The organism is Streptomyces sp. NPDC031474, assembly GCF_055581185.1.
Genome location: NZ_JBVIJX010000003.1, coordinates 230,687 through 453,193 on the forward strand (window position 1 = coordinate 230,687; position 222,507 = coordinate 453,193).

Consider the following 222,507-nt stretch of genomic DNA (forward strand, 5'->3'; position numbering starts at 1 on the left):
CTCCGCCTTCTGGTCGGCGGCACCCTGGCGGTCGCGGTTGCGGTGCGGACCGTTGTTCTGCCGTTCGGCGCGGGACAGCTTCTTGCGCTGGCCGCCGCCCATGCCCAGGGGGTTGTTGATGTTCTTGCTCACGGGTGCTCCCGGAATGATGTGAAGTGATCTACGGATTCATCGGTGGGGGACGGGCGCGGCGACGTCGAAGGACGTCAGCAGGGGCCCATCACGCTCTCACTCGTAAATCGACGTCTGGAAGAACATGACCATGACGTTACCCGGTTCCGTCGGCCCCGCACACCAAGTTTTTCGCCGTCCCGGCGTCGGCCGGGCCCTCGGCGAGCGCCCGGGGTCAGCCGTTTCCTTCCAGAGCCAGCGGGGTTCTACCGCACAATTCCTGTCACACAGCCCGGACGAACGCGCCGCAGTCCTGGGTGGCTTCGGCGAGGTTCGCGGCGGTGACGAGCGGCAGTCCGGTGATCTGGGCGAGGTGCCGGCGGGCGGACTCGGCATAGCCGGCGGGGGCGTTGAGCCCGGTGCCGATCGCGGTGGTGCCCAAGTTGATCTCCGGATCAGCTCGACGGCCTCGGCGAGGCGGCTGCGGTCTCGTCGAGCATGACGGCCTACGCCGAGAACTCCTGTCCCAGCGTCATTGCGACCGAAGGAGTCCTGCAGCACCGCCATCGCCTTGAGCAGCCCGCGCACGGCGAACACGGTCGCGATCTTCAGGGCGGTCGGGTAGACGTCGTTCGTCGACTGGCCCAGGTTGACGCCCTCGTTGGCGTTCACGCTGGTCGAGGTTCCGGCGCCGCCCTGGATGACGTCGACGACGAACTGGCGAGCGCCGCGGCCTCCTTGACGGCGGCGAGGGCGTCGATCAGGTGCGGGTAGGCGGAGATCGTGGCGCCCGTAATGGGGAAGTTCTCCGTGGCGCGCAGGGTGTGGCCACCCCAGTACACGTCGTCGGGGACGTCCCGGTCTCCGAGCAGATCGTGTCCGCTGCGGGTGGCGAAGGCGGCGGTCATGGATGTACGGGCCTTCTCTCGGAGCGGCGTTCCAGAACGGCGGGGGCTTCCCACGACCACTTCATGGAAAGCCCCCGTAGCGTCGGCGCGGTTCAGCGCAGGCGGTCCTTCGCCTTGTAATAGGCCCCGCCGAACGGCAGGAACCATGCCGTGCCGCCGTTGTAGAAGGGGACCGGGACCTTCGGGAAGCCAAGGCCGCGCAGGGGGTTGGCCTCCGGCTTGCCGTCCATCATCTCGGCCACCGCCCGGCCCATGTACGTGGCCATCTGGACGCCATGGCCGCAGTAACCCATCGAGTAGTACAGGCCCTTGGCCCCCTCGGCCTCGCCCGCGTGCGGCAGGCGGTCCCAGGAGAAGCCGACCATTCCGCCCCAGACGTAGTCGATCCGCACGTTCGACAGCTGCGGGAAGATCTCCGCCATCTCCCGCTTCAGGATGTCGCCGCTTTTGAGGTCGGAGGCCGGGTTGGAGGGGGCGAAGCGGGCTCGGCCGCCGAAGGCGAGGCGGTTGTCCGGGGTGAGCCGGAGATAGTGGCCGATGTTCTTGGAGTCGACCACCAGGCGGCCGTTGGGGATCAGTTCGCGGGCGCGCTCCTCACCGAGCGGTTCGGTGACGATGATGAAACTGCCCACGTTGATCAGCCGCTTGCGGAACCAGGGCAGCGCCTTGTCGGTGTAGGCGTCGGTGGCGGCCATGACCTGCTTGGCGCGGATCGTGCCGTGCAGCGTCTCCACGTCGAACCCGCCGCCGGGCAGACGGGTCAGACCGGTAGCGGCGTTGCGCTCGTGGATCTCGGCGCCGGCGCGTTCGGCGGCCTCCGCCAGGCCGTGGACGTACTTGCCCACATGCAGGGCGGCGCTGAGCGGGTCGAGCAGGGCGCCGTGGTAGTAGTCCGAGCCGAGTTCCGACTTCAGCTCGCCGCGGCTCAGGAGCTGCGTCTCGTGGTCGAAGTTGTCCGCCAGGTCGCGCTGGGTGGCCTTCATCGCCTCGAAGTGCTGTGGCTTGTACGCCACGCCCAGACGTCCGGCGCGGTCGAAGTCGCAGTCGATCTTCTCGGTGAGGGTGATGTCCTCGACGACGTCGACCGCCTCGCGGAAGACGTCGTACAGCTCGCGGGCGCGCTCCTGACCGAAGCGCTTGCGGGCCTCGCCGACACCGATGGTGATGCCCTGGGTGCACATGCTGCCGTTGCGCCCGGAGGCGCCCGAGCCGACCTTGTCCTTCTCGACGAGCACGACCCGGGCGCCCTTGCGGGCGGCGTGGTAGGCGGTGGACAGACCGGTGAGGCCGCCGCCGATGACCACCACGTCCGCCTCGGCGGGCAGGTCCTTGCCGGACCTGTCGGGCAGGGCGGGTGCGGTGTCGAGCCAGTAGGGGATCTGCTTCATGACCTGCGTCCTCTGCGTTCTGTCTCTGGGTGCTTCGGTGCCGGCCGGTCAGCAGCCGAGGAGCCTCGGCAGACCGGACAGGTCGGGCAGCTCGTCGTAGGGCTGGTAGTCGGCGCTGCCCTTGCGGCCGTAGCGGTTGATCCACACCCGGCGCATCAGGCCGAGGTCGCGGGTGGGGATCTGGTCGTACTCCCAGCCCTGGGCGGTGTGGATGACCTGCGAGGGCTCGACGCCCATGGTCTTGTAGGCGTACTCGAAGGTCTGGCGGTCCGGCTTGTAGGCGCCGGCCTGCTGGGCGGTGATGACGTAGTCGAACTCGACGCCGATGTTCTTGACGTTCTGCGCGATCATGGCGTCATCGGTGTTGGAGATGATGGCGATCTCGTACTTGGTCTTCAGCCGGCGCAGGGCCTCCGGGACCTCCGGGAAGGGGCCGAAGGTGGGGACGGCCGCGACGAGCGCGTCGCCGTCGGATGTGCGGTACTCCAGGCCGTGCAGCCGCATGGCGTTGCGCAGGCTGGAGTGCAGGACCTCGTGGTAGGGGCGGTACGCCTCCAGGACGGCCTGGAAGCGCATGACGCGGAAGTCGTCGAGGAACTCGTCGGCATCCAGGTTGTCCAGGTCCAGCCGGTCCGCCAGGACCTTGAGGGTCGTGGGGCCGAGCTGGAAGTCGATGAGGGTCGCGTAGGCGTCGAAGGTGATGATCTCTCGCATGGTTCTTGGCTCCGGTTCGAGGGTTTTCGGCGGGAGTCGGGACTCGAAGGGACTTCAGACGACGCGTTCGCCGGGGGTGACGATCGCGTCCAGTGCGGACAGGTCGGCCGTGTCGGGGATCCACTCGGCCGCCGCCGCGTTGGCGGTGACCTGCTCGGGGGTCATGGCGCCGCAGATGACGGAGCCGACGGCGGGCAGTGCGGCCAGTCCACCGACGGCGACCTGGAGGAGGGTCAGGCCGCGCTCGGCGCCGTACGCCGTCAGCGCCTCCACGCGGTCGAGGGCCTCGTCGGTGAGCCAGCCCTGACGCCATGACAGGCGGCTGCCGGCAGGCGGCTGCTCACCGCGCCGGTACTTGCCGCTGAGCAGGCCGTTGGCGAGCGGGTAGTAGGGGAGAAGACCGATGCCGTGCCGCAGGCAGGCGGGGATCAGGTCGGCTTCCACGCCACGGTCGAGCAGGTGGTAGCGGGCCTGGGTCGAGATGAAGGCGTCGCTCAGGTCCTCGGCCGCGAGGTTGGAGCAGCCGATGTAGCCGATCTTGCCCTCGTCGACCAGTTCCCGCAGGGCGGCGACCGTCTCGTCGAGTGGAGTGACGCCGTCCGGCTCGTGGTACTGGAACAGGTCGATCCGGTCGGTGCCCAGGCGGCGCAGGGACGCCTCGACGGCGTACCGGATGTAGGGGCGTGCGCCGCGATGGCCGTACAGATCCGCTTCCGGCCCCATCTCCATGCCGAACTTGGTGGCCAGGACGACCTCGTCGCGACGTCCCTTGAGGGCGGCGCCCAGCAGGCGTTCGCCGTCGCCGCGCGCGCCGCCGCTCTCGCCGAACCCGCCGTACATGTCGGCCGTGTCGAACAGGGTGATACCCGCGTCGAGGGCCGCGCGGACGACGGCCTTCGTGCCCTCCTCGTCCAGGCGGGAGCCGACGTTGTTGCCACCGACCCCGACGACGGAGACGACCGGCCCGCGCTCACCGAGCGTGCGGCATCTCATGGGCGGGTTCCTCTCATGACGGTCATGACCGGTCCCCGAATCCGATGCAGACGTTCTTGGTCTGCGTGTAGCTCGCCAGCGCTTCGAGGCCCTTCTCCCGGCCCCAGCCGCTGTGCTTGTAACCGCCGAAGGGGAGCTCGACGCCGGTGCCGACGCCGGTGGCGTTGACATAGACCTGGCCGGCACGGATGCCCGAGGCCAGGCTCATCGCCTTGTCGATGTCACGGGTCCACACGTAGGAGGCCAGGCCGTAGGGGCTGTCGTTGGCGATCTCCAGAGCCTCGTCGGCGTCGTCGAAGTCGATGACCGTGACGACGGGGCCGAAGATCTCCTCGCGGGCGCAACGAGCCTGGTTGGTCAGGCCGGTGAGGACGGTCGGCTCGACGTAGTAGCCGTCGGCCAGGGCCGGGTCGGACGGGGCGCCGCCGCCGACCAGGACCGTCGCACCTTCCTCCCGGGCCAGGTCCAGATAGCCCAGCACCCGGTCACGCTGCCGGGCGGCGACCAGCGGGCCGATGTCCGGGTCCGTGAGGCCGGGGCCGACCCGCAGGGTGGCGATCTTCTCCACCAGCCGGTCCAGGAAGCCCTCGGCGCCGCGCTGGAGGAGCAGGCGTGTCCCCGCCGAGCACATCTGTCCGGCGTTGCTGAACGACGCGCCCATGATCGCGGTCAGTGCCAGGTCGAAGTCGGCGTCCGCGAAGACGACGAACGGTGACTTGCCGCCGAGCTCGGTCACGGACGGCACCACGTTGGCGGCGGCCGCCTGGGCGACCTTGATGCCGGTCGGCACCGAGCCGGTGAAGGTGACCTGGTCGATGTCCGGGTGCCCGGCGAGGGCCGCGCCCGTCTCGCCGTCGCCGGGTACGACGTTCAGCACCCCGGGCGGAAGACCGCACTCCAGAGCGATCCTGCCGATCTCCAGCGGGGTGAGCGGTGCCTCCGGGGAGGGCTTGAGGACCACGGTGCAGCCCGCCGCCAGCGCCGGGGCGGAGCCCCTCGCGGTGTTCTGCAGCGGGTAGTTGAACGGGATGATCTGGCCGGAGACGCCGATCGGCTCACGGACGGTGTAGTCGATCAGGCCGGGGCCGAGCGGGATGGTGGAACCGCCCAGTTTGTCGGCGAAGCCGGCGTAGAACTCGAAGTAGCGGGCGGCGGACTCCACATCCGCCTTCGCCTGGGCCAGCGGCTTGCCGACGTCCCGGCTCTCCAGCCGGGCCAGACGCTCGCCCTGGTGGCGAATGGCCTCGGCGATCCGGTAGAGGACCTTGCCCCGGTCCGCGGCGCGCATTTGGGCCCACTCCGGCGCGGTGAAGGCCGCGCGTGCCGCCGCCACCGCCTGGTCCACGTCGGCGGGGCCGGCCAGCGCCACCTGGGTGATGGCCGTGCCGTCGGCCGGGTCGAGGACGGTGAAGGTGCGCCCGTCGGCGGCGGGGAGCTGTTTGCCGTCGACGAGAAGCAACTGCGTGTCGCTGCTCATGGCTGGATCTCTCCCTGGACCTCGCCGAAGATGACGACCTCGTCACCGGGGCGGACGGTGCGTATCCGGCGGACCCAGAGGACGATGCCGTCCTGCGGGGCGCGGACCTCTTCGAGCGTGTTGCCGTAGTGGTCGACGACGTGGGCGATCAGGTCGCCTTCCTTGCAGGTCTCGCCGGGCTCGGCGTGGCCGAGGAAGAAGCCGCCGGCCGCGGAGCGGGCGAAGGTGCCCGAGACCGTGGTGTAGCTGTCGCGCAGCTTCGCCTCGCCGTCGACCATGCCGAGCCGGCGCATGATGTTGCGGATCGAGTCGATGTGCAGCTCGACGATCTGCTCGCGGTAGGTGCCGCCGCCGGCCTCGATGGTGATGGCGGGCTTGCCGGCCGCGAGCGTGGGGTGACGGACCGTGCCGCCCCACTTGCCGCCCTTCCAGACCAGCTCGTGCCCGGCCGCGAGGGCGAGGTCCGTGGCCAGTTCCTCGTAGCCGCCCTGGAGGATGACGAGCGGCGCGATCTCACCGAAGGTTCCGCCGGTGTGCAGGTCGACGAGGGCGTCGATGGCGGGGACGACCTGCTCGACAAAAGTGGCGGCCAGGCGCAGGGAGTACGAGCCGTCCGCGTCACCCGGGAAGATCCGGTTGAGGTTCAGGTGGTCCAGGCCGCTGGTGCGGGCCGCCGCCTCGAAGGCCGGGGTGTTCATGCAGGGGATGCCGACCAGGGTGCCGCGCAGCGTGGCCGGGTCGGTCTCGGCGAGGACACGGCGGATGGACTCCTGTCCGTCGTACTCGTCGCCGTGCACGCCCGCGTCCACGCACAGCACCGGGCCGGGCTCGGCGCCGTTGACGACGATCAGCGGTATGCCGAGCTCGACGCCGTAGCTGCTGGTGCCGACCGGGATCAGTCCCTCGGCGCGCTCACCGGGGGCGACTGTCAGCGGACCAATGGAGTACATGGGGTGGCCTTTCCGGGGTGGGGTTCACAGGCGGGAGGACGCCTCGGCGAGCGTCTCGGCGAGGATGTCGGCGATACGGTCGAGCAGGTGGCGGTCGCTGATCAGCGGGGGCGCGATCTGCACGAGCGGGGCGGCGCGGTTGTAGACGCGGGCGAGAAGGCCGGCCTCGCGCAGGCGGCGCGGGATCAGGTCGGCGATCAGGCCGGCGCGGGCGGTGTCACTGAAGCCACCGCCGTCGAGATCTCCGACGAGTTCGCAGGCGTAGAAGAACCCGGCGCCTCGCACGTCACCGACGATCGGCAGGTCTGCGAGCCCGGCCATGCGCTGGGCCAGGTGGCCCTCGAGACCTCGGACGTTGTCCAGGATCCGGTCGCGCTCCATGATCTCCAGGCTGCGCAGCGCGATGGCCGCGCTCAGCGGGTGCCCGGCGAAGGTGTAACCGTGGTTGAGGACGGCGCCTGGCTGGTTGATGACTTCGACGACGTGATGGGCGACCAGGGTCGCCCCCATGGGGGCGTATCCGGCGGTGATTCCCTTGGCGACGGTGACGATGTCGGGGCGGGCGCTGTAGCGGTCCCCGCCGAACCACGTCCCCAGTCGGCCGAAGGCCGTGATCACCTCGTCGGCGACCAGGAGGAAGCCATGGCGGTCGGCGAGGGCCCTGAGGCCCATCCAGTAGCCCTCGGGGGGCGTGATGCAACCGCCTCTGTTCTGCACCGGCTCGGCGATGAGCATCGCGATGGTGTCCGGGCCTTCGGCCTGGATCGCGGCCTCGAGTTCCGCGAGCAGGTGGGAGGTGAACGCGGCGTCGTCGACGAACTCGGGAGCGAGGCCGAACCGGTTGGTGTTGGACACGAACCGGGTCTCGATCGCGCCCGGCCCGTAGGGGTCGCGCAGCCCGGGGTCGTCGGTCAGGGACAGAGCGCCGATGGTCAGCCCGTGGTAGGCGCCGCGGCGGGAGATCGCCTTCACGCGGTTCGGTTCCCCGCGCAGGGCATGGTAACGGCGGGCGATCTTCCAGGCCGTCTCCACCGCCTCCGCGCCGCCGCCGGAGAAGAAGGTGTGCTCGATGTCGACGGGCGCGATCCGTGAGAGCCGCTCGGCGAGTTCGATCGCCGTGGGGTGTGCGGAGGACGACCACAGCGGGCTGAAGCACAGCTCGCGCAGCTGCTTGTCCGCCGCCTCTGCGAACTCGGGTGCGTAGGAGTAGCCGAGCTGGCAGCAGTACAGGCCGGAGAGGCCGTCGATGAAGCGTCTGCCGTCGGCGTCGTCGACGTAAGGGCCCTCGCCTCGCTGGACGACGAAGAGGTTCTGCCCGTGCTGGCCGAGGGAGCCGTTGGGGGTCATGTTGAGCAGGAGGTGTCTGGCCGCGGTGGCGGACAGTTCACCGACGGGTGTGCGGGTGCTGGTACTGGCTGTGGTGGTCATGATGCGGTCTCACTTCCGGCGGGGAGGCCCAGTCCGGGTTCTGTGGGCAGCAGGCCGTCCTGCTTGCCGGAGCCGCTGAGCTTGCGGACCACGCCGACCAGGGCGAGGGCCACTACGGCGACGGCGATGAGGATCGCGCTGACGGCGGTCACCGACGGGTCGACGTTGTACTGGAGGACGTTGAACACCTGCACGGGCAGGGTCACGGTGTCCACGGAGGACAGGAACTGCGAGATGAAGAACTCGTCGAAGCTGGTGATGAAGGAGAAGATGCCGGCGGCCACCAGACCGGGCATGGCCAGCGGGAAGGTGACCCGCCGCCAGACGGTCAGCCGGCCGGCGCCCATGCTGGCCGCCGCGTCCTCCAGCCGTTCGTCGATGCCCTTCAGAGTGGCCATCAGGATCATGACGGCGATCGGTGAGGCGAGCACGGTGTGGCCGAGGGCGATGGCGACCGGGCTGCCGAGCATCGCGGCCGGCTCGAAGAGCAGGAACAGGCCGAGGGCGACGACGACCTGGGGGATCACCAGCGGGGCGAGAACCAGGCCGTAGACCGCCGAGCGCAGGGGCAGTTCGCTGCGGACGAGAGCGGTGGCCGCGGTCAGACCCAGGATGAGCGAGAAGACCGTGGTCATGGCCGCCACCAGGGCGCTGAGCGACAGTGCTGCCGGCCACTTGCTGCCGTCGGCGAACAGCTGCTTGTACCAGCCGAGGGTCCACGCCTCCGGCGGGAAGGATCCGAAGGCGTCCTTGCCGAAGGAGGTGACGACGATGACGACGATCGGCAGGGCGAGGAACAGCAGGATCAGCGTGGACAGGACGGCGAGGGTGATGCGTCCGGCCAGGGTGGAACGGAGCTCGATCATGACGCCGTACCCCGATTCCGGAGGGCCTCGCCCGCTGCCTGGAGCAGCTTGAGCAGCAGCAGTCCGGCGAAGGTGAGGAGCAGCAGGATGATGCCGAGCGCGGAGGCGCCGTTCCACTGGTTCTGCTTCATGACCTGTTCGTCGATGAGCGAGGCGACCATCGTCTGCTTCTCGCCGCCCATGAGGGCGGGGGTGAGGTAGTAGCCGAGGCAGAGGATGAACGACAGGACGCCCGCGTTGACCAGGCCGGGGGCCACCAGGGGAACGTAGACACGGCGGAAGATGGTGATCCGCCCGGCGCCCATGCCGGCCGCGGCGGCGAGCAGCCGCCGGTCGATGCCGCGCATGACCGCGTACAGCAGCAGGACGGTGTACGGCAGCATCACGGCGGTGGTGCCTATGACGACGCCGATCTCGTTGTAGAGGAGTTGGAAGGGCGCGCCCGGGAAATGGATGTCCGTCAGCACGTTGTTCACCACGCCGTTGTCACCGAGCAGGATGATCCAGCCGTAGGTGCGCACCAGAGCGCTGATGAAGTGCGGGACGACCACGACCAGCATCGCCAGACCCGCCCACAGCGGCTTGAGCCGCGAGATGGCCGAAGCCAGGACGAAGCCGATGACCAGGGCGAGCAGGGAGGTCTCGAAGGAGATCCGCAGCGTGGTGAGCAGGATCTCCAGGTTGGCGCCCCGGAAGGCGTCGGTGTACCAGTGGAGGGTGAAGCCGCCGGCCTCGCCCTTGAGGCTCAGCATCAGGGTGCTGAAGATCGGATAGACGAAGAGGATCAGCAGGTAGACGACGACGGGGGTGGCGTTGAGCAGTCCGAAGCGGGTGCGCCGGTCGGACAGCGAGACGCGTTTCTTGCGAGGCACCGAAACTGCGGAGCCCGGCGCGGGAGCCAGTACGGCCACTCCCCTCACCCCCCGTCCGGATCGGCGAAGACGCCGACGTTCGCGGGCTCCGCGGTGAGGTCCACGCGCTCGCCGAGGGCGGGGGCTCGGCCGGCGGGCAGTTCCAGGCGTACGGGTTCGGTGGCCGTGTCGCCCAGGGGGCGGACGGTGACCCGGACCAGGGTGCCGACGTAGGTGACCGTCTCGACGGTCCCGGTACAGAACCCGTCGCCCGGCGTACACAGGGCGAGCCGGCCGGGCTGGACCGCCGCGCGTACCCGTGCGCCGTCCGGGACGGTCTGCGGGCGGGCCCTGAGCAGGCCGCCGGTGTCGAGCCGGACGAGGGTGTGGTCCGCGCTCTGTTCCTCCAGACGGCCCGGAAGGAAGTTGGCGGCGCCGAGGAAGTCGGCGACGAACGGGGTGCGGGGGCGTTCGAAGAGCTCCTGCGGGGTGTCGAACTGGTCGATCCGCCCGTCCCGCATGACCGCGATGCGGTCGGAGAGGACGAGGGCCTCTTCCTGGTCGTGCGTCACGTAGATGACGGTCAGGCCGAGTTCCCGCTGGATGCGCTTGATCTCGGTCTGGAGCTGGTCGCGCAGCTTCTTGTCGAGGGCGCCGAGCGGCTCGTCCATGAGGATGACGGGGGGCCTGTAGACCAGGGCCCGGCATAGGGCGACGCGCTGCTGCTGGCCGCCGGACAGCTCGCGGGGGCGGCGGCGGGCCATGGCGGACAGGCCGGCCATCTCCAGGGTCTCGCCGACCCGGCGGCGCTGTTCCCCCTTGGGCACGCCGCGCAGCTGCAGCGGGAAGGCGACGTTCTCCCAGACGGTCATGTGCGGGAAGAGCAGGTACTGCTGGAAGACGAAGCCCAGGCCGCGCTTCTGCGGGGCGAGGCGGGTCACGTCGTTGCCGCCGACGACGATGCTGCCGGAGTCGGGCTCGCAGAACCCGGCGATCATCATCAGGGTGGTGGTCTTGCCGGAGCCGGAGGAGCCGAGGAAGGTGACGAACTCGCCGGCCGCGATCTCCAAGGAGACCTCGTCGACGGCCGTCACTCCCCCGTACGTCTTCCGAAGCCGGGTCACGGACAGGGGCTTGCCGGAACCGGCCAGGCCGGCAGTGGCGGCCAGGGACAGCTCGGGCATCACGTCGGTCTCAGGCATGCGTCCACTCCTGCCAGCGCTTGGACACCGCGTCCTGGTTCTTGATCCACCACTCGACGTTCAGGTCGAAGCCGGACTCCAGGTGCTCGGGCGAGCTCCCCAGGTTCGCGGCGGTGGCGGGCTTGAGCTTCTTGTAGGCGGCCGGCACCGACGGCGCCATCGGGTAGATCTCGGCGTAGGCGGCCTGCACCTCGGGCCGCAGGGCGAAGTCGATGAGCTGGTAGGCGGCGTCGAGGTTCGCGGCGCCCTTGGGGATACCGAGGGCGTTGCTCTGCCGACGGGCGCCGTTCCACTGGTAGGCGAGCGGGGAGCCGCCTTTGATCAGGGCGTCCAGGCGGCCGTGCCAGACACTGGAGGCGTCGACCTCCTTGCGGCCCAGGAGCACGCCGGGCAGGGCGCCGGTGTCCCAGAACTTGCGGACGTGGGGCTTGATCTCGCTGAGGACGTGGAAGGCGCGGTCGACGTCGAGCGGGTAGAGGGCGTCCAGCGCCACGCCGTCGGCGAGGAGGGCGAACTCCAGCTCGGGTAGGTCGGCGTCCAGGGCCTGCAGGGCGCGGTTGCCGGAGAACGTCTTGGTGTCCCAGAAGTCGGCCCAGGAGGAAGGTTTCTTCCCGCCGAAGGCGTCCGTACGGTACGCCATCACACTGGCCCAGTAGTTCTTGCCGACCGCGTTGGCCGTGACCAGGTTCTTGGCGATGCCGGCGTTCTTGAAGTTCTTCAGCCGGTCGTGGTCGAGGTCCTCGGTGGCGCCCTCGTTGTGGAAGAGCACGAAGTCGGCCATCGAGTCGTCGATGACGTCGAACTGGGGGCGGCCCTGCTTGATCTGGGCGAGCATCTGGGCGTACTCGATGTTCACCACCTTGACCTGGATGCCGGTCTCCTTGGTGAACGGGTCGTAGATCGCCTGCTGGTTGGCGTCGCCGTAGGAGCCGCCGCTGTTGCGGACCACGACGGTCTTGGAGTTCTTGCCGCCGCTGTCGACGGACCGGCTGGTGCCGGTGCCGCAGGCGCTGAGCGATGTGGCGGCGGCCACGCCGGCGGCCACGCCGCCGACTCCGCGCAGGAACCCTCTGCGGTCTGTCCGGACATCTCTCACCGGGTGCCTCCTGGTGGTGCGGTACGTGATGAAGGGAGCGGGGGGTACGTGCTGTTCTGGTTGTGCCGGGAGGGGACTTGCTGGGGGGTCAGTGGTTGCCGGAGTCCCGGGGAGCGGGGGCGGCGATGGCGGCCAGTTCGGCTCCGGGGGCGACGGTCAGGCCGCGCATTCCGTAGAAGATGCGGCCGGCGGCCGGGGTGTGGACCTTGTGCTCCCGGCCGTCGGCCGGGTCGATGACGCGGCCGATGACCTGGCCCTGAGTCACGTCGTCGCCGGCGGTGAAGTCGGGGTACCAGAGGCCGGCGGTCTCGGCGGTGACGCCGGCGGCCCAGACCCACGCACGGATGTCCGTGTCGTCCTGGGGCCCGGTGTGCAGGACACCGAGCCGGCTCAGGACGCCGTACAGGCCCTCGACGAGGCGACGGGCGGCGGACGCGTCGCGTTCGCCGAGCTGGCCGGTCTCGACGAGGATCGCCGGGACGCCCTGGCGGGCGGCGGCCGCGTGACTGTTGCCTCCGTCGGCGTTCGTTCCGAAGACGACGTCCTCGATGCCGAGGGAGCGGGCCATGTCGGCGGTCTTCGCGTCGAGTGCGGGGTCTCCGGTGAGGCGGTAGCCGACGAAGTCCTCGAGGACCTCGTCAATGCCGCCGGAGTGCAGGTCCACGTAGGCGTCGGCGCTGTCGAGGAGGTGGGCGAAGAGCCACGCGGCGAGTCGCTCGGTGGGGCCGCCGTCGGGGTCGCCGGGGAAGACGCGGTTGATGTTGACGCCGTCGAGCGGGGAGACGCCGAGTCGTCCCTGGTACACGGCCGGCGGGTTGGCGACCGGGCAGACGACGACCTGGCCGTGCACCTCGCGGGGCTCCAGCAGGGCGGCGAGGCGGGTGGCCGCGTCGACACCGGTGAACTCGCCGCCGTGCACGCCTGCCGTGATGACGACGCGGGGGCCGGGGTGGGCGCCGTTGACCAGGGTCAGGGGGATGTCCACGGTGAGGGTGCCGAGGTCGGCGGGGACGGTGCCGCGGGTCTTGGTGCCGGGCTCGGCGCTCAGCGCGCCGACGGTAAGGACGCGGGTCATGTCACGCCTCCGCGCGGTCGAGGGTGGAGATGAAGGCGATGGGCTGCGGCGAGGCGCCATCCAGCGCGAGGTCCGCCGCGATGTCGCCGAAAGCGGGCGAGAGCTTGAAGCCGTGGCCGGAGAACCCGGCGAGCAGGACGACGTTCTCGGCACCGGGCAGCGGACCGACCAGCGGGCGGCTGCTCTCGGTGTAGCCCTCCATGTAGACGGAGAGGCGGGTGGGGTCGGGGTTCAGGTCCGGCATGTGGCGTGAGATCAGCTCCGTGAAGATCTCCAGCTCTTCCGGGGCCACTTCTCGGTCGAGGTGGTTCGGGTCCCCGGCGGGGCGGTGCAGGGCGCGGGAGAGGCCGAGCTTGACGGAGACACCGTCCGGGGAGGGCAGGCCGTAGCAGTGTGTAGGGGCCGTGCGGATGAAGGCCGGGCGCTCCTCGCCGAACCAGGCGTCGGTGGTGGGCACGTACCAGGCACTGATCAGTCGGCGGATGTCCACCTCCCAGGGGAGGTCGGGCAGCAAGTCGTTGACCCACGGGCCGACGGTGACGACGGCGGTGTCGAAACGCTCGCTGCCGCTGTCGGTGCGGATCTCGACGCCGTTCGCGACGGGGACGATCTCGCGGACCGTGGTGTAGCGGTGGATGCGGGCGCCCAGCTCTTCGGCTCGGCGGGCGGCGGTCTGGATCGTGAGTTCCGGCCGGATGAAGCCGGCCCGGCGGTCGAGCACGGCCGCGTCGCCGTCCTCGATGCGGAACTGCGGGAAACGCTTGGCGAGGGAGTCGATGTCCAGCACCTCGTGGTCGAGACCGTGCTCGGCGATGGACTGGAGCACCGTGGCCATCTGCTGGTGCTCGGTCGGTCCCATCAACAGGCACCCGGTCAGCCGGCGCAGCTCTCGGCCGGTCTCCTGCTGAAGCCGCTCCCACAGGGCGTCGGCGTGCTGGAGCAGCGGCACGTACCGGGAGTCCTCGAAGTGGGCGCTGCGGAAGATGCGGGTCTCGCCGCCGGCGGCGCTGCGGTCGTGGCCCGGGGCGAAGTGGTCGTAGCCGACCACCTCGGCACCGCGAGCAGCCAGGCGCCAGGCGGCCTGGCTGCCCATCGTTCCGACGCCTACGACGGCGACGCGCTTGCTGGCTGACACGAGGGTTCCTTTCGTCTCCCGGGGCGGGGATGCTGGGCGCCCGGTATGCGGATTCTGTGATTCCGGATGCGGTTGCGGCCAGGGGATGCCGACTCGAACTTTCCGGAGCGAGGTGGGCTTCGTCCGCTTCTTTGAGCGGACCGTGCCACATTGTGGAACGCTGTGCTAGAATCTGGCACGAGAATGGCAGTGGCGCAGGAGGGGAGTCAAGGGGTGTACTCAAGGAAATCGCAGAGTTAACGGGGGAAATCCGATGGAAATGAAGAGCGTGACCAGGTCCCTGCGGATCCTGGAGGCGGTCGCCCAGCACCAGCCGGTGACGGTGGGCGAACTCACCAAGCTGTTCGGTCTGCCCAAGTCGACCGTGCAGCGGACGCTGGTCACCCTGAACGAGGCCGGGTGGTTGCGGGCGAACCGCAAGGACACCACTCGCTGGGAGATCGGCGCACGGGTGCTCGTGGTCCGGCCGGCGGCGCTGCAGGGGTCGAGCCTGTTCGCGGCCGCGCGGGAGCCCATGATCCGGCTGCGTGACGCGGTCAACGAGACCATCCACCTGTCGGTGCCGGACGCGTTGCAGGGCATGGTGGTCGTGGACCGGGTGGACTGCACGCACGCGGTGCGAACGTTCCACGCCATCGGCGACACGTCACCGCTGCACGCCACCGCCACCGGGCGTGCCGTCCTGGCGCACCTGCCGGGGTCGGACGTCGACGAGCTGGTCGAGCGGGGCCTGGAGCGGTTCAGCGAGGCCACGCCGACCGACCCCGAACTGTTGCGTGCGGAGTTGGAGCGGGTGCGCGCCGACGGCTACTCGGTCAACCGCAACCAGTACCGGCCGGACGTCTGCGCCGTGGCGGCGCCGATCCTGGACGAGGGCGGGACACCGCTGGCCACCATCGCGGTTTCCATGCCGGATTCGCGGTACGACGCGCAGCGGCTTCCCGAGATCGGACGGCTCGTGGCCGACACGGCCAGGGAAATCGCGGCGCGACGCAACGGCATTTGACGGCGCCAGGGCCTGGGCCCGGGGTACGGACGAGGAGCACGGGCTGTCCGCCTCGTGCCCGGCCAGGAAAGGATCGACCGGGCACGAGGCGGCCCGCGCGGTGCGCGATGCGGCGTGTGTCAGGGCATGACCGCCGTCATCGCACCGGCACCGCGAGGTACTGGTACTCCAGGAACTCGTCGATTCCGACCCGGCCGCCCTCCCGGCCGAGCCCGGACTGCTTGACGCCGCCGAAGGGCGCGGCGGGGTTGGAGACGAGGCCGGTGTTGACGCCGACCATGCCCACGTCCAGGCGTTCGCTGACGCGAAGGGCGCGGTCGAGGCCCTCCGTGAAGACGTAGCCGACGAGGCCCCACGGGGTGTCGTTGGCCCGGCGGACGACCTCGTCCTCGTCGTCGAAGGTGAGGATCGCCGCGACGGGGCCGAAGATCTCCGTCTCCATCAGCCGGCTGGCGGGATCGACGCCGGCGAGCACGGTCGGCGGGTAGAAGCAGCCGGGGCCCTCGGGGGTACGTCCGCCGACGAGCACCTCGGCGCCGCGTCCCACCGCGTCGGCGACCAGCTTCTCCACCTTGGCCCGCCCGGCGGCGTCGATGAGCGGGCCGACGTCGACCCCGTCCCGGGTGCCGGGACCCACGACGAGCGAGCCCATACGCTCGGCCAGCCGTCGCCCGAACTCCTCCGCCACCGCGCTGTGGACGAAGAAGCGGTTCGCCGCCGTGCACGCCTCGCCCATGTTGCGCATCTTGGCGACCATCGCGCCGTCCACGGCCACGTCCAGGTCGGCGTCCTCGAAGACGATGAACGGCGCGTTGCCGCCCAGCTCCATCGAGGTCCGTACGACGTTGTCCGCGCACTGGGCCAGCAGCAACCGCCCGACCTGCGTGGAGCCGGTGAAGGAAAGCTTGCGAATCCGCCCGCCGCGCAGGAGCGGTTCGCACACCTCCCCCGCACGGGAGGTGCTGACGACGTTCAGCACGCCGTCCGGCAGCCCGGCCTCCTTCAGGATCGCGGCGAGGGCCAGGCTGGAGAGCGGGGTCTGGGGGGCCGGCTTGAGCACCATCGTGCAGCCGGCGGCGACCGCCGGGCCGATCTTGCGGGTACCCATGGCCAGGGGGAAGTTCCAGGGGGTGATCAGCAGACAGGGGCCGACCGGGCGGCGGGAGAGCAGCATGCGGTTGCGGCCGTCGGGGAGAACGCCGCCACCGCCGTCGATACGGACGGCTTCCTCCGAGAACCAGCGGAAGAACTCGGCCGCGTACGCCACCTCTCCCCTGGCCTCGGCGAGCGGCTTGCCCATCTCGGCAGTCATCAGGTGGGCGAGTTCGTCCGTGCGCTCGAGGATGATCTCGTAGGCGCGGCGCAGGATCTCGCTGCGGACGCGGGGTGCCGTACGGGCCCATTCCCGCTGAGCCTCGACGGCCGCGTCCTCCGCGAGCCGTGCGTCCTTGGTGCCGGCGTCGGAGACATGGGCGATGATCTCGCCGGTGGCCGGGTCGTGCACGGGCATGGTGGCGCCGTCTGCGGCGCCCACCCAGGCCCCGCCGATGAACAACTGCGTGGGTGTGCCGGTCATGAGGTCTCTCCTGGTTGGTCGGCGGCGGGGTCGAGCAGTTCTGCGAGGTGCAGGGCCCGGATGTCCCGGTCACCGGCGAGGTGGGCGATCTGGGTGGCGCAGCTGAAGCCGTCGGCCACGACGGCCCGTCCGTCGAGTTCGTCGAGACGGGGCTTCAGGGCCAGGTCGGCGACGGCCATCGAGGTGTCGTAGTGCTGCCTCTCGAAGCCGAAGTTCCCGGCGAGTCCGCAGCAGCCCTCGGCCTCGTCGACCTTCCGTACGCCGAGCCGACGCAGCAGGTCGGCGGGGCGGCGGCCCTTGAAGGTGGCGTACTCGTGGCAGTGGGTCTGCAGGACCACGTCCTGCGGCAACGGCGGCGGGGTCCATCCTGGCTCCGCGAGGTCGGTCAAGGCACCGGTGAAGGTGTGGACCCGGGCCGCGACACGACGGGCGGCCTCGGTGCCGAGGAGCTCGGGCACATCACGCTTGAGAGCGGCGGCACAGCTCGGCTCGGCCACGACGATCGGTCGGTCGTCGCCGTTGTCGAAATGGGCGACCGTACGAGTCATGATCCTGCGGGCCACGGACAGCTGGCCGGTGCTGACCCAGGTCAGACCGCAGCACAGGCCGTCCTCCGGCGTACAGGGAACGCCGGCGTCGGCGAGGACACGGCTCGCGGCTCCGGCCACCTCGGGGCGGAAGGCGCGGGTGAAGCTGTCGACGAAGAGCAGGGCCTTGGCCGGCTCACCCGGGTGGGCCGCACGCAGGGTCTTGCGCAGGGCGCGCCGGGAGGCGAAGGACGGAATCGTGCGCTTCGTGGTCACGCCTGCGAGACGGGCGAGCAGCTTGCCGACCGGTCCTCTCAGGAGGAGGTTGAGCGGACGGGCGACGTATCCGGCAAGAGCAGAACTCAGGGGCAGCCAGCCAAGCGAGTAGTGCGAGCGGGGCCTCAGGCGGCCTTTGTAGTGCTGGTGCAGGAACTCGGCCTTGTACGTCGCCATGTCGACCCCGACCGGACAGTCGGAGGAGCACGCCTTGCAGGACAGGCACAGGTCGAGGGCGTCCCTGACCTCGGTCGAACGCCAGCCGTCCTGGACCGTCTCCCCGCGCACCATCTCCTGGAGCAGCCGGGCCCGGCCCCGGGTGGAGTCGTTCTCCTCTCCCGTCGCCCGGTAGCTGGGGCACATCACCCCGCCCGCGTCACTGCGGCAACGGCCGACGCCGACGCAGCGGCGGGCCGCACCCGCGAAGCCGTCCTCGTCGTGCGGGAAGGCGAACTCCGTCGCCAAGGGCTGGATCCGGTGCAGTGCGAGGTCGGCGTCGAGCGGGGCCGGGGCGACGATGACGCCCGGATTGAGCAGCCCCTCGGGATCGAACACCTCCTTGAAGGCGGCGAACGCCCGGATCAGCTGGTGGCTGTACATAACCTCCAGCAGCTCACCGCGCGCCCGCCCGTCACCGTGCTCTCCCGACAGGGTCCCGCCGTGCGCTACGACCAGGGCGGCGGCCTCCTGGAGGAAGCGGCGGGCGGCGGCGCGGCCCTCGTCCGTGGCGAGGTCGAAGTCGATGCGCACGTGGACGCAGCCGGCGCCGAAGTGCCCGTACATCACGCCGGTGAGCTCGTGGGTAGCCAGCAGCTTGCGGAAGTCCCGCAGGTAGGCGGGCAGGTCCTCGGGGGCGACCGCCGAGTCCTCCCAGCCGGGCCAGGACTCCCCGCCGTCGACGAGACGGGCGGCGAGACCGGATCCGTCCTCACGGACACGCCAGAGCGAGCGTCGCTCGGCAGGGCTCTCCACGACCCGGCCGCCGGTCATCCGGCCCCGGGTCTTGAGCACATCAAGCAGTTCGGCCGCGCGAGCGTGGACCGCCGCCTCGTCGTCGCCGTCGAGCTCGACGTACAGCCAGGCTCGCCCCTCGGGCAGACCGGTGACCGAGTCGGGGCCGCGGCGGGCGCGCATGGTGGCGACGATCGCCTCGTCCATGCCTTCAACGGCGGTGGGGTTCCAGAGCAGGATCTCCGGGACGTCCTCGGCGGCGTCGACGACATCGTCGTAGCCCAGGGCGAGCAGTGCGGAAGCCTGCGCGGTCGCCACCAGGCGGACCGTCGCGGCGGTGACGACCCCGCAGGAGCCCTCGGTGCCGACCAGAGCACGGGCCATGTCGAAGCCGTGCTCGGGCAGCAAGTGGTGCAGCTGGTAGCCGGAGACCTGACGCGGGATGCGGCCCAGCTCGGTGCGGATCGGCGCCAGGTTGGCGTCGATCAGACGTCGTACGTCCGCTTCGAGGCGGGCGACGCGTTCCGTGTCCGCGGGGTCGACCGGGTGCAGGCCGGAGCGGTCGGCGACGGCCCGCACGCCGTCGGCCGTCACGATCTCCAGGGACTCGATGTGAGAGCTGGTCCGCCCGTGCCGCACGGACCGGTTGCCGCAGGCGTCGTTGCCGATCATCCCGCCGAGGGTGCAGCGGCTGTGCGAGGAGGGATCGGGGCCGAAGGTGAGCCCGTGCCGGGCGGTCGCACTGCGCAGCGCGTCGAGGACCACTCCGGCCTGGACACGCGCGGTCCCGGCGGCCGGGTCGATGTCCAGGATCCGGTTCATGTACCGGGAGAAGTCCAGGACGACACCCGGCCCGACCGCGTTGCCGGCCATGCTGGTGCCACCGCCGCGCGCCGTGACGGGTACGTCTGTCTCCCGGCAGGCCCGCAGCACCGCGACCACGTCGCCGGTGCTGCGGGGGAAGATCACGGCCTGCGGCGGAACGCGGTAGTTGGAGGCGTCGTAGGCGTACTGTCCGAGGGTGCCCGGGCCGGAGTCCACCCGCAGGCCGGGAGCCGCCTCGGCGAGCCGGGCGGTCAGCCGCGCCACGCTTTCGCTCATCGTGCCGACGCTCCCGAGGTACCGGCCTGCACCGCGGTCGCCCACGCCTGAAGGCCCTCGTCCACCGCCGTCTCGTCGATCACCAACGCCGGAATCATCCGCACGACCTGGTTCCAGGCTCCGCACAGCAGCAGGAGCAGACCCTCGTCGACGGCGGCGCGCTGCACCCGGGCGGCGGTGTCCGGGTCGGGGCTGCCGTCCTCGTTGACGAACTCGGTGGCCAGCATCAGCCCCAGCCCCCGAACGTCCCCGATGCCTGGAGTCCGGTCGGCCACCGCCTCCAGGCCGTGCCGCAGCCGCTTGCCCATCGCCTCCGCGTTCTCGACCAGCTTCTCGTCGCGTACGACGTCGAGCGTGGCGCAGGCCGCGGCGCAGGCGACGGCGTTGGCGCCGTACGTGCCGCCCTGCGAACCGGGCCACGCCTTGGCCATCAGCTCTTCGGAGGCCGCGATGCCGGACAGCGGGAAGCCGCTGGCCAGGCCCTTGGCGGTGACGAGGATGTCCGGCGTGACGCCGAAGTGCTCGTGGCCCCAGAAGCGGCCGGTGCGGCCCACTCCGGTCTGCACCTCGTCCAGGATCAGCAGGAACCCGTGCCGGTCCGCCCTCTCCCGCAGCCCTTCCAGGAAGACGCGGGTCGCAGGGACGTACCCGCCCTCGCCCAGCACCGGCTCAACGATGATCGCCGCGGTGTCGGCGGGCGAGGAGACCGTCTGGAGCGTGTAGTCCAGCTCCTTCAGGGCGAAACGGGTGGCGGTCTCCTCGTCCCAGCCGTAGCGGTAGGCCGACGGGAAGGGGGTGACGACCACACCGCTCATCAGCGGGGAGAAACCGGAGCGGAAACGGGTTCCCGAGGTGGTCATGGAGGCGGCCGCCACCGTACGCCCGTGGAAGCCGCCGTGGCAGACGATGACGTTGGGCCGGCCGGTGGCCTGCCGGGCCAGCCGCAGCGCGGCCTCCACTGCCTCGCTGCCCGAGTTCGTGAAGAACAGGCTGTCCAGACCGGCCGGCAGGACCTCGCCGAGCTTGTCGACGAGCCGCCGCAGCGGCTGGTGCATCACCGTCGTGTACTGGCCGTGGACGAGCGTGCCCACCTGCTCCTGTGCCGCCGCCACGACCTTGGGGTGGCAGTGCCCGGTGCTGGTGACACCGATGCCGGCGGTGAAGTCCAGGTAGTGGCGGCCGTCCTCGCCATAGAGGTGGACGCCTTCGCCCCGGACCGCCACCACGGGCGTGGCCTGGCGGAGGTGCGGCGACAGTGCGGTCATGTTCGTCTCCCGGCGTGAGCGTCGGACGGTTGCGGTCCTCCGAGCATCTCCGCCGCCTTCGCGGGGGCCAACGAGCGATCTGTCCGGCTGGGGCGCGGTGCTCGGACGTTGTGTCAGGGGCCGCGCCGCCCTGCCGAGGCCGAACACCTCTTGCGCAGGTCAGCGAGGCTTGTCACAGTGACCGGGCACTCAGGGAGAGACCGTGAACGACAATCACCCGACGAGCCCACCCGCTCCCGGAGACCAGACGACCGCCGCGCCCGGTCCCGCCCTGACGGTCGCCGACGCCCTGGTCCTCCCGGTCCTGGCCGCCGGCCGGCCCCAGGTCGTCACCGGCGCCACCCACCTCGACCGGCCGGTCCGCTGGGTCCACATCACCGAACTGACGGACCCCGCCTCCTTCCTCAAGGGCGGCGAACTCGTCCTGACCACCGGAATGCCCATGCCCGACGACGCGGCGGGCGTACGCCGCTACGTCGACGAACTCGCGAACGTCGAAGCCGCGGCCCTGGTCATCGAACTCGTACGGCGCTACCACCGCCCGCCCGAGGCCCTCGTCCACGCCTGCCAGGCCCGCGGCCTCCCCCTGATCACCCTCGCCAAGGACGTCAACTTCCTGGAGGTCACCCAGGTCGTCCACGCGCTCATCCTCGGCAACCAGGCCGAGGCGATGCGCCGCACCCAGCGGATCCACGAGGCGTTCACCGCCCTGACGCTGCGCGGCGCGGGACCGGAGGACGTGATGCGCGCGGCGGCCGAGATGAGCGGACGCACGGTCGTCCTGGAGAACCTCGTCCACCAGGCGCTGATCTGCGAACCGTCCGGCAGCACGGTGGAGGAAGCCCTCACGGACTGGGAGCAGCGCTCCAGGGCGACCCCGCCCGGTGACCACACGGACATACGTGGCCCGGACGGCTGGCTCGCCACGCCGGTCGAGTACCAGGGCGAGCGCTGGGGCCGGGTGGCGATGCTCCCGGCGGAGACGGAGGGAGCGACATTCGGCCCGGAGCACACCACCGTCTTGGAGCGAACGGCGATGGCCCTGACCGTCGCCCGCCTCATCCACCCCACACCATGGGAACGCACCGCCCACCGCAACGCACTGCGTGACCTGGTCGAACAGCGCCACCACTCCCCCGACGACGCCCTGGCCCGTTGCACCGCACTGGGCCTGCCGACGGAGGAGAGTCGCTTCGTCGCGATCCTCGTTGACCTCCGTACAGGTGCCGAGGGCGCCGAACCGGAGATCCGCCTCGCCCAGGAACTGCGGACGGCAGGCATCCCGGCCCTCGTCGGAGAGCTGACCGCCGACCGCATCGGCGTCCTGCTGGCCCTGCGCCCCTCCCAGCCCTGGCGGCCCGTAGTCGAACGCCTGAGCCGAACCGCCCTGGCCCTGGCTCCGCAAGCAGTCGTGAGCGTCGGCTCGGAAGTCACGGACCTCCCCGACACGGCGCGATCCTTCCGCGAGGCGGCCCGCGTCACCGAAGCCACGCCGCCCGGCCAGCCCCTCCCCCCGAACCGCTCCTTCCACGAACTGCCGGACATCGGCCTGCGCCGCCTGCTCTACGCCCTCCGCGAGGACACCCGCGTCCAGGACTACACCGAACGACAACTCGGCCGACTCATCGACCACGACACCCGCCACGGCACCGACCTGCTGACGACCCTGCGCCACTACCTCGACGCGGCCGGCAACAAGACCACCGCGGCACGCCGGGGCAGCCTCTCACGCGAAACCATGTACCAGCGTCTGCGCACGATCGAGCGCCTCCTCGACCGCGACCTGGAATCAGGCGAAGAACGCACCGAACTGCATGTGGCGCTGACAGCACTCGACGCCTTGCGAGTGCCGTGACGAGGCAGGTCGAGCAGCTCACGCCCTGCACGTGGCCCTTTCGCGACACGTCCCACAGCGCCGACGGCCACCCAGCGCAAGGAGCAGCGGCGCCCATGTCCGTACAGGACTGGATGGACGGCCCTGGACGGCTTCTACGACATGTGCCATGTGGTACCCACTGAGGGACCGAGGATCAGGGCACCCCGGCCGTGGCGGGAGTGTCGCCGGCGTGTAGGAGCCATGCGACGTGAACACGGTCTGCGTGGTGACCAGGGGTGCTCATCACCGGGGCCTCCGCGACGACACGACCGTCACCGTCGAGGTACGGGACGACGGCGTCGGCTTCGACCCGACGGCGTCGACCGGGAAACCGTGCGACCGGGGCCTCGGCCTGCCAGCCGGCCGGTAGCGCCTGGAAGCGCACCCGGCCGCGGCACCCTGGCCCGCGCCGGCCTCCCCGTGGGCGCCCTCGACCTGGCGGGCCCGGTGGGCCACCGGTGACCGACCCGAACGGCACTTCGCTGCGCGTCCTGATCGTGGACGACCACGTCGTCGTACGGGCCGGGCTGTGCGCCCTCCTCACAGGCGAGCCCGGCTTCGACGCGGTCGGCGAGACCGGTGCCGGCGAGCAGGCCGTACGGCTCCGCCCGGACGTGGTTGGGGCTGCTCGAACTGGGCTGAGCCGGAACCAGGCCCCCGGTCGGTGGACGCCCATCGGCTCGAACTCCGTGCCGCACGGGCCCCCTCTTTCGCTTACCGCCAAGGGCGCCGATCATCGTCCGCGCATCGTGGTAGCGGCCGATGCGTTCGGTGGAGCGGCCCATGTAGTCGCCGATGAAGGAGCGCCGGAAGCGGTCGGTGGTGCAGTGGGGCTGCGAGCCGTGGAGGAGGCTGCCGTTGAAGGAAGAGGACGTCGCCCGGGGCCATGTCGACGGGCACGAGGGCCGCGCCAGGCGGCGGAACATACTCGCGGACGAACGACACCTCCGGGTCCGCCTCCTCCGGGCAGAACAGATCCATGCGGTGCGTCCCCGGTACGACCTCCAGACCGCGTTGTCGCGGCAGCGTGGACCGAACCGCCGCCGCAGTGACGCGGCGACAGGAACCGCGACGCGCAATCCAGACCCTCCGACCGTGACGCCGTTCCCGACCGCCAGAGCCAGCGGGCCGAGCATCGACATGTCCGGTGGAGCCGCCTCCGACTTGCTGCTGGGCAGTTCACCGAGCCGGCCCGGGAGGCCGGGGCGCGACTGCGCGCCGAGGGCGCGCCACCCCCGGCGCGTGCAGCTGTGGTCTCACACCAGGGCATCGTGCCCTCGGTGTCGAAGTAGCCGCCGGTCGGGCCGTCGGGGCCCACCTGATCAGCCGCTTATGGGCCGTCTGGAACGAGCCGAGCTCCTCGGGGAGGTCCCGCCAGGGCGAGTTGGTGCGGTACTTCCACGCGATGGCCCGAGCGTGCCGCGGTGATCGGCCCAGCGCCGTCCCCGGACCGGATCGGCCGGCATGAGTGACTCGATCCGGGGGTTTTCCCCATTTTTCAGGCGTAGGCGGTGAGGTTCGGGGATCCTGTCGAGGTACCTCTGAAAACCGCTGTAAGGAGACCCCCAGTGCGCCGCCCGACTCGTTCGCCGCCCTCATCGCCGCAGCCGGCCTCGCCCTCCCCCTCCTCGCCCCCACACCCGCCTCGGCTGCCACCGCCACCAGCCGCTTCGCGAACTACCGCTACGGTGACTGCCTGCGCGAGAACGACGAAACCGGCCTCAAGGGCGACCGCTGCGACTCCGGACGCGGCAGCATCCTGTGGCACTGGAACGGCCGCCTCAACACCAACACCACTCTTACGAACTACACCTGGGGCCGCTGCCTCGACAGCAATGACCGGGGCGACGTCTACCCCCTGCGCTGTAACGGCGGCTCATACCAGAAGTGGCGCACCGTCCAGCCCGCCGCCCGCAGCGCCATCATGCTCCAAAGCGTCGGCACGGGCCGCTGCCTCTACCAGCAGGACAACGGCTACTACCGCACTGCCCGCTGCGACCGAGGCGCCCAGAACCAGCGCTTCACCATCGGCTGAACGGATCTCTCGACCGCTTCAAGCTACCGCCGGGCGAGCAGCTCCCTTGAACGGGGGTGTTCTTCCCGTCGCAGATCAGATGGTGTCTACTGCCCGTCTTTGCGCGGTCGACCGGTGGTGGGCCGGTCGCCTCGCCCCCTTTTTCGCGCGGATGTGGGAGGCATCCACGCAGGCCCGGGTCCAGTCCAGGGCGTCGGCCGCGTGCGACTCGGCGAGCAGGATGCCGTGCAGCGTCTCGAAGACGGTGCCCTACTTGGTCCGATGGCTGCGGGATGACCACGCGGATCTGCCGGCGGCGCAGGTGGCCGCGGATCGCGCGGGATGAGTACGCGCGGTCCGCCAGGACCATTGTGGGGCGAGTCCGGGGCCGGCCGGGGCCCGTCCTGGGCACCCGGACGCGGGCCATGACCGTCTCGAAAGCGGGCGCGTCACCGGCCTGCCCCGCGGTGACGGCCAGAGCCAGGGGCCGTGCATGACGGTCTGCGGCCAGGTGGATCTTTGTGCTCAGCCCGCCGCGGGAGCGTCCGAGTGCGTGATCGGGTGGTTCGTTACGGCCTGCGGCCCCCTTTCGAGTGCTCCCGCGGCGTGCTGGTGGGCCCGGACGACGGTGGAGTCAACGGCTTCGAGACGCATTTCGGCACCAACCACCTCGGCCACTTCGCGCTCACCAAGTCGGACGTTGAACAGGCACCAGGGGCGCGTGGCCCCCATCTCCCTCCCCATCGACGCGGACAGTTCGTCCGCGCGCTCGCCCAGGAGTGCGGCGGCACGCTCGAGTACCGATCAACGGCGAGCGGGGGGTAGCGACGCCCGTTCCCCGAGCGCTTCGCCCGCCGCCGTGGCAGCGGCCTGTGCGTCTGCCGCGGACGCGGCCGCCACCCGGGCGATCGGCTGTCTCAGGCTGCCGACCGCAGTGGCAGGCAGTGTCCCCGCGAGTATCCGAAGACGGTTCCGGCCCGGACAACGCTGCTGTCCGTTGGCTCGCCGTGATGCCGTCAGCGGTGCTGGTACCCGATTCCTGTCAGGAGCCCAACACCGCCGGTGCCAAGCGTTCGTAATGGTCCGTCACGGTCACCAGGTCGGTGGCCGCTGCCGAGATCACGACGTGGTCGGCGCCGGCGTCGAGATATTCGCCGACGCGCTTGGCGATAACAGTCTCGTTACCGTAGACGACCAGAGCGTCGAGCACCCGGTCGTCGAGGCCGGTGACCTCCTCCTCGGTGAAGCCCAGTTGTCCGAGGGTGCGCACGTACTGTTTCTCGGCGCGTTTGACGATCGCGCGCACGATGATGCGGGCGAGGTCCCGAGCGCGCTGCCGATCGGTGTCGGGCACGACCGCCAGCGACTGGATCAGCAGCTTGTCCGGTCCGAGGGCCTCCCGGACCGCGGCGATCCGCTCGGGCGGTAGCGCCGCGGGCAACGCGCCGTCGGCGCGCTCGCCGGCCAGCGCGAGCATCTTCGGCCCCACCCCCGCCAGCAGCCGGGGGTACTGTGCGCCCGGCGGGGGCGCGATACTCAGGGGCGGCGCCTCCATCTGGTCGAGGTAGTCGCGCAGTTGCGTCAGGGGCCGGTCGTAGCGCAGACCGACGGCGTCCGCCTGGAACGCTTTGCCGGTGCCGATACCCAGCACGAATCGTCCGGGATAGCCGTCTGCCAGCACGGCCGCGGCCCCGTGCATGGTTCGCCCCGGTCGTGCCCACATGTTGGCGATACTGGAACCGACCACCATGCGGTCGGTCGCCGCGAGCCAGATGCCGAGCTGCGCGAAGACGTCCTTGCCGCCGATGGCCTCGTTCGTCCATGCCGAGCCGTAGCCCATCTCCTCGACCCTGGCCAGCATCTCCCGCTGGACCTGCGCGGGCGGCAAGGGGCCGTCGAGGCGGGTGTCGAGGAGCACGCCGACGCGGCCGAGTCGTCGGCGGGTGGACTGGATCAGTTCGCCTGTGCTCATGGCACCTTCCAGTACGGGATCAAGGGGATGGATTCGAGCGTATAGAGGTCGCACGGCGGACTTCGTGGTGTTACTTCGAACTCCGTGTGGCGAGTGTGTGTCGGGTTCGTCCGACGCACGGCATCAACCATGAGTGTCGCAGGCGACCGATACCGACTCCCCAACACAGGCTGCAGGACGCCGACTTGATCATCCGGGGGGCCGGGGGGCCGAACAAGGCATTCCATTGATCAAAATGCCCTTTTGCGCAGTCGCGGGCGCGCCGTCAGCATCGAAAGGCCACGCTTGTGCAGCGGTCGCCGTCCATCCGGGTCGGCACCGCGTGTGGCCAGGTCGGCAGTGTGACGAACAACGCCGTTCCGCACCGAAAGGGGCTCCCCCATGACGACCCAGGACGCTGTGCCGCAGATCGGCCATCTGATCGGCGGTGAGATGTCGGCCGGCGATTTCCGGGACCTACACGATCCGGGGCGACTCGACGATGTCGTCGCCCAGGTCGCCGTCGGCACGGCCGAGGACGTGGACCGCGCGGTCCGCGCCGCGCACGCGGCCTTTCCCGGCTGGCGGGACACGCCCGTCTCCGAGCGCGTCCGGAAACTGCTGGCCGCCGCGGAACTCGTCGCGGGCAGTGCCGGCGAACTCGCCCCGTTGCTCGTGCGTGAGCACGGCGGTGTCCTCTGGGAGGCGCAGGCCGACTTCGCCCTGGGCGCCGGGACGCTCCAGAACAACGTGAGCCTCGCGAAGGACTTCCTCCGTCCCGTCCAGTTCGACGACGCGCAGAGCTTCATCAGCGTGGAGAAGGTCCCCCGGGGTGTCGTGGCGGCGATCGTGCCGTGGAACATGCCCGTGGTCCTGACGATGATGAAGCTCGCGCCCGCGCTGGTCACCGGCAACACCCTCGTCCTCAAGCCGTCGCCGTTCGCCCCGGCCGCCCTGACGCTGGTCCTGGAGAAGATCGCGGCCGGTCTGCCGCCCGGGGTGCTCAACGTGGTCCACGGCGAGGGCGACGTCGGGGCCGCCCTGAGCGGCCACCCGCTGGTGCGGAAGGTGGTGTTCACCGGCGGCACGGCCACCGGCCGGAAGGTCATCGAGTCCACCGCCCCGACGATCAAGAACATCACCCTGGAGCTGGGCGGCAACGACCCGGCGATCATCCTGGACGACGCCGACACCGACGCCGTCCTCGACCGGATACTCAAAGGCGTCTTCACCCGCAGCGGCCAGATCTGCTTCGCCGTCAAGCGCGTCTACGTGCCGCGCGGCAGGTACCAGGAGTTCGCCGACGCCCTGTGCGACCGGGTCGACGAGTACGCCGTGGGCCACGGCCTGGACCAGCGGGCGTCCTTCGGGCCGCTCAACAACGAAGCTCAGTACAAGAAGGTGCTCGGCCTGCTGGAGCGTACCCGCAACTCGTCGGCGACCCTGCTGGAACTGGGCCGCAAGCTCGACCCGTCCTCCTGGGACAACGGCTACTACGTGCTGCCCCACGTGGTGCGCGACGTTGAGCACACGGCTCCGGTGTCGTGCGAGGAGCAGTTCGGCCCGGTCATCCCGCTGATCGCATACGACGACGAGGAGCAGGTGGTCTCCTGGGCCAACGACAGTGAGTACGGGCTCTGCTCGTCGGTGTGGACCACGGACCCGGAGCGGGGGCTCGCGATGGCCCGTCGCATCGAGGCCGGCAGCACGTTCATCAACAGCCACTCGTTCGACGCGCTGGATCTGCGTATGCCGTTCGGCGGTGTCAAGCAGAGCGGGATCGGCCGGGAGTGGACCGACACCGCGCTGTCCGCCTACGTCGAGGACCACGCCATCCGTCGGCTGAAGTGACGGCGTGACCCGTCCTGAGGTGGGTCACGAGGCAGCCGTCACCCGGGTCTGGGCGCCGGACGGGGCCGACTGGCGGCTGGCCCACATGCAACTCGCGCGTCGTCTGCCGCCCGGATGATCTCCTCCAGCGCCTCAAAGACGCCCCGAGGAGGGATCCCCTCCCCTGGGTCCCTCTTCAGGGGCCTCCGCGAGCGCGTACATCACCCGCGCCGGCTGCTCGGCGTAGCGGTCGATGAACTGAGGGGAGGCCGGCACCGATGCCCAGGGCAGCGGGCAGGCCCGGCACTGGCCGCACACCGCACACCGCACACCGCACACCGCACACCAGTTGAGGATTACGCAGCGCCGGGCGCGACGTCGGTCACGCCTTCACCCCCGGCTCGGGGATCACGATCGTCTCCACCCGCACCGGCTCGCCCTTCGCCCGCGCGACGACGCCTCGTACCTGCTGGGACATTGCTGGGACCTTCACTTTCCTCTGAGGCGACTGCTCAGACGGCCGGGCGGACGCGCAGAGGCAGGGACGCCCACGAGCGCAGGGTGTTGTTGGGGTGGCGGTGTGGTGTGCCGGTGAGGTCGATGTGTTCGACGCGGCGGGCCAGGGCGGTCAGCAATGCTTCGGCCTCCAGGCGGGCCACGTGCTGGCCGATGCACTGGTGGATGCCCATGCCGAAACCGACGTGCCCGGAGGGGTCGCGGGTGAGGTCGAAGCGGTCGGGGTCGTGCCATCGGTCCGGGTCGCGGTTGGCCGCGCCGAGGAACATGAGGATCTTCGTGTCGGCGGGGATGAGCGTGCCGGCGATGGTGACGTCGGTGGTGGCGGTACGGAAGAAGGTCTGCACCGGTGACTGCCAGCGGACCGCCTCGTCGAACGCGGCTCGCGCCAACTCCGGCCGTTGCCGAAGCAGTTGCCACTCCTGGGGGTGGGTGGCGAAGGCGTACAGGCAGGCCGCCAGGCCGTGGACGGTGGTGTCGATGCCGGCGGTGAGCAGGGAGCGCACCACCAACGGTGCCTGTTCGTGCGTCAGGTCGCCGCGGTCGGCGGCTGCCCAGATGGCGGCCCCGAAGCCGTCCTCACTCAACGCCTGTCGTGCGCATTGGGCGTTCACCCACGCCGACAGGTCGGCCACCCGGTGCGCATCCGCCGCGACGAGGTCGTTGCGCGGGCCGAAGGCGTTGAAGGCCATGTTGCCGTACGGCAGCAGGTTCTCCCGGCCGTCCGGGCCCAGACCCACCGCGTCCGGGAAGGCCCGCAGCGGGAACGCCTCCGCCAGGGCCGTAAAGGCGTCGAACTCGTTTCCCTGGGCGAGGACTTGGTCGACGAGTTCCCCGGCGACGCCATGCCACGTCTCGCGCAGTCGGCGCAGCGCGGGCGGGGCGAGGATCTCGCGCAGTACCCGGCGTGGGGCGTCGTGCTGGGGCGGGTCGGCCTCCAGCAGCAGGCTCGGCGGGCGCCACGGCTTCTCGTGCCGGAAGTTGGCCAGGCCGACGCCCGAGCCCGACTCGAAGTGCTGCCAGTCCACCAGGGCGCTGTGCACCTGCTCGTAGCGGGCCAGCGCGTGGACGTCGTAGCGGGAGAGGTACACGACCGGTCCAGCCTCGCGCAGGGCTCGGTGCAGCGGTTCGGGGTCGAGCAGGGCTTCGTGGGTGAACGGGTCGGCGTCGCTGACGGTCGGTACGACGGCCCGCTCCAGTGCCTCGGTCATCGCGGCTCCTACAGTTCGGTGAGGGGGTTACAGGTCGAGGACGAGACGGTCGCCGCAGGAGCGGGACACGCACAGGAACATGCAGTCGTTCGCGGCGCGTTCGTGGTCGGCGAGGACCGAGTCCCGGTGGTCCGGCTGTCCCTCCAGCACCGGTGTCAGGCAGGTTCCGCAGGTGCCCTGCTCGCAGGAGGACAGCGCGTCGGCGCCGGCCCGGCGCACCGCCTCCAGCACGGACTCGTCCGGGGTGACGGTGACGGTGCGTCCCGTGCGGCGCAGCTCGACCTCGAAGGGCGTCCTGCGCACCGGCGGGGTCTGTACGGCGGAGGTGAAACGCTCGGTGCGCAGGGCGTACGGGGGCCAGGAGGCGCACGCCCCTTGCACGGCGGCAAGCAGCGGGCCCGGGCCGCAGCAGTAGACCTTGGTGTCGGGTCGCGGTGTGCCCAGCCAGGCCGCCAGGTCCAGCAGTCCGAGTTCGTCCTGCGGAACGACGTGCACCCGCTCGCCGTATGCCTCGGCCAGTTGCTCACGGAAGGCCATCGATGACCGCGTACGCCCGCCGTACAGCAACTGCCAGTCGGCCCCCAGGAGTTCGGCCTGGTGGACCATCGGCAGCAGCGGGGTGATGCCGATGCCGCCCGCGACGAAGAGGTACTTCTTGGACGGTACGAGGGGGAAGTGGTTGCGCGGTCCGCCGACCCCGACGAGGTCTCCCGGCGTCAACTCGTCGTGCACGTAGGCGGATCCGCCCCGGCCGGCGGGCTCTCGCAGGACGGCCACGCGGTAGGTGTGCGCGTCCCAGCGGTCGCCGCAGAGGGAGTACTGGCGCGTCGTCCCGTCCGGGAGCACCAGGTCGATGTGGGAACCGGGCGTCCAGTCCGGCAGCCGGGCGCCCTCCGGGTGTGCGAGAGTGAGGGACACGACGCCCTCGGCGACGTCCTCCTTGCCGCAGACCGTCAAGGTCGCCGCGTTCCCCGGCGTCGACCGACCTGCGCCGACGCCTGAACCGGTGTGCGCAACCACGCTGGTTCCGACCACGTTGTCGCCTCCCGTCGTTGGGTTGCACGCAGGATGCGCGGTGGCGGCGGACGGTCGCGACGGCATTCTCAATCAGTGAGAGACAAGTTTTTCGGCACGTCTCATTCGACGGTCGTGCCGTCACGCGGGTCACCCGCGTCCCGACCCTGGACGTCCGGGGCTCCCAGCGCACGTGAGACACCGCGTGCCGCGGTCCGCACCACCGGCACGACGGACGAGGCCCCCGCCTCGTTGGGGACGATCACCGCCAGCGCGGCCACCACCTCCCCGCGCGCGTCGCGCACCGGCGCCGCGACGCCCAGGGCGTCCGGATGGACGTATCCCGGGCAGTACGCGTAGCCCTGGCGGCGGGCCTCGGCCAGCACGGCCCGCAGCCGCGGCGCGGTGGCGGGGGTGTTCGGGGTGTAGCGGTGCAGGGGCCCGTCAAGCACCCGCCGACGCAGGTCGGCGGGGCCGTGGGCGAGGAGGACCAGGCCGCTGGAGGAGGCGTGCAGCGGCAGACGGCCCGCGATCCGGGTGTAGTTGACGACCGCGCCCGGTGCCGTGAGCCGCTCCAGGAAGAGCACCTCGTCACCGTCCAGCACTCCGAGCTGCACATGGTGGCCGACGACGTCGTGGACGCCCTCCATGAACGGCATGGCCGCGTTGCGCAGCGACAGGGTGGGCGAGGCCCGGGTGCCCAGCTCCCACAGGCGCGTGCCGATACGGACCCGGCGGTCGGCGTCGCGGGTCAGGAAGCCGTACGAAACCAGCTCGGCCACCAGCCGCGACGCGGTCGCCACGTGCAGCCCCGTGCGCCGGGAGATCTCCGAGACGGTCAGCGCCGACTCCTCCGGTGTGAACGCCTCGAAGATCCGCACGACTCTCGCGAGAACCGACTCGCCGTTCTGTGTCCTCACCCGGCCATCATCGGACTCCTCTCCGCCAGGTCAAGTCCGACGCCGCCGGACCACCACCCGCCGCCCGCACATCCCCGCCCGATCAGATTCCCGCACACGACCCGCTTGGCGGATGAGGGCCCCACTACTCCTGCGCGGACACCCCGTCCGCCGCCGACAGCGCCCGGACGGACCGGGCGATGTCCCCGCGGAGGTCATCGAGGCTGTGAGTGATCGGCGCCCTGCAGGCGGACGCCAGCGCCTCCTCGTGGAAGCGTGCGTGCACCTCCAGTTGGGCCCGTGCCGCTTCCGGGTCCGCCCACTCGAAGTAGGCGGCCCGCAGGCGCTGCGGGTCGCGCTCGCGCCGCGGTTCCCCGACCTCGTTCATCCAGGCCCGCAACTGGTCGTGGCCCGCCTCGGTGAGGCTGTACCGGCGCTTTTTCGCGTGCTCGCCGCGCGGCACCTCCTCGCCCTCGACCAGCCCGGCGGTCTCCAGCTTGCGCAGTTCGCCGTAGATCTGGGTGTGCGGCGCGTGCCACAGATAGCCGACCGAGACGTCGAACTGTCGGCGCGACCGGTTGAGACGAACACGGCCGGAGTGCGTTGGCGTTCCAGGATCGTTGGCCTGTCCAACAACACCGCCGGTAGGGTCGTCCCTGTGGCAGCGGAGGAGACGACACCAGGGAAACCGGCGGCACCGTCCGGCAGGCGGCAGCGCCGGAGATCCCCCGACGACCCCGGACGCCAGCGGGATCCCGTGGGCACGCGGCGCGCCATCCTGGCCGCGGCCGGCGCGGAGTTCGGCGCGCACGGGTTCGACGGTGCCAGGGTCGTCCGTATCGCGGAGCGGGCCGGTGTCAGCCATCAGCTGATCACCTACTACTTCGGGGGCAAGCGCGGGCTGTACGAGGCGCTGAGCGAGCAGTGGCTCGAGGAATCCATGCGGGTGGGCCGGACGCACACCTTCGCGGAGGCCGTCCGGCGCTACGTGCACTGGGCCTGTGAGGACCCGGCGTGGACGCACATGCTGACCCGCGAGAACCCCGGCCTGCGCCCGCCCGCCGAGGACGAGCGGGCCGCCGAGCTGTTCAAGAACATCGAGGACATGCGTGAGCGGCAGGCGCGCGGTGAGTTCCGCAGTGACCTCGACGTCGGGGCCCTCTCCCTCGTCTTCTTCGCCGCCTCGGTCGCCCCGGTGGCTCTCCCGTGGATCGCGCGTGAACTCACCGGGCAGGACCCCACCTCGCCGGAGTTCGTCGACGCCTACGCGGACCAGGTGGCCCGCATCGTCGCTGCACTCGCCGAGGGCGCAGCCGACGAGGGCCCGCCGGTGAACGGCGAGCCCGAGGACTGACCCCGGTGGGGGTGACGGGGGCTGTCATCCAGGGGGCAGCCGGCGGGCCATCTGCAGATGCGCCAGCTGCCAGCCGTCCGACGGTGACCGTACCCAGACCCTGGTGACGGCGGCCTGGATGACGAACGGGGTCAGGTCGGGTACGAAGGCGACGCGCATCTCCTGCAGGCAGCTGACCACGGCCGTGGTGCCGAGCCCCTGGACGGTCACGTCGAAGGTGTCCACCTGGCTGGTCGGGCCCATGCGTTGTGCGTATGCCAGCCAGTCGTCCGCGCCGTGGATATGACCGACGGGCGAGTGCACGATGACGCAGTCGGGGTGCAGCAGGGCACGGATCGCCGGCTCCGGGTCCGGGAGCGTCTGTGCGGCGAGCCACGCGGTCTCGGCCTCCTCGACCGTGGCCGGGGCGGGGTGGGCCTTCGTGGCTGTATCGGTTGTCGATGAGGTGGTCACAGCTCCAGCTCCAGGATCGGGGACCGGGACCGTGACGAGCACGGGGTGAACAGACCCTGCGCGCGCTCGTCGTCGGTGAGGATGTCGTCCCGGTGGTCGGGGTCGCCGGCGCGCACCCGGACGATGCACTCGCCGCAGATGCCCTGGCCGCACGAGTAGGGGGCTTCGACGCCGTTGGCCAGCAGGACGTCGAGGACGCTCTGGTCCTCGGGGATCGGGTACTGCGCTCCCGTCGAGGACAGACGCACCGTGAATCCGCCCTCCCCTCCCCCGTCGGGCTCGGCGGCGGGCGGCGAGGCGCTGAAGCGCTCCTTGTGCAGGGCGGACGCGGGCCATCCCAGCTCGGCCGCCCGCCCCAGCACGTGGTCCATGAACCCACCGGGACCGCAGACGTAGACCGCGGCGCCCGGGACGGGTTCCCCCACGTCGCGCCCCAGGTCGAGGAGCTGCTCCGGGGCCTGGTCGTCGAAGTGGAGGGTGACCCGCGGATGGTTCTCCAGCTCGGCGACGAAGGCCGCGTCGCTCCGGCTGCGGGCGCAGTAGTGCAGCTGGTAGTCGCCGCCGGTGGCGTCGAGCGTCTGGGCCATCGACAGCAGCGGGGTGATGCCGATGCCTCCCGCGAGCAGCAGGTGCCGGCGCGCGGACGTCAGGCCGAAGCGGTTCCTGGGCGGTGCGATCCGCAGGGTGTCGCCCTCGGCGAGGGAGTGCATCGCCCGGGAACCGCCGCGCGAGGCGGCATCGTGCAGGACCGCGATCCGGTACTGCTTGCGCAGGCCGGGCGGTCCGCACAGGGAGTACTGCCGGACCAGTCCCGCCTCCCCGACGCTCACGTCGACATGGGCGCCGGGCTCGTACTCCCACAGCTCGCCGCCGTCGGCCCGGGCGAGGTCGAAGACGGCGATGCGGGGGGTGGCGTCGTGCCGGCCGACGACGACCACGTCCGTCCAGGCGGTGCTCACGTGCCGGCCACCGAGGGTGCCGCCGCCTCGTCCAGGGCGTCCTCCGTCCGCTTCGGCCGGATGGACAGGCCGGCCTCAACGCGGCGGACCGGGTCGCCGGGGGCGCCGACACCGACCGGAGTCCGTCCGGCCTCGACGTCGTCCACCATGGTGCGCAGCATGCGCCGGAGCATGACGACCCCCTTGTCGGAGGGGGCCAGGGTCTCCTCCGAGTGCTGGGTGACGTCGCCCTGCGAGCGCTGGGCCTCGTAGTCGCCGGGGAAGCGCTGCTTCTCCTCGTCGGTCAGCTCCCAGCCGTTCTTGCCGTTCTGCTTGATGCCGAAGACGAACGACGCGGCCCGCTCGGGGCTCGTGGAGCGGATCGAGAACATCATCCGGTGGTGGGTGTCGTCGATGGGGACCACCCAGATCAGCATGTCGTTGCGGCCGTTCGGGGTCGAGGTGACGAAGTCGGGCAGGCCGAGGATGTTCGGCAGCATGCACTCCGCCATCCACTCCATGTCGACGAGCGCGCCGCCGGGGCCCTTGGTGTCCTGGTAGCGCCAGGTGTACTTCACCCCCTTTTCGGTCCGGTGGTAGGCGGTGCGCTCGGCGGCGGTGCGGTGGTCGTAGTAGCTCTCGGGGAAGCCGGTCGTGCCGGTGCCCGTGAACTGGAAGCCGCTGTGGTTGGAGTGCAGCCAGGCGGCGTGCACGGGGTCGACCGCGTTCTCGAAGAGCTGGAGCCAGTTGTAGTCCTGCTCCAGGCCGACGACCTCGGTGCCGGGCGCCATCCAGTTGGTGTAGTAGCTCTCGCCCTCCCCCAGGTCCTCCAGGCTGTCGAAGCGCGGCAGCGGGGGCTTGTGCTCGGGCGGGCCCATGTAGACGAAGACCAGGCCGTATCGCTCCTCCACGGGGTACCACGGCTGGCGCGCGAGGCCGCGGCGGCGGCCGCCGTCGAGTTCACAGGCCTGTTCCACGCAGTGGCCCTGCACGTCGAACTTCCAGCCGTGGTAGCAGCAGCGGATGCCGTCGTCCTCGATCCGGCCGTAGAAGAGGCTGCTGCCGCGGTGCGCGCAGCGTTCGAAGACGACGCCCGGCCGGCCCTGGCCGTCCCGGAAGACGATCAGGTCCTCGCCCAGCGTCCGGATGCGGTGCGGAAGGTCGCTGGTCAGCGCGTCGGAGCAGGCGATCGGATGCCAGTAGCGGCGCAGCGCCTCGCCCATCGGCGTGCCGGGGCCGACCTCGGTCAGCCGGGCGTCGTGGGAGGCGGGCTTGCGGCCGTAGCCGGTCCCCGTGTCGGGAACCGTGGTCTCGGTGGTCTCGGTCATGGTGAACCATCTCCTCGGCATTGAGGCAGGGGGACGCCCTGCTGCAGGGCATCGGAAGCAGGGCCGCCGAAGGCTCCGCAGGTCTGGAGCGAGCCAGCGGCTCAGGCTCACTCGTGCCCCTGTCCTACGGGGACCCACCGGGTGTGGCGGTCCTTCGTCCACGGCTCGGGCACAAGCAGCAGGTGGCTTTGGCCCACATGGCGTTTCCAGCCGTTGTACGACCCTGATGAAAAACTGTCAACGGGTTCGACCTGCTTTGATGAACTACTTGCAGACCTCTGGTCGTAACTCGGACGCGCTGTTACGTTGACCGGCACCGAGGCGATGAGCCGCCCGTGGCCTGTCCCATGCCTCGCCGATCACAGCCGAGAACGCGCACCTCACGAGCGACCACCACACCGCATCCCAGGCCTCCTGCCTCCCCGCGCGTTCTCCCAGGTCGAAGGAGACGATGATGTCCGGACCTTCCTCATGACCGCCCGGCACGCCACCGAGTACGACTACGTCGTCATCGGCGCGGGCACCGCCGGCTGCGTCGTCGCCGCGCGCCTGGCGGCCGACTCCGGCACCCGAGTGCTGCTGATCGAGGCCGGCCCGCCCGCCGACCGCGATCTGCTCGTCCGGCTGCCCCTGGGCGTCGGCCTGCTCTCCGCCCGCAAGGACATCAGCTGGGGATACGAGTCGGAGCCCGAGCCGGGGCTGAACGGCCGGCGCATCCAGGTGCCACGCGGCCGGCTGGTCGGCGGGACCGGCTCGATCAACGGCTCGACCCATGTCCGCGCCCACCGCCTCGACTACGACGACTGGGTCAAGGCCGGCGCGACCGGCTGGGGCTGGGACGACCTGCTGCCGTACTTCCGCCGCACGGAGAGCAGTTGGCGCGGGGACACCGAGCATCACGGCGGGTACGGGCCCGTCAGCGTGTCGACCACTGTCCGACGGGGTCCGTTCGGGCAGCGGCTGGACCGCGCCGCCCGGTCGCTGGGCATCGAGTTCCCCGACGACACCCAGAGTGGTGACCCCACCGGCGCCGGCCAGATCGAGAACGCCATCCACCGCGGCCGGCGCCACAGCACCGCCGCCGCCTATCTGCGCCCGGCGCTGCGACGGCGTCCCAACCTCACCCTGCTCACCGGGGTGCTGGTGGACACGGCCGTCCTGGAAGGCGGACGCGCGAGCGGTGTACGGGTGGTGAAGGACGGGCGCTCCCGGGTGATCCGGGCGGCCCGAGAGGTGGTGGTGAGCGCCGGCACCTACAACTCGCCCCAGCTGCTGATGCGTTCGGGCATCGGCCCGGCGGACCACCTGCGCGAGCTAGGCGTCGAGCCGCTGGTCGACCTGCCCGGCGTCGGCGCCAACCTACAGGAACACCCGGCGGCGCCCGTGCTGTTCGACGTCAAGGATCCGGTGACCTTCCACGAGCACCTGCGCGCCGACCGGCTGGCGGTGGGCGCGGTGCGCTGGTTTCTCACCGGCGGCGGCCCCCTGGCCCAGATGCCCGAGTTCCTGTCCGCCTACGTCCGCACCCGGCCCGGCCTCGACCGGCCCGACGGGTTCCTCGGCATCCTGGGCGGCGGCTTCGGCGCCCGGCCCTGGTTCCCCGGCGTCCGACCGCTGAAGGACCGCCACTGCGTGGCCCTCAACGCCGTCGCGACCCCCCGCAGCCGCGGCCACGTCCGGCTGGGCTCCACCGATCCGAGCGCCCCGCCGCGCATCACGTTCAATCTCCTGACCGAGCCGGAGGACGTCGCCGCCCTGCGGGAGACCGTACGCACCACACTGGCCGTCCTGCGCAGCCCCGAGGTCGCCCCGATGATCGGGGAGGTGCTCGCACCGACGCCCGACGTGCGCACCGACGACGACTTCGAGCAGTACCTGCGCCAGAGCGGCTCCTCCGCCAACCACTCCTGCGGTACCTGCGCCATCGGCACCTCGGAGAGCGCCGTCGTCGACGCCGCCCTGCGGGTGCGCGGCATCGAGGGACTGCGCGTCGTCGACGCCTCCGTGCTGCCGAGCGTGCCCGGAGCGAACATCAACGCCACCGTCATCGCCGTCGCCGAGAAGGCGTCGGACCTGATCCGCGGGATCCCGGCCGCTTCGGGCGCCACCGTGAACCCGCTGAAGTGAGAGGACCGCCAGATGAGGGAACCGCTGACCTATGCCATCGCGTACGGGGCCGCCGAGGCGGCGCTGGAGGCGGCCCGGGCCGAGGGCACGCGCGTGTGCGCTGTCGTCGTCAACCGCGCCGGCACACCCAAGGTGCTGCTCGCCGACGACGGCCTGGGCCCCATCGGCATCGAGACCGCGCGCCGCAAGGCCTACACCGCCGCCGTCACCGGCATGCCGACCGCCCTGTTCGCCGACTTCGCCGCCTCCCCGGCGATGGCGGTGGCCCCGGTGCACCTGGTCGACGCCCAGCTCCTGCCCGTACCCGGCGGTGTGCCGATCACCGTGGACGACGGCGAGGTCATCGGCGCCATCGGAATCGGCGGCGCCGACGGAGCCACCGACGAACGCCTCGCGGTCGAGGCACTCAAGACCATCGCGGACCTTCTGGCATGAGCACGCACCCCGCACGTCATCTACAAAGGAGCAGACGGTGATCGAGGACACCCTGGTCGTCGAGGGCGTGGCCCACGACTACAACTTCCTGCCGGAGAACTGCGTCAACCCGGCCTTCGGCCGTGCGATCGGCGAACACATGTACCACCAGCATCAGCGGTTCGGCGGTCCCGGCTATGCCATCGAGAAGTCGCTCTACCTGAACCACGGCGCGAGCGCCGAGACCATCGGGCGGGCGATCCTGGCCGAGAGCCAGACCGATTTCGTCGTCTACCACGAGACACCCATCTACGGGCACTTCCGCGACGGCGGCTCCCCGCTCTCCACCGGCCTTGAGATGCGCGAGCTGTGGCCGAACCGGGTACTGGTCTACGGCGCTGTCTCCCCCTTGCGTCCCGGCGCGGTGGACCGGGTCGACGAGCTGGTCGACGAACACAAGGTGAACGCCCTCAAGCTCTACCCGATCGACCTGGTCGACGGCCGGGTCAGGTCACTGGACATGAGCGATCCCGAGGTGTGCTTCCCGGTGTTCGAGCGGGCCCGGGAGCGCGGACTCAAGGTCATCGGCATCCACAAGGCGCTCCCGGTCGGCCCCGGCCCGGCCCACGCGCTGCGCATCGACGACATCGAGGGCGCCGCCGCGGCGTTCCCCGACCTCACCTTCGAAGTGGTGCACGGGGGGCTGGCGTTCGTCGAGGAGACGGCGATGCTGATGGAGTGCGCCCACAACGTGGTCGTCAACCTGGAGGTGACCTCCGCCCTGGCCCGCACCGCTCCGCGCCGCTTCGCCGAGGCGATCGGCGCCTTCCTCGCCGTACCCGGCGGCGCCAGGCGCGTCATCTGGGGCACCGGAGTCATCGCCGCCCATCCCCGCCCGCTCATCGAGGCTTTCTGGAACATGGAAACGCCGCGGGACCTGATCGAGGAACGCGGTGTGGAGCCGCTGACCCCCGAGGCGAAGAAGGACATCCTCGGCCGCAACTTCCTGCGGCTGCACGGCATCGACGAGGACGAACTACGGGCTACGATCGCGGGTGACGAGTTCGACACCGGCGAGCTGGCGGCGCCGTGGGGCGGGAAGGTCGAGCCCGAGCCGGTGGTGGTGGCGTGATGAGCGGCATCACGGAGGACCGGGTCCGGGAAGTGCTCAACACCATCGTCGACCCGTGCAGCATCACCGCCGGCGTCCCGGCCGGCATGGACGACATGGGGCTGATCACCGGTATCCAGGTCGACGACGACGGCGCAGGCGGTCAGCGGATCGGGGTGAGATTCGGGCTCACCGACCCGACCTGCATGCTGCTGGGCTCCTTCGCCAACGAGGCCCGTGAACGGCTCGCACGACTCCCCGGGGTCACGGCTGTCGACGTCACGCTCGACCACGCCATGGAGTGGACCGAGGACCTGCTCGCCCCGGACTACCAGCGGCGGCTCACCGAGCACCGGGCCGAGCGGCGCGCGAGGCTCCTGCCGCTGACGCCGGTAAGGACGGGACGAGCCGGTGACCGGTGACACCACGCACGACATCTCGGCTGTGCTGGCGAACAACGCCGATGTCATGGGCCGTTTCATGGAGGGCCTCAGCCGGGCACCGCGTCCCGCCGAGAGGGTCGACGCGGCGCCCGTCCGGGTGGTGCGCGACCTCGGGTACGGCACGGACCTGTGCATGGACCTGTATCTGCCGGCGCCCGCCCCGACGCCCACGCCGGTGATCGTATGGCTGACGGGCGGCGGCTGGCGGATGCAACGACGCGGCCACGGACCCCGGTTGACGCGGCTGTTCGCCGAACGCGGCTACGCCATGGCGGACATCGAGTACCGGTCCTCGGAAGTCTCCCTGTGGCCCGCCCAACTGCACGATGTCACCGACGCGTTGCGCCATCTGCACGACATCGCCGACGAGTACGCCCTCGATCCCTCCGCGATCGGACTGTGGGGCAGCTCGGCCGGCGCCCATATCGCCCTGCTCGCCGCGTTCACGGACGACTGCCCCGCCGTACGCGCCGTCGTGGCCGGCTATCCCCCGACGGATCTGCCGTCCCTGAACGACGACGCCCTACCGGGTGGCGTGCTGGGGGTCGACCCCTCCGACCCGGCGTGGGGGCTGCTCGGCGGACGCCCGGCGGAGCGGCCCGCCACCGCCACCGAGGCGAGCCCGGCCCGGCAGGTCCGTCCGGGTGTGCCGCCCGTGCTGCTGCTGCACGGCGACGCCGACCTCCTCATCGGCCCGGCACAGAGCCGTCGGCTCCATGACGCCCTGGTGGCCGCGGGCGCCGAGTCCCATCTGCTGCTGGTCCACGGCGCCGACCACGGCTTCCTCAACACCGGCGACTGGGAACTGCACCCGATGACGGCGACTGTGCTCTCCTCCCGCGCGCCGGACGTCGAGGGCACCGCAGTGCTGACCCCCGCACTCGTCGAGCGCTTCTTCGACCGCCATCTGCGAAGGGATCCATGGAATGCCTGACACCCCACCGCGCTACGACGACGTGGGCCGCGTCCTCGCCCGGCTCGCCCTGGCCGCCGTCTTCGTCTCCGGGGGCCGCCATGTGTGGCGGCACCCGGACGGCCCCGCGCAGGGGGCCCAGACCTTCCTGACGCGGTGCCGCCGTACGGCCCCGGTCCTGGACCGGTTCACGGACCGCCAGCTGGTACGGGCCAACGCGGCCGTCCATGTCACCGCGGGCGCCGCGCTCGCGGCCGGCATCGTCCCCGCGGCCTGCGCGGCGGCCCTCACCGGTTCACTGGTGCCCACGACGCTCGCCGCCTTCCCCTTCTGGACCCAGCCGGACGGGCCGGGGCGCACCCGGATGCAGGGCGACTTCCTCAAGAACCTCGCTCTGGCCGGCGGCCTGCTCGCGGTCTCCGTGGGCAACCGGCGACGCGTCGGGCGCACCTCGGGCTAGGCGGTCGCCAGCATGGCCGATGTCCCCGCCCCGGACGCGCCGGGCAACTCACGAGACGCACGCGAGAACAGGCGACAACAGCAGCCGACCCCGCAGTGCGCTCCGTCACCGGCGCAGCACCTCGCAGAGCACGCGGCCTGCTGCTGGTGATGTGCGGCTGCGTGATGACCGTCCAGTCGCTCGTCGCCGCCATCAACCTCGCGATACCCAGGCTGTCAGCGAGTGGCCTGCACCCGTCGCCCACCCCACTGCTGTGGATCGTCGACTCCTACGTCATCGTCTTCGGGGCTCTGCTGGTCCCCGCAGGGGCGTTGGGCGACCGCCTCGGCCCCAAGGGCGCCCTCCTGGGTGGCCTCGGGCTTTTCGCCGCGGGCGCCGCTGTGTCCGCGCTCGCCCCGGATGTGACGCTGCTGCTCACCGGGCGGGCGCTGGGCGGGGCCGGCGCGGCCCTGCTCATGCCGGCCTCCATGTCTTTGCTGCTGCACGGCCTCCCCGCGTCACGGCGTGCCGCCGCCGTCGCGGTCTGGGGCGCGTCGCAGGCGGTGGGCGGTGCCTGGGAAACGCGGGTGGGGCGCTGATCCTGCAGTACCTGCCCTGGCGCGCGCTCTTCTGGGTCTACATACCGATCGCCGCCGCGCTGTCGGCCTGCGCGGCGTACGTCGCGCCGCGGCCCGGCCGGAGTCCGATCAGGCTGGACGCACCGGGCTCGGCTCTGCTGATCACGGGGTGTGTGGCACTGCTGTTCGGAACCATCGAGGGCCCGGCCCGGGGCTGGACGTCGGCCGCCGTCCTGGCAGCTTTCGCTCAGCGGCGCCACGGCAGGCCGGTGGCGGCGGGACCGTGAGGGTCGGTCAGGGCACCGAGGATGGTCTCGCAGATCTCGGCGAAGTAGCGGGCCTGCTGGGTGGTGAGGCGGTCGAAGACTGCGGCGCGGACGGTGTTGACATGGCCTGGTGCGGTCCGTTCCACGGCGGCCATACCCTCGTCCGTCAGGACGGTGAACTGGCTGCGCTTGTCGGTAGGGCAGCCCTCTCGGCGCACCCAGCCTTCCTCCTCCAGCCGGCGGATCATGTGGGTGAGCCGGCTGCGGGAGATCTTCAGCTGTTCCGCGATGTCCGTCATGCGCAGGCTCCGGCCGGGGGCTTCGGAGAGGCGGGTCATCACCGCGTAGTACACCTGAGGGACCCCCAGCGTGCTTCTCAGCTGTTGGTCGAGGGTGTCTTCCAGAAGTGCGCTGGCGCTGCAGTAGGCGCGCCAGGCGCGTTGTTCCTCGGCGTCCAGCCAGCGGGTTTCCTCCATGCGGACACCCTACCGTTACTTCAACTTTTAAGCAATTCCTCCGATTGCTTGAAGTTTTGAGTTCCCTGCCCTAGGTTGAGCCGTGCCGCAAATACTCAAAAGTTGAAGTACTTGAGACTCCTGGGAGCTGTCATGAACGCCATGCGCAAGACCTTGATCGGAACCCTCACGCTCAGCGTGCTGGCCGGCGGTGTCACCGCCGCTCTCGCCGACACCTCCTCCGGCAGTGCAACCGAGCAGGCGCAGCTGCAGAAGCTGTACCAGCAGGCCCTGGCCGAAGGCGGGACCGTGATCATCTACGCCGGCGGCGACACGCCCTACCAGTCGGACTACCTCCGCGACGCCTTCGTCAAGAAGTTCCCGAAGATGAAGGTCAACATGGTCACGGACCTGAGCAAGTACCACGACGCCCGCATCGACAACCAGATCGCCGAGCACCACGTCGTCGCGGACATCGCCCAGCTGCAGACCCTCGACGACTTCCCCCGCTGGAAGAAGGAAGGGGTGCTGGAGAAGTACAAGCCGGTCGGCTGGGACAAGGTCTACAACAAGATCAAGGACAAGGACGGCTACTACACCGGCGCGATGTTCTTCGGCTTCGCCAACGTCACCGCCACCACGCTCGGCGGCAACGCACCCGTCGAAGCCAAGGACTTCCTCAAGCCCGAGTTCAAGAACAAGCTCGTCTTCACCTACCCCAACGACGACGACGCCGTCCTCTACTACTTCAAGCAGCTCACCGACAAGTACGGCTTCGGCTACCTGAGCAAGCTCATGGCCCAGCACCCGAAGTTCGTCCGCGGCTCCCAGGCCGCCTCCGACACGGTCGGCACCGACGGATACGTCGCCAACTTCGCCAGCGCCGGCAGCTACTCCGGCCTGTCCACCACCAGCATCCCCCAGCACAGCCCCTGGGTCACCTGGCCGCAGACCGACGCCATCCTCAAGCAGGCCCCCCACAAGGCCGCCGCCAAGCTCTACCTGAGCTGGCTGCTGTCCAAGGACGCCCAGACCAACTCCATCGGCACCTGGAGCGCACGCACCGACGTCGCCGCCCCCGCCGGCCGCAAGCCCATCTTCGACTACAAGAACACCAACCCCCTCGGCCTCGGCACGTTCATGAACAACCGCACCGCCCTCGACCGCTACAAGGCCCGCGTCACCCTCTACGTCGGAGACGTCAAGGGCGTCGACCCTGCCAACCCCGACGACGTCCTCGGCCTCTACCCCATCAACCGCGACGGCACCCAGGGGTGATGAGAGCAACTGCCGCTCTCACGATGTGTCCCGGCTCTCCGGAGCTGTGAACCGCAGTTCCCGCGAGGCGTTCCGTCAGGGCCCTTCTTCACTGGAACGAGGGCCAAAGACGCAGCACCGATGTCCCGATGTCCGAGCCGGGACCCGGTGAAGTCGTCGTCGAGGTTCGTGCCGCCGGCATCAACCCCTTCGACGCGGTGATCCGCTCCGGGGTGATCCGTGATCTGTTCCCGGTGGAGTTCCCCTCCGGCCAGGGCTACGAGCTCGCCGGGGTCGTCGTGGCCGTCGGCGCGGGAGTGGAAGAGACGTCTGTCGGGGACGAGGTACTGGGCTGGACGCCCGGGCCCTCCGCGCTGGCCACACACGCGGCCGTACCGGCAGCCCAACTGCTCCCCAAACCAGCCCGGTTGGGCTGGGAAGCCGCCGGTGCCCTCCACCTGGCCGGCAGTACGGCCCACGCGGCCCTGCACGCCGTGTCCCCCGGCCGGGGGAGACGGTCGCGGTGTCCGCAGCCGCGGGCGGGGTCGGCTCCTTCCTCGTGCAGATGCTCGTGCCACCACCCGCGGTCCCCCGAGAGACCCGGGGTGCGAGCCGTCGAGGTGGCCGCCGCTACTCGGCCGACCCGCACGCCGCCTGCTCAACACCACTCCGCGTTCCGGACGGTCCTGCCGCTGATCGAGCAGTTGCTGCGCGGGCTGTTCGGCATCGCGCTCTTCCGGGCCGGTCAGGTCACCGGGGACGCCGGCCCGGTGTCCCCGTCAGGCGTTGAAGCGATACGAGCCCGCTCGTGCCCGGTACACCTGATAGGAGGCTCCGCCGGAGGTGTCGTCGCGCACGAAGTCGGCACCCCGGGGCGCGCTGACGGATTTACCCTGGGTCGGCACCCAGATCTCGGCCTCGGTGTTGTACGGCACGGTCACCGCGAGGTCGATCCTGCCGTCCGCGCGGCGCCGCCACTGTGAGGACACCCTCCCGCGCGCGGTGTCGATGGCGGCGCTCACATGATCGAGGGTCGCGGGCGACAGATCGGTGTCCTGAGTGTCCTTCGGGACCCGGCTGTTGACGGCTGCCGTGGGGATGTACGGCCGAACACGCAGCGTTTCGTAGGCGGTTGACGTCGGCCTGATCCCGGCCAGGCCCTGGTAGAACCAGGTGGCCACGTTGGAGCGGTAGTGGTGGTCGACCGAGAGCCGGTCGGTCCACTGCTCCCACAGCGAGGTCGCGCCCTTGGCGATCTGGTACACGTAACCGGGCACACCGGTCTGGGTGACCGCCTTCAGCGCCACGTCCGTGTAGCCGTACTCGCTGAGGATGTTGAACTCGTAGCGCGAGCCGTACATGTCGTTCTGAAGGTGCTGGTCCGCCGCCACGATCCGGTCGGCGAGCAGCTTCGCGAGGGCCTTCTCGTTCTCCGCCAGAGTCTTCGTACCGGCCAGATGACGGGGGTCGTCGGCGCTCAGGTCGGAGCCGGGGACCAGGTCGAAGGCGATGGCCAGGGTGTTCTCGCTGGAGATGCTGCCCTGGGTGAAGTGGCCCTGGGAGGCGTCCCAGTAGTTGGCGATGAACGCCCTGCGCAGAGTGCGCGCCAACTCGGCGTAGTGGGCGGCGCGTTCGGTGCGGCCGAGCCTGCGGCCCACCTCGTCCATGTAGTCGCAGAAGTGGATGTAGAAGGCGAGGCTGATGACGGCGTTGCTGCCGGGGGGCTCGGCGCCGGAATAGGCGCCCAGGGATGCCGCGAACTTGTAGTCGTTCTCGGCGGTGAACAGGGTCTCGTAGTACTTCAGGAGCATGTCCTGGTGGTCGTAGAGCTCGGCGAACAGGCTGCTGTTGCCGTAGTAGGTGTACAGCTCCCTCGGGATGACGAAGTACGCGGAGTCCCAGGCCGGTACGGCCTTCCACGCGGCGTTCCAGCCGGGGGTGTGGTCGTAGCCGTAGCCGCCCTTGGCGATGGGGACGAACATGGGGAGCTGGCCGGTGGAGATCTGGGTGTCGGGGAAGTGCCGTAGGTAGTTGGTGAGGACGGCGTTGACGTCCCAGGTCAGCGACTGCGACTCGGAGCTGGCCATGGCGTCGCCGGTCCAGCCGTTCTTCTCGCGGGAGGGGGTGTCGGTGGGCTTCTGGACGAGGTTGTTCTGCTCGGCCCACTCCAGGTTGCGCTGGAGACGGTTGAGGAGGGCGTTGTCGGTGGTGAAGGTGCCGGTGCGGGCGAAGCCGGTGCGGGCGACGGCGACGGTCAGCAGGTCGGCGTCCTGGGTGAGGTCGGGGGCTCGGCCGAGGACCGCCTCGAGGTTCATGACCTCCAGATAGCGGAACCCGAAGTGGCTGAACTGCTGCTCCCAGGACTGCGCCGGCCGCCGGCCGAGGGTGTAGTAGTGCGTCTGAAGGTTGGCGTCGTGCTGGAAGTTCTCCTCCTCGACGGAGAGCGGGGAGGCGGCCGTGCCGTCGCCGGCGCTGATCCGGTTGCCGCCTCGGATACGGAGGGTCAGACCCTCCCGATCGGGGCGCACGCCCGTGAGTGACAGACGGACCAGGCCCGTCAGGATCTGGCCGTAGTCCAGGACCCAGGTCTTCGAGCCGGGGGCGGTCTCGGTGACAGAAACCGGGCGCAGGGTCTGGCTGACCAGTACCGGTTCGGCCTCGTGGGCGCGCACGGCGGCCGCCTTGAAGCCCTCGGGGACCGTCGTGGCGGGCAGTACGCCGTGGTACTTCGGGGCGGGGCCCGAGCAACTGCCCGGCGGGATCAGCACGGTGGCGGGGCGCCAGTCGCGGCCGGTCCGGTGGCCGACCGTACGCCAATCCCCCAGCTGCTCCGCGCGCCGGGCGTCGTACTTCTCCCCCGAGTACACGGAGTCGAAGGTCGTGGGGCCGTCCGTGGTGAGCCAGTCCTCGTCGGTGACGAGTGTCGTCATGGAGCCGTCGGTGTGGGTGACGACGAGCTTCGCGCGCAGACGGGGCTGGCCTGCGTAGGGAGCGAGCTGCCAGTACCACTCCTGAGGGGTCGTCAACCCGTACCAGCCGCGCCCGAGTTCGGCGGCGACCACGTTCTCCGTGCCCGCCCGCAGCAGCGCGGTGACGTCGAAGGTGTCGTAGAGGACCGTACGGTCGTAGGTGCTCTGGTCGGTGAGCAGGCGCGGCACGTTGCTGCGGCCGCGGTCCGCGCGCTTGCCGTCGACGGTGATCGGGTCACCGTTGACGGTGAAGGTGACGTTCCCGGCGGCGCTCAGGTGCAGGCGGGCCTCGGCGATGCGGCGGCCTCGGGGAAGGGCGAAGGAGCGACGCAGCAACGGGGCGGGGTTGGCGATGGGCAGGACGGCGTTCCGGCCGGGGATGTAGGGGTTCTTCGGTGGGAAGGTCAGCCCGGCGAGGGTGGCGATGCCGCTCTCGAACGGGTTGGCCCCGGTGGTGAGGTCGACGGAGAACTCGGGGGCGCCGGTGCCGGTCACCTTGACGTTGCGGATCGTGGCGTCGGTGCCTCCGGCGAAGCCGAAGCTGCCGTGCCGGCGGATCTGGTCGCCGGTGAGGGTACGGCTGTCGACCTCGACGCCGTTGACCGTGGTGGTCACGGTGAGACCGCGTGCCGTGACCACCACGGTGTGGTCGCGGGTGGCCCAGGTGTCCTTGGTCAGTCCGGTCGACGCGGGGAGGGTGACCGTACCGACCGGGACACTGCGGGTACCCGACGCGGTGGGGTTGGTCTCGCTCTGGGGGTCGTAGAAGTCGACGCCCCAGTCCGGCTCGGAGGTACCGTCGTCCACCCAGGTGTTGCCGGCGTAGTGGCTGGTCCTCATGACCAGCTGCATGGCGTCGCCGCTCTGGCGGATCGTCCAGTTCAGACCCTCGCCCCAGGTCTTGCCGACGGGTTCGGCACGCAGGAGTAGGGAGAGACCGGACGCCGGGTCGGCGCCGCCGCGGAAGACGACGGTGGCGGTCAGGTCCTTCCAGTCGTGGTCCTGTGCCGTACGGCCGCCGATCCAGCGCGCGCCGGACCAGTCCCGCTCCCCCTTCAGCAGACCGGTCTCCCACCTCGCGGGTTCGCTCCAGGGACCAGCTGTGCCCTTCTCGTCCCAGGTCCGCACCCGCCAGAAGTACGCCCGCTCCGAGCGCAGCGCCCCGCCCCCGAAGGCCACGTGGGTGCTGTTCGTGCCGGCCACCTTGCCGCTGTGCCAGACGTCCGCCTGGCCGGGCCGGGTACCGACCCGGATCTCGTACGCGCTCTGCCGGGCCACCGGGGAAATCCAGCTGAACACCGGTGCGGACTCGGTGCCCAGCGGCTCGGTGCGGGAGTTGACCTGGAGCCCGGCCGGTGCGGCACCGTGCCCGCCGGACGCCCAGGCATCGGGGACGGCGGCGAGCGGGAGGGAGACCCCGGCGGCCGCCGCGGTCATGATGCCGATCATGTGCCTGCGGCTCAGGGCACTTCTGTTGTCCTCGTCCACGGAACGTTCCTTTCGTGTGCGAAAGGAATTGAAACGATTCAATACCTTCCAAGTGGAAAGCTTACGAACGACCCGGGCCAAGCACAATGGGTTCGGTTCGGTTCAGTCCGGCTCGGACGCCCACGTCAGTCCGGCTTGGACGCCCACGCCGCCTCGACGGTGTCCGCCAGCGCCTCCCCCTTCGCGAAGCCGTAGTACGCGGAGAACTGCAGCACGATCTCGTCCATCTCCTCCTTGGTGACATCACCGGAGTGGAGGGCGGCGGTGACGTGCGACCGCAGCGGGACAGGCGAGTCGTCGAGCGCGACGCAGGCGACCGTGATGATCCGGCGTTCCCGGCGGGTCAGGCCGGGGCGCTGCCAGACGTGGCCGAAGACGAAGTTCAGGATGCCCGCGTGCCGGTACGGCGAGTTGGCTGGCGGCGCGGGCACGAGGTTGACGTCGATGAACTCCTCGACGCCGCGCTTGAGCCGGTCCTCCCAGGCGCCGGAACCCAGCGTCTCGTTGGCCAACTGCGGCCAGGGCGGGGTCTGTTCACCGCGTTCGCGGTGGATGCGGTCCCACTGACGGGCGATGGCGCCCTCCAGGTGGGAGGCCTTGGGCCAGCCGCAGTAGACGGCGAAGTGCAGGACGAACTCCAGCATGGCCGCGAGTTCGATGTCACCGCTCGCGAGCGCCGCGTGGACGTGGTCCTCGATGGGGCCCGGCGCGTCGGCGGCGGCGACGCAGGTCAGGGTGGTCCAGCGGCGGTCCCGGCGGCTCAGGCCGGGGCGCGACCAGACCTCGCCGTAGAGGAAGTCGCGGGAGGCGCGGCCGAACGGGGTGGTGGCCACGGGTGGTTCATGGCCGGGCAGCACGTCGGTCCGGGTCCGTGCCACGGCGTTGTCGTCCATCTCTGCCTCCTGGGGCGGGCGTTGGGGCGCGTCGTCACGCACGGATGAAGACGTTCTTGGTCTGGAGGAACTCGTACAGGCCCTCCTTGCCTCCTTCGCGGCCGTGACCGCTCTGCTTGTAGCCGCCGAACGGAGCGCCCGGCGGCTGGCCCGAGGCGCCGTTGACGAGGACGGTGCCCGACTGGAGACGGGGGACGACGCGCTGGACGCGGGAGACGTCATGGGTGTGGAGGGCGGTGCCGAGGCCGTAGGGGGTGGAGTTGGCCAGTTCCACCCCTTCGTCCTCGGTCGCGAAGGGGATCAGGGTGAGCACGGGGCCGAAGACCTCGTGCTGGGCTACCTCGCTGTGCGGATCGACGTCGGCGAGGACCGTGGGGTCGATGAAGTAGCCGTCGCGGTTGTCCGGGGGCAGGGTCGAGGGGTCGGTGGCGTGGCCGCCGGTGATGACACGGCTGTCCTTGGCGCCGCGTTCGATCAGGCCGAGGATGCGTTCGTGGGCCGCCTTGCCGATGACCGGGCCGAGCGCCGTCGCCTGGTCGAAGGGGTCGCCGACGCGCAGGGCGGCGGCCGCCTCGGCGGTGGCGGTGACCACCCGGTCGTACGCCTCGCGGTGGACGAGCATGCGGGTGGTGAGGTTGCAGCCCTGGCCGGAGAGGGTGAAGCAGGAGCGGACGGTCTCGGCGACGGCCTCGTCGAGGTCGGCGTCGGGGAAGACGATGTTCGCGGTCTTGCCGCCGAGTTCGAGCAGGACTGGCTTGAGGGTGTGGCGGGCGGCGTCGAGGATCTTCTTCGCGGTCGGGATGCCGCCGGTGAAGGAGATCTTGGCGACATCGGGGTGGCGGACCAGGCGTTCGCCGGCCTCCGGTCCGCCGGGCAGGACGTGCAGCACCCCCGGGGGCAGTCCGGCCTCCAGGGCGATCTCGGCGAACCGGGCCACGGTGAAGGGCGCCAGGTCGGGGGCCTTGACGACGACGCAGTTGCCGGCCGCGAGAGCGGGGGCGATCTTCATGCCGACCGACATGATCGGGCCGTTCCAGGTCAGGATGACGCCGACGACGCCGTACGGCTCGGGAACGGTGTAGTCGAGGCCGGGCGCCATGCGCGGGCTGGGCGGGATCGTCGCCCCCTCGATCTTGTCGGCCCAGCCCGCGTAGTAGCCGAACCAGCCGGCGCTCAGATGGGCCAGCGCGGCCGAGGTGCGGAAGGGGACGCCGAGTTCGAGGGTGCCCAGGCGGCCCAGCTCGGGAACGCGCTCCAGCATCAGCTCCTCGACGCGTTGCAGGATTCGGCGGCGCTGGTCCGGGGATGTCCCCCGCCACTCGGGGAACGCCCGATTCGCCGCGGCGACGGCCGCGTCGACCTCCTGCGGTCCGGCGAGCAGGACGGTGCCGTTGGCGCGGGCGGTTGCGGGGTTGATGTGGTCCTGCCGGCCGGCGGAGGTGGTCTGGAGCCAGGTGCCGTCGACGAGGGGGCCGGTGGTGCCGAGGTCGCGGGACAGGGATGTGGTCATGTCGGTGCCGCCTAGGGGTCGTCCGGGTGGGGCGGTAGGTGCCGGACGGTGTGGGGTCGCCCGGGTGCGTGGGTCAACGACCGTGTGCCGGAAGCCGGCCCAGCGTCGACAGAGTGTGCTTGGTGAGGCCCTCGAGGTGTTCGGGCCGTGGTGCCCGGGCCGTGTCGGCGACGTCGAGGAGGAGGCCGACGTCCTTGCTCAGCAGGGGCAGGGCCTGGCGGAGTCCGTCGGTGTTGAAGCCGGACGCGGCGAGGACGGCCGCGGCGCGGCTGCCACCGGTGCCGTGCGCCAGCACCTGTGCGACGGCGGTCCGGTCCATGCCGAGCCCGTCGGCGAGGGCGAACGTCTCCAGCGCGAGGGCGACCTGGGCGGTGAACACGAAGTTGTTGAGCAGCTTGGCGCGTTGGCCGCTGCCCAGGGGTCCGAGGTGGATCACCGGGTCGGCGAAGGTGTCGAAGACCGGACGGCAGCGGGCCACGTCCGTCTCCTGTCCGCCCGCCATGACCAGGAGCCGACGCTGGGCGGCGGCTCCCCCGCCGCCGCTGACCGGCGCGTCCACCACGGCGACCTCCCGCTCGGCGGCCTTCTCGGCGACGCGCAGACAGGTGTCGGGGTGGATGGTGGAGTGGAGGGCGACGACTCCGCCGGGAGCCATCCCGGCCAGTACCCCGTCGGACCGCAGGAGTACGTCCTCGACGTCGGCGTCCGCGACCACGCACAGGCACACGATGTCGCTCGCGGCTCCCAGCTCGGCCGGTGTCGCGGCCACGGTGGCGGCCGTGTCGGCGAACGCGTCCGTCGAGGCGCCGCGGCGCGCCCACAGCGTCAGGGGGAAGGCCTCCTCGGCGATCCGGCGGGCCATCGGGGCGCCCTGGCTGCCCAGTCCGACGAAGCCGACGCGTGTCGTGGGTGTCCCGGTGCCGGTCACAGCCGGGTGACCCAGCCGCCGTCGACGCTGATCGTCTGCCCGTTGATCCATGCGCCGGCCGGGGAGGCGAGCAGGAGCAGGGTGCCGAGGAGGTCCTCGGCGGGGGCGGACTTCTTGCCCGGGATGGAGGCGGCGAGGGCGGCCCGTGCGGGGTGGTCGGCGGGCAGACTGCGCAGGCCGGGTTCGTTCTCGACCAGACCGGGTGCGACGGCGTTGACGTTGATGCCAAGCGGGCCGAGGGAGCGGGCGAGGCCGGCGGTGACGTTGACCAGGGCGAGTTTGCTGACGCCGTAGATGCCGCCGCCCATGAAGGCGCCGGCGGACACCTGGTTGATGATCCGGCCGCCGCCGCGTTCGACCATCGACGCCTTGACCGCGCCCGCGCAGACGACGGCGCCGAACACGTTCACGCGCATGACCCGGTCGAACCAGTCCTCGGGCAGGTCCAGGATGTCGACCTGGGGGATCTCCGCCATGAGGGCGGCGTTGTTGACCAGGATGTCGATGCCGCCGAAGGCGTCGACGGTCTGTGCGGCCATCTCGGCGGCGGAGGAGCGGTCGGTGATGTCGACCCTCGCACCGAGTGCGCGCAGTCCGTCGTCCGCCAGGGTCTTGGCGGCCTGCTCGGCACCTTCGCCGTTGAGGTCCGCGAGGACCACCGAAGCGCCGGCCTCGGCCAGCGCCCGGCCGTAGACCTGGCCGATGGCTCCGGCCCCGCCGGTGACGACGGCGACCTTGCCGTCCAGGCGAAGCCGGTCGAGTGTGCTGCTCATGGGGCATCCTTCGTCAGACGGGACAGGTAGGCGTCGACGTCGGCGCCGTGCTCGCGCAGTTCGTCGGCGGCCTCGGGGGCGGTGAGGATGAGGAAACGGTCCTGAGTGACGCCCTCGGCGACGAGTTCGCCGACCGATTCGGCGTCCAGGACGGGGAAGGCGGGTCCGCGCGGCGGTGCCGGTTTCCCGTAGAAGCTGATCTGTTCGACGATGTTGGTGGCGACGCCGGCCGGGCACAGGCAGGAGACGCCGATGCCGCGCGGGCGCAGGTAGAGGGCGAGTGCCTCGGACAGGCCGACGATCGCGTGCTTGGTCGCGGTGTACGGCAGACGGTCGAATCCGTAGGGCAACAGGCCTGCCGTGGAAGCGGTGTTGACGACATGGCCCGACCCCTGTTCCAACAGGTGCGGCAGGAACACGACGTTGCTGCGTACGACGCCCAACAGGTTGACGTCGACGACCCGTTGCCAGGCCTCCAGGGGGATGTCCTCGACGGGGCCGACGGCGAGGATGCCGACGTTGTTCATGACCAGGTCGATGCGGCCGAAGCGGTCGAGGGCCAGTTCGCGGACCGCCCGCAGGTCGTCGAGGCTGGTCACGTCGCAGACCGCGGGAACGCCGCGGTCGCCGAGTTCGGCGGCCACTGTCCTCGCCCGCTCCTCGACGAGGTCGGTGACGACCACCCGTGCTCCGCGCCGAACGAAGGCGTGGGCGGCGGCGCGGCCGATGCCGCTGCCGGCGCCCGTGACCACCGCCACGGCGTGGTGCAGATCGATGCTCATCGAACCGTCTCTCCTCTGCTCGGGGGCGGGAAGGCGGGTACTCAGGGATGCAGCGGCAGGACCGGTTCACTCGGGTCGCTCTCGCCGAGCACGGACGAGGTCGCGGCGGAGACCGGAGCCTGGAGGAAGCCGACCAGGGCGTCCAGCAGGTCGCCGACGTGGACGGCGAAGGGCAGCACGGGCCCGCCGCCGACCCGGGTGCGCTCGCGTTGCGCGGCGGCGTGCACGCCGAAGGCCAGGGCCTGTGCGATGCGGTGGCCCCGCAGCGGCTCGGGAACGTGCGGAAGCAGCGAGCCGATCCGCTCGACGAAGTCGGTGGTGGGCCTGGCCAGCTCGGCCGGGAGGCGTTCGAAGAGGTCGCGGCGTCCGTGCTGCTGGAGCATGGCGACGAAGCTGAGGTAGTGGCTGCCCTCCTGCTCGCCCTGTTCCAGGACGGGCAGGACGTGGCACTCCACCCACGCCCTGAGCCCGTCCGGGCGTCGGCGGGCCACCAGTAGCCGGCGCCGCTCGTTCAGACCCGGCAGGCGGCACTCGAAGATCTCCTGGACCAGGCGCTCCTTCGTGCCGAAGTGGTACTGCACCGCCGTGTTGTTGCCGTTCCCGGCCGCCGCGCTGATCTGGCGCAGAGAGACGCCTTCGAGGCCGTGCCCGGCGAAGAGCCGCTCGGCGGCCAGGACGATCTGTTGCTTCACGGACGGTGGGACCACGGCACCAGACCCCTTCACGAGATCCTTGTTATGCGAATTGGAGAACTCCATTTTCGCATGGCAGGAACGTAATTGCGCCGCGGTGTGAAGTCAACTGCCTTGGCAGTGAGTCAGTTGAAGAGATGAGGAGACAGGTGGTTAGGCCGGCGGGAACACCGGCTCACCGCTCGCCGTGTTCGTGATCCCTATGGCCTCGATGGGACATGACTCGGCGACTTCCAGGACCACTTCGGAGGCGGGCCGGATCGCGGACCTCGCGCGTCCCTGCCCGTCCTCGTCGAGCTCGAACTCCTCCGGCGCGGCGGCCGCACACAACCCGGTACGCACGCACACCCGCTTGTCGACGCAACCGGAGACGCTCACCCGCCGCCTCACGGAGACGGAGGCCGAATTGCCGCCCGGGGTGTCCCCGGCCGTGCTGCTCATGCTGGGGAACGCCCTCGGCCGGATCATCATGATGGAGAACACGATGGGCATGACCGCGCGGGACCCGGAGCGCCAGGTCTGAGCGGCGCGGGGCGGGCCGGGGCAGCAACGTGACGACTCGTCTCGTCAGGCAAAATGCTCCCAGCCCCGCATCCCACCATCCGGGCCGCCGTCGTCAGCGCCGTCCGTCTCCTCCCTGCTCGGCGGCGGCGAGCGCGGCCTGGGCCTTCTTGCGGTAGACGGCCAGTTTCTCGGCGGGGGCGATGATCTGGTGGCTGCGGGGCCTGACGGACACGTCGTGGTTTCCGGCGGCCCTGCGCAGGGCACGCACCGTGGCCTGCTCGCGGGGGACGTGGGCGAAGGGGTCGAAGGAGTACCAGCGCATCGCGTTCTCGTGCGTCATCTTGTTGATGTCGTCGTCCGGTACGGAGTTCGCGGTCAGCACCTCGTGGAGTTCCTCGGGGGCGTTCGGCCACATCGAGTCGCTGTGCGGGTAGTCGGCCTCCCAGCAGATGTTGTCGATCCCGATGTCATGGCGGAGCCTCACCCCGATCGGGTCGCTGATGAAGCAGGTCAGGAAGTGCTCGCGGAAGACCTCCGACGGCTTCCTGCCGCCGAAGTCCTGCAGCGTCCAGGTGGCGTGCATCTCGTAGGTGCGGTCCAGGCGGTCCAGGAAGTAGGGGATCCAGCCCGTGCCGCCCTCCGACAGCCCGATCTTGATGCTCGGGTACTCCTTGAGGACGCGCGACCACATCAGATCGGCCGCTGCCTGGACGAGGTTGATGGGCTGAAGGGTGATCATCACGTCCGGCGGGGCGTCGGGCGCGGTGATGGCGAGCCGGCCGGAGGAGCCGATGTGCAGGTTCATCACCGTGCCGCAGTCGGTCAGCGCCCGCCATACCGGGTCCCAGTAGTCGGAGTGGAAGCTGGGGTAGCCCAGCGGGACGGGGTTCTCCGGGAAGGTGAGGGCATGACAGCCCTTCTCAGCGACCCGCCGGATCTCCCCGGCGCACAGCTCGGCGTCCCAGATCGCCGGGAGGGCCATCGGGATGAAGCGCCCGGGGTGGGTGGCGCACCACTCGTCGATGTGCCAGTCGTTGTAGGCGCGCACCAGGGCGAGCGAGAAGTCGGCGTCCTCGGTGGCGAACAGGCGGGCGGCGAAGCCGGGGAAGGAGGGGAAGTTGAGCTGGGCGAGGACGCCGCCGGCGTTCATGTCGGCGACGCGTTCGTCGACGTCGTAGCATCCGGGCCGGATCTCGTCCAGGCCCTGCGGCTCCATGCCGTACTCCTCCTTGGGACGGCCCGCGACCGCGTTGAGCGCGGCGTTGCCGATCCTGGCGTCCCGGAACTGCCAGACGTCGCTGCCGTCCTCACGGTGGACCAGACGCGGGGCGTCCTTCTTGTAGCGGGCCGGCAGGTGCTTCGCGAACAGGTCGGGCGGTTCGATGATGTGGTCGTCGACGCTGATGAGGATCATGTCATCGCGGTCCATGCAAGCTCCTTGAGCTCGGGGCGGGTCAGTCCGAGGCGGGCAGGGCCTTGGGCGGTTTGATCGCCAGGGGCTTTCCTCCGTACGTGAGGCGGCCGACGCCGGAGGCGGTGCAGAGGAGTTCGAGCGTGTCGTCCGGGTCGACATAGCGCTTGCCGATGAGGGTGTCCGGCGCGGGGGCGGGCGGCTGCGGGGCGGGTGCTTCCTGGGCCGGGACCATGGGGGTGCCGCCGCATTCGACGGAGGCCGCCGCCTCCCGTGGCGCCCGGATCACGATGACGCGGGTGGTGCCGGTGGCGCAGGCCAGTTGGTCACCGGGGTGCAGGGCCGGGGTGAGGGGTGACGGCATGGCGTGGTTCTCCTTCCTGGGCGGGTGCCTGTGCGGCGAGCTTCTCGCCCAGCCGGTCCAGGTCGTACGACTGGCGGGCGAGCCAGAAGCGCAGGAAGCCGGTGAGCGAGTAGCGCAGGAACAGGGCGCCGCCCACGACGGCGGCGGTGATGCCGGCCAGGCCGAGGGCGAGGGCGTCGCCCTGGGCGAGGGAGCTCTCGCCGGCGTGGGCGAGCGGGAAGGCGAGCGCTCCGAGCACGAGCCCCGCGCCCATGAGCAGCCCGCCCAGCCGCAGCCACAGGGTGGCGCGGTCGGCGGCCGGGTCGGGGATCTTCAGCTCGGCGAGTTCGCGCACGAACCGGTCCGCGCGCGCGTCGGGAGGTGCGGTCATGTGGGGCTCCCCAGGTAGTAGGCGGAGAGTTCGGCGTGCAGTGAGCTGTCCGGGTGCCCCTGCCACTGGACACGGCCGCGGACGAGGACGGCGGCGTGGTCGGCGATCTTGAGTACGGCGGCGGCGAACTGCTCGACGACGAGGACGGCGACGCCCTGCCGGGCGATGTCGGCGACGAGTTCGTACAGTTCGGCGACGACCAGTGGCGCCAGTCCCATGGAGAGTTCGTCCAGGAGCAGCACGGCGGGGTCACCGGCCAGGGCGCGGGCGAGGGCGAGCATCTGCTGCTCGCCGCCGGAGAGCGTGCCCGCGGCCTGCGCGCGCCGGGCGCCGAGGACGGGGAAGCGGGCGTAGGCGATCTCCTCGATCTCCTCCAGGGCGCGGCCCGTGAAGGTCATCATCAGCAGGTTGTCCCGCACGGACAGGTTGGGGAAGACGCCGCGGCCCTGGGGTACGAGGCACACGCCGGCGCGGGCGAGGTCGCCGGGGCGGATACCCGTGGCGTCCCGGCCGCCGAGCAGCAGCCGGCCCGCGCTGGGCGCATGCACACCGGCGGCGACCTGCAACAGGGTGGTCTTGCCTGCGCCGTTGGGCCCCAGGAGGGCCACGACCCGGCCCGTCCCGACGCTCAGGTCGACGCCGTGCAGGACGGTGATGCCGGCGTGTGCGGCGCGGATGCCGGACAGCTGCAGCAGAGGCCTGGCGCTCATGATCATGCCTCCCCCAGGTAGGCGGCGAGAACGGTCTCGTCGCGCTGGACCTGGGCGGGCGGGCCGCTGGCGACCACGGTGCCCAGGTCGAGGACGTACACCTCGTCGCAGACGCCCATCACCAGGCTCATGTCGTGTTCGACGAGCAGGACGGCCGTGCCCTCGTCGGCGAGGGAGCGCAGCAGCGCGGCGAACCGCCTGGTCTCCTCCGTGTCCTGTCCGGCCGCGGGCTCGTCGAGGAGGAGCACGCGCGGGCCCAGTACGAGGGCGCGGCCGACCTCGGCCAGGCGGGCCTGTCCGGTGGGCAGGGCGTCGGCGGGGTCGTCGGCCACGTCGGTCAGTTCGAGCCGCTCCAGTACGGCGTCCGCCGTTCGGGCCGCGTGGCGGTGCCCGGGTCCGAGTTCGGCGGCGACGAGCAGGTTGTCGCGGACGCTGAGACGGCCGAACAGCTCCAGGTGTTGGAAGGTGCGGGACATTCCGCGCCGGGCGCGTCGGGCCGGGCCTTCGCGGGTGATGTCGTGGCCGTCGAGGCGCACCCGGCCGGTGCTGGGGCGGCGCAGCCCGCAGACCACGTCGAACAGGGTGGACTTGCCGGCGCCGTTGGGGCCTATGAGGCCGGTGATCCGGCCGGCCTCGGCCGTCAGCGAGACGTCGTCCAGCGCGCGGCGTCCGCCGAAGGAGACAGTGATGCCCTCAGCTCGCAGCAGTGGTGGCACGGCTGAGCACCTCCCCGTCCTCCGGCCGCCAGGGCCGGCGCAGTCCCCACCATTCGGGCGGGACGTCGGCGGGTGCTCGCCCGGCGGCGGCCCGGGTGCGCAGCAGCAGGGCCGCGCCCGCGGCAGCCGTGATGAGCAGCCATCCGTTGGCCGAGTCGAGCGCCGCGAGCAGCCAGCACACGCCGAGGACGCCGAGCAGCGCGGACAGCAGCCGCCGGTCGCGGGCCAGCGGCTCCCATTCGGCGCGCATCCTCGCCAGGACACCGCCCGGGTTCTGGGCGAGGCCCATGCCGGCGAGAGCGACGAGGAGGGAGGTCACGTCCTGGGTCCAGGAGCCGAGGCCATGCGTCAGCTGTGCCGGGAGGACGACGGCGAGGCCGGTGAACAGGCCTGTGCCGACGGCGCCGAGCCCGCCGATGACCGCGATCAGGAAGACGGGCAGCCCCGCGACGAGGTTGAACTGCTCGGCGGTGACGGTCTGCAGCTGCATGCCGTAGAGGGCACCGCCCAGTCCCGCGATGCCGGCGGACAGGGCGAAGACGGCGGTCTTGGCGGCGAGCAACCGTCCGCCGAGCGTGGCGTAGGCGGCCTCGCTGTCGCGCAGCGCGATCAGGCGGCGGCCGTACCTGCCCCGGCGCAGCGCGGCCACGCCGAGCGAGGTGAGCGCGAGGCACACGGCGGACAGGAGCAGCAGCTGGGCCGGGGAGGTCAGGTGCAGGCCGAACAGGTCGGGGCCGGTGACCGCCACCGAGCCCTGGTCGAAGAGGGCGATGCGTACGCCCAGCACGTCGAAGGCGGGCAGGGTGAAGATCCAGCGGTCCAGGACGACGGCGAAGGCGGCGGTGCCGAGGGCGAGGTAGATGCCGGACAGGCGCAGCGCGGGCAGCGCGATCAGTGCGCCGACGGCCGCGGCCACCAGCACGGCGACGGGCAGCGCCCACAGTTCGCCGTGCGCGCCGAGGTGCCCCCACACCACGGCGCCGATGCCGGCGACGGAAAGCTGACACAGGGAGATCTGCCCGGTGTAGCCGGCCAGCGGAACGAAGGACAGCGCGATGACGCCGAGCGGGAAGAGGGCGCCGTAGGAGATGATCTGGTCCTGCGTGAGGACCGTCACCAGGAACAGGGCGAACACCACGACGCCGCCCGCGAGCAGGGCGCCGCCACGCACCGTGGGCAGGGGGACGCGGACCGGGGTGCGGTCACGGCCGCGCAGCCTGTGGTGCGGGAAGGCGAGCAGGGCCAGGAACAGCAGCAGCGCGGGGGCGGCCAGGCGCAGGCCCGGCAGGTAGTCGTTGCGGGGCAGGTAGCCGGCGAGGTAGGCCTCCAGCAGGCCGACGACGACCGCTCCGAGGAAGGTCAGGGGCAGGCTGCGCAGGCGGCCGAAGACGGCGGCGGTGTAGGCGCTGACGATGAGCAGGGACAGCTGCTGGGCGTCGAGCGCGACGGTGGGTGCGATGAGGATGCCGCCGACGGCGGCGAGCTGGATGCCGAGCACCCACGCGAGGCGGGTGGCGCGCAGCGGGTCGGCACCGGTGAGGCCGGTCAGGGCCCGGTCGTCGACGGAGGCGCGCATCTCGGTGCCCAGGCGGGTGCGGTGCAGCAGGACCCACAGGGCGGCGGCGATCGCGAGGGCGACCGCCATGGTGACGGCCTGGTGCCAGGTGACGGTGGCCGGGCCGAGGCGCAGCGCGGGCCGGTCGGCGAAGAACGGCGAGAGCGGGCGCGGGGTGTTGGGATCCCACACCCAGCGGGCGAGCGCGATGCAGCCGGTGAGCAGGGCGATCGTCATCACGAGGCGTTCGGCCTCGCCGAGGGCCTGCACCGGGCGCATCAGCACCCGTTCGACGAACAGGCCGAAGGCCGGGGCCAGGACGAGGAGGACGACGGCGAGGGCGAGCGGGACCGGCCAGCCCCAGCCGACGGCGAGCTGCCAGTAGGCGAAGGCCGAGAGCATCCCGGCCGCGCCGTGGGCGAAGTTGAAGACGCCGGTCGTGGCGTGCGTGACCACCAGGCCGGTGCCGATCACGGCGTAGACGGCGGCGGTGCTGAGGCCGACCGCCGTGAAGGCCAGGAACTGATCCATGGCTTGGAAATTAGCTTCTCACTATTGGAGAAGCAAGCATTCGGAGCAATACTCCTTCAGCGAGAATGACATTCTCACGAGAGAGGACGACGGCCCTTGAGCGACACCGACGACCTGGTGGAGATCGAGCAGTTGCTGGCCCGCTACGCGGTCGCCATGACCCGTGGGGACGTGGACCGGGTGCTCGCGGTCTTCACCCCGGACGGCAGTTACAGCGCCTTCGGCGACACCTACCCGCTCGACGAGTTCCCGGCGCTGATCGCGGCGGCCCCGAAGGGTCTGTTCCTGGTCGGGACGCCGGCGATCGAACTGGACGGTGCCGCGGCCACCGGCACCCAGCCGCTGTGCTTCGTCGAGCACTCCACGCACGAGCTGCGCATCGGCTACTACAACGACGCCTACGTCCGCACCCCGGACGGCTGGCGGCTGCACACCCGCGCCATGACCTTCGTCCGCCGCAGCGGCGTCCACGACTCGGGCCGCCCGCACGCCTTCGAGCGCACCCGCCGATGAGGCCCGCCGAGTTCCGGCAGCAGCTGTCCGCCTGGCTGGACACCCACGACCTGACACCCGGCGCGGACCACGACCTCGACGCGCAGGTCGGCCAACTCGCCCGCGTCCGGCGCGAGTTGTGGCAGGCCGGCTGGATGCGGCACGGCTGGCCGGACGCGGTCGGCGGGCTCGGCGGACCGAGCGTGCTGCGGGCGGTGCTGGGCGAGGAGGTCGCCTCGCGGGACCTCGCGGAGCCCGGCCTGTGGTCGATGGTCGAGGTCCTGGTCCCCACCCTGATCGACTACGCCCCTGCGGCCCTCGCCGCCGAGATGGTGCCGCGGCTGCTGGGCGGCGAGGAGCAGTGGTGCCAGGGCTTCTCCGAGCCGGGATCCGGCAGCGACCTGGCGTCCCTGTCGACGCGGGCGGTACGGGACGGCGATGACTGGGTGGTGACGGGCCAGAAGGTGTGGACGAGCCTCGCCCAGTACGCGGCCCGCTGCGTGCTGCTGGCCCGGACGGGCGGGCCGGGGCACGACGGCATCAGCGCCTTCTTCCTCGACATGGACTCCCCCGGCGTCACCGTGCGGCCGCTGCGCACGATGCACGGCGTCGACGAGTTCGCCGAGGTCTTCCTCGACGGGGTGCGCGTCCCCGCCGCACGCATGCTGGGCGCCCCCGGCGACGGCTGGCGGCTGGCGATGGACCTGCTGCCGCACGAGCGCTCCACCTGCTTCTGGCACCGCGTCGCCCACCTCTACAGCCGCCTCGACCGCCTCCTGGCCGACGACTGCGAACCGGACGCGGACGCGCTGGGCGCCGTCTGGCTGGACCTGCACAGCGTACGGTGCCGCTCGGCCGCCACCCAACGGGCGCTGGCGGACGGCGGGCGGCTCGGACCGGAGACCTCCGTGGACAAGATCCTGCTGGCCGGGGCCGAGCAACGGCTGTTCGACACCGCACGGGACCTGCTGCCGGGCGCGGTGGAGCTGGCGACCGACGGGGCGTGGCGCACCGAATACCTGTACTCGCGGGCCGCGACCATCTACGGCGGCACGGCCGAGATCCAGCGGAACATCGTCGCCCGCCGCCTGCTGGACCTCGGGAAGGAGTGAGACGCGGTGGACAGCGCCGAACGCGCACTGCTCGAACAGGCGTTGCACAAGACCATGACGACGAGCGCGCCGGGTGCCGAACTGGACGCCACCCTGGCGGACCTCGGCTGGGGCGAGATGCTCACGCAGGAGCCGGACACCGCCGTCCCGCTGGTGTTCAGGCTGCTCGGAGAGACGGGCGCGCAGGCGCCGCTGCTCAACGACGTCGTCCTGCGGGCGGCAGGCCACCCGCCCGGCGGCACCCCGCCGCTGCCGTACGCGGGCGGCACGTGGGTGCGCTGGGCGCGGGGGGACGGGCCACCGGCCGGTCCGCTGGACGACGGACTTCCGCTGCACCGCTCCGACCCCCGTGACCTGTCGGCCCCGGCCCTGGCCGCGGGGCGGCGGGCGCTGGGCTGGTGGCTGCTGGGGACAGGGCGGACCATGCTCTCGCTCGCCCGCGAACACGTCCTTCAGCGACAGCAGTTCGGCCGTCCGCTCGCCTCGTTCCAGGCCCTGCGGCACCGCCTGGCGGAGACGTATGTGGCGCTGGAGGCCGCGGAAGCGGTGCTCGCCGCCGCGGACGACGACGCCGGCGCGTTGCTCGCCAAGGCGGCGGCCGGCCGGGCCGCGCTCACCGCGGCGCGCCACTGCCAGCAGGCGCTGGGCGGCATCGGTTTCACCGCCGAGCACGCCCTGCACCGGCACGTCAAACGTGCCCTGGTGCTGGACGGGCTGCTCGGCTCCACCCGTGAACTGACCCGCGAGGCGGGGCGGTTGCTGCTGCGCCGGTCGCACACACCCCGCCTCGTCGACCTGTGAGGGGCGACTCATGACCGACCTGTGGAAGGACCTGCTCGGCTGCCTCGATCTCGCCCCGCTGGGCGAAGGCGCCTACGAGGGCCGCTCGCAGCGGCTGGAGTACCGGCGGCTGTTCGGCGGGCAGTTGCTCGCCCAGTTCGCCTGCGCGGCGCAGCTCGCGGCACCCGGCAAGGGTCTGAAGTCGCTGCACACGCAGTTCCTGAGGGAAGGGCGCACGGGTGAACCGGTGCGTTACGAGGCCGAGGTGCCGCAGCAGGGCCGCACCTTCGCGGCAGTACGGCTGACCGCCCGTCAGGAGCGCGGGATCGTGGCGGTCGCGAACGCGAGCCTGCACGCCCGGGAGGAAGGTCCCGACCGTCAGACGACGGACCCCGTGCCCGCTCTGCCAGGGCCGGAACGTGCCGTTGAACTCGGCCTGCTTCCCTGGGAGTCGAGGGCGGCGACCGATCTCGACACCGCGAAGTCCGAGCCTGCCGGGTACGAGCTGTGGACCCGCGTCCCGGACGCTCCCCGAGCCCTCGCGCCCGCCCTCCTCGCCTACACGACCGACCTCTCGCTGATCGGGACCGCCCTGCGGCCGGTCGAGGGCGTGACCCAGACGGACGCGGGCCGGGCGTTCACCTCGGCCGTCACCGCGCACACCCTCTGGTTCCACCGGCCCTTTTGCACCGGCGACTGGCTCCTGCTGCGCCAGCACAGCCCGCTCGCCGCGCACGCACGGTGCTTCGGCCGCGGGGACGTCCTGACCTCGGACGGCACCCTGATCGCCTCGTACGCGCAGGAGGCGCTGCTGCGCTTCGCGGCGTGAGCTGCAGGTCGGCGGCCGGGGCCGGCTCCCGTACGTGCCGCCCGGGAGGCCGTCCCGTGTCCCGGGACCCGCCGGAAGGCGGCGCCAGAAGGCGCCGCCGTCAGGGCGCCGGTACCTCCAGTACCAGCGCCGCCCCCATCCCTCCGCCCGCGCACATCGCGGCCACCCCCACTCCCCCGCCCCGGCGCCGCAGCTCGTGCACGAGGGTGACTGCCATGCGGGTGCCCGTCGCGGCGACGGGGTGGCCCAGGGAGCAGCCACTGCCGTTGACATTCACCGTGTCCGGGTCGAGATCCAGACGGCGGATCGCGGCGAGCGGCACCGCCGCGAACGCCTCGTTGATCTCGAACAGGTCCGCGTCCGACAGCGCCAGCCCCGCCCGCTGACATGCCTTGGGTATCGCCCACACCGGGCTCAGGCCGGTCTCGGCCGGGTCCACGGCCACGGAGGCCCACGACAGCACCCTGGCCAGTGCGGGCAGACCGAGCCGCCCGTCGGCCACCGCCACGGCCGCCGCCGCGTCGTTGGCGCCGCAGGCGTTGCCCGCCGTGATCGAGAAGCCCTCGATCTCCGGGTGCAGCGGTTTCAGCGCGGCCAGCTTCTGCGCACTCGTGTCGCGCCGTGGGTGTTCGTCGGCCTCGAACGGACCGTGCGGCGTGTCCACGGGAACGGTCTCGGCCTTGAAGCGGCCCTCGTCGAGGGCTCGGACGGCGTTGCGGTGCGAGCGCAGCGCCCACGCGTCCATCTCCGCGCGGCCGAGGCCCTCCCGTACGGCCGTGTTCCAGCCGACCGTGATCGACATGTCGAGGTTGGGGGCGTCCGGGCGGTCGGGGTGGGAGGGCGGCACCCAGCGCTCGCCGCCCAGAAAGGTCAGCCGGGGAGCGGTGGACGCGGAGTTGACCCCTCCGGCGAGCACCAGCCGGTCCATGCCGGCCCGGACGGAGGCCGCCGCCGTCGCGACGGCGGTGAGCCCTGCCGCGCAGTGCCGGTTCAGGGCGAGGCCCGGCACCTGCGGCAGGCCCGCCGTGAGTGCGGCGTGGCGGGCGACGACGCCGCCGCCGTAGTGCGACTCGGCGAGGACCAGGTCGTCGACGAGGTCCGGATCCAGCCCTTCGGACACGGCCGTGACGACCCGCTCGGCGAGTTCGTACGCGGTCGTGTCACGCAGGCTCCCCTTGAAGGCGGTGCCGATCGGGGTGCGCAGGGCGGCGACGAGCACGGCGTCAGGCATCGGGTGCCTCCTGAAGTTCGGTGACCAAGGTTCGGCGCAGTAGCTTTCCGGTGGAGGTCCGGGGCAGTTCGGGGCGGAAGACGACGGTGTCCGGCGTCTTGGAGGAGCGCAGGCGCTGCTTGGCGAAGGCGCGGATCTCCTCCGGGTCACCCGCTCCGACCAGCACGGCGACCAGACGCTGGCCCCACTCCGGGTCGGGCAGCCCCAGTACGGCGGCCTCGCGCACCCCCGGATACTGGAGCAGTACGTCCTCGATCTCGGCGGGGGCGATGTTCTCCCCGCCACGGATGATGGTGTCGTCGGCGCGGCCTTCGACGAAGAGGTAACCGTCCTCGTCCAGACGGCCCCGGTCACGGGTGGCGAACCAGCCGTCGGTGTCCGTGCCGCCCGCCTCCGCGTACTCGCCGGAGATCTGCTCGCCGCGCACGAAGACGAGTCCCGTCCCGCCCGGTCCGAGCGTCCTGCCGTCCTGGTCGCGGATCTCGACCTCGACCCCGGGCAGTGGGCGGCCCACCGACCCGAGCCGCGCCCGCACCGTCGCCTCGTCGGAGGTGAGCGCCCGCCGGTGGTCGTCGGGGCCGAGCACGCAGACCGAGGAGGCGGTCTCGGTCAGCCCGTAGGCGTTGACGAAGCCGGCCCGCGGGAACTGCCGCAGCGCCGCCTCCACCACCGGGCGGGGGCAGCGCGCACCGCCGTAGGCGAGGCTGCGCAGGGTTGGCGTGGCGGCCTCCGCCGCACCGAGCTCGGCCGTGATCCGGGCGAGCATGGTCGGCACGAGCATGGCGTGGGTGACGCCCTCGAGGCGTACCGTGGCCAGCCAGTCGGCCGGGTGGAAGGCGGACTGATAGACGAGGCGGCGGCCGGCGTACAGGTTCGTCAGCAGGTTCATCAGACCGGCCACGTGGTACGGGGGGAGGGCGACCAGGCTCGCGTCGGTCTCCGCCGCGGAGCCGAAGTCCTGGGTGTTGAAGACGTAGGCGAGCAGATGACGTTGGCGCAGTAGGGCCGCCTTGGGGGCGGCGGTGGTGCCGCTGGTGTAGAGGACGACGGCGGTGGCGTCGCGGTCGTCGGGGGCGGGCCGCCACTCGGGCTCGCCCGGCGGCGGGGCCAGCAGCGCGTCGAGTCCGTCCGGGTACAGCACTTCGGCCCCGGGGTGACGCGCGATCAGGGCACTCAACTGCTCTTCGGAGGAGCGGTAGTTGAGGGGGACGAACGGGACGCCGGCCAGGGCCGCGCCGAACAGGGCGACGGGGTAGGCGAGGTGGTTCGGGCCCAGGTACAGGACCGCCGAGCGGTCACGGAAGCGGTCGGCCGCGTGACGTGCGAGGCGCTGGAGCCCGGCCGCGGAGAGCGAACGGCCGCCCTCCGTGACGGCCGGACGGTCCCCCGCGGAGGCGGCCATTTCCAGGATCACGGCTATGTTCATGAGAACGTCATTCTCTTACACTCAGAGCCATACTCGCAAGAGAGGGGAATGGCGTGCACATCGACGGATCCTCGGCCCTGGTGGTCGGCGGCGCGGGCGGACTCGGTGAGGCGACGGTGCGGCGGCTGCACGCGGCGGGCGCCCGGGTGGTGGTCGCCGACCTCGCCGACGACAAGGGCAAGGCCCTGGAGGCGGAGCTCGGGGTGCGGTACGTGCGCACCGACGCCACGGACGAGGACTCGGTGGGCGCCGCGGTCGAAGTGGCCGAGGGCGCGGGCGAGTTCAGAATCGCCGTCGACTGCCACGGCGGCCCGGCGAGCGGTGGACGGCTCGTCGGCAAGGACGGCGCGCCGCTGGACCTCGCCGGCTTCCGCAGCACGGTCGACGTCTATCTGACCGGCGTCTTCAATGTCGTACGCATGGCTGCCGCGGCGCTGGCGCGCACCGCGCCGCACGACGAGGACGGCGGGCGGGGCGTGATCGTCACGACGTCCTCCATCGCGGCGTACGAGGGCCAGATCGGGCAGCTGCCGTACGCCGCCGCGAAGGGCGGGGTGAGCGCGATGACGCTGGTGGCCGCCCGGGACCTGTCCCCCCTCGGCATTCGCGTGGTGTCCGTCGCCCCGGGCACCGTCCTCACGCCCGCCTACGGCAAGGCCGCCGACCGTCTGGAGGCCTACTGGGGCCCCCAGGTGCCGCATCCACGGCGGATGGGGCGACCGCAGGAGTACGCCGCACTGGTCCAGCACCTGTGCGAGAACGACTACCTCAACGGTGAGGTGGTGCGGCTGGACGGGGCGTTGAGGTTCCCCCCGAAGTAGCACGACCCCGTTCGCAGGAGCCTGCGAACGAGATTTGAGCGACTTCGCGCCGAGAAGGCGTTGTCAGGCCAGATCGCCGTGTTCACCCAGCCGCGGTGGTGGGCCGTACACGGGGTCGTGACCGGTGATGCGGAACGGGCTGGCGACGAGCTGGTGATCGCCGGCCCGCACCACCGCGCCGGGGTTCTCGCCGAGGGCTTCGGGGAGGGTGCGCACGGCGCCCGCCGCCACTCCGAGCGGGCGCAGCCGGGCCTCCCAGCCCGCCGCGGTGTCGGCGGCGAGTGCCTTCGTCACCGCCGCGATCACCTCGTCGCGGCGGGCGGCGCGCTCGGCCATCGTGGAGTAGCCCTCGATGCCGGCTTCGGCGGCGAAGGAGCGCCAGAAGCGGTCGTGCGTGATGAACAGCGCCAGGTGGCCGTCGGCGGTGGGGAAGAGCTGGGCGGGAACGTAGTACGTGTGCGCGCCGCCCAGGCGGCGTGGGGCGACGCCCTCGTTGAGCCAGGCGGCGGCGTGGTAGTTGAGCTGGGAGAGCATCACGTCCCGCAGGCAGACGTCGAGTTGACCGCCCTGGCCGGAGATCACCTGCGCCAGCAGACCGAGTGCGGCGGCCAGTCCCGCCGAGTTGTCGGCGGTGGAGTAACCGGGCAGCAGGGGCGGGCCGTCGGGGGTGCCGGTGAGCGCGGCGACGCCGGTGACGGCCTGCACGACGTAGTCGAAGGCGGGTTCGTCGCCCGCCTCCAGGCCCCAGCCGGTGAGGGCCACGCACACCAGCCGTTCGTTGAAGGGCCGCAGCGCTTCGTAGGTGAGGCCGAAGCGGCGGATGGCGGAGGGTTTGAGGTTGACGAGCAGCGCGTCGGCTTCGCGCACCAGCTCGTGCAGGCGGTCCTGGCCCGCCGGTGCGGCCAGGTCCAGGCGGATCGACCGCTTGCCCCGGTTGAGGCTGGCGAAGTAGGCGTCGGAGACCTGCCGGGAGAGGTCGCCGCCGGGTGGCTCCACCTTGGTGACCTCGGCGCCCAGGTCGGCCAGCAGCATGGTGGCGTACGGCCCGGCCAGGATGTGGCCGACCTCCAGCACGCGCAGCCCCGCCAGGGGCCCGGTCCCGGTCACCGAAAGTCCGCGGCGATCGCCGCGACGGCGTCCCGGGTGCGCAGCTTGGAGGCGACGAGTTCGTCCCGCCCGGTGCCGATGGGCAGCAGGCGGACCGAGAGGTCCGTCACGCCCGCGTCGGCGAACCGCCGGAAGCGGGCCGCGATGGCCGTCTCGTCACCGGCCGCGCACAGGTCTCCGACGTCGCGGGCGTCGCCGTACTCCAACAGGCGCTGGTAGTTCGGGGAGACCTCGGCCTCGCCGAGGATGCGGTTGGCGCGCTCGCGTGCCGCCTCGACCTCGTGCGGCGCGCACAGGCACACCGGGATGCCCGCGACGATGCGGGGAGCGGGGCGGCCCGCCGCCTCCGCCGCCTTGGTGAGAGTGGGGGCGACGTGCTCGGCCACCGACCGCTCGTCGGCCATCCACAGCACCGTGCCGCCCGCGCACTCCCCCGCGATACGCAGCATCACCGGGCCCAGCGCGGCCAGCAGGACCGGCAGGGGGGCGAGCGGGCTGAGGGTGAGCGGGTTGTGGACGCGGAAGACGTCGTTCTCGACGTCCACCGAACCACCCCCGGACAGCGCGGCGCCGAGCACCTCGAGGTAGGCGCGGGTGTACGCCGCGGGCTTGTCGTAGGGCAGGCCCAGCATGTCGCGGACGATCCAGTGGTGGGAGGCGCCGACGCCCAGGGTGAGCCGTCCGCCCGCCGCCGCCTGCGCGGACATGGCCTGCCGGGCCAGCGCGACGGGATGCTGGGCGTGGACGGGGACGACCGCCGTGCCGATTTCGATGCGTTCGGTGGCCTGGCCCATGAGGGCCACGGCGGTCAGCGCGTCGAAGTCGGTCGGGACCTGCGGCACCCACACGGTGTCGAACCCGGCGTCCTCGGCCCAGCGGGCGTCGTCGGCCATGCGCGCCGCCTTGTGCGCAGCGTCGCCCCGTTCGGGGCCGCTCATCACTCCGACTCGCATGTCAGTCCTCCGGGGCTGTCAGGGCGCGGATGTCCGCGACGATCTCGTCGAGCGGGGTGCCCGTGGGATACACGCCGGCGGCCCCGGCCTCCCGCAGGCGTGCGACGTCCGAGGCCGGGATGGTGCCTCCGACCACGACGGGGATGTCGTCGCCGCCGGCGGTGCGCAGCGCCTCGACGGTGCGGCGGGTCAGGGTGAGGTGGGCGCCGGAGAGGATGGACAGGCCGACCAGGGCGACGTCCTCCTGCACGGCGGTGGCGGCGATGTCGTCCACGCGGTGCCGGATGCCGGTGAACACCACCTCGAACCCGGCGTCGCGCAGCCCGCGGGCGACCAGCTTCGCGCCGCGGTCGTGCCCGTCGAGACCGGGCTTGGCGACGAGTACGCGCACCGGTGCGCTCATCAGAACACCACCGGCTGCCGGAACTCGCCCCACACCGCGCGCAGGGCGTCGGCCGTCTCGCCGACCGTGCAGTAGGCGCCGGCGCAGGCGATGAGCGGCTCCATCAGGTTGGTCTCTCCTTCGGCGGCGCGCCGCAGGTCGTCGAGGCGGGCGCGCACCTCGGCCGCGCTGCGCTCGGACTTCACCCGTGCGAGCCGCTTGAGCTGGCGTTCGCGTCCCTCGGCGTCGAGTTCGTAGGTGGCCAGGTCGGGCGAGGGCTCGTCGACGGTGAACTGGTTGACGCCGACGACCGGCCGCTCGCCGGAGGCGGTCTCCTGGTGCAGTCGCCACGCCTGGTCGGCGATGAGCCCTTGCAGGTAGCCGTCCTCGATGCAGCGGACCATTCCGCCGTGGGCTTCCAGGTCGGACATGATCTCGGTGATCCGCTCCTCGGTGGCGTCGGTGAGGGATTCCACGAAGTACGACCCGCCCAGCGGGTCGGCGACCTTGGCCACGCCCGTCTCGTGCGCGAGGATCTGCTGGGTGCGCAGGGCCAGCGTCGTCGACTCCTCGCTCGGCAGGGCGAACGGCTCGTCCCAGGCGGCGGTGAACATCGACTGCACGCCGCCGAGGACGGAGGCGAGCGCCTCGTAGGCGACGCGCACGGTGTTGTTGCGGGCCTGCGGGGCGTGCAGCGAGGCTCCGCCGGCGACGCAGCCGAAGCGGAACATGGCCGCCTTGTCGGTGCGAGCCCCGAACCGCTCTCGCACGATGGTCGCCCAACGCCTGCGGCCGGCCCGGTACTTGGCGATCTCCTCGAAGAAGTCACCGTGTGTGTAGAAGAAGAAGGAGATCTGCGGGGCGAACTGGTCGATGGTCATCCGGCCGCGTTCGAGGACCGTCTCGCAGTACGTGACGCCGTCGGCGAGCGTGAACGCCATCTCCTGTACGGCGTTGGCGCCCGCGTCGCGGAAGTGCGCGCCCGCGACGGAGATCGCGTTGAAGCGGGGCACCTCGGCGGCGCAGAACTCGATCGTGTCCGCGATGAGCCTGAGCGAGGGCTCCGGGGGCCAGATCCAGGTGCCGCGCGAGGCGTACTCCTTGAGGATGTCGTTCTGGATGGTGCCGGTGAGTCTCGCCCGGGGGATGCCGCGCTTCTCGGCGGCGGCCACGTAGAAGGCGAGCAGGATGGCCGCCGTGCCGTTGATGGTGAAGCTGGTGCTGATGCGGTCCAGCGGGATGGCGTCGAAGAGGATCTCGGCGTCGGCGAGGGTGTCCAGCGCGACGCCGACCCGGCCGACCTCGTCGGCGTACTCCGGGTCGTCGGAGTCGTAGCCGCACTGGGTGGGCAGGTCGAGCGCCACGGACAGGCCGGTGCCGCCCTGGCCGAGGAGATAGCGGTAGCGGCGGTTGGACTCCTCGGCGGTGCCGAAGCCGGAGTACTGGCGCAGGGTCCAGGTGCGGCCCCGGTAGCCGGTGGGGTAGTTGCCGCGGGTGAAGGGGAACATGCCCGGGTCGGGGGGAGGAGTGGGGCGGTCTGCGGGACCGTACACCGGCTTGAGGGGGATGCCGGAGGCGGTGCGGAAGTCCTGGGTCATGTCAGTCGGTCCTTCATCACCTTTCCGGTGGCGTTCAGCGGCAGTTCGGTGCGGAACTCGACGTGGCGGGGCGCCTTGAACCCGGCCATGTGCTCTTTGGCCCAGGCGACCAGCTCCGATTCGGTCACCTCGCCGCGCGGTACGACGAAGGCCTTGCCGACCTGCCCCAGCCGCTCGTCGGGCACTCCGACGACGGCGACCTGGGCGATGGCCGGGTGCTTCAGCAGAAAGCCCTCTATCTCGGCGGGGTAGGCGTTGAAACCGCCGACGACGAACATGTCCTTCTTTCGGCCGACGATCCGGAGGCGGCCCTCGGCGTCGAGTTCGCCGAGGTCCCCGGTGTGCAGCCAGCCGTCCGCGTCGACGGCTTCCTCGGTGGCCCCGGGGTCGTCGAGGTAGCCGCGCATGACGGAGTATCCGCGCACGAGCACCTCCCCGTCGTCGGCGATGCGCAGCTCGAGGCCCTCGCAGGGCCGGCCCACGGTCGCGGCCACGGCCTCGTAGGAGTCCTCGGGCCGGGACGCGGTGACGGTGCCGGCCTCGGTGAGGCCGTAGCCGGTCATCAGGTGCGTGAACGGCAGTTCGGTGGTGATGCGGCGCACCAGTTCGACCGGGATGTCGGCGGCCCCGGTCACCGCGACCCGCAGCGACGACAGGTCGCGGCCCGCGTCCGCCGCCAGCAGGGAGTGGTACAGCGTCGGCGGCCCCGGCAGCACGGTCACCCGTTCCTTCTCCACCAGGTCCAGCACCCGGTCCACGTCGAAGACGCCGACCGGGAGGACGGTCGCGCCCCGGATCATCGACGCCACGAGGCCCGCCTTGTAGCCGAAGATGTGGAAGAACGGGTTGACGATCAGATACCGGTCGCCCTGCCTGAGCTGCGCGAGATCGCACCACTCGGTGTACAGGCGCAGGGTCTGGCGGTGGGTGGTCATCACGCCCTTGGGGCGGCCCGTCGTGCCGGAGGTGAAGACGATGTCCGCCACGTCGTCCTCGTCGACCCGGCGTTCCAGCGGATCCCCGGAGGCGAGGAAGCCGGAGGTCTTCAGGTCGATGACGGGCACGCCGGGCGGTCCGGTGAACTCCCGGTCCAGGAAGCCGTTCTGGACGAGCAGCGCCTTGGCTCCGCTGCGGACGACGATGTCGTGGGCCTCCTCGTCGAGGAAGCGGGTGTTCACCGGCACGAGCACCCCGCCGGCCGTGAGCAGGCCGAACGCGGCGACGATCCACTCGGCCGAGTTGGGCGCCCACAGCGCCACCCGGTCGCCCGGACCGACGCCCGCCGAGGCGAACGCGCCCGCGGTGCGCCGGACCCGGTCGGCCAGGCCGGTGAAGGTGAGGCGCAGCTCGCCGTCCACCACGGCCTCGGCGCCGCCGAACCGGTCGGCCGCGCCCAGCACCAGCTCGGGGATGGTCCGGGCGGCGGTCATGCGTCGATCAGCCGGGCCAGGTTGCCGCCCATGACCTTGGCCTTGTCCTCCTCGCTGAGCTTAACCAGGTGGTCGACGTAGCTGACCGGGTCGGCGAGGCCCTCGGGGTGGGGGTAGTCGGAGCCGAACAGGACGCGCTCGATGCCGATGAGGCGGCCGAGCTGCGCCATGTCCTCCTCCCAGAACGGGCTGATGTGGATGTTCCGCCGGAAGACGTCCACCGGGTTCTCCCGGAACTCGTGCGGCATCTTCTTGTGGACGTCGGCGAGCCGGCTGAGCAGCGGTTCCACCCACGAGGCGCCGTTCTCGATGACCGCGACCTTCAGCTCGGGGAAGCGGGACAGCGCGCCGTGGCAGATCAGCGAGGAGACGGCGTCCTCGATCGGCCGCCACTCGTTGACCTGGCGGAAGGCGTTGGGCTTGAAGGGCAGGAACTCGCGCCGCCGCCCCTCCCAGTCGTTGGCGTAGTGGGAGTAGCCGCTGTCGGAGGAGTGGAAGGCGACCAGCACGCCGGTCTCCACCACCCGCTTCCAGAACGGGTCGAACTCCGGCAGCGCGAAGGAGCGGGTGCCACCGAACCCGGGGACCGGCGCCGGGCGGACCAGGATGGCGCGGGCGCCGCGCTCCACCACCCAGTCCAGCTCCTCGATCGCCTTCTCCACGATCGGCAGGGTGATGACCGGGACGGTGAAGATGCGGTCCTTGTAGCTGAACGACCAGGTTTCGTGCAACCACTGGTTGAGCGCGTGGATGACGACGTGGATCAGCTCCGGGTCGTCCTTCATCCGCTCCTCGATGAGGCTCGCCAGCGTCGGGAACATCAGGCTGCGCCGGATGCCGAGCTCGTCCATCAGCTCCAGGCGCGGCGCCGGTTCCCGGAAGGCCGGGACGGAGCGCATCGGCTCGCCGAAGATCTCCCGTCGGGTCTTGCCGTCGGGGTTGCCGACTCGGAAGTACTCCTCCATCGCGCCGGGCCGGGCGACGACCTCGAAGGTGGGGTTGGGGATGTACTCACTGATCTGCCCGCGGATGGCGATCTTGGTGCGACCGCCGACGTTCACGTACTGAATGGCGCCGTCGTACTCCTTCGGGAGGTACTTCGTCAGCGCTTCCTGGGTCTCGTAGAGGTGGTTGTCCGCGTCGAAGAGCGGATACGCGAGTGCACGCGACGGCATGAGATCCTCCTTTACCGAATGCGAGAATCGTATTCTCACTTTGAGGGAGTGACAATGTTCTGACGGAGGACGAACTTCTTGACCTTGCCGCTCGGGGTGCGCGGGAGGTCATCGGCCCGGTGCACCTGCTCGGGCCACTTCTGCCGGGCCAGCCCGGCCCGTTCGAAGTGCAGGCGCACCTCGGCGAGGCTCGGCGCCGACCAGCCGGGCAGCATGCGCAGGACGGCGACGGCGCGCTCCCCGAGGCGCGGGTCGGGGGCGGCCACCACGGCCGCCTCCGCCACTCCGTCCAGCTCCAGCAGGATCTCCTCGACCTCCAGGGCGCTGATGTTCTCGCCGCCGCGGATGATGATGTCGGCCTTGCGGTCGGTGACGGTCAGCCAGCCGTCGGCATCGAGTACGCCGATGTCGCCGGTGCGGTACCAGCCCTCGGCGTCGAAGGCGGCGGCGGTCAGGGCCGGGTCGGTGTAGCCGAGGCAGAGGTCGGGGCCGCGGGTGAGGATCTCACCGTCCTCGGCGAGCCGCAGTTCGACGCCGGGCAGCGGGAGTCCGTCGGTGTGCAGGCGCTTGGCCGTGGGGCCGTCGTAGGGGGTGCAGGTCACCGAGGGGTGCTCGGTGGAGCCGTAGGCGCGGAAGACGGAGATGCCGAGGGACTCCAGCCGGGTTGTCACGGCCGAGGCGACCGTCGCCCCGCCGAGGCCGGCGTACCTCAGTCGCGCGATGTGCTGCGGGGTGCAGTCGGGGTGGTCCAGGAGACTTGTCATGTAGTACGTCGCCCCGCCGCCGACGGTGAGTCCCTCGGCCAGCATGAGCGCGAGCGCCCGGGCCGGGTCCCAGGTGTCGCCGAGATGGACCGGGGAGCCGGCCAGGACGGGGATGAGGAACGCGTTGACCATGCCGATGAAGTGGCCGACCGGCGCGACCGTGAACTGCCGCCCCCGGTCCGGGGGATAGCTAGCGGCCAGCTGACGTGTCTCGTAGCCGAGGGTGCGGTGGCTGTGCACGACGCCCTTGGGCTCACGGGTGGTGCCGGAGGTGAAGGCGATCAGCGCGGGGGCGTCCGGGTCCGCGGGCAGGACGCCGTCGAGCGGTTCCCCGGCGAGCAGTGCGTCGAAGTCCCGGCCCACGACGCCGACGACGGGGATGTCCGCGCACAGCTCCGGCCGGAACTCCAGCCGCCCGAACCGCTCTGCGGCGAAGAAGGCCTTCGGGCGGGTGGCCTCGACGATGTGGCGAATCTCCTTGGGCCCGTAGAAGTGGACGACCGGGACGACGACGGCACCGAGGAAGGCGGACGCCCAGAACACCGCGGCCGCCTCCATCCAGTTGGGCAACTGCATGACCACCGTGTCGCCCGGGCCGACGCCGCGCGCCCGCAGCCCCGCGGCCAGCCGGCGGGCCACCCGCTCGACGTCGGCGAGCGTGCCCGACCAGGGCCGCACCTCGGAGTGCACCCGGAACTCGGCGTCCCCGGCCCTGGCGAGTCCGTCGGCCAGCATGGAGCCCAGGGTCTCGCCGGTCCACCAGCCCTCGGCCTCGTAGCGCGCGCGGAGTTCGGGCGTGATCGGCCGCAGGGCGCCGGGGGGAATCGTCGACATGACAGAAGCTCCTCCCTCGTATTGAGAATTGCACTCTCCCATAGCGAGAAGGTAAGTTCCATACATGGCACGGGACCATGGCTTCCATCCGGTGCGGATCACCCGGGTCGTCGACGAGACACCGGACACGCGCACCTTCGTCCTCGACGCCCGCTTCCCCTACCGGGCCGGGCAGTTCCTGACCTTCAAGGCCTGTGGGACGCTGCGGAGTTACTCCATGTCGTCCTCCCCCGACACCGACGCCGAGGTATGTGTCACGGTCAAGCGCGTGCCGGGCGGTCTCGTCTCCGGCTGGATGCACGAACGGCTGGCACCGGGTGACCTGCTGGAGGCCACCCCGCCCGGCGGCTCGTTCTGTCTGCGCGAGGATCCCGCCGACCGGCCGTTCGTCGCGTACGCCGGAGGCAGCGGCATCACCCCGGTGTTCTCGCTGGTCAAGAGCGCACTGGCGACAACCCGGCGCCCGGTGCGGCTGCTGACCGCACATCAGAACCCGGGCGCGGCCATCTTCCGCGACGCACTGGACGCACTCGCCGCACGCCACCCCGGCCGGCTCGAGGTCCGCCTCCACCTCGACGACCGGGACGGACTGGTCACCACCGGGGAGATAAGGGCCCTCGCTCACGGCCAGGAGGACCGGGCGGACTTCTACGTCTGCGGTCCCGAGCCGTTCATGGCTCTGGTCGAGGACACACTGACCACACACCGGGTGGCCCCGGAGCAGATCCTCGTCGAGCGGTTCACCCCCGCGAAGACCCAGGAGGCGCCCGCCGCGCCGTCCGGGCCCACCCCCGGCACCGTCACCGTCGAGCTGCGCGGACAGCGCCGCACCGTGCCACAGCGGACGGGCGAGACCCTGTTGCAGAGCGCCCGGCGGGCCGGCTTCCAGCCGCCGTTCTCCTGCGAGTCGGGGGACTGTGCCACCTGCCTGGCCCGGCTGGCCGACGGCGAGGCGAAGATGCGTGCCAACAACGCCCTGGACGCCGACGAGATCGCCCAGGGCTACGTCCTCACCTGCCAGGCCCAACCGACGACCCCCGACGTGACCGTCGTCTACGAGGACTGACAGTGAGGACGTGACGTGACTTCGCGGTCGTCGAGCGCGCCGACTGCCGCAGCATCACCGCACCCGCCGACGACCGGAAGGCCGAGCATGGTTGAGCTGGAGCTGGAGGACGGCCTGGCCGTCGTCACCATCGATCGCCCGCACGCCCGCAACGCCATCGACCCGCACACCATGGGCGAGCTGGAGAGGACGCTGGACGCGGCCGCAGGCGCGAGGGCGCTGGTGGTGACCGGTTCGGGCGAGAAGGCGTTCGTCTCCGGCGGCGACCTCAAGGAGCTGGCGCGCCTGCGCACCGCGGCCGAGGCCGCCGGCATGGCGCTGCGGATGCGGACGCTGTGCGACCGGATCGCCGCCTTCCCCGGACCGGTGGTCGCCGCACTCAACGGGCACGCGCTGGGCGGCGGCGCGGAGCTGGCCGTGGCGGCAGACCTCCGCATCGCAGCCGACGACGTCCGGATCGGCTTCAACCAGACGAAGCTGGCCATCGTGCCCGCCTGGGGCGGAGCAGAACGGCTGGCACGCCTGGTGGGACCTGGGCGGGCCCTGCTGCTGGCGGGCACGGGACAGGTGCTGGAAGCGAGCGAGGCCGAGCGGCTGGGGCTGGTGGACGTGGTCCTGCCCCGTGCCGACTTCGCCCGCGGCTGGCGCGAGACAGCGCGCGCCCTCGCCACCGCGCAGGCCGGCGAGATCAAGAACCTCACCACCCGCAACCGGCCGGACCGCGAGGCCGCCGCGGCCTTCGCCCGGCTGTGGGTGTCCAAGGAGCACTGGGAAGCGGCGGAGAAGGTGATGTCCCGTGGCAGGTGAAGTACGCGTAGAGGAGGGGCCGTTCGGCCCGGAGGTGCGCCCCGAGAGCCGCGTCCCGCGGTGGAGGGTGCTGTACCTGCACGGCGATCCGCGGCTCGCGGGCACCCCGCAGGACACGCTGCCGAGCGCGCGAGAACTGGCCCGGCTCACCGGGTTCGCGGTCGTCTGCGCCCGCTACCGGCCCCGCTTCCCGCAGGCCCTGGAGGACGTGCACGCGGCCTGGGAGTACTGCCATGCCGGTGGACCGGCGGCGGTGGCGGGCAAGCGGCTCGGCGGAGCCCTCGCCGCGGGCCTGCTGCTGCGGCTGCGTGACGCGGGGGCGCCGCTGCCGGCCTGCGCCGTGCTGTCCTCGGCGGTGCTGGACTTCACGCTGGACGCGGCGAGCCTGCTGTTCAACGCCGCCGCCGACCGGACCCTGGACGCCGAGGCGCTGCCGGTGCGCGCGGCCTCCTACGCGGGCGCCACGCCGCGCGACAACCCCCTGCTCAGCCCCCTGCACGGCAACCTGCACGGCCTGCCACCGCTCCAGCTCCACTCGGCCGGTACCGAAGTCCTGCTCGACGACACCCTGTCCTTCGCCACCAGAGCGGCACACTCCGGGGTCGGGATCGACCTGCGGATCTACGAGGACTCCGCGGCCCAGGGCCTGCGCCAACTGGAAGCCACCGCGGCCTTCCTGCGCATGTGGTGCCCGGAGGAACTGGTCACCCCCCGCCACGAATGAACCAGGCCCGCAGCCGTTCCGCTCCACTCGGCCGGTACGGAGGTTCCGCTCGGCGACGCCCTGTCCTTCGCCGTCCGAGCGGAACACCCCGGTGTCCGGGCGCCTGGGGGGACTACGCCCGTCGCGAATGAACTACGCTCCGTCGCGGATGAACTGCGCCGCCCGCCACGCCATCGCCGTCACAGGTCCGTTGAGGTTGCCGGACACCATCACAGGCAGCACGGAGGCGTCCACCACGCGCAGGCCGTCCACGCCCCGCACCCGCAGCCGCGCGTCCGTCACGTCGTCCGTGCCGGGGCCCATCGCGCAGGTGCCGATGGCGTGGAAGCCGCAGTAGCCCCCGTCGAGCGCCGAGCGCACGATCTCCTCCTCCGCGTCGGACCGTATGTCCGGCCCGGGGAACGTCTCGTGCCGGACGCGGGAGGCGATCGGGTCGGTGGCGAAGAACTCCCGCAGTCGGCGGAAGAGGTCCGCGCAGACCCGGCGGTCGTACGTCGAGGAGAAGTAGCCGGGGTCGATGTCCAGGCCGGCGTCGGGGTCGGCCGAGGTGATGGCCAGGGACCCCTCGGAGGTGGGCCGGAGGACCATGGCACAGGCCGAGACGCCGGGTTCCCGCTCCACCTCGGCCGGTCTGCCCGGCTGCAGGGCCGCGAGGGACCAGGGGGCCAGCAGGACTTCGGCGTCGGGCCGTTCGGCGTCCGGCCGGGACTTGAGGAAGGCCATCACGTCGTAGGCGGGGCGGGCCAGCGGGCCGCGACGCGTGAGGGCGTAGGCGGCCGCGGTGCGCGCCCGGGCGGCCGGGGTGGCCAGCTGCCGGTTGGCGCCGAGCGGGACGCCCAGGCGAAACCGCAGCGCCAGGCAGCGGTGTTCACGCAGCCGGGCACCGACGTGGGAGCGGTCCAGGCGTACGTCCACGCCCGCGGCGCGCAGCACGTCGGCCGGGCCGATGCCGGAGAGCTGGAGCAGCCGGGGCGTGGCCAGACTGCCGAGGCTCAGGATCACCTCCCGCCGGACCAGGACGTCCTCCTCGTGCCCGTCCGCCCGTCGCACCCGGACGCCGTTCGCCTTGTCGCCGTCGAACAGCACGCGCGTGACGGTGGTGTTCCGGGCGACGGTCAGATTGGGGCGGGAGCGGGCGGGGTGCAGGAAGGCGCGGGCGGCGCTGAAGCGCTGTCCGGCCCGGATGGTGGCCATGGCGTAGCCGATCCGCTCGCCGTCCTCCTCATTGACGTCCTGCACTGACCGCAGTCCGAACTCCCGTCCTGTGGCGATGAGTTCGTCGCACAGCGGGTCGGGGTCGCGGACCGTGGAGACGTGCAGGGGTCCGCCGGTGCCGCGGGTCGGCGACGGCCCGAGGATGTTGTCCTCGACAGCGCGGAAGGCGGGCAGGACGGCCTCCCAGCCCCAGCCGGGGTTTCCGAGCCCTTCCAGCTCGTCCCAGTCGGCGCGCCCGCCCCGGTTGTAGACCATCCCGTTGACGGAGCTGGAACCGCCGAGCACCTTGCCGCGCACCCAGACCTCGGGGGCACCGCCCTCACGCAGCGGCCGGGTGCGGTAGTGCCAGGAGAACGCCGGGTTGCCGAAGAGTTTCCCGACGCCCTTGGGGACACGCAGGTAGGGGTGCCGGTCCGCGCCGCCCGCCTCGACGAGCAGGACGCGTGTCCCCGGGTCCTGCGAGAGCCGTTCGGCCAGCACACAGCCCGCCGATCCGGCGCCCGCGACGACGTAGTCGTACATCACAGACCTCTCTGTGGGTGACGGGGCCGCGTCGGCGCCGCACGGTCCCCTCCTTACTGCCCGTGCGCCGCCGACCGGGTCGGTGGGGCCCGGTACCGCCGTCAGGACACCTGTGTGTCGTCGCGGTACACCTGGCCGCCCTTCATCACGAAGCACACCCGCCCGGTGACGGACAGGTCGGTGAGCGGGTCGCCGGGCACGGCGATGACGTCGGCGAGCAGCCCGGGGGCGATCCGGCCCCGGTCGTCGGCGTCGATCAGCTCGGCGGCGACCGTCGTCGCGGCGCGCAGGGCGTCGACCGGCCGCATGCCCCGGTCGGCGAGGGCGAGGAGTTCCATGACGCCCCTGCCGTGCGGGATCGCGGGGGCGTCGGTGCCGAGGGCGACCTTGACCCCTCGCCGGATCGCGCGGGCGGTGGACTCGCGGGCGCGCGGGAAGACGTCGGCGGCCTTGGCCTGCAGCTCCGGGTCCGCGTGCGTGGTGTTCATGCCCTCGGTGAGGGAGGTGGTGGCCACCAGGAAGGTGCCGCGCTCCGCCATCAGGTCGAGGGTGGCGTCGCTCGCCAGGAAACCGTGCTCGATGCAGTCGATGCCGGCCTCGACGGCGGCCCGGATCGCCGAGTCGCCCATGCAGTGCGCGGCCACCTTCAGCCCCGCGCGGTGCGCCTCGTCGACGGCGGCGCGCAGCTCCTCGTCGGAGTACTGCTGCGCGCCCGCGGGTCCGGTGTGCGACATGACCCCGTTGGAGGCACACACCTTGATGACCCGGGCCCCGTACTTGATCTGGTACCGCACCGCCTTGCGGACCTCCGCCACCCCGTTGGCGATGCCCTCCTCCACGGTGAGCGGCAGCACGCCGGGGGCCAGCGCCTGGAACATGGTCGGGTCGAGGTGACCGCCGGTGGGGGCGATCGCGTGCCCGGCGGGCACCACCCGCGGTCCCTCGACCCAGCCCAGGTCGATCGCCTTCTTCAGCGCGACGTCCAGCAGCACGCCCCCGGTCTGCACGAACAGGCCGAGGTTGCGCACGGTGGTCCAGCCGCGCCGCAGGGTGCGGCGGGCGTTGGCGGCCGCGCGCAGGGTCCGTACGGCCGGGTCCTCCTGGACGGGGATGAGCGGGCTGCGGTGGTCGGGGCCGCCGAGGAAGAGGTTGACCTCCATGTCCATCAGGCCCGGCAGCAGGGTGACGTCGCCCAGGTCGTGGACGACCGTGCCCTCGGGCAGCCGGGCGGGACGGATCTCGGCGATGCGCTCGCCCACCACCAGCACCTCGCCCGGTTCGGCGATCTCGCCCTTCTCGACGTCCAGCAGGCGCGCGGCCCGCAGCAGGACGGGGAGCCGGGGAGCTTTGTCCCGTGCGGACGGCCCGGGTTCTCGTGCGGCCATCACACGGCGGGTTCGACGATGGCGTCGATGCTGGACGGGCCGCTGTCGGGGACCCGCGGCTGGCCCCACGCCTCCACCGGGAAGGCGACGGTCACCAGGGCGCAGAACGCCCACAGCAGGTGCTTGTCCTCGTCGCTGATGCCGTCGAGGCTGACGTTCTCCAGGTACTCGGTGCTCTTCTGCAGCAGCGGGTACGCCACGTCGTAGAAGGCCTGCAGCTCTTCCATGGTGCTGCTGACGCGCTTGGCGTAGCGGGCCCGCTCGCCCTGGACCGCCCAGTCCGCGAACGGTTCGAGCGCGGCGAACTCGGCGGGAAACACGTTGCCCATGTCGGGGCCCTCCCTGTCAGGACGCGGTGGTGGTCTGCGTGCGGTCGGCGACGTACTGCTGCGCGGTCCGGTGCAGATGGCGCAGCAGGACCTCCTGGTCGCACAGCGGGAACTCGTCCACCGCGCGTGATTCGAGCATGGTCTGGGTGGCCTCCAGGGTGTTGCCGTCCTGCAGGCCGTACTCCTTGAACGTCACCGCCGCGAGTTCCTGCTGGAGCCGCTGGAACGCGTTCGTCGGCGGCACGAAGTAGCAGGTCCCCTCGAAGATGTGGGTGTTGTACGAGGTGGGCCAGTAGTGGTAGGTGAGCACCCAGTTGGGCCGCCAGATCAGCAGCATGAAGTTGGGGAAGAACACGAACGAGTCCATGCCCCAGACCTCGCTGCGCGTCGGGTTGACCGCCGGCGGCAGTTCCTCGGTCGTCATGCCGATGTCGGGAGCGTCCCACGGGCCGAAGAGACCGCTGCGCAGGGCCCGTTCGATGGGCTTGACCATCGCGTGCTCCTTGGGTGGTGCGATGCCGCCCCAGGAGGAGACCATGCTGTGCGGGCCGTCGATGTCGTAGGACAACGCCTCGTAGCCGTACTTCTTGATCCTGGCTGCCTCGCCCGACTCGTACTGGCCGCTGTGCAGGATCGGCGCGTGGTAGAACTCGGCGAACGCGTCGATGAACAGTTTCCAGTTGCTGCCGATCTCCGCGCGGTACTTGTGCACCTGGGTCAGCTTGTGGAACGGGTAGCCGTCGATGCCCTGCGCGAACTTGCCGAGGTAGTCCTTGAGGGGCGTGGTGTTGCCGGGGTCGAGGTTGACGAAGATGAACCCCTCCCACACCTCGGTGCGGACCTGCAGCAGACCGTACTTCGACCTGTCGACGTCGAAGAACTCCGACTCCTGCTGGATGTAGGCGAGTTCGCCCTTCAGGTCGTAGCGCCAGGCATGGTACTTGCAGGTGAAGGCGCGACATGTGCCCTTGGTCTCCTCGCGCGGGTTGTCGTTCCACACGAGCTTGTTGCCTCGGTGCCGGCACACGTTGTGGAAGGCACGCACCTCGCCGTCCGTTCCGCGCACCACGATCACCGACGCACGGGCCGCGTCCAGCTCCTTGGTGAAGTAACTGCCCTTGCGGGGAAGTTGCTCGACGCGTCCGACGTTCAGCCACGTCTTGCGGAAGATGGCGTCTCGCTCCAGTTCGTAGAACTCCGGCGAGATCGAGTCGGCATAGGAGACGGGACCGGTGTCGATCTTGAAGTGCTCGGTCCAACTGCCTTCGGAAGGCTTGGGAAAGTGCGCCATGGGTCGGAGACCTCCGCTCAGGATGACGGAGACCACGATAACAAGAGTCTCAGAAATGAGAATAGCATTTTCAAAACTGCCTAACGAGCTCAGCCGTATCCGTTGATCCTGTTATCGGTTGCCGGTAAGGTCAATGCGGCAGGACGATCCGCCACCAGGCACGGGCAGGCTCGCAGCTCCGAGCCCCGGGCGGCACCCGGAGCATGCACCGCCCGCGCCGTTCCTCCCTCCCGGGCCGGCGCCAGCCGGTGGGCACCACGACGACCGTCCTCGGCGGCCGTGTCCACGCCCGGCCGCCGTCGTACTCGTGACCAGGACTCAGCCGGCGCGGGGCCCAAGGACCTCAGGTTCCGCCGCCGAAGCGGAAAGGGAAGCTGCATGGACGACCGAGAGTGGCGGCGGGCCGCGGGCAGGGCCCGTGCGGAGGTGCTCGGTGACGATGGCACGCGCTTGCCGGCGGGGGATCCCGTGCCCGCCGAGTTCCAGGACTACCTGATGTCGATGGCATGGGGCGTGTGGGCGCGTGGCGGGCCGCTGAGCAACCGCGACCGCAGTCTGCTGGTGCTGGCCATGACCGCCGCACTGGGGCGGACGGACGAGTTCCGTCTGCACCTCGGGGCCGCGCCGCGCGCCGGGGTCACCGACGCCGAGGTCGACGAGCTGCTGTTCCAGATCACGGCCTACTGCGGAGCTCCCGCCGGAAACTCCGCCCGCTCCGTCATCCGCGAGGTCCGCGGCGCCCGGGAGCAGGCATGAGTCCGCGAGAGGCCCCCGTCGGGTTCGTGGGACTGGGCGCCATGGGCGGCGCACTGGCCTCGAACCTCGTCCGGGCCGGCTTCGAGGTGGTGGCCTACGACGCCGCCGGCCCCGCGCGCACCCCGACGGGGGCCCGCTGGGCGCCCAGCGCGGCGGACGTGGCACGGGCGGCCGGCACGGTGGTGCTCAGCCTGCCGGACGGCAAGGTCTGTGGGGAGGTGGTAGGCGATCTCGCGGGCGCCCGGGACCGGCGCGTCACCCACGTCGTGGACACCTCCACGGTGGGCGTGACGGCGGCGCTCGACCTGGCCGCACTGGGCCTGGCCTACGTGGACGCGCCCGTCTCCGGCGGAGTGGCCGGGGCACGCGCCCGCACCCTGATGGTCATGTACGCGGGAGCGGACGCGGACTGCGCGCGCGTGGAGCCGGTGCTGGACGGGCTCAGCGACCGGCGGCGCCGGGTCGGCGACCGGCCGGGGCAGGCACAGGCCCTGAAGCTGGCCAACAACTTCCTGTCCGCGACCGCGCTCGCGGCGACGAGTGAGGCCGTCGCCTTCGGGCGGGCCGCCGGGCTCGACACGGCGGTGATGGTGCAGGTGCTCAACGCCTCCAGCGGGCGCAGCGGCGCCACCGCGGACAAGTTCCCGGACGAGGTGCTGAGCGGCCGCTACGCCTCCGGGTTCAGCAACACGCTGATGGCCAAGGACGTACGGCTCTATCTGGCCGAGGTGGCACGGCTGGGCGGCGCGCGCAGCGTGGGCGCGGTCACGGGCTCGGTGTGGGAGGAGTTCAGCGCGGCCGAACCCGGTGCGGACTTCACCCGCGTCTACCCGTTCATCGCCGGGGGCTGATCCTTTGCGGTGGCCGTCTCGGTGCCGAGCAGGACGGCCACCGTCTCCCGCACGATACGCGGATAGCGTTCCGCGTCCGGGTCCACCAGCCATAACTGGTGCACGCCCTCGACCAGGGCCAGGACGGCCGCCGCGGCGGTCGGCGCGCTCAGTCCGCTGGGCAGGCGCTCCCCGTACCGCTCGGCCAGGTTCGCGGCCAGCTGGTCCTGCAGGGTGCGGGATCGCTGCCGGGCGTAGCCGGCGGCGGGTTCCTGCCCGGTGACCGCCTCGGCCAGCAGGACGTTGTGCACCGTCGCCAGCGACGGATGGCTCTGTTCGAAGGCGACGGCCGCAGCGAGTTCGGCCGCCAGGCCCTCGCCGGCATGGTGGTCCGCCAGGTTCTCCCGGTGGAGCTCCTCACGGAAACGGAGGATCTCCAGCAGCAGCCGCTTCTTGCTGGGGAAGTAGTGCAGGACGCCCTGCCGGGTCAGACCGACCCGCTCCGCCACCGCGTCGATCGAGGTGCGCCTGAAGCCACGGTCGGCCAGGACCTCCAGCGCCGCCTCCAGGATCTGTTCACGCCGCTCGGAGACCATGTCCCGCCCTTCCCGCCGGTGGATGGGTGCCCGCTCACAGTACGTGCGGGAGCTGCCGCGGGGCGAGGGGCGGTGCGCGATGTTCCGGTCACCGTCCCATCGCGGCCAGGGCGGCCAGGGCGGCCTCACGCAGCGCCGAGGCCTGGTGCACCCCGGCGGTGTCGCGATGTCGGCGAACAGCCGGACGTCCTTGGCCGGCAGGCCGCCCGCATGGGCGGCGATGCGGTCGAGGGTGCCGCCCGAGTCGGCCACCCGCCCCAACTGGGCGGTGAAGAGCAGGTTGTTGAGGATTTTGGCGATCTGCCCGGAGCCCGTCGGGCCGAGGTGGACGACGGGATCTGCGGAAGTGGCGAACAGTGGGCGGCAGTGGGCGAAGACCTGCGGGTCGCCGCCCACCATGACGACCAGGGTGCCCTGCTCGGCGGCCCGGCCGCCGCCGCTGACCGGCGCGTCGAGGGGGGAGGCCCCTGCTCCCCGGGCCTGGCTCTCCAGGCGGCGGCAGGTATCGGGGTGCACGGTGGAGTGGACGGCGATCACTCCACCCCGGCGCAGCCCGGCCAGTGCGCCCTCCCGGCCCGTGGCCACCTGCTCGACATCGGCGTCATCGACGACGCACAGACACACCACGTCGCTCACAGCGGCCAGTTCGGCGGGCGAGCCGGCCGTCTTGGCGCCGCTGTCCTCAAAGGGTGCGAGGGTGGAGCGTCGGCGGGCCCACAGCGTCGGAGGGCCCACAGCGTCGTCGTGTGTCCGGCTTCGAGGATGCGGCGGGCCATGGGCGCCCCCTGGCTGCCGAGCCCGATGAAGCCCACACGCGGGAGAGTTCTGCTCATGCCGTCCTCCTCGGTCGCCAGAACACGGCGAGCAGTCCGGCGGTCCCCGCCACGCCCACCCCGAGCACCGCACCGCCGCCCGCCCACCCGGTGACCGCGATGCCGGCCGCCGTGTCCACCGCGTACGCCCCCGGCCCCCACGCGCCGAGCGCCAGGGCGAGCACACCCAGGACGAGGACGTACTCGTAGCCCTCTTTGAAGACGAAGAAGCCGTGCGGACGGTGGGCCGGCAGTCCGGCGGCCGGGTCAGGCCGAGGCCCGCGAACCAGCCCGCGGTGCCGGTGATCCCGCCCCCGCCACGCCAGTGGTTCCAGCCGTGCGCCGCCATGACCGCGCCCAGCACGAGCCGCACCACGAGGAGGGCGGCATCGGTGGCCTCACCCATCGTGCCTCCACGCCTCCGTGGGCAGCGCCCGCACGCCCAGCGCGCACTCCTCGACGAAGGCCAGGACGTGCAGGTGGTAGGCGAGGGCGGTACGCCCGACGCTGGTGTTGTGGCCCGCGCCCGCCTGTTCGTGCAGCACCACGCGGGGCGCGCCGGTGAACATGGAGGCGAGGTCGGCCAGGCCGTCCGGCCCGTTCGCCCACACCTGCTCGTACTCGGCGAGGGTGATGTGCACCGGCACCGCGACGCGCGCCGCAAGCCGGGCCATTTCCTCCTGCCAGCCCTCGCGGTGTCCCTCGTAGGCGGGTGGGGCCGCCCCGATACGGCGGCCGCCGTGCACGTCGGGAGGATAGGCCTGCGGTGGGTACCACAGCGCGTGGCGCAGGTTGGGCCGGGTGCGGGTGGGGTCGCTGCGCCACTCCTCCATCGCCCGCACGGCTCTGGGGTGGTGCACCCGGCCCGTCCCGGCCAGCTCGATGCCCAGCAGGTCGTCGTCCCGCGGGTCGGCGGCCATGCGCAGGGTGAGTTCGCTGCCGGCCGAGTGCGCCCACAGGAACACGCCGACACCGCGCTCGCGGCCCCGCAGAAGTGCCCGCACCGCCTCGTGGGCGAAGTCGGCGCGCTGTCCGGGCGTGCGGAGGCGCTCCTCGTGCCCGGCCGAACTGCCGTAGCCGGGACGGTCCGGGGCGAGGACGGTGAAGCCGGCCGCGGCGGCGGTGCGCAGCAGGGAGAGCCTCGGATGCCCGGGGTGGTCGAAGTAGGCCGAGGTGGTGGCGCCGCCGTGCAGGGCCACGATCACGGCCTGCGGGCGGGGCACCTCGGCCACCAGCGCGGAGGCCGGGACGCCGTCCACGTCGACGACCTCCCGGCGTACGGCGGCGGTGAGTTCGGGTTCGAGTGAGGTCATGCCACGGTCCTGGATGTGGGGGTCCTGAATGTCACGGTCCTGTGCGTCACGGTCCTGTGCGTCACGGTCCTGTGCGTCACGGTCTTGAGCCTGACGGTCTCGTGCGTCACGGTCCTGCAAGTCATGCGTCCGTCCTGAGCAGGAGTACGCCGCTGGGGGTGAGGCCACCGCTGGAGACCACCGCGGTACGCGCGCCCGCCACCTGCCGCGCCCCGGCCTCGTTGCGCAGCTGGAGCACGGCCTCGTGCAGCAGGCCCATGCCGTGGGTGCGACCGTGCGAGAGCTGGCCGCCGTGCGGGTTCAGCGGCAGGATCCCGTTGGGGGCGATGTTCTTGCCGCCGTCCAGGAAGTCGCGGGCCTCGCCGATGCCGCAGAAGCCGAGCGCCTCGATCCAGGACAGGCAGTTGAAGGTGAACCCGTCGTAGAGCAGGGCCACGTCCACGTCGGCGGGGCGCAGGTCGGTACGCGTCCACAGGTGGGCGGACTGACCGAGTACCTGCGGCTCGTGGGTGAGGGTCGACTGGTCCCACTCGGGGCGTTCGACGATCCGGGTACCGACGGCCTCGACGCGTACCGGGGGTCTCCGCAGGTGTGGCGCACTCTCGGCGGCGGAAACGACGACGGCCGTGGCGGCGTCGACCGGGACGTCGCAGTCGTACAGGCCGAAGGGGGTACTGATGGGGCGGGCGGTGAGGTAGTCGTCCATGGTGAGCGGGTCGCGGTAGACCGCGTCCGGGTGGCGGGCCGCGTTCGCACGCTGGTTGAGGGCGATCCAGCCGAGCGTCTCGCGGGTGGTGCCGTAGCGGTGCATGTGCCGCTGGGCGTTCATCGCGAGCATGATCGCGGGCGAGACGGCGCCGAAGGGCTTGAACCAGCCGTCCGGGTCCGCCTGTCGGGGTGCGCGGATCCGGCCCTGCCGCAGGAGTTCGGCGTACGTCGCCTCCCACACCGTGCGGAAGCACAGCACGTGCCGGGCCAGTCCGCCCGCGACCGCGAGCATCGCGGCGATCACCGAGCCGCCCGGCCCGAACGTCTCCCCCGCCCCGTTGTGCCACACCGGGCGGACGCCGAGCGCGGACTCCAGCGCGCTCACCCCGCCCTCGGCGAAGCCGCCGAAGGCGCCGGCGCCGGGGTAGGTGGACAGGCCGTCGATGTCGTCAAGGGTGAGTCCGGCGTCGGCAACGGCCTTCTCGCAGGCCTCGACGGTGAGTTCGAGGGGCGACACCATCAGGCGGCGGCCGATGCGGGAGGCGCCGGCGCCGCTGATCACGGCGCGGTCCTCGAACCTCGGTCCCACGGGCGCCCGGTGGGGGTGCCCGGTGACCGGGGTGTCCTCGGGCAGCGGTGCGGGCGGGGGCTGTTCGGCGCACGGCCGGAACAACGGCAGCCAGGCCTCGCCGGCCTGTTCGAAGACAGCCTCCATGCGCATACCGATGCGCAGGTCCTCCGCCGCGCAGCCGACGACGTTCGTGGTCAGCCGGACCCGCGGGTCCTCCTCGATCGCCACCTGGGCGACGACGAACGGGGAAGGCAGGCCCGGGAAGGGGAAGCGGTGGTTGACGGTGAATCCGATCAGCGTGGCGAAGCCGGAGACCTCGCTCACCCGCACGTCGTGTCCCCGGCAGTGGCGGCACACCGGCTGCGGCGGGTGGATCAGCGCCCGGCAGTCGGTACACGTCTGGAAACGGAGTCGTCCGTCCCGGCCGGAGGCCCAGAAGAACTCGGTCTCCTGGCGGATCTCCGGCTGCGGACGGACGGCCTCCGTGGAGCCACTCAACGGATTTTCGCCTGCGCTGTGCGGACGGTGACGGGCTCGGCCAGTCCCTGCTCCTCACAGGCCTGCTGGAGGCTCTCCAGGGTTTCCGCCAGCCCGGGTCCGAGGCGGGGACCGGGAGTGAAGGCGGCGGGGAGGTGGCGCATGCCCTGGATGACACCGATGGTCTCGTAGTGGACCGTGCCCTCGGGGTCGCACGTGAAGTCCGGCATGCGGTCGAGGACTTGGAGCAGCATCCGCTTGAAGACCGTGCGGGCGACGTTGGATCCGATGCAGCGGTGGATGCCCAGGCCGAAGGCCGTGTGGCGGTTGCCGCCGCGCGCGAGGTCGACGTGGTCGGGGTCGGAGAAGACCTGCGGGTCGCGGTTGGCCATCGCCCAGGACAGCCACACCCGGTCGCTCTCCTTGAACTCGGTCCCCGCGATCACGCAGTCCTCGGCGACGGTACGTCCGTCGCCGGGCGCCGGGGTGAAGTAGCGCAGGAACTCCTCGGTGGCCGTGTCCAGCAGGGTGTCGCGTTCCTGGCTGAGCCGGACCCGTTCGCCGGGATGCTGGGAGAGCCACTCCAGGGAGTGCGCGGTCAGCGCGGTGGTGGTGTCGAAGCCGCCGCCGATGAGCAGGGCGAGGGCACCGACCAGGTCCGCCTCCGGCGGGGTGGCGCCGTCGATGTCCATCCGGACGAGGGCGTTCACCAGGCCGGGGCGCGGATGGGCGCGGACCTCCTGGAGGGTGGCGGCGATGTCCCCCATCATCGCCATGTGGGCCTCCACCACCCGCGCCATCTCGGGCGAGTTCGGCGGGGTGTAGACGCCGGCGTGGGCGGGCTCGTTGTACAGCTCCCACTTCTTCAGGGGGATGCCCATCATGGCGAGGGTGAAGACGGCCGGGACGATGTTGGCGAGGTCGTCGACGAAGTCGATCCGGCCGGTCTCGATCCGCTCGTCGATGCAGGCGCGGGCGACGTCGTCGATGAAGGGGATCCACCGCGTGACGGCCGCGGGTGAGAGGTAGGGGTTCAGGGCCGTCCGGTAGGCGCGCTGCTCGGGCGGGTCCATCTCCAGGAAGCCGCCCCGCAGGCCCCTGCCACGGGGCGGGGCCGGGATGCTGATGCCCTGGTAGCCGCGGCGCTCGCCGTGCACGTCGTGGTCGTTGGACAGCTTCTCGCCGGCACGGGCGAAGGCGATCAGCTCGCGGTTGCCGGCGGCCACCCAGTGCCCGCTGTGGGTGTCGGTCCAGGCGATCGGGCAGCGAGCGTGGAACTCGCGGGTCTGCTCCTCGAACCGGTGGCGGTACTCGGGGGCGTGCCGGTCGAAGTCGATGCGGGGCTGCTTGCGGGCGTCTTCGCCGGTGGTCTCCGGTGCGGTCATGACGTGGGCTTCCTCTCCGTGCGCCGGGTGCGGCTCAGAACACGCCGATGGCGCGTTCGGGGCAGGAGCGGACGGCCTCGACAACCGCCTCCTCCTGGTCGGTTGGCACGTCCTCGGCGACGGGCGAGGAGTGTCCGTCGATCTCGCTCAGTTGGAAGAATTTCGGGGCGCGCATGGCACACAGGGTGTGGCCCTGGCAGCGCTCGGGGTCGACGCGTACCTTCACGTCCTGTACCTCCGGTTCATGTCAGGTCGGACAGCGACTTGCCGACGTCGGCGAGGGTGGCCGGTTTGCCGTAGTCGCCCCTGTACTTGTAGGTGGGGGCGTCGCAGCGGTAGGCGCCCTGATCAGGCTTGAAGTCGGCGGCCTGCCAGCCCTTGGACGTCGCCTCGACGACGAAGTAGCACTTGGGCGGTTCCTTCGAGGTGAGGTCGAAGGGGGCCTGCAGGCCGCCCGCGGTCCAGTCGGTGTTCTTCATCGCGTTGTCGTAGACGCACTTGCGGGTGACGGTCGCGCAGTCGCGTGCGGAGGTGGCGAACAGCAGCCACGCGGAGAAGGCGCGCAGGACGGGGTAGGTGACCTGCTTGCCGGGGGCGTACTTCTCGAACAGGTCGATCACCTGCTGGGCGGCGGGGTTGTCGGCGGCGCTCTCCAGCGGGGCGGTGGCGAACAGCTCGGCGTAGTTGTGCTGCTTGGCCAGGGCGGGGCCTGCCAGTTGCGGGAAGGCGGGGCCGTAGGCGTTGCTGTTGGCGTCGATCCAGTCGGGGGCGTAGCCGATGTTGGTCAGGGCCTGCTCCAGCTTGGCCAGGCTCGGGAAATCGCCCAGGAAGACCAGCCCCTTGACGCCGTTCTTCTTGATCGACTGCGCGTAGGGGGTCCAGTCGGAGACGCCGGCCGCCGGGTAGAGGTCGCTGTAGGAGGCCTTGCCGCCGAGGCCGGCGACGGCCTCCTCGAACTGGGCGGCCATGACCTTGGTGACGGGTGAGTCGCCCGCGATGACGCCGACCTTCTGCGCGGAGTCCGGGTACTTGTCCTTCAGCAGCCAGGAGTAGTAGCCGGCGTACTGGAAGTACCCGGCGATGGGGCCGGAGGCCATCGCCTGGAGGTCGGAGCCGATCGCGCCGATCTGGCTGGACTGGGCGGGGAAGGTGGGCAGAAGGCACTTGAGCCGGTCCTGTACGCCGAGGCTGTCCAGCGCGGCGCCGCCGCCGACGAGCACGAAGTCCGCCCTGCATGCCTCCAGCACGCGCTGGCGGACCTCCATCAGCCTGGTGTCGCGGGTCACGGGGACGAGGTCGCGGCCGTTGATGCCGCCGGCGTCGTTGCACCAGGACGTGAACACCTTGGCCGCGTCCACGAATTCGGACCTCTTGGTGAAACCGACGTCGGACAGGACTCCGACCTGGATCTTGTCGGCGGTGACGCCCTGCACCGGCGAGGACTTGGCGGTGCCACGCCCGCACACGCCCTTCAGCGTGCCGAAGTCGGAACTCCTCTGGGCGGCGGGACTCGCCTTCTGCGTGGTGCCGGTGCCGGTGTCGTCGCCGGAGCGGGTGGAGCAGCCGGCCAGCAGCACCGCGACCGCGGTGACCGTGCCGATCAGCAGTCTTCGCATGGTGCCTCCTCGGGAGCTCGGACGCCGTCGTCCGAGGAAGTGAGGGAGTGCGGGATGTGGGGGTGCGAGGGAACGTGGGGGGCTGTCGGCCACCGGCCCGGGCGGGCCGGGAGGCCGGTCAGGTGATCGCGCCGTTCGCCTTCAGGGCGAGGATGCGGTCCCAGTCGTAGCCCAGTTCGGCGAGGATCTCCTCGGTCTGTGCGGCGAACTCGGGGGCGGGTCCGAGGAGGGTGTCCTCGACGTCGAACTGGACGGGGCTGGCGACGAGTTCGAGCTCACCGGCCCGCCCGATGTAGCCGTTGGCGCGGACCTGCCCGTCGGCGGCGGCCTGGAGGGTGTCCTGGACGGGCGCCCAGGGCCCGTCGAGGGCGGCGAGGTCCTTGGACCACTCGGTGAGCGTGCGGCCCGCGATCACCTCGCGGAGGATCTTGACAGCGTCGGCGGTGTGCTCGGCGAGTGCCTCGGCGGTGGCGAACCGCGCGTCGTCGGCGAGCTCCGGACGGCCCACACACCGGCACACCTGCGGCCAGAACTTCGCCGGCTGGAGCATGACGAAGGCGATGTGGCGGCCGTCGGCGGTGCGGTAGAGCCCCGACAGCGGGTTGGTGGGCGAGCCGTGCGCGCTGGGCCGCACGCCCTCCCAGGCGCGGTCGAGGTGGGTGGAGACGGCGACGGAGTGGCCCAGCGCCCACAGGCCGCTGCCGAGCAGGGAGACGTCCACGACGGAGGTCTCGCCGGTGCGTTCGCGACGCAGCAGGGCCGCCGCGATACCCCCGGCCAGGTTGGTCCCGGAAATGGTGTCGCCGTAGGCAGGCCCGGGCGGGCTGATCATGCCGTCGGTGCCGGGCGGGGTGATGGTCGCGGCGGTTCCCGCCCGCGCCCAGAAGGCGGTCATGTCGTAGCCGCCCTTGCCGGCCTCGGGGCCGCGCGGGCCGAGGGCGCTGCCGCGGGCGTAGACGATGCGCGGGTTGACCGCCCGGATGTCGTCCAGGTCGATGCCGAGGCGGGTGCGGGAGGCGGGCAGGAAGCTGGTGAGGAACACGTCGGAGCCCTTGACCAGTTCGTACAGCACCTCGCGGCCCTCGGGGCGGGAGATGTCCAGGCCCAGTGAGCGCTTGCCGCGGTTGGCGTGGGCGACGTTGGGGTTGGGGTCGCCCTCGACGCGGAACGGGCCGGTCTGGCGCAGTCCGCGCTGCGGGTCGCCATTGACGGCGTGTTCGACCTTGACCACGTCGGCGCCCCAGTCGGCCAGCACGGCCCCGGCGGACGGCACGAAGCCGTACATGGCGACTTCGAGGACGCGGATGCCTTCGAGCGGCTTCATGATGCCGCCTCTTCGGGCAGTACGACCCGGGCGAGCGCCTTCTCCTCCAGGAACTCCTCGAATCCGGAGCGTCCGCTCTCCCGGCCGATGCCGGACTGCTTGTAGCCGCCGAACGGCACGTCGGGCGAGAAGTAGTTGCCGCCGTTGATGGAGAAGGTCCCGGTGCGGATGCGGCGGGCGAGGCGGATCGCGCGCTCGTCGTCGGCGCTGTGCACGGCGCCTGAGAGGCCGTACCTGGAGTGGTTGGCGATGCGGACGGCGTCGTCCTCGTCGTCGTAGGGGATGACCGCGAGGACGGGTCCGAAGACCTCCTCCTGGGCGATCTCGCTGTCGGGGTCGACACCGGCGAGGAGGGTGGGTTCGTAGAACCAGCCGGGGTCGATGCGCCGGCCGCCGCGTACCAGGGTCGCGCCGGCTTCGACGGCGCGCCGCACCATGGCGTCGACCTTGTCGCGCTGCTGTTCGCTGATCAGCGGGCCCATGGCGGTCTTGGGGTCGCTGGGGTCGCCGACGCGCACGCGCTCCATGCCGGCGGCGACGAGCTGCACGATCCGGTCGTGGTGGGCGCGCGGGACGAGGAGGCGGGAGGTGAGGGCGCAGCCCTGGCCGGAGTGGGAGCAGATGGTGAAGGCGGCGAACATGGCGGCCTTGGTGAAGTCCGCGTCCTCCAGGACGATCATGGCGGACTTGCCGCCGAGTTCGAGGAAGACCCGCTTCACGCTGACGGACGCGGCGGCCATGATGCGGCTGCCGGTGGCGGTGGCGCCGGTGAAGGTGACCAGGTCCACGTCGGGGTGTGTGGTGAGGACCTCGCCGACCTCGGCGCGCGAGGAGCTCAGTACGTTCACGACACCGGGCGGGATGTCGGTGTGCTCCGCGATGAGCTCGCCGAGCGCGAGGGTGGTCAGCGGGGTCTGCGGGGCGCCTTTGAGGACGACCGTGCAGCCGGCCGCGAGCGCGGGGGCGAGCTTGGCGAGGGCGAGCTGGTTGGGGAAGTTGTACGGCAGGATCGCGGCGACCACGCCCGCCGGTTCCTTCTCCACCCAGCGGTGGTGGCGTTGCCCGCGCGACTCCTTGTCGCCGAGGTCCTCGGTGAACTCGTAGCTCTCCAGGAGGTCGGCGTAGTACGTGACGAGGCCGATCGGCTCGTCGAGCTGGGGGCCGTGGGTGAGCCGGCGGGGTGCGCCCGCCTCCGCGATGGTCAGCTCGCGCAGTTCCTCGCGGTGCTCGTCGAGCGCGGTGCGCAGCCGGCGCAGACAACGCAACCGCAGCTCCCGGTTGGTGGACCAGTCGGTGGTGTCGAAGGCACGGCGGGCGGCGGCGATCGCGGTCTCGGCGTCGGCCGTGGTGGCGTCGGGGGCGTGGCCGAGCAGGGCGCCGGTGGCGGGGTTGTGGGAGGGGAAGGTCGTCTCGGCGGGGGTCAGCTTGCCGTCGATCAGCTGGGACTTGACGATGTGGGTGGTGGTCACAGCCGCACCACCGATCCGCCGTCGACGGCGATGACCTGGCCGGTGACCCAGGACGCCTCGTCGGAGAGCAGGAACAGCAGGGCGCCCGCCTGGTCGGCGGGCGTGCCCATGCGTTTGAGAGCGAAGGACTGCACCATGGCCGTTCGGTACTCCTCGGGGATGATGCTGCGGGCCGCCTCGGTGTCGGTCGGGCCGGGCGCGATCGCGTTGACGCGGATGCCGCGGGAGCCGAGTTCGGCGGCGAGCGAGGCGGTCAGGTGGTTGATGCCCGCCTTGGCGAGCCCGTAGAAGCCGGTGGGCTGCCAGGCCGCCGTGGACGACTGGTTGACGATGGCCGCCCTCTCCTTCAGGTGCGGCAGGACGGCGCGGGTGACGTGCAGCGCACCCAGCAGGTTCACCTTCAGGAACCGGTCCAGGTAGTCGTAGTCGACGGTGACGACGCCCTCGCGGCGCATGCCGTGGAAGATGGCCGCGTTGTTGACCAGGTGGTCGATCCGCCCGTACTCGCTGATCACGGTCTCGGCGAGCGCTTCGGCGGAGGCGGGGTCGCCGACGTCGGTCCGCACGAACAGGGCGTCGCCGATCTCCTTGGCGACCCGCTGCCCCTGCTCCTCGTTCAGTTCCGCGACCACCACGCGTGCGCCCTCGGCGGCCAGCGCCCTGGCGTACCCCTCTCCGATGCCCTGGCCGGCCCCGGTGACGACCGTCACCTTGTCCTTGAACCGCATCCCAGCCTCCTCGCTCGGTTGGTCCGGAAACTACATTCTCCGTTTGGGCGAATCAAGCATTCGGACAGGAGAACCAAATGCTCCTGAGTCGGACGGGACACCTCAACGGATCCCCCACACAAAGGTCTTCCCGCTCCGGGGGTTACGAGAATAAGGTTCTCATATACGGAAGGGGTGTTTTCATGATCGATTCGAAGGCTCTGAGTCCCGCGCTCGGCGTGGAGTTCACGGGAGTCACCGACCCTCTCGACGACTCCTTCATGCTGCGCTGCGTGGAGGCCCTGAAGTGGCGCGGCGTCCTGCTGGTGCGCGGGCTGCACCTCGACGACGAGCGGCAACTGGCCTTCAGCCGCAGGCTCGGCCAGGTGGTCGTGCTGGGCGACGAGGAGATCTTCCCCATCTCCATCAACCCGCGAAAGAGCAGGACCGCCAAGTACCTCAAGGGCGCGTTCCACTGGCATCTCGACGGCACCACCGACGACGTACCGGTCAAGGTGACCACACTGACCGCCCGGCAGGTCGCCATGACCGGCGGCGGCACCGACTTCGCCAGCACCTACGCCGCGTACGAGAACCTTCCGCGGAAGGACCGCGAGCGCTACGAAGGTCTGCGCGTGGTGCACACCTTCGAGGCCGCCCAGCGCCTGGTCAACCCCAACCCCTCCGAACGGGAACTGGCCGCCTGGCGCACCCAGCCGGCCAAGGAGACGGCCCTGGTGTGGCGGCGCCGCGACGGCCGCCGCTCCCTGGTCACCGGCGCCACCGCCGGCCATGTCGTCGGCATGGACCCCGACGACAGCCGCGCCCTGCTGGACGAACTGCTCGACTGGACCACCCAGGAGCGTTTCCGCCACACCCACGACTGGGAGGTCGGCGACCTGGTGGTCTGGGACAACACCGGCATCCTGCACCGGGCGCTGCCCTACGACGAGAACTCCGAGCGGCTGCTGCACCGCACGACCGTCGTCGGCGAAGAGGCGTTCGCATGAGCGCTCCGACGCAAGCCACCGCCGTCGTGACCGGCGGTGCCTCCGGCATCGGCCGGGCGATCGTCCGACGCCTGGCCGCCGACGGCCTGAAGGTGGCCGTCCTCGACATCGCCCCCGCCGAGGACACCTTCGGCCTGACGGTCGACGTGACCGACCGCGCCCAGGTCGACAAGGCGATGGAAGCCGTGCGCGAGCGGCTGGGGCCGGTCCAGGTCCTGGTGAACGCCGCCGGCAAGGACGGCTTCATCCGTTTCGCCGACCTCTCCTTCGCCGACTGGCAGCGCGTGGTCGACATCAACCTCAACGGCGTCTTCCACTGCGTGCAGTCGGCCCTGCCGGACATGCTGGCGGCCCGCTGGGGCCGGATCGTGAACATCTCCTCCTCCAGCACCCACTCCGGCCAGCCCTTCATGGCGCACTACGTCGCCGCCAAGTCCGCGGTGAACGGGCTGACCAAGTCCCTCGCGCTGGAACTCGGCCCGAAGGGCATCACGGTGAACGCGATCCCCCCCGGCTTCATCGACACCCCCATGCTGCGCACGGCCGAGCAGGAGCAGCGGCTCGGCGGCACGGTCGAGGACCACATCGCGCGTACACCGGTACGCCGGGTCGGCCGCCCGGAGGACATCGCGGCGACCTGCTCCTTCCTGGTCCGCGAGGAGGCCGGCTACATCACCGGGCAGATCATCGGCGTGAACGGGGGCCGCAACACATGACCAGGCTGCCGCTGATCCCGTACGAGGAGTGGGACCCCGAGACGCTGCGGCCGCTGACCGGCGGCCGCACCGTCCCGCCGTCGAACGCCCTCGGCCTGTTCCTGAACCATCCGGCCCTGGCCAAGGCGTTCCTGGCCTTCGGCACCCACCTGCTCTACCGCAGCACGCTGCCGGCCAAGGTCCGCGAGCTGACGATCCTCCGCGTCGCGTGGCGGCGCCAGTGCCGGTACGAATGGGTCCACCACCTCGTGATGGCCCGTCAGGTAGGGGTGACCGAAGAGGAGTTGGAGCAGGTGCGCCGGGGCGCCGACACCCTGGTGAACCGGGCCGTGGACGAGCTCGATGCCACCTCCACGCTCTCCGACGAGCTGTACGCGCGACTGGCGAAGGAGCTGGACGAGCGCCAGCTGCTGGACTTCGTGTTCACCGTGGGCGGCTACGGGATGCAGGCCATGGTGTACAACACCTTCGGGGTGGAGCCCGACCCGGGGATGGACGACGAGGTCATGACCGACGAGAAAGGCGGCCCGCCGGACATGGGCCGCCAGGGCACGGACGCGGACGGGACGGGCGGGTGAGCGCGGTGGCGGACAGCGGTCGTCCCGCACGGGACGGCCGGCCCCTGCGCATCGTCCAATGGGGTACGGGAACCATCGGCGCGCACTCGCTGCGGGCCGTCGTCGAGCATCCGCACATGACACTGGCGGGGGTCTACGTCCACAGTGCGGACAAGGCCGGGAGAGACGCCGGCGACCTGTGCGGGACGGGCCCGACGGGCGTCCTCACCACCGGCAGTCTCGACGAGGTCCTGGCCCTGGACGCCGACTGTGTGCTGCACATGCCACTGACCACCGGCCACGACGAACTGTGCGCCCTGCTGGCCTCCGGCGCGAACGTCGTGACCACGACCGGGGGTCTGCACCACCCGGCCGGCCTCGATCCCGCCGTGCGCGAAAGGGTCGAGACCGCCTGCGCGCAGGGCGCCAGCTCGATCCACGACACCGGCAGCAGCCCCGGCTTCATCACCGAGGCCGTACCACTCGTCCTCGCCTCGGTGCAGCGGCGGCTGGAGACGATCACCATCCACGAGTACGCCGATCTGTCCCGGCGTGACTCGCCGGAGCTCCTGTTCGACGTGATGGGCTTCGGCCGGGAGCCGGCCGCCGTGTTCGACGAACGGCGCCTCGCTCATGTGCGGTCCAGCTTCGGGCCGTCCCTGTGTCTGGTCGCCGACGCCCTGGGACTGCCCGTGGAGGAGGTACGGGCGCGTGGACGCCTCGCCACCGCCGCGCGCACGACCGGCATCGCCGCTGGTGTCCTGCGCTCGGGAACGGTGGCGGCGCAGCGGATGACGGTGTCCGCGCTACGGGACGGACGTGCGCTGCTGGAGTTCAACGCGACCTGGTACTGCACCACCGACCTCGATCCGGCCTGGCAGGTGCGGCCCACCGGGTGGCATGTGACCGTCGACGGCGACGCGCCCCTCGACCTCGACATCCGCTTCCCGGTGCCGCTCGAGCGGATGGCCGCCGTCTCCCCCGGCTACACCGCCCACCGCGCCGTCAACGCCGTACCGGCGGTCTGCGCGGCCGCACCCGGCATCCGCACGACGGTGGACCTCCCGCCCTTCACCGCGGCGCTGGGCTGAGCCGCGACGACGCTCCGGCTCGGCCCTGGGACAGCCGGACGGCTCACCCCTGCCTCAGGCGCTGCTTCATCTCGTCGAGGCGCGTGAGGATCGGGAAGCCGTCCACGCTCAGCGCGTTGCCGTGGCCGGTCTGGTGAATGTCGAAGACGGACTGCACAGCGGCGTAGAAGCCCTGGACGTCGAGGGTCTGATTGACCGCGCGCTTGGCCTGCCGCAGTCCGAAGGGCGGCATCGCCGCGATCCGGGCCGCCAACTCCCCGACGGCCGCTTCGAGTTCGTGGAGCGGCACGACCTGGTTGACCATGCCGGCCTGTTCGGCCTCACGGGCGGTCAGCGGCCGTCCGGTGAAGAGGATCTCCTTGGCCTTGCGTGGACCGAGCTCCCAGGTGTGGCCGTGGTACTCGACCCCGCCGATGCCCATGTGCACCACCGGGTCGGAGAACTCGGCGTTCTCCGCGGCCACGATCAGGTCGCACGGCCAGCACAACATCAGCCCGGCGGCGATGCACTTGCCCTGGACGGCCGCGATCGTGGGCTTGGGAATGTTGCGCCACTTCAGCGAGTACTCCAGATAGCGGCGCGTCTCGGCGTCGTAGATCCACTCCAGGGTGATCTCGTCCGGGCCGGGCCAGCGGTCCTTCAGGTCGTGCCCGGCGGAGAAGTGGCGGCCGTTGGCCCGCAGGACGACCACCCGTACCTCCTCGTCCCGCGCGGCCCTGGTCCAGGCCGCGTCGAGGTCGTCGAGGAGGGCCATCGTCTGGGCGTTGGCCGCCTCCGGGCGGTTGAGGGTGATGGTGGCGATGCCGTCCTGGGTGTCGTACAGGATCTGGTCCATGCCCGGCGTCCTAACGGGGTAGGCCGAGGATGCGCTCGGCGATGATGTTGCGCTGGATCTCGCTGGTGCCGCCCGCGATGGTGCCGGCGAAACTGCGCGCGTACCTCTCGAACCAGCTGGAGATGAAGTGTTCGTGGTGCATGTGGTGGTACGGACCCGTGCGCTTGGGATGGTCCAGCCCCTCGGCGCCGTGCGCCTCCAGCGCGTGCAGGGAGGCGGACTGGACGGCCTCGGAGCCCAGCAGTTTGAGCACCGAGATCTCCGCCGGCTCGCGGCCCTGGCCGAGCCGGCGGTAGCCGAGCAGCCGCAGCGCCGTCAGGTCCATACGGAGGGTGGCGTACCACTCCTGGCCGGTGCCGACGTCGGCGGCGTCGCGCAGCAGGTCCTCCAGGCGTTCGGCGTACGACAGCCACAGCAGCGTGCGCTCGTGGCCGAGGGAGCCGTTCGCCACCCGCCAGCCCTCGTTCAGCGGCCCGACGAGGTTCTCGCGCGGCACCTGGACGTCGGTGAGGAACACCTCGTTGAAGTCGAGGTCGTCCTCGGCGGCGATCGACCCGAACGGCCGGCGTTCGACGCCCCTGGCGGCGGTGGGGATCAGCAGGGCGCTGATGCCCTGGTGCTTCGGCGCGTCCGGGTCGGTGCGCACGAAGGTGAGCAGGATGTCGGCGTCGTGCGCACCGGAGGTCCAGATCTTCTGCCCGTTGACCACGAACCCGTCCGCGGTGGGTACCGCGCGGGTGCGCAGGGAGGCCAGGTCGGAACCGGCCTCGGGCTCGCTCATGCCGAGCGCGGCGGTGATCTCGGCGCGCAGGATCGGTATGGCCCAACGGCGCTTCTGCTCCTCGGTGCCGAAGGTGAGCAGGGAGGCGGCGATGATGCCGAGGCCTTGCGGGTTGAAGCTGTGGTAGATCCGGCGTCGGGCCAACTCCTCCAGGTGGGCGAGCTGTTGGGGCAGTCCGGCGTTGCGTCCGCCGTACTCGGGCGGTTGGCCCGGCAGCAGCCAGCCCGCCTCGAACAGGGTGCGCTGCCAGCGGCGCGCCCAGTCGGGGACGTGGGCGCTGGAGCGGGCGCGTTGTTCGCCGGCCTCGGCCGCGGCGGGCAGGTGGGCGTCGAGGAAGGCGGAGAACTCCGCGCGGAACTCCTCCACCTCGGGGTCGTCGGCGAGTTTCATGAGGCTGCGTGTGTCGCGAGGCGTGTCATGGGGTCACGAGCGCCTTCCTGTGGACGGAAGCGGTGCCGAGGAGCAGGTCGCAGGCCTGGGCCCGCTTGAGGTGGTACTGCAGTTCGTTCTCCCAGGTGAAGCCCATGGCACCGAACAGCTGCAGACCGTGCCGGAAGACCAGACGCTGGCACTCCCCCGCCGCGGCCTTGGCCATGTGGGCGGCGTCGGCGCTGCGCGGGTCGTCCTCGGCGAGGGTCAGGGCGCAGAAGTGGGTCAGGGCGCGGGCCCGTTCGATCGCGACGTGCATGTCGGCCGCCTTGTGCTTGACGGCCTGGAAGGAGCCGAGCGGACGGCCGAACTGCACCCGCTGCCGGACATGGTCGAGCACAAGGTCGAGGACGCGTCGGCAGGCGCCCACGCAGGTGGCGGCGAGCCCCATGAGGGCGAGGTCGGGCACCCGGGCGGTGAGGCCGGCGGCCCTGACGTGGGCGACGTGCAGGTGCGGGTCCAGGACGGGGACACGTTCGGCGGCGAGGTCGGCGCCGGGGACCACGGTGACACCGTCGGCGGTGAGCAGGGCGATCTCGTCGGCCCGGTCGGCGTCGAGGACATGGCGCCCGGTGCCGTTGAACACGGCGGTGCCGCTGCCCTCGGGGAGACGGCCGGTGAGGGGCGCGAACCAGGTGGCGCTGGCCAGGAACGGCGTCGGGTCGGCGGCGTACCCCAACTCCTCGAGAATGATGGCCAGTTCCAGCGGAGGGGCCTCCAGCCAGCCGAGCCGGCGATAGGTCTGCCACTGCTGCCGCTCGGGACGGCCGCGCACCTTGGCGACTGTTTCGCGCACGGTGCGCCGCAGCAGCCGCTGCTCCTCGTCGAGTTCGAACTCCATGTTGCGCCCCCTCGGCCGTAGCGGCAGCTGCACACCGGGCGCCGGCCCGGACCGGGCGAGAATAACATTCTCATTCTAAGCAAGTAAGAGTCTTGTAACTTGCGGAGCGCAATTCGGTAGGGGCATGCGGCTCGCTTTTCACATGTGTCGAGTACCGTTCTACCCATGAGTGAGGTCCCCGCAGAACCCGCCGAGAGCCCCGAGCCCGCCTGGCGGCAGCGCGCCGTCGAGCGTTCCACCCGGGCGGCGAAGCTGCGCGCCGAGCAGCGCGTGCAGCGATTCCTCGACGCCGCCCAGGAGCTCATCGCCGACAAGGGCACCACCGACTTCACCGTGCAGGAGGTCGTGGAGCGCTCCCGTCAGTCGCTGCGCAGCTTCTACCAGCACTTCGACGGCAAGCACGAGCTGCTGCTCGCGCTGTTCGAGGACGCGCTGTCGAAGTCGGCGACCCAGATCAGGGAGGAGACGGCGGGGGAATCCGATCCGCTGGGGCGCCTGAAGATCGCGGTCGAACTGCTCTACGACTCCTCCAAGCCGCGTCCGGGCCGGCAGTCCCCACTGTTCACCGACTTCGCGGTGCAGTTGCTGGTCAGCCACCCGGACCAGGTGGCAAGTGCCCACCTGCCCCTGCTGGCCCTGTTCACCGAACTGGTGGAGAGGGCCGTCGAGGCGGGTCAGGCCGTCTCGGCGAAGCCGCGGCGCACAGCGTCCCTGATCATGCAGACGGCGATGTTCACCGCGCAGGCACCCGCGGCGCCGGTCGGCGCACATCCCTCACCGGTCTCCGTCGACGAGGTGTGGGAGTTCTGCCTCGGCGGGATCACCGGCGGGGTGAGTGGCCGCACGGCGGGGGAAGGCGAGAGCACGGCGCCCGCCAAGAGGACGAGCACGGCACGCAAGGCGGCAGCACAGAAGACGGGCGCCGCGACGAAGGCGGCGGCCCCGGCGAAGCGGACCACGCCCGCCAGGAAGGCCACCACCTCCACCTGAGCGCCAACCCCACCACCACAGGATCGACTTCCCGCCACACGGCCCGACCCGGCCGCCGGCACTCGCACCGGCCCCCACGACGCGTTCGCGGGGGCCTCTGTGTGACCGGAACACTCCCCAGCGGGTCCCGACCGGAAGCTACCCCCTGCCCTGCGGCGCGAATTGTCCCTGTCCCTTGGCGTGAAGTCCCCCCCTCGACGGGAGGCCGGGCCGGGGTCTTGACCGAGCTTTCGGTCTGACCTTTGATATGTTTCGACATCAGCCGCCAACAGAGAGGTCCCACGGTGGACTTCGAGCTGACCGAGGACCAGGAGACGATCCGCGAGTCCGTGGCGGGCCTCCTGCGCGACTTCGACGACCGGTACTGGATGGAGAAGGACCGGGACCACGCGTTCCCGGAGGAGTTCTACGCGACCGTCGCGGACGGCGGCTGGCTCGGGATCACGATCCCGCAGGAGTACGGCGGCCACGGCCTCGGCATCACGGAGGCGACGCTGCTGCTGGAGGAGGTCGCGCGCTCGGGCGGAGGCATGAACGCCGCCAGCGCGATCCACCTGTCCATCTTCGGCATGCATCCGGTGGTGGTGCACGGCTCCGACGAGCTGAAGCGGCGCACCCTGCCCCGTATCGCCAACGGCGACCTGCACGTGTGCTTCGGGGTGACGGAGCCCGGCGCCGGACTGGACACCACGAGTATCACCACCTACGCCCGCCGGGACGGCGACCACTACATCGTCAGCGGGCGCAAGGTCTGGATCTCCAAGGCACAGGAGTCGGAGAAGATCCTGCTGCTGACGCGCACCTCGCGGCTCGACGAGGTGGACCGGCGGACGGACGGCATGACGCTGTTTCTCACCGACCTGGACCGCGGCCGGGTGGACATCCGGCCGATCCCGAAGATGGGCCGCAACGCCGTCACCTCCAACGAGCTGTTCATCGACGAGCTGCGGGTGCCGGTCGAGGACCGGGTCGGCGAGGAGGGCGAGGGATTCCGCCACCTGCTGGACGGCCTGAACCCGGAGCGCATGCTGATCGCCGCCGAGGCCCTGGGCATCGGCCGGGTGGCCCTGGACCGGGCCGTGCGCTACGGGCGGGAGAGGGAGGTGTTCGGGCGTCCCATCGGCATGAACCAGGGCATCCAGTTCCCGCTGGCCGACGCGCTCGCGCGCCTCGACGCGGCCGAGCTCGTGCTGCGCAAGGCGACCTGGCTGTACGACCAGGGACGGCCGTGCGGGCGGGAGGCCAACACCGCCAAGTACCTGTGCGCGGACGCCGGGTTCGAGGCCGCCGACCGGGCCCTGCAGACGCACGGCGGCATGGGCTACTCCGAGGAGTATCCCGTGGCCCGCTTCTTCCGGGAGGCCCGTCTGATGCGGATCGCCCCGGTCAGCCAGGAGATGGTCCTGAACTACCTGGGGTCCCACACGCTGGGTCTGCCCCGGAGCTACTGAGCGGCTATGGAGGAGCTGGGATGACCGAACGTACGGGACTGTTCGACCTCACGGGGCGCTCGGCGCTGGTGACCGGCGCCGCCGGCGGCATCGGCGCGGCGGTGGCCGAGGCGCTCGCCGGGGCCGGCGCGGCGGTGCTCGTCACCGACGTCGACGAGGCGGCGGCGCGGGCCGTGGCCGGCAAACTCACCGACGCGGGCATGACGGCACAGGGCGCCGCTCTCGACGTGCGGGACCGGTCCGCCGCCGACGCGGCGGCCTCCCGCGCCGCCGCGCTCACCGACGGAACCCTGCACATCCTCGTCAACAATGCCGGAGTCACGGCACCCGCGATGTTCGAGAAACTCTCCGAGGAGTCCTTCCGGGACCTGGTCGACATCCACGTCCTGGGCGCGTTCCACTGCACCCAGGCAGCGCTGCCGTTCCTGGCGACGGACGGGACCGGCCGCGTCATCAACGTCACGTCGTCGGCCGGCCTGACCGGCACGCTGGGGCAGGTCAACTACTCCGCGGCCAAGGCCGGCATCATCGGGTTCACCAAGTCGCTCGCGCGCGAACTGGCCAGGAAGCAGATCCTGGTCAACGCCCTGGCGCCACTCGCCGCGACACCCATGACGCAGACCATCCGGACCGATCCGAAGTTCGCGCAGCGGATGCTCGCCCGCATCCCGCTGGGCCGCTGGGCCGAGCCGGAGGAGATCGCCGGAGCGTTCGTGTTCCTCGCCTCCGACGCGGCGTCCTTCGTGACCGGGCAGGTCCTTCCGGTGGACGGAGGGCTGGTCATCTGACAGGCGGCGGGCGGGGTGTGTTGAATGGATCAGCCGAAACGGATGTACGACGAGAGGCCTGAATCCCGTGCCCAGCGCCCACCCCACGCCCCGCACCCCGCGCTTCGACGCGCTCACCGTCCCGAAGGCCTCGGACGTGCTGGCGGCCGAGGTGCGCGAGCGCATCCTGTCCGGTGAGCTCGCCGAGGGCACACCACTGCCCCCGGAGCGGCAACTGGTGGAGCAGACGGGACTGAGCCGGGCGACCGTGCGGGAGGCGCTGCGCATCCTGGAGGTCGAGCGGCTCGTGGAGATCCGGCCGGGGCGCGGGGGCGGGGCCTTCGTGCACCGGCCGGGCCGCGAATCCCTGGCGAGCACCGTGCAGTTGGTCATCCGCGGCCAGCAGATCCGGCTGGCGGCACTGCACGAGACCCGTGAGGCGATCGAACCGGCGTGTGCCGCGCTCGCGGCAGGCCGGCGCACCGAGCAGGACCTCGCCGACCTGGACGCCGCCCAAGCAGACCTGGTCGAGGCCGGCGACGACATCCGGCGCTTCCTGCGGGCCAACGTCCACTGGCACAACGCGATCGCGAAGGCCGGCGGCAACGAGCTGCTCATCGGGTTCCTCGGCGCCCTTTCGGAGTCGATCTACGCGGCCACCCATCTGGAGCAGTTCATGGACGCCCGCATCCGCGAGGTCACCGTCCGCGCCCACGCGAGGATCACCGAGGCCGTGCGGCAGGGCGACGCGGCGGCGGCCCGGCGGCGGATGAGCCGCCACGTGTGCGGGTTCGCCCAGGCCGCCGCGGAAGTCGACGGACGGGAGCAGGTGGATCTGGCGGACCCGGCGGACCCGGAGGGCTGACCGCCCCACCGGCTGACCCGCCGACCGCGCACCCGTGCACCCGTGCACCCGTGCACCCGTGCATACCCACGCACGGGTGCCGTGCATGCACATGCGCGAGAATGTGATTCTCCATTTTGCGCAACACCATTGACACAGTCGGCCTGACCTTTAATAACATCGACGGCATGACCGACGAGAGCCAGGCGCTGACCGTGGCCGCCGACGGAGACGTCCGCGTCGTCACGCTGAACCGGCCCGATCGCCTCAACGGCGTCTCGGCCGCTCTCCATCGCAGGCTGTCGGAGGTGTGGCGCGAGCTCGCCGAGGACGGCGAGGCCCGTGCGGTGGTCCTCACCGGAGCGGGCCGGGCGTTCAGCGCGGGCGGCGACTTCGACCATCTGCTGCGCCACCACGACGACCCGGAGCTGCGCGAGCGGTCCATCCGACTCGACCGGACCATCCAGACGGAGATGATCCGCTTCCCGCTGCCGGTCGTCGCCGCCGTCAACGGGCCCGCGGTGGGCCTGGGCTGCTCCCTCGCCCTGGGATGCGACCTCGTGCTCATGGCCGAGGACGCCTACCTCGCCGACCCGCACATCTCGGTGGGCCTGGTCGCCGGCGACGGCGGTGTGACCCTCTGGCCGCTGCTGACGAGCCTGCTGCGGGTGAAGGAGTACCTGTTCACCGGGGACCGCATCCCCGCCGCCACCGCCGTCGAACTCGGCCTGGCCAACCGGGTCGTCGCTCCTTCCGACCTGATGAGCGAGGCCCTGGCCCTGGCCCACCGGCTCGCGGCGCAGCCCCCGGAGGCGCTGCGCGCCACGAAGGCGGCGCTCGCGGCGGTGGTCGAGCAGGTCTCGCGCGGCGGTATGGAGGCGGCGTTGCTGGCCGAGCGCTCCACCATGACCAGTCCCGACCACATCCGCATCATCAACGACCTCGCCTCCCGTGCGAGCCGCCGTTCCACCCCCGCCGCCGAGGAGGACTGAGCGTGGAGCGCGAGGAGTTCACGCTGGTCCGGGACATGCTGCGGACGCTCGCGACCCGCTTGGGCACGGGCTCGCCCGACGAGGCCGGACCGGGCACGCGCAGCGCCGCGCAACGGGCGGTGGACGACCTCGGCCTGACGGAGCTCCGCCGCGCCTCCCCACCGGCCGCCACCGTGCAGGAGTGCGCCCTGCTCGCCGAGGAGCACGGCCGACGTCCGCTGGCCACTGCCCTGCTGGGCACCGCGCTGCTCGGCCCAGAACTGCTGCGTCTCCTCGACGCGGACGGGAACACCGAAGGCGCTGCCGGCGCCCGGCCCACCGTCGCTCTGGCCCACGACCTGCGGTTTCCGGGGCCCGGTGCGACGGACCTGGTGGCCTGGGACTGTGCGGGGGCGGACGCCGCGCTCCTCGTCGACGCCGAAGGCCGGGTGACGCTCGTGGAGCTGGGGCCGCCCGCGCCCACCGCGGACCTCCTGCGCGGTGTACGGCGGGCCTCGCCCGCGGGACGGCAGGTCGGCCGGCTCACACCTGAGGCACACCAGCGGTGGCAGGCATTCTGCCTGGTCGTCGTGGCGAGTGAACTCGTGGGTGCGGCCAGGTCGTTCGTGGAGCAGAGCGTGGACTACGCCCGTGAGCGGCACCAGTACGGGCGGCCGATCGGCTCCTTCCAGGCCGTGCAGCACCTGCTCGCCGACGCGACCGTCCTCGTGGAGGCCTGCACCAGCGCCACGCGTCACGCCGCATGGTGCCTGGACAGCGAGTCGGCCGGCCGGGCGCTCACCGCGGCGCGCGTGGCAAAGGCGGAGGTCAACACCTCGGCCGTCGAGGCGGTGTACGCCGGCATGCAGGTGTTCGGCGGGATCGCCCAGACCTGGGAGCACGTGGCCCATCTGTACCTGCGCCGGGTCCTCGTGGGGGCCACCCTGCTGGCGACCACGGCCGACCTGCTGCCCGCGCTGGCCGCACCGGAGGCGACGCGATGACGGATCCGCACCTGCCCCTGGACTTCGGCGTGCCGGCGGATCTGGAGCGGCTGCGCCACGACCTCCGCGCCTGGCTCGCCGACCATCCGCTGCCCGAACGGCCGGTAGACGAACCGCTCCCCGTCTTCCTGCACCGCTGGCACCGCCGGCTGCACTCCGGCGGCTGGGTCGGCCTCGACGTGCCGCGGGAGTACGGGGGCCGGGGTATGACCGCACTGCACCAGGTGGCCGTCAGCGACGAACTGGGAGCGTGCGGCGCGCCCGGTGTCCCCCGGATCGGCTATCTCGCGCACGCCCTGATCGAGTTCGGCTCCCAGGAGCAGCGCCGCCGTCTGCTGCCGCGCATGCTCTCCGGTGACGACGTGTGGTGCCAGGGCTTCAGCGAGCCCGGCGCCGGCTCGGACCTGGCCGGCATGAACACCTTCGCCGAGCGACGGCCCGAGGGCCACTACGTCGTCAACGGGCAGAAACTGTGGACCAGTTACGCCCAGTACTCCAGCCTCTGTCTGCTGCTGGCCCGCACCGACCGCACCGCGCCCGCCCGCACCTCCGTCTCTGCCTTCGTACTGCCCCTGGACCGCCCCGGCGTGACCGTCCGGCCCCTGCGCGCGGCGAACGGCGACGACGAGTTCTGCGAGCTGTTCCTCGACGACGTACGCCTGGAGGAGTCCGAGCGGATCGGCGCCGAGGGCGACGGCTGGCCGCTGGCGATGACGACGGTGGCCTACGAGCGCAACGCCCTGGACACCGGCCACCTGTCGAAGTACGGGCAGCTGATCGAACGTCTGCGCCGTGCCGCGCACGAGCGCCGAGGCACGCTCCCGGACGGGCTGCTGTCGGACATCGGACGCTGTGTCGTCGACTACCGGGTCCTCGTCGCCCACGCCCGGCGCCGCACCGCCGAGCGGCTCGCCGGGCAGCCTGCGGGGCCGGAGTCGTCCGTGGACAAGCTGCTCATGACCCGCGCCGAACAGCGCCTGTACGAGACAGCGCTGAAGGTCTTCCCCGAGGAACTCCACGAGGGGGGCGGCGAGGTCCTGGGCGACTACTTCTACTCGCGGGCCGCGTCCGTGTACGGCGGCACGTCCCAGATCCAGCGGAACATCATCGCCAAGCGGCTGCTGCGCCTGCCCGCCGACCGCCGTGCCTGAACGGAGCACCCGTCATGCGACACGACCTGGAATTCCTCAGCATCCCGAACGTGGTGAGAGTCGCCGCACGGCGGTTCGGGCAGGCCCCGGCCCTCGTCGACGGCGCACTGCGCCTCACTTTCCAGGAGCTGGCGGCCCGGATGACGCACGCGGTGCGCTCGGCGCTCGCGCTCGGCATCGGGCCGGGTGACCGCGTCGGCCTGTGCGCACCGAACTCGGCGGAGTGGATCGTGACGGCCCTCGGCATCCAGGGCGCGGGGGTGTCGTCGTACCGCTCAACACCCGTTTCAAGGCGACCGAGATCTCCTACATCCTGCGGAAGTCCGGCGCGAAGGCACTGTTCGCCGCCGCGTCGTTCCTCGGCACCGACTACATCGCGGAGCTGAGACGCATCGACCCCGAACTGCCCGCGCTCCGCACCACGGTGTCGATGCCGGGTGGCACGGAAGGCCTCGACTGGAGTCAGTTCCTCGCACATGGTGAGGAGTGCCCCGAGGAAGCCGCCCACGCGTCCGTCGACCGGCTCACCCCGGATCACGTCTCCGACGTGATGTTCACGTCCGGCACCACCGGCCACCCCAAGGGCGTGATCCTCACCCACGGGCAGACACTGCGGGCGTACGGCTGGATGTCCACGGAGTACACCTTCACCTCCTCCGACAGCTTCCTGGTCATCCCGCCGTTCTTCCACTGCTTCGGCTACAAGGCGGGCTGGCTCGCCTCCCTGATGCACGGCGTGACCGTGATCCCCATGGCCGTCTTCGACGCGGGGCGCGCCCTGGAGGTCATCCAGGCGGAGCGGGTGAGCATCGTCCTCGGCCCGCCGACGATCTTCCACGACCTGCTGAACCATCCGGCGCGGTCGTCGTACGACCTGTCGTCCCTTCGGGTGTCCATGACAGGCGGCACAACCGTCCCGGAGTCGCTGATCCGGGCGATGAAGAAGGACCTGTCCTTCGACATCGTGCTGAGCGCCTACGGCCTCACCGAGTCGACGGCGCTGGTCACCACGACCCGGACCGGCGACGCCGAGGAGACGGTGGCCCGCACCACCGGGCGTCCGATTCCGGACGTCGAGGTCCGTATCGTCGACGAGGCCGGACAGGACGTGCCGGCGGGCGAGGAAGGGGAGGTCCTGGTCCGCGGCTACAACGTCACCCGCGGCTACTGGGACGCCCCCGAGGCCACCGCCGAGACGATCGACCCCGACGGCTGGCTGCACACCGGCGACATCGGCCGCCTGGACCCGGACGGCAACCTGGCGATCGTCGACCGCAAGAAGGAGATGTTCATCGTCGGCGGCTTCAACGCCTACCCGGCCGAGATCGAGAGGCTGCTCCTCGGCTACGAGCCGATAGCGCAGGCGGCGGTGATCGGGGTTCCGGACGAGCGGCTCGGCGAGGTCGGCTGCGCGTTCGTCGTGCCGAGACCCGGAGCGAACGTCACCGAGCAGGACGTCATCACGTGGGCCCGGGAGCACATGGCGAACTTCAAGGTGCCCCGTCAGGTGCGCTTCGTCGACCAACTGCCGCGCAACGCCAGCCAGAAGGTGCTCAAGCACGAACTGCGCGCCCGCTACGGAAGCCGGGCACGGTGACGAGCGGCGGCCCCCTGGCGGGGATCACGGTCGTGGCACTGGAACAGGCCGTGTCTGCTCCCATGTGCACGCGCACACTCGGCGACTTCGGCGCCCGAGTGATCAAGGTGGAGAACCCGGCGGGCGGCGACTTCGCCCGCCACTACGACGACGTGGTCGGCGGCCTCGCGGCGCACTTCGTGTGGGTCAACCGGGGCAAGGAGTCGGTGGCCCTGGACCTGAAGTCGGACGCCGGGCAGGCGGTCGTGCACCGGCTGCTGGAGCGCGCCGACGTCCTGGTCTCCAACCTCACCCCCGGCACCACCGCCAAGCTGGGCCTGTCCCCCACCGACCTGGAGGTGCGCCACCCGCACCTGATCGCCGTGGAGATCGACGGGTACGGGCCCGGCGGGCCCCTCTCCCACAAACGCGCCTACGACCTGCTGGTCCAGGCGGAGTCGGGGGCCTGCTCGGTGACCGGTCACCCCGGAGCCCCGGCCAAACCGGGCCCGCCGGTGGCGGACGTGTGCAGCGGCCTGTACGCGGCGCTGTCGGTGCTTTCGCTGCTGTACGCCAGGCGGCCCGGGCAGGTGGCGGTGAGCCTGTTCGACACCATGACCGAGCTGATGGGCTATCCGCTGACGTACACCCGGCACTCGGGGATCGAGCAGCAGCCGCTCGGCATGGGTTCACCCGCCGTGTCTCCCTACGGCGCCTACCCCACGGCCGACGGGCGGACCGTCGTGCTCGGGACCACGAACGACCGCGAATGGCGACGGCTGGCACGGGAGTTGCTTGGCCGGCCCGAGCTGGCGGACGACGAGCGGTTCCGCACCAACGCCGGTCGTGTGGCGCACCGTGCGGTCCTGGACGAGGAGATCGGCGCCTGGTGCGCACACCACGAGCTGGCGTATGTCCAGGAGCGGGCCGACGCGGCCGGGATCGGCAACTCCCGCTACAACACGGTCACCGACGTCCTCGCCCACCCGCACCTGGCCGCCCGCGACCGCTGGCGGCAGGTCGACACGCCCGCGGGTCCGGTGCCCGCGCTGCTGCCGCCGCCCGTGGTCACCGGGTACGACCCGCCGATGGGAGCGATTCCCGCGCTGGGCGAGCACACGGACGCCGTGCTGGCCGAACTCGGGTACGCGCAGGGCGAGATCGCCGCCCTGCGGGCGCGGGGGGAGATCCGGTGAGCGTGCTGCTGACGAGTGACTCCGGTGGCGTGCGGACTCTGACGCTGAACCGGCCTCACCGCAGGAACGCCATCGATGCCGAGCTGTGGGAGGCACTGCGGGCCGCTCTCACGGCGGTCGCCTCCGACGCTGGCGTCCGGGCGCTCGTCCTGACCGGTGCGGGCGGCGCCTTCTGCTCCGGCGCGGACATCCCCCGGCAGGTCAGCACCGTCCACCCCCTGTACCGGATGCGGCCGCTGACCGAGGTGACGCTGCTGCTGCACGAACTGCCCGTACCCACCGTCGCCAAGGTGACCGGGCCGGCGGTGGGCGCGGGCTGGAACCTGGCACTGGGCTGCGATCTGGTGGTCGCCATCCCCGAGGCGCGGTTCTCGCAGATCTTCGCGCGGCGCGGGCTGTCCCCGGACTGCGGCGGCTCCTGGCTGCTGCCCAGACTCGTCGGACTGCAGCAGGCCAAACGGCTCGCGCTGCTCGCGGAGACCATCGACGCCGAAGAGGCGCGGGCACTGGGCCTGGTGACCTGGGTGACGGACGCCGCGACGGTGGACGCGTTAGTCGACGACCTGACCGCCCGGCTGGCCGCGGGTCCGCCCGTCGCCCTCGCCCAGACCAAGGCGCTGCTGAACGAGGGCAGTTACCGCACCCTGCGGGACGCCCTGGCCAACGAGGCGCGGGCACAGGCCGTGAACTTCGCCGGGACGGACGTCCAGGAGGCGTACACCGCGTTCGCCGGCCGCCGTGAACCACTCTTCACCGGCCGCTGGGCCGTACCGAGCCGATCGGAGGACGACACGTGACACGGGAAGCGGTGATCGCGGCAGCGGTCCGGACCGCCGTGGGCAGACGTAACGGGGGGCTGGCGGGCATCCACCCCGCCGACCTGTCCGGAGCGGTGCTGAGCGCGCTGGCCGAGCGGGCCGGGGTCGACCCGGAGACGGTCGACGACGTGATCTGGGGCTGTGTGTCCCAGGTCGGTGACCAGTCGAGCAACATCGGCCGCTACGCGGTGCTGGCGGCAGGCTGGCCCGAGAGCATCCCGGGGACCACGGTCAACCGGGCCTGCGGATCGAGCCAGCAGGCGCTGGAGTTCGCCGTGCACGCGGTCCTGTCCGGGCAGCAGGACGTGGTCGTGGCGGGCGGGGTGGAGGTCATGAGCCGGGTGCCGCTGGGCTCGGCGAGGGCGGGCGGAGCGCCGTACGGCCCTCAAGTCCTGTCCCGGTACCAGGACTTCTCCTTCAACCAGGGCATCTCGGCGGAGAAGATCGCGCAGAAGTGGGGCTTGTCGCGGACGCGGCTGGACGCGTACGCGGCGCTGTCGCACGAGCGGGCGGCTGCCGCGCAGGACCGCGGGGCCTTCGAGGAGCAGATCGTGCCGGTGGCGGGGGTGAGTGCCGACGAGGGCATCCGCCGGGGCACCAGCGTGGAGACACTCGCGGGGCTCAGGCCGTCGTTCGTCGCGGACGGAGTGATCCACGCGGGCAACTCCTCGCAGATCTCCGACGGAGCGGCGGCCGTCCTGGTCACCACCCCCGGCCGGGCGCGGGAGTTGGGGCTGACGCCGATCGTGCGGTTCCGAGCGGGCGCGGTGGTCGGCTCCGACCCGGTGCTGATGCTCACCGGGCCAATCCCGGCGACGGAGAAGGTGCTGCGGAAGGCGGGCGTTGCCCTGTCGGACGTCGGGGTCTTCGAGGTGAACGAGGCCTTCGCCCCCGTTCCGCTCGCCTGGCTCGCCGAGACCGGCGCCGACCCGGAGCGGCTCAACCCGCTCGGCGGCGCCATCGCTCTCGGCCATCCGCTCGGCGCCTCGGGGGCCGTCCTGATGATCCGCATGATCCACCACATGCGGGAGCGGGGCATCCGTCACGGCCTGCAGACCATGTGCGAGGGCGGCGGCACCGCGAACGCCACCCTCGTCGAACTCGCCGACTGACAGGGGACGTTGCCGTGCGCCGTGATGTCTTCACCGCCGATCACGAGGCGTTCCGGGAGCTGGTCCGGGACGTTGTGGCCAAGGAGGTGGTCCCGCACTACGCCGAGTGGGAGAAGGCCGGGCGTTTACCCCGGTCGTTCTTCGAACGGCTCGGCTCGCTGGGCCTGCTGGGCATGGCGGTCCCGGAGGAGTACGGCGGGGGCGGGCAGCCCGACTACCGCTACAACGTCGTCCTCCAGGAGGAGGCGGCCCGCGCCCTGGTCACGCTCGGCACCGTCCGCACCCAACTCGACGTCGTCCTGCCCTACTTCCTCACTTACGCCGACGACGAGCAGCGCCGGCGCTGGTTCCCCGGGCTGGCCTCCGGCGCGCTGCTGACGGCGATCGCCATGACCGAGCCGGGTACCGGCTCCGACCTCGCCGGCATCCGTACGACCGCCGTGCGCGACGGGGACTGCTACGTCCTCAGCGGCGCGAAGACGTTCATCACCGGCGGGCTGCTGGCCGACCTGGTGATCGTGGTGGCGCGCACCTCGGCCGACCCGGACGACCGCCGGGCGGGGCTCACCCTGCTGGTGGTGGAGGACGGCATGACCGGCTTCACGCGCGGCCGGATGCTGGACAAGATGGGCATCAAGACGCAGGACACCGTGGAGCTGGCCTTCGACGAGGTCCGCGTGCCGACCGCCAACCGGCTCGGGGAGGAGGGCCGCGCCTTCGCGTATCTCCGGCACAACCTCCCCCAGGAACGCATGACGGTCGCGGTCGGGTCGGTCGCGCAGGCGCGGGCCGCGCTCGACACGACGATCGCGTACGTCAAGGAGCGCCGGGTTTTCGGGACGCCGGTCGCGTCCTTCCAGAACACCAAGTTCGAACTCGCCGCCGTGGCCGCCGAGATCGAGGCGGCGCAGGCTGTGCTCGACCGGGCCGTGCTGGAGCTGGCCGAGGGGCGGCTGTCCGGAGCGGACGCGGCGAAGGTGAAGCTCTTCTGCACCGAGATGCAGGCCCGTGCCGTCGACCGGTGTCTTCAACTCTTCGGGGGATACGGCTACATGGTGGAGTACCCGATCTCCCGGCTGTACGCGGACGCCCGCATCACCCGTATCTACGCCGGGACGAGCGAGGTCATGAAGGTCATCATCGCCAAGTCCCTGGGGTTGTGAGACATGGACGACTTCACGCACCGGCCGGGCACCGCCTTCGTCGCAGGCGGCACCGGCGGCATCGGGGCCGCGATCGTGCGCATGCTCGGCGAACGCGGCAGCGACATCACGTTCACGTACCGCGCCAACGAGGAGGCCGCGCAGGCTCTCGTCCGGGAGGTGAAGGCGTACGGCCGCAACGTCGCCGCCCTGCGGGTGGACCTGACCGACGAGACGGAGACGGCACGGGCCGTCCGCGGGTGCGGCGGCCTGCACACGCTGGTCTACGCGGCCGGACCGCATGTGCCCATGACCCATCTGAGCAAGGTCTCGCCCAGCCGGTACCGCGCACAACTGGAGGCCGACGCGGTGGCGTTCTACAACCTGGTCCATCCCGCGCTGCCGCTGCTGCGCGAGAGCCGGGGCGCCGTCGTAGCCGTCACCACCGTGGCCACACGGCGCTACCCGGTCCGCGACGGGCTGTCCTCGGGCGTCAAGGGGGCGGTCGAGGCGGTCGCCCGCGCGCTGGCCGCCGAGGAGGGCCGCTACGGCGTCCGCGTCAACTGCGTGGCACCCGGCATGCTCACGGACGGCATCGCGGCCCGGCTGATCAAGGACGGCGAACTCGACGAGGAGGCCCTCGCCGTGGCCCGCCGCAACATCCCCCTGCGCCGGTTCGGGCAGGCCAGGGACATCGCGGAGGCGGTCGCGTTCCTCGCCTCGGACCGGGCCGGGTTCGTCACCGGGCAGGCCCTCGGGGTGGACGGCGGGTACAGCGTCTGAACGTCAGCGGGAACGCCTCGCGCCGGTGACGAAGCACCCGGGGCCGGCTTCCGCGGGCGGTTCGTCTCTCCAGGTTCACTCGGTGATCGGGCGGCCCCGCACGTACGCGGCTCGTACGACGTCCGCCGTCAGCGCGTCGAGTGCCGCCCGCAGGGGCACGTGGAGCAGGCACAGGTCGGCCGGCGAGCCGACCGCCACCTGTCGCGGCCGGTGGGGACGGTGGGGGTTGCCCAGGAAGAGTCTCAGCGCCGTACCCGGCATGACGCCCTCCCCGTCGTCGCGTGCGACGGCCGCCCGCATGACGGCCCAAGGGTCGGGAGTGCCGTACGGCGCGTCGGTTCCGGCGGCGACGAGGATACCGGCGGCGACGAGGCTCTGGCAGCGGTAGAGGTGGGGCCGGTCGTCGGGGTGCACGTCGGTGGCGTATGCCTCGGCCCGCTCGACCGGGAAGTGCGGCTGGGTCACGACGACCACTCCGAGCCGCCTCAGCCATGGGAGGGTCTCGGCCGGGATCACGGAACCGTGCTCGATGCGGTCGCCCGCCACGGGGCCCGCTTCCTCAAGGGCGAGGAGCGTCACCAGCAGCTGCACACGGGTGACGCAGTGCACGGCGACCGGCCACGGCCGCAGGCCCGTCACGGTGGCGGCGAGGTCGGAGGGTGCGGGCAGGGTCCGGTCGTCGAGCAGGAGCTTCACGGGCGGGTCGACGCCCATGACGAGGAGCCGCTGGGGCAGGGCGGACAGGGTCTGGGCGAGGCCGTCGGCGGGATGCGGGTCGGCGTTGGTGAAACCGGTGACGCCGCGCCGCGCGGCCCGGCGCCCGACGTCGGCCAGGTCGAGCCGCACGGGAGGCAGAAGGGTGCGCAGGCGCTGGTCCTCCCGCCACAGGCGCCCGTCGGCGCTGTCCAACCCGGCGGCCCGCAGGGCGAGGGTGTTGAGGAACCACATGGTGCCGCTGCGGTGCTGCACCCGGACCGGCCGGTCGGGGACGAGGGCGTCCAGCGCCGTCCGGTCCAGGTCCCCGGCGACGCTCTCGTAGTAGCCGACGGCCCGCACCCACTCCCCCGGCGCCCCGCTCCGCAGGGCCGCCGCGAGGCCGGCGCGTCCGCGTACGTCGGCGGGGCCGACCGGCACCGACGCCGCCTCGGCCGCCATCGCCATCAGGTGGACGTGATGGTCGTGCAGTCCCGGCAGCAACGCACCGCCACGTCCGTCGACATCGGCGGGCCCGGGCAGCCCCCGCCCGATCTCGGCGATCAAGCCGCCCTCGACGCGGACGTCCGCCCGGCCCCGCCCCGCTACCTCCACGTCCCTGATCAGCACGCGATCGGAGCCTTCTGCTGGGCGGCCGCGCAGGCCGCCATGGACACGGACAGCAGTTCGCCGCCGCCCTGTCGTAAGGAGCGGACGGCTGCGTGCGCGGCGTACACGCCCGTGAGAGGGTCGGCGAGGGCGTCGCCGAGGAACACCGGGTCGCCGTGCCGGTCCTGTCCTGTCAGGCCGCCGGCGACCGCCGCGTCGTCACCGAAAGCGATCCGGTCGTCGTCGCGGCCGTAGCCGGTGATGCTCACCCACACCCGGCCGGGGCGGGCGGCGAGGAACTCCTCCGCACGCACCCCGAGTCGCCTCAGCGCCCGCGGACGGGAAGCCTCGACGACCACGTCGGCGTCCGCGATCACCTCGGCGAGCGCACCGGAGGAGAAGTCCAGCACCAGGTTCTCGTGACCTTCGTGCAGGCGGCGGTAGAAGTCCGGGTGCCCGAAGCGGGCGCCGTCCGGACGTGTCGTGCTCTCCACCTTCACGATCCGGGCGCCCGCCAGCCCCAGCAGCCGTGCGCACAGCGGCCCCGCCCAGAGCGCGGACAGGTCGACGACGCGCAGCCCGGCGAGCCCTCGCGGTCCGGGCTGCCCGTGCCGTTCCGCGCTTACCGGCGCACGGCCACCGCGGGCGGATCCGAGGACTGCTGCGGCGATATCCAACTTCTGTGCCGCGTAGGCGAGTTCGGCTGCCGTGGTCCGGCGCGCGGCCGTCTCCAGTGCGGCCTGCGGGGTGCCGAGGAGCCCGAGGAGAGCGGGCAGGGTGGCGTGGTCGTCGGGGCGGGCCAGGTTGACCGCCGCCCAGCCGTCAGCGGTGGCGAGGAGCCTGCACGAGCCACCTGCCGAGGTCCTGGCGGGAGTGCGGAAGCCGGCCGACTCTGCCCGCTGGAACAGCGTGGCGGCCAGGTCCACCGGAACGCCGGTGAAGGCGGTGAAGGCGTCGGCCACCGCGGTCAGCGGCCCCAGCCGACCGGCGACGGTGGCCGCCCAATCAGCTACGAGAGCGGCATTCTTCACAATGCGAACCCCCTTCTCGTAAGAGGTGAGGCAAGATTACACTGCAAGCACCATGGGACCACCCTTCCTGCTGGCCGACCTCGACCACGCGACCTCGCCTCCCCCGCCGGATGCGCCGTCGGTGCGGGTTGCGGTGTCGGCCCACCCCGGGGAAGCGGCCGGGGAGTTCGACGTGTTGCTCACCGGCGCGCCCGACCCGCCGCGCCCCTGGGTCGGGTGCGCCGATCCGTACGCCACCGCCCGACGACTGCGGGAGATCGTCGCCGCCCGCACCGACGCCTGCCTCACGCTGGTGCAGGTGCTCCGCATGGGCCGCACCCTTTCGCCGTCCGACCGGCTGGTGGTGGAGTCTCTCGCCTACTCCACCCTCCAGGCTGGACCGGACTTCCGGGCGTGGCTCGCCGCGAAACGGCCCCGCACCGCCCGCCCGGGTGCCGAACCCGTCCAGCTCACCCGGGCCGGCCGCCTGCTGACCATCACGCTCAACCGCCCGGCCGTGCACAACGCCTTCGACGCCGCGACCCGGGACGCCCTGTGCGAAGCCCTGGAGGTCGCCGTGGCGGACCCCACGGTGACCCGCGTCGACCTGCGCGGCAGCGGGGCCTCCTTCTGCAGCGGCGGTGATCTCGCCGAGTTCGGCACGTCGGCCGATCCGGCACGGGCCCACCGGGTGCGTGTCGAGCGCAGTCCAGCCGCGCTGCTGTTGCGCTGCGCGGCCAAGGCAAGCGTCCATCTGCACGGCGCCTGCGTGGGGGCCGGAATCGAACTGGCCGCCTTCGCGGGGAGGGTGACGGCCTCGCCCGACACCGTGATCCGGCTGCCCGAGATCGGCATGGGGCTGATCCCCGGCGCGGGCGGCACGGCGAGTCTGCCCGCCCGCATCGGCCGGGAACGGACTGCCTACCTGGCCCTGACCGGCGACCCGCTGAACGCGGTCGAGGCCCTGCGCTGGGGACTCGTCGACGAGCTCGGCGCGCCGGTGGACGCGGCCGGACTGCCGATGTCACCCCAGGCAACTAGCAATCTTCCTTATTGAGAACTAAATTCTCATTGGCAAGAACAGCCTTCACGAGGAAGTGCTGTTCCTGCGGAACGAAGGAGGCGGGCCGTGGCGCCCTACGAAGAGCCGTCCGACGACATCGACGCGATCGACTTCTTCCGGGACGACGGACTGATCGCAGATCCCTACCCCTACCTCGACGGCCTGCGCGCGCGGTGCCCTGTGCGCCGCGAACCCCACCACGGCGTGGTGATGGTGACGGGGTACGACGAGGCGGTCCAGGTGACCCAGGACGCGCAGACCTTCTCGTCGTGCCTGTCGGTGACCGGCCCCTTCCCCGGCTTCCCGGTCCCGCTCGAAGGCGACGACGTCAGCGAGCTCATCGCGCGGCACCGCGATGAGCTCCCCATGAGTGACCAACTGCCGACCCTCGACCCGCCCGTGCACACCGCGCACCGCGCGCTGCTGATGCGGCTGATCACACCGAAGCGCCTGAAGGAGAACGAGGCGGCCGTCCAGGAGATCGCCGACCGCATGCTGGACACCTTCCTGGCGCGTCCGGAGGGCGAGTTCATCAGTGAGTTCGCCGGCCCCTTCACGCTGCTCGTCATCGCCGATCTGCTCGGCGTGCCCGAGGAGGACCGCGAGGAGTTCCTCGACCGGCTCCAGCGCCGGCCGCAGGCCGGGGCCGGCATCGGCAGCACCGGTGAGGACACCCTGGCCCACTCTCCGCTGGAGTTCCTCTACGGGCGGTTCACGCACTACATCGAGGACCGGCGCCGGGAACCGCGTGACGACGTCCTGACCGGTCTGGCCACCGCCTCGTTCCCTGACGGTTCCCTGCCCGAGGTCGCCGACGCCGTGCGGGTGGCCACCAACCTGTTCTCGGCCGGTCAGGAGACCACCGTCCGGCTGCTCAGTTCCACACTCAAGATCATCGCCGAACGACCCGACATCCAGGACCTGTTGCGCACGGAACCCGACCGCATCCCCAACTTCGTCGAGGAGACGCTCCGCATGGAGAGTCCGGTGAAGGGGGACTTCCGGCTCTCCCGTACCGCCACCACGGTGGGCGGCGTCGACATCCCGGCCGGCACCACGCTGATGGTGGTGAACGGGGCGGCCAACCGCGACCCGCGCCGTTTCGAGGACCCTGCGACCTTCGACCCCGCCCGCCCGAACGCCCGCCACCACATTGCCTTCGGTCGCGGCATCCACACCTGCCCCGGCGCGCCACTGGCCCGCGCCGAGGCACGCGTCGGTATCGAGCGCCTTCTGGAGCGCACGGCGGACATCAGAATCTCGGAACGCGTACACGGTCCCGCCGAGGCGCGCCGCTACCACTACGTGCCGACGTACATCCTGCGCGGCCTGACCCATCTCCAACTGGAGTGCACCCGCACCGAGGGGAGCCCGCGATGAACGTCACCGTCGACGAGGACCGCTGCCGCGGCCACGGCGTCTGCTCCGCCCTGTGCCCCGAGGTGTTCGATCTCAGCGACGACGGTTACGCCACGGCCCAACAGCCCGAGGTGCCTCAACGACTGGAGCAGGCGGCGCGCACCGCGGCGACGAGCTGCCCCGAGAGGGCCATCACACTTCATTGACGCGGCTCGGAACCGCGCCGGCATCCCGAAGGCGGTGGCCGGCACGACGCTCTCCTTCGCCTCGGCATGTCACTGCTGTCGCTGGCGACGGCGATGCTCAAGTCGTACCCGCGGGACGCCTTCGTCACGGGTGGGCGGACGCAGAACCCGAGTGCCGGCCGCGCCGAGGAAGGCAGCACAGCATGACCATATGGGGTTCTCGTTTCCCTCGGGGGTACGCCATGGCCGCACGCGAGGAGGCCGCGCGCGGCCTGCCCGACATCGAGGGCTTCCTGTACCGGGAGGCTCACAGGGGAGCGGCACTCCGCCGCGTCGCGGACTTCGCCGCGCGCGTGGAGGGGGGTGATCCTCGGCTCGTCGCGGTGACCGCCGTGCGCTAGGTGTATTGCCCCGTGAGGTTAGGAACGCCCGGTGCGATACAGGCCCCTGCCGGCGCGCTGGACGCGGGAGGAGGCGACGAGGCGGTCGAGTGTGCTGCGGACCGCGTTGATGCTTCCGCTGTCGGCGTCACGACCGAGCGCCGCCGCGACGTCACGGGCTCGTACCTCGACGTCACCGACCTTGGCGAAGTACGCCAGGATCTGCTCGGTGAGCTTTCCGTACTGCTTGTCCGCTTCGGCGTCCGTCCGCGAGGCACCGGGCGCGGTGTACTCGTCCGTCCGAGCGGCGGCGGCCGGCGTGACCAGCGCGCTCTCAAGAGCGCCGAGGGCCCGCTGTACCGAGCCAAGATGTGCCACGACCGCCGCCAACTCCCTTTCCAGCGCCTGCTTCTGGAACTGCAGCCGGGCCAGTTCCTCCTGAAGGCCCTCGGCGGTGACCTCGATGCTGTGTGCCGTTCGGCTCGCGGAGACCATCGGTTCCCTCCCCTCCTCAACCCTTGTCCACATCATATGCAGTGCTTCGGGTGTCACACAGAGCATCTCAGTGTCTCGAACAGTGGCATTTCGCAGGTCCCGTGAAAACACATCGTCCATTGCTGTCACAAGCGCCGGTCGGTCACGGTCCATGCAGCGGATGACCGTAGCAACGGAGGCCAATGGATCATGCGTATCGAACCGTCCCCCACCACACCTGACGACCTTGAGGACGCTGTCGCCGTCTTCGTACACCACCGCGGGCGGCTCTTCGGAATCGCCTACCGCATACTCGGCAGCACGGTGGAGGCCGAGGACGTGGTCCAGGAGGTATGGCTGCGCTGGCAGAAGACCGACCGCTCGGTGGTACTGAGTCCTGCGGCCTTCCTGTCTGCGCGGAGACGCGGTCCAGCCACTGCGCGTCGTCGACGACGCAGACCAGCGGCTGAGTCCCGGCGGCGTCCGAGAGGAGGCTCAGCGTGGCCAGACCCACCAGGAACCGGTCGGGTGTGGTCCCGGTGTGCAGCCCGAACGCCGTGCCCAGTGCGTCGCGCTGCGGTACCGGGAGGTTGTCGAGTCCCGACAGCAGTGGCGCGCAGAGCTGGTGCAGGCCCGCGTAGGAGAGCTCCATCTCGGACTGGACGCCGACAGCGCTGACGGTACGGCATCCGGTGGCACGCCCCAGCAGGTACTTCAGCAGCTCGCTCTTCCCGATCCCCGCTTCACCGCGCAGGACCAGGACGTTGCTGCGCCCGGCCCGTCGGCCGGTGCGTTGCCGGATCACTGCGGCCGTGGTGCGACCGAGGCGAACCTGATCCAGGGTAAGCGGCGGCGAAAGCGAGAACTTTCGGCTTTGACCGAACGTGGTGGATCGAGCGCCGCCCGGAACGACGGTCCGGACGAGCCGGCCACGGACCTCCCACGGCACGACCACGCAGTCCCCTACGGCCTTCCAAGGGCGCGCCTGACCGCCCTCGGGCGCGACATTGGTGCCGGCCGCCCTTCGAGCTGCTGACCCACGAAGCAGAGGAGCCGGACATGGACGCACATCTGACCGAAACCAGGCAGAGCCGGGAGACGGCGGGCACGTCCGTCACCGCGCTGGACGACGCGACCTGGGTGTTCGTACGGGCCAGGCCCGGACTGCTCGCCCTCGCCCGGCAGATTCTCGGGAACGCCCACGAGGCCGAGGACGTCATCCAGGAGACATGGCTGCGGTGGCAGGGCGCCGACCGCACGGCTGTCTCCAACCCGTCGGCACTGCTCAGGACGACCACCGTCCGGCTGGCCATCAACGTTGTCCAGTCCGCCTGGAAACGCCGGGAGTCCTGCGTCGGTCCCTCGTTCCCCGAGCGGATGGACTGCGACGCGAACCCCGAGGCGGTGGCCGAGCGCCAGGACGCCGTGGAGCGAGCGGTCCTCCTGCTGATGGAGACCCTGACTCCGAGGCAACGTGCCGCGTACGTCCTGAGGGAGGGGTTCGGCTACCCGTACGACCGGATCGCCGAGACCCTGCACCTCAGCGTCGTCAACACATGTCGGCAAGTCCGGGCAGGGGCTGGATCAGGATCTCGTCGACCTCAGTGCGGTCGAGAGGACGTTCATGCGCTCGCCGAGGTCCGCGAGTTCCTGGCGCAGTTCCGTGACCCGGGTACGAAGGTCGGCGGCTTCTTCGGTCAGCGATACGAAGGTGGCAGCGAGGTCGACGCGGTACTCATCGACGCGGTACTCATCGATCAGGGACATCATGCCTCCATGACTTTACGTGTGAACAACGCAAAGGACTTAAAGGTGGCCCTCTCCTTTCGGTGAGGGCCACCCCGAGGAATTACTTCTGCTGGGCAAGCCAGTCGGCGAACCGGGTCCCGGCGATGTGCGCGTCCGGGCCGGGCAGGAGCGTGTTCTCCTGCAGCGGGGCGCCCCAGTACGTCGCCTGCGGATCCGTGACGATCTTGCGCGGGTCGTTCAGGGCGGTCAGCCCCATGCGGATGAACTCCTCCAGCTGGAACACGTCGGGGCCGCCGACCTCCACCACGCCGTCCACCGGTGCGCCGACCGCGGTGCGGGCGACGGCCGCGGCCACGTCGTCGGAGACGATGGGCTGGATCCTGGCATCGGGCAGGTGCACGGTGTCCCCCTGGGTGACCCCGTCGGCGAGGCCCTTCGCGAACTCGAAGAACTGGGTGGCGTGGACGATGGAGTAGGGGTTGCCGGACGCCTTGATCAGGTCTTCCTGGACCTGCTTGGCGCGGAAGTACCCGCTGCCCTGGAGGCGGTCGGTGCCGACCACGGACAGTGCCACGTGATGCGCCACGCCGGCCTGGCTCTCGGCCTTCAGCAGGTTGGTCGTCGAGGTGCGGAAGAACTCCATGACGGCCTCGTCCTCGAACGAGGGCGAGTTCGACACGTCGACCACCACCGACGCCCCCTGCAGGACGTCGGCCAGCCCCTCGCCCGTCAGCGTGTTGACGCCGGTGTTGGGCGATGCCGCGACCGCCTCGTGCCCGTGCTCGCCGAGCCCGGCGACCACCTTCGAGCCGATGAGCCCGGTTCCACCGATCACTACGACCTTCATGACGGAATTCCTTTCGGGTTTGCCTGATGCCTGTATCAGTAGAGACCGGGCACCGGGTCTGTTTGTGACACCTGCTGCTCGACTTCTATTCGACCAGTTTTCCCGTGGTCGAGACTTCCTCCATGAGGGGGGAAATCTCGTCGGGGACGGCCGGAATTCCTTCGCGGGTGACACCCGTCGTCGGGGACCACACGAGATTCACCTGCAGAGCGGAATCCAGGCCGGGGTAGTCGCTGCGGTTGTGACAGCCACGCGTCTCGCGGCGCTCCAGCGCGGATTCGAGGGTGGCCCGGGCCGCGAGCGCGGCGGACTTGAGGTCGAAGGCGTGCGCGAGGTCCTGGTAACCGGCGATGTCCGGGTGGATACCGACGTCCGCCATCCGCTTCTCGATCACCGCGAGTTCCGCCAGCCCCGCCCGCAGGCCGTCTTCGTCGCGCACGACCCCGGCGTGTTCGGTCATGGTGTCGCGGATCGCGCGTTGCAGGGCTCGGACGTTCTCCGGTCCGTCGGCGGCGAGGAGTTCGTCGATCTCCGTGCGGGCCTGCGCGATGGCCGACGCCGACCGTGGCTGCGCCGTGAGGGACTGCGAGTAGGCGGCGGCCGCCCGGCCAGTGAGGCGGCCGTAGACCAGCAGCTCGATGAGGCTGTTGCCGCCGAGGCGGTTGGCGCCGTGCAGCCCGCTCGACGCCTCACCGATGGCGTACAGGCCGCGCACGTCGGTGCTGTGGTCCTCCGGACGCACCCACACCCCGCCCATCGAGTAGTGCGCGGTCGGCGCGATCTCGATCGGCTCGCGGGTGATGTCCAGCATCTGCAGGTCCAGCAGGGTCTGGTAGACGCGGGGCAGCCGCGTCATGATCGTCTGCCGGGGCAGGTGCGAGACGTCGAGCCACACACCTCCCTTGGGCGTGCCGCGACCTTCCTTGATCTCCGTGTACGCGGCCAGGGCCACGCGGTCGCGGGTGGACAGCTCCATGCGCTCGGGGTCGTAGCGGGCCATGAAGCGTTCCCCGAGCGCGTTGCGCAGGATCCCGCCCTCGCCCCGGGCGGCCTCGCTGACCAGGGTGCCGGCCGCGTTCTCCGGCTCGATGATCCCGGACGGGTGGAACTGCACCAGCTCGGCGTCCCGCAGCCGGGCAGGCCCACCGCGGCCCCGGCCTCCACGGCCAGGCGGAAGGAGTCGCCCGTGTTCTCGTCGCGCCGCGAGGAGGTGCGCCGCCAGATACGGGTGTGGCCGCCCGCCGCGAGGATGACCGCGTCGGCGTGGATCAGGTAGCGCCTGCCGCTGGTGAGGTCGAAGCCGTAGGCGCCGAACACGGCGCCCTCGTGCACCAGCAGCCGGGTGATGTACACCCCCTCCAGCACGGGAATGTCGAGCTGTTCGGCACGTCTGATCAGCGTGCGTTGGATCTCCAGGCCGGTGTAGTCACCGGCGAACGCGGTCCGCCGGAACTTGTGCGCGCCGAAGAAACGCTGCGAGATCCGGCCGTCCTCCTCCCGGGCGAAGGCCATGCCGTAGCGCTCCAGGTCGTCGATGCCCCGGGCGGCGCCCTGGGTGACGATCTCCACCGTGCGGGGATCGGCGAGCAGGTAGCTCTCCTTGAGGGTGTCGGCGGCGTGCTGCTGCCAGCTGTCCTCCGGGTCCATGGTGGCCAGTGCCGCGTTGATGCCGCCGGTCGCCAGTGCCGTATGGGCGTCCTCCTTGGGGCGCTTGCCCACCGCGAGAACGTCGATGCCGGCCTCGGCCAGTTCGACCGCCGCGCGCAGACCGGCACCTCCGGTGCCGATCACCAGCACCATGGTGGCGAGACGTTGTTCGGTGACAGCCACGGTCCACTCCCATCACTGGGGTCTTCATCCAGTACGACCGGGCAGTCCCGCGATCTGTGACACCGACCGGGCTTCAGGAGGCCGGCGTGATGGTGGTCGGCGTGCCGTGCCAGGCCATCCTCGCGTAGGGGCACAGTGCGTCGGCCCGCCGCATGAGCGCAGTGGCGACGCCGGGGGCGACACCCGGCCAGTCGACGACCAGGTCGAGGTGCAGGACGTAGCCGCCGTCCTGCGGACTGCGTCCGAACGCCACGGTCGTCTCGACGGAAATCCCGGCGGGGTCGAGCGCGGCCTGGCGTGCGACTAGGCTCAGCGCGCCGTGGAAACAGGCCGCGAACCCGGCGGCGAACAGCTGCTCGAGGTTGGTCCCCCGGCCGTCTCCGCCCAGTTCGGCGGGGAGGCGCAGGCCCAGGTCGGGATTCCGTCGTCCGAGCGGGCCCTCCCCGAAGCTCTCCCGTGGGACGCCGTCCCGCCGGTCACGGTCACCGTGGTGGTGTACAGGGGAGCGAAGGAGTCCCCGTCGAAGTCCTTCTCGGCGGACAGGTCGGGCGGCTGGGACGGTTCGGTCATCGAGCGCACCTCTGTGTGCGGGGTCTCGGACCACTGGTTGACCGACGAGCGCCCGGTGGTGTGACGACCCGGCCCGTTCAGGTGCCCAGCGATGCCACGTAAGGTGTCAGTTTCTCCGGGTTCATGACCCACATGGCCCGCTCGATGCCGCGCTCCGAGATGTCGAGGGTCAGCAGGACCACGGCCGTCCCACCGTCCGAGACGAGAGCGGCCGGCGCGCCGTTGGCCTCGACCCACTCGATCTCCTTGTGCGGCCAGAAGCGCGGGCCGAAGGCAGCGAGATACCTGGAGACGTGCACCGGGCCGACGACCGGAATCCGGGACGCCCCGCGCAACCCGTTCCCGTCGGTGTAGCTCACCACGTCCTCGGTGAGGATGTCCTCCAGCACGGCCAGGTCGCCGGTCTGTGCCGCGGTGAGGAACACCTCCATCAGCCGTCGGTGCTCGGCGGGGCCGACGGGCTTGCGGCGCTCCGAGGAGATGCGCTTGCGCGCGCGGCTCACCAGCTGGCGCGTGTTGGTCTCGCTGGTCTCCAGCATGTCCGCGATCTGCTGGTACGGGTAGTCGAAGGCTTCCCGCAGCACATAGGCGGCCCGCTCCACGGGGTTCAGTTTCTCCAGGAGGAAGAGAACCGCCAGGTCGAGCGCCTCGGCCCGCTCGGCGCCCAACTGCGGATCGGCGCGCGTGTCGATCGGCTCCGGCAGCCAGGGACCGATGTACGACTCGCGCCGTACCCGGGCGGACTGGGCGAGGTTGATCGCCAGCCGGGCAGTGACGGTGGCGAGGAACGCCTTGGGCTCGCGGACCGCGCCGCGGTCGGTGTGCTGCCAGCGCAGCCACGCCTCCTGGAGGATGTCCTCGGCCTCCGCGGTGCTGCCGAGGACGCGGTAGGCGATGCCGTAGAGCTGGGGCCGCACCGTCATGAACACCTTCGTCGCCTCGTCGAGGGCGTCCGTGCCGTCCCCCATACCCATGTGTGCCGCCTTCAGTTCCGACCCGTTCGCCCAGACGCTCGCCCATGGTATGCGGGCGGGGTCGCAACCGGGCGGAGCACGTCAGGGTCGTGCCAGTCGTACGGCCAGTACGGACGGGTCCGGTCGTTGGGGCAGCGCGACGAAGCCTTCCTCCTCCTCCAGTTCCGCGGTCATCTGCGCACGGGTCGGCCACATCCAGAACGTCTCGTCGTGCCGGCGCGGCACGCGCCCGTCACCGCGCACCCAGTAGTCGAACCGCGCCCGGATCCGGTCGGCGTCGGCCGACGTCCAGCGGTCCCCGTACTCGTGTCGGCCGACCGTCCGGGTCGGCAGCACATGGGTGGTCCTGTGACGCGGCAGGCGAGCCGGTGGGAGCTGGACGAGCAGCACCCCTGTGGGCACGAGCGTCTCGGCGACGGCCGGCCACAGTGCCCGGCGCGAGGTCGGGTGCAGACAGGCGACGGTGTTGTGGCACACGGCCACGTCCGCGACCCCGTGCAGCCCGTCTCGTCGAGCGCCTGCGGGTGCACGGTCACCCGCGTCGTGAACGCCGCGCCCAAGAACGCCAGGCGCGTCATCAGCGGGGTACGCATCGACCGGGCCGGCTCCACCGCGTGCACGGGGACCCTTGACTCCAGGAGACTCATCAGCGTGACCCGACCGGTGTCCGCGCCGACGTCCAGCACACCGACCCGGGCCCTTCGGACGTCGTCGCGGTAGAGCGAGCGCACGCGGAACTCGTCCCGCTCCGCCTGCAGAACGTCGTAGAGCTCCGCACTGATCGCATAGGCGTCCCGCTGCCGCCCAGGAAACTCGACCGGCGGCGGGTCGACGATGGTCACCCGCGCCATCGGTACCACTCGCGGGCCTGCCCGACCGCTTCCGACGGGACCGCGCCGGCTCGCGCCGGCCGGTCCAGGGCGGCGACGACGATCGACTCGGCGTCCACGCGGAAGCAGCGCCGTGCGACGTCCCGGGTGTCCGACAGCCCGGAACCGTCCGTGCTCAGCGACGCGTAGTCGTGACCGACCCACTGGCTGATCTGGTCGGGTACCTGCCGTATCCAGTCGCTGACCGCCGGCACCGGTCCGGGCGCGTCCGCCGGCGCCGCCGTCACATGGGGGACGCGTTCCTCGCCCCGCAGCAGCGCCCGGTCGGCGTCCAGCGCGTCGCGGGGCAGTTCCGTCCAGGAGGTCACCGACCAGACGTCGGCACGGACGCCCCCGCTGGGGCAGCAGCAACTCCTGTGCGTTCAGCGCCCAGTGGATGGCCCTGGCAGTCCATGGCCGTCGGCCTCCCGCCGGAAACCGTCCAACTGCAGCGGCCCCCAGGATGGCAAGGATCACGTGATGTTCGGCGCCCGCCCTCGCCGCGGCCTCCAGCAGGTTGCGGGTCGCCGTGCCGAAGAACTCCAGGCTCTCCAGCTCCCCGCGGGACGGCGTGTCGGTCACGTCCACCACCACATCGGCGCCGTGCATGGCCTCGTCGAGGCCCTTCCCGGTCGTGACGTCGACGCCCTCACGGCGTGACACGCGCACGACCTCCACCCCGTGGTCCCGAAGCCTGGCGACCGTCCTGGAACCGATCAGACCGGTGGCTCCTGCTACAACGACTCGCATTCCGGGCCCCTTCCCGTCGAGGGGTCGGTGACCCCGCTGATGGCTTCGTGAGGTGACGGCGATGTCGGTCCCCCACAACACCTAGGACAGGGCTCATACCAATGTTGTGACACTGATGTGGTCTCGGGTGTCACAGATCCGTCCGGAGCCCGGTCATCACTGGAGAGACGGCCATGGCGGTCATGGCCGGGTGTGAATCCAAGGGAGGGCCGACACATGTCGGACAAGAACTCAGCGCAGGGGGCCGGAGTGCAGACCCGGTCGGAGGGTTGGAAGACGGCGGCGAACCTGCTGCAGGACACCGCTCCGCTCACCGTCCCCGAGGGCGCGTCGGCGATGACCATCTTCGTCGAGTGGGAGCCCGGAGATCCGGGAACCCCGCCCCACCGCCACTCGGGGCCGGCGTTCGGCTACGTCGTCGAGGGCGCCGTCCGTTTCGAGCTGGAGGGCGAGCCCGAGCGCGTGGTCAGGGCGGGCGGGACGTTCTGGGAGCCGGGCGGCGACGCGATCCACTACCAGGACGGCAACGCGCTGCCCGACACACGCACCCGGTTCGTCGTGACGATGCTGTGCGCGCCGGGCAAGCCCATGCTCGAACTGGTCGAGGAGGAGGAACTGGCCCAGCGGGCCCATCTCCGCGCCCCACGGCCCACCGACTGACCCGCCCCCTGCCGGCCGGTAACGAAGAGACCGTCCGCTCTGTGGGAGGGCACGGTGCGGCATGAGCGCCACTGACGTCGTGAACGGCATGCTGACAGCGCTGTTCGCCGCCGCGGCCGTTCACGCGCTGCGCCAGACCGTGCTGACACGAGGCTCCGGATGGCTCGGCCGTGGCGACACGCTCCTGCACACCGTCATGGCGTCGGCCACGGCAGTGATGCCGTGGCACCCGATCGGCGAAGAGCCGCCGCCGGGGCGGACGGCCTTCTTCTTCGCCACCGCGGCGCTGTGGTTCCCGTTGACCGCTGTTGTCAGCCGCCGTGGCCGCGAATCGGCCGGCCTTGTACGCAGGTCACCCCACGCGATCGGCATGGCCGCCATGGCGTGGATGCCGGTGCGGCACGGCGGCGTCACGGACGCGCAGACCGACGACACGGTCACCGGCGTGCTGACGCTGTGTCTACTGGCCTACGCTCTCCAGTCGCTGACCCGGGACATGCCCACACTGCGCGGGGCTCCGGGCAGTGTGGGCAACACCGACCTCGGCGGGCCGTGCGACCGCTTCTGGCACGGATCGACGGCGATGGGCACGGCCATCATGCTGCTCATGCACCACTGACACTGAGCACCGGACAACCGTGTCGTCCGGGAAAGCCAACGCCCAACGGTGTCACACATCGTGTGGCAGCCCGGTCCTATGGGGAGAACCAGTCCGATTCGGTGCCCACGGCGAGAAAGGTGGATCATGAGGGGAATCCCCGCAACGGCGGGTCTGCGCACCCTTCCCCGTCCCGTGGCCGTGGTGGTGGGCGCCGGTGGCGTGCTCGGAGCGGGCGCATATCGGTGTCGGGTACGCGCTGGAGCGCCACGGGTTCCTCCCGGACATGATCATCGGAACCTCGGTGGGTGCCCTCACCGGCGCCGGGGTGCTGCTCGACCAGGGAGATCTGGAGTCCGCGCTGCCGGCCGGCGCGGCCATTCCCGGGATGCTGCCCCCAGTGAGGCGTGCCGACCGGACCCTCGTCGACGGCAGACTGGTCGCCTACGTCCCGGTGCTGCCGACCCAGCAAGCCGGGGCGGCCGGCTTGGTGGTGGCAACCGGGCCGGAGAGCTCGCCGTTGCGCGGCACCGTTCCGCGCCGACGTGCCGGCGCGATCGCCGCCAGGGCCGGACTGCTGATGTTGCACCACCAGATCGAACGTGACCTGCACGAGGTGTCCCAGTACATCCCGACCGCGGTGCTGCCGACCGGCATCGAGACCTGGCCCGCACCGTGGGACTTCGGCCAGTCACAGCGACTGATCAGCACCGCGTGCACCACGGCGGAGCGCTTTCTGGACGGGCTGCGCATCAGTGGGCCGGGGCTGTATCGGGTCGACGAATCCTCGGCGGCCTCGGCAGGCCCGGACGAGGCGTCAATTTCTTCCACGGCGGAGGCCGACCTGTGAGCACCATCGCGTTCCTCAGCATCGGCATGCACGGGCATGTCAACCCGACGCTGCCGGTCGTGGCCGAACCCGTCCGGCGCGGCCACGCCGTCACGTACCACAGCTCGCCCGCGTTCCGTGAGGAGATCGAGGCGACCGGCGCGACGGTGTACCTGTACCCCGGGGGTGATCAGCCGTGGTGGCCCTCGCCGGACACCCGCGGCGGCGAGCCGCACATGCGGGGGCCCGTCCCGTCGGGCTATGAGGCCGACCCGCCACCGGGATCATGTCCGGCGAGCGGGTGAACCATCCCACCCGCACCCTGCTGCAACCGCGCGCCCCCTGTGGTCGTCTTGTGCGCTGACTGTGTGCGAAACGGGCATGTGGGGGGACGTTGTGACGCGGAACGTGACGAAGGCCGGTCTCATGGCGGCGGCCATGGTGACGCTGCTGGGGGCCTCGGCCTGCGGCGGGGATGCCGGCGCGGCGGCCGGGGAGAGCGGCGGGACTCTCGCCGCGCAGGGGAAGGGGGAGCCCGTGGGGCCCTCCGCGGACATGGCCTCGTCCGGCTCGGCGCCGACAACTCCCGGCACCGTGGGAAAGTTGTCCGGGATTGCCCAGGCCGCGGCGTCGCCCATCACCCGGCACGTCCCGTGGAACCTGGACATTCTGGATCAGCGGTCGCGGCCGCTGAACGGGAAATTCACCACCACCGCCACGGGCAAGGGCGTGCACGTCTATGTGATCGACACCGGGATGGACATCGCCCACAAGGAGTTCGGCGGACGCGCCCACCTCGGCGCCGACTTCGTGGGCCTCAAGGACTCCGGTGACTGCTTCAACGAGGAGGGGACCGGCCACGGTACGTTCGTCGCGGGCATCATCGGCGGGGCGAAGTACGGGGTGGCGCCCAAGGCGGAGCTCGTACGGGTGCAGGGCATCCTGTGCGAGAGCGAGGGCGGGGGCTCCCCTGCGGCGGCCGAGGCGGCCCTGGTGAAGTCGGTCAACTGGGTCACCGCGCACGCCCAGAAGCCTGCGGTGGTGAACATGTCGCTCAACCTCGACCACCGGTCGGCGGCCCTGGAGTCCGCCGTGAAGAAGATGATCGACGCGGGGATCCCGACGGTGGTGTCGGCCGGCAACTACCATGACGACGCCTGCAAGCACTCCCCGGCCGGCGTGCCGGGCACGATCGTCGTGGCGGCCTCCACCTCCAACGACCGCGCGTGGAGCGACGGCGGCTCCTACGGATCGGGGTACGGACGGTGCGTGGACCTGTACGCCCCCGGCCAGAAGGTGACCGCCGCCCTCGCCGGCGGCGGCACGACCACGCAGAACGACGGCGCCACGTCCTGGGCCGCACCGCATGCGACCGGCGTGATCGCGTTGTACCTGTCGGCACACCCCCACGCCACCGCCAACGAAGTCCACGTCTGGCTCGACCACACGGCCACCCGCGGCGTCGTACACGGCGTCCGCCCCGACACCCCCGACCGGCTGCTCAACACCGGCGGCCTCTGACCCGCCCCTGCCACCCCGGTCGCACGGTCACCCAAACCCCGTCCCACTGAAATGGACGATCGGCCGGATGCAGTGTTCGAGGGGGCCTGGGTGAACCGCACGGCGCCGGTGACAGCATCGCGGATCGCCACGGCGCTTCGTTCGAGCGGGTACTGCACCAGTACGGTGAAGCAACTGGGCTGAACCGCGGTCACCACCGCTCCGAAAGGCCGGCGCCCTCTGCGCCTCCAGGCAAGGGCGCTGTCGGCGTGATCCAGGACGGGAGTCAGGACCGCAGGCCAGGAACCGAATTGACCGGCTCTCAGAACATTTTGCCAATGCGATAAAAACCTGGTGTGTGTTTTCGGCCCTCTCTGTGTACGTTCTGTGCCGGGGGAGCGAACATCACCGCCGCATGTCTGCCGCCGACCGTCCTGACCGTCGTCCGGCCGCGGACTGCTGCAGGCACGGGTGGTCGCAGATCTCGTATCTGCCCTGTCCGCCGTGCGAAGGAGTTGTTCCGTGGTGACGTCATCCGCGCGTGGCCGACCCACCGAACTGATTCCGATGCCTTCTCCTCATCCTGGAGGCCGTGTGGCCCGCCGTATCCCCGCCCGTCTCGTCGTCGCCGCGCTCGCGGTCCTCGCCGTGACCACCGGCCCCTTCCCGATCGCCGCACCGGCGGCCGCGGACGGGAGCGCCGGCGCCCCTCCCCCGGCGGAGAAGGTCTTCCAGTCGGACCGCTACATCCCACGCCGGGACCTCATCCACTCCGCAGGCCCGAGCGGCTATCTGCATGCCCAGGAGGGCCGTTCCGGCTTGCTGTGGACGTCGTACGGCACCGGTACGACGACCGAGCTGGGTGCCCTCTCGCAGGCCGCCATCCCCGGCTACCTCGGATCGTCGTCCGACATCGTGACCGAGGTCGTCTCGCGTACCGGGAAGGTCGTCCTCAGGGACATGGCCGCCGGCACCACCACGGACGTCGCGATCACCCACGGCACGTACTGGGCCACCTACGGCACCCATGTGCTGACCCAGGCGCGGGACGCCGACGGAAACCGTGTGCTGTGGCTGTACGGCGCCGACGCACCGGCCGACGGCACCCTCGTCGACGGCTGGCCGACCGGCATCACCGCCAACTTCACCGTCCTGGGCGGCGACAGCGGCACGGCCGTCCTCAGCTACATGCTCGGCAGCACGCGTCACCTGGCGCTGGTCGACCTGGCCGGGGCGAAGGTCACCGCCGACGTGACGGTGGCCGCCGCGCCGACCACGGTCGCCCTGAGCGCCGACCGGCTGGTCTGGTACGCGTACGGCGCCACGGCGCACGTCCTGGACCGGGCCGACCTGTCCGCCCCCGAGACCACGGTCGTGCTGCCCGGCACCGAGGGCACTCCGCAGCTGGGCGTCGCCGGCCGCTGGCTGGTGGTGGCCCGTTCCGTGCCGTCGCAGCCCGGCAACCTCGTCGACAAGTCCGGCGAGCCGCTGAGCGCCGTCCCCCTCGCGGGCGGCGACCCGGTCACCCTCCTCCGGCACGCGGGCACCTCGCTCACGCCGACCCCGGACGGCGGCCTGCTGGCCGTGGGAGGCGCGGACTCCGGCCACTGGGCGGTACGCAAGGTCACCGACACGGGCGCGGACACGCCGACCCTGACGGAGGTGACCGCCGTGCCGCCGGCCGCCGCCAGGATCGACCGCCTCTCCCTGCAGAACGGCACCCTGGCCACCGACGAGGCCGACAGCAGCTTCCTGAACGCCTACTACACCCGCCCGGTCTCCGCCGACGGAACACCGGGCACGCCGGTCTGGCGGACCTGGAAGCACCAGCAGGCAGGCCCGTACGCCACCGGTGACGGCCGCGCGGTGGAGTTCCTCGCCGGCGGCGACCCCGACGGCGGTTCGTCCGTGGGTTCCATCGACCACTCCGACACGTCGGGCTTCTTCTACCTCCCCTCGACCGCCGGCAGCGTCCTGGACATCACCGGCCGCTACGCAGTCGTCAACGGCTCCTCCCCCGCCCGGCAATACGTGGGCGACCTCGGCGTGTACACCGACCTTCGGCCCATCCTCACGCGTGCGGTCACGGCCGCCTCGGTGTGGGGAACCGAGCTGTGGACGCCGGGCGCCGCCGCCGGCACGGTCACCGCCAAGGACCTCAAGACCGGCAAGGCGACCGCCACCGTGAGCACCGGCGCCCCCTGCGTCCCCCAGGAGCTCCAGGTCGTGGGCCGTTGGATCTACTGGTCGTGCGGCACCACGGCCGCGGCCGGCGTCTGGGACCGTACGGCGAAGAAGAACATCCCCGTCCCGTCAGGCGAGGTGCTGCTCGGCGACGGCTACCTCGTCCGCCACGACACCTCGGCCGGGGCGCTCCTGCTCACCGCCTTCGCCGACGGCACGGCCGCCACCCGAAAGATCGGCGACCTCGCGGCGGGCGACTCCAGCCTGCGCGGGGTGACCTGGACGGTGGACAAGTTCGGCGGGCCCGCGGCTTACGTCGACGCCGCCCGCCGCATCCACCTGGTGCCCAGCGAGGCCGCCACCCAGCCGCTCGGCGTCATCGAGTCCGATACGAGCGACAACGCCGCCGAGAGCAGTGCGGCCACCGCCCCGTGGTGGCAGTGGCGCGGGCTGCTCTCCAAGCCCGCCGCCTCCTGGACGGCCACACTCACAAGCAAGGCCTCGGGCCAGGTGGTCCGCACGTTCACCGGCGGCGAGGTGGACGGCACGCTCACCGCGCGATGGACCCTGCGTGACACGGCGGGCGCCCTCGTGCCCAACGGCACGTACACCTTCAAGCTCACGGCCCCGCCCGCCGACGGCTCCGGTCCACCGCTGACCGTGTCCCGCACGGTGTCCGTGTCCACCGGATCCGCCGTACTCCACGACTTCACCAGCAGCGGTTCCCGGGCACCCGACGGCATCGGCGACGCCCTGACCCTCTCCACGTCCGGGGTGATCGGTTACCGACCCGGCAACGGGGCGGGCGCCTTCAACACGGCTATATCCGCCTCGGGTTGGCCGTCCACGGTGACCCTCGTCCCCTTCGGAGACCTGAACGGCGACCGCCGGGGCGACATCCTCGTCCGGTTCGGCACCGGCGAGCTGCGCGTGTACCGGCCCCTGCGCGGCCAGGCCTTCACCCCTGGCACGCCGCACACCTCCCTGGGCACAGGCTGGAACCAGTGCAACGTGCTGACCTCGCCCGGCGACATCACGGGCGACGGCCTGGCGGACCTGATCGCCCGCAAGTCGTCGACGGGTGAAGTGTTCCTCTACAAGGGCACGAGCACGGGGAAGCTGTCGGCGCGCGTCCGCATCGCGACGAACTGGTCGGCGTACAAGAAGATCGTGGGCGTCGGCGACTTCGACGGCGACGGTCGCGGCGACCTCCTCGTCCAGGACAGGGCCAACACCCTGTGGCGCTACTCCGGCGACGGCACCGGCGGCTTCACCGCTCGGGTGAAGGTGGCCGCCGGCTGGGGAGCGTCGTACAACGTCGTGACCGGCGTCGGCGACATCACCGGCGACGGCAGGGCCGACGTCATCGCCCGCGACGCCTCGGGCAACGTCTGGCGCTACTCCGGCAACGGGAAGGGATCGTTCGGCGCCCGCGTGAAGATCGCCACGGGGTGGGGGGCGTTCAAGGGCGTCTTCTGATGGCACCGCAGCAGGACTAAGCTCCACGGCGGCCTGGAGGACGCCGTGGTGCTCAACCCTCCGAGGGAAGCCGAATGGGCCACTCTGGTCGACCGCGATGTCTGTCTTCACACCGGGTTGGAGCCGCCCTCGTCCCACGACCGGGGTGCCTGCTGCCCGGGGTGAGCGCTGCTGTTCCGGAAGGCTCAGTGCGGAGGAGGCGTGATGACGACCTCCCCAACTCGGGAGACAACGCCCTGTTACGGGAGTGCTCCCGCAGAGACCCTTCGTCCCAAGCGGCCGCGTCCATGAATGCCGGTCCGGTCGGCCCGAAGGCGACCGGATACAGTGCGCGAGACGGCAGCCTGGTCACGGAGGGGAAGCATGACCGACACCAGCAACACCCGGCCCGCCGAGGGTGAAGCGCACGCTCCGCGGCGGAGCCCACTGCACCGCCTGATGCGCTACCTCCCCCTGATCGCCCCCGTGCTGCTGTGGGCCGTGCCCTGCTGGGTGCTCCTGTACGGCGGCCAGCACTGGCCGCTGCCTGTCACGCTGGCCGGCACCGCCCTGTTCGCCCTCGGCCTCATCGGTATGCCGCTCGCGATGGTGCGCGGCCACGGCCGGCGCCAGCAGGACTGGGCGGCGATCATCGGTGACACCCTGCTGGGCACCAGCTGGGTCCTGTTCACCTGGTCCGTTCTGCTCGGCGTCCTGTTGCGGCTCGCCCTGACCGTGGCCGGCGTCGGCGAGAGTCAGGACCGGGCCCGAATCGTCACCTGGGCCGTCCTCGGCGTAACCGCTGTACTACTCGCCTGGGGGTACGCCGAAGCCCGCCGCGTGCCACGCGTGCGCCGACTCGACGTGCAACTCCCGCGACTGGGTGCCGGGTTGGACGGCACCCGCGTCGTCCTCATCACCGACACCCACTACGGCCCACTCGATCGCGCCCACTGGTCGGCACGGGTATGCGAGACGGTGAACACACTGGAAGCCGACCTGGTCTGCCACACCGGCGACATCGCGGACGGCACGGCCGAACGCCGCCGCGCCCAGGCCGCCCCACTCGGAACCGTGCGAGCCACCCGGGCCCGTGTCTATGTCACCGGCAACCACGAGTACTACACCGAGGCCCAGGGCTGGGTCGACCTGATGGACGAACTGGGCTGGGAGCCGCTGCGCAACCGCCATCTGCTGCTCGAACGCGGAGGCGACACCCTCGTGGTCGCCGGCGTGGATGACGTCACCGCCGAGTCCTCCGGCCTGGCAGGCCACCGCGCCCACCTCGCCGGAGCCTTGAGCGGCGCCGACCCCGACCTGCCCGTCCTGCTCTTGGCACACCAGCCCAAGTTCGTCGACCGGGCGGCATCCGCGGGCATCGACCTCCAACTCTCCGGCCACACCCACGGCGGCCAGATCTGGCCCTTCCACCACCTGGTCCGCATCGACCAGCCCGTCGTCGCCGGCCTCAGCCACCACGGCACCCGCACCCTCCTCTACACCAGCAGGGGCACGGGCTTCTGGGGCCCGCCCTTCCGCGTCTTCGCCCCCAGCGAGATCACCCTGCTCGTGCTCCGCTCGCCGCACCTGTCCACCTCGCCGTAGCCCTGGGCGGGCCGACACATCCCCTTGGAGCAGTCCGCACATTCCGGACCATTCCCGGGCCGACGGTTCCGAAGCCGCACGCGGCCACGTTTTACGCAGGTCAGCGACGTCTGACGCCTGTACCACCAGCAGACGAAGAACGTTCCAGTGCCGCATCAAGCAACGTTTGCATGGCCGAACGGGTGCGGGTGCGGGTGCGGGAGATCGATGACGACGAGGGCTACAAGGACGGCAGGCCCAGAACCTTCACCCTCACCCGCCACTCGCTGTAGATGGAGCTCAGCAGGGTCAGTAGCGGGCCCGCGCCGCTGCCTCTGCGGACAGTTGCAGCGGCGCACCGGTCTTCGCCCGAACCTCGTCCTCGGTAACGCCTGGAGCGAGAGCCCGCAATCGCAGGCCATCCCTGCTCACGTCGATGGTGGCGAGATCGGTGATGATGCGATTCACCACGCCGGCGGCGGTCAGCGGCAGCGTGCAGTCGTCGACGATCTTCGGACTTCCGTCCTTGGCCACGTGGTCAGTGAGCACGACGATCCGGCGGGCGCCGACCACGAGGTCCATGGCGCCGCCCATTCCCTTCACGAGGGCGCCGGGGATGGTCCAGTTCGCGAGGTCGCCCTTCGCGCTCACCTGTAGGGCTCCCAGGACGGCGATGTCGATGTGACCGCCGCGGATCATGCCGAAGGACGTCGCCGAGTCGAAGTAGCTCGCACCGGGGTTGACGGTGACCGTCTGCTTGCCCGCGTTGATGACGTCGGCGTCCTCTTCGCCCTCCCAGGGGAACGGGCCGAGGCCGAGGATGCCGTTCTCGCTCTGCAAGGTCACCTGGACGCCGTCAGGAATGTGGTTGGCCACGAGGGTCGGGATCCCGATGCCGAGGTTCACATAGTCGCCGTCGTTGAGTTCGGCGGCCGCGATCGCGGCCATCTCGTCGCGTGTCCGGGGCACGAGTCGTCTCTCCTATGCTTCGACGGTCACGCGGGAACGGACCGTGCGCTGTTCGATTTCCTTGGTCCGCTTGCGCGCGACCACCAGACGGCTGACGTACACGCCGGGGGTGGTGACCGATTCGGGGTCGATGAACTCCTCGGTGAGGTGCTCGGCCTCGGCGACGGTCACCCGGCCGCAGGTGGCCACGAGGGGGTTGAAGTTGCGTGCGGCGGCCCGGTACGTCAGGTTGCCCGCATGGTCGGCGGTGTGGGCGTGCACGAGTGCGAGGTCCGCGACGATCGCGCGCTCCTGGACATGGACGTGTCCGTCGAACTCGGCGTGCGGCTTGCCCTCGGCGACGGGCGTACCCACGCCGGCCCTGGTGTAGAAGGCCGGGATGCCCGCCCCACCGGCGCGCATGCGCTCGGCGAGCGTGCCCTGCGGCGCGAACTCCACATCCAGAACCTTGTCCAGGTACTGCTGGGCGAACAGCTTGTTCTCGCCGACGTAGGAGGCGATCACCTTGGCCACCTGACGGTTCTCCAGCAGCAGACCGAGGCCCTTGCCGTCGACCCCCATGTTGTTGGACACGACCGTCAGGCCCGTGACCCCGCTGTCCCGTACGACCTCGATGAGGTCGTACGGGACGCCGCAGAGACCGAACCCGCCGACGGCGATCGTCATCCCATCCGTCAGCACGCCGGCCAAGGCCTCTTCCGCGATCGCGCGCAGCTTGATCAACTCGTCCACCTCCCATCCGATGCGTTCACTGTCCGAGCGGCAGAGTCAACTCTCGCGCGCCCCTGACATGCAAGGAGTGGCACCTTTGGCAGGGAAAACCGATTGGCGGGCGAGCGGGGACCCCGCACAGCGTCCACTGAGTGAACGTACGATGAGGGCATGGACGCTACCCCGGCAGCTCACCTCGTCGGCAGGATGGGCGCGCTGCTGCGCGCGCTGTCGACGGTCAACGAGGCCGGTGCGGGCACCGCCGAGCTGGCGCGAGCGACAGGCCTGCCGAGGCCGACCGTGCACCGGCTGCTCGTCTCGTTGGCGGAGGAGGGGTTCGTCGACCGCGATCGACGCAGTGGGCGTTGGTTCCTCGGCCCCGAGCTGTATCTGCTCGGCGGGGTGGCCGGCATTCGCTACGACATCACCCGCCAGGCACGGGAGAGCGTGCACCGGCTCGCAGCGGTGACGGGAGAGAGCGCCTTTTTCTCGGCCCGGCGGGGTGACGAGACGGTGTGCCTGCTCCGTGAGGACGGGGACTTCCCGATCCGCTCCTTCGTGCTGTACGAGGGCGCGCGCTTCCCGCTCGGAGTCGTATCGGCGGGCCTGGCGGTCCTGTCGTTCCTCGACGACACCGAGATCGAGGCCTATCTCGCAGACAGGGACCTGGTCGACCGGTGGGGTCCAACGCACGCGCCGGACGCGGTGCGCGAGCGGATCGCGCAGACCCGGATCGACGGCTACGCCGTGAACCCCGGACTCGTGGTGGAAGGCAGTTGGGGCATGGCGGCAGCGGTGTTCGACCGTGCCGGGCAGCCCGCGTGGGCGTTGACCGTTACGGGTGTGGAGACCAGGTTCCGCGCCGAGCGCAGACCTGAACTCGGCGCGCTGCTCCTGCGCGAGGCGCATGCGCTCGGACGCACGCTGAACACCGGCACCGGTGGCCAACGCTGACCGGCGCGGACGCCGGGAACTGATGCCGGTCGCGTGCCCGGTGCGGCTGTGGTCATAGCGTGTGAGACACGGAGAACGACACCGCGCAGCCGTCAGGCGCCGTCACTCACGATGAGGGGTCCGTGGTCGATCACCTCTTGACCTCAACCGTGCTCGAGCCAACACCGTGGTTCACATGACCACCCATCGAACAGGTCGTTGCCACCGTCGAGCACGCACAACAGCACAAGCGACAGGGTCCTCATGGGGAGACGCCGGTGAGGCCGGTGGAGGTGAGGGACCGGAAGTAGCGCCGACCCAACGCTTTGCTGATGGCACCACGTCAAGTGGCGGCCCACTGTCCGGAAGGCCGCGTACCGGCAGGTCACGCGCGCGTTCCCTGGCCGCAGCCGGAACCGGGGCGGCTTTCGCCTCGCCGCCTGGGACACATCCCCGCCCCTGGAACCCGGCGATGTGAAGGCGCCCGTCGGGTCGATCGGGGCCGGCTTCGGTGAACTCACGGAAAGGTGCCTCCTCACGCGCTGAGGTCGGCGGCGGCGGCTTCGGGACCAGGCCCCGGCCACGCGGTCTCGCCGGCCGTGGGGCGGCCGGCCTTGCCGTGGTCGTCGGTCATGCGGCGGACCGCTTCGCCGAGGCCGTCGGCGAGCGCGCGGACCTGGTCAGGCGTGAGCACGTGGAAGAGCAGTTCCCTCACCATGGTCACGTGGCCGGGCGCAGCCTGCTCCAGCAGAGCCGTGCCCTCCTCGGTCAGTACGGCGTAGACCGCCCGCTCGTCACCGGGACACGTTCGTCGGCGCACCAGCCCGGACTTCTGCAGCTGCCCGATCTGATAGGTCAGCCCGCTCTTGGAGTTGACCAGCGCGCCGGCAAGTTCGGCCATCCGCATCTCCCGGTCCGGGGCCCCGCTGAGCCGGACGAGGATCTCGTACCGTAGGCCCGACAGCCCGTGACGCCGCTTGAGCCGCTGCTCCAGCCGCCTGTACAGCAGCGCGTGCGCGGTGGTGAAGGCCGTCCAGGCACGCTTCTCCTCGTCGTTCAGCCAACGTGTATGACGCACGCCACACCTCTCCCTGTTGTTCAAATTCGAACTCCACTCTACTGTGAACGACGAGTTCAAATTTGAACCTCCGGAACGCCAAAGGAACGACAAGGGAGAGGCCATGACCACCAGCACCGCCGCAGCCACCGTCCGCACCCAGGTCCGCGTCCCGCTGAGCTTTCCGGACGGCTACCAGGTGACCGCCGATGTGATCACCTTCCACGGGCTGCCAGACGGCAAGGAGCACGTGGCCCTGGTCCTGGGCGACCCGGCCGCCGCTGCCACCCCGCTGGTGCGTCTGCACTCCGAATGCCTCACCGGTGACGTCTTCGGCTCCGCCCGCTGCGACTGCGGCCCTCAGCTGCGCGAGGCGGTGGAGCGCATCGCCACCACCGGAGGCGTCCTGCTCTACCTCCGCCAGGAAGGCCGCGGCATCGGCCTCTACAACAAACTCGACGCCTACGCCCTCCAGGACGCCGGCCTGGACACCTACCAGGCCAACACCGCCCTCGGCCTGCCCGAAGACGCCCGCGACTACACCGCCGCCGCCCAGATGCTCACCGCCCTCGGCATCACCGAGCTCAGCCTGCTCACCAACAACCCCGACAAGGCCCGGCAATTGCTCGACCTCGGCATCACGGTCACCCGAACCGTCCCCACCGGCGTCCACACCACCCCCAGCAACCTGCGCTACCTGCACGCCAAGGTCCAGCACACCCACCACACCATCACCCTCACACCCGTGCCCAGCCTCGTCGGCTGACGCCCGGGAGGCCGTTGTCCAGCATCACAGGTGCGGCAAGCCATCCGCCGGCGAGCTGCATGTCCGTATCGACGCGGAAGTCCCACTCGTCGACGCCCCGGCCGTCATCGCCAAGTGACCCGACGCAGCCGATGACCTGCGGCGGCACCACGACTTCCGGTGCCCGGCCACGCCGCCGCACGGGAAGACATCAGCCATGTCCGGCCCCCGGCCGGTCTCACACATCACGGAGAAGACATGAACCGAACGGCACGGACCGTGCGTTTCGACCAGTACGGCGATCGTGACGTCCTGTACGTCACCGACATCCCGATGCCCGAGCCGGGCCCAGCGGACGTCGTCGTCGAAGTTCGCGCCGCCGGCGTCAACCCCTTCGACACGATGCTCCGCTCCGGGGTGGTCCGGGATCTGTTCCCGGTGGACTTCCCGTCCCGCCAGGGCAGCGACCTCGCCGGAGTCGTCGTAGCCGTCGGCGCGGAGGCCGACGGACTTGCCGTCGGCGACGAGGTGCTGGGCTGGACACCCGTGTCGTCCGCACAGGCGACGCACGTGGCCGTCCCGGCGGCCCACCTGGTGGCCAAGCCTCCGCAGCTGAGCTGGGAGGTGGCGGGCTCGTTGCACATGGTCGGCGCCACGGCCTACGCCGCCGCACGCGCCGTCGCTCCCCAGCCCGGGGAGACGGTCGCGGTGTCCGCAGCCGCGGGCGGGGTCGGCTCCTTCCTCGTGCAGATGCTCACCGGCCGGGGCGTGCGCGTGCTCGGCATCGCCTCGGCGGCCAACGCCGAGTGGCTGGAGAAGCACGGCGTCATACCGGTGCCGTACGGGGACGGCCTTCGCGAACGACTCGAACAGGCCGCGGGAACCGGCGGCATCGACGCGTTCATCGACCTCTACGGCCCGTCGTACCTCGACCTCGCCCTCGCCCTGGGCGTAGGACCGAACCGCATCCAGACCACTGTCGCCATGCAACGCGCGGCGGAGATCGGTGCCAGGGCCGACGGCCGCCACAACGCGACCGCACGCGAGATCCTGGTCGAACTGGTCGACCTGGCCGCCTCGGGTGCCGTCGAGATCCCGATCGCCGCCACCTACCCGCTCGACCAAGTCGCGGACGCCTTCGCGGAGTTGGAACAGCGGCACACTCGCGGCAAGATCGTCCTGATCCCCTGACCGGGACCGCGGGCGAACCCGCGTGCGGTCGCCCCGTCACGTCACGTCACGTCCACGCTTCCTTTCCTCTTGTATCTCCCGTCCTCACACCTCCACGGAGAAACGCATACGACCGACCGTGCCGGCCAGACCGGTGCCGACACCCCAGGCCGTATCGCACGGTACGTCGCTGCTGCTGGAGAGCATGCGGCCCAACCCCGCGGTCGTGGTCAGCCGCGCCTACGATCTGCTGACCCACACGACGGCCCTGGTGCTGCGCCGCGGAAGTGCCGCCGATGAGTTTTCGGCGGTGGTGCGGTCTACCCATCGACGAAGGGAGCGCACCATGCGCAAGATCATCGTTTGTACGTTCCTGACGCTGGACGGCGTCATGCAGGCGCCGGGCGGTCCGGACGAGGACGCTGAGAGCGGCTTCGAGCACGGCGGCTGGCAGAAACCAGTGAGCGACGACGAGGTCGGCACGGCCATCGCCGGTTGGTACGAAACCTCCGACGCGATGCTGCTCGGCCGCAAGACCTACGAGATCTTCGCGTCGTACTGGCCGACCGCTGATCCCGACAACCCGTTCACTGATCGGATGAACAGCATGCACAAGTACGTGGCGTCTCGGACCCTGACGTCCGTCGAGTGGCAGAACTCCACGCTGTTGGAGGGCGACATCGTCGATGCCGTACGCGAGCTGAAGGCGTCCGACGGCGGCAACATCAACGTCGTCGGCAGCGGCGACCTTGCCCAGACCCTCATGCAGCACGGCCTCGTCGACGAGTACCGGCTGACCATCCATCCGGTGATCATCGGCACCGGCAAGCGGCTGTTCGCCGACGGAGCGATCCCCACTGCGCTGGAGCCGGTCAGCGTCTCGACGACGAAGAGCGGCACCATCGTCGGCGTCTACCGGCCGAACGGCAAGCCCAGCTACGACAGCTACTAGCGGTCGTCGTTCGGATCACCGTGCGGAAGTGAGCTGACGGGCGGCAGCTTCCCCGTGCCACTCCGCGTGCTAGCCGCCCCGCCGACGCGCCAAGTCCTCAGAGGCCAGGGCGTCGAACTGGGCGCGGAGACGTGTGGCGGCTGCTGCGGCGACCCGCGCGGTCGCAGTAGATCCCTTCGAACTCTCCGAGGTCAGCGCGCGGATCCGCGCGCTCGTCCGCCGCGCCCGAAGCACAGGCGCGGGCAACGATCCGCCGCCGTTGCCGCATCCACTTCCTTTCGACTGCGCGCGGCCGGGATCGAGCCCAGGCTCAGCGACTCGCTCCCCTGCTTGCGCGCGCCGTGGATGCGGCGCGCAGGACGCCTCCTCTACCCTCCTTCCCGTCGCGTTTCCGCCGCCCGCGTTCGCAGGGCGGCGTCGAGGGGGTAAGGCGGACGCCGAACGCCAGCCGACACCTGCCCGGCCGACTCAGGCGGCAATATCCGGCTGGACAAGTCCAGGGCGACAGCAGCGTCGGCCGCAGTTATGCCCGAACCTGTGGGGCCACAGCGGCCATTGCCTTGTCCAGGGCATCGGCAAAGGTGCCGCTGGAGCCGCTTTCGAGCCATGCCTGCTGGGCCGCGACGAGGCAGCCGAAGGCGGCCGCGGTGATCGCGCGCAGGGTCGGGTCTTCGGCGGGGCAGGGGGTTCCGGCCTCGGCGGCGCGTTCGCTCAGCGCGGCGACGACCACCTCCTGCATCTGCTGCTGCTTCTCCAGGTAACTGCCGAGCAGGTTCGGCGTGTTGAAGATGACCCGCTGGATCGGCGCGGCGACGGAGTCCTTGTCGAGGTCGTCGACGTGCGGCACCAGCAGATCGAAGAGCGCGCGCAGTGACTGCCAGACGGGCTCACCGGCCGGGCGGGCGCGCAACCCCTGGAGCATTTCCTCGGCGAGGTATTCGACCTTGCCGACGACCAGGTCCTCCTTGGTGGGGAAGTAGCGGAACACACTGCGCTTGGACATGCCCACCGCCGCGGCGATGTCATCGATGGTCGTCGCCTCGTAGCCGCGCTCGATGAACAGGGCGTTGGCGGCCTCCGTGATCTCGCGCCGCACCGCCTGTCGCGTGCGTTCCCGCAGCCCGGGCCTCGTCTTCTCCGTCGTCATCGCTTCAGGTTATCACTCATGGCCAGAGTTGACACTCGATGACATGTTTGTCATTGTGTGATGGCAGTCGGGGGCCGCCCCGGCCACGAAGAAGGGCAGATCAACATGAGCAGGACGTGGTTCATCACGGGTGCCGGGCGCGGCTTCGGCAAGGAGTTCACGAAGGCGGCCCTCGGGCGCGGCGACCAGGTCGCGGCCACGGCTCGGGACACCGAGGCGCTGGCCGACCTCGTCGAGAAGTACGGGGACGCGGTACTGCCGCTGGCGCTGGACGTGACCGACCGTGAGGCGGTCGTTGCCGCCGTCGCGGCCGCCCAGGAGCGCTTCGGTGGCCTCGACGTAGTCGTCAACAACGCCGGCTACGGCCTGTTCGGCGCGGTCGAGGAGGTCAGTGCGGAGCAGTTCCGCCAGCAGTTGGAGGTCAACGTCCTCGGGCCGTTCCATGTGACCCAGGCGGTGCTGCCGATCCTGCGCGAGCAGGGGCGTGGGCACATCATCCAGATCTCCTCGATCGGCGGCGTGGCCACCTTCCCGCTCCTGGGCACCTACCACGCCTCCAAGTGGGGTCTGGAAGCGTTCAGCGAGTCACTCGCCCAGGAGGTCGCCGACTTCGGCATCAAGGTGACCCTCGTCGAGCCCGGCGCCTACGGCACGGACTGGGGCGGCTCCAGCGCGGTCTGGGCCGAGGGGCAGCCGCCGTACCAGCCGGTGCGGGAAGCCATGGTCGCGGCCGCGGCGGAAATGCCGCAGTACGACCCGGCCCACGTGGGTGCCGCGATCCTCGCGGTCGCCGATGCCGCCGAGCCGCCGCTGCGGGTCTTCTTCGGCAGCGCGCCCCTCGACATCGCCGAGCAGGTCTACGCCTCGCGCCTGCAGACCTGGCGCGACGGTGCCGACATCTCCGCACTGGCCGAGGGCCGCTAGCCCGGCCCCCCTGGCCTCAGTACGTCGAAGACACCTGCCCAAGACCCCTGAGACCCCTGAGACACCGAAAGACCACGGAAAGAGAAGGAATCGACATGTCCACTACTACCAAGGTCGCCCTCGTCACCGGCGCCTCCTCCGGAATCGGCGCCGACACCGCTCAGCGCCTGCGGGAAGCGGGCTACATCGTCTACGGCGCCGCACGGCGCGTCGAGCGGATGACCGCGCTGCGCGACGCCGGGGTGAACATCCTCAGCCTCGACGTCACCGACGAGGACTCCATCCGCAAGGCCATCGACCAGATCATCTTCGAGTCGGGGCGCATCGACGTCCTGGTCAACAACGCCGGCTACGGCTCCTACGGCTCCCTCGAGGACGTCCCCCTGTCCGAGGCGCGCGCCCAGATCGAGGTCAACGTCTTCGGCCTGGCACACCTGACCCAGCTGGTGCTGCCGCACATGCGCGCCCAGCGCAGCGGCACCATCGTCAACATCAGCTCCATGGGCGGCAAGCTCGTCACCCCGCTGGGCGGCTGGTACCACGCCAGCAAGTACGCCGTGGAGGCGCTCAGCGACGCCCTGCGCATGGAGACCAGGCAGTTCGGGATCAGCGTCGTGGTCGTCGAGCCCGGATCGATCCGCACCGAGTGGGGCGCCATCGCCGCCGAGACGCTCAAGGAGACCTCCAGCAAGGGCGCGTACTCGACCCTCGCCGAGGGGGTCGCCAAGACGCTCGCCGCCAGCTCGCAGCCCGGCGCCCGCATGACCTCCGCGCCGTCGGTCATCGGCAAGACCATCGTCAAGATCGCAAACGCCCGCCGGCCGCGCACCCGCTACCGCGTCGGCTTCGGGGCCGCACCCACCATGTTCCTGCGCTGGCTGCTGCCGGACCGCGCCTTCGACTTCGTCATCCGCAGCGCCTTCGGCGTCTGACCCGACATCAAGAACGCGATGGAGGACACGGCCATGCCAGAACTGAGCAACACCGTCGTGGTCGTCACGGGCGGGCGCATCGGTCTCGGGCGCGCCCTCGCGCTCGAGGCCGCCCGGCGGGGCGCCACCGTCGTCATCGCCTCCCAGAGCGACGCCGGCGGCACGGTCGCCGAGGTCCAGGCGACAGGCGCCCGTGCCGAATGGATACGGACGGACGTATCCGACTACGCCTCCGTAGCGGCCCTCGCCCATCATGTGCGCACCACCTACGGCGGCACCAACATCCTCGTCAACAACGCCGCGGCCGGCGGAGACCCCGGCCGCCTCGACACCACCGACCCCGCCGCCGCCCGCCGGCTGTTCGAGGTCAACATCACCGGCGTCTTCAACGGCATCCGCGCGTTCGCCGCCGACCTCAAGGCCCAGGCCGCCGCAGGAGCCCCCGCCCACATCCTGAACGTCGGCTCCGAACACTCCCTCGGCGTACCTCCCCACGTGGCGTCCCTGAGCGCCTACACGGTCAGCAAGTACGCCACCCTCGCCTTCACCGACACCGCCCGACGCGACTTCGCCGGCACCGGCGTGAACGTCTCACTGCTGGCGCCCGGGTGGGTCCTGACGGAACGGGTCGCCGAGCTCACCGGCGCATCGCCTCAGGCCGCCGACGCGATCCTGCCGTACGCACAGGACTCGGCCGAGGTCGCCGAGCTGGGCATCGACGGCCTCCTGCGCAACCGGTACATCATCGCGACCAACCCGGCCTCCCGCGCCTTCGCCGTCGAGCACGCCCAGGCGGTCATCAGCGAAGTCGAGCACCTGTCGGTCTCGTCGCCCAGGTGAAACCGCCATGTATGAACGACGCGTCAGCCGTCTTCCAGGTCAGGACCGGCGGCCCTTCTGAGAACACCGACCGGGTCGAGACCGGAGATGCGGCCATGACGGCGGGAGCATGCGCTGCCGCCGTCAACGGTCAGGGATTTCACGGGATCACCTGTATACGCCGCGAGGTGACAGGCTATCCGGAGCTGAGCGGTGAGCAGATACAAGGCCCGGTCTTCCTCACCCAAGCCCCTCGACCAGCTCGCCGCCGCGGCCCTGGCCGAGCCCCACGACAAGTGACAGGCGCCGACCGCCGCTACCCCTCCGAAGGTTCCGGCGCTGAGACTCCCCCCAGCGAGTCGACTGGCTACGGCAGCCGTTCGGCCTAACGGCCATGCCGGTGATTCCTTCCCGGCACCTGCTCCATGAAGGCCCATCCGAGGCATCCCGGCGGCCGGCACCACCGGCCCCGCAGCAGACCTCGACGCGCGTCTCCTCCTCGCTGGCATCGCCCGACGTCAGAGCAGCGTCGGCGACCAAAGGCATCGATTCACCCTATTGACACGTGGCCGAAACGAGCACAGCATGATGAGCGTCACGATTCACTGCTGAATAGCTATTCGCTCGAATCCGACGCCACCAGCCGGTAGCCCCTCCCCATCTCACGCGCTCCCGCTCGCCGAGCTCTTCCGGCGGTACCGCGAGACCCGTGTGATCCCAAGGGCCAGCGACCGAGGACGATCCAGATGCTCACCACAGACCCAGCCGGGACCGCACGGTTCCGGGAACGGCGACGCCGCTTCGCCGAAGAAGACATGGCCGGCCGCCTCCACGAGCTGGAGCAGCTGTCCACCGACGTACGCCGCAGCATCGTGCGGATGATCGACGGCGCCCAGCTCGGTCACATCGGCGGTGATCTGTCGGTGACGGACATCCTCGCCACTCTGTTCGGCGGGGTGCTGGCCGTGGACCCCGAGAAGCCGCGCGACCCCGAGCGTGACCGCTTCATCCTCAGCAAGGGGCACTGCTCGGCGGCTCTGTACGCGACCCTCGCCCACAGCGGCTTCTTCCCGCTGTCCGAGTTGTCCACGTTCATGGCGCCGCTGTCGCCGCTCAACGGCCACCCGAACCGCAGGAAGGTGCCGGGCGTCGAGACGAACACCGGGCCCCTGGGGCACGGGTTCCCCGTCGCGGTCGGCTGTGCACTGGCCGCCAAGCTGTCGCGCCGCTCGTACCGCACCTTCGTCGTCCTCGGTGACGGCGAACTGCAGGAGGGCAGCAACTGGGAGGCGGCGATGACCGCAGCGCACCACGACCTCGCCTCCCTCACCGCGATCGTCGACCGGAACCTTCTCCAGCAGGGCGCCCGCACCGAGGACACCAAGCGGCTGGAGCCGCTGGCGGACAAGTGGACCGGCTTCGGCTGGGAGGTACGGAACGCCGACGGCCACGACCACGGACAGCTGCTGTCCGCGCTGCTCCCCTCCACGACCGGCAGGCCCGTCGCCGTCGTGGCCCACACCGTCAAGGGCAAGGGCGTGTCGTTCATCGAAGACCGCGTGGAGTGGCACCACAAGGTGCCCAATCCCGCGCAGGTTCAGGCCGCCCTGAACGAACTGGGGGAGCTCAGCCGATGACTGCCGACGTCATGCGCGAGGGCGCGCAGACCTACGACTGCCGCCAGGCGTTCGCGGACGAACTGATCGCGCTGGCCACCGAGGACGAGCGCATCGTCGCCGTCTGCAACGACTCCGTGGGATCGAGCAACCTCGTCCGGTTCAAAGAGCTCTTCCCCGACCGTCTCATCAACGTCGGCATCGCCGAGCAGGACCTTGTCGGCGTCGCTGCCGGGCTGGCGATCGGCGGGTTCGTTCCGTTCGTCAGCGCCGCGGGTCCCTTCCTGACCGGCCGTGCCACGGAGCAGATCAAGACCGACGCCGCCTACAACAGGCTTCCGGTCGTGCTATGCGGCCAGAGCCCCGGCCTGGCCTACGGGGAACTGGGGCCGACCCACCATTCGATCGAGGACCTGTCCTGGATGCGGGCCATCGCCGACCTGACCATCGCCGTGCCCGCGGACCCGGTACAGACCCGTTCCGCCGTACGCTGGGCCGCCGCGCACGAGGGACCCGTCTACCTGCGCATCCCTCGGTTCAAGGTCCCGTCGGTCACGCCGCCGGACGCACCGTTCGAGCCCGGCCGCAGCATCCAACTCACCAGTGGCGACGACATCACCGTCATGGCCGTCGGGACCATGGTCTCGCGTGCCCTCGCCGCCGCCGAGACGCTGCGCGCCCAGGGTGTCGGCGTACGAGTGCTGAACATGACCTTCGTGGAGCCACTGGACGTGGAAGCCGTCCTGCGGGCCGCTCGCGAAACCCGGGGCATTGTCACCGCCGAGGAGGCGACCACCACGGGCGGCCTCGGTGCAGCAGTGGCCGGCATCGTCGCGCAGCACCACCCCAGGCCCATGCGGATCCTCGGCGTGCAGCGCGAGTTCGCGCCGACCGGGAGTGCCGCATTCCTGCTGGAGCACTTCGGGCTGACGGCCGACGGCATCGCTTCCGCCGTTCGGGAGCTGCTGGCCGCAGGCGGCAGGGGCGGTGCACATGAACACGCATGACGTCACCGGCGTCGCCGACCGCGCTTCTCAGTCATCCGTCGTTGGAGAAGAATCATGGCTCTGACACGTTCCCGTCGGTTCGAAGACCAGAGCGTTGTCGTCACGGGGGCGGCGCAGGGCATCGGGCGCGGGATCGCCGCGCGGTTCGCCGCGGAAGGCGCGAACGTCCTGATGCTCGATGTGTCCCAAGCCGTCGAGGAGGCGGCCGAGAAGGTCGCCGACCAGCACCCCGGCGGCAACACGACCGGCGTTCGCGTGGATGTCACTTCGGCAGAGGACGTGGCCCGCGCCTTCGACCTCGCCGACCGGACCCTCGACGGCGTCGACGTCCTGGTCAACAACGCCGGCGTGATCACCATCAGCCCGCTGGAGGACCTGAGCCTCGCCGACTGGCAGAAGGTCCTCGCCGTCAACACCACGGGCACGTTCCTGTGTGCCCAAGCCGCCGCCGCGAGCATGCGCAAACACGGACGCGGAGGTCGCATCCTCAACGCCGCCTCCGGTCAGGCCCGCCAGGGGTTCGTCTACACGCCCCACTACGCGGCCAGCAAGTTCGGCGTCGTGGGGCTCACCCAGAGCCTGGCGAAGGAACTCGCCAAGGACCGGATCACCGTCAACGCCTACTGCCCCGGCATCGTCGGCAGCGACATGTGGGACTACAACGACCGCGAGTGGGGCCGACTTCTCGGCGACTACCAGCCCGGCGAGCTCATGGCCGAATGGGTCGCGGGCATCCCGCTGGGACGGGCCGGCACCGACGACGACGTGGCCAGTCTCGTCCTCTTCCTCGCCTCCGAGGAGGCGGCATACATCACCGGCCAGACGATCAACGTCGACGGCGGAATGTTCATGAACTAGCACGCCACGCGGGCCACGACAGCCTCGGTGACCGAACGCGGTCGATGCCACCCCTCCCGACCTGGATGCACACCTTCACTATCCGGAGACCTCTATGAGTACGACCAGCAACGCGGCGAAGCCCGTGGACGCGCAGCCGGCCGAACGGCGGCTGAAGGCGCCGTCCTGGGCGACCGGGCTGCTCACAGGATCCCGCGGTCCCGCCCTCGGGCTTGTCGTCATGTGCGTCGTCTTCTACATCGCGACGCCGTACTTCCTGACGCAGAACAATCTGCTCAACATCGTCGACCAGGCAGTGATCCTGGGGCTTCTCGCCCTGGGCATGACCGCCGTGATCATCACGGGCGGCATCGACCTCTCGGTCGGCGCCGTGCTGGCGCTGGCGACCATGGTGCTCGGGTGGCTCTCCCACGACCAGGGCTGGCCGCTGTGGCTGAGCGCCCTCGTCGCGATCGGCGTCGCGGGAGCGTGCGGCCTGGCCAACGGGCTGGGCGTCACCTTCACCAAACTCCCGCCGTTCATCGCCACGTTGGCGATGATGTCGATCGCCCGCGGCCTGGCCAACGTCATCACCGACGGGCAGCAGATCGTCGGATACCCGGACTGGTTCGACAACCTCTCCACCGTCCGCTACCTCGGCGTCTTCACCTTCGTCACCTTCGTACTCGTCGTGCTGTACGTGGCGGGGTGGGCCTACATGCGCTACCGGACCGGCGGGCGTGAGCTGTACGCCATCGGTGGCAGCTCGGAGGTCGCCCGGCTCGCCGGCATCAGCGTGCGCAAGCGGACCGTCCTCGTGTACACCGTGACCGGCGTCCTCGTCGGACTGGCCGGCGTCTTCCTCTCGATGCGTCTGGACTCCTCGCAGCCGAGTGCCGGAACGGGCTACGAACTGGACGCGATCGCCGCCGTGGTGATCGGCGGCGCGAGCCTGAGCGGCGGTGTCGGCTCCGTCACCGGAACCCTGTTCGGCGTCCTGATCATCGGCGTCCTGCACAACGGGCTCAACCTGCTCGGGGTCTCCCCGTTCGTCCAGCAGATCGTCATCGGCGTGGTGATCGCTCTGGCCGTCATGGTCGACGTCCTGCGCCGGCGCGAGACGCACTGACCTCCTCGACTCACCCCCCGCACCACCGAACCGCCCCTCCCCCCTCCCTCCCCGAATCACCGGGTCCACCTCCCGAAGGAGCACCACCGCAATGAAGTCCCAGTACCGCTGGATGGCCACCGGCATCGTGGCCGCCCTCGCCCTCAGCGCCACCGCATGCAACAGAGACAGCGCCGCCACGACCACCGCCGACGGCAAGCCGGTGACGATCGGTCTCGCGGTCGCCAATCTCCAGGCCGACTTCTTCAACCAGATCAAGCAGTCCGTCGAGGCCGAGGCCAAGAAGAAGGGCGTCAAGGTCGTCGTCGCCGATGCCAGGGGCGACGCCGCGACCCAGGTCAACCAGATCCAGGACTTCATCAGCCGTCAGGTCAGCGCGATCATCTACATTCCCGCCGGCGCCACGGCCGCCAGCGTGCCGGTCAAGGCGGCGGAACGCGCGAAGATCCCCGTCATCACGGTCGACCGCAACCCCTCTGACGCGCCGGGCAAGTCCTTCATCGCCACCGACAGCGTCGATGCCGCCAAGACGCTCGGCCAGTGGGTGATCAAGCAGAAGGACGGCAAGGGCCAACTCGCCATCCTCCAGGGCCAGATCGGCACCACCCCGCAGGTCGACCGCCAGAAGGGCTTCGGCCAGGCGCTCGCCCAGGCGCCTGGCATCAAGGTGGTCACGCAGCAGACCGCCGACTGGGCGCAGGACAAGGCGTTCTCCGTGGCCCAGGACATGCTCCAGGCCCACCCGGGCATCGACATCTTCTGGGGCCAGGCCGACGCGATGGCTCTTGGTGCGGCGCAGGCCGTCAAGAGCGCCGACGGCAAGAAGCGCCTGATCGTCGGCTTCGACGGCGACTTCGCAGGTCTGAAGGCCGTCCGCAACGGCACCATCGACGCCACCATGGTCCAGCAGACCCAGAAGATGGGGCGGATGTCGGTGGACACGGCGCTGGACGTCATCAACGGCAAGGACGTCCCGGCCACGCAATTGCAGCCCGCGTTCCTCCTGACCAAGGACGACACGGCGAAGGCCGACCAGTACATCAAGAGCCACCCCTGAGCCCGGGGAGCGACGTCATCATGACGAACCTCAGTCAGACTTCGAGGGACCAGACCCACGAGGGCCTGATCGTGCGGGACGTGTCCAAGCGCTTCGGCGCGACACAGGCCCTTGACCGGATCGACCTCGACATCCGTCCTGGCGAGGTGGTGGCGCTGCTCGGCGAGAACGGCGCCGGGAAGTCCACCCTCGCCAACATCATCGCCGGCACTTTCCCCTCCGACACCGGGTACATGACCTGGCGGGGACGGCCCTACGACCCCAAGTCGCCGGGGGACGCCATCACGCACGGCATCGGGCTCATCCATCAGGAGATGCGCCTGCTGCCGGCTCTGTCGGTCGCCGAGAACGTCTTCCTGGGCCGGCTCCTCACCCGCGGCGGACGCATCGACCGTGCGGAGATGAACCGTCGTGCGGAGGAGCAACTGCACCGCCTCGGCCTGGACATCTCCCCCACCCGGCTGGTCGGCACGCTCCGCGTGGCCGAACAGCAACAGGTCGAAATCGCCAAAGCCCTCACCCTCAACGCGAAACTGCTCATCCTCGACGAACCCACGGCCGCCCTGGGCGGCGACGAGACCGACCATCTCTTTGAGCGGATCGACGCGCTGCGGAAGGAAGGTGTGTCCTTCATCTACGTCAGCCACCGCCTGGAGGAGATCGCCCGCATCTGCGACCGCGTGGTGGTGATGCGGGACGGGCAACGGGTCGCCACCCACGCGACCGCGCAGGTGCCCGTCTCACAGCTCGTCGAGGAGATGGTGGGGCGCAGCGTGGAGCGGCTCTTCCCCGACACGGGAGCGCCTGCGGAGCGCGAGGTGCTGCGCGTGGACGGTCTGTCCAATACCTCCTTCCGGGACGTCTCCTTCAGCGTGCGCGCGGGCGAGGTGTTCGGCATCGCCGGAATCGTCGGCGCCGGGCGCACCGAACTCGTGCGGGCGATCGCCGGTGTCGACCCGGTGACCGAGGGACAGGTCGCCGTCGACGGCCAGGTTCTGCGGCTGCGCGGGCCTCGGGACGCCATCGAAGCGGGGGTGGCGCTCGTACCCGAGGACCGCAAGGGCCAGGGCGCCGTGCTCGACCTCTCGATCGGCGACAACGTGGTCCTGCCCAACCTCGACCGGGTCGCCCGGCAAGGCTGGCTGACCCCCGGGCGCGTCACCGAAGTCGCCACCGACGCCATCAGGACGATGACCGTCAAGGGGCGGGCCGCACAGCCGGTGCGGACACTGTCCGGCGGCAACCAGCAGAAGGTCGTCATCGCCAAGTGGCTGGAGCGCAAGCCCAAGGTCATCATCCTCGACGAGCCCACTCGCGGTATTGACGTCGGCGCCCGCGCCGCCATCTACGAGGTGATCGCGGACCTGGCCCGGTCGGGCATGGCGGTCGTCGTGGTCAGCTCCGACCTCGACGAGGTCCTGGGACTGTCCCACCGCGTGCTCGTGCTCAGCAGGGGACGGCAGCAGGGCATCCTGTCGGCGGAGGAGGCGACGACCTCAGCCGTCATGCACCTCGCCACGGCATGACGACAGTGCCGCGACGTGCCGTACCAACCCGCTCCGAACGCTGCCGGCCGGAGGCGAGGGAGAGCTGGGTGGACCGCGACTGAGCACCCCACCCGGCCCCCTTCCAACGGCGTTGCCGGCCACCGATGTTCCGTCGCGCGCATCATGAACAGGAGGCAACGGCGTAACAGCGTGCCGCTCAGCCGCCGGACACCGGACACCGGACCGGCGGGCGGTGCATCGCCCGGGTCGCCGCCCGCCGCAGTGGATGCCGAGTGAATCGCCGGCCTGCTCCTGGGGAACCACCCGCGCGCGACGGCCGGCCAGCGAGCATGCCGGCCGGCCGCGCCCTGCAGGACCGCACCTCGTGCTGACGGACCAGTGAACCTGCCGTTCCCCACCGGTGTTCCGGCTCTCTCCGGGCTGTTCGAGGGCGCGCCCTCCTTGACTCATCCGGATTCACGGGCTTCACTTCGACTGAATCGCAACGCAGACCTGAATGGATATGCACCTATGGTTCTCGCACCAGTCCCCGGCGCCACGGCGCGGCTCGCCGACATTCGGCGCGAGCTGCACGCGGCACCCCCGGCAGAGCGCGCCGCGCGCTTGCGGGACTTGGCCTACTCGATCCGTCGCAGTGATCTGGAGATGATCAGCCGGGCCGGTCAGGGGCACATCGGCGGGGACTACTCCGCCGCCGACATCGTCACCGTGATGTACTTCGCGGTCCTCGACGTCCGTCCCGAGGAACCGGAGTGGGCCGAGCGCGACCGGTTCGTCCTCAGCAAGGGCCACGCCGCGGGCATCCTCTACTCGACCCTGGCGCACGCCGGCTTCTTCCCCGAGGCCGAGCTGACCACGTTCATGGAGCCGCTGTCGCCGCTCAACGGCCACCCCAACCGCCGCAAGGTGCCGGGAGTTGAGACCAACACAGGTCCATTGGGCCACGGCTTCCCGGTGGCCGTGGGGATGGCGGTCGCCGCCAAGCTGGACGGCTCCGACCGTCGCACCTACGTCCTCACCGGCGACGGTGAGCTGCAGGAGGGGAGCAACTGGGAGGCGGCGATGAGCGCGTCCCAGCAGCGCCTCGGCCGACTGGCCGTGATCGTCGACCGCAACCGCTTGCAGCAGGGCGCCCCCACGGCGGAGACCTCGGGCCTGGACCCGCTGGACGCCAAGTGGGCGTCTTTCGGCTTCGACGTGCGCGTCGTCGACGGCCACGACTACAACGCCCTCTACCAAGCCCTGAGCGAGGAACGGGCCGTCGACGGCCGCCCCCTGTGCCTGATCGCCGACACGATCAAGGGCAAGGGCGTGTCCTTCATCGAGGACCGCGTGGAGTGGCATCACAAGGTACCCACCGCCGAACAGACCGCTGCCGCCCTCGAGGAGCTGACCGCCCGATGAGCACCACCACCGACGCAGCCGTCGAGCTGCACGACTGCCGCAAGGCGTTCGCCGAGACGCTGATCGAGCTCGCCGAGACGGACCCGCGCACCGTTGCCGTCTGCAACGACTCCGTCGGCTCCTCCAACCTCAAGGAGTTCCAGCAGCGTTTCCCGGACCGGCTGCTCAACGTCGGCATCGCCGAGCAGCTGATGGTCGGCGCGGGCGCCGGCCTCGCGAACGGCGGCCGTATCCCGTTCGTCTGCGCCGCAGCTCCCTTCCTCACCGGCCGGGCCCTGGAGCAGATCAAGGCGGATGTCGCCTACTCGCGCACCAACGTCAAGCTGTGCGCCATGAGCCCCGGCTTCGCCTACGGCCAGCTCGGCCCGACCCACCACGGCGTGGAGGACTTCGCCTGGATGCGCACGCTGCCCGAGATGGTCGTCCTGGCACCGGCCGACCCGGCCGAAACGCGTGAGGCACTGCGCTGGGCCCATCAGTACGAGGGCCCGGTCTACCTGCGTATCGGCCGCACCAAGGTGCCGGACCTGACGCCTCACGTCCCCTTCGCGGCCGGCCGTGCCGCGTGTCTGCGCGAGGGGCACGACATTACGCTGATCGGTGTGGGTACGACGGTCTCCGCCGCGTTGACCGCCGCCGGAAAGCTGGCGGCCGAGGGGGTCCACGCGCGTGTGCTCAACTTCTCCACCGTCAAGCCGCTGGACGAGCAGGCGCTCCTCGCGGCGGCCGCCGAGACCGGCTGCATCGTCACCGTCGAGGAGGCCAACGTCCACGGCGGACTCGGCAGCGCCGTCGCGGAGTTCCTCGCCGGCCACTCCCCCGTGCCGATGAAGCTTCTCGGCGTTCGTGACGAGTTCACCCCGACCGGCAGCGCGGCCTTCCTGTCCGAGTACTTCGGCATCGACGCGGAAGCCGTTGTCCGCGCCGCGCGCGAGCTGAGCGGCGCCGGGCAGGGAGCGGCGGCATGAGTGCCGCGGACAGGGGCGCCGCGGGCAGAGGCGCCGTGCTTGCCATCGACCAGGGCACCAGCGGTACCAAAGGGCTTCTCGTCACGGAGGACGGGCGGGTCGTCGCCACCGCTCACCGGCCGCTGACCCAGCAGTATCCAGAGCCGGGATGGGTCGAGCAGGACCCGGCCGTGCTGTGGCGCAGCGTCACCGGGGTGGCCGAGGAACTGGCCGCCCAGGCCGCTGCCGCGGGCACCCTGGTCGTCGGCCTGGGGCTGAGCGTCCAGCGCGAGGCCGTCCTGGCCTGGGACCCGGACACCGGCGCCGCGCTGTCGCCACTGGTCAGCTGGCAGGACAGGCGCACCGCCGAGCAGTGCGCCAAGCTGGCCGCCTCGCCCGAGGGGGAGCTGATCAGCGGCCGCACCGGCCTGCCGGTCGACCCGATGTTCTCCGCGACCAAGGCCGAGTGGTTGCTGGACCGGCTCGACCCGAACCGCGAGGCAGCCTGCGCCGGCCGACTGCGCGTCGGCACGGTCGACGCCTGGCTGCTGCACCGGCTCACCGGTGGAGCCACCGACGCCTCCGAGACCGGCTGCGCCTCCCGCACCCAGCTCGTCCGCCTGGACAGCGCCGACTGGGACGCCGATCTGCTCGACCTGTTCAACATTCCCCGTGCGGCACTCCCCCGCATCGCCGCCTCGGACGGTGCGGGCGAGGAACTGGGCCACACCCGGAACGTACCGGGCCTCGCGGACGGCCTGCCCATCGCGGCGGTCCTCGGCGACTCGCACGCCGCGCTCTTCGCCCAGAGCCACGGGCGCCCGGGCACGGTCAAGGCCACGTACGGCACCGGCGCCTCGCTCATGGTCCTGAACCCCGACGGCCGCCGCCCCGCCGAGGGCATCGCCGCCACCCTGGCCTGGCGACGCACTCGGGACGCGGGCGCCGCACACGCCCTGGAGGCGAACATAGCGTCCGCGGGCACAGCCATCCGCTGGGCCGCCCACCTGCTCGGGACCGACTCGGCCGGCATCGCCGCCCTGGCGGTCGACGCACGTCAGGACGCCGAGGTCTACCTGGTCCCGGCGTTCTCCGGACTGGGCGCCCCGTACTGGGATCGCGGCGCCCGTGCGCTCTTGGTCGGCATGGACTTCGACACCGGCCCCACCGAAGTGGCACGCGCCGCGGTCGAGTCGATGGCCTTCCAGGTGGCCGACACGCTCTCCCGATTCGACACCGTCCTCGGGGGCACGGTCGCCGAGCTGCGCGCGGACGGCGGTCCGACGGGCAACGACGCCTCATGGCGCTCCAGGCCGAGCTGATCGGCCGACCGGTGCTACGGGCGGGGCGCCCGGAGGTGTCCGCCCTGGGCGCCGCGTACCTGGCCGGCACGGCGCTCGGTATCTGGGACGACGCCGACCTGCCCGCGCTCGCTCCCCAGGGCACCCGCTTCACCTCGCACGAGGACGACGCCTGGCGCAACCGTCGCATGGCCGGCTGGCACGACGCGGTCGCCTGCGCCCGCGGGAAAAGGACCTGACACCGGCCGGCGCCGGTGCACATCCTCCCCACTGCCGCCCGCATTCGGTATCACCCCGGCCAAGGGCCGACGCCAACCTTTTCCGCCGCTTCACCACTGCCGAAAGAGCCGCACCATGACCTTCACCCCCGCAGCGTTCTCCCTCAAGGACAAGCCCGCGTTCATCACCGGCGCGGGCAGCGGGATCGGCCGGGCCATCGCCCTGGGCTTCGCCGCCTGCGGCGCCGACGTCGCCTGCTTCGACCGCGACGCCGAGGCCGCCCAGGCCACCGCGGACCTGATCGTCGAGGCGCGCGGCAGGGCTGTCGGCCTCGGTGGAGACGTCACCTCCCCCGAGTCCCTGGCCGAGGCCGTCCACACCGCCGTCGAATCGATCGGCCCGATCCGTACGGCCGTCAACTGCGCCGGCGTGGCCGGTGCCACCGCCGCCGAAGACATGCCCGCCGAGGACTTCCGCCGCGTCGTCGACATCAACCTCACCGGGGTGTTCCTCAGCGCGCAGGCCGAGGCCCGGGTGATGCTCGCCCGCGGCGGCGGATCGATCGTCAACATCGCCTCCATGTCCGGCACCATCGCCAACCGCGGACTGCTGCAGGCCCACTACAACGCCTCCAAGGCCGGCGCCATGCACCTCACCAAGAGCCTGGCCACCGAGTGGGCGGGCCGCGGAATCCGGGTGAACTCGATCAGCCCCGGCTACACCCTCACCCCCATGAACAAACGGCCCGAGGTGGCCGAGCGCCTCAAGGCGTACGCCGCCGACACCCCCCTGGGCCGCATCGCCGAGGTCGAGGAGATGGTGGGCCCCGCTGTCTTCCTCGCCTCCGACGCGGCGTCCTTCGTGACCGGCTCCGACCTGGTCGTCGACGGCGGATACATCTGCTGGTGAGCGACTCCCCGCACTCGTCGCCCTGCGGGGCCGTTGTCGATCCGCAGCCATCCGCTCACGGGCGTCCACGGTCTCGGGTGGCTCTTCACTACGCTGCACATCGCTGCCCCGTGCCGCGCTCACCGAGGCCGTGACGCCCCAGGGCGCCCCCTGTTCTCAGGCCATCAAGGCCGCCGCTGTCTCCTGATCCGTCACCAGCACGTCCACGAGGCCGCCCGTCACGGCCGCCCGGATCGCCTTGTGCTTACGACTGCCGCCCGCCACCCCTATCTTCCGACGGGCGGCAGCGAACTGCTCGCGCGTGATGCCGACGACCCGGGAGTCCAGCTCGGACTCGACCGGCCGGCCCTGAGCGTCGTAGAACCGCAGGCAGACGTCGCCCACCGCGCCCAGCTTCTCCAGCCCGGCGCGCTCCTCGTCGGAGAAGGCGTTGCCGCTGCGGGCGAGCGTGCTGGACGGGGTGATCTCACCGATGCCCACCAGCGCGACGTCCAGATCGCCCAGCTCCCCCAGAGCCGCCGACACGAACGGGTCCGTGCGCAGCGCCTGGGCGCTCTCCGCTGCCCCGGCCACACCGGGCGCCTGGAGATAGACGGCCTCACCATTCACCAACTGCGCCAACTGCCCGGTCATCCGTGAGGCGTGACCGGCTGCTGCGGGGTCGCCGATGCCGCCCACCGCCTGAACGATGCGTACGTCCTTCAGTCCCGGGACCGGCTGCATCGCCTGCACCGTGGCGAGCAGACTGGCGCTCCACGACGAGATTCCCACGGTGTCGGACGAGCGCAACGTCGTCTGGAGGTAGTAGGCGGCGGCCGCGCCGAGATCGCCGAGCATCGTGCGCTCGTTGTCCGGAGTGGTGTCGACGACCAGAGCGAGCTTCAGCCCATACCGCTCCTGGAGGCCGTCCTCCAGGACCGGGTGGGTGCCGGAGGGCGGGGTCACGGTGATCCGCACGATGCCCCGGTCCTGTGCCTTCTTCAGCAGCCGTGACACCTTCGCCTGCGACAGGTCCAGTCGCGCCGCGATCTCCGGCTGCCGCACGCCCTGAAGGTGGTACAGCCGGGCCACGTGTGTCATCATCCGCAGTTCCTCGCCGACGATCGCCACGGGACACCTCATCTGTCGTCTTGTTCCAGGCCACTTGTTCCAGGCCACAGCGGCCGGGGCAGCCGCGCCTGCTTCAGCAGCCCTGCATAGATATTCGCACACGTCAAAGCTGGTTCGTACGGTTCGTCGACGGGCGGGAGGCGTCGGCGCTCAGGCGCCGTCGCCAGGTCCACCCTGTCGTCGTTGCGGCGCGGCTGCCGCGACTCGCTCTTCGATCCCGTGCAACGCGACCCAGATGAAACGGTCACCGGCTCCATCTTCGAGATGTCGAGGCTCGAAGGAGATCAGCACGATGACCGCACCTGCCAGTGCGCCCCTGTACGCCCTGGCCGGGGACACCTGGCCAGGGCGAGACCTCTCGGAGGTGTTCGCCTCCGTGCGCGGCCCGGTGACGCCCTTTCCCCGGGTACTCGGCCACGTGATGCAGCCGCTGAATGCTGATCAGCAGACCCCGTGCGGCATCAGCAGCGTCCACGACCGTCGTAGTCTCGCCGCTGCAGCAGGCGGGCCGTGCCTTTCTCACGCATGACCGCCGACGCCCTCATTCCCGAAGCGTTCGACGCCCACCTGGCCATGCAGTTCATCACCGTGAGCCGTTCTCTCTTGACCTCGCATTTCACGCACTGCCAGTGCGCTGGGGACATGCCGGCCGATGACCGACCCTGTCTGCCAGGTCGCGCACGGGCCGAGGGTCTGGCAGTCCGCGGGGCCAAAGGGGATCTGCCATGACAACCCGAGGGCCCCGCACGGCGCCGGGGACACTGGGGCTAGCGATCTGATGGGAGGTCAGTACCGGAGCGAACGGTGGCCGGGTTCTAGGGCGGGCGGGCGCTGGCCTCCACAGCGCTTGGGCCACGCGCGGCGCAGAGCCGTAGGATCTCCGTTGCCGGGACCACCGCATTTAACACATGCGTTCGAGTGCCGACAAGGCCGTTCAGGCATGATGGGAGGGTGCCAGCGGCACCTTTTCTGGGAGGAGCGGGAGTGGCGGAGAGTCCGGCGCAGGGGCGGAAGGGCGGCCCCGCGGGGCCCCACTTGCGGCTGGATGAGCTGCTGGAGGGCCTGCAGGCCCAGGTGGCACAGGTTCGCGCGACCCGGGACCGGGTGCACACTCTGCTGGACGCGGTCCTCGCCATCGGCTCCGATCTGGATCTCGACGTGGTTCTGCGCCGGATCACCGAGTCCGCGGTCACCCTCGTGGACGCCCAGTACGGGGCCTTGGGCGTGCTCGGCGAGGAAGGGAAGATCCGGCAGTTCATCACGGTCGGCATGGACGAGGACACCATCCGCACGATCGGCCACTATCCCGAGGGCCAAGGCATCCTCGGGCTGCTGATCCGCGAACCGGAGCCACTGCGCCTGACCGATCTGGGCCGCCACTCCGACTCGGTGGGCTTCCCCGCCGGGCACCCACCGATGACCACCTTCCTCGGAGCGCCGGTGCGCGTGCGCGACCAGGTCTTCGGCAACCTGTACCTGACCGACAAGCACGGCGGGGCGCAGTTCGACGAGGACGACGAGGCGGTGCTGCGCACGCTCGCCGCCGCGGCCGGCGTGGCGATCGACAATGCCCGCCTGTACGAGGACTCCCGCCGCCGGGAGCAGTGGCTCGCGGCAAGCAGCGACCTGACCCGCAGCCTGCTGTCGGGCACCGACCCGAACCAGGTGCTGTACAAGGTCGCCTCGACCGTCAGGGCTCTGTCCGGAGCGGATCTGGTGACGCTGGCGGTACCGTTCGACGGCGGCGACGAGCTCGTGATCGAGGCCGCCGACGGCGAAGGCGCCGAGCAGGTCCACGGGCTGGTACTGCCGAATACCACGCTGGCCGCGAAGGTCCACCTCTCCAACGAGCGGATCACCAGCAGCGCACTGTCCGACGAACCGCAGGCCGGGGGCGGCTCCGCGGCGCAGATCGGCCTGGGACCCGGATTCCTGCTCCCCCTGGGTGGCGGCGAGCACGTGCGCGGGGTCCTCCAAGTCGCCAACCTGCCCGGCGGCCCGGAGTTCTCGGACACCACCATGGCCATGATCAGCAGCTTCGCAGACCAGGCCGCGCTGGCCCTGGAGATCGCCGAGCACCGGCGCGAGGCCGACCACCTGCTGGTCCTGACCGACCGCGACCGCATCGCCCGCGACCTGCACGACCTGGCCATCCAGCGACTGTTCGCCTCCGGACTGACCCTGAACTCGGTGCTCGGCCGGGTGTCCGACCGGCCCGAGGTGGCCGAGCGGGTCCAGCGGGTCGTCGACGACCTCGACGACACCATCAAGACCGTGCGCGGCACGATCTACGCACTGCGCGAGCGCGACCGCTCCGACGGGCGCGGCGGGCTGCGCTCGAAGCTGCTGGCCGAGACCGACCGGGCCGCCGCCGTCCTCGGTTTCGCTCCCGCCCTGCGCATGACCGGCCTCCTGGACACCGACGTGCCCGCCGACGATGCCGAGCACCTGCTGGCGGTGTTGCGCGAAACGCTGTCGAACGCCGCCCGGCACTCACACGCCACCGCCGTCGAGATCACTGCCGAGACTGACGGCACCCGGCTCCAGCTGCGCGTCGCCGACAACGGAACCGGCATAGACCCGGCCGTCAACCGCCGCAGCGGCCTGGACAACCTCCGACAGCGCGCCACCGACCTCGGGGGCAGCTTCACTCTCAAGCCGAACGATCCCACCGGCACCATCGTGGAATGGACGGTACCCCTCTCCGTACGGGCCGAAGCCTGAGCCCCGTAGATCGCCGCATCCTGCAGAACCGCTCCCCCTGGGCGCCCGAGTCCTCCTGCCCCACGCCTGCCGGCAACGAACACAGCGACTCGTCGCATGCGCGGTGCTCGGCCTCCTGTTCCCCGCTCTGGTCGGGGAAGTCCCCGGCCAGAGCGGGGAACAGGCCGTGCTCCTCCACCTGGGTGTGCGGGCCGAGCACGGCCACGATCTCCCGGGCGACCTCCGCCATCCGGGCCGCCCCGCCCTCCTGGTGGGCCGGGCGCAGATGGCTGATCAGGCGGACCACCTCGTCGTGCTCACGGGTCAGCTCGTCGATCGACGCCAGAGACTGGCATCCCCAGTATTCGCACGCCGGTCTTCTCCCTGTCCTTCGTTCCTCTTGGTCCTTCGTTCCCCTTGATTGGATCCGCTCGCCCTTACGCGGTGGTGCCGGCGGTGCGGTGCTCGCGCCGACCGCCGGTGCGCGGCTTCCGCTCGCCGCCTTCGGTCGCGGCGCGGACACCGGTGAGGGTGAAGGCCAGTGCCGCGGCCGCAACGATCGCGAGCAGGCCGAGGCCGATCGCGTACGAGCCGTATTCGCCGTACAGCGAGCCCATCACCAGCGGCGGCAGGAAGCCGCCCAGACCGCCCGCGGCGCCGACCACACCTGTGACGGAGCCGACCTGGTTCGCCGGGGTCCGCAGGGCCACCAGGGCGAAGGTCGCTCCGCTGCCCGCGCCGAGCGCTGCCGCCATGGCGAGGAAGGCGATGGTGCCCACGGGGGCCAGGGCCGGAGTGAACGACTGCACGACCGCTCCGGCCATGACCACGGCCAGCGAGCCGGCCAGTACCCGGACCGGGCCCACGCGGTCGGACAGCCAGCCACCGATCGGCCGCATCGCGACCGCCAGCAGCACGAAGCCGGCCATGCGGTTTGCTGCGTCCGCCTGGGTCAGGCCGTAGCCGGTCTTGAGGTAGGTGGGCAGGTAGACGGAGAAGGCCACGTAGCCGCCGAACGTGACCGCGTACAGCGCGGACGCCTGCCAGGTGATGCCGAGGCGGGCGGTGGCGGCCAGGCGGCGGGCCAGCGGCTCGGTGGGCACGGTGCGGCCGGGTGCGTCGCGCAGCAGCAGCGCGGCGGCTACGGCGTACGCGGCAAGGACCGCGGCGGTGATCAGGAACGGAGTCGACATCCTGTTCGCGTCGACCAGTTTCACGGTGGTCAGGGCGCTGATGGCGGTGCCGCCCATGCCGGTGCCGAAGACGCCGATGGCAAGGCCGCGCCGCTCGGGCGGGAACCAGGCGTTGACGAAGGGCACGCCGACTGCGAACGCGGTGCCGCCGACGCCGAGGAAGAATCCGCCGATCAGCAGCGCCGTCAGTGAGGAGTGCCCGGCCAGGCCGAGGTAGAGCACCGGCACGATGGTGACCGCCGACACGATCGGGAACATGATCCGGCCGCCGAAACGGTCGGTCAGCGCGCCCACCGGGATCCGGCCCAGGGAACCGACCACGACTGGCACTGCCACCAGCAGCGACTGCTCGAACGACGACAGGTCCAGGCCGTCCTTGAACCGCGGGCCCAAGGGGCTCAGCAGTGCCCACGCCCAGAAGTTCACGGCGAAACCGACCGTGGCCAGAGCCAGCATCAGCCACGCCCGGCCGGATACCGGAGCACCTGACGGCGCGCTCCCGCTCCTCGACTTCAACGACTGGACCATGTTGTCCGTCCCTTTCCTCTGCCTGTCGTACAACGCCTCCGGGATCGCACGCGCACAGCAGGCCCCTTGCCTGCCGGCGGCATCCCGTAGCCACTGTCCGCATCAGGACTCGCCGACGGGATGGGCCATGGGTCCCTATCGGCGGACAGACAGGCCCTGGGTTCGGGTCGGCCGTCCCTCCCCGCTCCCACTGGCCCGCGCACCGGGTTGTTGCCAGCCCGGTCTCCGCGAGACAGCGGCCTCGGCCGGCGCTCCCGACGGGATCTCCCAAAAGGAGGGCCGGTCGGCCCTACCCCCTCGTGATGCCTGCGGGGACCCTGGACTGATGTCCCAGAACGACGCCTTTCGTGCACTCGACCGGCAGGAGTGCCTGCGCCTGCTGAGCCAGGTGCCTGTCGGCCGCGTGGTGTACACCCGGCAGGCACTGCCCGCGGTCCTGCCCATCAACTTCTCCCTGGACGCGGACGCCTCCGTCCTGCTGTGCACCTCGCCGGACTCGGACCTCGTACAGGCCATCGACGGCGTCGTGGTCGCCTTCGAGGCGGACGAGTTCAACGCGGCTGCGCGGTCCGGCTGGAGCGTGGTCGTCACCGGACGGGCCACCGTGGTGACCGACCCCGCCGAGCACGAACGCCTCTCGCAGACCGGCCCCAGCTCCTGGATGCCCATGAAGACCGCGGCGTTCATACGGATCGAGTCCGAGATGGTCACCGGCCGCGAGCTCAGGGCACCGGATCTGGGCGGCGGGGTAGAGCGCGGCTTCCTCGGCTGCGGCGTGGGGCAGGAGCGAGCGGTCGCAGAAGGCCACGAGCCCGGCGCGGATCCTCTCGGCGGCGCTCGGGTCACGGTCCACGAAGGAGAGCAGCATTTTCACCCGTCCTGACAGCTCGCCTGCCAGTCGGCCGTGGTGCGCCCCGGCTGATTGCCGGGCCGTGGCGTCCTCGGGGTCCGAGGCAAGGGTCAGCTCGCTCATCGCGGTGTCTCCAGCGGGCGACACGCGCCTTACCCGCTGCGCCTGCGGCAGCCAGGGACGGGGGATCGGCCACCAGAACAGGCGCGGATGGGGGCGTAGCCGACAGATGGGCATCTGCGGTTCGATCAGTGCCCAGCATGCATGACGGGCCTCGCAGACTCCGCAGCCGACGGGACCCGGCACCGGGGCCATTGGTCCCTCTTGAGAACGCCCTGGACTGGGCCGGAAGGCCACGCGGCGGGGACCGCCGGCCCCAGGTGCACCAAGGCCCGCGCCACTTAGCGTTCCTGGCCATGGAGAGCGATCAGAACGCACGGCGTCAGGCGTCGAGCGCAGGTGAAGGCTGGCCGCTGGCGGCCCGCCGGCTGCTCACGCGCAGCGAGGTGTCGGCCGACGGGCGCGCCGTGTTCGGCGAGAGCGACGGCAAGTGGGAAGGCTTTTACCGGGACCGCTGGGCGCACGACAAGGTCGTACGGTCCACGCACGGCGTGAACTGCACCGGTTCCTGCTCGTGGATGGTGTACGTCAAGGACGGCATCATCGCCTGGGAGCACCAGGCCACCGACTACCCCTCGATCGGCGCCGACTGCCCCGAGTACGAGCCGCGCGGCTGCCCGCGCGGCGCGTCGTTCTCCTGGTACACCTACTCCCCCAGCCGGGTGCGCTACCCGTACGTGCGCGGCACGCTGCTGAAGCTGTGGCGCGAAGCCCGCAAGCGGCTCGGCGATCCGGTGGCAGCCTGGGCCGAGATCACCAGCGACCCCGCGAAGGCGCGGGCGTACAAGCGGGCCCGCGGCAAGGGCGGCCTGGTCCGCGCCGACTGGGACGAGGTGAGCGAGCTGATCGCCGCCGCCCAGGTCCACACCATCAAGACCTACGGCCCCGACCGCGTCGCGGGTTTCTCCCCGATCCCGGCGATGTCGATGGCGTCCTTCGCGGCCGGCGCCCGTTACACCTCGCTGATCGGCGGCACGCTGCTCTCCTTCTACGACTGGTACGCCGACCTTCCGATCGCCTCCCCGCAGGTCTTCGGCGACCAGACCGACGTGCCCGAGGCCGCGGACTGGTGGAACGCGGGCTATCTGATCATGTGGGGGTCCAACATCCCCGTCACCCGCACCCCGGACGCGCACTTCCTCACCGAGACCCGCTACAACGGCACGAAGGTCGTCGCGGTCAGCCCCGACTACGCCGACAACGTCAAGCACGCCGACGAGTGGCTGGCCCCGCACCCGGGCACGGACGGGGCGCTCGCGATGGCCATGGGCCACGTCATTCTGCGCGAGTTCCTCATCGACCGCGAAGTCCCCTACTTCCAGGACTACTTGCGCACGTTCACCGACGCGCCTTTCCTGGTGACCCTGCGCGAGCACGAGCGCGGTCTCGTCCCCGACGGGTTCCTGACCGCCGCCGATCTCGGACACGACACGGAACACGCCGAGTCCAAGACGGTTCTCCTGGACGGGACCACAGGCGCACCCGTGGTCCCCAACGGCTCGCTCGGCTTCCGGTGGGGGGAAGCCGAGCGAGGCCGCTGGAACCTTGACCTGGGCGACGTCGTACCCGAGCTGAGCCTGCTGGAGTCGGCCGAAAACACCGCGACCGTCGCCCTGCCCCGATTCGACGAGGGAACCAGCGAGGGCGGATCGGTGATGCTGCGCGGCGTTCCGGTCCGCCGGGTCGGCGGCCACCTCGTCACCACCGTCTTCGACCTGATGCTCGCCCAGTACGGGGTGCAGCGTCCCGGCCTCCCAGGCAGCTGGCCCTCCTCGTACGAGGACGCGTCGGAACCCTACACCCCGGCCTGGCAGGAGACGATCACCTCCGTGCCGGCCGAGCAGGCCGCCCGGATCGCCCGGGAGTTCGCCCGCAACGCCGAACGCACCAACGGGCGTTCCATGATCGCAATGGGTGCCGGCACCAACCACTGGTTCCACTCCGACACCATCTACCGTGCCTTCCTGGCGCTGACCACCATGACCGGCTGCCAGGGCGTCAACGGCGGTGGCTGGGCGCACTACGTCGGCCAGGAGAAGGTTCGCCCGGTCACCGGGCAGCAGCACCTGTCGTTCGCCTTCGACTGGCAGCGGCCCACCCGGCACATGGCGGGCACCTCCTACTGGTACCTGAATTCCGACCAGTGGCGCTACGAGGCGTTCGGGCCCGACGAACTGGCCTCCCCGCTCGGTGCGGGCCGCTTCAAGGGCAAGGGGTTCGCCGACTGCCTGGCGCAAGCTGTGCGCCTCGGCTGGACGCCCGGTCACCCCGGCTTCAACCGTAATCCCCTCGACCTGACGGACGAGGCGAGGCGGGCCGGCCGGCCCGTCGCCGAGCACATCGTCGATGAACTGCAGTCGGGGCGCCTGCGGTTCGCCGCCGAGGACCCTGACGACCCCGCCAACTTCCCCCGTGTACTGACCGTCTGGCGGGCGAACCTGCTCGGTTCCTCCGGCAAGGGCAACGAGTACTTCCTGCGCCACCTGTTGGGCACCGACGCCGCCGTCCGCTCCCAGGAGACGCCGCCCGGGCAGCGGCCGAAGGACGTGGTGTGGCGGGAGGAAGCGCCCGAGGGCAAGCTCGACCTGCTGGTCACCATGGACTTCAGGATGACCTCCACCAGCCTGCTCTCCGACGTCGTCCTGCCGGCCGCGACCTGGTACGAGAAGGACGACCTGTCCAGCACGGACATGCACCCCTTCGTGCATGCCTTCACCCCTGCCATCCCCCCGCCCTGGCAGGCCCGCACCGACTACGACAGCTTCCTCACCATCGCCGACAGGTTCAGCGAACTGGCCGCCGACCACCTCGGCACACGCACCGACGTCCTCGCCGTACCTCTGCTCCACGACACCCCCGACGAAATGGCCCAGCCTGGCGGGGTGGTCCGGGACTGGAAGGCCGGCGAGTGCGAGCCGGTGCCCGGGCGGACCATGCCGAAGCTTGTGGTCATCGAACGGGACTACGCGGCGATCGCGCAGAAGATGCGCGCCGTCGGTCCGCTGCTCGACACGCTGGGCACAACCACCAAAGGCGTCACCGTCCACCCGGACCAGGAGATCGACGACCTGCGGCACCGCAACGGCACCGTCCGGGACGGAGTCGCCGCCGGACGGCCCTTGCTGGCCACCGCGTCCCACATGTGCGAGGCGATCCTCGCCCTGTCCGGCACCACCAACGGCCGCCTGGCCACCGAGGGCTTCAAGGAGCTCGAGCGGCAGACCGGCAGCGAGGGGCTCGTGGAACTCGCCTCCGAACGCGAGGCGGAACGGATCACCTTCGCCGACACCCGTACCCAGCCCCGCTCCGTGATCACCTCCTACGAGTGGTCCGGCTCGGAGACCGGCGGGCGCCGCTACTCCCCCTTCGTCATCAACACCGAGCACAAGAAGCCCTGGCACACCCTCACCGGCCGCCAGCACTTCTTCGTCCAGCACGACTGGATGAGTGAACTCGGCGAGCAACTCCCTGTCTACCGGCCCCCGTTGAACACGCCCCGGCACTACGGTGACGAGCATCTGCGCGAGGACGGCCGGGCCGAGGTCACGGTCCGCTATCTGACCCCGCACTCGAAGTGGTCCATCCACTCGAACTACCAGGACAACAAGTACATGCTCGACCTGTCCCGTGGCGGCCCCACGATCTGGATGTCCACCGGCGACGCCGAGAAGATCGGTGTCAAGGACAACGAGTGGATCGAGGCGTACAACCGCAACGGTGTCGTCGCCGCCCGTGCCGTGGTCACTCACCGGATGCCGGAGGGCACGGTGTACATGTACCACGCCCAGGACCGCAACGTGAACGTCCCGAAGACCGAGGTCAGCGGCAAGCGTGGCGGCATCCACAACTCCCTGACCCGACTGCTGCTCAAACCCACCCATCTGGCGGGCGGCTACGCCCAGTTCACCTACGCCTTCAACTACTACGGCCCGACCGGCAACCAGCGCGACGAGGTCACCGTCATCCGCCGCCGCAGCCAGCAAGTGGAGTACTGACATGCGCGTCATGGCCCAGATCGCGATGGTGATGAACCTCGACAAGTGCATCGGCTGCCACACCTGCTCGGTCACCTGCAAGCAGACCTGGACCAACCGCACCGGAGTCGAGTACGCCTGGTTCAACAACGTCGAGACCAAGCCCGGCGTCGGCTACCCCCTCCGCTACGAGGACCAGGAGCAGTGGAAGGGCGGCTGGATGCTCGACAAGCGCGGACGGCTCGTCCTGCGCTCCGGGGGCCGCCTCAAGCGGCTGTTGTCGATCTTCTCCAACCCGGACCTGCCCGCGATCGAGGACTACTACGAGCCGGTCACCTACGACTACGACAACCTCGTCAGCGCCCCCGTGCAGAAGGACATGCCCGTCGCCCGGCCGCGCTCCGTCCTCACCGGCAAGCCCACCGCCATCACCTGGGGCGCCAACTGGGAGGACGGCCTGGGCGGCGCGCCCGAGCATGCCGGAGGCGACCCCAACCTGAGCGGGGAATGGGCGCAGAAGGTGAAGTTCGAGTTCGAGCAGACCTTCCTCTTCCACCTGCCCCGGCTGTGCGAGCACTGCCTCAACCCGGCCTGCGTGTCGGCCTGCCCATCCGGCGCGATGTACAAGCGCGTGGAGGACGGCATCGTCCTCGTCGACCAGGACCGCTGCCGGGGCTGGCGGATGTGCGTGACGGCATGCCCATACAAGAAGGTGTACGTCAACCACGCCACCGGCAAGGCCGAGAAATGCACCTTCTGCTTCCCGCGCATCGAAGCCGGGCAACCGACCGTCTGCTCGGAGACCTGCGTCGGCCGGCTGCGCTACCTCGGCCTGCTCCTCTACGACGCCGACAAGGTCGGCGAGGCCGCCGCAACCCCGGACGAGAAGGACCTGCTCGACGCCCAGCGCGGCGTGTTCCTCGACCCGCACGACCCGGAAGTGCGCGCGGCAGCACGCGAGTCGGGTATCCCGGAGGACTGGCTGGACGCGGCCCGCCGCTCGCCCGTTTACGACCTGGTGATGCGCTACAAGGTGGCGCTGCCGCTGCATCCGGAGTACCGGACCATGCCGATGGTCTGGTACGTGCCCCCACTCTCCCCGGTGCTGGACGCGGTCGACGCGGCGGGCGGCAATCAGGACGACCCCGACCACGTCTTCGCCGCCGTCACCCGGCTGCGCATCCCGCTGGAGTACCTGGCGGAGCTGTTCACCGCCGGGGACACCGATGTCGTCGCCGGTGTGCTGATGAAGCTCACCGCGCTGCGCTCGTACATGCGCGAACGCACGCTCGGTGAGGAGGGCGACGAGGCCGTGCTCAACGCCGTCGGTCTGACCACGCGGGAGGCGGAGGATCTGCACCGGCTGCTGGCCGTCGCCAAGTACGCCGACCGGTATGTCGTCCCGGCCGCGCACAAGGAGGACGCCGCCGCTCTGACCGCGATGGAGAACCGCTGCCCGGTCGAGTCCTCCGGCGACCCGCGGCCCGCCGACGGCCGCCGCGTGATGCTCGGCATCCCCACCCTGCGCCGCCGTACACCCGAAGCTCCCGCCGGAGGCCGTCCGTGAGTCCACTGCCCTCCCCCAGTGCTGGACGCCTGGGGGGACCCCCATCGATTCCCGCCCTCGTCCGCACCCGCGTCCGGGCTGCCGTACGCCGCCCGGCCCGGCTCACACCTGAGCAGGCGGCGGGCCGAGCCCTGATACTGCGGCTCGTGTCGCTGCTCCTGCAGTACCCCGACTCCGAACTGACCTCAGCCCGGACGGAATTGACGACCGTCGTCGAAGCCCTTCCGGCCTCGCCCGCGGCGGACCACCTGGCCCGGTTCACCGACTGGTTCGCCGCACAGGATCCCGAGGCGCTGGAGCGCCACTACGTCGAGATGTTCGACCTGCGCCGCAAGAGCAGCCTCTACCTCACCTACTACCTGCACGGCGACACCCGCCGCCGCGGCATGGCCCTGCTCACCCTCAACCAGCGGTACAAGGCCGCGGGCTGGGACACCGACGGCGGAGAACTGCCCGACCACCTGCCGGTCGTGCTGGAGTTCGCCGCCCTCGCGGGCCCGGGTGGGGGTGAGGCACCGCTGCGCCAGCACGGGCGCGGGCTGGAGCTGATCCACCAGGCGCTGACCGACGCCGACTCGTCGTACCGGCACGTTCTGGCCGCGCTGCTCACCCTGTTGCCGCCGCCGACCGACGCGGACCGGGCGGCGGTGGCGCAGCTCGTCGCCGAGGGCCCGCCGAACGAGGAGGTCGGCCTCGACCCCTACGGGACGTACGGAGACGGCGAGTTCGCCCCTCCGGGCACCTTCGTGCCGCCGACGCCCGCCCCGTCGACTTGCGTGCCACCCGCTCCGACCAGCCGTACGGAAGGCCCCCGATGAGCGCCGTCCCCACCCCTGTGGCCTCCGCCTCCACGAACGGCGCGGACCTCCTCCTGTGGGTCGCCGTCCCTTACATCTGCCTCGCGGTGTTCGTCGTCGGGCACGTCTGGCGCTACCGGCAGGACCAGTTCGGCTGGACGTCGCGCACCAGCCAGCTCCTCGAACACCGCTGGCTGCGCTTCGGCAGCCCGCTGTTCCACCTGGGCGCCTTCATGGTGATCGCCGGACATGTCGTGGGCCTCGCCATCCCCGACACGTGGACCGACGCCGCGGGCATCACCGAGCACACCTACCACACCACGGCCGTCCGGGCCGGTTCCGTGGCGGGCGTCGCCATGGTCACCGGCCTCGGCATGCTGTGCGCCCGCCGACTGCTGACACGATCGATCCGGCTGGGCACCGACCGCAGCGACAAACTGCTCTTCCCGCTGCTGTCCGCCACCGTCCTGCTCGGTATCACCGCCACTGCCGCCCACAACGTCTTCGGCCCCGGCTACGACTACCGCTCCACCGTCTCCGTCTGGTTCCGCGGCCTGTTCGTCCTCCAGCCGCAACCGGAAGCCATCTCCGGCGCCCCGCTGCTGTTCCAGCTGCACGCTCTGACCGCCTGCCTGCTCTTCGCCGCCTGGCCCTTCACCCGCCTCGTCCACGTGTGGAGCGCCCCCATCGGATACCTCGCCCGCCCCTACCTGGTCTACCGCAGGCGGGCCACACCGGCGCCCGCCCCGTCAGCAGGGGGCCGGCCCCGGTCGGCCTCCCGGCGAGCGGCATGAGCCACACACCCGCGCTCGCTCCGGACGTCACGACCGCCCCGCGCACGAACGCGGTGGGCGCGAGCCGCCGAACGGACCTGGTCATGCTCGTCACCGGGATCGTCGGCTGGCTCGCCTCCCCCTGGGCTCCGCCGTCCTCTGCGGGGCGCGCCTGCACCACAGGCCGTGGCTCGCGCTGGACGCCGGAGCGCTGGCGGCGGTGGTGTTTTCGTGCACTGGCTGATCGGGCAGTCGCTCTACGAGCTCAACAAGCTCTGCCCCTACTGCACCGTCGTCTGGATCGTCACCATCGCCCTGTTCTGATACCTGACCATGCACTGCCTGGAGCAGGAAATCGTCCCCGCGCCCCGGGGTGTGCCGGCAGTCGTCCGGGACACGCACTGGATGCTGCTCGGCGCCTGGTACGGCGTGATCGCACTCCTGGTCCTCACCCGCTTCTGACCGCACTGGAGCAGCCTGCTGTAGCCGGCCACAGCACTCCGTACCGCCTGCTCGCTGGTCACGCAGACGAAGGAAGACATGATGGTGCGGTCGGATGCCGCGGCCGCCGGGTTGCCTGACGCCCGACGGGCTCGACCCCGCGCTCGCCGACGAAGGACTGATCGCCGCCCTGCGCCGCATGCTGCACATGCGCCGCGGCTTCCGACGCCACAGCGCTCACCTCGGCGCGATCAGCCTGGTCGCCGTCCCCACCCCGGTCCAGGCCTGAGGAGGCACCCCATGCCCGCCACCGTGATCACCGACCTGGCCGCCGAACTGACCGTGCCCGAGGACGGCACCCTCAGCCAGGTCCTGTACCGCGACGACCGCCTGCGCGTGGTCGGCTTCGCCTTCGCCGCCGGCCAAGAGCTGACCGAACACACCTCGGCCCTGCCCGTGATCATCCAGGTCGTCTCCGGCCGCCTCGACCTCGTGCTGGGCGACGTGAAGACCGAGGTGACGCCGGGCAGCTGGATCCACCTGCCCGCACGGCTGCCGCACACCGTGCGCGCCACCGAGCCCAGCGTCATGCTGCTGACCATGCTGCCCGCCCCGAAGCCGTCCGGATCCGGGGCGCCTTCCACGCCATGACCGACGACCGGCCGTGTGCCCTGCCCTGATCAGCGCACCAGCGCCGCTGCCACCGTGGGCGGCAGCACGTCGCACAGGTCGGTGACCCGGACATGGCCGGCGTAGCGCGCCGTGAACTGCGCCACGGAGACGTCCAGGGAGCCGAAGGACTCCTCGAACGCGCGGCGCGCGTGCGGCGTGCGGTCCAGCGCCCAGGCCGCCGTCGCCTTGGAGGTGCGCAGGAAACGGCCGGGCTCGGGCCCCACGACGAACAGTTCGGCCCGGCGGCCCGTGCGGTCGGCGGCAAGCATGACCAGGTCCTTGAACGTCTGCCGTTTGCGCGTGGCGTCCGCGCCGCGCCATCGCGCAAGCTTGAACTCCGCCACGCGACGGTCCGTCTCCAGGTCGAAGGGGCGCAGCGGGTCGTTGCCGGCGGCCAGCGAAGGGCGCACGGATATCTCCTCGCCGTCCTCCAAGATGTGCGGCAGCGCCAGTACGATCCCGGCTGCGTGAATGAGGTCGTTCAGCCGGCCAAGGCTCTCCCGAACGGTCAGGGCTGCCACCATCAGTTCGGGACTGATGCCCCGCTGTGCGGCCATGTCACCGACCTCCCTCGCGGGCCTTCCCGCCAGGCCCCGCTCCAGTGCGGCGATGGCCGCGGTCAGCGGCTCGGCGCCCAGGAAGTCCGCCAACAGCGCGACGGCCTCACTCAGTTGCGGACCGGCTGCACCATGAGCCGTTGCATCAGTCATGAACGGCATTGTGCCCGGGAGCGCTTCGGCAGCCCGGGCCCGGCCCGATTTCGCGACAGAGCCGGTCGGCCCTGCCAAGACGACCCCGTTGGCCTCCGCCGCCGTCGATCACCGATCCGTCGCCGTAGGCGTGATGGTCAGGTCCGTCATGCCCGGAGGGATGCACGCATGCTGAAAACGGTTGGCAGGGTGTTGCTCTGGCGCTGGCGGCGCAACCCACTCAAGCGGCGCTCCGACGTCGCCGAGGCCTGGATCGCAGTGGCGGCGGCGATGCTGCTGCTCATGGCGCCCGCGGTGGGCGTGGTGATGGCAGGCGTCGGCGAGCGCGCCGCTCTCGACCAGGCGCAGGGCCTGCACCGCAGCGCCGCTCACCTCGTCGAGGATGCCTCCGCGACGCCGGCACGGTTCTCCGGGATGGCAGACGACCACGTGCGGGCAACCGTGCGGTGGACGATGCCTGACGGCTCTCCCCGGACGGGTCGGGCCCCTGTGACGGCGGGCGGCAACAAGACGGGCTCGTCCACCACGGTGTGGTTCGACGGCGAGGGCCACCTCCAACCTGCCCCGCCCACCCCGGCCCAGGCCGACTCCCAGGGGGCCGCCCTCGGCGCCGCCGCCGGGGCAGGCGTGTGCGTGCTGGTGGTAGGCGTCTGGTGGGCCGCCCGGGTGCGACTGGATGTGGGCCGCGGGGCACAGTGGGACCGGGCCCGGGCCGAGTTCAACGCCAACCGGGGCCACCGGCACGCTTAAGACCCCTCCAACAGCAGGGTCCGACCACGTGTCCGTCCGTGTCGCGGTGGGCGGCAGCCAACGTGGCAGCCAGGCAGCGTTCTACGCGTTCACGTCGGGGGCTCCTCACTCCGCTCCCCCACGGGCCGCTGCACGGATCGGCCATCGGGCTTCGCGGCCCTCGGTTCACGTCCGGCCGGACGCCTCTGCCGGCCCGTCTACGTCAGAGTGCAGGCCACTCTTCAGTCGCTCACACGATCTCGAGGACGTCCCTGACGGGGCGGCGGGGCGTAGCCGGGCCCCTTGGGCCGTAGCCGATTCGCAGCACCATCTGAACCTGGCCCGTGCCCGCTTCCGGGTCGCGGGCCAGCAGGCGCAGGTCGCGGTTCTCCAGGGCGTGGGAGGTCAGGGAGGTCGCCAGATCGGCCAGGGTGGCCTCCAGCAGGACGCGTTCCAGTGCCTGCCCGGCGCGCAGCCAGTCGGCGGGGCCGTCACCGAGGGTGCTCAGGAGGGCGAGGTGGGGGGTGTGCTCGAAGGTGGTGGTGCCGCGGTCGGCCACTGCGCGGCGCCCGGCGAAGTCCCGCACGGGGGCTTTGCCGTCCCGTTTGCGAGGTCCGAAGGCGTATTCGGGGACGCCGTCGACAGCGGTGTCCGCCTCCGGACCGAGCCGGGTCCAGCGGACCAGGTCCTCGCTTGCGTCAGGGTCCATGACGTCGCGGCTCTCGGCGTCGCGGATGAGGTCGAGCAGGGTCTCGGCATGCCAGGGGCCGGGGAAGAGCAGCTCGGCTTCCTCCCGCGCCGCCGCGTCCTGCAAGATGGCCCGCATCTCCTCGGGGATGTCCTGCTCGGCGAAGGGATGCCGGCTGGTGTGCCGCTGCCGGATCGCTGGATAGAGCCGCGCCAGGTCGTCGTCCCGCGAGTTCCCGGCCGGGTCGGCGAGATGAACGGCGGCGAGCAGCAGCGTGTCCTGCGGCTCGGGCAGCAGCCTTGTCTGCGGAACGAGGTCCGCGTGCGCGGCGGCGACGCGCAGGTTGAACAGAGCCGCCCCGCAGCCGATGTGCAGCGCCCGGTTGCCGGGATCGGAGCGGGGCATGGCCCGCTCCGGATCGGCGCGCAGCAGCAGAAGACGCTCGTCGGCCAGGAAGCGGAAACGCCACGGCTGCGCGTTGTGCATGGACGGGGCCGCGGTGGCCTCGGCCACCAGCATGGCCACCGTCTTCTCGTCGAGCTGTCGCACACCCATGCCGGCCTCCTCGTTTACTCCCGCCGTAACGGGCCTCCCACCATCAGGTACCCCACTGGGTAGTGGGGTGCACGGCTTGACGCCGCACACGGGGGCGGTCGGTCTTCACCCGGCGGGCTGATCCCAGTGTCCTCCCGACGGGAGCCGCGGTCCTGCACAGTTGCGAGCGCGGCCCGTCACGGTGCCGGCCTCCACCCCGCCCCGGCAGAACATGCCGTGCAAGGCCGCCATCGTCCCCAAGCCGGGTCCGATCGCCCCTCCTCCACCCAAAGGACAAGATTGCGCCGGCACCTCATGGCACATCCACCGGGGCGGGTGCCGACGCGCAGCTCACGGCGTGTCCGGGCCGCTGCGGGCAGGGGACGCCAGTCATGTCCGCCCGGGCGAATGATCTCCCTCGACCGGTGGCCGGCATCAACGTGGGCCGTGGTCAGGCTGGGCGTGACGGTTGCCGGGTCAGCGCTCGGGTCTTCTGGTTGCGTTCGGGGCAGCGACGGCAGGCGATCACTGGTGTCGGACACCGACCGGAATGCCGGGCGCATCCCTCGAAGAGGAAGCTGCTCGTGGCGTCGGTGCGGGGGATCAGAGGTTTTTGGGATTGATCGGCGTCCCGTCGATGCCCGCTTTGCTCTGCGCGATGATCTCCTGGACGTGCTCCTCGATTTCCTGCGGGTCCAGGCCGAGCACCTTGCCGATATGGACCGACCACACCTCGGAGCGCAGGTTGGTCTCGAAGTCCAGATCGGCCCGTACGTTCTCTCGCGCCGCCTGACGGTTCTGGCTGACCATGACGAACGTGGACAGGAAGATGGCCTCCAGGCTGACGATCATGGTGAGCAGTCCGAAGGGATACGGATCGAAGATCCCTGCCTTCCCCAGGTACCCCTCGTTCAGCGCGATCCATATCGTGAACCAGAGGGCGTGGAGGTAGACGAAGCGCATCGTCCCCGCGAACGACGTGATCGCGTCGGCGACCTGGTCCTGCGAGCTGCGCATCCGGGCGAACTGGATCCGCTCGTGGGGAAGACGGACGACGGGCTGCCGAGGGGAGATCCCGCCCGGACGCGAAGGGCTGCCGTGGCCGTCGAACTCCGAATTCATGCCATCCATCCTGCTCGGCCGGGACCCGCCGCTCGCGGTCAAGCTGTCGCCGGCACCGGACAGGCGATCCCCGGGCCGCACAGCGCGGGGGCGGATCCCGGTGATGTCCTTGTTGTCGATCTGCGACACCCCGTACAGGTCGTACGGGGTGTCCGTGCGTGACGACTCGGCAACAGCCACCGGAATCCGAACCATCCCGGCGGACACTCCGTCGCGTGTCGGTCTTGGCCTGTCAGCGCTGCGGGAGCCGGGCGGCGACATATTCGGTGAGGTCGAGAAGGCGGTTGGTGTAGCCCCACTCGTTGTCGTACCAGCCGAAGATCTTGACCAGCTCTCCGTGCGCCTGGGTGAGCGGGGCGTCCAGGACGCAGGAGGCGGCATCGCCCACGACGTCGCGGGAGACGATCGGGGCGTCGGAGACCCGCAGGATGCCCTTGAGGGGCCCGTCGGCGGCCTCCCGGAAGGCGGCGTTGACCTCGTCCGCGGTCACGGGCCGCTCCAGGACGACACTCAGGTCGGTCAGCGAACCGTCCTCGACGGGCACGCGGACGGCGATGCCGTCCAGGGTTCCGGCGAGTTTAGGCAGAACGAGCCCGACGGCCCGGGCGGCGCCCGTGCTGGTGGGGATGATGTTGACGGCGGCGCTGCGGCCCCGCCGGAGGTCCTTGTGCGGTCCGTCCAGGACGACCTGGTCGTTCGTGTAGCCGTGGATGGTGGTCATCAGCCCCTTGACCAGGCCGAAGTGCTCGTCCAGAACCTTCACCATGGGCGCCACGCAGTTGGTGGTGCAGGAGGCGTTGGAGACGACGTGGTCGCGCTCCGGGTCGTAGGTGCCTTCGTTGACGCCCATCACGAGGGTGGCGTCGACGCCCTTGCCCGGCACGGACGCGTCGAAGACGCCGTCGTTGTGGGTCTTGCGGTAGGTGCCGAAGACGCGGGTGACGAAGGGATCGGCCTGGTAGCCGTATGCCTTCAGCCCGTTCTCCACCATCCGCAGCCCGCCGTTGGGCATGATGGCCCGCCGCAGCGGGGCGTCGGTCTGCAGACCGACGATCAGTTCGCGGTCGCGGTCGATGAAGCCCGGCCGGTGCGAGGTGATGGTGGACGGGTTGCCCGGGTCGACGTCCAGGATGCCCCGGCGCCGCTCTTCGGGGAACAGCGCGGCGACCTTGCGCCAGACGGCGAGGGTGCGCTCAGTCGGCCCGGTCAGGAACGTGGAATCGCCTGCGTAAGGCGTGTAGTTGGCCTGGATGAAGTCGCGCACGTCGATGTGGTCCCGCCAGTGCGTGCCGGCGAAGCCCCGCCATGCCTCGGTCCGCGCCCGGGGTCCAGCTGTCACCGTTACCGTCATCGCCGGTCTCTCCCTCACTCCGCATGTGAACCTCTGCACTTGCACTTTTGATGCTCGTCTCCCGTCCTGCCCACGGGCAGGGCCTGTCGGCGCACCCGGGGCCCGCCATCCGTCCTGCTGTGCCGGGCCGTTGGACCTGGTCCAGCCGAGCCCGGCATTCTCATCAGCCGCGCCCAGGCCGGGCCCAGTCCCCAGGTGGCGCCGGCGACCGCGGCCGCGAGGGCGATGAGGACGACGGCGTAGATGAGGTGGCAGTCGGCGAACGGGTTGGTCGACATGCGCGCCGAGCCGTCGGAGAGCTGCTTGGCGGGTGGACACTCGGCGATCCACATCAGCGCCGTCATGGCCGTGCCGGCGAGCGCCGCGAGCCGCAGGCCGATGCCCGCGACCTGGACGAGGCCCTTGGTCGGCGTTACGCCTTCGATGTCCCGCGTCGCTGACGCCCGTCGGAGGGGCGGCTGGGTCCGGCAAGCGGGCCGAACGGCCCTCCGCCCGGGGCCCTGTCGGCAGCGGTCAGCCGTTCCACGCCCAGTCGGCGACCTCCGGCAGGTCGGTGCCGTGCTCGCGGATCCAGGTGTCGTGACGCTGACGCGCGTCCTGCATCCGCTGGCGCACGGCCGCGGCACGCACCGCGAGACCCGGGACGCGGTCGATGACGTCCATGACGAGCCGGTAACGGTCCATGTCGTTGCGGACCACCATGTCGAACGGCGTGGTCGTGGTCCCGATCTCCTTGTAGCCGCGCACGTGCAGGTTCTTGTGTCCGGTGCGGCGGTAGGCCAGGCGGTGGATCAGCCACGGGTAGCCGTGGTAGGCGAAGATCACCGGCTTGTCCGGGGTGAACAGCCCGTCGTACTCGAAGTCGCTCATCCCGTGCGGATGTTCCTCGCTGGGCAGCAGCCGGGCGATGTCGACGACATTGACCACCCGTACGGCCAGTTCGGGCAGGTGCCGACGCAGCAGCTGGGCAGCTGCCAGCACCTCCTGGGTGGGCACGTCACCCGCGCAGGCGAGCACCACGTCGGGCTCACCGCCGTTCTCCGTGCCGGCCCAGTCCCAGATGCCGGCGCCACGGGCGCAGTGGACCTTGGCCTGCTCCATGGACAGCCAGTCGAAGCAGGGCTGCTTGCCGGCGACGACGACGTTGACGTAGTCACGGCTGCGCAGCACGTGGTCGGCCACCGACAGCAGGGTGTTGGCGTCCGGCGGCAGGTAGACCCGTACCACCTCGGGACTCTTGTTGAGGATGTGGTCGACGAAGCCGGGGTCCTGGTGGGAGAAGCCGTTGTGGTCCTGCCGCCAGACGTGGGAGGTCAACAGGTAGTTGAGCGAGGCGATGGGGGCGCGCCAGGACAGCCGCCGGGTGGTGCGCAGCCACTTGACGTGCTGGTTGACCATCGAGTCGACGATGTGCACGAACGCCTCGTAGCAGGAGAACAGCCCGTGGCGGCCGGTCAGCAGGTAACCCTCCAGCCAGCCCTGGCAGGTGTGTTCGGAAAGGATCTCCATCACCCGGCCGTGCCGGTCGAGGTGTTCGTCCACGTCCAGGGTTTGCGCCTGCCACGCCTTGCCGCTGGTCGCGTATACGGCCTGGAGGCGGTTGGAGGCGGTCTCGTCGGGACCGACCAGCCGGAAGTCGCGCCGGTTGTCGGTGGCCCGCATGACGTCCTCCAGCATGTCGCCCAGGACGCGGGTGGGTTCGTGCAGCGTCGTGCCGGGCTTGTCGACGGGGACGGCGTACCGCTCCAGCGGCGGCATCGGCAGTTCCCGCAGCAGCACACCGCCGTTGGCGTGCGGGGTGGCGCCGAGCCTGTGGGCACCGTTGGGGATGCAGTCCAGCACCTGGGGGCGGGGGCTGCCCTGCCCGTCGAAGAGCTCCTCGGGCCGGTAGGAGCGCAGCCACGTCTCCAGCTGCCGCAGGTGTTCGGGGTTGTCCCGCACGGCTGCCAGCGGGACCTGGTGGGCGCGCCACGTGCCCTCGACAGGCAGGCCGTCGACCTCGGCCGGGCCGGTCCAGCCCTTCGGGGTGCGCAGCACGATCACCGGCCAGCGGGGGCGCTCGGTTGCGCCGTCCTCGCGGGCGGCGCGCTGGAAGGCGGCGATGCGGTCCAGTGCGGAGTCCATGGCCTCGGCCATCGCTCGGTGGACGGTGGCCGGGGCGTCGCCGGTGACGTGGATCGGGTCGTGGCCGTAGCCCCGGAGCAGTTCGTCGAGTTCGCTCTCGGGCAGCCGGGCGAGGACGGCGGGGTTGGCGATCTTGTAGCCGTTGAGGTGGAGGATCGGCAGGACGGCGCCGTCGTGGACGGGGTCGAGGAACTTGTTGGAGTGCCAGGACGCGGCCAGCGGGCCCGTCTCCGCCTCGCCGTCGCCGATCACGCAGGTGACCAGCAGGTCCGGGTTGTCGAGGGCCGCGCCGTACGCGTGCGAGAGGGAGTAGCCCAGTTCGCCGCCCTCGTGGATCGAGCCGGGCGTCTCCGGGGCCACGTGGCTCGGGACGCCGCCGGGGAACGAGAACTGCTTGAACAGGCGGGCCATGCCGTCGGCGTCCCGGGTGATGTCCGGGTACGTCTCGGTGTAGCTGCCCTCCAGCCAGGAGTTGGCGAGCACGGCCGGGCCCCCGTGGCCGGGCCCCCAGATGCACAGGGCGTCCACATCGCGGGCCTTGATGACGCGGTTGAGGTGGGTGTGCACCAGGTTGAGGCCCGGGGAGGTACCCCAGTGACCGAGGAGGCGCGGCTTGACGTGCTCGGGGCGCAACGGTTCGGTCAGCAGGGGGTTGGCCATGAGGTAGATCTGGCCGACGGCCAAGTAGTTCGCGGCGCGCCAGTGCGCGTCCAGAGCCTTGAGCTCCTCGTCGGTGAGTGCACCGGACGCCTGCTTCGTGTCGGCGGGCATATGGGGTTCCCTTCCAGGTCGGGGCGTCGGTCAAAGGGTGCGCAACGGTCCGCACCACTCCACTCTCCGCCTACCCACCGGCCCCCGACAGGGCCGACCGGGCCATCCCCCTGTGCCCACGGTCCTCATCCATCAGGTCGCCGGCACCAGCGCCACGGGACAGTGGGAGTGGTGCAACAGGGTGTGTGCGACCGGGCCGACGGGCGGCCCGAGCCGGCCCACGCGGCCTCGCGTGGCGATGACCACGACGCCGGCCTCGCGGCTGCCCGCCAGCAGGGCGTGGGCCGGGCCGTTGCGGACCGTGCGGCTGTCGACCTCGACCATGGGGTACGCCTCCCGCAGCCGGGCGAGGCTGAACCGCGGAACGTCCTGCTCTGCCCTGTCGTTCTGGGCCTGGCGCGCCTGGCCGGGGCTCGTCGCGGGTACCAGCGAGGGCAGTTCGGGCGTGGTGTGCCGGTGCGTCGAAGAGTGCACGACGCGCAGCCGGGCTCCGCGCCGCTCGGCCTCCTGGAAGGCATGAGCGGCTGCGGCCTCGTCGGCGTCGCTCTCCAGGCCGAGCAGCACCTCGCGCCGCTCATCGCAGGCGTGGTCCCCGCGGACGACCAGCAGCGGACCGTGCGTGTGCGCGGCCAGGCGCAGGCTCACCGACCCGGCGAGCATGCCGGTGACCCCGGCGAACCCCCGGGTACCCACGACGGTGAGGACCGCGCTCTCGCTCTCCCGGCCCAGCGCCCGCACGGCGCCGCCCTCCGCGGCCCGGGTCTCCGACGGCAGCCCGGGGTGGCGCTCGTGGACCCGCGCGGCGGCCGACGCCAGAATCGGCCCCGCCCCGTCGCGGCCGGCCACGGCGTAGACGATGCGCAACGCGGTGCCGCGGCGCACCGCTTCCTCGGCGGCCCAGTCCAACGATCTCGTACGCAGCGTCGAGGGCGCCGATGGCCGCCAGTCCCCCGGTGCGTTCGACGAACCGGGCGGCGGCCTCTGCTTTGGGGCCCATGGAGCCGTCGCAGCAGCCTGCGCGGCGCAGCTCGTCGGGGGTTGCGTCGAGGACGGGCCGCCGGTCGTGGATGCCGTAGCCGGCGTAGACGCACGGGACGTCGGTGAGGATGAGCAGGAAGTCGGCCTTGAGGTCCTCGGCGAGCAGAGCCGCTGTGAGGTCCTTGTCGACGACCGCCTCGACGCCGGTCAGTGCACCGCTGTCCTTGTCGGCGGTGACGGGGACACCTCCGCCGCCGGCACAGATGACCAGCGCGCCGCTGCCCAGGAGATCGTGGATGGTCTCGGTCTCCAGGATCCTTTCAGGCGATGGTGAGGGGACCACGCGGTGCCGGCCTCCGCCGTCCTCGGCGATGTGCCAGCCGTGCCGGCGGGCCAGGGACTGGGCGATCTTGCGGGAGTACACCTGGCCGACGAACTTCGTGGGTCGGCCGAAGCCGGGATCATCGGCCCGTACGAGGGTGTGCGTGACCAGCGCGGTGATCCGGCGCCCGGGCAGCACGTCGTACAGTGCGCGGGCCAGCAGCGAGCCGATCATCCCCTGTGTCTGGGCGCCGAGCAGGTCCAGTGGACAGGGCGTTCTCAGTGCCGGATCGGCAGCGCTCTCCGCGGCGAGCAGACCGATCTGCGGCCCGTTGCCATGGGTGACGACGATCTCGTGTTCCAAGGCGAGGCCGGCGATCGCAGTGACCACCCGGTCGATGTTCGCCGATTGAACATCCGCGTCGGGGCGTTCACCCCGGTGCAACAGTGCGTGACCGAAGGCGTTCAAGGCTCACTGGTGCACCGGGATCCGATCGGGTCGGCGGGGCGCCTCGGCTGCCCCCACACAGGTCGGTCGACGGGCTGCACAGTGCCGCAGCGTCCGCAGCGCCAGTGCGTCGAACACGGCACTGAGCACGAACGTGACCGCCGAGGAGAGCACCAGAAGAGACGCAAACAGCTTCCAGAACTCCGAGGTCAATGAAGTAGTCACACCGCGCACCCCTCTCTGCCAAGTCGTCTGTCGTCTTCATCGAACATCCAGGACTGTTGGGGCACAGGGTGCCGAAGGACCCGAACGCACGGCCGGTCGGCCCGGGCATGGGGCCGGGTGGCCCATCGCCCGGCCCAGCACATGGGCGCACGCTGGACGTGGCAGGTTCGTACGCCCGGACTGGAGGCATGTCATGAACGCTCCCGCCACAGCCAGCATGCTGCAGGCACTGCCCGCCGAGCACCGGCAGCGACTGACGCGCTTCGCCCGGGAGGTGTCGTTCCCCCAGGGAGCCCGCCTCTTCGAGGAGGGCTGCCGCGCCGACCGGTTCTGGATCATCCGCACCGGCAGCGTCGACCTCGACATGCGGGTGCCCGGCCGACGGGCCGTCGTCATCGAGACCCTCCGGCACAACGAACTCATCGGCTGGTCCTGGCTGTTCGCCCCGCACACCTGGCACCTGGGCGCCGAGGCGACCAGCCCGGTGCGCGCCTACGAATTCGACGCCGCCGCGATCCGCTCGATGTGCCAGGACGACCCCGCGCTCGGCGCGAGCGTCACCCAGTGGGTGGGCGACGTCCTCGCCCACCGCCTGCGCTCGACCCGCACCCGACTGCTCGACCTGTACGCCCCCTATGGCAGCGGCAGCCTCCAGTAACGACGGCGACGAATCGAAGCGACAACGCCTCGGGAGGCACGCTGCACGGCAGCCCCTCCTGAAGGGCGCGGGCCGCGTCGTCGGGTCGTTTCCGAGGCCGCGTTGCGGGGAGCGCCGCTGGTGGCGCTGCACGTCTGGAACACCTGGAGCGAGCGTGCCTACGAAGGCCCCGGCGACCCGCTGACCGCGGTAGCGGCGGACGCGGACGATCCCCGCGAGGCTGAACAGCATCTCCTGAACGAATCGGTTGCCTCCTGCCAGGGAACGTACCCACAGGTTGCGGTCGAGCGGAGGCTTGTTCCCTCCCGGATCCGCCCGGCTCTGATCGATGCCACACGGGATGCCCAGCTCGTGGTGGCCGGCGCCAGGGGCCGCGGTGGTTTCGCAGGGTTGCTGCTCGGTTCGGTCAGCCAGGCCCTCCTGCACCATGCCCACTGCCTCGTCACTGTCATCCGCGGCCCGGACTGAGCGAACGACCCGGCCGAACCGGCCCACCGGTCACAGGGTGTGAGCGTCACCCACTTGATCAGCGAGTGGGTCGATGCTGGTCTGACCAGCGCCGTCAGGGGCCGCCCGTCCTGCGGGTGCCATGATCACGCTGTCACGCGGCCGACCGGGGTGGCTGAAGGCGGACGCAGCAGCGACCGGAGCCGGGCGCCAGGCACGCTGGGATACCCTCCTCACCGGGTCCTTGAAGGACGCCGCAGAGCAGGTGAAGGTTCCACCACGGGCTCGCGGAGGGCTCGCTCGTCTGCTGCGTTCAGGATCTCCACTCCTCCAAAGAGTGCGTTCAGTCGTGCGCGACGACGGCGACGGGGGCGGTGGCGTGGTGCAGTACCGCGTGCGTGACGGAGCCGATATGAACGCCCAGCGGACTGCGGCGGCACCGGCGGCCCACGACGACCAGGGATGCCTCATGGGAGGCGTCGATGACGTGGTTGGCAGGGCTGCCGCACCGGGACTCACCGATCACCTCCACTTCCGGGTACTTCCGCCGCCAGGGGCGCAGCATTTCAGCCAGCTCGGCTGCGTCCTGTCGGCTCAGTTCGGCGTTGAGATCGGGGTCGGCGGGCAGGCCGTAGGCGAAGTAGGGCGGAAGGTTCCAGCCGTGCACGACCCTCAGCGTGGCAGCGCGGCGGGCGGCCTCCTCGAAGGCGAAAGCGATCACCGCGTCATCGGGGTGGCTGGTGTCGAGGCCGAGTACCACGGGCTGGTACGCGGTGGCGGCGGACGGGATTCCGGCGGGGTCCTTCTCGTGCTCGTCGGCGGCCTGTTCCTCGGCCCGCACGAGGCCGACGGGGGTGTCGGTGTGCGCGATCACGGCCATGCCCACGGACCCGACGAGGAATCCCCCGATCCCGCTCAGCCCGCGCGAGCCGAGGACCAGCAGCGCAGCGTCCTTCGACACCTCCGCCAGCGCGTCCGCCGCTCTGCCGGAAATCTGCTCCATCTTCACGTCCACGCCGGGGTGGCGCAGGCGGAGTCCCTCGGCCGTCTCGCGCGCAATCCTCCCCCAGCCTTCGGCCGGGGGGACCCCCATCTCGCTTCGCTCGCTCCAGTGCTGCTGCGTCTCGGCGCCCAGGAGCGGGGCCTGCGCCATGGGCTCCGGGACGGGTTCCCGGACATGCACCAGCCGCAGCGGCAGGCCGCGCAGCTTCGCCTCACGGGCCGCCCACTCGGCAGCCGCGCGGCTCTCCGGTGAGCCGTCGAGACCCACGGTGACGTTGCGGGACATGCTGTCCACCTCCTGAATCGGGGTTCCGATCCCAGGGTGGTGCCGGAGAAGGCCGGGGTGCAGAGACCACAGGTCCCCCGGTCCGGGGCCGACAGGCCCCATGGGCCGAGCGGTGTCTCTGCCGCCGAGCACCCGCGACGCCGTAGACGGCGACAAGCGGTGCACGCGGGCAGGGCCGTTGGGAGACCGTTGCGGCGCCGTCCGGCCCTCCGTCCGGGACGGCTCGTTGGGCCGATACGCCCGAGTCGGTGGGGCCGTTCGGCCCCGCTTCGCCCAGCACCGCGAAACGACGCCGAAACGCGGCCTGGCGCCTGATAGACAGAAGTCGGCCGCCCTCGTCGGACGCGGTCTCCTTCCCCCTCATCAGCCCTGCCCGGGAGGCTTCATGCTGTCCACAGAATCCGCCGCCGTGGTCCGTGCCACCCTGCCCGCCGTGGCCGGCGCGCTCGACGAGATCACGACACGCTTCTACGGCGCGATGTTCCACGACCGGCCGGAGCTGCTCGACGGGATGTTCAACCGCGGCAACCAGGCCAGCGGAGCACAGCGCCGCGCGCTGGCCGGATCGATCGCCGGATTCGCGACCGCGCTGCTCGAAACCCCTGACACCCGCCCCGACGTCCTGCTGGAGCGGATCACGCACAAGCACGCCGCGGTCGGCGTCACCGACGACCAGTACACGATCGTGCACAAGTACCTGTTCGGCGCGATAGCCGAGGTCCTGGGCGACGCGGTCACCCCGGAGGTGGCGGCCGCCTGGGACGAGGTGTACTGGCTGATGGCCGGCGCCCTGATCGGACGGGAGGCCCGCCTGTACCAGGACGCGGGCGTGGAACCCGGCCAGGTGTGGCGGCGGTGGACAGTCGTCGAGCGCCGCACCGAAACCCCGGACGTGGTGTCCTTCGTCCTCCGTCCGGCCGACGGTGAGCCGTCACCGCAGGCACGGGCGGGCCAGTACGTGAGCGTGCGGGTCCTGATGGCCGACGGAGTGCACCAGCTGCGCCAGTACAGCCTCTCCTCCGACCCGGGCGGACAGCTTCGGCGCATCACCGTCAAGCGGGTAGCCGGCACGGCCGACGCACCGAACGGCGAGGTCTCCACCCTCCTGCACGACCAGATCCACGAGGGCGACGACCTGACGCTCTCCGCTCCCTTCGGCGACGTCTTCCTCGACGACCCGGCCGACGCCACCACTCCGGTCATCCTTGTCTCAGCCGGCATCGGCGGCACCCCCATGACCAGCATCCTGGCCCATCTCACCGCTCTCGACTCGACTCGCCCGGTGCTGGTCCTGCACGCCGACCGCTCCCCCGCCGACCACGCCCTGCGCGCCGAAACGAGCCAGTTGGTCGAGCAACTGCCGGGCGCACGCGCGGTCTTCTGGTATGAGCAGCCCGGCGCGGAGGAACCCAACTCCCGCGAGGGCCTGATGAACCTCGACGGCATCGATCTGCCCGAGAGCGCCAAGGTGTTCCTGTGCGGCCCTCTGCCGTTCATGCGCGACGTCCGCGCACAGCTGATGGGCGCCGGGATTCCGGCACAGCGCATCCGCTACGAGGTCTTCGGCCCCGACCTGTGGCTGCCCGGCCCGGCGGCCTGAACCTCGAACGTCCCACCGCACTTCCAGGAGGAACCGACATGACCAAGAACGACTCCCTGGCCACCACTGCCAGCGTGCTGCTGCGTTCGGATGGCGAAGTGGACGAGGAGACTTTGGCATACGCCCGCACGAAGATCGACGCCGTCCTGAGCCGGCCGGGGCTGCCCGCCGTCACCGGCGAGGTGCACATCACGAGAGCCTCGGCCCACCACGCGGACCGTCCCTGGTCGGCGACGGCAGCCCTGCACCTCGGACAGCGTGAGGTTGTCGTGCTCGCCGAGGGGGCCACCGGCCGGGAGGTCGTCGACCAGCTCCAGGACCGGCTGCGCCGCCAGACCGACAAGGCCGTACACGCCGGACACGACGACCGTCGGGCGGTGGCCCCGCCGTGGCGCGGCGGCTCCGCAACCGCTCGTCCCGCCGCAGGCAGCGGCAGCGCAACACACTCCCACCCGGCGCACTGATGTGGTGCGGTTCCCGATCAACAGGCGAGAACGAGGAGTTGTGTGATGGCTAAGGCATATCTGGTGGGCAGCGGCATCGCGGCACTGGCCGCGGCAACGTTCCTGATCCGCGACGGCGGCTTCGAGGGATCCGACATCCACCTCTTCGAGGAACAGCGGAACGTCGGCGGCAGCCTGGACGCGGGCGGCACGGCCGACGCCGGCTACACCATGCGCGGCGGGCGGATGTTCGAGGCCGAGTTCCGCTGCACCTATGACCTGCTGTCCACCATTCCCACCCTCGACGACCCCTCGGTTTCCGTGACTCAGGAGATCCTGGGCGGACACCAGGAGTCCGCCTGGGACGACATCGCACGGCTCGTCGACGGGGACGGAAAGATCGTCGACACCACGTCGATGGGTTTCTCCGAGCGCGACCGGCTGGAGCTGATCCGCTGCCTGGCAACCCCCGAAGGACACCTGGACGGCAAGCGGATCACCGACTGCTTCGGCGAGCACTTCTTCACCACGAACTTCTGGTTCATGTGGTGCACCACGTTCGCCTTCCAGCCCTGGCACAGCGCCATCGAGTTCCGCCGCTACCTCAGGCGCTTCATCCACCTCTTCCCCGAGTTCGCCACCATGTCGGGCATCCACCGCACCCGCTACAACCAGTACGACTCCATCGTGCGGCCTCTCACCGCCTGGCTGCGCGGACGAGGCGTCACCATCCACACCGGAGCCCACGTCACCGACCTCGGCCTCGCGCCGGGCCGCCGGAGTACGAGGGTCGAGCAGATCTACCTGTCCCGTAGCGGCCGTGACGAGAAGATCGGGGTAGCCCCCGAAGACCTGGTCCTGGTCACCAACGGCTCCATGACCGACGCCTCCAGCCTCGGCTCGCACACCTGCGCACCGCCCCCGCCTCCCCATCGCTCGGACGCCTGGCTCCTCTGGCACCGGCTGTCCCGGGGACGCGACGACTTCGGCAACCCGGCCGTCTTCGACAAGTGCGTCAAGGAATCGCGCTGGGAGTCGTTCACGGTCACCGCGAAGGATCCCGCCTTCCTCGACACGCTGGCGAAGTTCAGCGGCCGCGAGACCGGCCGGGGCGGCCTGATGACCTTCACGGACTCCAACTGGCTGCTCACCCTCGTCGCCCAGCGCCAGCCCGTCTACCGCGACCAGCCCGAAGGCGTCTCGGTCTGGTGGGGCTACGGCCTTTTCCCCGACCGCTCCGGCAACCACACACCCAAGCCCATGACGATGTGCTCCGGCCGGGAGATCCTCGAAGAGGTCCTGCACCACCTGCACTTCGAAGAGCCTGTGGCGGCACGTGTCCTGGAGACCTCCACCGTCGTGCCCTGCGTGATGCCCTACATCACCAGCCAGTTCCTGGCTCGCCGCCGCGACGACCGGCCCAAAGTCGTGCCCGCCGGATCGGTCAACCTCGCCTTCATCGGGCAGTTCGCCGAGGTGCCCGACGACGTCGTGTTCACCGTCGAGTACTCCGTACGCACCGCCTGGACAGCGGTGGCCCAACTCCTCAAGCTCGACAAGCACCCGCCCGCCGTCCACAAGGGCCACCACGACCCCCACGTCCTGGCCACCGCGCTGGAGACCATGCACCGCCGATAACCCGAGGCGTGATCAGCCAACCCTTCCCGAGCACAGCGCGCCACCCCGCCGCCATCCTCCCTGTCGGCGACACCGGCGCAGTCGTCTGATGCGGAATTGCAAAATTTCGCAATTGGTTAGATGCTGTGTTGGTTGTGTATGCAGGTAGCCGCGAGCACAGCCGTTCGCGTCCCGCCCCTCGGGGTGGGGTTAGCAGGGGAAGCCGAGGAGTCGTGTCCGTTCCGCTGTACCAGGCCAAGGCCGAGTTCTTCCGGATGCTGGGGCATCCTGTGCGGATACGGGTGCTGGAGCTGCTCCAGGAGCAACCGATGCGGGTGCGGGACCTGCTCGCGGCCATCGAGGTGGAGCCCGCCAGCCTGTCGCAGCAGCTGGCGGTGCTGCGCCGCTCGGGCATCGTCACCGCGACCCGCGAGGGCTCGACCGTGGTCTACGAGCTGGCCGGCGGGGACGTGGCCGACCTGATGCAGGCCGCACGTCGGATCTTGACGGAGATGCTGACCGGACGGAACGAGTTGCTGGCCGAGTTGCGGGAAGGCGAGGTCGCCGCGCGATGACCTCGCAGATGAGCCGGGTCTGGGCCCGGATCGCTTCGCTGCTGCCCACTCGTGCCGACCTGACGGAGATGCGGCGCGACCCGCGCCGGGATCTACTGGCCGGGCTGACCGTGGCCATCGTGGCGCTGCCGCTCGCCCTCGGCTTCGGCGTCTCCTCCGGCCTGGGCGCGGAGGCGGGCCTGGCGACCGCGGTCGTCGCGGGTGCGCTCGCCGCGGTGTTCGGGGGGTCGAATCTGCAGGTGTCGGGGCCGACCGGTGCCATGACGGTGGTTCTTGTGCCCATCGTGGGCGAGTACGGGCCCACGGGCGTCCTGACGGTCGGTCTGATGGCCGGACTGATCCTCATGGCGCTGGCCGTACTCAAGGCCGGCCGTTACATGCAGTACATTCCGGCCCCCGTGGTCGAGGGCTTCACCCTCGGCATCGCCTGCGTGATCGGCCTGCAGCAGGTCCCGAACGCACTCGGCGTACCCAAACCTGAGGGTGACCGGGTGCTGGTCGTGACCTGGCGGGCGATCGAGGAGTTCACGAAGTCCCCGAACTGGACCGCGCTCGGCTTCACCGTCGCCGTTGCTGCGGTCATGCTGGTCGGGGCGCGGTGGCGGCCGACTGTTCCGTTCTCCATCCTGGCCGTGATCGCGGCGACGGTGGTCGCGCAGGCCGTCGGGCTGGACGCGGCGAAGCCGATCGGCGACCTGCCGGCCGGGCTGCCCGCGCCCTCGCTGTCCTTCCTGGACATCGGCTCCCTGGGGACGCTCATGGCCCCGGCCGTGGCGGTCTCCGCCCTGGCCGCCCTGGAGTCCCTGCTGTCCGCCTCGGTCGCCGACGGCATGACGGTCGGCCAACGGCACGACCCGGACCGCGAGTTGTTCGGCCAGGGTCTGGCGAACATCGCCGCCCCGCTGTTCGGCGGGGTTCCGGCGACCGGCGCGATCGCGCGCACCGCGGTCAACGTCCGCACCGGCGCGAGCTCCCGGATCGCCGCCCTCACCCATGCGGCGGTCCTCGCCGTGATCGTCTTCGCGGCGGCGCCTCTGGTCTCGAAGATCCCGCTCGCCGCGCTGGCGGGCGTGCTGCTGGCCACGGCCGTCCGCATGGTCGAGGTCGGCTCGCTGAGGGCCATGGCGAAGGCCACCCGCTCGGACGCGCTGATCCTCGTCCTGACCGCTGTCGCGACCCTGGCCCTGGACCTCGTGTACGCCGTCATCATCGGCCTCGCTGTCTCAGGCGCGCTCGCGCTGCGTGCCGTTGCCAAGCAGGCCCGCTTCGACCAGGTGCCGCTCGACCGAGGTGACCACAGCGCCGAGGAACACGCGCTGCTGGCCGAGCACATCGTGGCCTACCGCATCGACGGGCCGCTGTTCTTCGCCGCCGCCCACCGCTTCCTGCTGGAGCTGACGGAGGTCGCCGACGTCCGCGTCGTGATCCTGCGGATGTCCCGGGTGTCGACGATGGACGCCACCGGGGCCCTGGTCCTGAAGGACGCGGTGGAGAAGCTGCGGCGTCGCGGCATCACGGTCCTCGCCTCCGGGGTGCGCGCCGGGCATCGGCAGGTCCTGGACTCCGTCGGCGCGCTGGAGCTGCTGCGCCATGAGGGTGGGGAGTACGCCACCACCCCCGAGGCGATCCGGGCCGCCCGCGGTCACCTGGAGGCGGCCGGAGTCCTCCACGCCGTTCCCGCCCAGAATCCCCGAGCCTCCAGCATCTCCAGCATCTCCAGCGAGGAAACCTTGCGATGAGCGCTCCCTCCGTACCCCTCCGTGTGGTCGGGGTCTCCGGTGCGGAGGCGCTGCGGCTGGTTGAGGGCAGCATCGGCCGACCGGTGCGGCCGGAAGCGGGACCTGACCATGATCCGGTCCGCCCGGCCCGTGTGGAATACGGCCGCTTGGCCGTGCGTACACGTGCCCCGGCCGCCGCGGTGCCCGCGAGGGCGATGTACCACCTGGACGAGATCCGCGGCGTGCGCGGCACCGGCACGACGGTCACCGTCTCTGGCCCCGCCGCGATGATCACAGACCCCGACGAGACCGCCCGCCCCCACTGCCTCAAGGGCATGAGAGGTGCCCCCATCCGGCGCACCCCGACTACCTGGGCCGACGGCCCGCACGACACCCTGCTGCGCCGGCGCCCCAAAACCGACACCGGTTTGCGCCTTACCCGCGCGGAGGTGTGATGGCCACGCAGCTCGAAGCCCTGCCCTACCGGCACGTGCTCACGCTGCCCACCGAACCGTCCGCCGTACGGACGGCACGCGAGACGGCTGAGCAGGCCCTGGTCGAATGGCGGGTAGGGATGCGTCACCCCACGGTGGGCCCGGCCCTGCTGATCCTCAGCGAGCTGGTCACCAACAGCGTCCGCCATGCCGCGGCCCTCTCCCCGACGATGACCGTGATCTACGCGGCGGGCCCGGACTGTCTGGCCTTCGCCGTCCATGACCGCCACCCCTACCAGCCCGCGCTGTATACGGCGTTCACCGATTCCGGCACCGGCGGTCTGGCCACCGTCATGGAGCTCACCCTCGGCCTGGGCGGCACGGCGGTGGTCCGCGCGGATGCAGACGGCAAAGGCAAGAGCATCTGGATCACCCTGCCCCTCTGACCGATCGGCACGCATACGACCTGCCACCCGCACAAGGGAGCACACCCTCATGACCATCAACTGGCGCTACACCGTCGAGGAGAACCTCGGCATCCTCTCTGTCGCGGGATACCTCGGCCCGGACGCGGTGCACCGCTTCACCGGCGCCATCGGCTGGGCCCTGGCCCGCGGCACCGGACCGGTGATCGTCGAGCTGACCCAGCTGCGCAGCTGGTCGGCCGAAGGACAAGTAGCGATCGCTGAAGCCGCGCGCCGTCTGACGGAGGCCGGCCGCAGCCTGGAGTTGGCCGCCATCCCCGCCGACGGCTCCCTCGTCCCGACCGGAGACGGCCTGCCGATCCCGGTGCACCCCGACCTGGCCGCCGCGCTCGCCGCGCACGGCCCGGGAATCGGAGAGCACGTCGAGGGCCGCCACGAGTGGCGCACCACCGGATGGCCCGGCGAAAACCCGCCGGGCACCTGACCCCGTCGGCTCACCCCAGGGCGAAGGCCCCGTCGCCGTCCCGCACGGGCACGACAGACGGCGCAGGTGTCCGCCGCGGTGGCGATCGCCATGTCCTCGACGAACCCCGGCGCGGTCAGTTACCGGCCGAAGACACCGGCGGCGACCGTGTGCGCAAGATCAGCGGTGCCCTCATAGCTCACTTTCGCGGCGGCGGCCTCCGCGGCGATCACGGCGATCACGGCGATCACGGCGACGGGACGGCCGGCCGTGCCGTAACCGTGGGAGGTGAGCCGGCCGCCGACCGCGGAGACGTTGCGTAGACAGGCGGCGACCAGCCGGGCGGCATCGCGGCGAAGATGACGGCGCGGTTGCAGGAGGGCAGAACCAGGCGGACGACGAAGGGCGCCGCTCGCAGATGGTGCGGGGAGAGGGACCAGGGGCTGGAGGGCGTGACGGCGGCGCGGTGGACGGCCGGCCGCGCACCCGACTGACGGGCGGAGGCCGCGGCGGCCTTCTCCGATACCGGCCTTCTCGATACCGGCCTGCTCGGCAGTGGAGACGGGCTGCTGCGGCCACCAGAGGGAAGCGACGGTCAGCTGCGTCCGGCGTCCTCGCTTTCCTGCATGGACCGGTCGGCGAAATACAGCTCAAGCATCCGAACATGGCCGCACAGCGGGATTCCATCACTCGGTCCGACGGCAATGTCGCTGCACTTGAGGCGGCAGACGGGGCACTTGAGCCAGGCGACGCCAGTGCCGCGCAGCGCGGTGAGCCTCACGTCACCTTCCTCACACGACCTCAGGAATTGCTAATCTTGGCAATTCCTGAGGTCGTCTTGGTGGATGCGGCGATCCGGCTCCTCCATGTGGGTTCGGCATGGCCGGTGCCGCACGCGAGGATGGGCCACATGTTGTCGACAAGTGGGTGGATGCGATGCGCCGAGGCCCGGCCGGAGGGGCCGTGCTGTCGGGCCGGGGAGGCGACGGCACGATGAGTACGCCGCTGTACCAACTGAAGGCCGAGTTCTTCAAGACCCTCGGCCACCCGGCCCGCATCCGCATCCTGGAGCTGCTGAGCGAGCGCGAGCACGCGGTAGCCGAGATGTTGCCCGAAGTGGGCATCGAACCCGCCCACCTTTCCCAGCAGCTCGCCGTACTGCGGCGCGCGAACCTGGTGGTGACCCGCAAGGAAGGCTCGACCGTCTACTACTCGATGACCAGCCCGCACGTCGCCGAGCTCCTCCGGGTCGCCCGAACCATCCTGTCCGGCGTCCTGGCCGGCCAGGCCGAGCTGCTCGCCGACCTACAGGCCGCTCAAGGGGAGGCGAAGCCGCCGTCGTAGCGACCGCGCTGGATCGGCGGCCGTCTCCCGGGAGAGTTGACAACGCTCCGTGTGCCGGGAGGCGGCCGCCTTCACCCGTCCCCGGCGGCACCCTCGTACTGGACAGCGAGGGACTGGCCAAGGCCGTCCTCCGCGGTCACCTTGGTGGAAGTCGTCCACCCGCGGATCAACCGCCCGGCCCTGGGGTGGCCCCTCTCCCGCCTCGTCGTCGAACCGGTCCGGTCACCGAACCCATCGCCCGCCACGCCGCCGCCCTCCTCGCCGGCGCCGGCCTGCACGCCCACAAGTACGCCACCGACGCCATGCTCAGCGCCACCGCCCTCAAGATCGCGTTCGGCCGCGTGGGCGGTGCGGAATTCGAGGACCGTGGGTGTGGCTGGGGCGCCGTTGACGACCACCGCGCCGATGCGCGGATCGGTGCCTGGCGGAAGGGATGCCGGTTCGTCTGTGCGGAGAGTGGCCTGGTGTCAGGGGGTGGCGCTGCCCGCGACCCACTCGCTCCACGACATGTTCCAATCGCTGAGACCGTTGTCGGGGGCCAGCGTGGTCTTGTCCGCGGAGTTCTTGACGATCACGACGTCGCCGATCATCGAGTGGTCGAAGAACCACGCGGCGGGTTGCCTGCTGTCGCCGCCACCCCTGACGTCCTTCAGGCCTACGCAGCCGTGGCTGGTGTTGACCTTGCCGAAGACCGAGTCGGTACCCCAGTAGTTGCCATGGATGAACGTGCCCGAGTCGGTCAGGCGCATGGCGTGCGGTACGGCCTTGATGTCGTACGAGGGCTTGCCGTCCTTCTCCGTGAGGCCGACGCTCGCACCGTTCATATGGGTGTGGCTGAACTTCTCGGAGATCACCATCTGACCGTTGTACGTCGGGTGCTCGGCGCTGCCCGCCGAGATCGGGATGGTCTTGAGCGTCTTGCCGTCCCGGACGACGGTCAGCTGCTTCGTCTTCGCGTCGACGGTGCTGATCTGGCTCCGGCCGATCCTGAACGTGACCGTCTTCTGGATGCCGTGGCGGTTGAGCGTGACGGTGACGATGGAGCCGGGCTTCCAGTAATTCTTGGGGCGGAAGTCCAGGCGGTGGTCGTTGAACCAGTGACCGACGACCCACTGGCCGCTGCTGGAGCTGACCTGGATCTCCGACTGCACGGCGGCCTTGTCGCTGACCGCGTTGTTGAAATTGACCGTCACAGGCATGGCCACGCCGACGGTCGAGCCGTCCTCGGGGGAAAGGTGCCCGACGAAGTCGTTGGCCGGGGAGACCGTGGTGATCGTGGCGTTACCGGTCACGGAGCGGCCCTTGGCGTCCTCGGCCTCTGCGGTGATCTGATACTTGGTGGCACGCTCCAGCCGGCTGGTGGGCTTCCAGGAGACACCGTCCGCGGACAGGGTGCCCGGCAGCTCGGCACCGGTCGCGACGGCGGTCATGGTCACCTTGGTGAGCTTGCCCTTGCTGACGGTGACGCTGACCGGTCCGTTGATCCCGACGTCGTAGGCGCCTTGCCCGGGCGTTATCTCTATTCGGGCGTCGGAGGCTTCCTGGGCGTCCGCCTGACTTACCCGCGCCTGAGACTTCGCGGGGCTCCCGGCATCGTTGCCGCCGACGGCAGCGTTGCTCGTACCGCCGAGGGCCGTGACTGCGAGTACGCCGCCGAGTACGCCGGCCGTAGTCACCAGTCCGGTGCGTCGTTTACACAGCGCGATCAAACACTTCTCCAACCACTGGTCTTTTGCATCCCTGCGCTGATCGCCGAAGGAGTGCAACCAGCTTTACCATCACTTATAGACATGCCTCTGTCCATAAATGGGTAAATAGTGGCGAACACCACCCATTGCCGGATGCGTCGTGTCGGATGCGTCGCCGAGATCCCCGACCTGAATCCGGGCAGCCGCACGACGTGTTCGGCCGCGTACGTCCCGTACACGGACAGGCCCCTCCTCCTCCATACATGGAGGACCTGCTGGGCCGGGCGGCATGGGCGAGGTCTGCTTGGCGGAATCAAACCGTCCAACGTGATGGTGACGCAGCGCGGGGCGGTCCGGGTGCTGGACTTCGGCATCGCACATGCGGAGAGGGCGTGGTCTCACCTGAGCCCGGAAGCCTGCGGCCCGGACTGCCGGCCGGGCTCGACGGCCTGATCGTCCGCCTGCTGGAGGCGGAGCCCGCTGAACGCAGCAGCCGTGGAGCAGGTACAGCACCGGCCACCGCCGGAGCAGCCGCACCTTGGCGGTACGGCCCAACGCCGGCGACGCGACGGTCAGATCGATCCGGCGAGGGCCGACCTTCTCCTCTGCCACGACCCGGGCGCCGCCCTCCCTCTTCTTGCCGCCGACGGCGGCGGTCGCGGGCAGGACTGCCATACGTACGGATCGCCGCGGTAGGCAGGATTCCAGCGGTGGTCGAGTGCGCGTTCGCTACCGTGTCGGTCCATGACAGTCCTGATCATCGGGGGCAGTGGTTTCCTGGGCGCCGAGCTGATCCGGCAGGCCACCGCGGCGGGGCTCGAGACGTCCGCGACGTTTGCGTCCCGGCCCGGCACGACCGCGGGGGTGTCCTGGCATCCGCTCGACATCCGCGACGCTGCGCGCGTCGCCACGGTGGTCGCGGACGTGGCCCCGTCGGTCGTGGTCAACGCGTCGAGCGGCGGGGCCGACTGGGCGGTGACCGCCGACGGCGCCGTCCGCGTGGCACTGGCCGCCGCCGAGCGGGGCTGCCGCCTGGTCCATGTCTCCAGCGACGCGGTGTTCTCCGGCGCGCGCGTCCGCTACGACGAGAGCTGCCTGCCCGATCCGCTCACCCCGTACGGCGCCGCGAAGGCCGCCGCCGAGACGGCGGTGCGACTGCTGATGCCGACCGCCGCCGTCGCCCGGACTTCGCTGATCGTCGGACATGGCCGGTCCGTGCACGAGCGCACCGTGCACGCTCTGGCGGACGGCACCCGCGAGGGGGTCTTGTTCACCGACGACATCCGCTGCCCCGTCCATGTCGAGGACCTGGCCGCCGCGTTGTGGGAGATCGCGCTGTCCGACGCGGCGGGGATGTTCCATCTCGCCGGGCCGGACGCCCTGAGCCGCCACGACCTCGGCGTGCTGATCGCCCGGCGCGACGGCCTCGACGACGCGCGGCTGCCTGCCGGGCGACGAGCCGACACCTCCCTGCCCGGGGCCCTCGACGTACGCCTCGACAGCGGCGCGACGCAGCAGCGGTTGCGGACGCGGCTGCGCGGCGCCCGCACGTTCCTGCGCTGAGGCCGCGGCGACCAACGCGTTCGCAGGTGTGGCAGAGGAAGTGGCTGAGGAAGTGGCAGAGGATGTCGAGAAGGCCTGCCGGGCCCGGTGCCCCAAGCGCCGTCCGGGTGTGACCGCTTGCACCCGACTCGACCGGGCACAGATTGTCGGGTCCGGCCCGATGCCTGCCGCCTAGCGTGGTGATCACAAGCAAGGAAGGAGACCGGACGTGCTGGAGCGGCTCAACAAGGCCATGGCGCACATCGAGCGGGAGCTCGATCAGACCGTCGACGTGGCCGGGCTGGCGCGGATCGCAGCCACCTCGGAGTACCACCTGCGCCGGATGTTCTCCGCGCTCGCGGGCATGCCGCTGTCGGAGTACATACGGCGTCGTCGGCTCACCGTCGCGGGCGCCGAGGTGCTCGCAGGGCGTGAGTCGCTGTTGGAGATCGCGGTGCGTTACGGCTAGGGCTCGGGCGAGGCGTTCGCCCGGGCGTTTCGCGCCATGCACGGTGTCGGGCCGGGCGAGGCCAGGCGCACCGGCGCCGCGCTCGTCTCCCAGCCCCGGTTGACCTTCCGCCTCACTGTGGAAGGAAGCAGCAGCATGCGCTATCGCGTAGTGGACAGGCCGGAGTTCAACGTCGTCGGCCTCAAGGCCCGGGTGCCCTTGGTGCACGTGGGGCCGAACCAGGCGATCATCGACTTCGTCCGCGGGATCGACCCGCAGGTCCTGGAGCACCTGAGGAAACTGTCGGACCAGGAGCCGCACGGCATGGTGGCGGTCTGTGACGACCTGGACCCTAGCCGGGCCGAGGGCACCGAACTCGACTACTACCAGGGGGTGATCACGTCAGCGGCTGCCCCCGACGGCACCGTGCTTCTCCCTGTCCCGGCCGGAACCTGGGCGGTCTTCACCACCTCCGGTCCGGCGCCGCAGGCCATCCAGGAGCTGTGGCGGGACGTGTTCACGGAGTGGTACCCGTCCAACCCGTACCGCAGCCGCCCCGGCCCGGAGATCCTGAGCACCCGCCTGTCGCCCGACAAACGCGAGGCCGACGCCGAACTGTGGCTTCCGGTGGAGCGGGAACAGGGCTGAGCACAGCACGCCGAACGCAGGGGCGGGGTGAACCGCGCTTCCGTGACGGGTACGGGGGTCGGCGGATCCGTTTGGTCTCATCTAGCCCGCGCGGTGCAGGCGGAAGCGGGGGGGGGAGGTTCGGCGCGGCCGGTGGCGAGGTCGGCCGCCATCGCGCCGGTCAGCGGGGCGAATTTCGCGCCGTGGCCGGAGCACGGGGAGGCGATCACGAACGGGCCGTGGCGGTCGACGACGAAGTCCTCGTCGGCGGTGATGGTGTAGAGGCAGCTCGCCTCGGCCACCGGGTCGGGCTCGAGGCCCGGGAGGCGGTCGCGTACGAAGCCGCTCACCCGGGCCCGCGAGGACGGGTCGACGACGCCGGTGCGGGTGCGGGCGGTGGTGGGGGTGCCGCGGTCGTGCTCGGCGACCTTGACGGTGGGGAGCGGGCCGCCGTCGCTGCCCGACGGGAGGCCGTACAGGTGCAGGTCGCCGTCCTAGATCAGGGTCGGCCACGGCACGGCGGGCTCTCGCTGCCGGAAGTGGAAGACCTGCTGCTGGGTCACCTCCAACTGCGGTAGAGAAAAGGGAAGTCCGAGTTCGGGCAGCCAGGGGCCGGCCGCGATCACGACCGTTTCGGCGACGATCTCGCGGCCGTCCTCGGTGCGCAGGAGCACCTGCTCCGGGGTGTCCTGGACGTCGATGCCCGTGACGCGTGTGCCGATGATCGCCTGCGCCCCGTGCTCGATCGCCCGTCGCACGCAGACCGCGACGGTCCGGTCGGCGTCGACGACGCCCGCCTCCGGGTGGTACAGCACCGGGCCCGTGATGCGGATGTACGGCCAGCGCTCCGAGGCCTCTTCCGGGGTGAGGAGTTCGTGGGGCACGTCGGCCGCGGCAAGGAGTTCCGCGATCGCACCCGGGTTGTGGTCCTCGCCCATGTCGAGGCCGCCGGTCGTGCGCAGCAAGGGAGTTGAGGCGTCGTCCTCCAGTTCGCGCCACAGCTCGTGCGCCTGCCCGGTGAGCCGTACGTAGAAGGGGTCGGCGTAGGCTCGTCGGAAGATCCGTGAGCTGCCGTGCGAACTGCCGTGTTTGTGGCCGATGTCGTAGGCCTCGATCAGCGTGACCTCATGGCCTCGCCGGGCCAGTTCCCAGGCGGTGGCCGCGCCCGTCAGCCCGGCGCCCACGACGGCGATCACAGACCCTCCCCGGCGATCGAGTTCGTGCCCGCGAGGGGGCGCGGGCCGTGGCAGTGAGCTCGATCGTAGGCCGAAGGGCCGGGCGCCGCCCCCGAGGAGGCGGAAACCCGGCCCGGACGTTTCCCGTCAGGACACGACGGCGGACGGTTCACCGGACGTCGGCTCGGACGAACCCCCCGCCCCCCGTTACCGTTTTCGCGGCTCCGCAATGGGGCCTCCGGCCTTCGGGTCCGGCATGACTTCCCCCCTTGTTGTTCATGATCCGGGGGTGGTGTCACCGGGCCCTCATGGCGGGCATGGACGAACGGCAGCAGCAAAACTGAGCAACTGCTGCCGTGAACGTTCTCGGGTCCTTCGGCGTCACAGCGGTAACCGACCCCGAGGGAGTCACCATGACCGCCGGACGTTCCCATGTTCGATTCGTGGCCACGGCCGCACTGCTCGGGGCCCTGCCGCTCGCGACCACGGCCTGCGGCTCCTCGACCGCTACGACCTCCGCCGACATCAAGGAGCCGGCGAGCGGCTGGGAGGAGCCTGCCTCGTACTCCTACACGCTGACGTCGAGCACCCAGGTCCTGGCGGGGACATTCCGGGTGACGGTGCACGACGGCGAGGTGACGGAGGTGGTCGGGCTCGACGAGGACAGCCGGCGGCAGGCGCGGGATCTGCCGGGCGAAGTACCCACCCTCGACAAGCTGTTGAAGACACTGCACCGGGCCCGCAGCGAGGACGCGGACACGGCCGAGGCGCAGTACGCCGCCGACGGGCACCCCGTGCGGATCTCCCTGGACTGGGACAAGAACGCCATCGACGACGAAGCCCTGTACACCATCAGCTCCTACGAACCGGCCTCCGGCCAGGCAGCTTCGTCCGGATCACCGAGCCCGACCACGACGGGCCGATGAGTCTCTGTGTGATCCGCGGTCAGAAATCACGCTACGAGGAGTTCGGCCCGGTGTGGCCCGGCATGACATGGAGGACTTCGCCGACTACAGGGCGATGCCGACGTACGTCGTGGCTCGCGACGCCCGGCACGCACGCTCGCCGCGAGCCCTGCCTTTGTGCAGACGGCGCTACTTTGCGGACACGCTCCAGGGGCGCGCGCCACCGGTGGTGAACGGTTCGAAGGACTGGCTGAATTGCCAGGTGTCCTGGGCGGTGCCGGAGCACGAATCCGAGCCGCCGGTGCCCGGGCAGCCGCCGTTGTCGCGCTGGAGCGCCCAGAACGAGAGCGTGTTGATCTTCTTTGCCTCGGCCCATTTCTCCACCGTGACCGCGTCCTGCGGGGTGAAGGTCTCCTCGGGTCCGAAGTCGTCGATGCCGGGCATCTCGATGACGCCGATCATGCTCCACAGCCTCGCGGAGCTCTTCTTCGGGTAGAGCGCGGCGAGTTGATCGTGCAGGCCGGCGGCGGCCGTCTCGGTGTCGGCCGCCATGTCGTGGGTGGCGCCGTCGTAGTAGTCGAACGTCATGAGGTTGACGACGTCCACCCGCGCGCCGTTGTCGACGGCGTTCTGCAGCAGGGCCAGGCCGTTGGCTTCGAGGCCGGTCGTGGAGGTCGGCAGGGTGTAGGAGAACTGGACGCTGCGGCCGGTGCGGCCGGCCCAGCGCTGGACCTCGGCGATCGCCTTGTTGCGGCGGTCGATGCCGGCGGCGTTGTCGATGGAGTCGCCCTCGACGTCGAGGTCGATCCGGGTGATGCCGTACGTCGTGACGAGGCTCTCGTACACCTTGGCGATGGCGTCGACGCTGGTGCAGCTGTCCGCCAGTTCGGTGCCGGTGGTGTCGGCGGACCAGCCGCCGAAGGACGGGATGGCGTTGCCGCCGCGCGCCTGGATCGTGGCGATGTCGCGGCCGAACGTGGTGCGTGCGATCGGCTGGTCGGTCTCGCCGTTCCAGTACGCGGTGCACGAGCCCGCCGTGGCCGTCTGGAGGAAGGCCAGGGTGAGGTACTTGTTGCCCGAGGCGGCGGCGAGTCGGGCCGGGCTCTCGCCGGTCCACGCCTCGAAGTAGGGCGCCGCCACATGGGGCGGCATGGGCCTGCCGAAGGACGGGAGGGAGTCCGGCGCGGCAAGCGCGTCTCCTCCTCCCAGTGCGACAAGCCCGGCGGACACGGCGGTCACGCTCAGACAGGACAGCAACGTACGAAGAGGACCAGGTCGTCTCACTGACGCTCCCATGGGGAAAAGGGCAGGCGGGGACAGCGGAAGGACAGAACCGCGGGGGTGTGAACAGTGACCCATAATTGGACTAGACCAGCTAACTGTCAAGGTTCTTTACAGTTAGCTGACCAAGCTCGGAGAGCCGCTCGCCCCAGCGGCCCATGCCCCTCCTGTCCCCCCGGTCCGGTTCGCCACAGACGCCCTGCGAAGTCGGCGCCGCCTCAGTGGTCCGCCCGGACCTCCGCCGCCCCTCGCACCGACACCTCGGGCGCGGGCGCATTCCGCCCTTTCGAATCTTTCCGGATATGGTTTTTCATATCCGGATATCGCCTCCCGGGGAGGTAGCACGGTGAATGCCCCTCAGAAGGCGGGACAGGCGCCCGCGCGGCCTTTGGGGGCTGTCGGATACGCGGGCGTGCTGCGCGAGCTGCTTCCGATCGCACTGTGGCGTGAGGACGCGGACGGCCGCATCGTCGAATGGTCGCTCGCCGCCCAGGATCTGCTCGGATTCCAGCCGCAGGACGTACTCGACCGGCCCGCGTCGACCCTGCTGGTCCCCGACGGCAACCGTGAACTGGCCGACCAGCTCACGCAACGCGTCCAGGGCGGGGAGACCGTCGTCGGCACCCTGTCGGTGCGCCACCGCGACGGCCATGAGGTCACCATGGAGATGTGGATCGTGCCGGCGTCCGACGCGCGGGGACGGCCCGGAGCACTGCTGATCGCCGTGGAGACGTCCCAGGTGCTGCGCATGCGGGATTCCCTGGCGGCCCTGGAAAGCCTCTTTCGTCAGTCCCCCATCGGTCTGGCCACCCTCGGCACCGATCTGCGCTTCCTGCGGGTCAACGACGCACTCGCCCGGATGAGCGGCGTCCCGGCCGCCGAGCATGTCGGACGGCGGTTGACGGAGGTCGTGCCCGGCGTCGACGCGGTGGCCCTGGAGTCGATGATGCGAGAGGTACTGGCCCGGGGCACGGCAATCGTCGACGTCCGCCGTTCCGGGCGGACTCCGGCGGACCCCCACCGTGAACGGACCTGGTCGTGTTCCTACGCGCCGCTGCTCGACGGCGCCGGCCGGACCCTGGGCCTGATCGCCTCCCTCATCGACATCACGGATAGCCAGCAGGCCGAACGCGACGCCCAACGCGCCCGCCGTCGTTTCGCACTGCTGGCGGAGGCCGGCACCCGGATCGGCACCACCTTGGACCTGCGGCAGACCTCCGAGGAGATCGTGCAGATGCTGGTGCCCCAGCTCGCGGACTCCGCCGACGTCCAGCTCCTCGAAGAGGTCATCGCACCCGACGAGTCCACTGCCGCCACCCACGGCGTGGTCCGGCGGATGGCCGCTCTCTTCCCCGATCCCGGCGCCCCCACGGCGAAGCTGGTCCCGGGCACGACATCCCGGATCGCACCCGGCTCCCTCTACGAACGCGTCATCGCCGACGGCCGTCCCACCAACCTCTACCGGTCCGACGTCCCGGCGCTGATCACCGATCCCCGCGCCGGCGACCTGCGCGCCTATCTCATGAGCCTGGGCTCCGCGAGACTGGTCCCGCTGGTCGCCCGGGGCAAGGTGCTCGGCGCGATGGTGGTGACGCGGCTGCGCAGCCGTGAGCCCTTCGACGAGCAGGACTGCGTGCTCGTCGACGAGCTGGCGGCGCGCGCCGCCCTGAACATCGACAACGCGCTCATGTACACCCGGCAGCGCGCGGCGGCCCTCACCCTGCAGCGCAGTCTGACCAACAGCGCGCTGCCCGCCGTCCCCGGCCTGGAGCTCACGGGACGGTACCTGCCCGCCAGCGAACACGACGTCGGCGGCGACTGGTTCGACGTCATCGCACTGCCCGCGGATCGAACCGCACTCGTCATCGGGGACGTCATGGGGCACGGCATCCGCGCCGCGGCCGTCATGGGCCAGCTCCGTGCGGCGGTGCGTACGCTCGCCCGGCACGGCATCGAGCCGGCCCACATGCTCCGCTCGCTGGACGCCGTCGTGGCCGACATGGGCGAGGACCAGATGGCGACCTGCGTCTACGCCGTCCACGATCCCGCCTCCGGCGGGTGCCTCGTCGCGCGCGCCGGTCACCCCCCGCCCGCGGTGGTGGCGCCGGGCGGGGCGATCAGCTTCCTCGACGGCTCGTCGGGGACCCCGCTGGGAACGGGAGGGCAGCAGTTCGGGACCGAGGTCGTCCCGCTGCCGGCGGGCAGCCTGCTCGTGCTGTACACCGACGGGCTCGTCGAAGCCCGCGGCAGGGACCTCGATCAGGGACTCGACCGGCTCGCACGGGCTCTGCGGCGCCCCGGTCAGCCGCTCGCCGCACTCTGCGACTGCGTCCTCGAGCAGATGCTGCCGCACCCCGCCCAGGACGACGTCGCGGTGCTGATGGCCCGACCGCAGTGACGTGCCGACGTGCCTGTCGAGCGGATTCGGGGTACCCGCACTTGCGGAGGTACCTCATGTTCGAGGCTGGCGATATCCGTGAATGGCGCGGTCACCACGTGGTCGACCCGCAGGGGCACAGGATCGGCGTCCTGGAGTCGGTCTACGTGGACACCGGCACCGACAGGCCCTGCTTCGCAACAGTGACCGTGGGTCTTCCCACGCGTCGCCGCCTGGTGTTCGTGCCACTTCACGGGGCGACCGTCGGCCCGGGTTATCTGAAGGTCGCCCACAGCAAGAACGCGGTGAAGAAGGCCCCGGCGATCGGCGTCGACGGCCAACTGCGCGCCCAGGACGAACCGAAGGTGTTCGCACACTACGAACTGGACTATGCGCCGGGCGCCGGCGGCGAGCGACGCCTAGCCCGCCGCTGAGGCGTCGAGGCCGTCGGGAGTACCCATGAGCCTGTTTCTGTTTCTGATCCTCGTGGCCCTCGTCCTGGGCATCATCGGGTTCGCGGTCCACGGGATGTTCTACCTGCTGATCATCGGCGCCCTCGTTCTCCTCGCCGATCTCATCTACGCCGCGATGCGGTTCCGCCGAGGCGGAAGAAAGCACCGCCTGGCCCGTTGACGGGCCTCGTCCCCGCCGGGCTTCGTCCCTGCCCGGCGACCGTCGCCGCCGCCGCGGCCGTCACCCATGCCGGTGATCACCGGCGAAGCAGCCCCGTGTCACCCGGCCCACCGTCACCCTGTGGGCATGCGCCGTCCCCTCGCCCTCGCCCCCGTCCTGGCCGCCGTCCTCCTCACCGGCGGCTGCGTCTCCCTCCCGTCCGGCGCACCGCCGCCCCCGCACATGGCCCCGGACGCCGCCCGCACGCCCTCCCCCGTCCCCGCCCCGGGCCAGGCCTCCGCGCGCACCGCCCTCGTCACCACTGCCCCCACCCGGGCACCGCAGCAGCACACCCGAGGCCGCCGCGGCGTCGCGGAGCGCCGTTCCTCGAGCGCCGAGGGGCACTCGCCTGCGCGCGCCCGGACTGCGGCGCGCCCGGACACGGACGCGGCGGCGCGACCCGCACGTCCCGCACCGCCCGGGTCCGCCACGCCCCCGCCGACCCGTCACCGGTCCGCAGCCCCCGCCGCGCCCCGCCACCAGCCCCCTGGGCCGCGGACCACCCAGCCCCGGCCCACGTACGACATGCGCACCGTGTGCGAGTGGTCGCACCAGTCACCCGTGCCCCCTGCCGTACGCGGCCTCTGCGACGCCTACATCCGCTGAGCGACCCGCCTCGCCGTGCGCGAGGACGGCTCCCGCAGCCGGTGCTCAGCCGGCGTGGCGGCGGATCGCGTCGAGGAACCCGTCGATGTCGTCCGGGGTGTGGGAGAACGCGGTGACGAGCCGGACCACTCCATGGCCCCAGCGGCCGTGGTAGAAGGTGTAGCCCTCGGCGAGGAGTCCTTCGACGGCCTGCTGGGGCAGACGGCAGAAGACGATGTTCGCCTGCGGGGTGGCCGACAGGCCGATACCGGGGACGGCCTTGAGGCCGTCGCTGAGCCGCATGGCCATGGCGTTGGCCTGGCGGGCGTTGCGCAGCCACAGGTCGTCGGTGAGGTAGGCGTCGAGCTGGGCGGCGTGGAAGCGCATCTTGGAGGCCAGTTGCCCGGCACGCTTGGCGCGAAAGGCGAGTTCGTCGGCGAGCGCGGGGTCGAAGGAGACGACGGCCTCGACGGTCATCGCGCCGTTCTTGGTGGCTCCGAAGGACAGCACGTCCACGCCGGCCTTCCAGGTCATCTCGGCCGGGGAGGCGCCGATGGTGTCCAGGGCGTTGGCGAAGCGTGCGCCGTCCATGTGGACACGCAGACCGGCGTCCTTGGCGATGGCGCACAGGCGACGGATCTCTTCCAGGGTGTGGACGCTGCCGCTTTCGGTGGCCTGACTGATGCTCAGGACGGACGGCTGCACGGCGTGCACGTCCCCCACCCGGTGACGCACCGCCTGCTGAAGAGCGTCGGGGTCGACCTTGGTGTCGTCGCCGGCCACGGTGACGATCTTGGCGCCGTCGGTGAAGAACTCGGGGGCTCCGCATTCGCTGGTGTTGATGTGGCTGGCGGGGTGGGCCAGCACGCTTCCCCAGGGCCGGGTCAGGGCGGCCAGGCTCAGGGCGTTGGCAACCGAACCGGTGGAGACCAGGAGGACGGCGGTGTCCCGTTCGAAGATCGCGTCCAGCTTGCGGCGCACCTTGTCGGTGAACGGGTCGCTGCCGTACGGCAGAACCTGGCCCGCGGCTGCCTCGACGACGGCCTGGACGATCTCCGGGGACGCCCCGGCCATGTTGTCGCTGATGAATGCGCGGCTGGAGGGGATGGAACCGGTGCTGGTGTCCATGGGCGGGCTTCCTTGGGTGCGGTGCGTGCGCTCATGGTCTGGTCAGAGGGTGAGCAGTTCCTCGTGGAAGCCGCCGAACTCCCGCTCCCGGTCGATGAGATGGATCTCCAGGATCCAGTGGCAGCGGCGCCCTGCCTTGTCGGCGCGCCGTAGCGGGGTGTCGTTGGCCGCAGTGATGTACGACTCCGTGTCGGCGCCGTCGATCCACTCGTGCGGGAACTCGCCGACGAGGTGCCCGGCGTGCCAGCCGCCCAGCTCCCAGCCGGCGTCGGCGGCCAGCCGCTGGACCTCGGCGTACAGCTGCTTGCCGGTGATGTCAGGGGTGCTCTCGAAGAAGTGCTTGCCGGCGGCGAAGATCTTCGGCAGGTCGTCCCGCAGCCGTTTCTTGACCGGGTCGTCGCCGAGGACGAAGGTCCGGCCGAAGTCGGCCTCGTACTCCTCGAAGACGGGCCCGAAGTCGGCGAAGACGATGTCGTCGGCGCCCATCACCCGGTCCGGCGGGTTCTCGCGGTACGGCGCGAGCGTGTTCGGGCCCGACCGCACGATCCGCTTGTGCCAGTGCCGGGTCGTGCCGAACAGCTCGTTCGCCAGGTCCCGGATCCGGTCGCTGACCGCTCGCTCGTCTTCCCCCGGCGCGACGAGCCCGCGCCCCTCGATCTCCGCGAAGAGCCGTTCGGCCTTGGCCTGTGCGTCCAACAGTCGTGCCGCGCGCGTGGGTTCGTCGTCCGCCATGGGGCCGACCGTAGTGATCCGGGCCGCTTCCGGCAACGGGGGCTCCGCCGGCCGGCGGGCGGCTCCGGCACCGATCGGTGTCACGCCCACGTGGTGTAGCCGCCGTCCACGCGGATCTGCTGGATGCCGCTGATGTGCCGGGCGCCGCAGCGGTCCTGGGGCAGGACGAGCTGTGGTCCGGCGCGGTCGAGCGGGGTGCCGTCGATGGTGGCCGCGAGCAGTACGGGGGCGCCGCCGAAGTCGGGGTCGATCTCCGCCCAGGACAGCAGTGCGTGGTGGCCGTCGGCGCCGGACACCGCGATCAGGAAGCGCAGGCGGTCCTTGCGGCGGGCGGGGTCGAAGGCGGGTTGTGCGGCCATGAGGACGTCGTGCAGCAGTGGTCCGGTGAAGCGGTGGTGCCGGACGCCGCTGGTGGCGCACTCGAAGCTGACGTCGGTTCGGTGCTGCGACCAGGCGAGCAGGTCGGGCACCGTCAGCCGGGCCGGACGGGTCAGATCTCCGGTCAGGGCGAGTTCTGCCACCGGGCCGGCGGCCGTACCGGCGGGTGCGAGGGACTGACTCACGGGCTACCACCTCCCGGACGACCGTACCCGAAGCCACTCCTCACTCAAACGCACATGCCAACCAATATTACGGAAGGGCCAGCTTGTGCGATGCATCTGATTCCTCTTTCCTTGCACTTGCGGTGATCAATGATGAGGGGACCGGCCTGTCGTTCTTCATGGTGACGCGCGAAAAACCCCTGCGTCCGCCGTTGTCCCGCGTCATACGCTGACGCCCGCTGTCTGCTGAGGGAGGACATATGGAGATCCGGAGCCTGACCCGTACGGAAGCCGAGCGCCGGGGTGCGTTGTTGACGGTCGAGCGGTACGACGTCGACATCGACCTCACCGGTCTGACCGACGGGCCGGAGGTCCGGTGCGTCTCCACCGTGACCTTCGGCTGCCGGGAGCCGGGCGCGGAGACCTTCGTGGACTGCGCGGCGCAGGTCCGCAGCGCCACACTGAACGGCCGCCCGCTCATCCCCGCCGGGGACGGCCGGATACTCCTGCCCGGCCTCGCCGAGCACAACGTCCTGCGGGTGGAGAGCGTGCAGGCCGACACGGCGACGGGCGCGGGCGTGCACAAGGCGACCGACCCCGCGGACGGCGAGGTCTATGTGTGGATGAGCTTCGAACCGGACGAGGCCCGGTTCGTCTGGGCGTGCTTCGACCAGCCCGACCTGAAGGCCCCGCACGCCTTCACCGTCACCGCCCCGACCGCATGGACCGTCACCAGCAACGCGCAGGGTCCGCGCGTCGAGGAGCTGGCCGGCGCCCGCCTCTGGACGTTCCCAGACACCCCGCCCCTGTCCGTGTACAACACGGTCGTCAATGCGGGACCGTTCCACGAGGTCCGCCGCGAGGCCGACGGCCACGACCTCGGCCTCTACGCCCGCCGCTCCCTCGCCTCGGTCCTCGACCGCGACGCCGACGAGATCTTCACCCTCACCCGTCAGGGCCTCGCCTTCTTCGGCGAGGCCTTCGCCATGCCGTTCCCGCAAGCCAAGTACGACCAGGTGTTCATGCCGGAGTTCGGCGGGGCGATGGAGAACTACGGCTGTGTGACCTGGTCGGACGGCTTCCTGCGGCGGGCCACGCCGACGCCCGCCGAGAGCGAGCTGCTGGCGAAGGTGCTGCTGCACGAGATGGCCCACATGTGGTTCGGCAACATCGTCACCATGCGCTGGTGGGACGACCTGTGGCTCAATGAGGCGTTCGCCGAGTTCGCCTGCCACTGGGCCGCCGAGCGCGCCACCCGGTACACCGACGCCTGGGCGGGCCACCTGGCGGACGGCAAGCTCAGGGCGTACCTCTCCGACCAGGGGCCCGTGTCGCACCCGATCCATCAGCCCATCCACGACGTCGCCCAGGCCGCCTCGATCTTCGACAACATCACCTATCCCAAGGGCGCCTCCGTTCTCCAGCAGCTCATGACGTATGTCGGCGAGGAACGGTTCAGGGCGGGCATGACCTCCTACTTCGCCCGCCACGCGTGGGGCAGCGCCACCCTCCAGGACCTCATCGACGCTCTGTCCGAGGCGAGCGGGCGCGACCTGGACGCCTGGCGCACGGCGTGGCTCGGCACTGCGGGCCCGGACCGTTTCACCGTGGAACGCGACGGCGACACCGTGACGCTGGCGGCGGTGGGCGTCCCGCGCCCGCAGGTGCTGGCCGTGGGCGCGTACCGCAGGAACGGCGAAGCCCTCGAACGCGGGGCGCTGGTACGCGTGGAGGTGACACAGGCCCGCACTGCGCTCACCGGTCTGCCGCCCGAGGCGGACACCGGCCTCCTGCTGATCAACGACGACGATCTGACCTTCGCCACCACCCGCCCGGATCCCTCGACGAGGGAGGCCCTGTTCAGCTCCGCGGCGCAGCTGCCCACGGCCATCTCCCGGGGGGTGGCCGTGGCGACCGTGTGGGACATGCTGACCGCCGGGGAGGCCACGGCGGTGGAAGCCGGGCGGTGCATCACCGCCGTCCTCGCGGCCGAGACGTCCGACGCCGTGATCGAGCCCTATCTGACGCTCGCCGCGAACATCGCCGAACTGTGGGCGCCGCACGACGAGCGCGCCGCACTGACGGCGGCGGTGGCGGCGGTCTGTCGGCGGCTCGCCGCGGACCCCGGCCGCCGCCGGGTCGCCCTGCGCGGCCTGGCCCGCACCGCGACGAGCCCGAAGGACCTGGCGTGGCTGCGGGAACAGGCGGGCGACGACGTGGACCTGCGCTGGCGCGCGCTGGTCCGCGAGGCGGAACTGGGCGGGGACGTCTCGGCCGAGGCCGCCGTGCTCCTGGCCGACGACCCGGATCCCGACGCCTGGGTCCGCGCCCTCACCGTGCGGGCCGCCGTGCCGGACCCCGCCGCCAAGGCGGAGGTCTGGCAGCGGGTGGCGGTGGACCGCGCGGTCCCCGTCAACGCGGTCGGCCAGGTGGCGGCGGCGTTCTGGCGCCCCGCCCAGGACACGCTGCTGGCGCCGTACGCCCAGAGCTATCTGGAAGCCGTCCCGCAGTTGCACCGAGGCGGGATGATCCCGGCGATGGTCTTCGCAAGCCACCTCTTCCCACCGCACGCCGTCGACACCGCGTACATCGAGAAGGCCCGGCAGACGTCCCACGAGGCGGCCCCGGTGGTGCGCAACACGCTCCTGGAACGTTCGGACGCGGTGCGGCGGATGCTCCGTTCCCGAACCCGCACGGCCTGACCGAAGGCCGACTCGGCTTCCACGACGGGGGCGGCGGCGCCGGCTCGCCGGTTGCGGGCAGAGCGCCGCCGGGTCCCCGGTCAGTGCTGTCCTGACGTGCCGTGAGATGTCGTCCGTCGGCGCCGCGTGGGCGTCCGCGTCGCCGGCGGCCGCGAGGCCGAGCCCCATGGCGGCCGGCCGTCGGCCGCTCCCTCACGCCGCGTGTCTCCTCGCACCCGTCGTCCGTACCGGGGCGGCCGTGGGGCGGGCGGCTGCGGCCGGAGTGCGGGCGGGGCGGGCCCGGTAGGTCGTCTTCGTGGGGTCCGTGACGGGCTCGCCGAGCGTGATCCGTCCCGCCGCGTACAGCGCGTCGCACTCGGCGGTGGACAGGGCGACGTAGCAGCCTCCCCACCCGCCGTCGGCGTCCAGCGGCCGCCAGTAGCCGTACACACGGCGTCCGCCGGCGTACTCGGTCACGAACACCGGCGTACGCGGATCGGAGACGATGCGCAGGACGTCGCGGACCTGCGGCTGTGCGGCGGAGGACGGCATCATGAAGGACCTTTCCTGGGCGGGGACATGAGACCGCCTACCCCGCGGAGCGGAAGTTGATCTCACCTGGGGCATCCTTCATCACGGCACTGACAACGGGCCGCCCCCGGCCCTGTTCCGCCTGCGGCGCCTACGCGCGGGCCGGTGATTCCCCTGACTCGCGGGCCCACTTCTCGACGTGGGGCACGCAGGCCTCGGCGAAGTGGTCGTAGTCCTCGGGGGTGTTGTAGACGTGGGCGGACAGCCGGAGGTAGCCGAGCCCGTCGAAGCTGGTGAACGCCGCTTCCACGCCCAGCTCGGCGGTCGCACGGTCGCGCAGGGCGTCCGCCGCGACCCGGCTCGTGCCCAGTCCCTCGGGCAGCCGGACCAGGCGCATACCGGGGACGGGCATCCCGACGTCGACGGGGTCCGCCGGGGTCCCGGTCCGGGCGAAGGCGGCCGCGACGACGTGGGCGCCGTACTCCGCCAGCTCGTCCATGTACCGGCGGGCGGTGTCCCAGCCCCAGGTGTCGTCGATGAAGTCCAGCGCTGTGGGCGCGGCCAGGCAGCCCGTGGCGTCGAGCGTGCCCTGATGGTCGAAGCGGTCCGGGAAGGGTTCGGCGGCGCCCCAGGAGTCGATCAGCGGGTGCAGGTCCGTGCGCAGCGGGCCGCGGGCGACGAGCGCCGCCGTGCCGCGCGGGGCGCACCCCCACTTGTGGAGATTGCCGACCCAGGCGTCGCAGACCAGACCGTCCAGCGGCGCGGCGAGCAGTCCGGGGGCGTGAGCGCCGTCGACGAGCAGGGTGACCCCGCGCCGTGCGGCTTCCGCGCCGACGCGTTCGACCGGCATCAGCCGTGCCGTCGCGGAGGTGATGTGGTCCAGGACGAGGAGGGCGACGTCGTCGTCCACCTCCGCCATCACCGCCTGGTAGGCCTGCTCGGCGTCGGCTGCCAGGGGGATCCGGGCGGTGCGCACGCTCCTCCCCCAGCGGTCTGCCAGCCGCTGGGCGCCCATGGTGACGGCGCCGTAGCCGTGGTCGGTGACCACGATGTCCCCGCCGGGGCGGGCGGCCAGCGCGGCGAAGACGACGCTGGCCCCGGCGCTGGCGTTCGGCACGAGAGCCAGGTCCCCGACGTCGGCCCGCAGGTGACCGGCGAGGGCCGCGCGGGCGGCGGCGATCCGGCCGGGCAGCGACGGGAACCATACGACCGGCGCGCGTTCCATCTCGGCCCGCAGGGCGCTCTGCCGCTGCTGCGCCACCCGCGGGACGGCGCCGAACGAGCCGTGGTTGAGATGCCGCAGCCGGGGGTCGAGCGTCCAGGCCGCCATCGCGGGCCGCCCGTCTGGCAGCACCAACGGCCGGGGGACGGTGCCGACTTCGACCTCGTTCATGGGACTCCGCGTGCTCAGGAGAAGAACGACCGCTGCGCGGGCAGGCCGGGCGTGAAGGAGGACGGGGCGCTCATGACCCGGTCCAGGTCTCTCTTGATGCGTTCGGCCTCGCCACGCACCTGGGCGGGCACATCACCGCGTTCGGTGACGAGGCGATGGTAGATCGGGGTGTCGTCGAAGACGGGGATCACCGGGGCGCTCTGCTTTCATGGACGGTCGCTTCCGAGGCGTCGCCCGACGGCCGGAACAGCAGAACCGCTGACGGCGACAACATCGTATTGTCCCCCATGAGTTCGGCGCGGGTGACCAGGGGACCCGGCGGCCGCGCGCACAGCGCCGTGAACTGGCGATTCCCGTCCCGGACGGCTCGGGCGCACGAGCTGCCTCCCGACGCCCTGCGCCGAGTCCGCGACATCACCGAAGAGGTGGAGAGGGCCACCGTCCGGCCGGCCCCGGTTTGAGCGGCGGGGCCGGCCGGGGTCGGGTCAGCGGGCGAGGAGTTCGAGGGTGTCGACCACGCGGTGGGAGAAGCCCCACTCGTTGTCGTACCAGGCGACGACCTTGATGTGGCGGCCGTCGACGCGGGTGAGTTCCGAGTCGAAGATCGAGGAGGCCGGGTTGCCGACGATGTCGGACGACACCAGCGCGTCCTCGGAGTACTCCAGGATCCCGGCCAGAGGGCCTTCGGCGGCCGTGCGGTAGGCCGCCAGGACCTCCTCGCGGGTCACGTCACGCGCGACGCTCGTGTTGAGTTCGACGATCGAGCCCACCGGGATCGGCACCCGCAGCGAGTCACCGGACAGCTTGCCGTCGAGGTTGGGCAGCACCCGGCCGATCGCCTTGGCCGCGCCGGTCGTGGTCGGCGCGATGTTGACGGCCGCGGCACGGGCCCGGCGGGCGTCGCGGTGCGGCCCGTCCTGCAGGTTCTGCTCCTGCGTGTAGGCGTGCACCGTGGTCATGAACCCGTGCTCGATGCCGGCCAGGTCGTCCAGGACCGCGGCCAGCGGGGCCAGCGCGTTGGTCGTGCACGAGGCGTTGGAGACGATCGTGTGCAGCTCGGGGTCGTAGGCGTCGGTGTTGACGCCGTAGGCCAGGGTGACGTCTGCACCGTCGGAGGGCGCGCTGACCAGCACCTTGCGCGCGCCCGCGTCGAGGTGGGCGCGGGCGGCCTTGGCGGAGGTGAAGCGGCCGGTGGCCTCCAGCACGAGGTCGACGCCGAGTTCGCCCCACGGCAGTTGGCACGGCTCGCGCTCGGCGAGGACCTTGATGCGCCGTCCGTCCACGACGAGGGTGTCGCCGTCGACGGTGACCGGACGGCCCAGCCGGCCGGCCGTCGAGTCGAAGGCGAGCAGCCGCGCGAGAGCCGCGGGCTCCGTGAGGTCGTTGACGGCGACGATCTCCAGGGCGCTGTCGCGCTCCAGAAGCGCACGCAGCACATTGCGTCCGATACGACCGAAACCGTTGATGGCGATGCGAGTCATGAATGGTGTCCCTTCGGTTCAGCACCAGCCTCGCGCGCGACACCCGCCCGCGACCGGGGCGTGAGCGCCAGGGTTCGCAAGGATCTCGCCAGGCCGCCAGGCCAAGGAGTGGGCGCCCGGCGCTCCCCGGCTACTCGCCCCGGGTGAAGGTGCTCCGGTACTCGCTCGGTGTGGTGCCGAGGATCTGCTGGAAGTGCGCCCGCAGGTTCGCCCCCGTGCCGAGGCCTACGTCGTTCGCGATCTGCTCGATGCTGCGCTCGGAGCGTTCCAGCAGCTCGCGGGCCATGTCGATGCGGGCGCGCATCACCCACTGCATCGGTGTGTACCCGGTGTCCTCGACGAAGCGTCGCGAGAAGGTGCGTTCCGAGACCGCCGCGTGCCGGGCCAGCGCCTGCAGGGTGAGGGGTTCGCCGAGCCGGTGCAGCGCCCACTCGCGGGTGGCGGCGAACCGTTCCCCCAGCGGCTCGGGCACGCTGCGCGGCACGTACTGCGCCTGGCCGCCGCTGCGGTAGGGGGCGGCGACCAGGCGTCGGGCCGCGTGGTTGGAGGCGGCCACCCCGAGGTCGCGGCGCAGGATGTGCAGGCACAGATCGATGCCGGAGGCGGCGCCGGCCGACGTCAGCACGCTGCCCTCGTCGACGAACAGGACGTTCTCGTCGACCTTCACCTGCGGGTGCTTCGCCGCCAGCGCCCGTGTGTAGTGCCAGTGCGTCGTGGCCCGTCGGCCGTCGAGCAGGCCGGTGGCGGCGAGCGCGAAGGCCCCCGTCGAGATGGCGGCCAGCCGGGCGCCCCGGGCATGGGCGGCGAGCAGCGCGCCGACGACGGCCTGCGGCGGGTCGTCGCGGTCGGGGAGCCGGTAGCCGGGGATGAAGACGACGTCGGCCCAGTCGAGCGCGTCCAGGCCGTGGGCGACGTGGTACGACAGGCCGTCTCCGCCGGTCACCAGGCCGGGCGCCGCGCCGCACACCCGCACCTCGTAGGGCATGCTCGCGCGGGTCGCGAACACCTGCGCGGGGATGCCGACGTCGAGCGGCTTGGCGCCGGCCAGCACCAGGACGGCGACGCGTTGGAGGCGGGAGGACGACACCCGGGACAGGGTACGGGGGTGCGAACCGCGACCGGTACACCGTCCCGCGTCGGCACAAGCATCGTTCGGGCCCTTGGTACTGGCGCTGGTACGGGAATGCGTACGAGCATGGGCCAGGGTATTGGTATGGACCTGACGCAACGAGATCCTCAACCGCTACGGGCTCACCCTGCACACCTACCGACCGTCTCCCCGCGCGTGGGGGTGGCCCTCTGTCAGGGAGGGCCACCCCCGCTTTCGTCAGCGTTGTGGGGGCACGGGTGGCCGTGGAACGGATCAGGCGCGCTCGGCCGTGCGGGCCCGGTCGGGGGCGCGGCCGGACGGCACGCCCGCCTCGTCGCTGCAACGCGTTGACTCCCGGCTCTGGCCCCGGCGACCAACCCGGCGGTATACAAGCCCAGTTGAACGCAACGACGGCCGGAGTGGACGGCTCGTCGGTGGGCGTGGGCTTCGAGGGGGAGGAACGCGATGCAGCGCGACAAACGCACGGGGGGACGGGCGGGACTGGCCGGTCGTCGCCGAAAGAGCGTCACTTTTCTGGCGGCGCTGGGAGGTTGTGCCCTCGTCGCCGCGTCGGCCGTGCCCGCGGCCGCGCACGGCGCCGGTGGCGGTGGCGGAAGCCGGTATGTGGCGCTCGGCGACTCCTACACCTCCGGCCCCTTCATCCCCCGGCAGGTCGACGCCAACTGCGCCCGCTCCGACCGCAACTACCCGTCACTCGTGGCCGGGCAGCTGCGGGCGAGCCTGTTCAAGGACGTCAGCTGCAGCGGGGCGACGACCGAGAACATGTGGAAACCGCAGGGGACCAACGGCCCGCAGCTCGACGCGCTGAGCCGGAACAGCAGCCTGGTGACCGTCCAGATCGGCGGCAACGACATCGGCTTCGGCTCGATCATCGGCACCTGCGCCCAACTGGCCCCCCAGGACCCGACGGGCAATCCGTGCCAACGCCACTACGGTTCCTCGGGCGTCGACCAGCTCACGGTCGAGATCGCCAGGACGGCGCCCAAGGTCGCGCGGGTGCTGGCGGCCGTGCACGACAGGGCCCCCCGCGCCCGGGTCCTCGTCGTCGGCTACCCCGACCTCCTGCCCGACGACGGCACCAGCTGTGCGCCCGCCGTGCCGTTCGCGACGCGGGACTTCCCCTACCTCCGGGACACCGGCAAACACCTCAACCTGATGCTGCGGCTGGTGGCCCGCTGGAACCACGCCGAGTACGTCGACACCTACGGTCCGACCATCGGCCACGACATGTGCAAGCCCCCGGCGCAGCGGTGGATCGAGCCGTTGCAGCCCGCCTCGCCGGCCGCTCCGGCCCACCCCAACGCCAAGGGCGAGGAGGCGATGGCAGGTGCGGTACTGGAGCGGCTGACCCACGGGCGGCACGACCGCTGACTCCGGCCGACACGGCGGGTGGGCCTTCGGACGGGTGATCGTGCACCCGGAGGTGCCCGTTCGGACCTTTCCCGGCCGGCCTTTGCCTCGGTAGAGAAGGAGGACCGAGGAAAGGTCCGCCATGCGTGCGAACGAACAGCCCGAGAAGGACGTCGGCCCACGGCACGTGCCGAACCCGCCGGGACAGACAGCGGCGGTGGTGCAGCCCGCCACCGCCCCGATGTCCCCGGCGGCGCTCGCGTCCTTGCAGCGCACCGCCGGAAACGCGGTGGTGGCACGGATGGTCGAGGAGCGGCGGGGCGACGCCGCCGCGGACGCCGGGCACGAGCAGGCTGTGCAACGGTCCGCGGTGCACGACGTGCTGCGCTCGACCGGCCGGCCGCTGGACGAGCCGCTGCGCGCCGAGATGGAAGCGCGGCTGGGCAGCGACTTCTCCGACGTGCGCCTGCACACCGGCGCCGCCGCGCAGCGTTCCGCGGCCTCGGTGGGCGCCCGCGCGTTCACCTCCGGCAACCATGTGGTCATCGGCGACGGCGGGAGCGACAAGCACACCCTGGCGCATGAGCTGACCCATGTCATCCAGCAACGGCAGGGACCGGTCGCGGGGACGGACGACGGCACAGGGTTGAGCATCTCGGACCCGTCGGACCGCTTCGAGCGCGAGGCGGAGGCCCGTGCGACCGAAGTCATGCGCGGGGAGGTCGCGGACACCGCGCACACCCCTGCCTCCGTCCCTGCCTCCGCGCCGGGCGGAGCCGCGGGCGGGACGCCGCCCGCGGCGGTCCAGCGCATGAGGTCGGCCACCCGGGCGCATCTCGATCTCCCATTCCACAACGCCGAGTTGGAGGAGACGGGGCAGCACCGGATGGGCGTGCACGGCCGTTTCCTCACACCCACGCCCGAACTGACCCAGGAGCAGGAGCAGGACGGGCGTCTGCGCCGGAAGATCACCCCGGAGCAGACGAAGCAGTACAAGCGGATACAGCAGGACGTGATCGCGAAGGAGGAGGAGCACGGTGGTGACCACTACCCCTTCTTCCACGCTCAGGATCCCCGCATCCGGGTGGCCCAGGACGTCTACAAGCGGGTCTACTCCCGCCATCACGGCGAGGAAGTGCCGGACGACTTCCACTTCCTGAGGTACCCGGGGCCGAAGGACACCGACTATTCGCAGTACGAGAACATCTCGCAGTTCTTCGACGCGGACATGAAGCAGAACGGGTTGATCGACGACAACATCACCCCCACCAAGTCCAACATCATTTCTGCCAACCTGTCTCTGCACGGCGGCCTGAACCACCCGGGCGAGGAGACTTTCCATTACTTCCAGATCGGCAAGGGCCAGACCGAAATCCCCGTGGCAGCGTTCATCACGGACTTCCTGACCAAGTTCGGCCTGGACACCAGCGGGGTGAAGGAACTCTACGAAGAGGCCGAAGGACTCAACGACACGAAAGAAGGCAGCCTCTTCCAGATCCTCGTCCCCAAGGACCTGGCCAATGACGTGGCCTACCTCGCCCATCCGCACGGTCTGCCGCATGACGACGAGCTTCTCGACGACCTCCACACATTGGGCCCCATCCGCTACAACAAGCCCACGGCCGCCTCACTGGAGCAGCCCGAGAGCGAGAGGTCCAAGCTTCCCGTCGGCAACGAGCGCGAGAAGATGAACGACGAGATCACCAGAAACCTCGACGCCGTCCGCGCGGTGTGGAACACCGACGTCCAGGAGCCGTCACCGGTGCCGGGCAGCAAAGTCCTCCCGCCCGGCCCCGGCATCACCGCGGAACAGGTGGAAGCCGCGCGTCCGCAACTCGATGCGCGTGCGGAGCAGCAACAGCAGTGGCATCTCAAGCAGCAGGCCACCGCCCTCCACAACAGAACGCTTGAGCGGTTCCACCAGGGCGCATACGCGCCGACCACCCACCTCGACGACTATGTCAACCATCCGGAGAAGCTGAGCCACCCGGAACTCGCGCGGCAGCGGGAGCTCGTCGAGAAGAACCCCGAGCATTTCCAGGGGCAGGGAAAGAAGAGCCGCCACGAGATGATGCGGGTGGCGAACCGGCAGAACTTCATGCAGGCCCGCGTGCTCCTGTCGAAGAACTTCATGCTGAACCCCAAGAGCGGAATCAAGATCGTCCGGCACACCACCATGGACCCTGAGAACGCCAAGAAATACGAGACGCTGCTCGACAAGTACGTCGAGAAACTCTTCGCCGATCAGACGCCCAAGCAGTAGCGGCGGGTCCTGTGCAACCGGGGGCAGGGCGTACGCCCGCTGAGCGGAGGCGGCCGAAAGGCCCGGTTCCCCGGGCCTGGACGTGGTACCACTGGTACCGTGGGCTGCATGTCGGAGCCCAAAGCGATGAATCTGCGTTTCCCCGACCCTGAGCAGCGGGCCGCCATCGCCGCTGCCGCGAAGCAGGAGGGGGTCAGTCTGCAGGAGTACATCCTCTCGGCCGCCTACGCCCGTGCGACCGCCGTCGAAGCGCGGTTCCTGGAGGGCTTCAAGGAGTCCATGGCCCGCAGCGGCGCGGCGTTCGCGGCCGAACCGAGCGCCGCGGACCCGCGCGCCGAGGAGCGGGCGGCCGAACGAGAAGCGCGGCGGGACCTCGAAAAGCAGGAGCGAGGGCACGCGGCGTGACCCAACCGGACCCCCCGCTGGACGTCACGTTTTTGCTGCATGCCGCCGAGCTGCTCGACGGTGATCCGCAGGTCGACGACTACGGGCCGCTGTACGCCGCGGTCGCGCGGGTCAACGCCCGGGCGCTTGAGCACGACGTCTACGGCTCGCTGCACCTCAAGGCCGGCGCCCTGTTGCAGACCCTGGCGAAGCTGCCGTGCCTGGAGCACTCGAACGAGGCCTTCGCGTGGCATGCCACCGAGGCCTACCTGATCCTCAACGCGCGCAGGCTCGACTACCCGCCCAAGGCGGCCGTCGCGCTCGTGCGCGACGCCGCTTCGGGAGCTCTCGGTGTCGCCCGGATCGCCCGCCAACTACGGGCCTGGTCCGTCGCCTGATCCCTCACGGGGCGACCCGTCGCGGGCACGTCGGACCTCGCCGGGTTCGCGGGCGGGCCGTTACTGTCGCCGGCATGGACCGTGAGCGCCGAGGATGGCTCCCCTGTGTGCTCGGCGGAGCCGTGTTCGCCGTGTGCATGGCGGGTACCACGCTGCCGACCCCTCTGTACGGCCTCTACCAGGACAAGTTCGGCTTCTCCGAACTGACGGTCACCGTGGTGTACGCCGTGTACGCCTTCGGAGTGATCGGCGTGCTGCTGGTGGCGGGCAACGTCTCGGACACCGTGGGCAGACGACCGGTGCTGCTGTGGGGCCTGGGATGCGCGGCGGCAAGCGCCGTCTGTTTCCTGAGCGCCACCGGGCTGGGCTGGCTGTACGCGGGACGGCTGCTGTCGGGACTGTCCGCCGGGCTGTTCACCGGAGCGGCCACGGCATACGTGATGGACCTGGCACCGGCCGGCGGCGCCTCCCGGGCCACGTTCGTGGCGACGGCCGCCAATATGGGCGGCCTGGGCTGCGGGCCGCTGCTCGCCGGGGTCCTCGCGCAGTACGCGGCCTGGCCGCTGTACCTGCCCTTCGCCGTGCATCTCGCCCTGGTCGCCTGCTCGGCCGCGGTCGTGGCGCGCCTTCCGGAGACCGTGCGGGACCGGAGGCCGCCGAGCGCCGTACTGCCGCAGCGGCCCGCTCTGCCGCCACAGGTGCGGACGGTGTTCGGGCCGGCGGCGATCGCCTCGTTCGTGGGGTTCGCGCTGTTCGGGGTGTTCGCCTCGGTCAGCCCCGCATTCCTCGCGCACTCCCTCGACGTGAGCAACCACGCCGTGAGCGGTCTGATCGTCGCGTTGGCCTTCTTCGCCTCGACCGCCGGGCAGTTGGCCGTGGGGCGGGTCGGGGTCGGACGATCGCTGCCCCTGGGGTGCGGGGCGCTGCTGGCCGGGCTGGCGCTGCTCGCGGGCGCGCTGCAATGGGAGGTGCTGCCGCTGGTGGTGCTGAGCGCGCTCGTCGGCGGGGCCGGGCAGGGGCTGGCCTTCCGCGGTGCGCTGTCGGCGGTGGCCGAGGCGTCTCCCGCCGACCGGCGCGCGGCGGTGATCTCGACGCTCTTCGTGGTGGCCTACGCCGGCATCTCGGTGCCGGTGATCGGCGTGGGCGTACTGACGGGCCCGATCGGCCTGGAGGGTGCGGGGCTCGTGTTCATCGCATGCATGGCCGTACTCGTGTCGACCGCGGCCGCCTACCTGCTGCGGCGGCCGGCGCCGACGAGGGCCTGAGACACCAGGGGAGCCCGGCCCGCCACACGCTTGGCTGCGCCCGTACGAGTGGGGTCCATCCGGCGGCGAAGCGACAAGGGGTCGAGCGGCGTTGTGCAGAGCCCATCCGTCTTCACCGGAAAGGTCCTTCCATGCGACGTACCGCCCTCTTCGCCGTCTGTGCCCTGGTCAGCGCCGCGGCAATGGGATTCTTCACCACCAGCGCCCTTCGCAGCCGCTGACTCACGGGGCTGGACGACGTCTCCCAGTCTCCCCTGCCCCTCACGAACACCCCCGTCCGGGGCGGCGCCGTGGCCGTCCCGGACGGGCGAGGTGGAGGAGCCGCTCCTCCCGCGCCGAGTCGACTCCGCTGGCGCGA

The 222,507-nt window shown here is 71.0% G+C and carries 203 protein-coding genes and 20 pseudogenes (1 of these 223 running past the window's edge); 112 read left to right on the top strand and 111 right to left on the bottom strand.

Annotated elements, in window-relative coordinates; genetic code table 11:
• From ACZ5SK_RS06535 to solA, 14 genes and pseudogenes are all read right to left on the bottom strand, one after another.
• Positions 1-132 carry the 5' portion of a DUF6243 family protein gene (locus ACZ5SK_RS06535; protein WP_334581938.1) on the bottom strand. 78 nt of this gene lie to the left of the window's left edge, so the window shows 132 of its 210 coding nt (coding positions 1-132); the start codon lies at positions 130-132; its stop codon lies off the left edge, out of view.
• 271 nt (positions 133-403) lie between these two features.
• Positions 404-1,019, bottom strand: a pseudogene (locus ACZ5SK_RS06540) (lyase family protein); the annotation flags it as partial.
• Between the two features lie 92 nt (positions 1,020-1,111).
• Positions 1,112-2,407: an NAD(P)/FAD-dependent oxidoreductase gene (locus ACZ5SK_RS06545; protein ID WP_334581939.1), complete on the bottom strand. Its 1,296-nt coding sequence runs from the start codon at positions 2,405-2,407 to the stop codon at positions 1,112-1,114.
• Between the two features lie 48 nt (positions 2,408-2,455).
• The gene (locus ACZ5SK_RS06550) at positions 2,456-3,121 is read right to left on the bottom strand and encodes a haloacid dehalogenase type II (RefSeq protein ID WP_361702682.1); all 666 of its coding nucleotides are present in this window, start codon (positions 3,119-3,121) and stop codon (positions 2,456-2,458) included.
• A gap of 54 nt (positions 3,122-3,175) precedes the next feature.
• On the bottom strand, positions 3,176-4,114 hold the full coding sequence (locus tag ACZ5SK_RS06555) for an aldo/keto reductase (protein WP_361702680.1): 939 nt from the start codon (positions 4,112-4,114) through the stop codon (positions 3,176-3,178).
• 22 nt (positions 4,115-4,136) lie between these two features.
• Positions 4,137-5,591, bottom strand: a complete 1,455-nt coding sequence (locus ACZ5SK_RS06560; protein ID WP_468158450.1) for an aldehyde dehydrogenase family protein — start codon at positions 5,589-5,591, stop codon at positions 4,137-4,139.
• On the bottom strand, positions 5,588-6,541 hold the full coding sequence (locus ACZ5SK_RS06565) for a succinylglutamate desuccinylase/aspartoacylase family protein (protein WP_334581943.1): 954 nt from the start codon (positions 6,539-6,541) through the stop codon (positions 5,588-5,590). The genes ACZ5SK_RS06560 and ACZ5SK_RS06565 overlap by 4 nt, the downstream gene beginning before the upstream one ends.
• A gap of 24 nt (positions 6,542-6,565) precedes the next feature.
• Positions 6,566-7,969, bottom strand: coding sequence for an aminotransferase class III-fold pyridoxal phosphate-dependent enzyme (locus ACZ5SK_RS06570; protein WP_334581944.1), 1,404 nt, complete (start codon positions 7,967-7,969; stop codon positions 6,566-6,568).
• Positions 7,966-8,835 (bottom strand): ABC transporter permease, encoded by an 870-nt coding sequence (locus ACZ5SK_RS06575; protein WP_334581946.1) that lies wholly within the window; start codon positions 8,833-8,835, stop codon positions 7,966-7,968. The genes ACZ5SK_RS06570 and ACZ5SK_RS06575 overlap by 4 nt, the downstream gene beginning before the upstream one ends.
• Complete coding sequence (locus tag ACZ5SK_RS06580; protein ID WP_334581947.1) at positions 8,832-9,707, bottom strand: ABC transporter permease; 876 nt, start codon at positions 9,705-9,707, stop codon at positions 8,832-8,834. Before ACZ5SK_RS06580 ends, ACZ5SK_RS06575 begins: the two co-directional genes overlap by 4 nt.
• 44 nt (positions 9,708-9,751) lie before the next feature.
• Positions 9,752-10,888, bottom strand: a complete 1,137-nt coding sequence (locus tag ACZ5SK_RS06585) for an ABC transporter ATP-binding protein (RefSeq protein WP_334581948.1) — start codon at positions 10,886-10,888, stop codon at positions 9,752-9,754.
• Complete coding sequence (locus ACZ5SK_RS06590) at positions 10,881-11,984, bottom strand: ABC transporter substrate-binding protein (protein ID WP_468417066.1); 1,104 nt, start codon at positions 11,982-11,984, stop codon at positions 10,881-10,883. Before ACZ5SK_RS06590 ends, ACZ5SK_RS06585 begins: the two co-directional genes overlap by 8 nt.
• An 88-nt stretch (positions 11,985-12,072) precedes the next feature.
• Entirely contained in the window at positions 12,073-13,059 is a 987-nt protein-coding gene (locus ACZ5SK_RS06595; RefSeq protein WP_334581950.1) for a succinylglutamate desuccinylase/aspartoacylase family protein, read from the bottom strand.
• Position 13,060: 1 nt separating this feature from the next.
• Positions 13,061-14,194: an N-methyl-L-tryptophan oxidase gene (gene solA, locus ACZ5SK_RS06600; protein ID WP_334581951.1), complete on the bottom strand. Its 1,134-nt coding sequence runs from the start codon at positions 14,192-14,194 to the stop codon at positions 13,061-13,063.
• A 259-nt stretch (positions 14,195-14,453) separates the two neighbouring features.
• Between solA and ACZ5SK_RS06605 the strand changes: the two genes are divergently transcribed.
• Positions 14,454-15,200 (top strand): IclR family transcriptional regulator, encoded by a 747-nt coding sequence (locus ACZ5SK_RS06605; RefSeq protein ID WP_468417134.1) that lies wholly within the window; start codon positions 14,454-14,456, stop codon positions 15,198-15,200.
• 136 nt (positions 15,201-15,336) lie between these two features.
• Here ACZ5SK_RS06605 and ACZ5SK_RS06610 read toward each other — a convergent pair whose 3' ends face one another.
• From ACZ5SK_RS06610 to ACZ5SK_RS06620, 3 genes are read right to left on the bottom strand one after another with little or no spacing between them, the layout of a single operon-like run.
• A complete protein-coding gene (locus ACZ5SK_RS06610) occupies positions 15,337-16,776 on the bottom strand; it encodes an NAD-dependent succinate-semialdehyde dehydrogenase (RefSeq protein WP_468417065.1) in 1,440 nt (479 codons plus the stop codon).
• A complete protein-coding gene (locus tag ACZ5SK_RS06615) occupies positions 16,773-19,631 on the bottom strand; it encodes an FAD-binding and (Fe-S)-binding domain-containing protein (RefSeq protein WP_334581953.1) in 2,859 nt (952 codons plus the stop codon). The genes ACZ5SK_RS06610 and ACZ5SK_RS06615 overlap by 4 nt, the downstream gene beginning before the upstream one ends.
• Positions 19,628-20,896: an aspartate aminotransferase family protein gene (locus ACZ5SK_RS06620; RefSeq protein ID WP_334581954.1), complete on the bottom strand. Its 1,269-nt coding sequence runs from the start codon at positions 20,894-20,896 to the stop codon at positions 19,628-19,630. The genes ACZ5SK_RS06615 and ACZ5SK_RS06620 overlap by 4 nt, the downstream gene beginning before the upstream one ends.
• A 202-nt stretch (positions 20,897-21,098) precedes the next feature.
• On the opposite strand from ACZ5SK_RS06620, the gene ACZ5SK_RS06625 reads away from it, so the two are divergent.
• Together ACZ5SK_RS06625 and ACZ5SK_RS06630 are read left to right on the top strand one after the other, a co-directional pair.
• Entirely contained in the window at positions 21,099-22,751 is a 1,653-nt protein-coding gene (locus ACZ5SK_RS06625; protein ID WP_468158443.1) for a PucR family transcriptional regulator, read from the top strand.
• A gap of 229 nt (positions 22,752-22,980) precedes the next feature.
• Positions 22,981-23,142, top strand: coding sequence for a hypothetical protein (locus ACZ5SK_RS06630; protein WP_361702668.1), 162 nt, complete (start codon positions 22,981-22,983; stop codon positions 23,140-23,142).
• Positions 23,143-23,436: 294 nt separating this feature from the next.
• Here ACZ5SK_RS06630 and ACZ5SK_RS06635 read toward each other — a convergent pair.
• Both ACZ5SK_RS06635 and ACZ5SK_RS06640 read right to left on the bottom strand, forming a co-directional pair.
• Positions 23,437-23,786, bottom strand: a pseudogene (locus ACZ5SK_RS06635) (phytanoyl-CoA dioxygenase family protein); the annotation flags it as partial.
• A gap of 297 nt (positions 23,787-24,083) precedes the next feature.
• Positions 24,084-24,238 (bottom strand): annotated as a pseudogene (locus ACZ5SK_RS06640) (transposase); the annotation flags it as partial.
• Between the two features lie 2 nt (positions 24,239-24,240).
• On the opposite strand from ACZ5SK_RS06640, the gene ACZ5SK_RS06645 reads away from it, so the two are divergent.
• The gene (locus ACZ5SK_RS06645; RefSeq protein WP_468575473.1) at positions 24,241-24,807 is read left to right on the top strand and encodes an RICIN domain-containing protein; all 567 of its coding nucleotides are present in this window, start codon (positions 24,241-24,243) and stop codon (positions 24,805-24,807) included.
• Here ACZ5SK_RS06645 and ACZ5SK_RS06650 read toward each other — a convergent pair.
• Both ACZ5SK_RS06650 and ACZ5SK_RS06655 read right to left on the bottom strand, forming a co-directional pair.
• Positions 24,794-25,336: pseudogene (locus tag ACZ5SK_RS06650) on the bottom strand (transposase); the annotation flags it as partial. The gene ACZ5SK_RS06645 and the pseudogene ACZ5SK_RS06650 overlap by 14 nt on opposite strands.
• 492 nt (positions 25,337-25,828) lie before the next feature.
• Positions 25,829-26,758, bottom strand: a complete 930-nt coding sequence (locus ACZ5SK_RS06655; RefSeq protein ID WP_468158442.1) for a TIGR03620 family F420-dependent LLM class oxidoreductase — start codon at positions 26,756-26,758, stop codon at positions 25,829-25,831.
• 381 nt (positions 26,759-27,139) lie between these two features.
• On the opposite strand from ACZ5SK_RS06655, the gene ACZ5SK_RS06660 reads away from it, so the two are divergent.
• The gene (locus ACZ5SK_RS06660; protein ID WP_334581961.1) at positions 27,140-28,588 is read left to right on the top strand and encodes an aldehyde dehydrogenase family protein; all 1,449 of its coding nucleotides are present in this window, start codon (positions 27,140-27,142) and stop codon (positions 28,586-28,588) included.
• Positions 28,589-28,849: 261 nt separating this feature from the next.
• Here the strand turns inward: ACZ5SK_RS06660 and ACZ5SK_RS06665 are convergent.
• The 5 genes and pseudogenes from ACZ5SK_RS06665 to ACZ5SK_RS06685 form a co-directional block, all read right to left on the bottom strand.
• Positions 28,850-29,045, bottom strand: a pseudogene (locus ACZ5SK_RS06665) (hypothetical protein); the annotation flags it as partial.
• Between the two features lie 34 nt (positions 29,046-29,079).
• Positions 29,080-30,294, bottom strand: coding sequence for a cytochrome P450 (locus ACZ5SK_RS06670; protein ID WP_334581962.1), 1,215 nt, complete (start codon positions 30,292-30,294; stop codon positions 29,080-29,082).
• A 27-nt stretch (positions 30,295-30,321) separates the two neighbouring features.
• The gene (locus ACZ5SK_RS06675) at positions 30,322-31,329 is read right to left on the bottom strand and encodes a PDR/VanB family oxidoreductase (protein ID WP_468158441.1); all 1,008 of its coding nucleotides are present in this window, start codon (positions 31,327-31,329) and stop codon (positions 30,322-30,324) included.
• 101 nt (positions 31,330-31,430) lie between these two features.
• Complete coding sequence (locus tag ACZ5SK_RS06680) at positions 31,431-32,228, bottom strand: IclR family transcriptional regulator (protein WP_457495384.1); 798 nt, start codon at positions 32,226-32,228, stop codon at positions 31,431-31,433.
• Positions 32,229-32,352: 124 nt separating this feature from the next.
• Positions 32,353-33,072 (bottom strand): PadR family transcriptional regulator, encoded by a 720-nt coding sequence (locus tag ACZ5SK_RS06685; protein WP_457495383.1) that lies wholly within the window; start codon positions 33,070-33,072, stop codon positions 32,353-32,355.
• On the opposite strand from ACZ5SK_RS06685, the gene ACZ5SK_RS06690 reads away from it, so the two are divergent.
• A complete protein-coding gene (locus tag ACZ5SK_RS06690; RefSeq protein WP_334581967.1) occupies positions 32,965-33,561 on the top strand; it encodes a TetR/AcrR family transcriptional regulator in 597 nt (198 codons plus the stop codon). The genes ACZ5SK_RS06685 and ACZ5SK_RS06690 overlap by 108 nt on opposite strands.
• Before the next feature lie 24 nt (positions 33,562-33,585).
• Here ACZ5SK_RS06690 and ACZ5SK_RS06695 read toward each other — a convergent pair whose 3' ends face one another.
• The 3 genes from ACZ5SK_RS06695 to ACZ5SK_RS06705 are packed head-to-tail and all read right to left on the bottom strand — an operon-like array spanning position 33,586 to position 36,280.
• On the bottom strand, positions 33,586-34,014 hold the full coding sequence (locus ACZ5SK_RS06695; protein WP_468575477.1) for a nuclear transport factor 2 family protein: 429 nt from the start codon (positions 34,012-34,014) through the stop codon (positions 33,586-33,588).
• On the bottom strand, positions 34,011-34,973 hold the full coding sequence (locus ACZ5SK_RS06700; protein WP_468575478.1) for a PDR/VanB family oxidoreductase: 963 nt from the start codon (positions 34,971-34,973) through the stop codon (positions 34,011-34,013). Before ACZ5SK_RS06700 ends, ACZ5SK_RS06695 begins: the two co-directional genes overlap by 4 nt.
• On the bottom strand, positions 34,970-36,280 hold the full coding sequence (locus tag ACZ5SK_RS06705; protein WP_334581970.1) for an aromatic ring-hydroxylating dioxygenase subunit alpha: 1,311 nt from the start codon (positions 36,278-36,280) through the stop codon (positions 34,970-34,972). Before ACZ5SK_RS06705 ends, ACZ5SK_RS06700 begins: the two co-directional genes overlap by 4 nt.
• Positions 36,281-36,751: 471 nt before the next feature.
• Here ACZ5SK_RS06705 and ACZ5SK_RS06710 point away from each other — a divergent pair, with 471 nt between their 5' ends.
• From ACZ5SK_RS06710 to ACZ5SK_RS06740, 7 genes are all read left to right on the top strand, one after another.
• Complete coding sequence (locus ACZ5SK_RS06710) at positions 36,752-38,407, top strand: GMC family oxidoreductase (protein WP_361702655.1); 1,656 nt, start codon at positions 36,752-36,754, stop codon at positions 38,405-38,407.
• Between the two features lie 12 nt (positions 38,408-38,419).
• Positions 38,420-38,842 (top strand): GlcG/HbpS family heme-binding protein, encoded by a 423-nt coding sequence (locus ACZ5SK_RS06715; RefSeq protein WP_334581972.1) that lies wholly within the window; start codon positions 38,420-38,422, stop codon positions 38,840-38,842.
• Between the two features lie 37 nt (positions 38,843-38,879).
• On the top strand, positions 38,880-39,953 hold the full coding sequence (locus ACZ5SK_RS06720) for an amidohydrolase family protein (RefSeq protein ID WP_468158440.1): 1,074 nt from the start codon (positions 38,880-38,882) through the stop codon (positions 39,951-39,953).
• Positions 39,953-40,354 (top strand): metal-sulfur cluster assembly factor, encoded by a 402-nt coding sequence (locus tag ACZ5SK_RS06725; RefSeq protein WP_361702652.1) that lies wholly within the window; start codon positions 39,953-39,955, stop codon positions 40,352-40,354. Before ACZ5SK_RS06720 ends, ACZ5SK_RS06725 begins: the two co-directional genes overlap by 1 nt.
• Positions 40,344-41,309, top strand: coding sequence for an alpha/beta hydrolase fold domain-containing protein (locus tag ACZ5SK_RS06730; protein WP_468417053.1), 966 nt, complete (start codon positions 40,344-40,346; stop codon positions 41,307-41,309). Before ACZ5SK_RS06725 ends, ACZ5SK_RS06730 begins: the two co-directional genes overlap by 11 nt.
• On the top strand, positions 41,302-41,748 hold the full coding sequence (locus tag ACZ5SK_RS06735) for a DoxX family protein (protein ID WP_361702648.1): 447 nt from the start codon (positions 41,302-41,304) through the stop codon (positions 41,746-41,748). The genes ACZ5SK_RS06730 and ACZ5SK_RS06735 overlap by 8 nt, the downstream gene beginning before the upstream one ends.
• A gap of 95 nt (positions 41,749-41,843) precedes the next feature.
• Positions 41,844-42,326, top strand: coding sequence for an MFS transporter (locus ACZ5SK_RS06740; protein ID WP_334581977.1), 483 nt, complete (start codon positions 41,844-41,846; stop codon positions 42,324-42,326).
• Positions 42,327-42,552: 226 nt separating this feature from the next.
• Here ACZ5SK_RS06740 and ACZ5SK_RS06745 read toward each other — a convergent pair whose 3' ends face one another.
• Entirely contained in the window at positions 42,553-43,047 is a 495-nt protein-coding gene (locus tag ACZ5SK_RS06745) for a MarR family winged helix-turn-helix transcriptional regulator (protein ID WP_334581978.1), read from the bottom strand.
• 141 nt (positions 43,048-43,188) lie between these two features.
• Between ACZ5SK_RS06745 and ACZ5SK_RS06750 the strand changes: the two genes are divergently transcribed.
• On the top strand, positions 43,189-44,304 hold the full coding sequence (locus ACZ5SK_RS06750) for an ABC transporter substrate-binding protein (protein ID WP_334581979.1): 1,116 nt from the start codon (positions 43,189-43,191) through the stop codon (positions 44,302-44,304).
• A 128-nt stretch (positions 44,305-44,432) separates the two neighbouring features.
• A pseudogene (locus ACZ5SK_RS06755) lies at positions 44,433-44,645 on the top strand (alcohol dehydrogenase catalytic domain-containing protein); the annotation flags it as partial.
• Positions 44,646-45,062: 417 nt separating this feature from the next.
• Here ACZ5SK_RS06755 and ACZ5SK_RS06760 read toward each other — a convergent pair.
• From ACZ5SK_RS06760 to ACZ5SK_RS06795, 8 genes are all read right to left on the bottom strand, one after another.
• Positions 45,063-48,740, bottom strand: coding sequence for a family 78 glycoside hydrolase catalytic domain (locus ACZ5SK_RS06760; RefSeq protein ID WP_468575483.1), 3,678 nt, complete (start codon positions 48,738-48,740; stop codon positions 45,063-45,065).
• A gap of 125 nt (positions 48,741-48,865) precedes the next feature.
• Positions 48,866-49,633 (bottom strand): carboxymuconolactone decarboxylase family protein, encoded by a 768-nt coding sequence (locus ACZ5SK_RS06765; RefSeq protein ID WP_361702641.1) that lies wholly within the window; start codon positions 49,631-49,633, stop codon positions 48,866-48,868.
• A 34-nt stretch (positions 49,634-49,667) separates the two neighbouring features.
• Positions 49,668-51,143 carry an aldehyde dehydrogenase family protein gene (locus tag ACZ5SK_RS06770; protein ID WP_361702639.1) on the bottom strand — a complete coding sequence of 492 codons (1,476 nt, stop codon included), beginning with the start codon at positions 51,141-51,143 and terminating at the stop codon, positions 49,668-49,670.
• Between the two features lie 73 nt (positions 51,144-51,216).
• Positions 51,217-52,071, bottom strand: a complete 855-nt coding sequence (locus ACZ5SK_RS06775; protein ID WP_361702637.1) for an NAD(P)-dependent oxidoreductase — start codon at positions 52,069-52,071, stop codon at positions 51,217-51,219.
• Positions 52,068-52,844, bottom strand: a complete 777-nt coding sequence (locus ACZ5SK_RS06780; protein ID WP_361702635.1) for an SDR family oxidoreductase — start codon at positions 52,842-52,844, stop codon at positions 52,068-52,070. The genes ACZ5SK_RS06775 and ACZ5SK_RS06780 overlap by 4 nt, the downstream gene beginning before the upstream one ends.
• Positions 52,841-53,626: an SDR family oxidoreductase gene (locus tag ACZ5SK_RS06785; RefSeq protein ID WP_334581986.1), complete on the bottom strand. Its 786-nt coding sequence runs from the start codon at positions 53,624-53,626 to the stop codon at positions 52,841-52,843. Before ACZ5SK_RS06785 ends, ACZ5SK_RS06780 begins: the two co-directional genes overlap by 4 nt.
• Positions 53,627-53,667: 41 nt before the next feature.
• Positions 53,668-54,333, bottom strand: a complete 666-nt coding sequence (locus ACZ5SK_RS06790; protein WP_468417049.1) for a TetR/AcrR family transcriptional regulator — start codon at positions 54,331-54,333, stop codon at positions 53,668-53,670.
• Between the two features lie 138 nt (positions 54,334-54,471).
• Positions 54,472-54,660, bottom strand: coding sequence for a ferredoxin (locus ACZ5SK_RS06795; RefSeq protein WP_334581988.1), 189 nt, complete (start codon positions 54,658-54,660; stop codon positions 54,472-54,474).
• A gap of 10 nt (positions 54,661-54,670) precedes the next feature.
• Between ACZ5SK_RS06795 and ACZ5SK_RS06800 the strand changes: the two genes are divergently transcribed.
• A complete protein-coding gene (locus tag ACZ5SK_RS06800; protein ID WP_334581989.1) occupies positions 54,671-54,841 on the top strand; it encodes a hypothetical protein in 171 nt (56 codons plus the stop codon).
• Positions 54,842-54,934: 93 nt separating this feature from the next.
• Here the strand turns inward: ACZ5SK_RS06800 and ACZ5SK_RS06805 are convergent, their stop codons facing one another.
• The 6 genes from ACZ5SK_RS06805 to ACZ5SK_RS06830 are packed head-to-tail and all read right to left on the bottom strand — an operon-like array spanning position 54,935 to position 60,479.
• Complete coding sequence (locus ACZ5SK_RS06805; RefSeq protein WP_468575488.1) at positions 54,935-56,251, bottom strand: amidohydrolase family protein; 1,317 nt, start codon at positions 56,249-56,251, stop codon at positions 54,935-54,937.
• Between the two features lie 25 nt (positions 56,252-56,276).
• Positions 56,277-56,597: a hypothetical protein gene (locus ACZ5SK_RS06810; RefSeq protein ID WP_457495377.1), complete on the bottom strand. Its 321-nt coding sequence runs from the start codon at positions 56,595-56,597 to the stop codon at positions 56,277-56,279.
• A complete protein-coding gene (locus ACZ5SK_RS06815) occupies positions 56,560-56,967 on the bottom strand; it encodes a hypothetical protein (RefSeq protein ID WP_457495376.1) in 408 nt (135 codons plus the stop codon). Before ACZ5SK_RS06815 ends, ACZ5SK_RS06810 begins: the two co-directional genes overlap by 38 nt.
• The gene (locus ACZ5SK_RS06820; RefSeq protein WP_334581994.1) at positions 56,964-57,677 is read right to left on the bottom strand and encodes an ABC transporter ATP-binding protein; all 714 of its coding nucleotides are present in this window, start codon (positions 57,675-57,677) and stop codon (positions 56,964-56,966) included. Before ACZ5SK_RS06820 ends, ACZ5SK_RS06815 begins: the two co-directional genes overlap by 4 nt.
• Positions 57,678-57,679: 2 nt before the next feature.
• Entirely contained in the window at positions 57,680-58,393 is a 714-nt protein-coding gene (locus ACZ5SK_RS06825) for an ABC transporter ATP-binding protein (RefSeq protein ID WP_334581996.1), read from the bottom strand.
• The gene (locus ACZ5SK_RS06830; protein WP_468417046.1) at positions 58,371-60,479 is read right to left on the bottom strand and encodes a branched-chain amino acid ABC transporter permease; all 2,109 of its coding nucleotides are present in this window, start codon (positions 60,477-60,479) and stop codon (positions 58,371-58,373) included. Before ACZ5SK_RS06830 ends, ACZ5SK_RS06825 begins: the two co-directional genes overlap by 23 nt.
• A gap of 96 nt (positions 60,480-60,575) precedes the next feature.
• Here ACZ5SK_RS06830 and ACZ5SK_RS06835 point away from each other — a divergent pair, with 96 nt between their 5' ends.
• From ACZ5SK_RS06835 to ACZ5SK_RS06850, 4 genes are read left to right on the top strand one after another with little or no spacing between them, the layout of a single operon-like run.
• A complete protein-coding gene (locus tag ACZ5SK_RS06835) occupies positions 60,576-60,992 on the top strand; it encodes a nuclear transport factor 2 family protein (protein ID WP_334581998.1) in 417 nt (138 codons plus the stop codon).
• Entirely contained in the window at positions 60,989-62,083 is a 1,095-nt protein-coding gene (locus tag ACZ5SK_RS06840) for an acyl-CoA dehydrogenase family protein (RefSeq protein ID WP_468417044.1), read from the top strand. The genes ACZ5SK_RS06835 and ACZ5SK_RS06840 overlap by 4 nt, the downstream gene beginning before the upstream one ends.
• Positions 62,084-62,089: 6 nt before the next feature.
• Positions 62,090-62,884: an acyl-CoA dehydrogenase family protein gene (locus tag ACZ5SK_RS06845; RefSeq protein ID WP_334582001.1), complete on the top strand. Its 795-nt coding sequence runs from the start codon at positions 62,090-62,092 to the stop codon at positions 62,882-62,884.
• Positions 62,885-62,894: 10 nt separating this feature from the next.
• Positions 62,895-63,692 (top strand): acyl-CoA thioesterase, encoded by a 798-nt coding sequence (locus ACZ5SK_RS06850; protein ID WP_334582002.1) that lies wholly within the window; start codon positions 62,895-62,897, stop codon positions 63,690-63,692.
• Between the two features lie 100 nt (positions 63,693-63,792).
• On the opposite strand, the gene ACZ5SK_RS06855 is transcribed toward ACZ5SK_RS06850, so the two are convergent.
• Together ACZ5SK_RS06855 and ACZ5SK_RS06860 are read right to left on the bottom strand one after the other, a co-directional pair.
• Positions 63,793-64,923: a thiolase family protein gene (locus ACZ5SK_RS06855; protein WP_468575489.1), complete on the bottom strand. Its 1,131-nt coding sequence runs from the start codon at positions 64,921-64,923 to the stop codon at positions 63,793-63,795.
• Entirely contained in the window at positions 64,916-66,349 is a 1,434-nt protein-coding gene (locus ACZ5SK_RS06860; protein ID WP_334582004.1) for a class I adenylate-forming enzyme family protein, read from the bottom strand. Before ACZ5SK_RS06860 ends, ACZ5SK_RS06855 begins: the two co-directional genes overlap by 8 nt.
• 53 nt (positions 66,350-66,402) lie before the next feature.
• Here ACZ5SK_RS06860 and ACZ5SK_RS06865 point away from each other — a divergent pair, with 53 nt between their 5' ends.
• Positions 66,403-67,170, top strand: coding sequence for an SDR family oxidoreductase (locus ACZ5SK_RS06865; RefSeq protein WP_334582005.1), 768 nt, complete (start codon positions 66,403-66,405; stop codon positions 67,168-67,170).
• Between the two features lie 63 nt (positions 67,171-67,233).
• On the opposite strand, the gene ACZ5SK_RS06870 is transcribed toward ACZ5SK_RS06865, so the two are convergent.
• Genes ACZ5SK_RS06870 through ACZ5SK_RS06900 form a run of 7 tightly spaced genes read right to left on the bottom strand, consistent with a single transcriptional unit; the run spans position 67,234 to position 75,413 of the window.
• Entirely contained in the window at positions 67,234-68,277 is a 1,044-nt protein-coding gene (locus tag ACZ5SK_RS06870; RefSeq protein WP_334582006.1) for a CaiB/BaiF CoA transferase family protein, read from the bottom strand.
• Positions 68,274-69,230 (bottom strand): TIGR03564 family F420-dependent LLM class oxidoreductase, encoded by a 957-nt coding sequence (locus tag ACZ5SK_RS06875; protein WP_334582007.1) that lies wholly within the window; start codon positions 69,228-69,230, stop codon positions 68,274-68,276. The genes ACZ5SK_RS06870 and ACZ5SK_RS06875 overlap by 4 nt, the downstream gene beginning before the upstream one ends.
• Before the next feature lies 1 nt (position 69,231).
• Positions 69,232-69,633: a cobalamin B12-binding domain-containing protein gene (locus ACZ5SK_RS06880; protein WP_334582008.1), complete on the bottom strand. Its 402-nt coding sequence runs from the start codon at positions 69,631-69,633 to the stop codon at positions 69,232-69,234.
• The gene (locus ACZ5SK_RS06885; protein WP_334582009.1) at positions 69,633-71,210 is read right to left on the bottom strand and encodes a methylmalonyl-CoA mutase family protein; all 1,578 of its coding nucleotides are present in this window, start codon (positions 71,208-71,210) and stop codon (positions 69,633-69,635) included. Before ACZ5SK_RS06885 ends, ACZ5SK_RS06880 begins: the two co-directional genes overlap by 1 nt.
• Positions 71,207-72,640 (bottom strand): FadD3 family acyl-CoA ligase, encoded by a 1,434-nt coding sequence (locus ACZ5SK_RS06890; RefSeq protein ID WP_361702625.1) that lies wholly within the window; start codon positions 72,638-72,640, stop codon positions 71,207-71,209. Before ACZ5SK_RS06890 ends, ACZ5SK_RS06885 begins: the two co-directional genes overlap by 4 nt.
• Positions 72,637-73,815: an amidohydrolase family protein gene (locus ACZ5SK_RS06895; protein ID WP_334582011.1), complete on the bottom strand. Its 1,179-nt coding sequence runs from the start codon at positions 73,813-73,815 to the stop codon at positions 72,637-72,639. The genes ACZ5SK_RS06890 and ACZ5SK_RS06895 overlap by 4 nt, the downstream gene beginning before the upstream one ends.
• Positions 73,816-73,850: 35 nt before the next feature.
• Entirely contained in the window at positions 73,851-75,413 is a 1,563-nt protein-coding gene (locus ACZ5SK_RS06900; protein ID WP_361702623.1) for an AMP-binding protein, read from the bottom strand.
• Between the two features lie 64 nt (positions 75,414-75,477).
• Between ACZ5SK_RS06900 and ACZ5SK_RS06905 the strand changes: the two genes are divergently transcribed.
• The 3 genes from ACZ5SK_RS06905 to ACZ5SK_RS06915 all read left to right on the top strand — a co-directional run bounded on the left by ACZ5SK_RS06905 (position 75,478) and on the right by ACZ5SK_RS06915 (position 78,010).
• Entirely contained in the window at positions 75,478-76,479 is a 1,002-nt protein-coding gene (locus tag ACZ5SK_RS06905) for a ferredoxin--NADP reductase (RefSeq protein ID WP_334582013.1), read from the top strand.
• Between the two features lie 87 nt (positions 76,480-76,566).
• The gene (locus ACZ5SK_RS06910) at positions 76,567-77,286 is read left to right on the top strand and encodes an enoyl-CoA hydratase/isomerase family protein (protein WP_334582014.1); all 720 of its coding nucleotides are present in this window, start codon (positions 76,567-76,569) and stop codon (positions 77,284-77,286) included.
• Positions 77,276-78,010 carry an alpha/beta hydrolase fold domain-containing protein gene (locus tag ACZ5SK_RS06915; RefSeq protein ID WP_334582015.1) on the top strand — a complete coding sequence of 245 codons (735 nt, stop codon included), beginning with the start codon at positions 77,276-77,278 and terminating at the stop codon, positions 78,008-78,010. Before ACZ5SK_RS06910 ends, ACZ5SK_RS06915 begins: the two co-directional genes overlap by 11 nt.
• A 132-nt stretch (positions 78,011-78,142) precedes the next feature.
• Here ACZ5SK_RS06915 and ACZ5SK_RS06920 read toward each other — a convergent pair whose 3' ends face one another.
• From ACZ5SK_RS06920 to ACZ5SK_RS06935, 4 genes are all read right to left on the bottom strand, one after another.
• Complete coding sequence (locus tag ACZ5SK_RS06920; protein WP_334582016.1) at positions 78,143-79,747, bottom strand: GMC family oxidoreductase; 1,605 nt, start codon at positions 79,745-79,747, stop codon at positions 78,143-78,145.
• A 101-nt stretch (positions 79,748-79,848) separates the two neighbouring features.
• Positions 79,849-81,132 (bottom strand): metal-dependent hydrolase family protein, encoded by a 1,284-nt coding sequence (locus ACZ5SK_RS06925; RefSeq protein WP_334582017.1) that lies wholly within the window; start codon positions 81,130-81,132, stop codon positions 79,849-79,851.
• Positions 81,132-81,461, bottom strand: coding sequence for a hypothetical protein (locus tag ACZ5SK_RS06930; RefSeq protein ID WP_334582018.1), 330 nt, complete (start codon positions 81,459-81,461; stop codon positions 81,132-81,134). The genes ACZ5SK_RS06925 and ACZ5SK_RS06930 overlap by 1 nt, the downstream gene beginning before the upstream one ends.
• A gap of 16 nt (positions 81,462-81,477) precedes the next feature.
• Complete coding sequence (locus ACZ5SK_RS06935) at positions 81,478-82,752, bottom strand: aromatic ring-hydroxylating oxygenase subunit alpha (protein ID WP_334582019.1); 1,275 nt, start codon at positions 82,750-82,752, stop codon at positions 81,478-81,480.
• Positions 82,753-83,130: 378 nt separating this feature from the next.
• Here ACZ5SK_RS06935 and ACZ5SK_RS06940 point away from each other — a divergent pair, with 378 nt between their 5' ends.
• A complete protein-coding gene (locus ACZ5SK_RS06940) occupies positions 83,131-83,508 on the top strand; it encodes a carboxymuconolactone decarboxylase family protein (protein WP_334582020.1) in 378 nt (125 codons plus the stop codon).
• The gene (locus tag ACZ5SK_RS06945; protein WP_468158433.1) at positions 83,505-84,359 is read left to right on the top strand and encodes an NAD(P)-dependent oxidoreductase; all 855 of its coding nucleotides are present in this window, start codon (positions 83,505-83,507) and stop codon (positions 84,357-84,359) included. Before ACZ5SK_RS06940 ends, ACZ5SK_RS06945 begins: the two co-directional genes overlap by 4 nt.
• Here the strand turns inward: ACZ5SK_RS06945 and ACZ5SK_RS06950 are convergent.
• From ACZ5SK_RS06950 to ACZ5SK_RS07005, 12 genes and pseudogenes are all read right to left on the bottom strand, one after another.
• Positions 84,335-85,669 (bottom strand): NAD(P)-binding domain-containing protein, encoded by a 1,335-nt coding sequence (locus tag ACZ5SK_RS06950; protein WP_468158458.1) that lies wholly within the window; start codon positions 85,667-85,669, stop codon positions 84,335-84,337. The genes ACZ5SK_RS06945 and ACZ5SK_RS06950 overlap by 25 nt on opposite strands.
• A gap of 32 nt (positions 85,670-85,701) precedes the next feature.
• A pseudogene (locus tag ACZ5SK_RS06955) lies at positions 85,702-85,767 on the bottom strand (hypothetical protein); the annotation flags it as partial.
• Complete coding sequence (locus ACZ5SK_RS06960; protein ID WP_468158459.1) at positions 85,764-85,931, bottom strand: hypothetical protein; 168 nt, start codon at positions 85,929-85,931, stop codon at positions 85,764-85,766. The pseudogene ACZ5SK_RS06955 and the gene ACZ5SK_RS06960, both read right to left, overlap by 4 nt.
• Positions 85,932-86,062: 131 nt before the next feature.
• Positions 86,063-86,152, bottom strand: a pseudogene (locus ACZ5SK_RS06965) (DoxX family protein); the annotation flags it as partial.
• The gene (locus ACZ5SK_RS06970) at positions 86,145-87,059 is read right to left on the bottom strand and encodes an alpha/beta fold hydrolase (protein ID WP_468575494.1); all 915 of its coding nucleotides are present in this window, start codon (positions 87,057-87,059) and stop codon (positions 86,145-86,147) included. The gene ACZ5SK_RS06970 and the pseudogene ACZ5SK_RS06965, both read right to left, overlap by 8 nt.
• A gap of 121 nt (positions 87,060-87,180) precedes the next feature.
• Positions 87,181-88,836 carry a thiolase C-terminal domain-containing protein gene (locus ACZ5SK_RS06975; protein ID WP_361702611.1) on the bottom strand — a complete coding sequence of 552 codons (1,656 nt, stop codon included), beginning with the start codon at positions 88,834-88,836 and terminating at the stop codon, positions 87,181-87,183.
• The gene (locus ACZ5SK_RS06980; protein WP_334582025.1) at positions 88,833-90,200 is read right to left on the bottom strand and encodes a cytochrome P450; all 1,368 of its coding nucleotides are present in this window, start codon (positions 90,198-90,200) and stop codon (positions 88,833-88,835) included. Before ACZ5SK_RS06980 ends, ACZ5SK_RS06975 begins: the two co-directional genes overlap by 4 nt.
• A gap of 34 nt (positions 90,201-90,234) precedes the next feature.
• Positions 90,235-90,426 (bottom strand): ferredoxin, encoded by a 192-nt coding sequence (locus tag ACZ5SK_RS06985; protein ID WP_334582026.1) that lies wholly within the window; start codon positions 90,424-90,426, stop codon positions 90,235-90,237.
• A gap of 16 nt (positions 90,427-90,442) precedes the next feature.
• Complete coding sequence (locus tag ACZ5SK_RS06990) at positions 90,443-91,816, bottom strand: ABC transporter substrate-binding protein (RefSeq protein ID WP_468575496.1); 1,374 nt, start codon at positions 91,814-91,816, stop codon at positions 90,443-90,445.
• A 118-nt stretch (positions 91,817-91,934) separates the two neighbouring features.
• Positions 91,935-93,140, bottom strand: a complete 1,206-nt coding sequence (locus ACZ5SK_RS06995) for a CaiB/BaiF CoA transferase family protein (RefSeq protein WP_334582028.1) — start codon at positions 93,138-93,140, stop codon at positions 91,935-91,937.
• On the bottom strand, positions 93,137-94,609 hold the full coding sequence (locus tag ACZ5SK_RS07000) for an aldehyde dehydrogenase family protein (protein ID WP_334582030.1): 1,473 nt from the start codon (positions 94,607-94,609) through the stop codon (positions 93,137-93,139). Before ACZ5SK_RS07000 ends, ACZ5SK_RS06995 begins: the two co-directional genes overlap by 4 nt.
• The gene (locus tag ACZ5SK_RS07005) at positions 94,606-95,337 is read right to left on the bottom strand and encodes an SDR family oxidoreductase (protein ID WP_334582031.1); all 732 of its coding nucleotides are present in this window, start codon (positions 95,335-95,337) and stop codon (positions 94,606-94,608) included. Before ACZ5SK_RS07005 ends, ACZ5SK_RS07000 begins: the two co-directional genes overlap by 4 nt.
• A gap of 182 nt (positions 95,338-95,519) precedes the next feature.
• Between ACZ5SK_RS07005 and ACZ5SK_RS07010 the strand changes: the two genes are divergently transcribed.
• From ACZ5SK_RS07010 to ACZ5SK_RS07025, 4 genes are read left to right on the top strand one after another with little or no spacing between them, the layout of a single operon-like run.
• Entirely contained in the window at positions 95,520-96,326 is an 807-nt protein-coding gene (locus ACZ5SK_RS07010) for a TauD/TfdA dioxygenase family protein (protein ID WP_334582032.1), read from the top strand.
• Positions 96,323-97,042: an SDR family NAD(P)-dependent oxidoreductase gene (locus ACZ5SK_RS07015; protein WP_334582034.1), complete on the top strand. Its 720-nt coding sequence runs from the start codon at positions 96,323-96,325 to the stop codon at positions 97,040-97,042. The genes ACZ5SK_RS07010 and ACZ5SK_RS07015 overlap by 4 nt, the downstream gene beginning before the upstream one ends.
• Positions 97,039-97,620, top strand: coding sequence for a carboxymuconolactone decarboxylase family protein (locus ACZ5SK_RS07020; protein WP_334582035.1), 582 nt, complete (start codon positions 97,039-97,041; stop codon positions 97,618-97,620). The genes ACZ5SK_RS07015 and ACZ5SK_RS07020 overlap by 4 nt, the downstream gene beginning before the upstream one ends.
• Positions 97,617-98,690 carry an NAD(P)H-dependent amine dehydrogenase family protein gene (locus tag ACZ5SK_RS07025; RefSeq protein WP_334582036.1) on the top strand — a complete coding sequence of 358 codons (1,074 nt, stop codon included), beginning with the start codon at positions 97,617-97,619 and terminating at the stop codon, positions 98,688-98,690. Before ACZ5SK_RS07020 ends, ACZ5SK_RS07025 begins: the two co-directional genes overlap by 4 nt.
• A 43-nt stretch (positions 98,691-98,733) precedes the next feature.
• Here the strand turns inward: ACZ5SK_RS07025 and ACZ5SK_RS07030 are convergent, their stop codons facing one another.
• From ACZ5SK_RS07030 to ACZ5SK_RS07040, 3 genes are read right to left on the bottom strand one after another with little or no spacing between them, the layout of a single operon-like run.
• Entirely contained in the window at positions 98,734-99,525 is a 792-nt protein-coding gene (locus tag ACZ5SK_RS07030; protein ID WP_361702603.1) for an enoyl-CoA hydratase, read from the bottom strand.
• A 10-nt stretch (positions 99,526-99,535) separates the two neighbouring features.
• A complete protein-coding gene (locus ACZ5SK_RS07035; protein ID WP_334582038.1) occupies positions 99,536-100,696 on the bottom strand; it encodes an acyl-CoA dehydrogenase family protein in 1,161 nt (386 codons plus the stop codon).
• A gap of 25 nt (positions 100,697-100,721) precedes the next feature.
• Positions 100,722-101,576 carry an acyl-CoA dehydrogenase family protein gene (locus tag ACZ5SK_RS07040; protein ID WP_334582040.1) on the bottom strand — a complete coding sequence of 285 codons (855 nt, stop codon included), beginning with the start codon at positions 101,574-101,576 and terminating at the stop codon, positions 100,722-100,724.
• A gap of 165 nt (positions 101,577-101,741) precedes the next feature.
• Here ACZ5SK_RS07040 and ACZ5SK_RS07045 point away from each other — a divergent pair, with 165 nt between their 5' ends.
• From ACZ5SK_RS07045 to ACZ5SK_RS07110, 14 genes and pseudogenes are all read left to right on the top strand, one after another.
• Positions 101,742-102,566, top strand: a complete 825-nt coding sequence (locus ACZ5SK_RS07045) for a TetR/AcrR family transcriptional regulator (protein ID WP_334582041.1) — start codon at positions 101,742-101,744, stop codon at positions 102,564-102,566.
• 284 nt (positions 102,567-102,850) lie between these two features.
• On the top strand, positions 102,851-104,017 hold the full coding sequence (locus tag ACZ5SK_RS07050) for an acyl-CoA dehydrogenase family protein (RefSeq protein WP_334582042.1): 1,167 nt from the start codon (positions 102,851-102,853) through the stop codon (positions 104,015-104,017).
• Positions 104,018-104,037: 20 nt separating this feature from the next.
• Positions 104,038-104,805 carry an SDR family NAD(P)-dependent oxidoreductase gene (locus tag ACZ5SK_RS07055; RefSeq protein WP_334582043.1) on the top strand — a complete coding sequence of 256 codons (768 nt, stop codon included), beginning with the start codon at positions 104,038-104,040 and terminating at the stop codon, positions 104,803-104,805.
• Positions 104,806-104,872: 67 nt separating this feature from the next.
• Positions 104,873-105,649 (top strand): FadR/GntR family transcriptional regulator, encoded by a 777-nt coding sequence (locus ACZ5SK_RS07060; RefSeq protein ID WP_334582044.1) that lies wholly within the window; start codon positions 104,873-104,875, stop codon positions 105,647-105,649.
• Between the two features lie 167 nt (positions 105,650-105,816).
• Complete coding sequence (locus tag ACZ5SK_RS07065) at positions 105,817-106,620, top strand: enoyl-CoA hydratase/isomerase family protein (protein ID WP_334582045.1); 804 nt, start codon at positions 105,817-105,819, stop codon at positions 106,618-106,620.
• Between the two features lie 2 nt (positions 106,621-106,622).
• Entirely contained in the window at positions 106,623-107,603 is a 981-nt protein-coding gene (locus ACZ5SK_RS07070) for an acyl-CoA dehydrogenase family protein (RefSeq protein ID WP_334582046.1), read from the top strand.
• Positions 107,600-108,754, top strand: coding sequence for an acyl-CoA dehydrogenase family protein (locus tag ACZ5SK_RS07075; RefSeq protein WP_334582047.1), 1,155 nt, complete (start codon positions 107,600-107,602; stop codon positions 108,752-108,754). The genes ACZ5SK_RS07070 and ACZ5SK_RS07075 overlap by 4 nt, the downstream gene beginning before the upstream one ends.
• 14 nt (positions 108,755-108,768) lie before the next feature.
• Positions 108,769-109,865, top strand: a pseudogene (locus tag ACZ5SK_RS07080) (AMP-binding protein); the annotation flags it as partial.
• Between the two features lie 174 nt (positions 109,866-110,039).
• Positions 110,040-110,351, top strand: coding sequence for an AMP-binding enzyme (locus ACZ5SK_RS07085; protein WP_468575575.1), 312 nt, complete (start codon positions 110,040-110,042; stop codon positions 110,349-110,351).
• A 32-nt stretch (positions 110,352-110,383) separates the two neighbouring features.
• On the top strand, positions 110,384-111,526 hold the full coding sequence (locus ACZ5SK_RS07090) for a CaiB/BaiF CoA transferase family protein (protein ID WP_468158430.1): 1,143 nt from the start codon (positions 110,384-110,386) through the stop codon (positions 111,524-111,526).
• On the top strand, positions 111,523-112,323 hold the full coding sequence (locus ACZ5SK_RS07095) for an enoyl-CoA hydratase/isomerase family protein (RefSeq protein ID WP_468158429.1): 801 nt from the start codon (positions 111,523-111,525) through the stop codon (positions 112,321-112,323). Before ACZ5SK_RS07090 ends, ACZ5SK_RS07095 begins: the two co-directional genes overlap by 4 nt.
• Complete coding sequence (locus ACZ5SK_RS07100; protein ID WP_334582052.1) at positions 112,320-113,456, top strand: thiolase family protein; 1,137 nt, start codon at positions 112,320-112,322, stop codon at positions 113,454-113,456. The genes ACZ5SK_RS07095 and ACZ5SK_RS07100 overlap by 4 nt, the downstream gene beginning before the upstream one ends.
• Positions 113,457-113,470: 14 nt before the next feature.
• On the top strand, positions 113,471-114,619 hold the full coding sequence (locus ACZ5SK_RS07105) for an acyl-CoA dehydrogenase family protein (protein ID WP_468575503.1): 1,149 nt from the start codon (positions 113,471-113,473) through the stop codon (positions 114,617-114,619).
• A 3-nt stretch (positions 114,620-114,622) separates the two neighbouring features.
• The gene (locus ACZ5SK_RS07110; RefSeq protein ID WP_334582054.1) at positions 114,623-115,381 is read left to right on the top strand and encodes an SDR family NAD(P)-dependent oxidoreductase; all 759 of its coding nucleotides are present in this window, start codon (positions 114,623-114,625) and stop codon (positions 115,379-115,381) included.
• Positions 115,382-115,456: 75 nt separating this feature from the next.
• Here the strand turns inward: ACZ5SK_RS07110 and ACZ5SK_RS07115 are convergent, their stop codons facing one another.
• Complete coding sequence (locus ACZ5SK_RS07115) at positions 115,457-116,704, bottom strand: amidohydrolase family protein (protein ID WP_468417021.1); 1,248 nt, start codon at positions 116,702-116,704, stop codon at positions 115,457-115,459.
• A complete protein-coding gene (locus ACZ5SK_RS07120) occupies positions 116,698-117,714 on the bottom strand; it encodes a CoA transferase (protein ID WP_334582056.1) in 1,017 nt (338 codons plus the stop codon). The genes ACZ5SK_RS07115 and ACZ5SK_RS07120 overlap by 7 nt, the downstream gene beginning before the upstream one ends.
• A 52-nt stretch (positions 117,715-117,766) precedes the next feature.
• Between ACZ5SK_RS07120 and ACZ5SK_RS07125 the strand changes: the two genes are divergently transcribed.
• The 4 genes from ACZ5SK_RS07125 (at position 117,767) to ACZ5SK_RS07140 (ending at position 120,701) form a co-directional block, all read left to right on the top strand.
• Positions 117,767-118,750 (top strand): enoyl-CoA hydratase/isomerase family protein, encoded by a 984-nt coding sequence (locus ACZ5SK_RS07125; RefSeq protein WP_468417019.1) that lies wholly within the window; start codon positions 117,767-117,769, stop codon positions 118,748-118,750.
• A 72-nt stretch (positions 118,751-118,822) separates the two neighbouring features.
• On the top strand, positions 118,823-120,136 hold the full coding sequence (locus tag ACZ5SK_RS07130) for a cytochrome P450 (RefSeq protein ID WP_361702588.1): 1,314 nt from the start codon (positions 118,823-118,825) through the stop codon (positions 120,134-120,136).
• The gene (locus tag ACZ5SK_RS07135; protein ID WP_334582061.1) at positions 120,133-120,321 is read left to right on the top strand and encodes a ferredoxin; all 189 of its coding nucleotides are present in this window, start codon (positions 120,133-120,135) and stop codon (positions 120,319-120,321) included. The genes ACZ5SK_RS07130 and ACZ5SK_RS07135 overlap by 4 nt, the downstream gene beginning before the upstream one ends.
• Positions 120,322-120,542: 221 nt before the next feature.
• Positions 120,543-120,701, top strand: coding sequence for a hypothetical protein (locus tag ACZ5SK_RS07140; protein ID WP_334582062.1), 159 nt, complete (start codon positions 120,543-120,545; stop codon positions 120,699-120,701).
• An 18-nt stretch (positions 120,702-120,719) separates the two neighbouring features.
• Here the strand turns inward: ACZ5SK_RS07140 and ACZ5SK_RS07145 are convergent, their stop codons facing one another.
• The gene (locus ACZ5SK_RS07145) at positions 120,720-121,175 is read right to left on the bottom strand and encodes a hypothetical protein (protein ID WP_334582064.1); all 456 of its coding nucleotides are present in this window, start codon (positions 121,173-121,175) and stop codon (positions 120,720-120,722) included.
• Positions 121,176-121,364: 189 nt separating this feature from the next.
• Here ACZ5SK_RS07145 and ACZ5SK_RS07150 point away from each other — a divergent pair.
• A pseudogene (locus ACZ5SK_RS07150) lies at positions 121,365-121,553 on the top strand (sigma factor); the annotation flags it as partial.
• Positions 121,554-121,563: 10 nt separating this feature from the next.
• Here the strand turns inward: ACZ5SK_RS07150 and ACZ5SK_RS07155 are convergent.
• A pseudogene (locus tag ACZ5SK_RS07155) lies at positions 121,564-121,959 on the bottom strand (AAA family ATPase); the annotation flags it as partial.
• 254 nt (positions 121,960-122,213) lie between these two features.
• Between ACZ5SK_RS07155 and ACZ5SK_RS07160 the strand changes: the two are divergent.
• Positions 122,214-122,987 (top strand): sigma factor, encoded by a 774-nt coding sequence (locus tag ACZ5SK_RS07160; RefSeq protein WP_468158428.1) that lies wholly within the window; start codon positions 122,214-122,216, stop codon positions 122,985-122,987.
• Between the two features lie 16 nt (positions 122,988-123,003).
• Here the strand turns inward: ACZ5SK_RS07160 and ACZ5SK_RS07165 are convergent, their stop codons facing one another.
• The 3 genes and pseudogenes from ACZ5SK_RS07165 to ACZ5SK_RS07175 form a co-directional block, all read right to left on the bottom strand.
• Positions 123,004-123,750, bottom strand: a complete 747-nt coding sequence (locus ACZ5SK_RS07165) for an SDR family oxidoreductase (RefSeq protein ID WP_334582066.1) — start codon at positions 123,748-123,750, stop codon at positions 123,004-123,006.
• A gap of 85 nt (positions 123,751-123,835) precedes the next feature.
• Positions 123,836-125,550: pseudogene (locus tag ACZ5SK_RS07170) on the bottom strand (FAD-dependent oxidoreductase).
• A 103-nt stretch (positions 125,551-125,653) separates the two neighbouring features.
• The gene (locus tag ACZ5SK_RS07175; protein WP_334583763.1) at positions 125,654-125,992 is read right to left on the bottom strand and encodes an OsmC family protein; all 339 of its coding nucleotides are present in this window, start codon (positions 125,990-125,992) and stop codon (positions 125,654-125,656) included.
• Between ACZ5SK_RS07175 and ACZ5SK_RS07180 the strand changes: the two genes are divergently transcribed.
• A complete protein-coding gene (locus tag ACZ5SK_RS07180; protein ID WP_334583867.1) occupies positions 125,900-126,214 on the top strand; it encodes a hypothetical protein in 315 nt (104 codons plus the stop codon). The two genes, ACZ5SK_RS07175 and ACZ5SK_RS07180, sit on opposite strands and share 93 nt — an antisense overlap.
• 13 nt (positions 126,215-126,227) lie before the next feature.
• Here ACZ5SK_RS07180 and ACZ5SK_RS07185 read toward each other — a convergent pair whose 3' ends face one another.
• The 4 genes and pseudogenes from ACZ5SK_RS07185 to ACZ5SK_RS07200 all read right to left on the bottom strand — a co-directional run.
• Positions 126,228-127,124, bottom strand: a complete 897-nt coding sequence (locus ACZ5SK_RS07185) for an RNA polymerase sigma-70 factor (RefSeq protein WP_361702582.1) — start codon at positions 127,122-127,124, stop codon at positions 126,228-126,230.
• Positions 127,125-127,205: 81 nt separating this feature from the next.
• Complete coding sequence (locus tag ACZ5SK_RS07190; protein WP_361702580.1) at positions 127,206-127,601, bottom strand: hypothetical protein; 396 nt, start codon at positions 127,599-127,601, stop codon at positions 127,206-127,208.
• Between the two features lie 361 nt (positions 127,602-127,962).
• Positions 127,963-128,395: pseudogene (locus ACZ5SK_RS07195) on the bottom strand (transketolase-like TK C-terminal-containing protein); the annotation flags it as partial.
• A gap of 135 nt (positions 128,396-128,530) precedes the next feature.
• Positions 128,531-128,743: pseudogene (locus ACZ5SK_RS07200) on the bottom strand (NAD-dependent epimerase/dehydratase family protein); the annotation flags it as partial.
• 216 nt (positions 128,744-128,959) lie between these two features.
• On the opposite strand from ACZ5SK_RS07200, the gene ACZ5SK_RS07205 reads away from it, so the two are divergent.
• The 7 genes from ACZ5SK_RS07205 to ACZ5SK_RS07235 all read left to right on the top strand — a co-directional run bounded on the left by ACZ5SK_RS07205 (position 128,960) and on the right by ACZ5SK_RS07235 (position 137,577).
• Positions 128,960-129,403 carry a cupin domain-containing protein gene (locus ACZ5SK_RS07205; RefSeq protein WP_334582070.1) on the top strand — a complete coding sequence of 148 codons (444 nt, stop codon included), beginning with the start codon at positions 128,960-128,962 and terminating at the stop codon, positions 129,401-129,403.
• A gap of 61 nt (positions 129,404-129,464) precedes the next feature.
• The gene (locus ACZ5SK_RS07210; protein WP_334582071.1) at positions 129,465-130,022 is read left to right on the top strand and encodes a DUF5134 domain-containing protein; all 558 of its coding nucleotides are present in this window, start codon (positions 129,465-129,467) and stop codon (positions 130,020-130,022) included.
• Positions 130,023-130,287: 265 nt separating this feature from the next.
• The gene (locus tag ACZ5SK_RS07215) at positions 130,288-130,851 is read left to right on the top strand and encodes a hypothetical protein (RefSeq protein WP_457495364.1); all 564 of its coding nucleotides are present in this window, start codon (positions 130,288-130,290) and stop codon (positions 130,849-130,851) included.
• Positions 130,848-131,135: a hypothetical protein gene (locus tag ACZ5SK_RS07220; protein WP_334583868.1), complete on the top strand. Its 288-nt coding sequence runs from the start codon at positions 130,848-130,850 to the stop codon at positions 131,133-131,135. The genes ACZ5SK_RS07215 and ACZ5SK_RS07220 overlap by 4 nt, the downstream gene beginning before the upstream one ends.
• A 103-nt stretch (positions 131,136-131,238) precedes the next feature.
• Positions 131,239-132,351, top strand: a complete 1,113-nt coding sequence (locus ACZ5SK_RS07225; protein WP_334582074.1) for a S8 family peptidase — start codon at positions 131,239-131,241, stop codon at positions 132,349-132,351.
• A 573-nt stretch (positions 132,352-132,924) separates the two neighbouring features.
• Positions 132,925-135,993, top strand: coding sequence for an FG-GAP-like repeat-containing protein (locus ACZ5SK_RS07230; RefSeq protein ID WP_334582076.1), 3,069 nt, complete (start codon positions 132,925-132,927; stop codon positions 135,991-135,993).
• A 363-nt stretch (positions 135,994-136,356) separates the two neighbouring features.
• Positions 136,357-137,577, top strand: coding sequence for a metallophosphoesterase (locus tag ACZ5SK_RS07235; RefSeq protein WP_334582077.1), 1,221 nt, complete (start codon positions 136,357-136,359; stop codon positions 137,575-137,577).
• Positions 137,578-137,865: 288 nt separating this feature from the next.
• Here the strand turns inward: ACZ5SK_RS07235 and ACZ5SK_RS07240 are convergent, their stop codons facing one another.
• Entirely contained in the window at positions 137,866-138,504 is a 639-nt protein-coding gene (locus ACZ5SK_RS07240) for a 3-oxoacid CoA-transferase subunit B (RefSeq protein ID WP_443041401.1), read from the bottom strand.
• A 33-nt stretch (positions 138,505-138,537) separates the two neighbouring features.
• On the bottom strand, positions 138,538-139,248 hold the full coding sequence (locus tag ACZ5SK_RS07245; RefSeq protein ID WP_334583764.1) for a CoA transferase subunit A: 711 nt from the start codon (positions 139,246-139,248) through the stop codon (positions 138,538-138,540).
• A gap of 159 nt (positions 139,249-139,407) precedes the next feature.
• On the opposite strand from ACZ5SK_RS07245, the gene ACZ5SK_RS07250 reads away from it, so the two are divergent.
• Positions 139,408-140,190, top strand: a complete 783-nt coding sequence (locus ACZ5SK_RS07250) for an IclR family transcriptional regulator (protein WP_334582079.1) — start codon at positions 139,408-139,410, stop codon at positions 140,188-140,190.
• A 514-nt stretch (positions 140,191-140,704) separates the two neighbouring features.
• On the opposite strand, the gene ACZ5SK_RS07255 is transcribed toward ACZ5SK_RS07250, so the two are convergent.
• Positions 140,705-141,247, bottom strand: coding sequence for a MarR family winged helix-turn-helix transcriptional regulator (locus ACZ5SK_RS07255; RefSeq protein ID WP_334582080.1), 543 nt, complete (start codon positions 141,245-141,247; stop codon positions 140,705-140,707).
• A 103-nt stretch (positions 141,248-141,350) separates the two neighbouring features.
• On the opposite strand from ACZ5SK_RS07255, the gene ACZ5SK_RS07260 reads away from it, so the two are divergent.
• The 3 genes from ACZ5SK_RS07260 (at position 141,351) to ACZ5SK_RS07270 (ending at position 144,093) form a co-directional block, all read left to right on the top strand.
• Positions 141,351-141,992, top strand: coding sequence for a GTP cyclohydrolase II (locus ACZ5SK_RS07260; protein WP_334582081.1), 642 nt, complete (start codon positions 141,351-141,353; stop codon positions 141,990-141,992).
• Positions 141,993-142,229: 237 nt separating this feature from the next.
• Positions 142,230-143,162 carry an NADP-dependent oxidoreductase gene (locus tag ACZ5SK_RS07265; protein WP_334582083.1) on the top strand — a complete coding sequence of 311 codons (933 nt, stop codon included), beginning with the start codon at positions 142,230-142,232 and terminating at the stop codon, positions 143,160-143,162.
• Between the two features lie 325 nt (positions 143,163-143,487).
• On the top strand, positions 143,488-144,093 hold the full coding sequence (locus tag ACZ5SK_RS07270; protein ID WP_334583765.1) for a dihydrofolate reductase family protein: 606 nt from the start codon (positions 143,488-143,490) through the stop codon (positions 144,091-144,093).
• A 523-nt stretch (positions 144,094-144,616) separates the two neighbouring features.
• Here ACZ5SK_RS07270 and ACZ5SK_RS07275 read toward each other — a convergent pair.
• On the bottom strand, positions 144,617-145,240 hold the full coding sequence (locus ACZ5SK_RS07275) for a TetR/AcrR family transcriptional regulator (protein ID WP_361702568.1): 624 nt from the start codon (positions 145,238-145,240) through the stop codon (positions 144,617-144,619).
• A gap of 105 nt (positions 145,241-145,345) precedes the next feature.
• Here ACZ5SK_RS07275 and ACZ5SK_RS07280 point away from each other — a divergent pair, with 105 nt between their 5' ends.
• From ACZ5SK_RS07280 to ACZ5SK_RS07345, 14 genes are all read left to right on the top strand, one after another.
• Positions 145,346-146,164, top strand: coding sequence for an SDR family NAD(P)-dependent oxidoreductase (locus ACZ5SK_RS07280; RefSeq protein WP_334582086.1), 819 nt, complete (start codon positions 145,346-145,348; stop codon positions 146,162-146,164).
• Positions 146,165-146,259: 95 nt separating this feature from the next.
• Positions 146,260-147,096, top strand: coding sequence for an oxidoreductase (locus ACZ5SK_RS07285; protein ID WP_334582087.1), 837 nt, complete (start codon positions 146,260-146,262; stop codon positions 147,094-147,096).
• Between the two features lie 33 nt (positions 147,097-147,129).
• Positions 147,130-147,936: an SDR family NAD(P)-dependent oxidoreductase gene (locus ACZ5SK_RS07290; RefSeq protein ID WP_334582088.1), complete on the top strand. Its 807-nt coding sequence runs from the start codon at positions 147,130-147,132 to the stop codon at positions 147,934-147,936.
• 725 nt (positions 147,937-148,661) lie between these two features.
• On the top strand, positions 148,662-149,552 hold the full coding sequence (locus ACZ5SK_RS07295; protein ID WP_334582090.1) for a transketolase: 891 nt from the start codon (positions 148,662-148,664) through the stop codon (positions 149,550-149,552).
• Positions 149,549-150,538, top strand: coding sequence for a transketolase family protein (locus ACZ5SK_RS07300; RefSeq protein WP_334582091.1), 990 nt, complete (start codon positions 149,549-149,551; stop codon positions 150,536-150,538). The genes ACZ5SK_RS07295 and ACZ5SK_RS07300 overlap by 4 nt, the downstream gene beginning before the upstream one ends.
• A 54-nt stretch (positions 150,539-150,592) precedes the next feature.
• Positions 150,593-151,396 (top strand): SDR family oxidoreductase, encoded by an 804-nt coding sequence (locus tag ACZ5SK_RS07305; RefSeq protein WP_334582092.1) that lies wholly within the window; start codon positions 150,593-150,595, stop codon positions 151,394-151,396.
• 94 nt (positions 151,397-151,490) lie between these two features.
• Positions 151,491-152,504 (top strand): ABC transporter permease, encoded by a 1,014-nt coding sequence (locus tag ACZ5SK_RS07310; RefSeq protein WP_334582094.1) that lies wholly within the window; start codon positions 151,491-151,493, stop codon positions 152,502-152,504.
• Positions 152,505-152,595: 91 nt separating this feature from the next.
• Positions 152,596-153,561 carry a sugar ABC transporter substrate-binding protein gene (locus ACZ5SK_RS07315; RefSeq protein ID WP_361702562.1) on the top strand — a complete coding sequence of 322 codons (966 nt, stop codon included), beginning with the start codon at positions 152,596-152,598 and terminating at the stop codon, positions 153,559-153,561.
• Between the two features lie 20 nt (positions 153,562-153,581).
• Positions 153,582-155,087, top strand: coding sequence for a sugar ABC transporter ATP-binding protein (locus ACZ5SK_RS07320; protein ID WP_334582097.1), 1,506 nt, complete (start codon positions 153,582-153,584; stop codon positions 155,085-155,087).
• 492 nt (positions 155,088-155,579) lie between these two features.
• Positions 155,580-156,473, top strand: coding sequence for a transketolase (locus ACZ5SK_RS07325; RefSeq protein ID WP_334582098.1), 894 nt, complete (start codon positions 155,580-155,582; stop codon positions 156,471-156,473).
• Positions 156,470-157,441, top strand: coding sequence for a transketolase family protein (locus ACZ5SK_RS07330; protein ID WP_361702559.1), 972 nt, complete (start codon positions 156,470-156,472; stop codon positions 157,439-157,441). Before ACZ5SK_RS07325 ends, ACZ5SK_RS07330 begins: the two co-directional genes overlap by 4 nt.
• Positions 157,438-158,742 (top strand): FGGY family carbohydrate kinase, encoded by a 1,305-nt coding sequence (locus tag ACZ5SK_RS07335; RefSeq protein ID WP_468575507.1) that lies wholly within the window; start codon positions 157,438-157,440, stop codon positions 158,740-158,742. The genes ACZ5SK_RS07330 and ACZ5SK_RS07335 overlap by 4 nt, the downstream gene beginning before the upstream one ends.
• Positions 158,721-158,960: a hypothetical protein gene (locus tag ACZ5SK_RS07340; RefSeq protein WP_468575509.1), complete on the top strand. Its 240-nt coding sequence runs from the start codon at positions 158,721-158,723 to the stop codon at positions 158,958-158,960. Before ACZ5SK_RS07335 ends, ACZ5SK_RS07340 begins: the two co-directional genes overlap by 22 nt.
• A gap of 115 nt (positions 158,961-159,075) precedes the next feature.
• Complete coding sequence (locus tag ACZ5SK_RS07345; RefSeq protein WP_361702555.1) at positions 159,076-159,849, top strand: SDR family oxidoreductase; 774 nt, start codon at positions 159,076-159,078, stop codon at positions 159,847-159,849.
• A gap of 156 nt (positions 159,850-160,005) precedes the next feature.
• Here ACZ5SK_RS07345 and ACZ5SK_RS07350 read toward each other — a convergent pair whose 3' ends face one another.
• The gene (locus ACZ5SK_RS07350) at positions 160,006-160,959 is read right to left on the bottom strand and encodes a sugar-binding transcriptional regulator (RefSeq protein WP_361702553.1); all 954 of its coding nucleotides are present in this window, start codon (positions 160,957-160,959) and stop codon (positions 160,006-160,008) included.
• A gap of 984 nt (positions 160,960-161,943) precedes the next feature.
• Here ACZ5SK_RS07350 and ACZ5SK_RS07355 point away from each other — a divergent pair.
• On the top strand, positions 161,944-163,683 hold the full coding sequence (locus ACZ5SK_RS07355) for a sensor histidine kinase (RefSeq protein ID WP_334582103.1): 1,740 nt from the start codon (positions 161,944-161,946) through the stop codon (positions 163,681-163,683).
• Here the strand turns inward: ACZ5SK_RS07355 and ACZ5SK_RS07360 are convergent.
• Both ACZ5SK_RS07360 and ACZ5SK_RS07365 read right to left on the bottom strand, forming a co-directional pair.
• Positions 163,613-164,185, bottom strand: coding sequence for a hemerythrin domain-containing protein (locus ACZ5SK_RS07360; RefSeq protein ID WP_361702551.1), 573 nt, complete (start codon positions 164,183-164,185; stop codon positions 163,613-163,615). The genes ACZ5SK_RS07355 and ACZ5SK_RS07360 overlap by 71 nt on opposite strands.
• Positions 164,100-165,311: a nitrate/nitrite transporter gene (locus ACZ5SK_RS07365; RefSeq protein ID WP_361702549.1), complete on the bottom strand. Its 1,212-nt coding sequence runs from the start codon at positions 165,309-165,311 to the stop codon at positions 164,100-164,102. The genes ACZ5SK_RS07360 and ACZ5SK_RS07365 overlap by 86 nt, the downstream gene beginning before the upstream one ends.
• Positions 165,312-165,708: 397 nt before the next feature.
• Between ACZ5SK_RS07365 and ACZ5SK_RS07370 the strand changes: the two are divergent.
• The 9 genes and pseudogenes from ACZ5SK_RS07370 to ACZ5SK_RS07410 form a co-directional block, all read left to right on the top strand.
• A pseudogene (locus ACZ5SK_RS07370) lies at positions 165,709-166,107 on the top strand (pyridoxamine 5'-phosphate oxidase family protein); the annotation flags it as partial.
• A 542-nt stretch (positions 166,108-166,649) separates the two neighbouring features.
• Positions 166,650-170,348 carry a nitrate reductase subunit alpha gene (locus ACZ5SK_RS07375; RefSeq protein ID WP_361702547.1) on the top strand — a complete coding sequence of 1,233 codons (3,699 nt, stop codon included), beginning with the start codon at positions 166,650-166,652 and terminating at the stop codon, positions 170,346-170,348.
• Position 170,349: 1 nt separating this feature from the next.
• Complete coding sequence (narH, locus tag ACZ5SK_RS07380) at positions 170,350-171,894, top strand: nitrate reductase subunit beta (protein ID WP_334582108.1); 1,545 nt, start codon at positions 170,350-170,352, stop codon at positions 171,892-171,894.
• Entirely contained in the window at positions 171,891-172,712 is an 822-nt protein-coding gene (narJ, locus tag ACZ5SK_RS07385; RefSeq protein WP_468158856.1) for a nitrate reductase molybdenum cofactor assembly chaperone, read from the top strand. The genes narH and narJ overlap by 4 nt, the downstream gene beginning before the upstream one ends.
• Positions 172,709-173,485, top strand: a complete 777-nt coding sequence (gene narI / locus ACZ5SK_RS07390; protein ID WP_361702543.1) for a respiratory nitrate reductase subunit gamma — start codon at positions 172,709-172,711, stop codon at positions 173,483-173,485. Before narJ ends, narI begins: the two co-directional genes overlap by 4 nt.
• A gap of 210 nt (positions 173,486-173,695) precedes the next feature.
• Positions 173,696-173,788, top strand: a complete 93-nt coding sequence (locus ACZ5SK_RS07395) for a vitamin K epoxide reductase family protein (protein ID WP_334582112.1) — start codon at positions 173,696-173,698, stop codon at positions 173,786-173,788.
• 9 nt (positions 173,789-173,797) lie between these two features.
• Positions 173,798-173,926, top strand: coding sequence for a hypothetical protein (locus ACZ5SK_RS07400; RefSeq protein WP_334582113.1), 129 nt, complete (start codon positions 173,798-173,800; stop codon positions 173,924-173,926).
• 94 nt (positions 173,927-174,020) lie between these two features.
• The gene (locus ACZ5SK_RS07405; protein WP_334582114.1) at positions 174,021-174,194 is read left to right on the top strand and encodes a hypothetical protein; all 174 of its coding nucleotides are present in this window, start codon (positions 174,021-174,023) and stop codon (positions 174,192-174,194) included.
• A gap of 11 nt (positions 174,195-174,205) precedes the next feature.
• On the top strand, positions 174,206-174,556 hold the full coding sequence (locus ACZ5SK_RS07410; RefSeq protein WP_361702541.1) for a cupin domain-containing protein: 351 nt from the start codon (positions 174,206-174,208) through the stop codon (positions 174,554-174,556).
• Between the two features lie 29 nt (positions 174,557-174,585).
• On the opposite strand, the gene ACZ5SK_RS07415 is transcribed toward ACZ5SK_RS07410, so the two are convergent.
• Positions 174,586-175,287 (bottom strand): PE-PGRS family protein, encoded by a 702-nt coding sequence (locus tag ACZ5SK_RS07415; protein WP_361702539.1) that lies wholly within the window; start codon positions 175,285-175,287, stop codon positions 174,586-174,588.
• Positions 175,288-175,455: 168 nt separating this feature from the next.
• Between ACZ5SK_RS07415 and ACZ5SK_RS07420 the strand changes: the two genes are divergently transcribed.
• Positions 175,456-176,037, top strand: coding sequence for an Rv1733c family protein (locus ACZ5SK_RS07420; protein WP_457494894.1), 582 nt, complete (start codon positions 175,456-175,458; stop codon positions 176,035-176,037).
• A gap of 229 nt (positions 176,038-176,266) precedes the next feature.
• Here the strand turns inward: ACZ5SK_RS07420 and ACZ5SK_RS07425 are convergent, their stop codons facing one another.
• From ACZ5SK_RS07425 to ACZ5SK_RS07455, 7 genes and pseudogenes are all read right to left on the bottom strand, one after another.
• Positions 176,267-177,259, bottom strand: coding sequence for an Acg family FMN-binding oxidoreductase (locus ACZ5SK_RS07425; RefSeq protein ID WP_334582119.1), 993 nt, complete (start codon positions 177,257-177,259; stop codon positions 176,267-176,269).
• Between the two features lie 582 nt (positions 177,260-177,841).
• The gene (locus ACZ5SK_RS07430; protein ID WP_334582120.1) at positions 177,842-178,360 is read right to left on the bottom strand and encodes a DUF1003 domain-containing protein; all 519 of its coding nucleotides are present in this window, start codon (positions 178,358-178,360) and stop codon (positions 177,842-177,844) included.
• A 232-nt stretch (positions 178,361-178,592) separates the two neighbouring features.
• Positions 178,593-179,699 (bottom strand): type I glyceraldehyde-3-phosphate dehydrogenase, encoded by a 1,107-nt coding sequence (locus tag ACZ5SK_RS07435; protein ID WP_361702533.1) that lies wholly within the window; start codon positions 179,697-179,699, stop codon positions 178,593-178,595.
• A gap of 176 nt (positions 179,700-179,875) precedes the next feature.
• A pseudogene (locus ACZ5SK_RS07440) lies at positions 179,876-180,112 on the bottom strand (hypothetical protein); the annotation flags it as partial.
• A 112-nt stretch (positions 180,113-180,224) separates the two neighbouring features.
• Positions 180,225-182,606 (bottom strand): phosphoketolase family protein, encoded by a 2,382-nt coding sequence (locus ACZ5SK_RS07445; protein WP_361702531.1) that lies wholly within the window; start codon positions 182,604-182,606, stop codon positions 180,225-180,227.
• Between the two features lie 132 nt (positions 182,607-182,738).
• On the bottom strand, positions 182,739-183,488 hold the full coding sequence (locus ACZ5SK_RS07450) for a universal stress protein (protein WP_457494892.1): 750 nt from the start codon (positions 183,486-183,488) through the stop codon (positions 182,739-182,741).
• Between the two features lies 1 nt (position 183,489).
• A pseudogene (locus ACZ5SK_RS07455) lies at positions 183,490-184,374 on the bottom strand (amino acid kinase family protein); the annotation flags it as partial.
• Positions 184,375-184,771: 397 nt separating this feature from the next.
• Between ACZ5SK_RS07455 and ACZ5SK_RS07460 the strand changes: the two are divergent.
• Complete coding sequence (locus ACZ5SK_RS07460) at positions 184,772-185,236, top strand: Crp/Fnr family transcriptional regulator (protein WP_468158250.1); 465 nt, start codon at positions 184,772-184,774, stop codon at positions 185,234-185,236.
• A 120-nt stretch (positions 185,237-185,356) separates the two neighbouring features.
• A complete protein-coding gene (locus tag ACZ5SK_RS07465; RefSeq protein WP_468158248.1) occupies positions 185,357-185,704 on the top strand; it encodes a universal stress protein in 348 nt (115 codons plus the stop codon).
• 322 nt (positions 185,705-186,026) lie between these two features.
• On the opposite strand, the gene ACZ5SK_RS07470 is transcribed toward ACZ5SK_RS07465, so the two are convergent.
• Positions 186,027-186,971, bottom strand: coding sequence for a universal stress protein (locus ACZ5SK_RS07470; protein ID WP_457494891.1), 945 nt, complete (start codon positions 186,969-186,971; stop codon positions 186,027-186,029).
• 385 nt (positions 186,972-187,356) lie between these two features.
• On the opposite strand from ACZ5SK_RS07470, the gene ACZ5SK_RS07475 reads away from it, so the two are divergent.
• The 8 genes from ACZ5SK_RS07475 (at position 187,357) to ACZ5SK_RS07510 (ending at position 194,267) form a co-directional block, all read left to right on the top strand.
• Positions 187,357-188,571: a globin domain-containing protein gene (locus ACZ5SK_RS07475; protein ID WP_457494890.1), complete on the top strand. Its 1,215-nt coding sequence runs from the start codon at positions 187,357-187,359 to the stop codon at positions 188,569-188,571.
• Positions 188,572-188,609: 38 nt separating this feature from the next.
• Complete coding sequence (locus ACZ5SK_RS07480; protein WP_457494889.1) at positions 188,610-189,035, top strand: hypothetical protein; 426 nt, start codon at positions 188,610-188,612, stop codon at positions 189,033-189,035.
• Positions 189,036-189,080: 45 nt separating this feature from the next.
• Positions 189,081-190,652 (top strand): oleate hydratase, encoded by a 1,572-nt coding sequence (locus tag ACZ5SK_RS07485; protein WP_468575515.1) that lies wholly within the window; start codon positions 189,081-189,083, stop codon positions 190,650-190,652.
• A gap of 212 nt (positions 190,653-190,864) precedes the next feature.
• Complete coding sequence (locus ACZ5SK_RS07490) at positions 190,865-191,206, top strand: ArsR/SmtB family transcription factor (protein ID WP_334582135.1); 342 nt, start codon at positions 190,865-190,867, stop codon at positions 191,204-191,206.
• Positions 191,203-192,945: a SulP family inorganic anion transporter gene (locus ACZ5SK_RS07495; protein ID WP_334582137.1), complete on the top strand. Its 1,743-nt coding sequence runs from the start codon at positions 191,203-191,205 to the stop codon at positions 192,943-192,945. Before ACZ5SK_RS07490 ends, ACZ5SK_RS07495 begins: the two co-directional genes overlap by 4 nt.
• Positions 192,942-193,379 carry a pyridoxamine 5'-phosphate oxidase family protein gene (locus ACZ5SK_RS07500; RefSeq protein WP_468418902.1) on the top strand — a complete coding sequence of 146 codons (438 nt, stop codon included), beginning with the start codon at positions 192,942-192,944 and terminating at the stop codon, positions 193,377-193,379. The genes ACZ5SK_RS07495 and ACZ5SK_RS07500 overlap by 4 nt, the downstream gene beginning before the upstream one ends.
• Positions 193,379-193,804, top strand: coding sequence for an ATP-binding protein (locus tag ACZ5SK_RS07505; protein ID WP_334582139.1), 426 nt, complete (start codon positions 193,379-193,381; stop codon positions 193,802-193,804). The genes ACZ5SK_RS07500 and ACZ5SK_RS07505 overlap by 1 nt, the downstream gene beginning before the upstream one ends.
• Before the next feature lie 49 nt (positions 193,805-193,853).
• Positions 193,854-194,267 (top strand): anti-sigma factor antagonist, encoded by a 414-nt coding sequence (locus ACZ5SK_RS07510; protein ID WP_334582141.1) that lies wholly within the window; start codon positions 193,854-193,856, stop codon positions 194,265-194,267.
• A gap of 574 nt (positions 194,268-194,841) precedes the next feature.
• Here ACZ5SK_RS07510 and ACZ5SK_RS07515 read toward each other — a convergent pair.
• Positions 194,842-195,027 (bottom strand): hypothetical protein, encoded by a 186-nt coding sequence (locus ACZ5SK_RS07515; protein WP_334582142.1) that lies wholly within the window; start codon positions 195,025-195,027, stop codon positions 194,842-194,844.
• 212 nt (positions 195,028-195,239) lie between these two features.
• Here ACZ5SK_RS07515 and ACZ5SK_RS07520 point away from each other — a divergent pair, with 212 nt between their 5' ends.
• Together ACZ5SK_RS07520 and ACZ5SK_RS07525 are read left to right on the top strand one after the other, a co-directional pair.
• On the top strand, positions 195,240-195,590 hold the full coding sequence (locus tag ACZ5SK_RS07520) for an ArsR/SmtB family transcription factor (protein ID WP_107447194.1): 351 nt from the start codon (positions 195,240-195,242) through the stop codon (positions 195,588-195,590).
• Between the two features lie 98 nt (positions 195,591-195,688).
• Positions 195,689-195,913, top strand: a pseudogene (locus ACZ5SK_RS07525) (DNA-binding protein); the annotation flags it as partial.
• Between the two features lie 144 nt (positions 195,914-196,057).
• Here the strand turns inward: ACZ5SK_RS07525 and ACZ5SK_RS07530 are convergent.
• Positions 196,058-197,299 carry a L,D-transpeptidase gene (locus ACZ5SK_RS07530; RefSeq protein ID WP_457494887.1) on the bottom strand — a complete coding sequence of 414 codons (1,242 nt, stop codon included), beginning with the start codon at positions 197,297-197,299 and terminating at the stop codon, positions 196,058-196,060.
• Positions 197,300-198,022: 723 nt separating this feature from the next.
• Here ACZ5SK_RS07530 and ACZ5SK_RS07535 point away from each other — a divergent pair.
• A complete protein-coding gene (locus ACZ5SK_RS07535) occupies positions 198,023-198,841 on the top strand; it encodes an SDR family oxidoreductase (protein ID WP_457494886.1) in 819 nt (272 codons plus the stop codon).
• A 208-nt stretch (positions 198,842-199,049) separates the two neighbouring features.
• Positions 199,050-199,916: pseudogene (locus ACZ5SK_RS07540) on the top strand (AraC family transcriptional regulator).
• A 77-nt stretch (positions 199,917-199,993) separates the two neighbouring features.
• Here the strand turns inward: ACZ5SK_RS07540 and ACZ5SK_RS07545 are convergent.
• Positions 199,994-201,091 (bottom strand): annotated as a pseudogene (locus ACZ5SK_RS07545) (FAD-dependent oxidoreductase).
• Positions 201,092-201,483: 392 nt separating this feature from the next.
• Between ACZ5SK_RS07545 and ACZ5SK_RS07550 the strand changes: the two are divergent.
• A complete protein-coding gene (locus ACZ5SK_RS07550; protein ID WP_457494884.1) occupies positions 201,484-201,996 on the top strand; it encodes a DUF6174 domain-containing protein in 513 nt (170 codons plus the stop codon).
• A gap of 168 nt (positions 201,997-202,164) precedes the next feature.
• Here ACZ5SK_RS07550 and ACZ5SK_RS07555 read toward each other — a convergent pair whose 3' ends face one another.
• Complete coding sequence (locus ACZ5SK_RS07555) at positions 202,165-203,214, bottom strand: chitinase (RefSeq protein WP_334582149.1); 1,050 nt, start codon at positions 203,212-203,214, stop codon at positions 202,165-202,167.
• Positions 203,215-203,602: 388 nt separating this feature from the next.
• Here ACZ5SK_RS07555 and ACZ5SK_RS07560 point away from each other — a divergent pair, with 388 nt between their 5' ends.
• From ACZ5SK_RS07560 to ACZ5SK_RS07575, 4 genes are all read left to right on the top strand, one after another.
• The gene (locus tag ACZ5SK_RS07560; protein ID WP_334582150.1) at positions 203,603-205,654 is read left to right on the top strand and encodes a SpoIIE family protein phosphatase; all 2,052 of its coding nucleotides are present in this window, start codon (positions 203,603-203,605) and stop codon (positions 205,652-205,654) included.
• Between the two features lie 56 nt (positions 205,655-205,710).
• Positions 205,711-206,067 (top strand): PRC-barrel domain-containing protein, encoded by a 357-nt coding sequence (locus tag ACZ5SK_RS07565; protein WP_334582151.1) that lies wholly within the window; start codon positions 205,711-205,713, stop codon positions 206,065-206,067.
• 25 nt (positions 206,068-206,092) lie between these two features.
• The gene (locus ACZ5SK_RS07570; protein ID WP_334582153.1) at positions 206,093-206,266 is read left to right on the top strand and encodes a hypothetical protein; all 174 of its coding nucleotides are present in this window, start codon (positions 206,093-206,095) and stop codon (positions 206,264-206,266) included.
• 126 nt (positions 206,267-206,392) lie between these two features.
• Complete coding sequence (locus ACZ5SK_RS07575; RefSeq protein WP_334582155.1) at positions 206,393-206,911, top strand: hypothetical protein; 519 nt, start codon at positions 206,393-206,395, stop codon at positions 206,909-206,911.
• Between the two features lie 45 nt (positions 206,912-206,956).
• Here ACZ5SK_RS07575 and ACZ5SK_RS07580 read toward each other — a convergent pair whose 3' ends face one another.
• The 3 genes from ACZ5SK_RS07580 to ACZ5SK_RS07590 form a co-directional block, all read right to left on the bottom strand.
• A complete protein-coding gene (locus tag ACZ5SK_RS07580; RefSeq protein ID WP_361702510.1) occupies positions 206,957-208,018 on the bottom strand; it encodes a threonine aldolase family protein in 1,062 nt (353 codons plus the stop codon).
• 42 nt (positions 208,019-208,060) lie between these two features.
• Positions 208,061-208,750, bottom strand: a complete 690-nt coding sequence (locus ACZ5SK_RS07585) for a M24 family metallopeptidase (RefSeq protein ID WP_468575521.1) — start codon at positions 208,748-208,750, stop codon at positions 208,061-208,063.
• A gap of 80 nt (positions 208,751-208,830) precedes the next feature.
• A complete protein-coding gene (locus ACZ5SK_RS07590) occupies positions 208,831-209,313 on the bottom strand; it encodes a molybdopterin-dependent oxidoreductase (protein ID WP_334582160.1) in 483 nt (160 codons plus the stop codon).
• 239 nt (positions 209,314-209,552) lie between these two features.
• Here ACZ5SK_RS07590 and pepN point away from each other — a divergent pair, with 239 nt between their 5' ends.
• Complete coding sequence (pepN, locus tag ACZ5SK_RS07595) at positions 209,553-211,994, top strand: aminopeptidase N (protein WP_468575522.1); 2,442 nt, start codon at positions 209,553-209,555, stop codon at positions 211,992-211,994.
• A gap of 192 nt (positions 211,995-212,186) precedes the next feature.
• Here pepN and ACZ5SK_RS07600 read toward each other — a convergent pair whose 3' ends face one another.
• The 5 genes from ACZ5SK_RS07600 to ACZ5SK_RS07620 all read right to left on the bottom strand — a co-directional run bounded on the left by ACZ5SK_RS07600 (position 212,187) and on the right by ACZ5SK_RS07620 (position 216,465).
• Entirely contained in the window at positions 212,187-212,528 is a 342-nt protein-coding gene (locus tag ACZ5SK_RS07600; protein ID WP_334582164.1) for a hypothetical protein, read from the bottom strand.
• A gap of 127 nt (positions 212,529-212,655) precedes the next feature.
• A complete protein-coding gene (locus ACZ5SK_RS07605) occupies positions 212,656-213,897 on the bottom strand; it encodes an aminotransferase class V-fold PLP-dependent enzyme (RefSeq protein ID WP_334582166.1) in 1,242 nt (413 codons plus the stop codon).
• 14 nt (positions 213,898-213,911) lie between these two features.
• Positions 213,912-214,088, bottom strand: coding sequence for a hypothetical protein (locus ACZ5SK_RS07610; protein ID WP_173877633.1), 177 nt, complete (start codon positions 214,086-214,088; stop codon positions 213,912-213,914).
• A 294-nt stretch (positions 214,089-214,382) separates the two neighbouring features.
• The gene (gene gap / locus ACZ5SK_RS07615) at positions 214,383-215,378 is read right to left on the bottom strand and encodes a type I glyceraldehyde-3-phosphate dehydrogenase (protein ID WP_468575524.1); all 996 of its coding nucleotides are present in this window, start codon (positions 215,376-215,378) and stop codon (positions 214,383-214,385) included.
• 130 nt (positions 215,379-215,508) lie between these two features.
• Positions 215,509-216,465: a GlxA family transcriptional regulator gene (locus ACZ5SK_RS07620; RefSeq protein WP_334582169.1), complete on the bottom strand. Its 957-nt coding sequence runs from the start codon at positions 216,463-216,465 to the stop codon at positions 215,509-215,511.
• A gap of 468 nt (positions 216,466-216,933) precedes the next feature.
• Between ACZ5SK_RS07620 and ACZ5SK_RS07625 the strand changes: the two genes are divergently transcribed.
• The 5 genes from ACZ5SK_RS07625 (at position 216,934) to ACZ5SK_RS07645 (ending at position 222,149) form a co-directional block, all read left to right on the top strand.
• Entirely contained in the window at positions 216,934-217,860 is a 927-nt protein-coding gene (locus ACZ5SK_RS07625; RefSeq protein WP_468575525.1) for an SGNH/GDSL hydrolase family protein, read from the top strand.
• A 121-nt stretch (positions 217,861-217,981) separates the two neighbouring features.
• Positions 217,982-220,102, top strand: a complete 2,121-nt coding sequence (locus tag ACZ5SK_RS07630; RefSeq protein ID WP_468575527.1) for an eCIS core domain-containing protein — start codon at positions 217,982-217,984, stop codon at positions 220,100-220,102.
• A 108-nt stretch (positions 220,103-220,210) separates the two neighbouring features.
• A complete protein-coding gene (locus tag ACZ5SK_RS07635; RefSeq protein WP_180291716.1) occupies positions 220,211-220,507 on the top strand; it encodes a type II toxin -antitoxin system TacA 1-like antitoxin in 297 nt (98 codons plus the stop codon).
• Positions 220,504-220,884: a fic family toxin-antitoxin system, toxin component gene (locus ACZ5SK_RS07640; protein WP_334582172.1), complete on the top strand. Its 381-nt coding sequence runs from the start codon at positions 220,504-220,506 to the stop codon at positions 220,882-220,884. The genes ACZ5SK_RS07635 and ACZ5SK_RS07640 overlap by 4 nt, the downstream gene beginning before the upstream one ends.
• Before the next feature lie 74 nt (positions 220,885-220,958).
• Complete coding sequence (locus ACZ5SK_RS07645; RefSeq protein WP_457494880.1) at positions 220,959-222,149, top strand: MFS transporter; 1,191 nt, start codon at positions 220,959-220,961, stop codon at positions 222,147-222,149.
• The last annotated feature ends 358 nt before the right edge of the window (positions 222,150-222,507 follow it).

What these genes read in the sequence shown, in the direction of transcription:
- ACZ5SK_RS06545 (WP_334581939.1), bottom strand. Translation starts at nt 2,407, where the DNA reads ATGAAGCAGATCCCCTACTGGCTCGACACCGCACCCGCCCTGCCCGAC.
- ACZ5SK_RS06550 (WP_361702682.1), bottom strand. Translation starts at nt 3,121, where the DNA reads ATGCGAGAGATCATCACCTTCGACGCCTACGCGACCCTCATCGACTTC.
- ACZ5SK_RS06555 (WP_361702680.1), bottom strand. Translation starts at nt 4,114, where the DNA reads ATGAGATGCCGCACGCTCGGTGAGCGCGGGCCGGTCGTCTCCGTCGTC.
- ACZ5SK_RS06560 (WP_468158450.1), bottom strand. Translation starts at nt 5,591, where the DNA reads ATGAGCAGCGACACGCAGTTGCTTCTCGTCGACGGCAAACAGCTCCCC.
- ACZ5SK_RS06565 (WP_334581943.1), bottom strand. Translation starts at nt 6,541, where the DNA reads ATGTACTCCATTGGTCCGCTGACAGTCGCCCCCGGTGAGCGCGCCGAG.
- ACZ5SK_RS06570 (WP_334581944.1), bottom strand. Translation starts at nt 7,969, where the DNA reads ATGACCACCACAGCCAGTACCAGCACCCGCACACCCGTCGGTGAACTG.
- ACZ5SK_RS06575 (WP_334581946.1), bottom strand. Translation starts at nt 8,835, where the DNA reads ATGATCGAGCTCCGTTCCACCCTGGCCGGACGCATCACCCTCGCCGTC.
- ACZ5SK_RS06585 (WP_334581948.1), bottom strand. Translation starts at nt 10,888, where the DNA reads ATGCCTGAGACCGACGTGATGCCCGAGCTGTCCCTGGCCGCCACTGCC.
- ACZ5SK_RS06595 (WP_334581950.1), bottom strand. Translation starts at nt 13,059, where the DNA reads ATGACCCGCGTCCTTACCGTCGGCGCGCTGAGCGCCGAGCCCGGCACC.
- ACZ5SK_RS06605 (WP_468417134.1), top strand. Translation starts at nt 14,454, where the DNA reads ATGAAGAGCGTGACCAGGTCCCTGCGGATCCTGGAGGCGGTCGCCCAG.
- ACZ5SK_RS06610 (WP_468417065.1), bottom strand. Translation starts at nt 16,776, where the DNA reads ATGACCGGCACACCCACGCAGTTGTTCATCGGCGGGGCCTGGGTGGGC.
- ACZ5SK_RS06615 (WP_334581953.1), bottom strand. Translation starts at nt 19,631, where the DNA reads ATGAGCGAAAGCGTGGCGCGGCTGACCGCCCGGCTCGCCGAGGCGGCT.
- ACZ5SK_RS06620 (WP_334581954.1), bottom strand. Translation starts at nt 20,896, where the DNA reads ATGACCGCACTGTCGCCGCACCTCCGCCAGGCCACGCCCGTGGTGGCG.
- ACZ5SK_RS06655 (WP_468158442.1), bottom strand. Translation starts at nt 26,758, where the DNA reads ATGAGCACAGGCGAACTGATCCAGTCCACCCGCCGACGACTCGGCCGC.
- ACZ5SK_RS06660 (WP_334581961.1), top strand. Translation starts at nt 27,140, where the DNA reads ATGACGACCCAGGACGCTGTGCCGCAGATCGGCCATCTGATCGGCGGT.
- ACZ5SK_RS06670 (WP_334581962.1), bottom strand. Translation starts at nt 30,294, where the DNA reads ATGACCGAGGCACTGGAGCGGGCCGTCGTACCGACCGTCAGCGACGCC.
- ACZ5SK_RS06685 (WP_457495383.1), bottom strand. Translation starts at nt 33,072, where the DNA reads ATGGCTGACACCGGCCCGCTCCGCGATACGGACGACCCTGGCACCGTC.
- ACZ5SK_RS06705 (WP_334581970.1), bottom strand. Translation starts at nt 36,280, where the DNA reads ATGACCGAGACCACCGAGACCACGGTTCCCGACACGGGGACCGGCTAC.
- ACZ5SK_RS06710 (WP_361702655.1), top strand. Translation starts at nt 36,752, where the DNA reads ATGACCGCCCGGCACGCCACCGAGTACGACTACGTCGTCATCGGCGCG.
- ACZ5SK_RS06715 (WP_334581972.1), top strand. Translation starts at nt 38,420, where the DNA reads ATGAGGGAACCGCTGACCTATGCCATCGCGTACGGGGCCGCCGAGGCG.
- ACZ5SK_RS06725 (WP_361702652.1), top strand. Translation starts at nt 39,953, where the DNA reads ATGAGCGGCATCACGGAGGACCGGGTCCGGGAAGTGCTCAACACCATC.
- ACZ5SK_RS06735 (WP_361702648.1), top strand. Translation starts at nt 41,302, where the DNA reads ATGCCTGACACCCCACCGCGCTACGACGACGTGGGCCGCGTCCTCGCC.
- ACZ5SK_RS06745 (WP_334581978.1), bottom strand. Translation starts at nt 43,047, where the DNA reads ATGGAGGAAACCCGCTGGCTGGACGCCGAGGAACAACGCGCCTGGCGC.
- ACZ5SK_RS06750 (WP_334581979.1), top strand. Translation starts at nt 43,189, where the DNA reads ATGCGCAAGACCTTGATCGGAACCCTCACGCTCAGCGTGCTGGCCGGC.
- ACZ5SK_RS06765 (WP_361702641.1), bottom strand. Translation starts at nt 49,633, where the DNA reads ATGGACGACAACGCCGTGGCACGGACCCGGACCGACGTGCTGCCCGGC.
- ACZ5SK_RS06770 (WP_361702639.1), bottom strand. Translation starts at nt 51,143, where the DNA reads ATGACCACATCCCTGTCCCGCGACCTCGGCACCACCGGCCCCCTCGTC.
- ACZ5SK_RS06780 (WP_361702635.1), bottom strand. Translation starts at nt 52,844, where the DNA reads ATGAGCAGCACACTCGACCGGCTTCGCCTGGACGGCAAGGTCGCCGTC.
- ACZ5SK_RS06785 (WP_334581986.1), bottom strand. Translation starts at nt 53,626, where the DNA reads ATGAGCATCGATCTGCACCACGCCGTGGCGGTGGTCACGGGCGCCGGC.
- ACZ5SK_RS06805 (WP_468575488.1), bottom strand. Translation starts at nt 56,251, where the DNA reads ATGGACCGCGATGACATGATCCTCATCAGCGTCGACGACCACATCATC.
- ACZ5SK_RS06810 (WP_457495377.1), bottom strand. Translation starts at nt 56,597, where the DNA reads ATGCCGTCACCCCTCACCCCGGCCCTGCACCCCGGTGACCAACTGGCC.
- ACZ5SK_RS06815 (WP_457495376.1), bottom strand. Translation starts at nt 56,967, where the DNA reads ATGACCGCACCTCCCGACGCGCGCGCGGACCGGTTCGTGCGCGAACTC.
- ACZ5SK_RS06820 (WP_334581994.1), bottom strand. Translation starts at nt 57,677, where the DNA reads ATGAGCGCCAGGCCTCTGCTGCAGCTGTCCGGCATCCGCGCCGCACAC.
- ACZ5SK_RS06830 (WP_468417046.1), bottom strand. Translation starts at nt 60,479, where the DNA reads ATGGATCAGTTCCTGGCCTTCACGGCGGTCGGCCTCAGCACCGCCGCC.
- ACZ5SK_RS06840 (WP_468417044.1), top strand. Translation starts at nt 60,989, where the DNA reads ATGAGGCCCGCCGAGTTCCGGCAGCAGCTGTCCGCCTGGCTGGACACC.
- ACZ5SK_RS06850 (WP_334582002.1), top strand. Translation starts at nt 62,895, where the DNA reads ATGACCGACCTGTGGAAGGACCTGCTCGGCTGCCTCGATCTCGCCCCG.
- ACZ5SK_RS06855 (WP_468575489.1), bottom strand. Translation starts at nt 64,923, where the DNA reads ATGCCTGACGCCGTGCTCGTCGCCGCCCTGCGCACCCCGATCGGCACC.
- ACZ5SK_RS06860 (WP_334582004.1), bottom strand. Translation starts at nt 66,349, where the DNA reads ATGAACATAGCCGTGATCCTGGAAATGGCCGCCTCCGCGGGGGACCGT.
- ACZ5SK_RS06875 (WP_334582007.1), bottom strand. Translation starts at nt 69,230, where the DNA reads ATGCGAGTCGGAGTGATGAGCGGCCCCGAACGGGGCGACGCTGCGCAC.
- ACZ5SK_RS06880 (WP_334582008.1), bottom strand. Translation starts at nt 69,633, where the DNA reads ATGAGCGCACCGGTGCGCGTACTCGTCGCCAAGCCCGGTCTCGACGGG.
- ACZ5SK_RS06885 (WP_334582009.1), bottom strand. Translation starts at nt 71,210, where the DNA reads ATGACCCAGGACTTCCGCACCGCCTCCGGCATCCCCCTCAAGCCGGTG.
- ACZ5SK_RS06890 (WP_361702625.1), bottom strand. Translation starts at nt 72,640, where the DNA reads ATGACCGCCGCCCGGACCATCCCCGAGCTGGTGCTGGGCGCGGCCGAC.
- ACZ5SK_RS06895 (WP_334582011.1), bottom strand. Translation starts at nt 73,815, where the DNA reads ATGCCGTCGCGTGCACTCGCGTATCCGCTCTTCGACGCGGACAACCAC.
- ACZ5SK_RS06900 (WP_361702623.1), bottom strand. Translation starts at nt 75,413, where the DNA reads ATGTCGACGATTCCCCCCGGCGCCCTGCGGCCGATCACGCCCGAACTC.
- ACZ5SK_RS06905 (WP_334582013.1), top strand. Translation starts at nt 75,478, where the DNA reads ATGGCACGGGACCATGGCTTCCATCCGGTGCGGATCACCCGGGTCGTC.
- ACZ5SK_RS06910 (WP_334582014.1), top strand. Translation starts at nt 76,567, where the DNA reads ATGGTTGAGCTGGAGCTGGAGGACGGCCTGGCCGTCGTCACCATCGAT.
- ACZ5SK_RS06920 (WP_334582016.1), bottom strand. Translation starts at nt 79,747, where the DNA reads ATGTACGACTACGTCGTCGCGGGCGCCGGATCGGCGGGCTGTGTGCTG.
- ACZ5SK_RS06925 (WP_334582017.1), bottom strand. Translation starts at nt 81,132, where the DNA reads ATGGCCGCACGAGAACCCGGGCCGTCCGCACGGGACAAAGCTCCCCGG.
- ACZ5SK_RS06930 (WP_334582018.1), bottom strand. Translation starts at nt 81,461, where the DNA reads ATGGGCAACGTGTTTCCCGCCGAGTTCGCCGCGCTCGAACCGTTCGCG.
- ACZ5SK_RS06935 (WP_334582019.1), bottom strand. Translation starts at nt 82,752, where the DNA reads ATGGCGCACTTTCCCAAGCCTTCCGAAGGCAGTTGGACCGAGCACTTC.
- ACZ5SK_RS06940 (WP_334582020.1), top strand. Translation starts at nt 83,131, where the DNA reads ATGGACGACCGAGAGTGGCGGCGGGCCGCGGGCAGGGCCCGTGCGGAG.
- ACZ5SK_RS06945 (WP_468158433.1), top strand. Translation starts at nt 83,505, where the DNA reads ATGAGTCCGCGAGAGGCCCCCGTCGGGTTCGTGGGACTGGGCGCCATG.
- ACZ5SK_RS06970 (WP_468575494.1), bottom strand. Translation starts at nt 87,059, where the DNA reads ATGACCTCACTCGAACCCGAACTCACCGCCGCCGTACGCCGGGAGGTC.
- ACZ5SK_RS06980 (WP_334582025.1), bottom strand. Translation starts at nt 90,200, where the DNA reads ATGACCGCACCGGAGACCACCGGCGAAGACGCCCGCAAGCAGCCCCGC.
- ACZ5SK_RS06990 (WP_468575496.1), bottom strand. Translation starts at nt 91,816, where the DNA reads ATGCGAAGACTGCTGATCGGCACGGTCACCGCGGTCGCGGTGCTGCTG.
- ACZ5SK_RS06995 (WP_334582028.1), bottom strand. Translation starts at nt 93,140, where the DNA reads ATGAAGCCGCTCGAAGGCATCCGCGTCCTCGAAGTCGCCATGTACGGC.
- ACZ5SK_RS07005 (WP_334582031.1), bottom strand. Translation starts at nt 95,337, where the DNA reads ATGCGGTTCAAGGACAAGGTGACGGTCGTCACCGGGGCCGGCCAGGGC.
- ACZ5SK_RS07010 (WP_334582032.1), top strand. Translation starts at nt 95,520, where the DNA reads ATGATCGATTCGAAGGCTCTGAGTCCCGCGCTCGGCGTGGAGTTCACG.
- ACZ5SK_RS07015 (WP_334582034.1), top strand. Translation starts at nt 96,323, where the DNA reads ATGAGCGCTCCGACGCAAGCCACCGCCGTCGTGACCGGCGGTGCCTCC.
- ACZ5SK_RS07020 (WP_334582035.1), top strand. Translation starts at nt 97,039, where the DNA reads ATGACCAGGCTGCCGCTGATCCCGTACGAGGAGTGGGACCCCGAGACG.
- ACZ5SK_RS07030 (WP_361702603.1), bottom strand. Translation starts at nt 99,525, where the DNA reads ATGGACCAGATCCTGTACGACACCCAGGACGGCATCGCCACCATCACC.
- ACZ5SK_RS07035 (WP_334582038.1), bottom strand. Translation starts at nt 100,696, where the DNA reads ATGAAACTCGCCGACGACCCCGAGGTGGAGGAGTTCCGCGCGGAGTTC.
- ACZ5SK_RS07040 (WP_334582040.1), bottom strand. Translation starts at nt 101,576, where the DNA reads ATGGAGTTCGAACTCGACGAGGAGCAGCGGCTGCTGCGGCGCACCGTG.
- ACZ5SK_RS07045 (WP_334582041.1), top strand. Translation starts at nt 101,742, where the DNA reads ATGAGTGAGGTCCCCGCAGAACCCGCCGAGAGCCCCGAGCCCGCCTGG.
- ACZ5SK_RS07055 (WP_334582043.1), top strand. Translation starts at nt 104,038, where the DNA reads ATGACCGAACGTACGGGACTGTTCGACCTCACGGGGCGCTCGGCGCTG.
- ACZ5SK_RS07065 (WP_334582045.1), top strand. Translation starts at nt 105,817, where the DNA reads ATGACCGACGAGAGCCAGGCGCTGACCGTGGCCGCCGACGGAGACGTC.
- ACZ5SK_RS07075 (WP_334582047.1), top strand. Translation starts at nt 107,600, where the DNA reads ATGACGGATCCGCACCTGCCCCTGGACTTCGGCGTGCCGGCGGATCTG.
- ACZ5SK_RS07085 (WP_468575575.1), top strand. Translation starts at nt 110,040, where the DNA reads ATGTTCATCGTCGGCGGCTTCAACGCCTACCCGGCCGAGATCGAGAGG.
- ACZ5SK_RS07110 (WP_334582054.1), top strand. Translation starts at nt 114,623, where the DNA reads ATGGACGACTTCACGCACCGGCCGGGCACCGCCTTCGTCGCAGGCGGC.
- ACZ5SK_RS07125 (WP_468417019.1), top strand. Translation starts at nt 117,767, where the DNA reads ATGGGACCACCCTTCCTGCTGGCCGACCTCGACCACGCGACCTCGCCT.
- ACZ5SK_RS07135 (WP_334582061.1), top strand. Translation starts at nt 120,133, where the DNA reads ATGAACGTCACCGTCGACGAGGACCGCTGCCGCGGCCACGGCGTCTGC.
- ACZ5SK_RS07140 (WP_334582062.1), top strand. Translation starts at nt 120,543, where the DNA reads ATGGCCGCACGCGAGGAGGCCGCGCGCGGCCTGCCCGACATCGAGGGC.
- ACZ5SK_RS07145 (WP_334582064.1), bottom strand. Translation starts at nt 121,175, where the DNA reads ATGGTCTCCGCGAGCCGAACGGCACACAGCATCGAGGTCACCGCCGAG.
- ACZ5SK_RS07160 (WP_468158428.1), top strand. Translation starts at nt 122,214, where the DNA reads ATGGACGCACATCTGACCGAAACCAGGCAGAGCCGGGAGACGGCGGGC.
- ACZ5SK_RS07165 (WP_334582066.1), bottom strand. Translation starts at nt 123,750, where the DNA reads ATGAAGGTCGTAGTGATCGGTGGAACCGGGCTCATCGGCTCGAAGGTG.
- ACZ5SK_RS07185 (WP_361702582.1), bottom strand. Translation starts at nt 127,124, where the DNA reads ATGGGTATGGGGGACGGCACGGACGCCCTCGACGAGGCGACGAAGGTG.
- ACZ5SK_RS07205 (WP_334582070.1), top strand. Translation starts at nt 128,960, where the DNA reads ATGTCGGACAAGAACTCAGCGCAGGGGGCCGGAGTGCAGACCCGGTCG.
- ACZ5SK_RS07210 (WP_334582071.1), top strand. Translation starts at nt 129,465, where the DNA reads ATGAGCGCCACTGACGTCGTGAACGGCATGCTGACAGCGCTGTTCGCC.
- ACZ5SK_RS07215 (WP_457495364.1), top strand. Translation starts at nt 130,288, where the DNA reads ATGATCATCGGAACCTCGGTGGGTGCCCTCACCGGCGCCGGGGTGCTG.
- ACZ5SK_RS07235 (WP_334582077.1), top strand. Translation starts at nt 136,357, where the DNA reads ATGACCGACACCAGCAACACCCGGCCCGCCGAGGGTGAAGCGCACGCT.
- ACZ5SK_RS07240 (WP_443041401.1), bottom strand. Translation starts at nt 138,504, where the DNA reads ATGGCCGCGATCGCGGCCGCCGAACTCAACGACGGCGACTATGTGAAC.
- ACZ5SK_RS07250 (WP_334582079.1), top strand. Translation starts at nt 139,408, where the DNA reads ATGGACGCTACCCCGGCAGCTCACCTCGTCGGCAGGATGGGCGCGCTG.
- ACZ5SK_RS07260 (WP_334582081.1), top strand. Translation starts at nt 141,351, where the DNA reads ATGACCACCAGCACCGCCGCAGCCACCGTCCGCACCCAGGTCCGCGTC.
- ACZ5SK_RS07265 (WP_334582083.1), top strand. Translation starts at nt 142,230, where the DNA reads ATGAACCGAACGGCACGGACCGTGCGTTTCGACCAGTACGGCGATCGT.
- ACZ5SK_RS07270 (WP_334583765.1), top strand. Translation starts at nt 143,488, where the DNA reads ATGCGCAAGATCATCGTTTGTACGTTCCTGACGCTGGACGGCGTCATG.
- ACZ5SK_RS07275 (WP_361702568.1), bottom strand. Translation starts at nt 145,240, where the DNA reads ATGACGACGGAGAAGACGAGGCCCGGGCTGCGGGAACGCACGCGACAG.
- ACZ5SK_RS07280 (WP_334582086.1), top strand. Translation starts at nt 145,346, where the DNA reads ATGAGCAGGACGTGGTTCATCACGGGTGCCGGGCGCGGCTTCGGCAAG.
- ACZ5SK_RS07285 (WP_334582087.1), top strand. Translation starts at nt 146,260, where the DNA reads ATGTCCACTACTACCAAGGTCGCCCTCGTCACCGGCGCCTCCTCCGGA.
- ACZ5SK_RS07290 (WP_334582088.1), top strand. Translation starts at nt 147,130, where the DNA reads ATGCCAGAACTGAGCAACACCGTCGTGGTCGTCACGGGCGGGCGCATC.
- ACZ5SK_RS07295 (WP_334582090.1), top strand. Translation starts at nt 148,662, where the DNA reads ATGCTCACCACAGACCCAGCCGGGACCGCACGGTTCCGGGAACGGCGA.
- ACZ5SK_RS07300 (WP_334582091.1), top strand. Translation starts at nt 149,549, where the DNA reads ATGACTGCCGACGTCATGCGCGAGGGCGCGCAGACCTACGACTGCCGC.
- ACZ5SK_RS07305 (WP_334582092.1), top strand. Translation starts at nt 150,593, where the DNA reads ATGGCTCTGACACGTTCCCGTCGGTTCGAAGACCAGAGCGTTGTCGTC.
- ACZ5SK_RS07310 (WP_334582094.1), top strand. Translation starts at nt 151,491, where the DNA reads ATGAGTACGACCAGCAACGCGGCGAAGCCCGTGGACGCGCAGCCGGCC.
- ACZ5SK_RS07315 (WP_361702562.1), top strand. Translation starts at nt 152,596, where the DNA reads ATGAAGTCCCAGTACCGCTGGATGGCCACCGGCATCGTGGCCGCCCTC.
- ACZ5SK_RS07320 (WP_334582097.1), top strand. Translation starts at nt 153,582, where the DNA reads ATGACGAACCTCAGTCAGACTTCGAGGGACCAGACCCACGAGGGCCTG.
- ACZ5SK_RS07325 (WP_334582098.1), top strand. Translation starts at nt 155,580, where the DNA reads ATGGTTCTCGCACCAGTCCCCGGCGCCACGGCGCGGCTCGCCGACATT.
- ACZ5SK_RS07330 (WP_361702559.1), top strand. Translation starts at nt 156,470, where the DNA reads ATGAGCACCACCACCGACGCAGCCGTCGAGCTGCACGACTGCCGCAAG.
- ACZ5SK_RS07335 (WP_468575507.1), top strand. Translation starts at nt 157,438, where the DNA reads ATGAGTGCCGCGGACAGGGGCGCCGCGGGCAGAGGCGCCGTGCTTGCC.
- ACZ5SK_RS07340 (WP_468575509.1), top strand. Translation starts at nt 158,721, where the DNA reads ATGGCGCTCCAGGCCGAGCTGATCGGCCGACCGGTGCTACGGGCGGGG.
- ACZ5SK_RS07345 (WP_361702555.1), top strand. Translation starts at nt 159,076, where the DNA reads ATGACCTTCACCCCCGCAGCGTTCTCCCTCAAGGACAAGCCCGCGTTC.
- ACZ5SK_RS07365 (WP_361702549.1), bottom strand. Translation starts at nt 165,311, where the DNA reads ATGCTGGCTCTGGCCACGGTCGGTTTCGCCGTGAACTTCTGGGCGTGG.
- ACZ5SK_RS07375 (WP_361702547.1), top strand. Translation starts at nt 166,650, where the DNA reads ATGGAGAGCGATCAGAACGCACGGCGTCAGGCGTCGAGCGCAGGTGAA.
- narH (WP_334582108.1), top strand. Translation starts at nt 170,350, where the DNA reads ATGCGCGTCATGGCCCAGATCGCGATGGTGATGAACCTCGACAAGTGC.
- narI (WP_361702543.1), top strand. Translation starts at nt 172,709, where the DNA reads ATGAGCGCCGTCCCCACCCCTGTGGCCTCCGCCTCCACGAACGGCGCG.
- ACZ5SK_RS07400 (WP_334582113.1), top strand. Translation starts at nt 173,798, where the DNA reads ATGCACTGCCTGGAGCAGGAAATCGTCCCCGCGCCCCGGGGTGTGCCG.
- ACZ5SK_RS07405 (WP_334582114.1), top strand. Translation starts at nt 174,021, where the DNA reads ATGCCGCGGCCGCCGGGTTGCCTGACGCCCGACGGGCTCGACCCCGCG.
- ACZ5SK_RS07410 (WP_361702541.1), top strand. Translation starts at nt 174,206, where the DNA reads ATGCCCGCCACCGTGATCACCGACCTGGCCGCCGAACTGACCGTGCCC.
- ACZ5SK_RS07415 (WP_361702539.1), bottom strand. Translation starts at nt 175,287, where the DNA reads ATGACTGATGCAACGGCTCATGGTGCAGCCGGTCCGCAACTGAGTGAG.
- ACZ5SK_RS07420 (WP_457494894.1), top strand. Translation starts at nt 175,456, where the DNA reads ATGCTGAAAACGGTTGGCAGGGTGTTGCTCTGGCGCTGGCGGCGCAAC.
- ACZ5SK_RS07425 (WP_334582119.1), bottom strand. Translation starts at nt 177,259, where the DNA reads ATGGGTGTGCGACAGCTCGACGAGAAGACGGTGGCCATGCTGGTGGCC.
- ACZ5SK_RS07430 (WP_334582120.1), bottom strand. Translation starts at nt 178,360, where the DNA reads ATGAATTCGGAGTTCGACGGCCACGGCAGCCCTTCGCGTCCGGGCGGG.
- ACZ5SK_RS07445 (WP_361702531.1), bottom strand. Translation starts at nt 182,606, where the DNA reads ATGCCCGCCGACACGAAGCAGGCGTCCGGTGCACTCACCGACGAGGAG.
- ACZ5SK_RS07460 (WP_468158250.1), top strand. Translation starts at nt 184,772, where the DNA reads ATGAACGCTCCCGCCACAGCCAGCATGCTGCAGGCACTGCCCGCCGAG.
- ACZ5SK_RS07470 (WP_457494891.1), bottom strand. Translation starts at nt 186,971, where the DNA reads ATGTCCCGCAACGTCACCGTGGGTCTCGACGGCTCACCGGAGAGCCGC.
- ACZ5SK_RS07475 (WP_457494890.1), top strand. Translation starts at nt 187,357, where the DNA reads ATGCTGTCCACAGAATCCGCCGCCGTGGTCCGTGCCACCCTGCCCGCC.
- ACZ5SK_RS07480 (WP_457494889.1), top strand. Translation starts at nt 188,610, where the DNA reads ATGACCAAGAACGACTCCCTGGCCACCACTGCCAGCGTGCTGCTGCGT.
- ACZ5SK_RS07485 (WP_468575515.1), top strand. Translation starts at nt 189,081, where the DNA reads ATGGCTAAGGCATATCTGGTGGGCAGCGGCATCGCGGCACTGGCCGCG.
- ACZ5SK_RS07495 (WP_334582137.1), top strand. Translation starts at nt 191,203, where the DNA reads ATGACCTCGCAGATGAGCCGGGTCTGGGCCCGGATCGCTTCGCTGCTG.
- ACZ5SK_RS07500 (WP_468418902.1), top strand. Translation starts at nt 192,942, where the DNA reads ATGAGCGCTCCCTCCGTACCCCTCCGTGTGGTCGGGGTCTCCGGTGCG.
- ACZ5SK_RS07505 (WP_334582139.1), top strand. Translation starts at nt 193,379, where the DNA reads ATGGCCACGCAGCTCGAAGCCCTGCCCTACCGGCACGTGCTCACGCTG.
- ACZ5SK_RS07510 (WP_334582141.1), top strand. Translation starts at nt 193,854, where the DNA reads ATGACCATCAACTGGCGCTACACCGTCGAGGAGAACCTCGGCATCCTC.
- ACZ5SK_RS07520 (WP_107447194.1), top strand. Translation starts at nt 195,240, where the DNA reads ATGAGTACGCCGCTGTACCAACTGAAGGCCGAGTTCTTCAAGACCCTC.
- ACZ5SK_RS07535 (WP_457494886.1), top strand. Translation starts at nt 198,023, where the DNA reads ATGACAGTCCTGATCATCGGGGGCAGTGGTTTCCTGGGCGCCGAGCTG.
- ACZ5SK_RS07550 (WP_457494884.1), top strand. Translation starts at nt 201,484, where the DNA reads ATGACCGCCGGACGTTCCCATGTTCGATTCGTGGCCACGGCCGCACTG.
- ACZ5SK_RS07565 (WP_334582151.1), top strand. Translation starts at nt 205,711, where the DNA reads ATGTTCGAGGCTGGCGATATCCGTGAATGGCGCGGTCACCACGTGGTC.
- ACZ5SK_RS07570 (WP_334582153.1), top strand. Translation starts at nt 206,093, where the DNA reads ATGAGCCTGTTTCTGTTTCTGATCCTCGTGGCCCTCGTCCTGGGCATC.
- ACZ5SK_RS07575 (WP_334582155.1), top strand. Translation starts at nt 206,393, where the DNA reads ATGCGCCGTCCCCTCGCCCTCGCCCCCGTCCTGGCCGCCGTCCTCCTC.
- ACZ5SK_RS07580 (WP_361702510.1), bottom strand. Translation starts at nt 208,018, where the DNA reads ATGGACACCAGCACCGGTTCCATCCCCTCCAGCCGCGCATTCATCAGC.
- ACZ5SK_RS07585 (WP_468575521.1), bottom strand. Translation starts at nt 208,750, where the DNA reads ATGGCGGACGACGAACCCACGCGCGCGGCACGACTGTTGGACGCACAG.
- pepN (WP_468575522.1), top strand. Translation starts at nt 209,553, where the DNA reads ATGGAGATCCGGAGCCTGACCCGTACGGAAGCCGAGCGCCGGGGTGCG.
- ACZ5SK_RS07600 (WP_334582164.1), bottom strand. Translation starts at nt 212,528, where the DNA reads ATGATGCCGTCCTCCGCCGCACAGCCGCAGGTCCGCGACGTCCTGCGC.
- ACZ5SK_RS07605 (WP_334582166.1), bottom strand. Translation starts at nt 213,897, where the DNA reads ATGAACGAGGTCGAAGTCGGCACCGTCCCCCGGCCGTTGGTGCTGCCA.
- gap (WP_468575524.1), bottom strand. Translation starts at nt 215,378, where the DNA reads ATGACTCGCATCGCCATCAACGGTTTCGGTCGTATCGGACGCAATGTG.
- ACZ5SK_RS07625 (WP_468575525.1), top strand. Translation starts at nt 216,934, where the DNA reads ATGCAGCGCGACAAACGCACGGGGGGACGGGCGGGACTGGCCGGTCGT.
- ACZ5SK_RS07630 (WP_468575527.1), top strand. Translation starts at nt 217,982, where the DNA reads ATGCGTGCGAACGAACAGCCCGAGAAGGACGTCGGCCCACGGCACGTG.
- ACZ5SK_RS07635 (WP_180291716.1), top strand. Translation starts at nt 220,211, where the DNA reads ATGTCGGAGCCCAAAGCGATGAATCTGCGTTTCCCCGACCCTGAGCAG.
- ACZ5SK_RS07645 (WP_457494880.1), top strand. Translation starts at nt 220,959, where the DNA reads ATGGACCGTGAGCGCCGAGGATGGCTCCCCTGTGTGCTCGGCGGAGCC.